Consider the following 224415-nt stretch of genomic DNA (forward strand, 5'->3'; position numbering starts at 1 on the left):
GAGGAACAACGCCTGTCGGCACTGTCCGAACTGTGGGTCAAGACCGCCCTGGGGCTGAGCCCCAAGCCCAAGGACCGCGACAAGCATCCGATGAGCGATGCCGCGCTGGACGCCTGGCTGGAGGCCGCGCGCTATGCCTACGCCTACCTGTTCTTCAGTGGCCGCACCGCGTCCGATCGTGCGTTCGAAGACCGCCAGACCCAGGTCCGCGACTACTACAACTACGCTGCCGAGCAGACCGCGGCGGTGGTGTTCAAGCGTGCGCGCGAGAGTGCGCTGGAAGGCGAGGACTACAACGCGCCGGTGGAAGGCGAGCGCTGGACGCTGACCTCGGACTTCGGCGAACTGCGCATGTCCAGCATCCCCACGCGGATGGTCCCGGCGTCGTCGCTGAGCTTTGCCGGTCTGCGCAGCACCTACCGCCGCGACGGCTTCGGCGCCGAGCTGGTGGTGGTGATGGACCCGCCCAAGCTGGTGGCGGCCGCCGACGGCAGCAAGGCCGAGATCCCGCAGTACAGCGAGATGTCGGCGATCAACGCGACCGCGCTGCTGCGCTTCAAGGGCGACAGCCTGCAGCAGGTCCTCGACACCACCCAGGTGCTGTTCGACGTGTACTCCCCGGAGTCCACCGAGAGCGTGGACCTGCACGGCGAGAAGGTGCCGCTGGCCGGCAATTTCACCGCCGCCTATGGCATGTGGCTGGCCCAGTCCGGCTTTGCCACGCAGTCGCTGCGCACGCTGTTCGGGCTCAGCGAGGGCATCGGCGAGCCGCACATGTACCTGATGCAGCCGTGGGACCCGAACCGCCGCATCATCTTCATGCTGCACGGCCTGGGCAGCAGCCCGGAGGCCTGGGTCAACGTGGCCAACGAGATCATGGGCGATCCGGAACTGCGCCGGCACTTCCAGGTCTGGCAGGTCTATTACCCGACCAACGCGCCGATCGCGCTGAACCGCTTCGAGATCAACGAAGCCTTCACCAACACCCTCAAGCACTTCGACCCCAGCGGCACCTCGCCGGCATCCAGGGACAGGGTATTCATCGGCCACAGCATGGGCGGCGTGCTGGCCCGCCTGCTGGTCACCTCCTCCGGCGACGTGCTCTGGAACGACCTGCTGGCCAACTACGACCTCAAGGGCGAACGCTTGAAGCGGGTGCAGGCCAAGCTGGGCCCGTTGCTGCATTTCAACGCGGACGCCAACGTCGAGCGCGCCATCTTCATTGCCGCCCCGCACAAGGGCACCGACATCGCCGGCAACCGGGTAGGGCGGCTGATCGGGCGCCTGGTGCGCCTGCCGATCACCCTGCTGGGCAAGTTCGAGGACGTGTTCCAGACCTTGCAGCAGGCCGAGGCGCAGTCCGCGCAGCCGACCAAGCTGCAGATCCCCAACAGCATCGACAACCTCAAGGCCAGCGATCCGTTCGTCAAGGCCGCGGGCGCGCTGCCGATCATGCCGGGCCTGAAGTACCACTCGATCATCGCCCAGCGCAAACCCGACGTGCCGCTGCAGCAGTCCGACGATGGCCTGGTGCCGTACTGGAGCGCGCACCTGGACGGGGCCGTGTCGGAGAAGGTGATCATCTCCGGGCACAGCGTGCAGGAAACGCCGCAGGCGGTGCTGGAGATCCGCCGCATCCTGCGCGAGGACCTGAAAGAGGTCGGCGATTCGCGGCGCTGACCTGCCGTGCCGCGGGGCCGGGCTCAGATGCGCCGCGCCACCACCACGCCCGCCACCGCCAGCACTAGCATGATCGCGTAGGTGAGCAGGTAGCCCAGCGCCACGTTGCCCTGCAGGAACAACGCGAACAGCGACCCGGAAACGGCCAGCGTGGTGGCCACGGCCAGCGCTTCGCTCAACTGCAGCGCGGAGGTGTTCGCGCCCTGCTGCGCCGGTGGTGACAGCGACAGTGTCAGCACCGACAGGCCGGGGTAGATCAGGCCCATGCCGAACCCGGTCACGCTCCAGCCGGCCAGCGCCAGCCACAGCGGTGTGCCGGGCTGGATCGCCGATGAGGTGGCGAAGATGCCCACGCACATCAGCAGCGCACCGCCCTGCAACAGCTGCCGGCGCGACCAGCCGCGCTGCTGGTGGCCCTGCAGCCACGAGCCGCTGAACCAGCCCAACGCGCCCAGGCTCAACGCCACCCCGGCCAGCAAGGGGCTCAGGCCACGCTCGCGTTGCAGCAGCAGGGGCAGGAAGGCTTCGCAGCCGAAGAACGCGGAGGCGGCGATCCCGCGCATCGCGATCACGCTGGGCAGGCCCCGGCGCAGGCGCAACGTACCGGCGGGCAGCAGCTTCAAGCTGCACACGGCCAGCAGCCCCAGTGCCGGCAGCAGCAATGCCAGGGCCAGCGCGCCACGTTGCTGGCCGCCCACGTACAGCAGCAGGGCACCGGACGACGCGCCGACCGCCCAGCCGATCACGCTGGCCTTGCCTGCCGGCGGTGCCAGCGCCGGCTGCACATCGCGCAGTGCAGGCCGCAGCAGCAGCCCGGCCGGGATCGCCAGCAGCGGCACGATCAGGAACACCCAGCGCCAGCCCAGGTGCTGCACGATCCAGCCGCTGATGCTGGGCCCGATCAACGACGGCACCACCCAGCCGGCGGAAAACGCGGCGAACACGCGCGGCCGCATCGCTTCGGGAAAGGTGCGGCCCACCATCACGTACAGCGCCACGGACATGCCGCCCGCGCCCAGTCCCTGCAGCAGCCGGCCGAGCAGCAGCACCGGCATGTGCCGGGCGAAACCGGCCACCAGCAGCCCGCCGATGAAGCAGCCCAGCCCCAGCCACAGTGGCCGCGCCGGCCCGCGCTGGTCGCTCCAGTAACCGGCCAGGGTCATCCCGATCACGCTGGTGGCCAGCGTGCCGCCAAAGGCCAGGGCATACAGGCGCAGTCCGTCCAGCTCCTGCGCCACGGTCGGCATGGCCGCGGCCACCGCCAGCGCCTCGAAGCCATACAGCGCCACCAGCGCGACCATGCCGATCGTGGTGGCGCGGTAGGCCGGCGACAGGATCGAGGGCACCGGCACGGCAGCGGACGCCGGCGGGGTGGGGGCTGCAACATCGGAGGACATGCGGGGATTCCAGGAAGGGCAAGGGCAGGGGAGCGCTTGCAGTGCACCCCGGCGTCGCGCAGGATGCCACCTTAACCATGGTTGAGGTCAAGGCTGGTGATCGCGCAGGAACTGAGTGTGGGTGAGGTGGCCAGGCGCAGTGGCGTGGCGGTATCGGCGCTGCATTTCTATGAGCGCAAAGGGCTGATCCGCAGCCTGCGCACGGCCGGCAACCAGCGCCGCTTCGCCCGCGACGTGTTGCGCCGGCTGGCGGTGATCCGCGTGGCGCAGCGGGTGGGGTTGCCACTGGAGGCGGTGGCCACCGCGTTCGCGGCGCTGCCGGAAAACAAGACGCCGACCAAGGCCGAGTGGGCGAAGATGTCCGCGCTGTGGCGCAGCGAGCTGGACCAGCGCATCGCCCAACTGCTGCTGTTGCGCGATCAGCTCACCGACTGCATTGGCTGCGGCTGCCTGTCGCTCAAGCGCTGCCGCCTGACCAACCCGGACGACGCGTTGGGCGACCAGGGCGATGGGGCGCAGCGGTGGGGGTAGGCTGGCCCGGTACTGCCGACCAACGGGCCGGCACTACCGGGGGACCTCACCACACGTTGAATACCTGCCCACTCTGCACGCCTTCCACGCTGCGCTGGTAAGCCAGCGACGCGCATTGCGCGGTGACTGCCTCGAAGCCCGGGAAATACGCGCCGTAGTCGTCCAGCGATTCGACCAGCACGTTCGGGCTGACCACGTTGATGCGCAGTCCGCGCGGCAGCAGTTCGCAGGCCGCCCCGCGCACGAACCCCTCCAGTGCCGCGTTCACGGCGGTGGCATTGGCGCCATCGCGGATCGGCTGCGCGCCGACGATGCCGCTGGTCAGCGTGATCGACCCGCCGTTGTTGAGATGGTGCTGGGCGACCAGGGCAAGCCGCACCTGGCCCAGCAGTTTGTCCTGCAGGCCGAGGTTGAACTGCGTCGGGCTCATGTCGGCCAGCGGGCCGAAATGCAGGCGGCCGGTGGTGGCGATCACCGCATCCACCGGCCCGATCCGGGCGAACAGGCCCTGCACGCTGGCGTCGTCGGTGAGATCGACCTGCGCATCACCGCCATGGCGGCCGGCACGGATCAACTGATGGTGGGTGCCCAGCGTGGCGGCGACGGCTTGGCCGAGGGTGCCGCTGGCGCCGACGAGAAGGATCTTCATGCGGGGTGCTCCAGGGAAGGACGTGTGGGCAGTCTGCGCGCACCACGCCGGTTAGGTAACCGGCGTATGCTTTGCAGATTGCAAACCCGTGGTTATCAATGGACACCTTGCGCTGCATGCAGGCCTTCATGGCCGTGGTCGACCAGGGCAGTTTCGCCGCCGCCGCCGAGCGGCTGGCGGTGTCCTCGGTGATGGTCGGCAAGTACATCCAGCAGCTGGAGGCGCACCTGGGCGTGCGCCTGCTGCAGCGGAACACCCGCCGCCAAAGCCTCACCGACGCCGGCCGTCACTACCTGGCCGGATGCCGCGCGGTGCTCGACCAGGTGCAGCAGACCGAGGCCAGCGTGGCCGGCCTGCAGGCCCAGCCGCAGGGCGTGCTGCGGATCAGCGCGCCGGTCACCTGGGGCAGCTGCGTGCTGGCGCCGTTGGTGGCGCAGTACCTGGCCGCGTACCCGCAGGTGACCGTGGAACTGGACCTGAGCAATCGCCGCGTGGACCTGATCGAGGAGCAGTTCGACGCCGTGGTGCGGATGGGCGCGCTCGGTTCGGCCGAGTGGGTGGCGCGGCCGTTGCCGGCCTATGCCATGCAGATCTGCGCGGCCCCGGCCTACCTGCGGCGCAACGGGGTGCCGCGGCACCCGGCCGAGCTGCGCGACCACGACTGCCTCACCCACCTTGCCTGGCGCGGCGGCCATGGCTGGCGCCTGCGTGGCCATCCCGAACAGGACTGGTCCGAGCATTCGCGGTTGCTGTGCAATGACGGGGATGGCCTGCGCCGCGCCGCGCTGGCCGGGGCCGGGTTGATCCTGCAGCCGGCGGTGCTGCTGGCCGAGGACATCGCCGCCGGGCGCCTGCAGCCGGTATTGGCCGACTACCTGCCCGAGCCGCGCCCCCTGCACCTGGTGTACCTGCCGGACCACCGGCCGCGGCCGAAGCTGTCCAGCTTCGTGGAATTCCTGCTGGCCCGGCTGGCCCCGTAGCGCCACGCCATGCGTGGCTGTATGTCGATCCGGCGCCGCGTGCAGCCACCCATGGGGTGGCTCTACGGGATGCGCGCCGTGGCGCCATGCCATGCGTGGCTGCTCTTCGATCCGGCCTCGCGTGCAGCCACCCATGGGGTGGCTCTACGGGATGCACGGCGTGGCGCCATGCCATGCGTGGCTGCATGTCGATCCGGCGCCGCGTGCAGCCACCCATGGGGTGGCTCTACAAGACGCACATCGTAGAGCCACGCCATGCGTGGCTGCTCTTCGATCCGGCCCCGCGTGCAGCCACCCATGGGGTGGCTCTACGGGATGCACGACGTGGCGCTATGTCATGCGTGGCTGCTCTTCGATCCGGCCCCGCGTGCAGCCACCCATGGGGTGGCTCTACGGGATACACGGCGTGGCGCCACGCCATGCGTGGCTGTATGTCGATCCGGCCTCGCGTGCAGCCACCCATGGGGTGGCTCTACGGGATGCACATCGTAGAGCCACGCCATGCGTGGCTGCTCTTGGATCCGGCGCCGCGCACCAGCCACCCATGGGGTGGCTCTACAAGACGCACATCGTAGAGCCACGCCATGCGTGGCTGCTCTTGGATCCGGCGCCGCGTACAGCCACCCATGGGGTGGCTCTACGGGATGCACATCGTAGAGCCACGCCATGCGTGGCTGCTCTTCGATCCGGCGCCGCGCACAGCCATCCATGGGGTGGCTCTACGGGATACACGGCGTGGTGCCATGCCATGCGTGGCTGCTCTTGGATCCGGCGCCGCGCACCAGCCACCCATGGGGTGGCTCTACAAGACGCACATCGTAGAGCCACGCCATGCGTGGCTGCTCTTGGATCCGGCCTCGCGCGCAGCCACCCATGGGGTGGCTCTACAAGACGCACATCGTAGAGCCACGCCACGCGTGGCTGCTCTTCGATCCGGCGCCGCGCGCAGCCACCCATGGGGTGGCTCTACGGGAATCCGGGGGCGTCCCTGCGTCAGTCGTTCGCCGCCGACAGCGCGTGGCCGCGCCGGGTTGCCGCGTCGATCGCGCGCGCCACGATGGCCTCGAAGCCGTCGGCCTGGAATGATTCGATCGCGGCCTGCGTGGTGCCGTTCGGCGAGGTCACCCGGCGGCGCAGTTCGACCGGGGCTTCGCCGGATTCGTCCAGCATGCGGCTGGCACCGAGCAGGGTCTGCACCACCAGCGTGCGCGCCGCGTCGGCCGGCAGGCCCTGTGCGATCGCCGCCGCTTCCATCGCCTCGGCCAGCAGGAACACATACGCCGGCCCGCTGCCCGATACCGCGGTCACCGCATCCATGCGGGCCTCGTCGTCGATCCATACCGTGCGCCCGGCACTGGCCAGCACCGCGTCGGCCTGGCGGCGCTGGGCCTCACTGACGCCTGCGGTGGCGAACAGCCCGGTCACGCCAGCGCCCAGCAACGCCGGCGTGTTGGGCATCGCCCGCACCACCGCCGGGTTGCCGCCCAGCCAGCGCTCGAGTTGGGTGCTGGTGATGCCGGCGGCGATCGACAGCACCAGCGGCTGCTGGCTGCGGGCCAATGCCGTGAGCGAGGCGCATACATCGCGCAGCACCTGAGGCTTCACCGCCAGCACCCAGACCGCGCCCTGCGCGGCAGCTTCGGTGGCACTGGCATAGGTCTTCACGCCGAAGTCGGCGGTCAGCTGTTCGCGCAGTGCAGTGACCGGTTCGGCCACGTGGATGTGCGCCGGCGCGGTGCCCTGGCGGATCAGCCCGGCGATCAGGCTGCGGGCCATGTTGCCGCCGCCGATGAAGGTAAGCGTGGATGCGCTCATGCGATCTCCTTGGAACGGGGGAAAAGAAAATCAGGCCGGGCGCGGGCGCGCGCCGAACAGGGCCGTGCCGATCCGCACCATCGTCGCGCCGTGGGCGATCGCTTCCGGGTAGTCGCCGCTCATGCCCATCGACAGCGTATCCACCTGCGGGTACTGCGCCGCCAGCGCCTGGAACAGGGTACGCATGGCCTCGAAGGCCCGCGCGCGCCGCTCGGCATCCGGCCACGGCGCCGGGATCGCCATCAGGCCGCGCAGCCGCAGCCGCGGTTCGGCGGCGATGGCCGCAGCCAACGCCGGCACCGCATCCGGGCGGCAGCCATGCTTGCTGCCTTCATCATCGATATTGACCTGCACCAGCACCTCCAGCGGGGGCAGCCCGGCCGGCCGGTGGGCCGCCAGCGCCGCCACCAGCCTGGGCCGGTCCACGCTCTGCACCCAGTGGAAGTGGCGCGCGGCCAGCTCGGCCTTGTTCGACTGCAGGTGGCCGATCAGGTGCCACTCCAGGCCCAGCGCGGCCAGTGCGTCGATCTTGGCCACCGCTTCCTGCACGTAGTTCTCGCCGAACGCGTGCTGGCCCTGGGCGGCCAATGCCGCCACCGCGTCGGCCGGCTGGGTCTTGGACACCGCCAGCAGGCGGGGGGCTGGCCGGCCAGCGGCGGCGGCCGCGTTGTGCAGGTTCAGCAATATCGTCGGCAGGGGCAGCGCGGACACGGGCGTTTTCCGGTAGATCAGGAACGCTATACTGCCGCCCGGGGAAAGAACCTTCCAGTCGCAGCAGTCATGGGGAGTAGCAGCGCATGGATATCGCCGAACTGTTGGCGTTTTCCGTAAAGAACAAAGCGTCGGATCTTCATCTGTCGGCAGGCCTGCCGCCGATGATCCGCGTCGACGGCGATGTCCGTCGCATCAATATTCCGGCCCTGGACCACAAGCAGGTCCATGCGCTGGTCTACGACATCATGTCGGACAAGCAGCGCCGCGATTACGAGGAATTCCTCGAAGTCGACTTCTCGTTCGAGATTCCGTCGCTGGCGCGCTTCCGCGTCAACGCGTTCAACCAGAACCGTGGCGCGGGTGCGGTGTTCCGTACCATTCCCTCGGAAGTGTTGACGCTCGAAGACCTGAACACGCCGCCGATCTTCCGCGAACTGATCGACCAGCCGCAGGGCCTGATCCTGGTCACCGGCCCGACCGGTTCGGGCAAGTCGACCACGCTGGCGGCGATGATCGACTACATCAACAAGAACGAATACGGCCACATCCTCACCGTCGAGGATCCGATCGAATTCGTGCACACCTCGCAGAAGTGCCTGATCAACCAGCGCGAAGTGCACCGTGACACGCATGGCTTCAACGAAGCGCTGCGCTCGGCCCTGCGTGAAGACCCGGACATCATCCTGGTCGGCGAATTGCGCGACCTGGAAACCATCCGCCTAGCGCTGACCGCCGCGGAAACCGGCCACCTGGTGTTCGGCACGCTGCACACCAGTTCGGCGGCCAAGACCATCGACCGCATCATCGACGTGTTCCCCGCCGGCGAAAAACCGATGGTGCGCTCGATGTTGTCCGAGTCGCTGCGTGCGGTGATCTCCCAGGCCCTGTTGAAGAAGGTCGGTGGCGGGCGTACCGCCGCGTGGGAAATCATGGTCGGCACCCCGGCCATCCGCAACCTGATCCGCGAGGACAAGGTGGCGCAGATGTATTCGGCCATCCAGACCGGCCAGCAGATGGGCATGATGACCCTTGACCAGCACCTGCAGGACCTGGTCAAGCGCAGCCTGATCACCCGCAACCAGGCGCGCGAGTACGCCAAGGACAAGCGGATTTTCGAATAAGCAACGAGGCAGGGCAGGGCGCCCGGCATGGCCACCGTGGCCGCCGGGCGCCGGTTTTCTCCACCTACCGCTACGTTTCCGGAGTACACCGCGATGAGTACCACCACCATCGACTTCACCTCGTTCCTCAAGCTGATGGCGCACCAGAAGGCGTCGGACCTGTTCATCACCGCCGGCATGCCGCCGGCGATCAAGGTCAACGGCAAGATCTCGCCGATCACCCAGACCCCGCTGACGCCGCAGCAGAGCCGCGACATGGTGCTCAACGTGATGACGCCGGCGCAGCGCGAAGAGTTCGAAAAGACCCACGAGTGCAACTTCGCGATCGGTCTGTCCGGCGTTGGCCGTTTCCGCGTGAGCTGCTTCTACCAGCGCAACCAGGTCGGCATGGTGCTGCGCCGGATCGAGACGCGCATCCCCACCGTGGAAGAGCTGAACCTGCCGCCGATCATCAAGACGCTGGCGATGACCAAGCGCGGCATCATCCTGTTCGTGGGTGCCACCGGCACCGGTAAATCCACCTCGCTGGCGGCGATGATCGGCTACCGCAACCACAACTCGACCGGGCACATCATCACCATCGAAGACCCGATCGAATTCGTGCACAAGCACGAGGGCTGCATCATCACCCAGCGTGAAGTGGGCATCGACACCGACAGCTGGGAGGCGGCGCTGAAGAACACCCTGCGCCAGGCGCCGGACGTGATCATGATCGGCGAAGTGCGCACCCGCGAAGGCATGGACCACGCCATCGCATTTGCCGAAACCGGCCACCTGGTGCTGTGCACGCTGCACGCCAACAACGCCAACCAGGCGATGGACCGCATCATCAACTTCTTCCCGGAAGACCGTCGCAACCAGTTGTTGATGGATCTGTCGCTCAACCTCAAGGGCGTGGTCGCCCAGCAGCTGGTGCCCTCGCCGGACGGCAAGTCGCGCAAGGTCGCCATGGAGATCATGCTCGGCACGCCGCTGGTGCAGGATTACATCCGCGACGGCGAAATCCACAAGCTCAAGGAAGTGATGAAGGAGTCGGTGCAGCTGGGCATGCGCACCTTCGACCAGAGCCTGTTCGAGCTGTACCAGGCCGGTGAGATCAGCTACGAAGACGCGCTGCGCTACGCCGACTCGCAGAACGAAGTGCGCCTGCGCATCAAGCTGTCCCAAGGCGGCGATGCACGCACCCTGTCGCAGGGCCTGGACGGGGTGGAAATCTCCGAGATCCGCTGAGGCCTCCACCGCGGCACGCGGCCACCGGCAGGCCCACGAACCTGCCCGTGGCCTGCGCATGCCACCCGCTGGCGCACCGGATTCTTCTTTGGCATAGTCGCGCCGCGCCCCGATCGCGGGCGCGGTACCGGCCGCCGCCGGGCCACACCCTTCCAGGCAAGACCGCATATGGACATGCACAACCCCTACAAGCCGCCGGGCCAGGCGCTGCCCTCGTCGGGCCAGCCGATGTCCGCGCCCCTGCCGCCCGACCAGCGTGCCGCGCTGCTGCAGGCGAGCGACAAGCCGATGTACTTCGCGCCCTCCACGTTCAAGCTTGCCGCGATGTCGCTGGTGACGTTCGGCCTTTACACGATGTACTGGTTCTGGCGGAACTGGCAGGCCATCCAGCGCGAAACGGGCGAATCCCTGTGGCCGTGGGCACGTGCACTGTTCTGCCCGCTATGGTCCTTTTCCTGCTTTGCCCAGCTTGCCGACCTGGTACGCGGCCGCCGTCGTGAACTGGCCTTTCCAGTGGCGCTGCTGGGCATCGTGTTCCTCGTCCTCACCCTGGCCGGCCGGCTCGACAACGCCGCCTCCCTGCTTGCCTTCCTGAGCTTCGTTCCCTTGTTGCCGGTCAACGCGCTGCTGCGCCAGTACCATCGCGACGAACGCATCGACAGCACGCGACTGGACCGCCTGACGATCTGGCACGTCCTGATCCTCCTGGCAGGGGGCGGCTTGTTGCTGATGCTCCTGCTGGTGATCATCCTGGGCGAGGTGACGATCAACCTGCCTGAGGGCACGCTGAGCTGAATTGATGATCAGGGTTCATGACCGAGTGCGCCTGGACGCCTCCAATCCCGGTCAGGGCGGTCTGTATGGTGGCAGTCCATCCACCGCGCGCCTGCTGGGCGCAGGAGAGCTCCCATGCAATCACGAGAACTTGGCAACAGCGGCCTGCGCGTTTCCGCGCTCGGCCTGGGGTGCATGGGCCTGAGCTTCGGCTATGGCCCAGCCACCGAGACCCGCGCGGCCACCGCGCTGCTGCACGCGGCAGTGGAGCAGGGCGTCACCTTCTTCGACACCGCCGAGGCCTATGGCCCGTTCCGCAACGAGGAACTGCTTGGCCAGGCGCTGGCGCCGTACCGCGACCAGCTGGTGATCGCCACCAAGTTCGGGTTCAAGGACGGGCATTCGGATGCCGGCCTGGACAGCCGTCCCGAGCGCATCCGCGCGGTGGCCGAGGCCAGCCTGCAGCGGCTGAAGACCGACCGCATCGATCTGTTCTACCAGCACCGGGTGGACCCGAACGTGCCGATGGAAGACGTCGCCGGCACCGTCCGGGACCTGATTGCCGAGGGCAAGGTGAAGCACTTCGGTTTGTCCGAAGCCGGCGTGGACAATATCCGTCGCGCACATGCGGTGCAGCCGGTGGCGGCGCTGCAGAGCGAATATTCGCTGTGGTGGCGCGAGCCGGAGCAGGACGTGCTGCCGGTGCTGGAGGAGCTGGGCATCGGCTTTGTGCCGTTCAGTCCGCTCGGCAAAGGCTTCCTGACCGGCGCGATCAACGTCGATACGCAGTTCGCCGCCGACGACTTCCGCAACAGCGTGCCACGCTTTGCCGCCGAGGCGCGCCAGGCCAACCAGGCCCTGGTCGAGCGCATCAGCGCGATCGCCACCGCCAAGGGCGCCACGCCGGCACAGGTTGCCCTGGCCTGGCTGCTGTCGCGCAAGCCATGGATCGTGCCGATTCCCGGCACCACCAAGCTGCATCGACTGCAGGAGAACCTGGGCGCGGTGTCGCTGCAGCTCGATGCAGACGACCTGCAGCAGATCGGCGATGCGCTGGACAGCATCGCCATCGTCGGCGACCGCTACAACGCCGCGCGACAGAAGCTGGTGGCGCGCTGAGGCACGGCGCGCCCGCACCAACGTATCGACTTCCAGCGGACCGCCGGAAAGTTCAATCGACCCGCATTCAACAATGAGTTCGGCGGCGGAGTTCTCGGCGCTGTGTGAACGTCGTCTTCGGGCAGGATTCGAAGCGCTGCGCGAGCACTGAGCGATCACGGCAGCGGCGCGTCCGCGCCGCTGCCGCGGGGCCGGTCAGCCCCGGATGAAGGCCAGCAAGTCGGCATTGATCACCTCGGCATGCGTGGTGCACATGCCATGCGGGTAGCCCTTGTAGACCTTCAATGTGCCGTGTTTCAGCAGTTTGATCGACAGTTCAGCGGAGTCGGCGATCGGCACGATCTGGTCGTCGTCGCCGTGCAGCACCAGCACCGGCACGTCGATTTTCTTCAGGTCCTCGGTGAAGTCGGTTTCCGAGAACGCCTTGATGCAGTCGTAGTGCGCGTTGATCGCGCCGGCCATGCCCTGCCGCCACCAGTTGTCGACCACGCCCTGCTGGACCGGCGCGCCGGCGCGGTTGAAGCCGTAGAAGGGAATCGGCACCTCGCGGTAGAAGTTGGCGCGGCCGGCCGCCAGTTGCTGGCGGAACCCATCGAAGACCTCCTTCGGCGTACCGCCCGGGTTGGCCGCGCTCTTGATCATGATCGGCGGCACCGCCCCGACCAGCACCGCCTTGGCCACGCGGCCGGGTTTGGCCTGGGCCACGTAATGGGCCACCTCGCCACCGCCGGTGGAGTGGCCGATATGGATCGCATCGCGCAGGTCCAGGTGGTCGGCCAACGCATTGACGTCGGCCACGTAGGTGTCCATGTCATGCCCCCCGCTGGTCTGCGAGGAACGGCCGTGGCCGCGGCGGTCGTGGGCGATCACGCGGTACCCCTGCAGCAGGAAGAACTGCAGCTGGGTGTCCCAGTCGTCGGCGCTGAGCGGCCAGCCATGGTGGAACACGATCGGCTGGCCTTTGCCCCAGTCCTTGTAGAAGATCTCGGTCTTGTCGGGGGTAGTGAGGTAGGGCATGTCGTGGACTCCGGGCGAGGGAAGGGAGGCGCGGGACGGGGTGCCGTTTCATGCTGCGCAGCAGCGCGTTCAGCCGGCATGAAAGGCAGATGTCGATTCCGCGCCTGTCACGGCGTCATAGGTGCAGGACCGGCCATTCCGGCGGGTCGTCCAGCGAGGCAGCCAGCATGAGCGATACCCCGACAGTGAAGGGCCCGGCGTCCTATTTCCCCTCCATCGAGAAGACCTACGGCCAGCCGGTCGGGCACTGGTTGGCGCTGCTGGTGGCGCAGGGCGGCGCCCGGCACATGGAACTGGTGGCCTTCCTCAAGACCGAGCACGGGCTGGGCCACGGCCATGCCAATGCGCTGGTGGCACATCATCTGGCCGCTGCACGCGTGGGCTGAGCCGGGAGACAGGCCGTGCCGGGCGTGAAGCCCTGCGGCAATGGCATGCTGTGCGCCCTTGCCGCCGACAGGAGTCGACCCGCGATGTCGCGCCTCAACGAACTACGGGTGGATTCCAGTCCCGCGGTCAGCCGCCACGGGCGCGAGCCGGCGGGCCTGGCGTTTCGGGCCGACGCGTACCACGTCGCCGCGCTCTTCATGGCGGCCCTGGACCGCGATTACGTCCTCGATGGGGCAAGCCTGCTCACCCTGCAGTGCGGTCCGGCCGGCGACGAGCCGCGCTATGAGCGCTTCCCCGGTGCCAGCGTGGTCCGCGTGGACCCCTTCGATGTCGCCGCGCACGCCCGCGCCGATCCCGCCCAGCGTGAGCGCACCGTGCTGGCGCTGATCGAACAGCACGGCTTGGCCTTGATCGACCGCGTGGGGGCCGATCCGCAGCCGTGGCGGGCGGCGGCGGCCCGCGTCCGCGCCCAGGGCTTTCAGCTGGAGTCCGAGATGACGGGGCTGGGCCGGGCGCTGCCGGGCCGCGCCGGCCGGATCCGCGTTTATCGCTGCCTGGGGGCGGGCTTCGGCGAGCGCTGGGAGGCGCGCGTGCTCGACCGCAGCGGGACCGTGATCGCCTGCCACCCGATGCGCGCGCCCGCCGCGCTGGACCAGCGCGACTGGTTCAAGCGCTCGGCCTGGGAAGCGGGGGCGTTCGTGGTGCGCCAGCGCCTGGGGCAGCGCGTGTTCTCGCTCGCGTTGCCCACTGAGGAGGCGCCCGCGCACTGCTGGTCGGCCCTCTGAATCGATTTCACCTGCAACTGTCACGCTGATCGTGTCTAATACCGCTCCCCACGTACAGCCCCCACCCCCATGTCCCTTGATTCCCATGGCCCCGCGCCGTGCGACGACGCTGACGGCCACCTGGTCACCGCCGGTCCGCTGACCCCGCCGCCGGACAGTGCCGGTACCGTCGCCGACGACAAGGCCCTGCGCCATTCGGTCGCCGAGAACGTGCAGGGCATGATCCTGGCCACCTTGGTGGCCTCGCTGGGGCTGGCCATCTTCGCCAAGGGCGGGCTGATGATCGGCGGCATGGCCGGGCTGGCCTTCCTGGCGCACTACGCGTTCGGCTGGAATTTCGGGCTGGTGTTCGTGCTGGTCAACCTGCCGTTCTACTGGGTGGCGGTGCGCCGGATGGGCTGGGAGTTCACCCTGAAGACCTTCGCGGCGGTCACCGCCTGCGGCGTGCTCACCGACCTGCTGCCGCGCTGGGCCGACTTTGCCCACATCGCGCCGCTGTACTCGGCGCTGGTGGGCGGCGCGCTGGCCGGGCTGGGCATCCTGTTCTACATCCGCCACCGCGCCAGCCTGGGGGGCATCGGCATCCTGGCGGTGTACCTGCAGCGCACCCGCGGCTGGAGTGCCGGCAAGGTGCAGATGTCCTTCGACACCCTGCTGATGTGCGTGGCGTTCTTCGTGTTGTCGCCATCGCAGGTGATGTACTCGGCGATCGGTGCGGTGGTGCTCAGCCTGGTGCTGATGTTCAACCACCGCCCGGGCCGCTACATGGGCGTCTGACCGGCCGGTTACCGGCCCGGGATGGCGCCCAGCGTCTGCAGGCGCGCATACACCGGGCAGTCCGGGCTGTGCGCGCCGGGCAGGTAACCCAGGCTCATCAGGAACTCGCCGGTGATCTCGCCGCCGGTGAAGCGGAACGTCTTCTTGAACAGTTTCACCCAGGCCGCCTTGTCCTGCGGGTGGTGTGCATCCAGCCACGCCGCGAAACTGCCATGGCTGGCCCGCAACTGCTGGATCACCTGCGCGTTGTGGACCGCCGCGTGCACCTTGAGCCGGTTGCGGATGATCCGCGCGTCGCCCAGCAGGCGTTCGATGTCGCGTTCGCCGTAGGCGGCGACCGCATCCACATCGAAGCCCGAGTAGGCCGCGCGGAAGCCCTCGCGCTTCTTCAGGATGGTTTCCCAGCTGAGCCCGGCCTGGTTGATCTCCAGCAGCAGGCGCTCGAACAGTACGCGCTCCTCGCGCTGCGGAAAGCCGTATTCGTGCTCGTGGTAATGGCCGTGGACCGGATGGCCGGGGGCGATGAGGCAGTAACCACTCATGGGCGGGGTTCCTTGGGGACCGATTCGTTGAGGCTCTGCTGCGGGCCACCGTCGAGCGAGAGGCGGCCCCAGCGCGGCGGGCTCACCTCCAGCACGCCGTCCCGCACGCTCTGGTTGGCGCGCGCTGAGGTGTGCTTGCCCTGGACCGGGAACTCCACCTGGCCGGCATCGCTCCACGCCGCTCCCTGGCGTGCATGCACCTTGCAGCGCGGGCCCAGGTAGCTCTGCAGCTCGCACAGCAGCATCTCGTCGACGCCATCGGCGTCGAGGTCGCGGCGCAGTGCCGCGCACGCGGTGTCCAACCGCAGGCACCTGCCCACGTCCACCTGCCGCGCCAGCAGCGCGCGCCACCAGTCCGGATCGGGCGCGGGCGTGCCCTTGGCGAGCGTGATGTGCTGCTGCAACACCACCGGGTCGGTGATGGTGAGCCGCTGTTTGTAATCCTGGTCCCAGAAATGGCGCGACTGCTTTGCCAACGCGGCCGCGATGATGCTGCGGGCACGGGCGTCCTGGCTGAAGGCGGGGTCGTGCTGGAGCGCCTCCAACGCGCGTGCGCCACGTCGGCCGAGGCCGAAGCGCAGGGTTTCCGCATCCATCACGTCGATGGCCGGCGCACCTGCCTGGAGGCGTGCGACCTGGCTGTTCACGCTCAGCCGGATCGGGTCGAGCAGCGGTGAATTGGCCAGCAGGGCAACGCCCAGCACGCACAGGCACATCCAGCGGTTGACCGGCTCGATGCGCTGCAGCCAGTGGTCACGTGGGCGTAGCACGGCCAGCGCATAACCCACTGCGTACCCGGTCACCAGCAGCGCCACCAGCAGGGCCCAGGTGCGGTCCAGCGTCCAGCCGTACTGGCCGATGCGCAGGCCCATCGCGTACAGCGCCAGGCCTGCGTAGACCGGCAGCGCGAGCAGGCTGGCACCGATGAAACGACGCAGCCAGGCCGGGTAGGGCGGGCTCGCGTTGTCGTGCTGGTAGACCGCGTTGACGAACACCACCAGCAGCAGCGACAGCGTCAGCAGCAGGCCGGCGGCCGAGCGGGTCCGCCACAGCGGCTCCAGGCCGGTGAACGGCAGGCTCAGTACGAAGGTCACCGCAATCAACGCCAGCAGCGGCAGCAAGCCGCGCCCGACCGCGAACACTACCGACCGGATCATCTGGATGGCGCGGTGCTGGGTGCGCCCGATCAGCACGCCGAAGCCCATCAGGCTGCCGGTGGCCAACGCGATGAATGCGTCCTCGCGGAACAGGGAGCGGAAGAAGTGGATCTCCACCAGCACGAACAGCTCCGCCCACAGCCACAGCAGCAGCCAGGTCAGGCAGGTGAAGGCCACGGCCAATGCCAGGGTCAGCCCGTTCTGCCACGCCCGTTCGAACAGGGCCGCGTACGGGGCGTGCCAGTGCCCTTCCTGCAGGCGGAACTGCCACCACGGCAGGCTGACGAACGCGGCGATGGCCATGCTGATCGAGAACGGCATCAACAGCCCGTCGTGGTCCAGGCCTGGCGCGTCGCCGCCGACGTTCCAGCCGATCCAGCTGGCCAGGCCCAGCACCAGTACCGAGGCCAGCGCGGCATGCAGCCACAGGCGGCGATCGCGCAGTTCCACCAGGGTCAGCGCGATGGCGGTGGGCACGGTCAGCACCCAGCTGTACCAGCGCACCCGGTTGCCGATATCGTCGAACGGCCAGCTGCCCGTCGCCGTGTCCGCGGCATACAGCATCAGGCCCTGCAGCAGGGCGATCAGCACGATCGCACTGCGCGTGGTGGTGGGGAGTGCCGGACTGGCATGCATGTGGGCGGATCCTTCCGGGAAAGCACGCATGCTAGCCGAGCGCTCACGCCCGTGTCCCGGGCGCAGCGGTTAGAATGGGACCCATGTCCGAGCTTTCCACCTCTCTCGCCCATCACCTACTGGTCGCGTTGCCGTCGCTGACCGATCCGACGTTCGCGCGCAGCGTGGCGCTGATCTGCCAGCACGACGACAACGGTGCGATGGGCGTGCTGGTCAACCAGCCGTCCGAATACACGCTGGGTGACGTCCTCGCGCAGATGGAGATCGTCACCGACGACCCCGCGCTGCGCGGCCAGGTGGTGCTCAACGGCGGTCCGGTGCACCCCGAGCGCGGCTTTGTCATCCATGACGACGCGCGCGACTGGGATTCCAGCCTCGCGGTGGGCGAAGGCGTGTACCTGACCACCTCGCGCGACATCCTCGAGGCGATGGCCCGTGGCGAAGGCCCGCGCAATGCGCTGGTCACCCTGGGCTGTGCCGGTTGGAGCGAGGGCCAGCTGGAAAACGAGCTGGCCGAAAACAGCTGGCTGGCCGTGCCGGCCGATGCCGACCTGCTGTTCAGTACCCCGCTGGACCAGCGCTGGCAGGGGGCCGCGTCGCGGATCGGCGTGGACCTGTTCCGCCTCACCGACTACAGCGGCCATGTCTGAGCCGGCCGCGCCAGCGCCCGCCGCAGGCACGCCCGCGACCATCCGCCGCGATGGCACGGTGCTCGGTTTCGATGTCGGTTCGCGCCGGATCGGCGTGGCGATCGGCAGTTCGTTCGGCACCCACGCACGCGCCATCGCCGTGGTGGACGTGCATGGCAATGGGCCGGACTGGCTCGCGGTCGAGCGCCTCATCAAAGAGTGGCGGCCCGACGGCCTGGTGGTCGGCGATCCGCTCACCCTGGATGGCCAGGACCAGCCCAACCGCAAGCGCGCGCAGGGGTTCGCCCGCCAGCTGCGGGAACGCTTCAAACTGCCGGTGGTGCTGGTCGACGAGCGTTCCAGCTCGGTCGAGGCGGCGCGCCGGTTCGCCGTCGAGCGCGCCGAAGGCCGCAAGCGTCGCCGCGATGCCGCCACCCTCGATGCCGTGGCCGCCGCGGTGATCATCGAGCGCTGGCTGTCCTGTCCCGACGACGCCACCCCCGTTTCCTGACTCCCCAGACCCTGCCCATGACCGCCTCGCAACTCGATTCCGATGGACGCCTGCGCCACCTGCTGACCCTGGAAGGCCTGCCCCGTGACACCCTGTTGCAGTTGCTGGATCGCGCCGGCCAGATCCGCGATGCGGCGGTCGGGCGGGTCGGCAACAAACGCCACGTGCTGGGGGGCTCGGCGGTCTGCACGCTGTTCTTTGAACCGTCCACGCGCACCCGCAGCTCGTTCCAGCTGGCTGCCCAGCGGCTGGGGGCGGACGTGCTCAACTTCGATGCGTCGACCTCGTCCACGCGCAAGGGCGAGACCGCCTGCGACACGCTGAAGAACCTGGAAGCGATGGGCGTACGCGGCTTCGTCGTGCGCCATCCCGATGACGGCGCCGTGGCCCAGCTGGCCGCCGCCGCAGGCGAGGGCACCGCGTTGATCAACGCCGGCGACGGCCGCAGCGCACACCCCACCCAGGGCCTGCTGGACATGCTTACCCTGCGCCAGGCCAAGGGCAGTGATTTCTCGAAGATGAAGGTGCTGATCGTCGGCGACGTGAAGCACTCGCGGGTGGCGCGCACCGACCTGCACGCCCTGCGCACGCTGGGCGTCGGCGAGATCCGCGTCTGCGGCCCGCAGTCGCTGCTGCCCGACGATGACACCCTCAAGGGCTGCATCGTCGGCCAGGACTTCGACGCCCTGCTGGAGGGCGCCGATGCGCTGATGATGCTGCGCCTGCAGCGCGAGCGCATGGAAGAAGGCCTGGTGCCCTCGATCGAGCAGTACCACGCGCAGTACGGCCTGGACGCCGCGCGCCTCAAGCGCGCCGGCACCGATGCCGCCGTGCTGCACCCCGGCCCGATCAACCGCGGCGTGGAAGTCACCGACGAAGTGGCCGACGGCCCGCAGTCGTGGGTCCTGCGCCAGGTCGCCAACGGCGTGGCCGTGCGCATGGCGGTGCTGGAAACGTTGCTGGGCTGACGCCCGCCAGCCGGCGTCGCGACAGCCCGCGGTGTTCTGGGCAACGGCCGGCTCCCCGCGCAGTCGGGTCGCGTGGAGCCGGCCAACCGCCGGCACGACCCGTCCATCGGCCCGCCGCACCCCACGCAGCGGGAGTCTGCGATCTGTGCGCACCTGCCCGACGCGACCGGATGACCCGGAATGCCGTCAGCGCGCCGCCGCAGCGACGCGTGTGTCCTGACCGCGTGGTCGTGGCTACCCGATTGCCATAACGCGCCGTGGCATCCCGCCCACTCATTCCACCCAGGTGTGCTGGACGTCGTGAAGCACCGTGCAACCCAACAGGGTGGCCGCCGCGTCCGGGTCCTCGCACCCGCGCCTCTGAGTGCGGCAGACCAGCGTCAGGACGTCGGCCGGCCCAGGCAGCGCGCAACGGCCGACGCGCAGTCGAGCGGCGCGCATGGCGCATCGTCGAGGTCTGCTCCGTCGGCTGTCACTACCGACGCTGTTCCTGCTGCAACTGCTCGATATACGCCAGCTCCTGCTTGGCCGTGGGGCTGTCCGGGTCGAGCTTCTGCGAGGCGATATAAGACGCGCGCGCGTTCTCCAGCTCGCCCAGCTCGATGTGCGCGAAGCCCACGCCGCGCAGGGCCAGGGCTTCCATGTGGCGATTCTCGGGCTGGCTGCGGGCCAGCATCAGGGCGCGGTCATAACTGGCCTTGGAACCCTGCCAGTCCTTGCGACGGGTGAGTGCCGCGCCTTTTTCGCACAGCGGCTCCACGTCGTAGGGCGCCACGGCGATGGCCTTGTCCAGCCAGCGCAGCGCCGCGTCGATGTCGCCGCGCTCGATCTCGATGTAGCCCAGGTGGGTGTAGGCGTTGGCGCAGGCCATGTCCAGCCATTCGGTGGGCGTGCCGCGGCCAGGGCCGTCCATGTACAGCGCGTACTGGCGGTGGCTCTGGAAGCTCAATGCCTTGCGCCCGGGCACCTGCTGCTGCGCGTCGCAGTAGCGCACCGCCTCGGTCAACACGGGAATGGCCGCCTCATGGTTGCCGGCCAGGCTGGCCTGGATGGCCTGCCTCACCGCGGCACGGTGCTGGGTGCCCAGTGCCGGCTCCCCGGCGGGCGACTGCAACGGCGTCGTGGTCAGGTAGCTCGCGCCGGGCCCCTCCTGCGCGAACCCGACACCCGGAACGGCCAACGCGGCCCACAGCAACAACGATCGAATACGCATCCTCGGCCTCCATGCAAAGCAGATGTGAGGGCCGACGATAGCGTGTTCGCGCGCGTTGCGTCAGTGCCGGCGCTGCGCCCACAGCCACGTCCACATCGTGGCATCGGCATAGGTCGCGTCCCAGGCGTTGTGGTTGCCGTCCGGGTACTCGGTGTAACGCACATCGGGCGCGCCCGCCTGTTGGAACGCTGCCTGCAGCCTGCGGTCGTCCGCCGGTGGCACCACGTCGTCGCGCGCGCCATGGAAGATCCAGATCGGGGTCTGGGTCAGGCGGGCGGCGATGGCGGCGTACGGGTCGCTTTCATGCGCCACCTCCTCCACGAACAGCGTGGGGCGCACCGCGCGTGGCGCCAGCACGGCGCCGCAGACCGGCACGATGGCGGCAAACCGCTGCGGGGACGCCAGCGCGATGTTCCAACTGCCATAGCCGCCCATCGACATGCCGGTCAGGTACTGGCGTTGCGGATCGGCGCCGAACTCGGCCAACGTCGCATCCAGGGCGGCCAGCGCGGCACGGTTGTTGTCGCCCGACCACTCCTCATCGCCTGGCACCTGTGGCAGCACCACCAGTGCCGGGAAGGCATCCGCATGGCGGCGCAGGTAGGGGCCGAGACCAGCCTCGGTCTGGGCCCGGTTGTCGTTGCCGCGCTCGCCGGAGCCGTGCAGGAACAGCACCACCGGCAGGGCGCCGGAGGCCGCACGCGCACCGCGTGGGATGAACACCTGATAATAGCGGGTGTGCCCGTCGAGCTTGACCGCCCGGGCCTCGAAATGGCCGACGTCGCTCCGCGACGGCGCGCAGCCGGCCATGCTCAGCATCGCCAACACCAACACCAACGTCCATGACAGCCACCGCGCGTGTCGTCGTGCCATTGCCCATCCTCGACTGGAATCGTTTTCAGTCTAGGCCGCCTGCCAGCGCCGGGCATCTTGCAGTGCGTCAGTGCGGGCGCGGTGCCGAGGCCAGGATCGCCATCTGCTCGATCGCCTCGGGATGGCCCTCGGCAGCGGCCGCCTGCACCTGCGCCAGGCTGGGGTGGACCACCAGCAGCAGCGGGTTCTCGCACTGCGGGCAGTCGAACTGCGCCTCGTCTTCGTGCAGCTCCATGGGCATCTGCCGCGCCGTGCCCTGCCATTCGCACGCATCGCAGGTGTGGCGACGGTCGCGCCAGCCGGGGAGGAAATAGTTGTCGAGGGTCAGCGCCATGTCGAGGTCGTCCGTCAGTGCAGCAGGATCAGGGTGGCCAGGCCGAGGAAGCTGAAGAACCCCATCACGTCGGTGACGGCGGTGACCACCACGGTGCCGGCCACGGCCGGGTCCACGTTCATGCGCTTGAGCAGCAGCGGCAGCAGCACGCCGGCCAGGGCGGCGGCGCAGAAGTTGATGATCAACGCCAGGGTGATCACCAGCGACAGAAGGAAACTGTGGAACCACAGGTAGGCGATGATGCCGACCACGGTGCCGATCAACGTGCCGTTGATCAGCGCCACCCGCGACTCCTTCCACAGCAGGATGCGGGCGTTGCTCTGGCCGACCTGGCCCAGCGCGATGCCGCGCACCATCAGGGTCAGCACCTGCACCGCGGCGTTGCCGCCGACGCCGGCCACGATCGGCATCAGCACCGCCAGCGCGACCACCTTCTGCAGGGTCATCTCGAACTGGCCGATCACCGTGGCCGCCAGGAACGCGGTGCACAGGTTGATGCCCAGCCAGACCACGCGGCCGCGCACGGCGCGCTTGATCGGCGAGAACAGGTCTTCTTCCTCGTCCAGGCCGGCCGCGCCGAGGGCCTGGTGCTCGGCCTGCGAGCGGATGATGTCGACCACGTCATCGATGGTGATGCGGCCGAGCAGGATGTTGTTGTCGTCCACCACCGGGGCGGAGACCCAGTCATGGTCGGAGAACTGGCGGGCCACTTCGTCGGCGCTCTCGCCGACGTCGATCGCCGGCTGCTCGTCGTCGATCAGCCGGTTGATCGGCGTGTTGTCCTCGTGGGTCACCAGCGCGGCCAGCGACAGCCGGCCCAGGTACTGGTGGCGACGGCTGACCACGAACAGGTGGTCGGTGTGGTCGGGCAGCTCGCCACGCAGGCGCAGGTAGCGCAGCACCACGTCCACGTTGACGTCGGCGCGCACGGTCACCACGTCCGGGTTCATCAGGCGGCCGGCGCTGTCCTCGGGATAGGACAGCACCTGCTCGAGCCGCTCGCGGTTCTCGCGGTCCATCGACTTGAGCACTTCATCGATGACCGTGTCCGGCAGGTCTTCGACCAGGTCGGCAAGGTCATCGATGTCCAGGTCTTCGACCGCGGCGATGATTTCGTCCGGGTCCATGTCGGCCAGCAGGCTTTCGCGCACTTCCTCGCCGACGTGGACCAGCACCTCGCCGTCGTCTTCCGGGTCGACCAGGCCCCACACCACCTCGCGCTTGCCCGGCGGCAGCGATTCCAGCAGGTTGCCGATCTCGGCCGGCGCCAGCGTATTGACCAGGCGGCGCACCGGACCCAGGCGCCCGCTGTCCAGTGCATCGGACAACAGCCGCAGCTGGCGTGCCGTCTTGTCGTGGCGTACGGCTTCGGCCATGGGCAGCTCCTGCGGAAAAGAAAAGGCCGCTATCCGGACAGGATGCGGCATGCGGGGTGGTCAGCGCGTCATTATCGCGTGCTTGTGTGTCAATCGGGTAGGTGCAGGCGGCCTGAAATGCGCCCCCAACAGGGGCTGCAACGGCTGACCTGACGGGGCTCGCGCATCGCGCGGACGCGCCAAGCCTGCCACGTTCGGGAACCATTCTTGACGGCATTCCATCGGGGATGGCGGGGTGAGGCTCGAATGGGCCCCTTGTGCTGACTCGGATTCAGTATCAAAGCAATGAAGCGTCGTGACCACGAGTCTCTGTCCTCCCGGAACATCCAGATCGCTGTGCTCGAAAAATCCGGCCACTCGAACCGGAATGACCCGGCGAGGGGTCGGCACCCACTGGACACCACTGGCTTCTGACAATGCACGAATATCGATTGAACCGGTTCACTCGCCAGGAGGTGCTTCGCGGCTGCGTCGACTCTCGCGTTTTCGTGCTGGATGGGAGGCAGGCAAGGGTAGGGGATCAAAACAAAGTAGATCTACCGCTTGGAAAATGGTTCCGCCAGGAACATGTGAGTCGCGTGAAACCAGTTGGCCGCGAGCGCGAATGTGCAGTGAAGGGGCATTCGTTAACGCAGGCATGCGAAACGCGGAGGCGCGGAACTCTTCTGCGACCCTGGTCCGGCTCAACTCATCCGATAGTTCAAGCCACAGGCCCGAGCCTAGTCCTTCCTTGCAATCCTGAATCGAAATGCCATGACGCGTTGCCTCATAACACCCTGCCACGACAACGCTCTGGCCCAGAGGGGTTCGCTTCAATTGATCAAGCTCTACATCCCTTGATTCAACATGGCAGGCGCTCGCGGATGCCAGTTCGCTGAAAGCTGCAACCAATAGCAAGGCGAATCGCTTCATGGGGTGCATGCCCCGTTCTGACAGGAGGTTTTTACGCTCCCCTTGGCCTGGGATTGGATGGCGTCTTCGTCGCGGCCGGTCCCAATTTTCCAACGGCCCCAAGGGAAACGGAGCTGGAGGGACTCGTGATAAGCGGCCTCGGCGCGATACGCGCGAAGTTCGCCTTGAAGCAACGATCGACGGCTACCCACCATGGGGGGGCGTGCCCTTGCTGATTCTGTCGCGCTTATCCAGACCGTGCGAGCCTTCGTGCAATGCCGTCGCATTGAAGGTGCCTTGGGCGCTCGTTTCGCGATTACTCATGCTCTTCATTGCAGCCATGTTGAAGGGCACTGTTGCAAGGCTTCCATTTGTTGCAGCTGTTCCGTACGTCTGTCCTTGGAGCCGCATCGAGTTGCGAAAATTGGATCCATGTTTCAATTCGTCAGGCCGGCCTTTTCGATCCAGCGTTCGATCCCGCGGCGGTCGCGCGCCTGCAGCAGCTTCGGCGCCATGGCCTGCAACACGGACAGGTCGCTGTCGCGGATCGCACGCCGCACTTCCAGCAACGTGCCCGGGTGCAGGCTGAACTCGGTCAAGCCCAGGGCCAGCAACAGGCGGGTCATCAGCGGGTCGCCCGCGATCTCCCCGCACACCGCCACCGGGATGTCGTAGGCCTGGCCGGTGCGCAGGATATGCGCCAGCAGCCGGACCACCGCCGGATGCAGCGGCGAGTACAGTTCGCCGACCGCCTCGTTGTTGCGGTCCGCGGCCAGCAGGTACTGCACGAGGTCATTGGTGCCGATCGACAGGAAGTCGACCAGGTCGATGAAGCTCTCCAGCGCGATCGCCGCGGCCGGCACTTCGATCATCGCGCCGAACGGAATGTGTTCGGCCACCTCGTAGCCCTCGGCCCGCAGCAGCGCGGCCTGCTTGTGCAGGCGCCGGCGCACCGCGAGGATCTCCTCGCGGGTGCTGACCATCGGGATCAGGATGCGCAGCTTGCCGTACGCCGAGGCGCGCAGGATCGCGCGCAGCTGCGTGTCGGCGACCTTCGGCCGCGCCAGTGACAGGCGCACGCCGCGCAGTCCCAGCGCCGGGTTCTCTTCGTTGCTCAGGGTCAGCCCGGTGCGGTCGGCCTTGTCCGCGCCCAGGTCCAGGGTGCGGATGGTGACCGGCCGCCCGCTCATGCCGAGGGCGGCATCGCGGTAGGTCTCGAACTGCTCCTGCTCGTCGGGCAGTTCGTTGCGCTGCAGGAACAGGAATTCGGTGCGGTACAGGCCCAGACCATGCGCGCCCAGCGCATGCGCCTGGGTGACGTCCTCGCTGGATTCGGCGTTGGCCAGCAGGGCGATGTCGACGTTGTCGCGGGTGCGCGTCGGCTTGGTCCGCAGGCGGCCCAGTTCGCGCTGCTCGCGCGCGTGCTCGCGCAACCGCACGCGGTAGCCGCGCAGGTCCGGTGCCTGCGGGTTGATGGTGACCGTGCCGTCGCTGCCATCGATGATCAGCACGTCGCCATCGGCGACCTTCTGCAGCACGTTGGGCACGTTGACGATCAGCGGCAGGTGCAGGCTGCGCGCCAGGATCGCGCTGTGCGAGAGCGCACTGCCACCGGCGGTGACGATGCCGACGACGCCGTGGGCCTGCAGCTGGGCCAGCTCGGAGGGGGCGATGTTGTCGCAGACCAGGATCTCCCCGGCCATGCCTTTCACGTCCGGCGGGCGCTTCTGCAGGAAGGCATGGATGCGCCCGATCACATGGTCCAGGTCGTCCATGCGGCTCTTCAGGTAGGCATCGTCCATGCCGTCGAAGACCTTGGCCAGGCGGTCGCGCTGCACGCGCAGCGCATAGCCGGCGCTGTACGGGCCGCTGCGGATCAGCTCGTCCAGCCCGAACAGCAGCTCGGGGTCGTCCAGCAGCAGCGCATGCAGGTCGAGGAACTCACCGACTTCCTGGTTCAGGGCGCCGTGCAGGCGCTGGCGCAGGTCGTGCATTTCCGCACGCGCGGCATCCACCGCGACGTGCAGGCGCGCCAGTTCGGCGTCGATTTTGGCCGGCGGGATACGTTGTTCGGCCACTTCCAGCGCGTGCGGCAGGCGCACCCGGGCCCGGCCCAGGGCATTGCCGCGCGAGGCGCCGTGGCCGGCCAGCAGCAGGGCACCGGACGCCGTCCGTGCCGGTGTGCCGGAACCCGGTCGCGACGGCGGCGCCGGCATGCTCAGCTGTCCTCGTCGAAACGCCGCTCGAACAGCGCGACCACCGCCTCCATCGCGGCGGCTTCGTCTTCGCCGTCGATGCGCACGGTGACCGGGGTGCCCTGGCCGGCGGCCAGCAGCATCACGCCCATGATGCTCTTTGCGTTGATCTCGCGGCCCTTGGCGGCCATGGTCACGTTGCAGCGGAATGGGGCCAGCTCCTGCACCAGCTTTGCAGTGGCGCGGGCATGCAGCCCCAGGCGGTTGGATACGGTGAGTTCACGTTCAAGCATCGTCGACAATCGCTCCATTGCGAGTGCCTGCCGCAGCAGTGGCAGGTAGTTGATCCAGTCCCTGTTCCGGATAATTCATCACCCGCAACAACATCGGCAGGCTCAGCGCCGAAACCCGGCGAACCGGGGTGCCCAGACGAGCCAGTTGCCCGGCCAGATTGCTGGGGCTGGCGCCGTACAGGTCGGTCAGGATCAGCACGCCCTGGCCACTGTCCACCCGGCGCAAGGCGGCCGAGGCGAGCGGTAGCAGGACGTCCAGGTCTGCGTCGAACGGTACTTCGAAAGCGTCGGTCTTCAGCGGCAGGTGCCGCAGCAACCGGGTCGCCACCTCCAGCAGGGAGGTGCCAACGCCAGGATGAGTTACGAGGAGAATGCCACAGGTCATCTTCGAACGTTAACAGGTCAACATGAATTGGGGGTAGGGGGAGCCGCAGGGTCTGGCCCGGGAGCCCCCGGCCGTTACCCGGGTGATGGCCGGAGGACGCCGGCGACCGCCGTGCGATCAGTCCTGTTCGCGATGGAAGGTGGCCACCTCGGCCCAGCCCTGGTCCCGCGCGTGCCGGGCCATGCGCTCGGCCATGTACACCGAGCGGTGCTTGCCGCCGGTGCAGCCGAAGGCCACGGTCACGTAGCTGCGGGTGTCATTACCCAGGCGCGGCAGCCAGGTGTCCAGGAAGTCGACCAGCTGGGCGGCATAGCGCTGGACGTCCGGCTGCGCATCCAGGTGCTCGCGCACGCCGGCGTCGCGGCCGGTCATCGAGCGCAGCGCCGGGTCCCAATGCGGGTTGGGCAGCACCCGCACGTCGAACACGAAGTCGGCCTCGGCCGGCACGCCGCGCTTGTAGGCGAAGGATTCGAACAGCAGCGACAGCTTGTTGCCATGGGTGAGGGCGAACTCGGTCACCACCTTGCGGCGCAACTGGTGCACGTTGAGGCTGGTCGTGTCGATCACCGCATCGGCGGCGCGGCGCAGCGGCGCGGTCAGTTCGCGCTCGCGCGCGATGGCTTCCGGCAGCGACAGGCCCAGCTGGCTCAGCGGGTGCCGGCGGCGGGTGTCGGCGTAGCGCTTGAGCAGGGTCTCGTCGGTGGCATCGAAGAACAGCAACTGCGCGTCCAGGCCGGCGGCCTGGGCTTCTTCGCGCCAGTGCGAGAGTTGGCTCAGGTCGCTCTGCCCGCGCACGTCGATGCCCACCGCCAGCCGTCGCGGGGCATCGGCATCGTGGCCGGCCAGCAGGCTGCGGACGAAGTCCGGCAGCAGGTTGATCGGCAGGTTGTCCGAGCAGTAGTAGTCGAGGTCTTCCAGGGTCTTCAGCGCGACCGTCTTGCCCGACCCGGACAGGCCGCTGACGATGATCAGGGTCGCGGCGGCTGGGGCGGAGGCGGGGGCGGGGGTACTCATGGCGTTCGTCGTTCCAACAGGTTGCTGTGGCGGGCGATGAACATCGCCGCGGGGTCGATACCCTTGGTACGCAGAATGTGCAGCCGGGTGGCCGCCTCGGTGAGTACCGACAGGTTGCGGCCGGGCATGACCGGCAGGGTGATCAGCGGCACGTCCAGGTCCAGCACGTGGCGGGTGCCGGAATCGCCGGTCAGGCGCTCGTAGCCGTGCGGGGTGGGTTCGGTCATGGGCTTGGTCAGGTGCACGATCAGGCGAAGGTACTTGTTCTTCTTTACCGCCGTGTCACCGAACATCTCGCGCACGTTGAGCACGCCCAGCCCGCGCACTTCCAGCAGGTCCTGCAGCAGTTCCGGACAGGTGCCATCGAGCACGTCCGGGGCGATCTGGGTGAATTCGGGGGCGTCGTCGGCCACCAGCCGGTGGCCGCGGCTGAGCAGCTCCAGCGCCAGCTCGCTTTTGCCCGACCCCGCCTCGCCGGTGATCAGCACCCCGATCGAGTAGATCTCCATGAACACGCCATGCAGGATCACCCGCGGCGCCAGGGTGCGGGCCAGGTGGTAGGAAAGGTGGTTGAGCAGTTCGTGGCCACGCTTGGGCGAGATCCACAGCGGGGTCTGCGATTCGTCGGCGGCCGCGCGCAGGTCTTCCGGGCAGGGCTGGTTGCGGGTGATCACCAGCGCCAGCGGGTGCGACTGCATGATCCGTTCGATGGTTTCCCAGCGCTGCCGCGAATCCAGCGAATCCAGCCAGGACAGTTCCTCGGTGCCCAGGATCTGCACCTTGTTGGGGTAGATCGCGTTGAGGTAGCCAGCCAGCGACGGGCGCCGCGACACGGTGTTGCCCGCTTCCAGTTCGCGGCGTTCGCCCTGCTGCCCGGCGATCCAGCGCAGGGCCAGGCGGTCGCGTTGCTGTTCGAACAGCTCACGCGCGGTGATGCTGGTATTCATGCGGCGCTCGCCGGCGGGGGAAATTCGATGACCCGACGCAGTGCCTCGCCGTCGCGCGCTTCGCGCAGCGCCTGGCGGATGGCCGGCTCGGAAAACAGCTCGGCCAGCTCGGACAGCAGCATCAGGTGTTGATGGGTGTAGTGGGCGGGAACGGCAATGGCGAACACCAGGTCCACCGGTTCGTCGCCGCCGAACGCGATCGGCGCTTCCAGCCGCAGCAGGGCGCCGCGGGGGCGCTCGAGCAACGGGGCGCGGCCGTGCGGGATGGCGATGCCATGCCCGATCGCGGTACTGCCCAGCAGTTCGCGCTGGCACAGGTTCTGGTAGATCTGCTCGGCGTTGGCTTCGCGGCAGGCCAGCAGCCGGGCGGCGGCGAGCAGGACGCTGTCGCGATCGGCGGCCGGCAACACTTGCGTGCGCACGGCCGCCAGAAGATCAGTCAAGGGCATGTCGGGGGAAGAGCGAGGACGTCAGTCGTCATTGTCGCCCACCGGCAGCGGTGCGTGCTGCTGTTTTTTCTCCTTGTGCTTGATGACAAGGCGGTCGAGCTTGTCGGCCAGGATGTCGATGGCGGCATACATGGTCTGGCCGCCGGCCTCGGCATGCAGGGTCTGGCCGGGGACGTTGGCGCTGGCGTCGACGTGGTGCTCGTTCTTGCGCAGGCCAAGGGTCACGCGCACCTCGCAGTGCTGGTCGAAGTGCTTGCCCAGGCGCTGCAACTTGGTCTCCACATACTCCTGCAGGGCCGGGGTCACTTCTACATCCTTACCAAACGTCTCGATGCGCATCGGGTTTCTCCTTTGTTCGGATTTGCCAATGAACCTTCCCGCCTGGCGCGGTGAAGCGTCAGACGATTCTTACCCTTTCGTGCGAGGCGGAAATGTTCATGGCCTCACGATACTTCGCCACGGTGCGGCGCGCCACCGGTATTCCCGAGGTTTTGAGCAGGTCAGCCAGCTTGGCGTCAGAAAGCGGTTTGCGCGGGTTCTCATCATCGATCAGGCGGCGGATCATGGCCTGGATGGCCGTGCTGGACGCTTCCCCGCCGCTGTCGGTGTCGATGCCCGAGGCGAAGAACGCGCGCAGCGCCAGGGTGCCGCGCGGGGTGCGCACGTACTTGCGGGCGATGGCGCGGGAAATGGTCGATTCGTGCAGGCCCAGTTCGCCGGCGACCTCGCGCAGGGTCAGCGGGCGCAGTGCCTGTTCGCCGAACTCCAGGAACGCGGCCTGCTGCTGCAGCAGGCTGCGCATGACCCGCAGCAGGGTCTCCCCCCGCGCCTCCAGCCCCTTGAGCAGCCAGCGTGCTTCCTGCAGGTGGGCGCGCAGGTAGCCGGCGTCGGCATCGCCGCAGCGGCGGATCATCTGTTCGTAGCCACGGTGGATCACCACCTTGGGGCCGGCGTGGGCGGCCAGCGCGGCGCGCCAGACCCCGTTCTGGCGCCAGACCACGCAGTCGGGCACCACATAGCTGTCGTGGGCCAGTTCGCCGATCTGGGTGCCGGGGCGCGGGTCGAGCGAGCGCAGCAACTGGACGGCGGTGTCCACCTCGGCCAGCGGTTCGCGCAGTTCATGGGCCAGACCGGCGACGCCGCTGCGCGGCAGCCGCTCCAGCGGGCCGTCGGCGATGCGCCTGGCCAGGGCCAGGCCGGGGGTCTCCGGGGCGAGCACGTCCAGCTGCAGCTGCAGGCATTCGCCCAGGCTGCGCGCGCCCACCCCGATCGGGTCGAAACGCTGGATCTGGTGCAGCACCGTGAGGATCTCGGCTTCATCGGCGTGAATGGCCGGCAGCAGGGTTTCGGCGATCGTCGACAGCGGCTCGCGCAGGTAGCCGTCGTCTTCGAACGCGTCGATCAGCGCCGCGCCGATGCTGCGGTCGCGGACGGACAGGTGCGACAGGTGCAGCTGCCACAGCAGGTGGTCGGCCAGGCTTTCGGTCTCGGCCACGCGCTCGGCGGCGCTGCCGTTGTCGTCATCGTCGAACGACCCGCCGCTGTTGCCGCTGCTCCAGTCGCCCTCGCCGGGCGCCCAGTCATCGCTGGCCGTGGCCTGGTGCTCGCCGTCGGTGTGGGTATCGGTGGGGGTGGCCGGGCGATCGTCGTCGCCGGGCGCCACCTCCAGGCCGGGCTCGGCGTTTTCCGCCCAGTCCAGCAGGGGGTTGGTTTCCACCGCCTCGGCGATTTCCAGCTCGAGTTCGGCGCTGGACATCTGCAACAGCTTGATCGCCTGACGCAGCTGCGGCGTCATGACCAGTTGTTGCCCCAGCGATGTCTGCAGCCGTGCTTTCATGCCTGTGCCGAACGAAGGGAAGGCGTTGCGACGGCCGCCGGTCAGAGCTTGAAGGTGTCCCCAAGGTAGACGCGACGGACATCGGCATTGTCCAGGATCGCGTCCGGTGACCCCTGCGCCAGTACGCTGCCTTCGTTGAGGATATACGCGCGGTCGCAGATTCCCAAGGTTTCGCGCACATTGTGGTCGGTGATCAGCACGCCGATGCCACGCTGCTTGAGGTGGGTGACGATGCGCTGGATCTCCCCGACCGAGATCGGATCGACGCCGGCGAAGGGTTCGTCGAGCAGGATCAGGCGCGGGCGCGCGGCCAGCGCGCGGGCGATCTCGCAGCGGCGGCGCTCGCCACCGGACAGGCTGGCGCCCAACTGGTCGGCCACGTGGCCGAGCTGCAGTTCATCCAGCAGCGAATTCAGCTCTTTCTCGCGCCCGGCCTTGTCCAGGTCCTCGCGCAGCTCCAGCACCAGGCGCAGGTTGTCGGCCACGGTGAGCTTGCGGAACACCGACGGCTCCTGCGGGAGGTAGCCCACGCCCTGCTTGGCGCGGGTGTACATCGGGTCGGCGGTGATGTCCTTGCCGTCCAGCACGATGCTGCCGGCGTCGGCCTCGACCAGCCCGACGATCATGTAGAAGCAGGTGGTCTTGCCGGCACCGTTGGGGCCGAGCAGGCCCACCACTTCACCGGCTTCGAGGGTCAGGCCGAAATCCTTGACCACTTCGCGCTGCTTGTAGCGCTTGCGCAGGCCTTTGGCGACGAGCATTACTTCTTGCTCCCGGCGGTGGGGACGGTGGTCTTGGTGGCCGGCGTGGCCGCCGCCGGCGCGGCGGTCTTGTTCTTGGGCGGAATCACGGTGCGCACGCGGGTGCCGTCGCCACCGCTGTTCATTTCGCCGGTGCGGGTGTTGTAGGTCATCTTCTGGCCGGCATTGGTGCCGCGCGCGCTCTTGACGTGGTAATTGCCGGTCATGGTCAGCACTTCGGACTTGATGTCGTAGTCGATGCGGTCGGCGCTGGCATCCATCCAGGTGCCGTCATCGAGCTGCTGCTTGAGCTTGGCCTGCTTGCCGGTGAACACCGCGCGCACCGCCTCGCCGTCCTTCATGTAGATCTCCGCGTCCGAGGAGCGCAGGTCCAGGGTGCCCTGGGTGACGATCACGCCCTGGGAGAGCACGGTCTTGCCATCGCCGACCAAGGTGCCCGACTGGGCGCCGGCGTCGATGGCCATGTCTTCGTTGCGGTCGGTGGACTTCGCGCTGACGGCGAAGGCGGGGACCAGAAGGCTGATCGCACAGGCGGCTGCAAATAGGATCTTCATGGAGTTGGTTTGTCCTGCCAGTGTTGGGGGCGTGGCCGTGGGCGGCCGGGCATCGTCGGGGTCGTGGCCAGGCGGGGGCGCGGCCGGTGAATCGGGTGGTGCTGTGCCGCCGGCGCCGGTCCTGAGGACGTCGCCCGGGCGGCACCGGCTCAGCGTTGGGGCGTGTAGCGGCCCTTGGACTGGCTCAGGAACTGGTAGGTCTTGCTCTTGGAATCCAGCTCGAAGCCGACCCCGGACTGGGTCATGCCCGGACGGGTCATGGTGACCAGGGCATCGGTTTTGGCTCGGTTTTCCTTGGGAAACACGTCCAGGTGGTCGGTGCGGAAGGTGGTGGGCGGCACGCTGGCGACCTTGGGGCTGTCGCCGCTGACGTTGCCGCTGAGCTTGAGCTGGTCGCCCTTGGCGCTCACCCAGCCCTTCTCGCTGCGCAGTTCCCAATGGTTGCCTTCGTTGTCGGGCAGCAGGAACAGCGGGGTGGCGATGGTCATGGTCTCATCGCTGCGCGAGCGCTCCAGCAGCGGCGCCTGCAGGGTGGTGGACTCCTTGCCCTGGTCGTCCAGCGCCACGATCTGGAAGTCGTGCAGCACGTAATCCTTGGTGCCGTCGTCGACCACCTCGGCCGCCGGTTTGTCGCGGTGGCGCAGCAGCGACCAGCCGCTCAGCAGCGCGGCGACCAGCAGCAGCCCGCCCAGGGCGGTGCGCCAGCTCATGCGCCGAACCTCGCCAGGACCGCATCCACCTGGCCCTGGGCGGCCAGCAGCACGTCGCACAGCTCGCGCGCGGCACCGCGGCCGCCGTCGGCACGGGTCTGCCAGTGCACGCGCTCGGCGATCCAGGGGTGGGCATTGGCCGGGGCCACGGCCAGGCCGACCGCGCACAGCGGGGCCAGGTCGGGCAGGTCGTCGCCCATGAACGCCACCTGGTCCAGGCCGATCCCGTGGGTCTCGCACAGCGCGCGCACGCTGGCCAGCTTGTCGCCGACCGCGATCTGGGTGTCGATGCCCAGGTCCGCGCCGCGCTTCTGCGCCGAGAGGCTGTTGCGCGCGGTGATCAGCACCGGGTGGATGCCGTGCTGTTGCAGCAGTTTCAGGCCAAGTCCGTCCTGCACGTAATACGCCTTGCTCTCGTTGCCCTCACGGTCGTAGTAGAGCCGACCGTCGGTGAGCGTGCCGTCCACGTCGAAGCAGGCCAGCCGGATGCGGCCGGCGATGGCATGCAGGTGGGACGGGAAACCGGGCAGCGGGGAGTAGGGCATCGGCAGGGGGATCTGGCTGAATGGCGGAAGGGAACTGTGGTTTAAACCACCCGCGCCCGCAACAGGTCATGAATGTTGAGCGCGCCGACCAGCCGGCCGGCCGCGTCGACCACCATCAGGCCGGTGATCTTGTGGGTTTCCATCAGCCGGGCGGCTTCGGCGGCGAGCTGGTCGGCGCCGATGGTGCGCGGGTTGCGGGTCATCACCTCGGCGATCTTCGCGCTGCGCACGTCCAGTTCGGTATCCAGGGCGCGGCGCAGGTCGCCGTCGGTGAACAGGCCGATCAGGCGCTGGTCGGCGTCGACCACGGCGGTCATGCCCAGCCGCTTGCGGCTCATTTCCACCAGCGCCTCGCTCAGGCTGGCGTCGGCGCCGACCTGCGGCAGCTCCTCGCCGCTGTGCATCACATCGGTGATGTGCAGCAGCAGGCGCCGGCCCAGGCTGCCGGCCGGGTGCGAGCGGGCGAAGTCGTCGGCGGTGAAGCCGCGCGCGTCCAGCAGGGCCACCGCCAGCGCATCGCCCATCGCCAGCGAGGCGGTGGTGCTGGAGGTGGGGGCCAGCGCCAGCGGGCAGGCCTCGGCCGGCACGCTGACGTCCAGATGCACGTCGGCGGCCAGGGCCAGGCTGGACTGCGGGCGGCCGGTCATGGCGATCAGCCGGTTGCCCTGGCGCTTGAGCACCGGCAGCAGCATCAGCAGTTCGTCCGACTCGCCGGAATAGGACAGCGCCAGCACCACGTCGTCCTCGGTGATCATGCCCAGGTCGCCGTGGCCGGCTTCACCGGGATGCACGTAGAAGGCCGGGGTGCCGGTGGAGGCCAGGGTGGCGGCGATCTTGCGCGCCACGTGGCCGGACTTGCCCATCCCGGTGGCGACCACCCGGCCCTTGCCCTGCAGCACCAGCTGGCAGGCCTGGCTGAAGGCATCGCCGAGGCGGTCGGCCACCGCGGCCAGGGCATCGGCCTCGATCTGGAACACGCGGCGGCCGCTGGCGACCAGTGCCGCAGCGTCGGCCGGATGAGGGAGCAGGGGCGATACAGCCATGCGGGCGCCACGCGGAAGAGTAGAATGAGCGCTCATTTTATTAGGAAAGCCCGTTGGACGCCGAGACCATCCGCAATCTGATCGAAACCGGCCTGCCTGGCGCCCGCGCGGACGTGCAGGGCGACGATGGCGTGCACTTCGAGGCCACCGTGGTCTGCGACGCCTTTGCCGGCAAGCTGCCGCTGGCGCGCCACCGCATGGTCTATGCCACCCTCGGCGATCTGATGGGCGGGGCGATCCACGCGCTGGCGCTGAAGACCGTGACCACCGCCGAAGGCGCCGGTTGATTCCGGACGCCCCCTCGCGCGATTTTCAGCCGACCCACGGTCGGTTCTGCTCAGCCGACCAACGGTCGGCTCTACCTGCCGACCCACGGTCGGCTCTACCTGACCCCAAGTAGACTCCATGGCCAAGATCGTAGTGACCGGCGGCAAGCCGCTGCACGGTGAAGTGAACATTTCCGGCGCCAAGAACGCCGTCCTCCCCATCCTGTGCGCCACCCTGCTGGCCGACGCACCGGTGGAAATCACCAACGTGCCGCACCTGCACGACGTGGTCACCACCGTGAAGCTGCTGGGCGAACTGGGGGCCAAGGTCACCATCGACCAGGGCACGCTGTCGCGTGGCAGCGCGATCGTGGTCGATCCACGCCCGGTCAACCAGCACGTGGCTCCGTATGAGCTAGTGCGCACCATGCGCGCCTCGATCCTGGTGCTGGGCCCGCTGCTGGCCCGCTTCGGCGCCGCGGAAGTGTCGCTGCCCGGCGGCTGCGCGATCGGCTCGCGTCCGGTGGACCAGCACATCAAGGGCCTGCAGGCCCTGGGTGCCGAGATCACCGTGGAGAACGGCTTCATCAAGGCGCAGGCCAAGCGCCTGAAGGGCGCCCATTTCACGTTCGACATGGTCAGCGTCACCGGCACCGAGAACGTGTTGATGGCCGCCGTGCTGGCCGAAGGCACCACCGTGCTGGACAACGCGGCGATGGAGCCGGAAGTCACCGACCTGGCGCACTGCCTGATCGCACTCGGCGCCAAGATCGAAGGCCTGGGCACCGCCCGCCTGGTCATCGAAGGCGTGGAGAAGCTGTCCGGCGGCCGTCATGAAGTGCTGCCCGACCGCATCGAAACCGGCACCTTCCTGGTGGCCGCGGCGATGACCGGCGGCAAGGTCACCGTCAACCGCGCCCGCCCCAACACCATGGACGCGGTGCTATCCAAGCTGGTGGAAGCCGGCGCGAAGATCGAGACCACCGACGACAGCATCACCCTGGACATGGAAGGCAAGCGCCCGCGCGCGGTCAACCTGACCACCGCGCCGTACCCGGCCTTCCCGACCGACATGCAGGCCCAGTTCATGGCGCTCAACTGCGTGGCCGACGGCGTGGGCGTGATCAACGAAACGATCTTCGAAAACCGCTTCATGCACGTCAATGAACTGCTGCGCCTGGGCGCTGACATCCAGGTGGAAGGCCATACCGCGATCGTGCGCGGCAGCGAGCACCTGAGCGGTGCGCCGGTGATGGCCACCGACCTGCGCGCGTCGGCCTCGCTGATCCTGGCCGGCCTGATGGCCGAGGGTGACACCACCATCGACCGCATCTACCACCTGGACCGCGGCTACGAGAACATCGAAGAGAAGTTGTCCTCGCTCGGCGCCAGCATCCGGCGCGTGGCCGCATGATCCTGCGCGGGACGTTCACCCGCCGCCGCAAGGCGCTGCTGGTGCTGGTGCTGGTGGTGCTGGCGTGGCTGGGCTATGCCTGGTACGCCGACATCGCCATCACCCAGGGCATCGAGCAGCAGGACATGGACTGGAACGCGGATGGCACGGTCAGCCGCAACGAAGTGCTGCAGGCGTTCTATGCAGTGGGCATCAAGAGCACCCAGGAAGGCAACCGGCACTGCCGCACCTTCTACTGGCGCAGCAGCGGCGAGCAGATCCGCGTGGACTGCAAGACGGTGTTTGGCGAGGACGCCAGCAAGGAATGAAAAACGCCCGCGCAAGCGGGCGTTTTCCATCGGGCGGGCAGCCGACCCAGGGTCGGCGCCATGCCGTCAATTCATCCCTTTGATCGTCAGATCCAGCGCGTCCTTGCCGCTCTCACGCTGCAGCAGGCGGGCCGGCACCGGGAACTCCTTGACGATCCAGGCGATCAGTTCCTTGTTGCCATCGGTGCGCGAGACCTTGGTGGCGTCGTAGGACTTGCCGGCGACGTTGATCTTTTCCTGGCCCACCACCTTGTAGGTCATCGGCTTGATCCGGCCCTCGTCGACCATGCGGTAGGTGAGCGGCTTGCCGGCGGCCAGGTCGCGGGCGATCGCCAGGTTGATCAGCAGTGCGTCCATGTCGCCGGTCTTCAACGCGACCGGGCCGCGGCGGTCCGGCTTCACATCGCCGGTCCAGGTGGCCTGGTTGCTGCTCCAGTTGTAGGTGGCATCCACGTTGCGCTTCTTCACCAGCAGCACCGAGCGATCGTTGCTGCTCAGCGGGCGCAGGCGCCCGTTGCTTTCGTCGAAGACCGTGCTCTGGCTGAGGTCGGCCAGTTGGTTCTTCACCTTCAGGCTGTAACGCCACTTGTTGGCGCCTTCGCTGGTGAGGGTCATCGTGCCGTTGGCCTGCATGCCCATGTAGCTGGCCAGGTAGTCGGCCTTGAACGGCTCCAGGGCCATGGCCGGCAAGCTCACCAGGGCCAGTGCGCCGGCGGCGATCCAGGTCAGCGGGCGATTGATCAGGTTCATGCTCAGACTCCTTGGTATTCGATCAGGCGCAGATCAATCCGATCTTCGCCATCTTCGCGTTGCACGATGCGCACCGGCGTGGGGACACCGTTGGCGATCCAGAGGATGGTTTCGTCATTGCCGCCGTTGGTCCGATGGACCCGCAGCGCGTTGTAGGACAGGTCGCCGACCTGCACGTTCTCGGTATCCGCGGCGGCCTGGTAGTCGTGCTGGCGCACGCGGCCCACGTCCACGTAGCGGTAATGCATCTGCCCACCGGGGCGGGCGTCGCGCATGATCGCCAGGTTGATCAGCAGCGCGCTCTGGTCGCCCGGCTGCAGCGCGATCGGCTGGGTGCGCTCTTTCTTCAGGTCGCCCAGCCACTGCGCCGTGCCGGCCTGCCAGTTGTAGGTGCCGCTGACCTTCTTGCCCAGGAACAGGCCCTTGCGCACGGTGGCCTGGCTGATCGGCACGTAGGTGTCGCCGCGCTTCTCGAACACGGTGCTCTGTTCCAGGTTCAGCCCGAGCACGCTGGCGAAGCCGCGCCGGCCGACCACCTGCATGTCCACCCGCCACTGCGCGCCGCCGGTGTGGGTGACCCGCATGGTGGCATCGCCGGCGTCCTTGCCCTTGTACAGGGCCTGGTAGGTCGCGGTGAACGGTTCCAGCGCGGGCGCTTCCCAGCTGATCGCCGGCACGGCCGGCAGCGGCGGCGTTGCCGCTGGCGCCGGCGGTTCCTGCGCCTGTGCGATCGCCACGGTGCACAGCAGGGATGCGAGCAGCAGCACTGGCTTGGACGAAGTGATCTTCATGCGGACGGGAAAAGGGGGGAGGGGAGAGGATGCCAGCGCAAGGATCAGCGGCGCGTGTGCGCGCGGCTCACCCGTTCAGCTTGCCGGCGCAATCTAGGCGCAACGGGATAAACAGGGGGTGACCGTCCACCTCCAGCTGTCCCTCGCGTTCAGCCACGCGGCCGGCCACCAGCCATTGCAGGCTCGCGATCAACAGCGGGTGTTCGACCGCCAGCACGCGCTGGGCAAGGGTTTCCGGGCTGTCGCCGGGCTCCACCGGTACCCGCGCCTGGGCCAGCACCGTGCCGGCATCCAGTTCGGGCACCACGAAATGCACGCTCGCGCCATGCTCGGCATCGCCGGCCTCCAGCGCCCGTGCGTGGGTGTGCAGGCCCTTGTACAGCGGCAGCAACGAGGGGTGGATGTTGACCAGGCGGCCCGCGAAGCGCGCCACGAACGCCGGGCCAAGGATGCGCATGTAGCCGGCGCAGACCACCCAGTCGGGGCGGAAGCCGGCCAGTGCATCGCCCAGCGCCGCATCGAAGCTGTCACGGTCGGCGAACGCCTTGGGCGAGCGGGCCCAGCGGCGCTCGCTCGCCACGTGGTGCAGCGCCGGGGCGTCGGGTTTGTCGGACAGCACCGCGACCACCTCGGCGTCGAGCCGGCCGGCTTCGATCGCGGCCAGGATCGCCTGCAGGTTGCTGCCGCGCCCGGAGGCCAGCACCGCGATGCGGCTGCGCGTGCTCATCGGCCAGCCTCGCGGCGGGCCAGCGGCCACACCAGCACGCTGCCAACGGTGGCAAGCAGCATGTCCGCGTGCGCATCCCACATGTCGCCCTGCTGGCCGTTGTAGGCCTCAGCGGCTTCCGGCGAGAGCAGCAGTGCGATGCCCCATTCCAGCCATTCGTAAACCAGGCTCGTACACATCACCGCCATGACGGCCAACGCGAAGGCCTGGCCGGTGCGCAGGGCCGGCCACGCATGCCGGGTCAGCTGAGTGAGCGCCGGGGTGAAGCAGACGCCGTACAGCAGGTGGATCAGCCGATCGAAGTGGTTGCGTTCCCAGCCGAAGGTTGCGTTCGGCGACCAGTGCACGGCCGCCTGCAGCCACGCGTCGTACGGCACATTGGAATACAGCCAACGCGCAGCGATGCAGTGGATGGCGATGAATCCGCAGATGGCGGCGAACGCGCCGCTGCCTAGCGGCCAGCGGCGGTCCACCCACCACAGTGCCACCAGGCCGATCACGGTAAGGGTGCTGTGCAGCCCTTGTTCGAGCGGCCACATCGGCTGGACCCAGGTGAGCGCGAACACCCCGAGTACGCCGGCGAACGCGGCCCGCTTGGGCGGTGCCATGCGCCGCGCACGCGCCAAGCCGGACACGGGCAGGGTGCTGCCGCCACTCATGCTGCGACCGTACCGTCGGCGGCACTGAAGCTGGCCTCCACCTCCGGGCGCAGCAGCACGATCAGGGTGAACACGCCCAGCACCGTGCCCAGCGGCATCAACATGCACGCCAGCGCCGCCACCACCAGGCACAGCGTATGCCGGCGCTGGCGGGCCAGGCAGCGGCCGGCATAGGCCATGAAGCCGGCCAGGGTCAGCCCGCACAGGATCAGGATCGAGCCGATCGCGATGAAGATCCAGCCGAACAGCCGGGTCTCATCAGGCGACGCCGCCCCGCCATTGCTTTCAAGGGGCATCGCGCCACTCAGCGCAGCGATGCCGATGCCCAAATGGATCAACGGTAACAGCGAGAACAGCGCGGTCAGGCCGGCCAGGACGTAGTGGAAGATCGACAGCAATCGCAGGTGCGACGCGTCTTCCAGCGACAGTGGAGAGGTCGGCAGCACGGGCGTGGTCATGGCCGGTTACGTCCGAACAGGGCCTTTACGGCCGGGCGAGTCAGCAGGATCAGCGTGGGCACACCGAGGGCGATGGCCGGGAAGGTCACGCATGACACGCCTGCAGCGACCATGCATGCGGCGTAGCCACGGCGGCGGGCCAGGCAGATGCCCGCGATCAAACATACGACCCCCATGCCCGCCGGAATCGCCGCAGACAGATAGGGGAGCGCATCAGCCCACGGTGCCGGTGGCCGCGCTTGCGCCGACATGTCCGCGAACATGTCGTTGACGATCCACCAGCTCGGGATCGTCCACAGCAACAGCAGCACGGCCATGATGACGTGCAGCCTCGGCAGCCAGCGCAGGAGAAGCTCGTCTGTGTGGCTCAGGCCGTGGGCATTCGGCGCAACGGGAATCGATGCATCCATGCGCAACTCCTTCAGTGGAATGTCAGCCGATCCGCACGCGCTCGGCGCCGTCGGCCGGGGTGACCTTACCGATGGTCCACTGGGCGAGGCCTTGGGCCTCGACGGCGGCGGTCACGCTGGCCACCTGGTCCGGGGCCACGATCAGCACGAAGCCGATGCCGCAGTTGAAGGTGCGCCACATTTCGCTGTCGGCCACGGCGCCTTCCTTCTGCAGCCACTGGAAGACCGGCGGCAGGGTCCAGGAGGAGGCGTCGATGTCCAGGCCAAGGCCCTCGGGCACCACGCGGATGATGTTCTCGGTCAGGCCGCCGCCGGTGATGTGGGCCATGCCGTGGATGGCCGCGCCGTGGGCCTTCAACAGCGCCAGGATCGGCTTGACGTACAGGCGGGTCGGCGCCATCAGCGCATCGACCAGCTTGACCCCGCCGTCCAGCTCCAGGTCGGCCGGCTGGCCGGCGCGGTCATAGATGCGGCGCACCAACGAATAGCCGTTGGAGTGCGGGCCGGAGGAGGCGATGCCGATCAGCACGTCGCCGGCAGCCACGCTGGCGCCGTCCTTCAGTTCGCTCTTCTCGACACCGGCCACGGTGAAGCCGGCCAGGTCGTACTCGCCTGGGGCATACATGTCGGGCATTTCAGCGGTTTCGCCGCCGATCAGCGCGCAGCCGGCCTCGGTGCAGCCATTGGCGATGCCGCCCACGACCGCCGCGGCGGTGTCGATGTCCAGCTTGCCGGTGGCGAAGTAGTCCAGGAAGAACAGCGGCTCGGCGCCCTGCACCAGCACGTCGTTCACGCACATGGCGACCAGGTCGATGCCGATCGTGTCGTGCCGGCCCAGCTGTTGTGCCAGCTTCAGCTTGGTGCCCACGCCGTCCGTCCCCGACACCAGCACCGGCTCGCGGTACTTGTTGGACAGGTCGAACAGCGCGCCGAAGCCACCCAGCCCCCCCATGACCTCCGGGCGGAAGCTGCGCTTGACCAGCGGCTTGATGCGCTCGACCAGTTCGTTGCCCGCGTCGATGTCGACGCCGGCGTCGCGGTAGGTCAGGGGGGAGGGGTTGGACGGGGAATTGGTCACGGGCGTCGGCGCTGCGCTGGGGTGAAAGCGCGATTTTAACAGGCCACGTTGGCGCGCAGGCCCTATTCGGGCAACAATTCCCCCCGGATACGCTCAATGGAAGTCCTGATGCGCCGCAGCCTCTTTTTGATGATGCTCCTCACGCTATGCCTGCCGGTGGCCACGATGGCCCAGAGCGGACTGCGAACCGAAGGCGACGTGGCCACGGCCAGCGGTGCTTATGAAGCCGAAGTCCCGGTCAACAGCCAGGCCGACGGCGACCGCAATGGTGCCCTGGCACGTGCGCTCGGCGTGGTGCTGGGCAAGTTGTCCGGCGACCGCAGCGTGATGGGCCGCCCCGGGGTGGGCCAGGCGCTGCGTGGGGCCAAGGATTACGTGGCCAGCTATGACTACCGCCAGGACCAGAGCACCTCGGCCAGCGGTGCACCCAGCTTCCGCACCATGCTGGTGGCGCGCTTCCGCGAGGACGACGTGGATGGCCTGATCGCCGCGCTGGGCCTGCCGTTGTGGCCGCAGCCGCGGCCCAAGCCGGTGGTCTGGCTGGCCATCGACGATGGCTCCGGCCCGCGCCTGGTCAGCGTGCAGCAGGCCAATGCGGCCCGTCCGCTGCTGAACCGTGCGGTCGAGCGTGGCTACAAGCTGGGCCTGCCCGGCGGCAGCGCGGCCGAACAGGCCCTGGTCGGGGCGATCTGGCGCCAGGACACCGCCGCGGTCGCCCGCGCCTCCTCGCGCTACGCCCCGCCGATGCAGCTGGTGGGCAAGCTGTACCGCGCCAACGGCGGCTGGGTGGCCGACTGGGTGTTCGTGGACGGCGGCAAGGAACTGAACAAGTGGACCACCAAGGACAGCGATGCCCGCCGTGCCATGGCCGGCGGCGCCGATGGTGCCGCCGATGCGCTGGTGCGCCGCTATGCCAAGCCCGGCGTGGCCACCGGCGCGGCCGGCAGCTACACCATCGTGGTGGTGGGGCTGGACAGCGCCGAGGACTACCTGCGCCTGGCCGCCGGCCTGCGTGAGAACCCGGTGGTGCGCAACATCACCCCGCTGCGCGCCTCCGGCAACCGCCTGGAGCTGTCGCTGGACATGACCACCGGCCTGGCCGGCCTGAACCGCATGCTCGGCGACAACGGCGTGATCGCGCCGCTGGCCCCGCTGCCGGTGCCGGTCGATGCCAATGACCCGCCCGGCACCCCGCCGCCCCCGGCCAGCAACGAGTACCGCCTGCGATGATCCTGACACCCGAAGCAGAGATCGCGCAGTTCCTGCGCCGCCTCAAATACGTGTTGGCGGCGCTGGCGGTGGGCTGGGTGATCTGGCTGCTCGGCCCGATCCTCACCCCGTTCGTGCTGGCCCTGGCGCTGGCCTGGTTGGGCGACCCGCTGGTCGACCGGATCGAGGCCACCGGCCGTTCGCGCAATACCGGCGTAGTGCTGGTGTTCGTGGCGATGGTGCTGATGCTGACCGCCGCGCTGCTGATCCTGGTGCCGATGATCGAGCGCCAGATCGCCACCCTGATCGCGGCCATCCCGCAGGCCCAGCAGTGGCTGATGCAGACCGGCATCCCCTGGTTCGAGCAGAAGACCGGGCTGGAGATCATGCAGTGGATGGACCCGGACCGGCTGATCGAGTGGGTGCGCAGCCATTGGCAGCAGGCCGGCGGCTTCGCCAAGACCTTCTTCGGCTACGTCTCGCGCTCGGGCTTCACCATGGTGACCTGGGTCGTCAACCTGCTGCTGCTGCCCATCCTGGCGTTCTACTTCCTGCGCGACTGGGACAAGCTGGTGGAGCGGGTGGCCTCGATGATCCCGCGCAACCACATCGGCACCATCACCAAGCTGGCGCGCGAGTCCGACGAAGTGCTCGGCGCGTTCATCCGCGGCCAGTTCCTGGTGATGATCGCGCTGGGCGTGGTGTACGCCGCCGGCCTGTCGCTGGTCGGCCTGAAGCTGGGCCTGTTGATCGGCCTGGTGGCCGGCCTGATCAGCTTCATCCCGTACCTGGGCGCGACCACCGGCATCGTGATGGCGATCGCCGCCGCGCTGGTGCAGGCACAGGGCTTCGACCTGAAGCTGCTGATCCTGGTGGGTGTGGTGTTCACCGTGGGCCAGTTGCTGGAAAGCTACGTGCTGACCCCGCGCATCGTCGGCGACAAGATCGGCCTGCACCCGGTGGCGGTGATCTTCGCGGTGATGGCCGGCGGCCAGCTGTTCGGCTTCCTCGGCATGCTGCTGGCGCTGCCGGTGGCGGCGGTCAGCAACGTGCTGCTGCGCTATGCGCACCAGCGCTATCGCCAGAGCGATCTTTATGCAGGTGAGAAGTCGGCGATCGTGCTCGATGCCTACCTGGACAAGCCGACCATCATCGTGGATACCTCGCCGAAGGCGCCCGACCCGCAGTGAGCGTCGTTCCGCAGCTGCCGCTCGCCCTGCGCTACCCGCAGGACGAGCGGCTCGAGACTTTCATCGGTGCACCCGACGGTGCGCTGGCGCAGCTGCGTGCGATCGCGGTGGGAGCCGCGCATGACTGGGTGTACCTGGAAGGCGCGGCCGGCACCGGCAAGACCCACCAGGCGCTGGCGATGTGTTCGCTGGCCGAGCAGGCCGGGCGGCAGCCGACCTACCTGCCGTTGAAGGCGGTGGTGGGGCGCACCCGCGCCGCACTGGAGTCGCTGGAGGGGCGTGATCTGGTCGCGCTGGACGGGTTGGATGCCGTCGCCGGGCAGCGCGAGGACGAAGTGGCGCTGTTCGATTTCCACAACCGCGCGCGTAGTGCCGGTATCACCCTGCTGTACACCGCGCAGCATGCGCCGGACCAGTTGGGCCTGGTGCTGCCGGACCTGCGCTCGCGTCTGCAGCAGTGCGTGCGCCTGCACCTGCAGCCGCTGGACGACGAAGGCCGCGCAGCCGTGCTGCGCGAGCGCGCGCTGCGCCGCGGGCTGGCGATCGACGAAGCGGCGATCGAATGGTTGCTCACCCGCACCGGCCGTGAACTGGGCAGCCTGGTGAGCCTGCTGGACTGGCTGGACCGCGAATCGATGGCCGCGCAGCGGCGCATCACCGTGCCGTTTCTGCGCCAGGTCCTGGAAGACGGCCCACACCGCCTGTAGAGCCGACCGTTGGTCGGCTGCTCTTCTGGCCTTTTCAAGGCAGCGACCAACGGTCGGCTCTACGAGCGCCGGTTGGTTGGCTGCTGTTCTGCGCCAGGTCCTTGAAGACAGCCCACACCGCCTGTAGAGCCGACCGTTGGTCGGCTGTTCTTCTGGCCTTTTCAGGGCAGCCGACCAACGGTCGGCTCTACGAGCGCCGGTTGGTTGGCTGCTGTTCTTCGCCAGGTCTTGGAAGACGGCCCACACCGCCTGTAGAGCCGACCGTTGGTCGGCTGCTCTTCTGGCCTTTTCAGGGCAGCCGACCAACGGTCGGCTCTACGAGCGCCGGTTGGTTGGCTGCTGTTCTGCGCCAGGTCCTGGAAGACGGCCCACACCGCCTGTAGAGCCGACCGTTGGTCGGCTGCTCTTCTGGCCTTTTCAAGGCAGCCGACCAACGGTCGGCTCTACGAGCGCCGGTTGGTTGGCTGCTGTTCTGCGCCAGGTGCTGGAAGACGGCCCACGCCGCCTGTAGAGCCGACCGTTGGTCGGCTGCTCTTCTGGCCTTTTCAAGGCAGCCGACCAACGGTCGGCTCTACGGGTGATCAGGCGTGGCGCCCGCTCTGGTACCCGTGCCGTCAGCGCAGCTGCGCATCCAGCTGCGCCAACCGCTCCGGGGTGCCGACGTCGGTCCATTGGCCGCGATGGTACTGGCCGCTCACGCGTCCCTGTGCCATCGCGTGCCGCAACAACGGCGCCAGGCCGAACTGCGGCGGCTGCATCGCCGCACCGGCGGTGTCGCCGATCACCGTGCGCCAGCCGTCGAGGATGCCCGCCCGGTACACGCCGATACCGGCATAGGTCAGGCGCGTTGCCTCGCCCACGTCGTCGACCCGGCCATCGGCATGCAGGATGAAATCCCCGCGCGGGTGCTGGGCGGGATTGTCGACCAGCAACAGGTGGGCGTCGCCGGCCGGCGAGGCGGGCAGCGAGCCGAAATCCACGTCGGTCCACACATCGCCATTGACCACCAGGAACGGCGCATCGCCGAGCACCGGCAGTGCATTGAGGATGCCGCCGCCGGTTTCCAGCGGTTCGGCGCCCTCGGCGAGCAGGTGCAGGCGCAGGCCCCAGCGGCTGCCGTCGCCCAGTGCTGGTGCGAACTGATCGCCCAGCCACGCGGTGTTGATCACCACGTCCTCGATGCCGGCGGCGGCCAGGCGCTCCAGGTGCCACACGATCAGCGGCTTGCCACCGGCCACCAGCAGTGGCTTGGGCGTGTGCAGGGTCAGCGGGCGCATGCGCTCGCCCTTGCCTGCCGAGAAGATCAACGCCTTCATGGGCGCGCCGGGATCGGGCCGGCCAACTGCGCCAGCGCCGGCTTGATGCGCTGCTGCAGCAGGTCGTCCAGCGCGGCCAGTTCGGGGTGGCGCGGCAGCACTTCGTCCAGGTAGGCGATGAAGCGCGGCGCATCCTCGAAGTAGTGGCCCTTGCCGTCGCGATCGCGCAGACGCACGAACAGGCCGAGGATCTTCAGGTGGCGCTGCACGCCCATCCAGTCGGCATCGCGCAGGAACTGCGGCCACGGCCGCACCGGCAGGCCGGCGGCCAATGCCAGGGCGTGGTAACGCGCCAGCCAGGCGTCCACTTTCTCCAGCGGCCAGCTCAGGAAGGCATCCTTGAACAGGCTGACCGGGTCGTAGGCGATCGGGCCGCGCACCAGGTCCTGGAAATCCAGCACCGCCGGGCCGCCGTCGACCGGCATCAGGTTGCGCGGCATGAAGTCGCGGTGGGTGAGCACCTGCGGCTGGTTCAGGGCGTTGTCCATCAAGCGGCGATGCGCCAGTTGCAACTGTTCCAGCTCGCCGCAGTCCAGCTGCAGGCCGAGGTGGCGCTGCAGGAACCATTCGTCGAACAGGCCGGCATCGCGTTGCAGCAGTGCCTCGCCGAAACTGCCCATGCCCTCGGGCACGGGAATCTGCTGCAGGCGGATCAGCTGCGCGAAGGCGGCGTCGAACCACGCATCGGCGTTGTCGGCATCGATGTGCCGGGCCAGCGTGGGGCCACCCAGGTCTTCCAGCAGCAGGAAGCCCTGCTCGACATCGCGTTCCAGCACGCGCGGCACGCGCACGCCGTTGGGCTCGAGCAGGTCATGCATGCGCAGCCACGGTCGCACATCTTCCAGCCCGGGCGGGGAGTCCATCACGATGTGGCTGCCGGCCGCGCTGGTGGTACGCCAGTAGCTGCGGAAACCGGCGTCGACCGAGGCGCGGTCCAGCGCCAGGTGCGGGTCGCCGAGCGCGGTGCTGGCCCACTGTCGGCGAAGCTCGGCGCGCAGGGGATCGGAAGCGGGATCGTTCATGGACGGGTACGTCGAAGCGGCACCGTGCAGGCGCCAGGGAAGGGGGAGGAGGCGGAGATGATCAGCGTTTGCCGCTGACCAGTCGCAACAGGGCCAGGATCGCCACGGCACCGAGTACCGCGCCGAGGAAACCGGCCGGTTCGCCGGCGGCATACCAGCCCATGTACTGGCCGAACCAACCGGCCAGCAGGGCGCCGACGATGCCCAGGCCGATGGTCAGCAGGCAGCCCATGCGGTTGTTGCCGGGCATGAAGAAGCGCCCGAGCAGGCCGACCACGAAGCCGACCAGGATGATGTAGAGCCAGCTGGTGCTGCCGAACAATCCGTTCATGCCATCTGCGCCTTCGGAGGGTGGACGCAGCCTAGCAAGGCCAGGCTGCGTCCGTCACGACGTGTGCGATCAGCAGCAGCCGTGGCCGCCGTGGCGGGTGCCGCTGTCGGCGGCGACCGGCGAACCGCTGGTTTCGCCACGCAGGCTGGCCGCGTAGTGCTCGCTGATCACCTTGGACACGCAGGCAGTGACTTTCTTGCCCATCGGGATGTGCAGGAATTCGTTCGGGCCGTGCGCGTTGGAATGCGGGCCGAGCACGCCGGTGATCATGAACTGCGCGCCCGGGAACTTCTCGCCGAGCATGCCCATGAACGGGATCGAGCCGCCTTCGCCCATGTACATCGCCGGCTTGCCGAAGAAGGTCTGGCTGGCGTCGTCGATCGCCTGGGTCAGCCACGGCGCCATCGCCGGCGCGTTCCAGCCGCTGGACGCCTTTTCCAGGTCCAGCTTCACTTCCGCGCCATTGGGCGGATCGCGCAGCAGGGCTTCCTTGAGCAGCTCGCCGCAGGCCTTGCCGTCGGCGGTCGGCGGCAGGCGCAGCGACAGCTTCACTGCGGTATGCGGGCGCAGCACGTTGCCGGCGGAGGCCAGCGGCGGCATGCCGTCCACGCCGGTCACCGACAGCGCCGGGCGCCAGGTGCGGTTGAGCACCAGTTCGGCCAGGTCATCGTTCATCGGGCGCAGGCCGTCGACCATCGGGAATTTCTCGAAGATGGCGGTGTCCACCACCTCGGCAGCACGCTTGGCCTGCGCCTGGCGCTCGGCCGGGATCTCCACGTGCATGCCATCGATCAGGATGCGGCCGGTGTTCTCGTCCTCGATCCGCGACAGCAACTGGCGCAGCAGGCGGAAGCTGGACGGGATCACGCCGGAGGCATCGCCGGAGTGCACGCCTTCGTTGAGCACTTTGACCGAGAAGTTGCCGCCGGTCAGGCCGCGCAGCGAGGTGGTGCACCACAGCTGGTCGTAGTTGGCGCAGCCCGAATCCAGGCACACCACCAGCGACGGCTTGCCGATGCGGTCGGCCAGGTGGTCCACGTAGGCCGGCAGGTCGTAGCTGCCCGATTCTTCGCAGGCTTCGATCAGCACCACGCAGCGTGCATGCGGCAGGCCCTGTTCCTGCAGCGCCAGCACGGCGGCCAGCGAGCCGAACATGGCATAGCCATCATCGGCGCCGCCACGGCCGTACAGCTTGTCGCCGCGCAGCACCGGCAGCCACGGACCGAGATCGGCATCCCAGCCGGTCATTTCCGGCTGCTTGTCCAGGTGGCCGTAGAGCAGGATGGTGTCGTCGCCGGTCTCGGCGCCAGACGCCGGAATTTCCAGCAGCAGCAGCGGCGTGCGGCCTTCCAGGCGCACCACCTCCACGGTCAGGCCCGGCAGGTTCTGGGCCCGGGCCCAGGTTTCCATCAGGGTGACGGCCTGTTCCATGTAACCGTTGGCGACCCAATCTGCGTCGAACATCGGCGATTTGTTGGGAATGCGGATGTAATCGACCAATTGCGGGACGATCTCGCTGTCCCACTTTTCATTGACGAATTGGCCGAGTTTGGCGCTGTCCATCTGAAACTCCGGATGCATTGGCTAGTCCTCACATTCTACGCCGCTGGCAGGGGTAGGGATTTCCCTACACCACGTCAGGTATTTGGCTGGCTGTGTGAAGGGGCTGTGGACGATAGGCTGTGTGTATGTGGCGAGGGATGCTGGGGCCTCCGACGGGATAGCCGGCAGGACCCGGTTCCGAGCCACAAGGAGTTGCAAGGTGGGGTCTTGGTTTTCGTGGAAGGCGCTTGCGCTGGGACTGCTGTTGATCGGGGCTGCTCAGGCGGCCAACCGCATCGACATCAATACAGCTGATACGTCGACGCTGCAGCAGGGATTGACGAACGTGGGGCCGCACAAGGCTGAAGCGATCGTTGCGTACCGGCGACAACACGGACCTTTCCTCCGGGTCGAGGACCTGGCACGGGTGAAGGGGATAGGGACGAGAACGGTCGAACGGAATCGACAACGGATGACGACGGGGGTCATGGAGAGCCCCGCCGCGGAACCGCCCAGGAGGGCGTTGCCGGCAGCCGTACCAAGACGCTGACCAACAGGACAGGTCGGAGACAGGCAGGAGCCCGTCATCGCCGGTCGCGCAGGATGCGCGGCGGCACCGGCACACGCAGGGAGGCGGTACGCAGGGATGCGGCGCGGAAGGATCGGCGCGGAACCACCAGGACGGTGGCGCCCAGGCTCGGGAAGGGCTGTCATGGCGGAGCGATATTCGGCCGAGTGCAGGGAGCATGGCCGGCACCCAAACTGGGCAGGATGCACAGGGGGAAGGCGGGAAGCCGACAAGGATGTGATGATTGCCCGGTACTGCGCAGGGATGCGTGGCCGGGCAATTTCTTTATGGGCGTCTGCCTGCGCGCGCCAACACCTGTTTCATGCAGTGCGTTGGTGTAGCGTCGTCGCATTACTGCATGGAATGAACCACATGGCACCACGCCGCGCATTGCTCACCCTGGCCCTGGCCACCTTGTTCGCCACCGGCGCCTGCGCTGCGACGGCCGCGACCCCGCCCGCCAGCAGTGCCACCGATACGGCCGTTGCCGCGCCGCGCGGTCCCACCGATCTCAAGCCCGGTGAATTCCTGTGGCATCCGGAAATCTCGCCGGCTGGCCCGATCGTGCTGGTGGTCAGCCTGGATGAGCAGCGCGCCTATGTGTATCGCAACGGCATCGCCATCGGCCTGAGCACGATCAGCTCGGGCAAGACCGGCCACGAAACCCCGACCGGCGTGTTCACCATTCTGCAGAAGGACAAGGACCACAAGTCCAACCTCTACAACAGCGCGCCGATGCCCTACATGCAGCGGCTTACCTGGGATGGCATCGCCCTGCACGGGGGCAATCTGCCGGGGCACCCGGCCTCGCACGGGTGCGTGCGGCTGCCGCAGGCGTTCGCGCAGAAGCTGTTCAGTGCGACCCAGCGCGGCGACACGGTGGTGGTGGCCGATGCCAAGAGCGCGCCGATGACGCTGGCCTATCCGGCGGTACTGGCGCCGGTCAACAGCACCGGCAAGCCGCTGCTGGAGACCACCGATGCGCCCGACCACTACTGGAACGACGCGGCTGCGCCGAGCGGGCAGGTCGGCATCCTGGTGAGCCTGCACGACCAGCGCCTGTACGTGCTGCGCGACGGCGTGCTGATCGGTGAATCGCGGCTGCAGGCCAAGGCATTGCCGGCCTTCGAAGGCACCACGCTGTTCGTGATGCAGCAGGGCTATTCGGACGTGCCCAGCCCGCTGGACGCGCACCAGCGCCTGCACAAGTGGACCGCCTATCCGCTGCTGGGGCAGAGCGCGGGCAACGCCAGTCCCGACCTGCTGGCCACCCCCAGCCTGCCGATGGCGCTGCCGCCGGCCTTTGCCGAGCAGCTGTACCAGGCGCTGGTGCCGGGTACCACGTTGCTGGTGACGAGCCTGCCGGCGGTTCGCCCGGTGGCCGATGAACAGAACCTGCAACCGGTGTTGGAATCGGACGCCGGCGGGTCCACCTTGTAGGGATTGGTCCTGCCGGTACGCCGTCGATGCCTGTGTCCCCGATCTCCCGAGTTGCCCTGTGTGCGTTGGCGTTGGCCGCGTCGGCGGGCGCCGCGCAGGCGGCCCCTGCCGCCTCGGCGGCCGCGCCTGCGGCGCTGCCGGCGGCGCAGATGGCCGACATGCTCGCGCGCGCCGCCCCCGGTGCCGACCGCAAGGTGTTGCAGTTGGCGGCCAGGGCGATGACCTGCGCGCTGCGGCGGCCGGAGCTGGGCATCGACCCGACCCGGCTGAGCGTGATCGATTACTCGCGCCCGTCCACCGAACAGCGCATGTGGGTGTTCGACCTGGCCCGGCAGAAGCTGCTGTTCGAGGAGTGGGTGGCGCATGGCCGCAACAGCGGCGGCAACCAGACCGAACACTTCTCCAACCGCGATGGCAGCTTCATGTCCAGCCTGGGCGCGTTCACCGCCAGGGAAACCTACATGGGCGGCAACGGTTATTCGCTGCGCCTGGAAGGCCTGGAACCCGGGTTCAACGACCATGCCCGCGATCGCGCCATCGTGATCCACGGCGCGCCCTACGTGAACCCGACGATGGCCCGGCTGCAGGGCCGGTTGGGGCGCAGCCTGGGCTGCCCTGCGGTGCGCCTGACGGTGGCCAGGCCGCTCATCGACAGCCTGCGTGGCGGTGCGCTGGTATTTGCCTACTACCCCGACAAGGAGTGGCTGGCGCGTTCGCAGCTGCTCGGCGCGGACTGCGCCGCCAGCCCCGGCTGAGCGCGTACTGAGGCACACTGGCGGCATGTCGACTGATGCCATCCTGGGCGCGGCCACGCGCGTCATTCCGAGTGTCGAGTACCGCCGCGAGCGCTGGCGCAACGGGCTGGGCTGGACCCGCGAAATCCTGCGGGTGCCCGACACCGATGCCTGGCAGGTGCGGCTGTCGATCGCCGAGATCGAGCAGGACGCGGCGTTTTCCAGCTTCCCGGGGGTCGAGCGCGAACTGGTGCTGCTGCGTGGCGAAGGACTGCGTCTGCGGTTTGCCGATGGCGCCGTGCACACACTTCTGCCACCGCACGACCGGCTGCGCTTTGCCGGCGAGGCGCAGGTCGGTGGCGAGCTGGTCGACGGCCTGACCCACGATTTCAACCTGATGTGGCGACGCGACCTGGTCGACGCCGAACTGCTGCACCGACCGTTGGTGGGCAGCATGTTCTTTTTCACCGAGCCGACGACGGCGTGGGCGATCCACCTGCTGGCCGGCCAGGCCGAATTCGAGGGTGACGCCGGCTTGCCGCCATTGGAGGCGGGTGACACCGCCTGGTTGGCTGCCGGCGCGCGCACGCGATTCGCGTTGCGCGGCGGTGGCGAACTGCTCGCGATCCGGCTGAGCCCCCGGTAGCGTCGCCTCCCGATCGCCTGCCGGTAGCCTGCACCTTGTTCGGTGGGGGCATGCCCGCTGTCGAAGGTCGCCCCGGTGCAGGGCAATGCGTTCGCCGTTGCCCTCAGTACACGTCGCGACGGTAGCGACCTGCCACGATCAACGCTTCCTTGCCGTCGCGTCCCAGTGCCTGCTCGATCACCGCATCCACCGCCGGGGCCATGCCCTGCAGGCTGCCGCAGACCAGGAGCGTGGCGCCTTGGCGCGACCATTCCCACAGGGTGTCGAGGTGGGCCTGCAGACGATCCTGCACGTAGCGGTGTTCGCCGCCGTCGCGGCTGAACACCGTATCCAGGCGCTCGATCCAGCCGGCCTGGTGCCAGGCGGTCAGCTCGTCGCCGAAGTAGAAATCGTGGGCGGCGGTGCGTTCCCCGAACAGCAGCCAGTTGCGTCGTGCGCCAGCCGCGATGCGTGCACGCAGGTGCGCGCGCAGGCCGGCGATGCCGGTGCCGTTGCCGATCAGGATCAGCGGGGCGTCGTGGGCCGGCGCGTGGAAGTTGGGGTTGCTGCGGAAGCGCAGGTCGATCTGCCCACCCAGGGCGGCGTGGTCGCACAGCCACCCGCTGCCCAGCCCCGGGGTGCCGTCCGGACGCAGCTGGCGGCGCAGCAGCAATTGCACCTGGCCCTCGTCGGGCATGCTGGCGATGGAGTATTCGCGATGCGGCAACGGACGCAATGCAGCCACCAGGCCGACGGTGTCGGCGGCCCGCATTTCTTCGGCGGTGGGCAGGTGCGCGCGTGACAGATGCGCGTGCAAGGTGTCGCCGTCGATCACCTGCGCGCCGTCCAGCGCGGCGTCGGCCAGCCAGGCATCGACGGCGCTCGGCGCATGCCGCGGGCCGATCTCGACCACGTCACCGGCCTGCCATGACGGCACGATGCCGTCGGCGGGGACCAGCGCCACCTGCCAGGTGGGCGCACCCGGGCTGCCGGCATTGACCAGCGCGCGGCTGTGCAGCCGCCACGGCAGGTAGTCGGCCGGGGTCCAGTCGGGCAGGTCGGTGGCGTCGCCGCCGAGCTGGCCCAGCAGTTGCTGCCAGTGGCGCAGTGCGGCCGGGTCGGCGTTGTCCACCTCGACCGTATCGAACAGCGGGTGCGCGCCCCGCTGGCGCAGCCAGGTATCGAGCTGGTGGCCGAACGCGCAGAAATGGCCGTAGCTGCGGTCGCCCAGCGCCAGCACGCCGTACTGCACGTGCGGCAACGCCAGGGGCTGCGCCATCGCGCCGCGCAGGAACGGCAGCGCGTGGTCGGGGGCGTCGCCTTCGCCGGTGGTGCTGGCGATCAACAGCACCTGCGAGGCCTGCTGCAGCGTCGCGGCATCGACCTGGTGCAGGCCGCGGATGCGCACCGCCATGCCGGCCGCGCGCAGGGCCTCGGCGCTGCGGTCGCACAGGTGCCGCGCAAAGCCGGTCTGGCTGGCCCAGACCAGCAGCAATGGGGCCTGGCCATCGCTGCCGCGACGGTCATCGCGTGTTCGCCCGCGCCACCAGATCAGCGCGCATAGCCCGGCATATGCCAACACGCTGCCGAGCGCGATGCGCCAGTGCGAGGCCAGCGGCGCGCCCTGCCACCAGCGCTCCTGCAGGTGCAGGCGCAGCAGCAGCCCGGCCAGTACCGCCAGCAGGGCGATCACCAGCAGGTTGCCGAGGGTGGCGCGCGAGGGGCGGGTCATGCGGGCGACGCCGATGCGGTATCGAGCAGGTGCTCGAAGGCCGGGCTCATGTGTTCGGTGATGCCGTCCGCGCCGCGGCTGACGAAGCGCGCCGCCAGCCCGTGCGTCCGGGCGAAGGCCAGGCCCTGCTCCAGGCCCATCACGGTCAGCGCGGTGGCCCAGCCGTCCGCCTGCATGGCGTGGCGCGCGACCACGCTGACCGCGGCGGCGGCATGGTCCACCGGGGCGCCGGTGCGCGGGTCCACGGTGTGGCTGAAGTGTGCGCCGTCCTGGTCGAAGTGGTGCCAGCGGTCACCGGAGGTGGCCACGGCCAGATCCTCCAGGGCCAGCACGCGCGGGGGATGGTCGGCCAAGGCGCTTTCTTCGGGGCCGGCTTCAACCAGCACCCGCCAGGGCTGGCCATCGGGCTTGCGGCCGTAGCCGTGCAGTTCGCCGCCCACTTCCACCAGCGCGGCATGCACGCCCTGCGCGCGCAGCCACTGGCTGGCCTGGTCGACGCCGAAGCCCTTGGCGATCGCCGAGAGGTCCATCGCGACCGCGCCGGGTTGCTCCAGCTTGCCGTCCTGCCAGTGCAGGCGTTGCCAGCCGCAGCGGGCGCGGGTGGCGGCCAGCGCGGCGGGGGTGGGAATGCGTTGGGCATGCGCATGCGCGCCGAAACCCCACAGTGCGACCAACGGGCCGACGGTGGGATCGAAGGCGCCACCGCTGCGGGCGGCGATGTCCAGCGCGGCGTCCAGCACCTGCGCGAACAGCGGCGGGACCGGCTGCATGCTGCCGGCCTCGGCGCGATTGAAGCGGGAGATATCGCTACCGGCTTCCCAGGTGCTCATCTGCGCCACGATGGCGTCGAGCCGGGCCTGGATGCCCGCGTGCAGCGGATGCAGGTCGCGCGTACGCGCGACCACCAGCTTTACCTGCCAGGTGGTGCCCATGGTGTGGCCACCGAGGCTGGCGATGTCGAGATCTGCGTTGTTCATGGGGTGGGCATAGGGGCCGGGTCGACCCGATTGCCGGCATCTCGGGGGTAAAAAGCCCCCTTCGCGTGGAAGGGGGCCGGTCAACGGCGTAGCGTTGTTGCGGGACTGCGCGGCAACCGCGGTGGGCGGTTACTGCGGCAGCACTTCCAGCGTGGCAACGTAGTTCAGGCGACGCTTCTTGGCCTGCTTGAGCGAGGCCTTCTTGTCTTCGCTGCTGGTTTCCAGCCAGTACATGCCGGCCTCCGGCCAGGTGATGCTGAACTCGCCCTTCTTGTCGCTGGTCACCTTGATCTCGTCCTGCGCGTTGCGGTAGCGGGTGCCGCCCCGGGTGATTTCGAATTCCAGGCCGGCGCGCGGCTTGCCATCGACCAGCACGCGGAAGCGGGCCGGTTCACCGGCGACCAGGTCGTTGGGATGGCCCAGGGCGATCATCTCGATGCCCTGCTTGGTCGGCTTGAGCGCGGTGGCGTTCGGGGTCCCGTTGGTGACGAAGGTTTCGATGCGGTTGACCGACTGCGCGACCTCCAGCTTCTTGGCCTTCTTCGGCACTTCGTTGGCGAAGGTGGCCGGGGTGCCGCGCCAGCGCTTGGGCGCGCCGTTTTCTTCCCAGGTGGCCGACAGGCCGGTGCTGACCGACGCCAGGCGGTAGGTGCCCTGCTGGGTCAGCTCCACGTCGAACACGCTGCGGAACTTGCCGGTGGAGGCGTTCTGCGGCTGCACGATGGTGCCGTCGGGTGCGGTGATGACCAGGCTGTCCAGGCGCAGCGGCACGTGGTTGAAGTAGAACAGGTCGTTGGACACGGCCGCATCCACGGTGATCCACGGCTTTTCACCGGCGATCACGGTCTGCGAGGGCTGCAACCAGGCCTTGTGGGCCAGGGCGGAGAACGGAAGTGCGGCGGCCAGGGCGGCGGCTAGGACGAGCGAGCGCTTCATCAACAACTCCATGTAAGGGACAACGTCAGTGGACAGGGGGCCGAGTGGCCGATGCTACCCGCCGCGGAGGGCGGGCGGTGGATCAGGGTTTGGCGGTCAGGGTAACCAGGCCCAGTTCGGTACTGCCCTGGGCCTTGCCGTTCTGGATGCTGGTGGCCGGCCAGGTGAAGGGAATCTTGACCAGTTCACGCCCACCGACCTCGCGCACCGCTTCCACCACCAGCGTGTAATTGCCGGGCGCCAGTGCCTTCAGCGCGGACTGCTTGTCGTTGAACGACAGCGCCTGCTTGCCGGCCGGGCGGGTGGGACCGGTGACGCCATCCACCGGCACGTCCAGGGTGCGGCCGCTCTTGCGCCACCACTGGCGCAGGTCGGGCAGCCACTTGGTGCCATGGCCTTCGCTGTTGCCGGTCTGCTGGTACCAGACCGAGAGGTTGGCGGCGACCTTCTGGTCGGCCCCTTCCAGCCACACCGCCACGTACGGGCGATGGTATTCGGCAACGGTGAGCTTGGGCACTTCGACGTTGATGTCGAGGGTAGCAGCGTAGGCCGGGGAGGTGGCCAGCAGGCCGCTCAGGGCGATGGTCAGGGTAACGCGCATGGTGCGGCTCCGTGGAGGACGAACGGTGGAAGTACGAATCAGTGGATCAGGATCAGCGCGATCAGCAGCGGCACCATCAGGCCCAGGCCGACCAGCGGCCAGGTCATGCGGCGCTGGCGGGCATGCAGGTGCAGCAGGAACAGGCCGGTGATGCAGAACACCAGGCAGGCGACGGCGAAGATGTCCAGGAACCAGCCCCAGGCCGGGCCGGCATTACGGCCTTTGTGCAGGTCGTTGAAATACGACACCCAGCCGCGCGTGGTGGCCTCGTATTCGACGGCGCCGGTGTCGCGATCGATGCTCAACCAGGCATCGCCACCGGGGCTGGGCATGGACAGGTAGACCTCGCCGTCGGACCACTCGGCGGGGCGGCGGCCGATGGAAATCACCAATTGGTCGTCGAGCCAGCGGCTGGCGGAACGCGGCAGGGGCGCCTGGCCGTCGGTACGCTCGCCGAGCGAGGCCAGCACGGGCGCGGGCAGCGTGAGCTGCCGGTTGACGACCTGGGGCGTGGCTTCGATCCTGCTGGCGTGATTGAGGGTGATGCCGGTCGCGGCAAACAGGAGCATGCCGATCAGGCAGACGGCCGAGCTGATCCAGTGCCACTGGTGCAGGGTGCGCAGCCAGAAGCCGCGACTTTGTTGCTGCTGCACGCTGGAAAGGGGAGTGGCCACGGTCACGACATTGGGATCTGAATGGCGAATTACACCATTGATGAGAATGGTTCGCAATTTCTGGCGAACGACGGTGCCGTGGATCCATGCCCGCCGTCTCCCGACAGCGGGACGGTGCGCGCGGGGAAGCAGGGCGCCGGGGCGTTTTTTTCTTGAGGGCTGCCGAGCATGGCTCGGCACTACCGCTCATCCGCGCAGCGCCCGCGGCGCGGCCCCGCCGCGGGCGGCGGTGCAATCGGTCGCATGCGTCCGATCCATCGCGAACGACGGTGCCGTGGACCCATGCCCGCCGTCTCCCGATCGTCGGACGGTGCGCGCGGGGAAGCAGGGGGCCGTGCCGCTTTTTTCTTGAGGGCTGCCGAGCATGGCTCGGCACTACCGGTGATCCGCGCAGCGCCTGGTAGAGCCGAGCCACGCTCGGCTGCTCTTGCTCTTGCTCTTGCTCTTTTTGTTGCTCTTGTTGTTGCTCTTGCTCTTGCTGGTGTTGGTGCTGTCGCTGCAAGGCCCGCGGCGCGGCCCCGCCGCGGGCGGCGGTGCAATCGGCCGCATGCGTCCGATCCACCGCGAACGACGGTGCCGTGGATCCATGCCCGCCGTCTCCCGATCGTGGGACGGTGCGCGCGGGGAAGCAGGGGGCCGTGCCGCTTTTTTCTTGAGGGCTGCCGAGCATGGCTCGGCACTACCGGTGATCCGCGCAGCGCCCGGTAGAGCCGAGCCACGCTCGGCTGCTCTTGCTCTTGCTGGTGCTGCAAGGCCCGCGGCGCGGCCCCGCCGCGGGCGGCGGTGCAATCGGCCGCATGCGTCCGACCCATTGCGAACGACGGTGCCGTGGACCCATGCCCGCCGTCTCCCGCCAGCGGGACGGTGCGCGCGGGGAAGCCGAGGGCCGTGCCGTTTTTTTCTTGAGGGCTGCCGAGCATGGCTCGGCACTACCGGTGATCCGCGCAGCGGTTGAACGCCTGCTCCGGGGCGCGGCCCAGCCGGTCATGCGCGCAGCGGTTGAACGCCCGCTCCGACGCGCGGCGCAGCCAGTCACCCGCGCAGCGGTTGAACGCTCGCTCTGCGGCGCGGCCCAGCCGGTCATGCGCGCAGCGGTTGAACGCCCGCTCTGCGGCGCGGACCAGCCGGTCATGCGCGCAGCGGGTGAACGTCCGCTCGGCGGCGCGGCCCAGTCGGCCGTGCGCGCAGCCCTGGTAGAGCCGAGCCGCGCTCGGCTGCTCTTACTCTTGCTCTCAATGCGGCGCCCCACCGCCCCGGCCGGCATTCCGCCGGCCGTTGGCGGTGGCCGTCGCCCTCAGAACGTCGCGTTCACCGAGATCCAGTAACTCCGGCGCTGGTCCTTGGTCGCGTAATCGTCCACGCAGTTGTAGTCGCTGTCGCTGATCAATACGCACGACTGTGACACGAAGTCCTTGTCGAACAGGTTGTTGACCCGCGCATTGACGGTCAGCCATGGGGTGATGTCCCAGCTGCCGCCGAGGTGGAAGATCGTGTAGTCCTCGTAATAGCGGGTCTGCGAGCTGCTGACGCCGCCGACGTTGCTGACCAGGGTGTCGCGGTAGCGGTCGTAGCGGCCTTCGCCGATCAGCGACAGGCTGACCGCTTCGCTGACCTGCCAGTTCAGGCTGGCATTGGCCATGTGCCTGGCCGGGTTGCCGGTGATCGGCCGGCCCTTGCCGCTGCCGCTGGTCTGTTCGCTCCTGGTCCAGGTGTAGTTGCCGCGCAGCTGCAGGGTGTCCAGCAGGTCGACCTGGGCGGCCGCTTCCACGCCACGGGTTTCGGCCTTGTCGATGTTCACGCTCTGGCCGAAGGTGCTGTAGCCCAGCTCGGCCCAGCCTGGCCCGATGTCCACGCAGTAGCTGCCATCGTTGGGGGCCACTTCGCAGTTGGCGAAGGTGCCGCCGCTGGCGATCTTGTCATCGAACCTGTTGAGGAAGCCGGTGACGTTGAAGCCCCAGCGATCGCCTTCGTAGTACGCGGCGATTTCGTAGTTGGTGCTGGTTTCCGGCGTGAGGTTGGGCGAGCCGACCAGCGGAGTGACGCCCTGGCCACCGAAGCCGACGATGCCGGGGAACAGCTGGTCCGGACGCGGGGTCTTGTAACCGGTGCTGACGCCGCCCTTGACGGTCCAGGCAGCGTTGGCGTTCCACACCAGATAGGCGCGCGGGCTGACGTGGCTGCCGAAGATGTTGTGGTCGTCGTAGCGCACGCCGACGGTGGCGGTCAGGCTATCGGTCAGTGACCAGTTGTCCTCGGCGAACAGCGCCCACATGCGGTGCTGCTGCTTCACGTTGCTCTTGTAGCCGGCGCCATCCATGCCGAACACGCCGTCGATCATGTCGGTGTCGTTGTACTGGCCGCCGACGGTGAGCTTGTGCGCGCCGAAGGTCAGGTCGAGCATCGTGTCCAGCACGTTGCCCTTGAGTTCCATGGTGCGCAGCGGACGCGGCAGGAAGGCCTGCAGGCGCGCCAGCTCGGCGGCGTTGAGTGCGCCCAGCCCGTTGCGTGCGCCGGCCGCGCAGTTGGCGGCGGCGCCGGTGCGACGACAGACGTCGTTCCACAGGCCCTGCAGCTCGGCGCGTTCGTCCAGCGTCAGCGGCAGCGAGCGGCCGAGGTTGTTGCTGGTGATGTGGGTGAGCGTGGTCTGCCAGGTGCCGAATCCATAACGGCCCTGGTGGGTCAGCGCGACCTGGTCGCGCTCGTAGCGCTGGTAGGCGGTGTAGCCCACGCGCGGCTGCACCACGCGGCGGGTGATGTTGCCCGGGCCGTTGGGATTGCGGACCGTCGCATTGCCCACGCGCCACAGGCTGGCCAGGCTGTCCAACGTGCCGGTCTGGCCTTCGCTGTTGTCGTACTTCTGCCGCGACGCGTCGTAGTCCAGCCACAGCTCGTGGTCGTCGTTGACCATGAAATTCAGGCGCATGCCCGCGTTCCAGTTGGTGTTGGCCACCGCCTTGCCGCCGGCGCCGAAGCCGATCTCGCGCGACCACAGGGTGCCGTCCGGCAACGGCAGGTCATCCCACGCCGGATTGGATGCCTTGGCGTCGTAATAGCTGCCGCGCACCGACACGCCGAGGCGGTCCTTGAGCAGCGGGCCGCTCAGGTAGACATCGGTGCTGCGCGCGTCACCGAACTGGTCGTCCTGCTGCATCGTGAACCCCTGGGTGACCGCGCCGCGCCACTCGGCCTGGTTGCGCCGGGTGATGATGTTGATCACCCCGCCCATGGCGTCCGAGCCGTACAGGGTGGACATCGGGCCGCGCACCACTTCGATCCGTTCGATCGCATCCAGCGGCGGCATGTACGAGAACTGGCCACCGCCGAAGTTGTTGGGGTAGAGGTTGCCGGCGTTGCTCTGGCGGCGCCCGTCGATCAGCACCAGGGTGTAGTCCGAGGGCATGCCACGCATGGAAATGGTGGCACGGCCGTTCTTGTCGGTCGGTTCCATGCCCACGTCGATGCCTTCCACGTCGCGCAGCGCATCCACCAGGCTGGTGTACGGGCGCTTGCTCAGTTCCTCGCGGCTGATCACGCTGATGCTGGCCGGTGCATCGGCGATCTTCTGCTCGAAGCCGGCGGCGGTGACCACCACCTTGTCCAGCGTGGTCGGCGCGGCGGCGCCGTTGGCGAAGGCGGGTGCACTGAGCGCACCGAGCAGGGCGATGCTCAGCGAGCACCGGGAAAGGGACGTGCGACGACGCTGGCGCTGGGCCATGGCAATAACCTCGAAGGAAAGCGAACGGACGCATGCAGGCACGGCCGGCAGGCCGTGACACGCGCAACAGATCAGGACAGCGCCCGCGGGGCGGGCAGGCAGGCGGTGGGCGGCATCGACGAGGCGATGCCGGCGATCAGCCCTGCGGCGGCGCCTGGCCGCGTTGGACGCGCAACCCGGGGGCGGCAGGCAACGGCGTGGCCGGTGCCGAATCGATGGCGGGCGATACCCGCGGTGGCAGCGCCACCTGCATGGCCATCAACGCATCCAGCGACGCGAGGGGGTGCGGCTGCGGTGGCAGCGGGGCAGTGGCGGCGCGGGTACCGGCCATGCGCCGCGGCTTGGCCGGACTTTCTTCCTGCACCGCGGTGTCGCCACCGCCGGCCGGGCGTTCTTCCGCCGGCAGGTGCAGCACCCGCGCGGCGCCGCCGGGCAGGGTCCGCTCCAGCACCGGCAGGCCGGTGAACAGCATCGACAGCAGTGCCAGCCAGGCCAGTACGCTCGCCAACGCCGGACGCTGCCCGCGCATGGCGGGGGCAAAGCTGCGGTGGCGGTGCGGGTGGCGCATGGACGTCCCTGTGAGCGGCCAACCTGCGGGCGGATGGCAATGCGGCGCGATTGTAATGAGATACGCCTACAGACGCAAATGGGAATGATTTGCGATTGTGCCGGCGCGGCCGTGGTGTCACCCGACGGGCTGGCTCAGACCTCGCTCCAGCGCCGCAACAGGTTGTGGTAAACGCCGGTCAGCTGCAGGACCGCGGCGCCGTCCGCGCCGCTGGTGCGCAGGGTTTCGATGGCGCTATCCATGTCCAGCAGCATGCGTCGCGCGCTGTCGTCGCGGACCATGCTCTGCACCCAGAAGAACGAGGCCAGGCGCGCACCGCGGGTGACCGGGGCGACCCGGTGCAGGCTGCTGGAGGGATACAGCACCAGGTCGCCGGCAGGCAGCTTCACTTCGTGCTCGCCGTAGGTGTCGCTGATCACCAGTTCGCCGCCGTCATAGGCCTCCGGCGGCGTGAGGAACAAGGTGCAGGACACATCCGACCGCAGGTGGCTGCGCTGGCCTTCCGGGCCGGTGATCATCACCGCGCCGTCGACGTGGAAGCCGTATTGGCCCCCGCCCTGGTAGCGGTTGAAGCGCGGCGGCAGGATTCGCAACGGCAGGGCGGCGGCGAAGAACAGCGGGTGCCGCTCCAGCGCCGCCAGCACGATCCGGCCCAGCTCACCCTTCAACGGCGATGCGTCGGGAAGCTGTTCGTTGCGCTTCACCCGTGCCCCCTGCGCACCCACGGTCTCGCGGCCATCGGCCCAGTCCGCCGCGTCCAGCATGCGCTGCAGGTAGGCCAGTTCATCGGCGGTCAGTACGTTGGGGACATGCAGCAGCATGGCAAGGTCCTTGTGCGGCGCGAGGGGTGCCCCCGCGCCGCCGTGCATCAGAAGCGGAAGTCCGCGCTGAACAGGAACGAACGCGGAGCGCCCGGGGTATAACGGTAGCCGCTCTTGTTGATCGCTGCCACGTACTGCTTGTCGGCCAGGTTGTAGGCGTTCAAGCGCAGCACCAGGTGCTCGTTGACGGCATACGATGCGACGGCGTCGAATACGGTGTACGCGCGGGTGAACGCCGGCGTGCCTACCGCGCCATCGGTGCCACGGTGCATGGAACCGGCGTAACGCGCGCCACCTCCGATGGTGAGGCCGAACGGGAACGTGTAGCTGGTCCAGCTGGTGAAGGTGTCGCCCGGGGTGTAGGTGAGGTTGCGGGTGCCGTCGGCGGCGACGTTGGCGCCTTCCTCCACCTCGGTATCCAGGTGGCTGTAGCCGGCGCTCAGCGACCAGTTCTCGGTGATGCGGCCCACCGTGGACAACTCGATGCCCTGCACCGACTTCCTGCCGGTCTGGGTGGGGTTGCCGGCCTCATCCAGCACCTGGGCGTTGATCTCGTTGCTGACCTCGGTCTTGAACAGGGCCAGGTTCACGGCCAGCGCATCCTGCATGAAGCTCCACTTCGTGCCCACTTCGAACGTCTTGGCCTTCTGCGGGTCCAGGCGCGGGTTGTCGGCGCTGCTGGTGGAACTGCTCAGCTGGAAGTTGCTGCCGCCCGGGGGCTGCTGGGAAATGGCGTAGTTGGCGTACAGGCTGACGATGTCATCCACCTTGTACACCGCGCCCAGCTTCCAGTTGATGAGGGTGTCCGAATGCGCCAGCGTCGGATTGGTGATCACCGTGCCGACCGGGCTGGTGCCGCAGGCGGGACCGCGGCCACCGCAGACAGCGGCACTCTGGTACTCGGTCTTGTAGTGGTCGGCGCGCAGGCCGGCGGTGACCAGGAAACTCTCGCCGATGTTCAACGTATCGAACAGGTACACCGAGGACGTGGTGGTCTTGCCGCGGCTGTCGGCGCCATTGTGGGCCCAGGTCAGGCCGGTCGCGTTCCAATCCGGCGCGTACAGGTTGGCCGGCGACCAGGTGGTGCCGCCGGTGGCGGCCTGGCCGAAGCTCTCCAGCTCCTCGCGGGTGAACTCCAGTCCGGTGCTCAGGTTGTGTTCGATGGCGCCGGTGGCGAAATCCGCGCGCAGGTTGAGCTGGTCGGTGAGGATGGTGTTCCGCTGGTCCTTGAAGGTCGGCAGGCTGCGCGCGATCGTGTAGCTGCCAAGATCGGCGGCATTGGCGTAGCGGATGTTGCCGGTCGGTGCGCCGTTGGCGCCGCGCGTGCCGGTGCCCATGAACGCGGTCAGCATGTAGTCCTGGTCGGTACGGCCCCAGCGTGCGGTGTTGGTCAGCCGCACGTTGTCGTTGATGTCGTGTTCGATGCGGAAGGTGGCCATCTTCGCGGTGACGTCGTCGTGGTCGGCGCGCGTGCCGTAGAAATTCTCCGGATCCACTGGATGGCCCGCCAACTGTTCGAGGGTCGGCTGCGCGGTCCAGCCCGGCAGGCCCAGGGTGGGGACGCCGCCGTCAGGCACGTTGCTCTGGTCCACGTACAGCAGGTTGAGGTAGTACCGGGTGCGGGTGCCCAGGCCGAAGGCCAGTGACGGCGCGATGCCCCAGCGCGTGTTGTTGACGTGGTCGCGGCCCGGCTGGTCGCTGTCCTGCCACATCGCGTTCAGGCGCAGCGCGCTGGTCGCGCCGAGGGTCTGGTTCCAGTCTGCGGTGCCGCGCTGTTGATCGTCGGTGCCGGCCGAGAGGGTACCCGACACGGCGTTGTGAAGGTTGGCCTGCTTGCTGACCATGTTGATCGAACCGGTCGGTGCCGAGCGCCCATTGTCCGTACCGGCCGGGCCCTTGGACACTTCCACCTGCTCGGTATTGAAGACATCGCGTGAGATGGAGCCCAGGTCGCGCACCCCATCCACGAAGATGCTGCTGGAGGTATCGAAGCCGCGCATGAAGATGCTGTCGCCGGTGTTCGTGTTGCCGTTCTCGCCCACGTAGAACGTGCCCACCCCCGGGCTGTTGCGCAGTGCATCGGTCAGCGTGGTGGCGCCCTGCTGGTTGAACAGGTCGCGCGTGATCACCTGGATGGTCTGCGGCGTGTCCTGCAGGGACTGGGTGAACTTCGGCGAGGCGATCCTGTCGGCCTTGAAGCCACGCACCCCCAGCACATGGATCTGGTCGAGCGTCTGCGCCGTGGCGGTGTCGCTGGATTGGGCGTGGGCGACGACCGGCAGGACCGCCAGGCCGAGGCCGGTGACCAGGCCGGCAGTGGCCAGGGTGGCTGCCGTGCGGGGGGAGGAGGAGTGCTTGCGACTCTTGATCATGTTGGCGATCCGAAAAGGCGGGTAGGTCGAAGGGCGCGGCGCCGCGCGGGGGCGGCGCAAGCACGGCATCGGGTTGCAGGCGGGACAGGGGGGGCCGCACAGGGGGCGGCCGTGCACCGCGCAGGGCACGGTGCCGGAATCAGGCGTGGGGAGGGGCGTGGCCGGGATTGAGCCTGAGCGCCGGTTCCATCCGCTGCCAGGCCAGCGCACCGGCCGGCCACAACGGCACCACGGCTACCCAGGCGCTGCGGCGCAGGCGGGGGCTCACGGCGTCCGGGCTGGACTCGGGGTCTGCGCCTGCTTCGAGCACGGACGGCTCACCGGCGGGTGCTTCCGGCGCCGGGGCCGGCAGGGCAGGTCCCGAGCGACTGTCGGCCGCCTCCGCCAACAGCGCCAGGGCGTGGGATGCTGCGCCGGGCCGGGCGTCTGTCTGGCCGCCGCTCAGCCAGCCGGCCGCCAGCAGCACCACGCAGAACGTGGCCCACAGGGCAGCAACACCGATGGCGGAACGGATGGCGGGCACGAAGGACCAGGCAGGCGCGGCCGGGTGGCCGCGGCGCACATGGTAATGCTAGCGATTCGCATTTTCAAAGCGCCCGGCGTTCAGTCGCGGTCGTCGCGGGTCCAGACCCCATCGAACTCACGCTTCACCGGGAACCGAGCTACCGGCGAGTAGGCCGGGGCGCACAGGGCCCGGCCATCGCGGACGTCGAAACGCGCCCCGTGCAGCACGCATTCGATGCTGGCCTCGGCGGTGTCGAAGGTGCCCGAGGACAGGTCGAACTCATCGTGGGTGCACTGGTCTTCCAGGGCGTACAGCTCGCCGTCCAGGTTGAACACCACGATCGGGGTGCCGGTGACCTCGTCGAAGGTGCTTTTCATCTCCCCGGGCAGCAGCTCGGCGCTGGCGCAGACGAAGGTCCAGGTGTCGCTCACGGGCGGGCCGCCAGCGGCTTTTCCAGGATCTCGAAGCGCAGGTCGTCGCGCTTGGGGATGCCGAAGCGTTCGTCGCCATAGGGGAACGGCTTCTTGATGCCGGTCCGCGCATAGCCGCGGCGCTCGTAGAAGGCGATCAGCTCGTCGCGGACGTCGATGACGGTCATCTGCATCACCGGCACGCCCCATTCGCGCGCGGCGTGCGCCTCGGCGGCGTCCATCAACTGCTTGCCGATGCCGCCGCCCTGCTGGGCGGGGTCGACCGAGAACATGCCGAAGTAGCCCTTGCCGCTGTCATCGGCCACGTGCGCGCAGGCCAGCAGGTGGCCATCGCGCTCGGCCAGCAGGATGGTCGAACGCGGCCTGGCCAGGTCGGCCTGCAGCCCCTGCGCATCGATGCGGGCGCCGTCCAGCAGGTCGGCTTCGGTGGTCCAGCCGGCGCGGCTGGCGTCGCCGCGGTAGGCCGAGGTGACCAGGGTGATCAGGGCGGGGATGTCGGCGGCGGTGGCCGATCGGAAGGTCAGGGTGCTCATGCCTACATTCTAGGCGGGGGCGCCCATGCAGGGGAGGGGCGGTAGTCATTCGGCGGCGGGTGGGCGACAGAACACGCAGGCGAGCGAGCCGAGCGTCGACGGTCACGCGCGCTCGCCTGCTCAGCGCATGAAAAACTCCACCGGAAACGACAGTTCCACCGGCGCCGGGCGCTCATCGGGCACGTCCGGCAACGGTGCCGCGCGGCGGAAGGTGTCCAGCGCGGCCTGGTCGAGCAGCGCGAAGCCGGAGCTCCGTTCCAGCGAGAGGTGCAGCAGGCTGCCGTTGCGGGCCACGCTGACCCGGAGCTGGGCGATGCCCTCCTGGCGGCGTGCGCGCGCGGCAGCGGGATAGCGGCGGAAGCGCTCCAGGCGCGCCATCACCCGGCCTTCCCAACTGTCGCGCCCGGGCGTGGTCTCGCTGGGGCCGGTCGGCAGCGGCGGGCTGGGCGGTGCGGCGGCGACCGATGCCTCCTGTTGCTGCGGCGCCGTGGCGTCCACGCGCGGTTGCGGCGGGGTGGGGGGCGGGATGATCCAGTTGGCAGCGGCCCGCACGGGCGTGGGCGGCAGCGGGCGCGGTGGTTCCGGCGCTTGCCTGGTCGGCGTGGCGGCGGTGCTGGGGGTGGGGGCGACGATGTCTTCCAGTGGCACGTCCGGGGCCTGCGGCGGCAGCAGGATCAGCTGGGTACGTTCGGCTGGCGGTGGTGGCAGCGCGACAGGGGCGTAGGCCTGGGTCCACAGCACCCCGACGAACACGCCGACATGGGCCAGCAGCGTGATGCCGGCCGCCACGGCCCGCGCAGGGCGTTCACCGATCGCGGGCAGGCGGGGCGTCCACGTTGAATCCAGGCGGGGATGGCCCGTGGGAAGAGGGGGAGATAGCATTGCCAACCGCGCAAATGAGAAGTGTTCGCATTATCTCATTGTTGCATGCGGGTGCGGCGACCGTTTGGGCTACGCTGCGCGACGGGACGTTGGGCAACCAGGAGCGGGCATGGACGGCGTGCGTGCGGCGATGGCGGTGATGCTCGTGCTGCAGGGGGCGAGCGCGCAGGCGGGCGTGGCGCCCCCGTTGGCGGGGATCTATTCGAATGTATGCATGCACCCGGAGAGCGGCGACCTGCTCGGCACCGAGCTCACCTTTGCCGGCCCCGCCGACCCGGGCCGCGTGCAGTTGCAGCGCTACGATGGCGCTGCCGTGGCACCGGAGCAGTTGCGGATGACCGCGCGCGGCACGGCGTGGTACCTGCATGGCGGCGACGGCGCGGCAATGATGCTGCTGCAGCGGCAGGGGGCGGCGTTGCGGGTGATCTACCTGGATGGCCAGCAGGCCAGCGACGGCGGAACGAGCGAGACGCTGGTGGTCACCGCGCCGGGTCGCGCCGACCGCCAGCGCCCGATATGCCGGTAGCGGTGGAACGCGCCTGAACGCGGAACGCCGCGATCTCTCGCGGCGTTCCGGGGTAGGCGAGGATCGGTGGCCGTCAGCCCAGCAGCTTGCGCACCTTGTTCAACGCCACGATGAAGCGCTCGATCTCCTCGTGCGTGTTGTAGAAGGCCAGCGACGCGCGGCAGGTGGCGGCCACGCCGTAGTACTGCAGCAGCGGATGCGCGCAGTGCTGGCCCGAGCGCACGGCCACGCCTTCGAGGTCGAGCAGGGTCGCCAGGTCGTGCGAATGCGCGCCATCGACCAGGAAGGAGACCACGGCCGCCTTGTCCGGCGTGGTGCCGAAGATGCGCAGGCCGTCGATCTTGCCGAGCTCTTCGTTGAAGTGCGCCAGCAGCTCGGCTTCGCGTGCTTCCACGTGGTCCAGGCCCAGCGAGTCGAGGTAATCCACCGCCACGCCCAGCCCGATGAAACCGGCGATGTTGGGGGTGCCGGCCTCGAACTTGTGCGGGGCATCGTTGAACACCGTGCCCTCGAAGCTGACTTCCTTGATCATCTCGCCGCCGCCGATGAACGGGGGCATCGCCTCGAGGTGCTCGCGGCGCGCCCACAGCGCGCCGGTGCCGGTCGGGCCACACATCTTGTGGCCGGTGATGGCGTAGAAATCGCAGCCGATCGCGGCCACGTCGACCTTGCGGTGCGGCACCGCCTGGGAGCCGTCGACCACGGTGATGATGCCGCGCTTGCGTGCTTCGCGGCAGATCTCGCGCACCGGGTTGACCGTGCCGAGCACGTTGGACACGTGGGCCACGGCCAGCAGCTTGACCTCGGCGGTCATGGCACGGCGCAGGGCATCCAGGTCGAGCGCACCGTCGGGGGTGATCTCGGCCACGCGGATCGTGGCGCCCGTGCGTTCGGCGACCAGCTGCCACGGCACGATGTTGGCGTGGTGCTCCATGCGCGAGACCAGGATGACATCGCCCGCCTTCAGCCGCGGCAGCGCCCACGAGTAGGCAACCAGGTTGAGCGCGAAGGTCGTGCCGCTGCACAGCACCAGTTCGCTGGGGCGCACGTTGAGGAAGCGTGCCAGCTTGTTGCGCGCGCCCTCATAGGCGTCGGTGGCCTCGGTGCCCAGCGCATGCACGGCGCGGCTGACGTTGGCGTTGTAGCGCCGGTAGAACTCGTCCACCGCGCCGATCACCTGCACCGGCTTCTGGCCGGTGTTGGCGTTGTCGAAATAGACCAGCGGCTTGCCGTGTACTTCCCGCATCAACAGCGGGAAATCCAGGCGCACGCGGTCCCAGTCCGGGGCCACCGCGGTATCGGTGGCCGGGCGCGGGGTGGACAGGTTCATGCCACGCCCGCCCGGGCCAGGGCCAGGTCGAGCTGGCGGCGCAGCTGGTCGGTCAGGCGCGCATCGAGCGCGTTCAGCGGCTCATGGCAGAACGCGGCGCTGAGCAGCTGCTGCGCCTGCTCGGCAGCCAGGCCGCGCGAGCGCAGGTAGAACAGCGCGTTGGCATCGAGCTGGCCGACAGTGGCGCCGTGCGCGGCCTTCACTTCGTCGGCGTCGATCACCAGCGTCGGCTGGGTATCGATTTCGGCGTCGGCCGACAGCAGCAGGTTCTTGTTGGACAGGTTGGCATCGGTGCCGTCGGCGCCGGCGCGGATGTGGATGCCACCATGGAACACCACGCGGCTGCGGTTGGCGGCCACGCCGCGCCAGACCATTTCCGAGGACGTGTCGCGCGCGATGTGCTCGATGCCCAGGCGGGTATCTACATGGCGGCGGCCGTTGCCGAGCAGCACGCCGTTGGCGGTCAGCTGGGCGTTGTCGCCTTCCAGGCGCACGTTGAACTCGTGGCGGCTGAGCGCAGCGCCCAGTTCCAGGTCGATGCGGCGGTACTGCGCGTTGCGGGCCAGCACGGCGTCGGTGCGCAGCAGGCTGGTGGCGCGGGTACCGTCGGCCTGCACGCGGGCGTGCGAGAGCACGGCGCCCTGGGCCAGGTGCACATGCACCAGGGTGTTGCCCAGGTGCGCGGCATCGCCGACATGCAGGTGGTGCTCGACCACGCCGAGGGCCGCGCCACTGCGCAGTTCGATCAGGTGGCGGTGGTGCCAGGCCAGGTCGGCGGCGCCGGCCACGCTGACGAACACCAGCTGCAGCGGCAGGTCGATCTGCGCATCGTCGTCCACCCGGACCAGCACGCCTTCATCGGCGAGGGCAGCGTTGAGGCGGGCGAAGACTTCGTCGCTGCGCTCGAAACGACGGCCGAGGAAGCGCAGGGCGTCATCGCCGGCGGCCAGCGCCGAGGACAGCGTCTGCAGCTGCACGCCGGCCGGCAGCGCGCCCAGGTCGCTCAGCGCGTCGGACGGCCGGCCGTTGACGAACACCAGGCGCGGCGACGGGATGTCGGCCAGCAGCGCGGCATCGACCTCGACGGCCGCCAGCGGCGCGGGGCTGAAGCTGCGGCGTTCGAGCTGACGCAGCGAGGTGTACTTCCAGGCTTCGGTGCGCGGGCCGGGCAGGCCGGCCTGCAGGGCGGCATCCAGTTCGGCGCGACGTGCGTCGCTGCCGCAGAAGCCGCTGGCGAGGGAATCCAGCAGGACGCTCATCAGACCGCTGCCTCGGGGACGACGCGGTCCTTGAGGAAGTGGTAGCCGTGGGCTTCCAGTTCCAGGGCCAGTTCCGGGCCCCCGCTCTGCACGATCTTGCCGTCGGCCAGCACGTGCACCACGTCCGGCTTGATGTAATCGAGCAGGCGCTGGTAGTGGGTGATCACGATGAACGAACGGTCCGGCGAGCGCAGCGCGTTGACGCCGTCGGCCACGCTCTTGAGCGCGTCGATGTCCAGCCCGGAGTCGGTTTCATCCAGGATCGCCAGCTTCGGCTCGAGCACGGCGAGCTGGAAGATCTCGTTGCGCTTCTTCTCGCCACCGGAGAAGCCTTCGTTGACGCCACGGTGCAGCAGTTCGTCCTTCAGGTGCAGCACGGCCAGCTTCTGCCGTACCAGCTTGAGGAACTGCATCGAATCCAGTTCTTCCTCGCCACGTGCCTTGCGCTGGGCGTTGAGCGCGGCGCGCAGGAAGTAGGTGTTGTTCACGCCGGGGATTTCCACCGGGTACTGGAAGGCCAGGAACAGGCCGGCGGCCGCGCGTTCTTCCGGCGCCAGGTCCAGCAGGTCACGGCCGTCGAACTGCACGCTGCCTTCGCTGACGTCATAGCCGTCACGGCCGGCCAGCACGTTGCCCAGGGTGGACTTGCCGGCGCCGTTGGGGCCCATGATGGCGTGCACCTGGCCGGGCTTCACGTCCAGCGACAGGCCCTTGAGGATGTCTTTCCCGCCGATGCGGGCGTGGAGGTTGTCGATCTTCAGCATGATACGAATCCGGGGTAGCGCCACGCCGTGCGTGGCTGAAAAATTCAAACGAAGGCGGCTGTCGGGTTAACCGACAGACCCTTCCAGCGAGACTTCCAGCAGCTTCTTGGCTTCCACCGCGAACTCCATCGGCAGCTCGCGGAAGACCTGCTTGCAGAAGCCGTCGACGATCATCGACACCGCGTTTTCCTGGTCGATGCCACGCGCGCGGCAGTAGAACAGCTGGTCGTCGGAGATCTTGGAGGTGGTCGCCTCGTGCTCCACCGTCGCGCTCGGGTTCTTGACCTCGATGTACGGGAAGGTGTGCGCGCCGGACGTCTTGCCGATCAGCAGCGAATCGCACTGGGTGTAGTTGCGCGCGCCGTCGGCGTTGCGGTCCACCTTGACCAGGCCGCGGTAGGTGTTCTGGCCGCGCCCGGCGCTGATGCCCTTGCTGACGATCTTGCTCTTGGTGCGCTTGCCGATGTGGATCATCTTGGTGCCGGTGTCGGCCTGCTGGCGATGGTGGGTAAGCGCCACCGAGTGGAACTCGCCCACCGAGTCGTCGCCCAGCAGCACGCAGGACGGGTACTTCCAGGTGATCGCCGAACCGGTCTCGACCTGGGTCCAGGTGACCTTGCTGCGCGCGCCACGGCATTCGGCACGCTTGGTGACGAAGTTGTAGATGCCGCCCACGCCGTTCTCGTCGCCCGGGTACCAGTTCTGCACCGTGGAGTACTTGATCTCGGCATCGTCCAGCGCGACCAGCTCGACCACCGCGGCGTGCAGCTGGTTCTCATCGCGCATCGGCGCGGTGCAGCCTTCCAGGTAGGACACGTACGCCTTGTCCTCGCAGATGATCAGGGTGCGCTCGAACTGGCCGGTGTGGCCGGCGTTGATGCGGAAATAGGTGCTCAGTTCCATCGGGCAGCGCACGCCCCGGGGAATGAACACGAAGCTGCCATCGGAGAACACCGCCGAGTTGAGCGCGGCGAAGTAGTTGTCGCCGACCGGCACCACGCTGCCCAGGTACTGCTTGACCAGGTCCGGGTGTTCCTTGATGGCCTCGGACATCGAGCAGAAGATCACGCCCTTCTCGGCCAGTTCCTTGCGGAACGTGGTGCCGACCGAGACCGAGTCGAACACCGCGTCCACGGCGACGCCGGCCAGCCTGGCGCGCTCGTGCAGCGGCACGCCCAGCTTGTCGTAGGTGTCCAGCAGTTCCTTGGGCACGTCGTCCAGCGAGGCGTACTTCGGGCCCTTCGGCGCGGAGTAGTAGCTGAGCGCCTGCAGGTCGATCGCGGCGATCTGCAGCTTGGCCCAGTCCGGCATCGGCATGGTCAGGAAGTGGCGGTAGGCCTCGAGGCGCCACTGCGTCATCCATTCCGGCTCGTCCTTCTTGGCCGACAGGGCACGGATGGTGTCCTCGTCCAGGCCAGGCGGCAGCGAGTCCGATTCGATGTCCGTGATGAAGCCCGCCGCGTATTTGCGGCCGAGCTGCTCATGGATCTCGCGGTTGGGGGTATCGCCGGCGGCGACGGTGTCGAGGATATCGGTGGCCATGGGGGCTGCCTGTGGATCAGGAGACGACATCCGCCGCGATCACGCGGCGGGGGGCGTCAACAAGGGGAAGAGGGGGCAGGATCTGCGCCAGGCTGACCGCACGCAGTGCTTCGGACACCACGTCGTTGATCAGCCGCCAGCTGCTGCGTGCGCCGCACTGCATCTCGCGCCCGCACTGGCTGTGCTCGTGGGCGCACTCGGTGAGGCCCAGCGGACCTTCCATGGCTTCCACGATCTCGAACAGGCTGATCTGGTCGGCCGCGCGGGTCAGGCGATAGCCGCCGCGCACGCCGCGCAGGCCTTCGACCAGGCCGGCCTGGGCCAGCGGCTTGAGCAGCTTGCTGACGGTGGGCGGTTCGAGGCTGGCGAACTCGGCCAGCTCGGTGGCGCTGAGCACCTCACCCGGGCGGGCGGCGAGCACGGTCAGCACGACGGTGGCGTAATCGGTGAGCTTGGTAACGCGGAGCATGGGGAGGGCAGAACCATAAAGCGGACTGAAATTGTACGCTTTTATCCCCGGGCATCCAACCCACCCCGTTCAGGCGCGTCGCGACGGGGTGTCGCGGGGGCGGGCGCGCGCGTCGCTTTGGCAATCACAAAGATTAAGCGAGAATCGGTCCCTACCTCTCGCAACGGCCAGCCAGATGCCCAAGAAGATCCAAGCCCGCAAGTCCTCCATCCATGGCAATGGCGTGTTCGCGCTGGCGCCGATCAAGCAGGGCGAGCGGGTCATCCAGTACAAGGGTCTGCTGCGCAGCCACGCCGACGTGGATGCCGATGATACCGGGGACGTGGAGAGTGGTCACACCTTCCTGTTCACCCTGAACGACGATTACGTCATCGACGCCAACTACAAGGGCAACGACGCGCGCTGGTTGAACCACAGCTGCGAGCCGAACTGCGAGGCGGTGATCGAAGAGGCCGAGGGTGACAACCGCCGCGAGGACAAGGTGTTCATCGAGGCGATCAAGGACATCCAGCCGGGCGACGAGCTGACCTACAACTACGGCATCACCCTGGCCGAGCGCCACACCGCGCGCCTGAAGAAGATCTGGGAATGCCGTTGCGGGTCGAAGAAGTGCACCGGGACGATGCTGCAGCCCAAGCGCTGATAGCGCCGCGCGTACCGGCCCTTGGTCGGTACCCGCCGTGCATGGCGGTGGACACCGACACGCCGTGCACATGCCGGTCACTGTTGCCCAATGCGGCGCTGCGCACACTGGACGCTCCTTTTCAACGGAGCTTTCCATGGCACACGCACTCAACGGCAAGCAGGTGGCGGTCCTGGCCACCGACGGTTTCGAACAGTCCGAGCTGCAGGAGCCCAAGCGCCTGCTGGAATCCTGGGGCGCTACCGTCACGGTGATCGCGCCGGGCGACGCCAAGCAGATCCGCGGCTGGAAGGACAAGGACTGGGGCGAGAGCGTCACGGTCGACCAGTCGCTGGCCGCCGCCAAGGCCGAGGCCTATGACGCGCTGGTGCTGCCGGGCGGGGTGATCAACCCGGACAAACTGCGCATCGACAGCCAGGCGGTGGACTTGATCAAGGCCTTCGGCGCCAGCGGCAAGCCGGTCGCGGCGATCTGCCACGGACCGTGGCTGCTGGTGGAGTCGGGCCTGGCCAAGGGCCGCGAGGTCACCTCGTGGCCGTCGCTGAAAACCGATCTTGGCAATGCCGGCGCGCGCTGGCGCGACGCCGAGGTGGTGGTGGATGGCAACCTGATCACCAGCCGCAAGCCGGATGACATCCCCGCGTTTGCCGATGCGGTCGCCAAGGCGCTGGCCGCTTGATCATCGCGGTACCGACCGGCCCACGGTCGGTACCCGCCGCGGCCCCTGACGTGGGCCGCGGCCTGGTTCGAGGTTATCGGCCCAACACACCCGCCGGCACCAGCTTGCCGAGGTCCTGGTTGAAGGTGACCACCAGCTTGCCGTTCTGCACCTGCGCCGACTGCACCTGCAACGCGCCCAGCACGCTGGCCACGGTCGGGTCGATCTTGTAGATCGGCTCGCGCCGCGCGTAGTCGGTCAGCCAGGCGTTGAGCAGGCTGCGGGTGCGGGAGTCGAGGCGGCCGCCATTGTTGGCCGGGGTGAAATCGTCCACGGTCGGCTGGTCCAGGTGGAAGCCCTGGGTCTGCGCGTCATAGCGCAGGCCGCTGCTCAGCTTGACCTTGCCCAGCGGCGCAGGCGCACTGCCGGCGGTGGCCATCGCCACGTCGAAGCCGAGGTCCAGGCGATTGCCTTGCGGCAGGGTCAGCTGGGGGTGGCTCATGGTCATGGCGATCAGGCCGCCGAGGGCATCCTGCGTGCGCGGGAAGCTGCCGTCGAGGTACTGCTGGACGTCGCTGGCCCCGACCGACAGCTGGCGACCGGAGACGCTGGGGGCAGCCTGCGCGCCGACCGCAGCGGCGATCAAGACGGTGCAGGCGACAAGGCGGGACAACAGCGGGCGTGCGTTCATGGTGTCAGGCCGTGGGAGGTGGGAGGAAGACGCCCACGATAGCGCCTTCGGCTGAATCCAGCTTGGATACGGGGCGCACGCAGCGCCGCGGTTGCCGGCGACTCAGTCGAGCATCGGTTGCAGGGACGCGGCATGGATTTCCCAGCCGCTGCCATCGGGCTTGGGTCGCAGGCGGTACCAGCCTTTGTAGCGCTGCACGCCGTTGGCGGTGGCGGCGCGGATCCGCACGGGTACTTCGCGCAGCCGCGAGGGCTGGTCCTCGTCGCGGGCGATCGGCGCATCGGTCTCCACCCGCAGCGTGCGCAGGCCGGGCAGGTCGCGCAGGGCGGCATCGTCGGCACCGAGGGACCGACCAGTGCTCCAGAACGCATCGGCGGCGGCGCGATCACCGCGCATCACCGCATTGAGGTAATGGCGCACCACGCGGCCTTCGCTGTCCGCACCGGCAGCCACCGCGCTGAGCGCGGGGATAGGGATGTCGCCCAGGGCGTCGCCGCTGGCGGCGTCGTTCGGCTGCGCTGCAGCGGCTGCGTGCGCGCGGCTGGCGTCGCCGGCATCGCGTTGGCAGGAACAGCCGCCCAGCAGGAGCGGTAGCAGGAACATGGCACGGCGCATGGCGGTCTCTCCCCGGAGAAGGGCAGAGTGTAACGGCCGGGCGGCGGGCTCAGGGGGCCTGCTGGATGTCCTGCAAGGCGTCCAGCACCTGCCCCAGCTGCGGCTGCAGGCGGGTCAGCGGGTGGTCCGGCTCCTGCGCATGGCGGCTGGCCAGGTCGTGCAGCAACTGGGTGGCCACGATGGCCGCGGCGCGCTCGTCGCCGCTCAAGCCGGCCTGACGGCGTGCCACCTCCAGCAGCCGCATCCAGTCCTGCTGGGCGCGGTGTTCCAGTTCGATCGTGCAGCGTCCGCTGCACTGCAGCCCGTCCTTCTCGATCGGAGTGACGGTAATGCGGTAACGCTGGGAGGGACTGGTCATGGCGGCCGGCGGTGTGGGGACAGGCCCACCATAGGCGTGCCCATCGCCAGCGGCGACCGGTGCGGTCGCACGCAGTGTTCCACCTTGTGCGTTCCAGTGCTGACCGAACGGACCGGGAAGGCCGTGGCAGCGGCGTTTGCGCGCGTGCCAGGCCTGCACGCCGGCGTGGGCAACGCTGTGTTGCGCGGTCTGCCCGGATGGCAGGGCCATGCCTGCTGGGCCCCGCCCTGGACAGACGATCGATAGCCAGGCGGGCGAGCTGCAACCGCCGCACGCGTACCCCACGCAGTGCGAGCCGGAGGCGCGCAGGACAGCCAAAAAAGAACGGGACGGCCAAGGCCGTCCCGTCCGGGTGCTGCAGGAAACGCGCTGATTACAGCGCAGCGTCCTTGAGCTTCTTGAGCGGACGCACCTTCAGCTTGGTGGAGGCCGGCTTGGCGGCGAACCACTGCTCTTCCTTGGTGAACGGGTTGATGCCCTTGCGCTTCGGCTTGGCCGGAACGCTGACGGTGGTGATCTTCAGCAGGCCCGGCAGGGTGAAGCTGCCCGCGCCCTTCTTGTGCACCGAAGCGGCGACGGCGCCTTCCAGCGAGGCGAGCACGGCGCGCACGTCCTTGGCGACAACGCCGGACGCTTCAACGATGTGTGCAACCAGACCAGACTTGCTCAGTACGTCCTTGATCGGCTTGGGAGCGGCCGGCTTGGCGGCTGCCTTGGTAGCGACTTTCTTTACTGCCTTCTTCGGGGCAGCCTTCTTAGCGGTCTTTGCCATGGTTTCCTGTTCCGTGAACGGTTGGTTGTTTGGTCGCGCCGAACCCCGTCGGCAAGCGAAATGTAGGGCAACAATGCGGCGCCGCCAATAGGCAATCGCATAAATATTCGCGATTTCCCGCGTGTCGGTTACCGCAGTGCATCAGCACATAGCCGAAAAACAGGGGTCGGCGCGACCTGGGCCTGGGCGGGGCGGGGCCCGGCGTCGGGTGCCTGGAGGGCGCAACCCCCTTGAAAACAGCGGTTTTTTTGCGTCGCCCGGGCGCCGTCGCGTGGCTGCGGGAGCGGCACTGCCGGCGCCGACACACCGGCCCGACACGGTGCTAACGCCGCACGGTCCATGCTGGTCCTGCCATTCATCCGCAGGAGAACAACCGATGGGTATTTCGCGTCATGCCACCGCGCACTGGGAAGGTGACCTCAAGACAGGCAAGGGACAATTGAGCACGCCGCAGAGCGGCCTGCTGGACAAGACCCGCTATGCCTTCAGCAGCCGCTTCGGCGATGAGAAGGGCACCAACCCGGAAGAACTGATCGCCGCCGCGCACGCCGGCTGCTTCACCATGGCCCTCTCGGCCAAGCTCACCGAGGCCGGGTTCGTGCCGACCTCGCTGGACACCGAGGCCAAGGTCGACCTGTCGATGGAAGGCGGTCCGCAGCTTTCGCAGATCACCCTGACGGTCAAGGCCGTGGTGCCGAACATCGATGCGACGCAGTTCCGTGCGATCGCCGACGACGCCAAGCAGAACTGCCCGGTGTCCAAGGCGTTGAGCGCGGTGCCGATCAGCCTGGAGGCCGAGCTGGCCGGTTGAGCGTGCCGCAGCGCGCATTGAGTGAACCCGGCAGGGGCGGCATAGTCGCCCCTGTTTCGTTGCGGGGAGCATCGTATGCGCGTTCGTGTTCTGGCTGTCCTGTTGTCCTGTCTGTGTGCCGCCCAGGCGCAGGCCGATGTGCGGCTGCTGACCGCCGCGACCATCCACACCGGTGAAACCGATGCGCCGGCCGCTACCGCGCTGGCCTGGGACGACGCCAGCGGCCGCGTGCTGGCGGTGGGCGAGCGCGACGCGCTGCGGGAGCGTTACCCGCTGGCGACGGTGACCGACCTGGGCGATGCGACCGTGGTGCCGGGCTTGATCGATGCGCATGCCCACCTGATGTTCCTGGGCGCCACGCTGATGCAGGCCGACCTGAGCGGCGCGACCAGCAAGGCCGAGATCATCGCGCGGCTGCAGCGCTTCGCCGCCGACAACCCGGACGGCTGGCTGCTGGGCAACGGCTGGGACCAGAACCAATGGGCGCAGACGGATTTCCCGACCGCGGCCGACGTCGATGCGGCGTTCCCGGCGCGTCCGGTCTGGCTCGGGCGCATCGACGGGCACGCCGGCTGGGCCAACAGCGCCGCCCTGCGCGCGCTGGCGCAGCAGCCCGGGCAGCGTGCCCTGGCCGGGCGCTGGCAGCCGGCGGGCGGGCGCATCGTCCGCGATGCGCGCCACCAGCCCAGCGGAGTCTTCATCGACGGCGCGATGGAGCTGGTGCGTACGGCGATCCCGGCTCCGGGCGAGGCCGCGCGCGAGCAGATGCTGGCCCGCGCACTGCGCAAAGCGGTCAGCCAAGGGCTGACCGGCGTGCATGACATGGGCGTCTCACGCGAGGACCTGGCGCTGATGCGCCGTTTCGCCGATGCCGGCCAGCTGCCGCTGCGCATCGATGCCTACGCCGATGGCGACGCCGAGGCGCTGGCCGATCTGTGCGCACACGGGGCGTATCGCCACCCGGGCGGACGCCTGCAAATGCAGGGCGTGAAGCTGTTCATGGATGGCGCGCTGGGCAGCCGCGGGGCCGCGCTGTTGGCCGACTACAGCGACGACCCGCATAACCGCGGGCTGCTGGTGACCTCGCCCGATGCCTTCGACGTGGCGGTGCGCAAGGCCGATGGCTGCGGGCTGCAGGTGGCCACCCACGCGATCGGGGATCGCGGCAACCGGATCGCGCTGGACACCTATGCGCGGGTGCTGGGCGACGGCAAATCGCGTGACCATCGCTGGCGCATCGAACATGCGCAGGTGGTGGCGCTGGCGGACATCCCGCGCTTCGCCGCGCTGGGCGTGATCGCCTCGATGCAGCCCACCCACGCCACCTCGGACATGGGCTGGGCGCAGGACCGGGTGGGCCCGGAGCGCATCCAGGGCGCGTATGCATGGCGGCGGATGCTGGCCTCCGGCGCGCATCTCGCATTGGGCTCGGATTTCCCGGTGGAGCAGGTGGACCCGCGGCTGGGGCTGTACGCAGCGGTGACGCGGCAGGACCGCGCGGGGCAGCCGCCGGGCGGCTGGCTGCCGGACCAGCGCCTGAGCGCTGCCGAGGCGCTGCGTGGCTTTACCGCCGACGCGGCCTGGGCCGGGCATGACGACACCGAGGTGGGCCGCCTGCAGCCGGGGCTGCGCGCCGACTTCGTGGTGCTCGACCGCGACCCGCTGGCGGTGCCGGCGGCGCAGTTGGCCGAGCTGCAGGTGCGCTCGACCTGGGTGGATGGCCGCCCGGTCTACGAAGCCGCGCGCTGAACCGCTGCGGCGCGCTTACCAGTCCAGGGTGCCGCGGATGACGGTCTGCACCTGGCCACCGGACCAGACATCGCCGGCGGCGTCGATATGCAGGTGCAGCCGCGCGTCGTGGCCGACTTCGCGGCCCTGGCTGACCACGTAGTCGCGCGCGCCGCCCGGGAGGGCATCGCGGCTGTCCAGCCACGCCGCCAGCACGGCGTTGGCCGCGCCGGAGGCCGCATCTTCGAAGCGACGGCCATTGCCGACGAAGGCGCGCACGGCCAGGTCCCATGCCTGGCCCTCGCTGCGCGCGTAGGCGAACACGCCCATGCTGTCGGTGGCCTCGGCCAGCGCGGCAATCGCGTCCCAGTCCGGGCGCAGCGCACGCAGCGTGGCCTCCTCATCCAGTTCCACCACCCACCAGCTGCGCCCGCCGGCCATGCGCGCCGGCGGCAGCGCGCCCAACGCCCAGCCGGCCAGTGCGGCCTGCAGGCGCGGGTCGGCGGCGGTGGTCACCTCGGCGACGCTGGCGCGCGGGGTGCGGATGGCGATGCTGCGCGACGCGCCGTCACCGGCCACGCGCAGCGGCAACGCCCCGGCGATGCCGTCCTGCACCAGCACCCCCTCCAGCGGCGCGGCCAACCCGGCCTCGAGCACGGCGTGGGCAGTGCCAACGCTGGGATGGCCGGCAAAGGGCACTTCCTTCTGTGGGCTGAACATGCGGATGCGGTAGCTGGTGCCGGCCGTTTCCGGGGCAAACACGAAGGTGGTCTCCGGCAGCCGGGTCCAGCGCGCGATGGCCTGCATGCTGGCCTCGTCCAGGCCCTCGGCGTCGAGCACCACCGCCAGCGGGTTGCCGGCGCCGGGGCGGGGGGAAAACACGTCCAACTGCAGGAAACGGCGGGAAGTCATGGCGGTGGGGGTCTGCGAAACGGTCGGGCAGCTTACCAACCCGGGCCGGTTCCGGGGCCGCGCGGGTGCGCTGGCTGGCCCTGCCGGGGCCGGGCTTGGCATAGAATCGGGAGTTCGGCCGGTGTGCCGGGCGAATCCCCCCCTCCCACTACGAAACCCCCTTTACCTCCATGTCAGCTTCCCCCCTTGTCGATCGCTGGATCGTACTGAAGTTCGGCGGCACCTCCGTGTCGCGTCGTCACCGCTGGGACACGATCGGGAAGCTGGCGAAAAAACGTGCGGAAGAGACCGGTGCGCGCGTGCTGGTGGTGGTCTCGGCGTTGTCCGGGGTGACCAACGAACTGACCGCCATCGCCGATGGTGCCGCCGACAGCCGTGCCCGCATGGATGCGCTGGTGGCGCGCCACCGTGCGTTCCTGGTGGACCTGGCGCTCGACGCCGGCGCGCTGGATGAGCGCCTGGCGGGGTTGTCCGGGCTGCTGGATGACCCGCGCGCGGCCAGCCGCCCGCTGGACTGGCAGGCCGACGTGCTGGGCCAGGGCGAGCTGCTGTCCTCCACCGTCGGCGCGGCCTACCTGCGCGCCAGTGGCCTGGACTTCGGCTGGATGGATGCACGCCAGTGGCTGGATGCGCTGCCGCCGCAGCCCAACCAGAGCGACTGGTCGCAGCGCCTGTCGGTGAACTGCCAGTGGCGTGCCGATGCCGAGTGGGCCGCACGCTTCCGCGCGCAGCCCACGCGCATGCTGATCACCCAGGGCTTCATTTCGCGGCACGCCGATGGCGGCACCGCCATCCTCGGCCGCGGCGGCTCGGACACCTCGGCGGCGTACTTCGGCGCGCTGCTCGGCGCCAGCCGCGTGGAAATCTGGACCGACGTGCCGGGCATGTTCAGCGCCAACCCGCGCGACGTGCCCGACGCCCGCCTGCTGACCCGCCTGGATTATTACGAAGCGCAGGAAATCGCCACCACCGGCGCCAAGGTGCTGCATCCGCGCTCGATCAAGCCGTGCCGCGACGCCGGCGTGCCGATGGCGATCCTGGATACCGAGCGCCCGGAACTGCCGGGCACCAGCATCGACGGCAACGCCGCACCGGTGCCGGGGGTGAAGGCGATCAGCCGGCGCAACGGCATCGTGCTGGTGTCGATGGAAGGCATCGGCATGTGGCAGCAGGTCGGCTTCCTGGCCGACGTGTTCGGGCTGTTCAAGAAGCACGGGCTGTCGGTGGACCTGATCGGCTCGGCGGAAACCAACGTGACCGTGTCGCTGGACCCGTCCGAGAACCTGGTCAACACCGACGTGCTGGCCGCCCTGTCGGCCGACCTGTCGCAGATCTGCAAGGTGAAGATCATCGTGCCGTGCGCGGCGATCACCCTGGTCGGGCGAGGCATGCGCTCGCTGCTGCACAAGCTGTCGGACGTGTGGGCCACGTTCGGCCGTGAACGCGTGCACATGATTTCGCAGTCCTCCAACGACCTCAACCTGACCTTCGTCATCGACGAAGCCGACGCCGACGGCCTGCTGCCGATCCTGCATGCCGAGCTGATCGACAGCGGCGCGATGCCGGTCGAAGAGGGCGAGGTGTTCGGCCCGCGCTGGCGCGAGATCGCCGGCACCGTGCGTCCGCGCGAAACCGCCTGGTGGCGTGGCCAGCGCGAGCACCTGTTGACCCTGGCGCAGGCCGGTACGCCGCGCTATGTGTACAACCTGCCCACGGTGCGCGCCCGCGCCCGCGCGCTGACGGCCATCAAAGCCATCGACCAGCGTTACTACGCGATCAAGGCCAACTCGCACCCGGCCATCCTGGAGGTGCTGGAGCAGGAAGGCTTTGGCCTGGAATGCGTGTCGCATGGCGAGCTCAAGCATGTGTTCAACACGCTGCCGACGCTGTCGCCGCGCCGCGTGCTGTTCACCCCCAGCTTCGCTCCGCGTGCCGAGTACGACGCAGCCTTCGCGCTGGGCGTGACCGTCACCGTGGACAACGTTGAAGCGCTGCAGCGCTGGCCAGAGCTGTTCCGCAACCGCGAACTGTGGCTGCGCGTGGACCTGGGCCGTGGTGAAGGCCACCACGCCAAGGTGCGCACCGGCGGCAAGGACTCCAAGTTCGGCCTGCCGATTGCCCGCGTGGACGAGTTCGTGCGCCTGGCCACCGAGCTGGGCACGCGCGTGGTGGGCCTGCATGCGCACCTGGGCAGTGGCGTGGAAACCGCGCAGCACTGGCGCCTGATGTGCGATGAGCTGGCCGGTTTCGCGCGCCGCATCGGCAGCGTGGAAACCATCGACATCGGCGGTGGTCTGCCCATCCCCTACAGTGCCGACGACGAGCCGTTCGACCTGGAGGCCTGGGCCGCCGGCCTGGCCGAGGTCAAGGCGGTGCACCCGGCGTTCCGCCTGGCGATCGAACCCGGTCGCTATCTGGTGGCCGAGGCCGGCGTACTGCTGACCACGGCCACGCAGGTGATCGAGAAGGATGGCGTGCGCCGCGTGGGCCTGGACGCGGGCATGAACACGCTGATGCGTCCGGCCCTGTACGACGCCTGGCACGACATCGAGAACCTCAGCCGGCTGGGCGGGTATGCCGAGGCCGTGTTCGACGTGGTCGGCCCGATCTGCGAGTCCAGCGACGTGTTCGGCAAGCGCCGCAAGCTGCCGGTGTCGACCGCGCCGGACGATGTGATGCTGATCGCCGATGCCGGTGCGTACGGCTACGTCATGGCCAACACCTACAACCAGCGCGAGCTGCCGCGCGAGGACGTCATCGATGACGTGCCGTGACCGCGGCCTGCCGCCCACCCTTGAAGACGCGCCGTGCAAACGCACGGCCGCCCTCTGAACCGGATACACCATGACTGCTTTCGATAAACACCAGGTTGCCGTTTTCCGCTTCGTGCGCTGCGATTTCGCTGCCGACACCGGCGTGGCGCGCCTGGTCTACGCCTTCGACGACGGCCCCGAGCTGGTCGAGACGGTGACCATCCCCGGTGCGCCGTTCGTCCTCGACGGTGCCCGCGCCGAGGCGGTGCAGCACGCGCTGCGCCTGCTGCACCTGATTGCCGGCGTCAGCTACTACAAGGCCGGCGTACCGGACCAGGTGCGCATCGACAGCTATGCCATCGACGCGGCGACCGCCGCGCTGGTGGAAACGATCTACCTCAACGGGCTGGGCGAGTTCGCCTACCGCAACGGGCTGAACCTGCGCGGACGCTTCCGCCTGCCGGTGGATGGCGCGGCGTTTGCCGCCCCCGCGGTGGGCCTGCGCGAGCACGCGCTGGTGGCGATCGGCGGCGGCAAGGATTCGCTGGTCAGCATCGAAGCCCTGCGCGGGCTGGGCATCGCCGAAACGGTGACATGGATCGGCGGCTCGCAGTTGATCCGCGCCTGCGCCGAACGCACCGGGCTGCCCACGCTGAACATCGGCCGCGCGCTGGCCCCGGAACTGTTCGAGTTGAACCGCCAGGGCGCCTGGAACGGCCATATCCCGGTGACGGCGGTGAATTCGGCGATCATGGTGCTGGCCGCGCTGCTGCAGGGCGTGGACCAGGTGGTCTTCTCCAATGAGCGCTCGGCCAGCTACGGTAGCCAGATTCCCGGCACCGGCGAGGTCAACCACCAGTGGTCGAAGGGCTGGGCGTTCGAGCAGGCCTTTGGCGAGCACCTGGAACGGCACGTCGCCGCCGACCTGCATTACTACTCGCTGCTGCGCCCGTTGTCGGAGCTGGCGGTGGCGCGCCAGTTCGCCAGGAGCGATGCGTACGACGCGCATTTTTCCAGCTGCAACCGCAATTTCCACATTCTTGGCGAACGCCCGGTCAACCGCTGGTGCGGGGTGTGCCCGAAGTGCCATTTCGTGTTCCTGGCGCTGGCTCCGTTCATGCCCAAGACGCGCCTGGTGGGCATCTTTGGCCGCAACCTGCTGGATGATCCGGAACAGGCCGGTGGCTTCGATGCGCTGCTCGAGTTCCAGGACCACAAGCCGTTCGAATGCGTGGGCGAAGGCCGCGAATCGCGCGCGGCGATGGCCACCCTGGCCGCGCGCCCGGAGTGGGCCGAAGACGCGTTGGTGAAGCGTTTCGTTGCGCAGATCCAGCCGCAGCTGGATGCCGCCGAGCTGGGCATCGCGCCGCTGCTGGTGCTCGAGGGCGAACACCGTATCCCGGCGCCGATCTGGGAGCGCCTGCGTGCGAATTTCGCAGCTTGAAGGCAAGCGCGTTGCGTTGTGGGGCTGGGGGCGCGAGGGCCGTGCCGCCTGGCGCGTGCTGCAACAGCGGCTGCCCGCGCTGCCGCTGACCCTGTTCTGCCCGGCGGCCGAAGCGGCCGCTGCGCGCGAGGAAACCGCCGGTAGCCTGGACGTGCGCGCCGATGTGGACGGCGCCGCGCTGGCCGCCTTCGAGGTGGTGATCAAATCGCCGGGGATCAGCCCGTATGGCGAGGCGGCGCTGCATGCGGCGGCGCAGGGCACGCAGTTCATCGGCGGCACCTCGCTGTGGTTCGCCGAGCACGCCGATGCACAGGGCACCGTGCGCGATACGGTGTGCGTGACCGGCACCAAGGGCAAGAGCACCACCACCTCGCTGCTGGCGCACCTGCTGCGTGCCTCGGGCGCGCGCACCGCGCTGGTGGGCAATATCGGCCTGCCGCTGCTGGAAGTGCTGGCGCCCGATCCGGCACCGGACTACTGGGCGGTGGAGCTGTCCAGTTACCAGACCGGCGAGGTCGCGCGCAGCGGCGCGCACCCGCAGGTGGCGATCGTGCTCAACCTGTTTCCCGAGCACCTGGACTGGCACGGCAGCGAAGCGCGTTACATCCAGGACAAGTTGCGCCTGGTGACCGACGCGCAGCCGCGCATCGCCGTGCTCAATGCCGCCGACCCGCACCTGGCGGCGCTGTCGCTGCCAGGCAGCGAGGTGGTCTGGTTCAACCAGGCCGAGGGCTGGCACATGCGGGGCGATGTCGTGCATCGGGGGGCGCAGGCGGTGTTCGACACCGCGCATACGCCGCTGCCCGGCCGGCACAACCGCGGCAACCTGTGCGCGGTACTGGCCGCGCTGGAAGCGCTGGGCCTGGACGCGGTGGCGTTGGCCGCGGCGGTGCAGGACTTCCGTCCGTTGCCCAACCGCCTGCAGACCATCGGCACGTGCGATGGCATCACCTTCGTCAACGACTCGATCAGCACCACCCCGCATGCCAGCCTGGCCGCACTCGACTGCTTTGCGGGGCAGCGCATCGCGCTGCTGGTGGGCGGGCACGACCGCGGCCTGGATTGGCACGATTTCGTGCAGCACATGGCCCACGACGTGCCGCCGGTGGAGATCGTCACCCTGGGCGCCAACGGCCCGCGCATCCATGCGTTGTTGCAGCCGTTGGCCGACGCGGGCCGTTTCGGCCTGCATGCCGCCGCCGACCTGGCCGAGGCGATGCAACTGGCACGCACCGCGCTGGGTGGGCAGGGTGGGGTGGTGCTGCTTTCCCCCGGCGCGCCCAGTTATGGCGTGTACCGCGACTACGTCGCGCGTGGGCGGCATTTCGCCGAACTGGCCGGATTCGATCCGGAGGCGATCACCGCGATCCCGGGGATCGGAATCGCGTAGAGCCTACCGTTGCTCGGCTGCCCTTGCGGGTAGAGCCACGCCATGCGTGGCTGCGCGGTCTGCGCCGATAGCAGCCACGCATGGCGTGGCTCTACCGGGCGCGCGGGGTTGGCCATGGCCATCGATGCGATGGTCAGGCGTCTTTGTCGATGAAGGCGGTCGCGCTGATGCGAACCTGGTAGAGCCACGCCATGCGTGGCTGCGGGGTCTGCGCCGAGAGCAGCCACGCATGGCGTGGCTCTACGGGGGCGCGGGGTCGACCATGGCCATCGGTGCGATGGTCAGGCGTCTTTGTCGATGAAGGCGTAACCGCCGTCGATGAGCTGTTGCAGGTACGCATCGAAACTGGGGGCGATCACGGCGTAGCTGTCCGGGTCGTGCAGGTAGCGCACTACCTGGCCAACGCTGCCGCCGGGTGCGGGATCGAAATCCAGGTACAGCACCGAGGTGCCGCCGTTGTTGGCGCAGTGCGCGAAGCACAGTCGCCGGCCCATGGGCAGGTCGGCATCGATGCCTGCGCCGAGGATCGCGGGGTCTTCCTCCAGCCATTCTTCGTAGATCGAACGGATGCTCTCTCCCCAGCCGTCCCACTGGGCGCTGTCCTCGAACATCTGCTCGACCGAGCGCAGGTAGTAGGGGTAGCTGCCGAGGTCCGAGCCGAGCATCAGCAGGTTGACCTCGCCTTGTGGATAGGGACGGTAGTGCGTGCCATCGACCCGGCCGAGCAGGGCGAGCAGGCCGTCGGGAACCTGCGGCCAGCGTTCGCGCAGGCGCTGCAGGTCGGTGCTGCTGGCGCCTTCGATCCAGCCCCACATCGGCGCGTCGTCTGCCGGCAGGCGCGGTGCGAGGCCGGAGAGGAAGCGATCGACAAGGGTCATGCGGGGCGTTCCTTACGCGGGGGCCGCCAGCCTGCCAGATCGGGGGCGCGTCCGTCGAGCCGTTGAGGGCGGCCTCTGCGATCCGTTTCGAGGCGTGGGGCGATTTCCGTGCCGGGTATGGCGAAACGGTCACTGGGCGAACGGCAGCCGATCAACGGTCGGCTCTACACGGTGTCGTCAGGCGGCCGGCATACACTCGGGGTTCTTTCTGTCGGGAGCAGACGCATGAAAAGGCAATGGCGATGGGGTGCGGCGGTGCTGTTGGGGATGACGGCGTTGCCGGCGCTGGCGGCGATGCAGGCCAAGCCGGTGGAGTGGACGCTGGACGGCACCACGTTCAGCGGCGTCCTGGTCTACGACGACAGCGACAGCGACAGGCGGCCCGGGCTGGTGATGGTGCCCAACTGGAAGGGCGTGAACGACTCCGCGATTGCCAAGGCCAAGCAGCTGGCCGGCGATGACTACGTGGTGCTGGTGGCCGATGTGTACGGCAAGGGCGTGCGCCCGAAGACCGATGCCGAGGCCGGCCCGGTGGCGACCAAGCTGCGCAACGACCGGCCCGTCCTGCGTGCGCGGGCGCTGAAGGCGATCGAGGTGCTGAAGGCGCAGGCGGGCAAGGCGCCGCTGGATGCAGGCCGGATCGGCGCGGTCGGGTTCTGCTTCGGCGGTACCACCGTGCTGGAGATGGCGCGTGCCGGGGCGCCGCTGGCGGGCGTGGTGAGCCTGCATGGCGGGCTGGGTTCGCCGCTGCCGGCCAAGGCCGGTGGCAGCCATCCGTCGGTGCTGGTGCTCAATGGCGCCGACGACAAGGGCGTGAGCAAGGACGACATCGCCAGCTTCGAGCAGGAAATGAACGCGGCCAAGGTCGACTGGGAGTTCACCAATTACAGCGGCGCGGTGCACTGCTTCGCCGAATCGGACGCCAACAGTCCGCCGGGGTGCCTGTACAACGAACGCGCGGCCAAGCGCGCGTGGAAGGCGCTGGATGAGTTCTTCGAGGAGCGGTTCGAGACGAAACGCCGGTAGAGCCGACCGTTGGTCGGCTGCACCGCGCATGGCGCGGTGCATTCATCGGCGATCGTGGTGCCGGGACGAAGAGCAGCCGACCAACGGTCGGCTCTACGAGTGAGGGGCCACGTCGCCCCGGCTGTCGGCCCGTACGAATGCGGGACCACGTTGCCCCGGCGGTCGGCCCGTGCGAATGCGGGACCACCTTGCCCGGCGGTCGGCCCGTGCGAACCATCCGGTAGAGCCGACCGTTGGTCGGCTGCACCGCGCACGGCGCGGTGCATTCATCGGCGATCGTGGTGCCGGAACGAAGAGCAGCCGACCAACGGTCGGCTCTACGAATGAGGGACCCCGTTGCCCCGGCGGTCGACCCGTGCGAATGAGGGACCACGCCGCCCGGGCGGTCGGCCCGTACGAATGCGGGACCACGTTGCCCCGGCGGTCGGCCCGTACGAATGAGGGACCATGTTGCCCCGACGGTCGGCCCGTACGAATGCGGGACCATGTTGCCCCGGCGGTCGGCCCGTACGAATGAGGGACCACGTCGCCCCGGCGGTCGGCCCGTGCGAACCATCCGGTAGAGCCGACCGTTGGTCGGCTGCATCGCGCACGGCGCGGTGCATTCATCGGCGATCGTGGTGCCGGAACGAAGAGCAGCCGACCAACGGTCGGCTCTACGAATGAGGGCCACGTTGCCCCGGCAGTCGGCCCGTACGAATGCGGGACCACGTTGCCCCGGCGGTCGGCCCGTACCAATGAGGGACCACATTGCCCGGCGGCCGGCCCGTGAGAACCATCCGGTAGAGCCGACCTTTGGTCGGCTGCACCGCGCAGGGCGCGGTGCATTCATCGGCGATCGTGGTGCCGGAACGAAGAGCAGCCGACCAACGGTCGGCTCTACGAATGAGGGCCACGTTGCCCCGGCAGTCGGCCCGTACGAATGCGGGACCACGTTGCCCGGCGGTCGGCTCTACGAATGAGGGACCACGTCACCCCGGCGGTCGACCCGTGCGAATCAGGGACCACGTGGCCCCAACGGTCGGCCCGTGCGAATGCGGGACCACATCGCCCAGCGGTCGGCCCGTATGAACGATCCGGTAGAGCCGACCGTCGGCCGGCACATCCTCCGTCAGTGCGAGCGCTGCACCGCGTAGCGGGCCAGGCCGCGCAGGGCGGCGACGGCGTCGTTGTCGGCCAGGCCGTCCAGCGCGCGCTCGGCGGCGTCGGCGTACTCCACCGCGCGGGCACGGCTGTATTCCAGGCCGCCGGTGGCGTGGATGGCGGCCAATACTTCCGGCATCGCCTCGGCATCGCCGTTCTGCACGATCTCGCGCAGGCGCTCGCGGGTGGTCGCGTCGGTATGCGCCATGGCGTGGATCAGCGGCAGGGTGGCCTTGCCTTCGGCCAGGTCGTCGCCGAGGTTCTTGCCCAGTTCGTCGGCGTTGGCCGAGTAGTCCAACACGTCGTCGGCGATCTGGAACGCGTAGCCCAGGGCCATGCCGTAGTCGTACAGCGCCTGCTGGGTGGCCTCGTCCACGCCGCTGGCCAGCGCGCCCAGGCGGGTGCCGGCGGCGAACAGCACCGCGGTCTTGCGCTCGATCACGCGCAGGTAGGCGGCTTCGTCGGTGTCGGGGTTGTGCACGTGCAGCAGCTGCAGCACCTCGCCTTCGGCGATGCGGTTGGTGGTGTCGGCGAGGATGCGCATGACCGGCATGCGGTCCAGCTCGACCATCAGCTGGAAGCTGCGCGAGTACAGGAAGTCGCCGACCAGCACGCTCGGGGCGTTGCCCCACAGCGCGTTGGCGGTGCTGCGGCCGCGCCGCAGGCTGGATTCGTCCACCACGTCGTCGTGCAGCAGGGTGGAGGTGTGGATGAACTCGATGATCGCCGCCAGCTGGTGGTGCTCCGGGCCGGCCTGGCCGACCGCGTGGCCGGCCAGCATCACCAGCATCGGGCGCAGGCGCTTGCCGCCGGCCGAAATGATGTGGTCGGCGATCTGGTTGATCAGCACGACATCCGAGGACAGTCGGCGGCGAATCAGGGCATCGACGGCGGCCATGTCGGGCGCGGCGAGCGTCTGGATCTGGGGCAGGCCCAGCGCGGGGCGGGTGTCTTCGGTGATGGTCATGCGGTCTGACTTTCAGGCTTGAGCTGAATTATAGGCGGTGCGGTGGTTTTCCGCCCGCGAAGGCCATCCGGGGCGGTCCGGGCCGGCCGCGGGCGTGAATACGTATGCATGCGGCGCCATCGCCGGAGGCGCGCGGATAAGCTTGTCGCTACGTTCTGGCGCCCCGATGCGGGTGCCGTGGAAGCCCGGAGGGGGCCCTGAAATGTCGCAGACTCCATGGTGGCGTGGCGCCGTCATCTACCAGATCTACCCGCGCAGTTTCCTGGACGCCAACGGCGACGGCGTGGGCGACCTGCCCGGCATCATCGAACGCCTGGATTACGTGGCGGCGCTGGGCGTGGACGCGATCTGGATTTCGCCGTTCTTCACCTCGCCGATGGCCGACTTCGGCTACGACATCGCCGACCACCGCGACGTGGACCCGCTGTTCGGCCGCCTGGAGGACTTCGACCGCCTGCTGGCCAAGGCGCACGCGCTGGGGCTGAAGGTGATGATCGACCAGGTGTTCAGCCACACCTCGATCGAGCACGCCTGGTTCCGCGAGAGCCGCCAGGACCGCACCAATCCCAAGGCCGACTGGTACGTGTGGGCCGACCCCCGCGAGGACGGCACGCCGCCCAACAACTGGATGTCGATCTTTGGCGGGGTGGCCTGGCAGTGGGAGCCGCGGCGCGAGCAGTATTTCCTGCACAACTTCCTGGCCGACCAGCCGGACCTGGATTTCCACAACCCGGCCGTGCAGCAGGCCACGCTGGACTACGTGCGCTTCTGGCTGGACCGCGGTGTGGATGGCTTCCGCCTGGATTCGATCAACTTCTGCTTCCATGACGCGCAGCTGCGCGACAACCCGGCCAAGCCGCTGGAGAAGCGGGTGGGGCGCGGTTTCAGTGCGGACAATCCGTACGCCTACCAGTACCACTACTACAACAATACCCAGCCGGAGAACCTCGGGTTCATCGAACGCCTGCGCGGGCTGCTGGACGAGTACCCGGGCACGGTGAGCCTGGGCGAGATCTCGGCCGAGGATTCGCTGGCCACCACCGCCGAGTACACGGCGCCAGGCCGCCTGCACATGGGCTACAGCTTCGAGCTGCTGGTGAAGGATTTCAGCGCCGGCTACATCCGCGACACGGTGTCGCGGCTGGAGGCGACGATGACCGAAGGCTGGCCGTGCTGGGCGATTTCCAACCACGATGTGGAGCGTGCGGTGACGCGCTGGGGTGGGTATCCGGCGCAGCCTCGGTTGGCGCGGCTGCTGGTGGCCTTGCTGTGCTCGCTGCGCGGGTCGATCTGCCTGTACCAGGGCGAGGAGCTGGGGCTGGGCGAGGCGGACGTGCCGTTCGAGGCGCTGCAGGACCCCTACGGGATCACGTTCTGGCCGAATTTCAAGGGCCGCGACGGGTGCCGGACGCCGATGCCGTGGCTGGACGCGCCGCTGGCGGGCTTCAGCACGGGCGAGCCGTGGCTGCCGATCCCGGCCGAGCATCGGGCGGCGGCGGTGGCGGTGCAGGAGCACGATCCGCACTCGGTGTTGAGCGCCTTCCGCGCGTTCCTGGGCTGGCGGCGGACGATGCCGACGCTGCTGGTGGGCGACATCGTGTTCCTGGCCACGGCCGAGCCGGTGCTGATGTTCGAGCGGCGGCACGCGGGCGAGACGCTGCTGCTGGCCTTCAATCTGTCGGCCGATACGGTGCGCGTGGCGTTGCCGGCGGGGCCGTGGCAGGCGCTGCACGTGCCGGGGCCGGACGTGGGCCACGCCGACGCTGGCGAGCTGGTGCTTCCAGCGCAATCGATGTACTGCGCGCGTCGCGGCTGAACGTTTTTCCGGTGGTATTGAGAGGGCGGGGCTTTTGGCCTCGCCCTTTTTTTGTTCCTGTCCCAGGGAGGGGAGTGTCTCGCTGCGATGGCGTTGGTGGACGGTGGACGGCGATATGCATGTGGTCTCGGGGCGTCTCGGCGCTGCGCGGATCGGGTGGTGTCTCCGCTTGGGTCGGTCGCGAGCGTGAGGGCCCCGTAGCAGCCGGTAGGCCCCTGGCGTAGTGTCCCCCGGCCGCGGGGCGGCCTCGTCCTTTATTTTGCCCAGGGGCCTAGCGGCTGCCACGCGGTTCGGCTTGCGGTGCGCAGGAGGAAGCCAGGCGTTTCTGGCTTTGGTCGGTGGGTCGGGCATGGGGACCCAGCGCCCGATCCGCCGACCTGCGCGCTGCAACCTTCGATTGCCCAACAAAAAACCCGCTGCCGAAGCAGCGGGTTCTCTGTTGATGCAGCAATGGCACTACCGCATCAGAACTTGTAGTTCACGCCCAGCATGTAAGTGCGGCCCCATTCCACGTATTCCAGCGGACGGTCCTTGGTGCCGGCGTAGGTGCGGTACGGCTCGTTGGTCAGGTTGCTTCCCTGCAGCAGCAGGGTCAGCCCGTGCAGGCTGCTGCTGTCGGCGAAGGTGTAGCTGACCTGCGCATCGGTGACGTTCTCGCCGACCACATAGCGCAGCGTGCGGTTACCGTTGAAGTTGCCGATCTCACCGATGAAATCCGAGCGCCGACGCTGGCTGATGCGGGCTTCGAAACCGCTGCGCTCGTAGTAGGCCGTGAAGTTGTACACCCGCTTGGACAGGCCCGGCAGGCTGATCGGATCGCTGCCCACGCTGGACGCGCTTTCCGGGTCCAGGATCTTGATGTCGCTGTCGTTGAACGTCGCGCTGGCCTGCACGCCGAAGCCACGCAGGCTCTCGGTCAGCATCTCCAGCGGGAACGAAGCGGTCAGCTCCAGGCCCTTCAGCGTGCCACCCTCACCGTTCTGCGGTGCCGAGAACGTGCCGGTCTGCTGCACCGGCACGATCATGCCCGGCGGCGGCACGTAGCTGGCCAGCAGGTCGCTGAAGTCGTAATCATCGCGCGACTGCGTGTACACGTAGGACTTGAGGTCCTTGTAGAAGATCGCCGCGGCCACGTAGGCCTTCTCGCCGAAATACTTCTCGTACGACAGATCGATGGCATTGGCGCGCCACGGATCCAGCAGCGGGTTGCCGCCGCTGCCGCCCGGCTTGCCCGTGGACGTGTCCACGCCGAACTCCAGGCCGGCGCGCATCTGGTCCACGCGCGGGCGTGCCACCTGCTTGGCCGCCGCGAACCGCAGCGTCTGCTGGTGCGGGAACATGAAGACCAGGTTCAAGCTGGGCAGCCAGTCGGTGTAGGTCTTGCCGGCATCGATCGGCAGCACTTCCTGGCCTGCCGGGCGCGAACGATCGAAGTAGTTGGACTGCGAGCTCTGGTCGGTGCGCACCATCTGCACGCCGATGTTGCCACGCACGCCCACGTCGCCGATATCGGTGTTGATGTTGGCGCGCACCCAGGCCGTACTGGTCTTTTCCTGCACCGTCCACGCCTTGGGAATCAGGTAGTCCAGGTTGGTGACCGGGTTGAACACCATGTAGCGGTCCACCGCCGCCGGCACGTTCCAGGACGGAATGCGGCCGATGCCGGCGAAGCCCAGGTTGACCGGGGCGTACTGCAGGTCGCTGGCGATGTTGGCATCGCCCTGGTCACCGAGCAGGATGTTGCCCTCGGCCTGGGTCTTCTCCTTGCGGCGGTCGGCGTAGTTCACGCCCACGTCCACGTCGGCGAACCACTTCATCGCCTCGGGCAGGGCGAAGGTGGCCTGCAGGCGCGCGCCCTTCAGCCGGTCTTCCACCATCGGCACCTTGCCGTAGCCGGAGCCGTAGATGGTGTTGGTCAGGAACAGCGCATCGGGATTGGAATAGTCCAGGCCCGGGCTGATCTGCGAGAAACCATCCGGCTTGACCACCACGCCCACCGAATCCAGCTGCGGCATCGGGGTGAGCTGCAGGTTGTTTTCCAGGTTCAGCTCATCGCGCGTGGCCTTGGAGTAGTTCACGTCGGCAACGACCTTCACCCGCTCGAAGTTGAACTCGTTGTTCCAGCCGAACGCGTCGATCTTGTCCTTGCGCGTGTTGTACATGCCACGCACCAGCGGATACACGCCGGTGGCGACGCCGCCGGTGAAGGTGCCATCGGCGTTGACCTGCGGGTTGGTGATCAGCAGGCCCGGGGTGTAGCCGCCGTTGTAGTTGCTGAGGTTGAGCTCGAACTGGTTGGCGGTGTCGATCTGCTCGGCTTCGGTGTGGAACGCATCCAGGGTGCTGGTCCACACGTTCGACGGGCGGAACTGCACCGTGGCCATCAGCCCGTCGCGCTTGTTGTTGCCGGTGCGGCGCAGCGCCTTGATGCCGTCGGAGAACACCGTGCCCGGGGCCAGACCGGGGCGGTTGCCCTGGTCGGTCTGTTCGGTGGTCCACGGTTCGTACAGGCCCACCTGGTTTTCCTGGATCGGCATGTCGCTGTGCGCGTAGCCGATCGCCACGCCCCAGGTGTTGTCCAGGAACTGGTCGATGTAGCTGGCGCTGAAACGGTTGCCGTACGGGTCGACGTTGGCGGCCTTGCCCAGCGAGCTCTTCTGGTAGCGACCGCTGATGGCGATCACGCGCTCGGCGAAGCTGAGCGGGCGCACGGTCTGCATGTCGATCGTGCCCGACAGGCCCTGGCCGACCAGTGCCGCATCGGGGGTTTTGTACACGGTGACGCCGTTGACCAGTTCCGAGGGGTACTGATCGAACTCGACGCTGCGGTTGTCGCCGGTGCTGACCACTTCACGCCCGTTGAGCAGGGTGGTGGCGAAGTCCGGCGACAGGCCGCGCACGCTGATCACCTGGGCGCGGCCGGCCACGCGCTGGGCGGCCAGGCCGGGCAGTCGGCCCAGCGATTCGGCGATGCTCACATCGGGCAGCTTGCCGATGTCTTCGGCCGAGATCGCCTCGACCACCGAAGTGGCGTCCTGCTTGATCGCGATCGCGTTCTCGATGCCCCGGCGGATGCCGGTGACCTGCACGGTGTCCAGGTTGGTGGCCGCGGTCCCTGTCGGCGTAGTGGGTTCGGCGGTCTGCGCCGACGCCACCAACGGCGTCAGGGCGACGGCCAGCGCGATACTCAGCGCGCTGCGCTTGCAGTTCAACATTTTCCCCTCCCAGGCAATGTTGCCAATCGATTTTGTGGTTGCCCGGAAGACCCGGGAGCGTCATGGCGCGGTGGCCGTTGACTGCGTGGCTATGGTAGGCAGCGCGCCATCGGCGTGAATCACCCTGCATACGTATTCAATGGCGTTTACCGCATTGGAACCGGTTACAGGTGCGTCATCGCAGTCGCGCTGCCGCGCCACGGTTTGCGTCGCACACCGCGAAGCCCTGTCGCACATACACCCGAATCCCCGTGCCTTCGGCAGCGCCCCCCCCCTGACTCAGGGGGCCCTCCTCCAGACGCGCCGACGGCCGGCATTCCGCAGGGCGCCGGGACCCTTACAACGGCGTGAAGCGGATCGCCTGGCCGCCGCCGGGTGCCCGCACCAGCGTCAGCGCGTCGGCACTGGTGACCTCGCGGGTGTCGCGGACGAAGGCGAACGGATTGCGGCGGAAATCCGCACCGTCGCCATCGCAGTAGATCTCCGCGCGGTAGCGCACGCCCGGTTCCAGGAAGCCCAGCGACACCGGCAGCACGCGGCCGTGTTCGTCGGTGATGCTGCCGAGGAACCAGTCGCGGCTGTGGCGGTCCTTGCGCACGATCGTCACGTAGTCGCCCACCTCGCCGTTGAGCACGCGCGAGTCGTCCCAGTCCACCGCCACGTCCTCGATGAAGCGGAACGCCTCGCGATGCTGCAGGTAGTGCTCGGGCAGGTCGGCGGCCATCTGGATCGGGCTGTAGATCGCCACGTACAGCGCCAGCTGGCGGGCCAGCGTGCTGGGGATGGCCTGGCCGCCACGGCCCTTGAGGCTGAGGATGCCGGGGGTGTAGTCCATCGGTCCGGCCAGCAGGCGGGTGAAGACCAGGTTGACCTCGTGGTCGGGCGGATTCGGCGGCTGCCCCCAGGCGTTGTACTCCATGCCACGGGCGCCTTCGCGCGAGATCCAGTTGGGGTAGGTGCGGCGCAGCCCGGTGTCCTTGATCGGCTCGTGCGGGTTGACCGCGATGTGGCGCCTGGCCGCTTCCTGCACCACCTTGAGGTGATGGCGGGCCATGAACTGGCCGTCGTGCCACTCGCGCCACAGCGGGCCGCCAGCCGGGTTGCGCCGGTCCACCTGGCCGTCGTCGCACACGTAGCCGCTTTTGAAGGAGTCCACGCCCAGCCGTGCATACAGGTCCAGCGCGGCCCCGAGCTGGTCTTCGTAGTGCTCCACCGCGCAGCCGGTTTCGTGGTGGCCGATCAGGCGCACGCCTTTCTTCGCGCCATACGCCGACAGCGCCTCGATGTCGAAGTCGGCGGTGGGGCGGGTGAAATCGAAGGCGTCGCCGTTGCCCACCCAGTTGCCGTCCCAGCCGGGATTCCAGCCTTCCACCAGCACGCCACGGAAGCCGTGCGCGGCGGCGAAGTCGATCACCTTCTTCGTTTTCGCCGTGGTCGCGGCATGTTTCGGGCCGGTCGCCCAGCTTTCCTGGTCCAGGTGCATCGACCACCACACGCCCAGGTACTTGGACGGCTTGACCCAGCTCACATCACCCAGCGCGTTGGGCTCGTTGAGGTTGAGGATCAGGTCCGATTCGACCAGGCCGCCGGCGCGGTCGCTGATCTGCAGCGTGCGCCACGGGGTGGCGAAGGGCAGGGTGCGCCGCACCTTCCAGCCTTCGGCCGAGGGCGACAGTTGCGCGCGTAGGCGCTGGCTGTCGATGCGGCGCAGCCACATGCCGGCGTAGTCGACCAACGCTGCCTCGTGGATCGCCACGTGCAGGCCATCGCGGCTGCGCAGGGTAATGGGGGTGTGCACCAGCGGCACCTGGTCCAGCGGCGTGCGCTGGTACAGGTATTCGTAGTGGATCGGTTCGCCGGCCGGGATCCACCACGCGGTGGCGTCGGGCGCGATCGCGAACTCGGTCAGCTCGTCATCGATGATCGCCTCGCGCATGCCGGCCTGCTCGGGGAAGCGGTAACGGAAGCCGAGGCCGTCGTCGTAGACGCGGAACACCACCTCGAACCGGCGCCCGGCACCGCCGCGCTCGCCGAGCTGGACGGCCACTTCGTTGTAGTGGTTGCGTACCCGACGGCGCTCGCCCCACGGCTGCTCCCAGGTCTCGTCGAACGAACGCGTGGCCTGGCCCAGTACGGTCAGATCGCGATCGAGCCGCCCATCGCGGAGCTGGAAGCCGAGCCGCGAGTCGGCCACCACGTTGTCGCCCAGGCGTTCGACGCGGTAGCTGGGCGTGCCGCCGTCCAGTTGCAGCGATACCGTCAACACGTTGCCGGGGGACGCGACGCTGGCCACCGTGACCGGTTCGGCGCGGGCGATGAAGGCCAGCAGGGACAACCCGAGCGCCAGCCAGGGCAGGCGGCCAGGCGCGTGCCATCCACGCACGTGATGCGGTTTCGTCGGCATTTCCCCTCCCAAGGCGGCCGGAACATGGCTCGGACTATAGCCACGCAAGCGCGGTGGTCCCGCCGCATCGCCATGAATACGTATGCAAAGGGGCGCGCATCCGGGCGTGCCGTCTACCATGGGGCCAGGCACCCTGGGAGGGGGCCGCGAGCGCAACCGTTGCCCATCGTCGTGGCGGTCTGCGTAACCACAACGCGTGCAAAGAGGGAGGGAGGCACCGGGTGCAAGCCGGGATGCCGCTTCGATGCTGAAGATGATCTGCCTGACCGCTGCCCTCGGGCTGGCGCTGGGTTCGACCGCAACCGCGGCGGACCTCACTTTCGATGGCCGCACCGCGCGCGCCACCCCTGCTGCCGACGGCGGCTTCCAGCTGCATGCGCCCGGGCACGACGTGGCGATCGCCGCGCAGCCGATGCGCAGCCGCACCGACAGCGTGCTGTTCGATGCGCTGTTCGCCCTGGCCCAGCAGGAGCTGGACGCCGACCGCGTCGACGCGATCCGCGATCCGGCCTTCAACCAGGGCAACCCGGTGCCGTGCGACTGCTTCCAGACCGGCGAACGCTGGCCGTACGTCTGGACCCGCGATGTCAGCTTCGCCGCCGACCTGGCGCTGTCGCGGCTGGACCCGGTGCGGACCCGGCAGTCGCTGCAGTTCAAGCTCTCGGCCGCGCGCGACGGGAAGACGCCGGGGCTGTTCGTGGCCCAGGACACCGGCTCGGGCGGCAGTTGGCCGATCAGCAGCGACCGCGTGGTGTGGTTCCTGGCCGCGCGCGGCCTGCTGGCCGACCCCGCGTTTGCCGACCAGGTCTGGCAGGCGTTGCAGGCCACCCTGGCGCAGGACCGCGCCGCGGTGTTCGACCCGCGCGTGGGCCTGTACCGCGGCGAGACCTCGTTCCTGGACTGGCGCGAACAGACCTACCCGGACTGGACCCGCCAGGACGTGCGCTTCATCGGCGAGTCGTTCGCGCTGTCCACCAACGTGCTGCACTACCAGGCGCTGCGCCTGGCCGAGCGGCTCGCACGCGACCGTGGCGACGACCGCGCCAGCCAGTACGCCGGCTGGGCCGATGCGCTGGCCACGCAGATCGACGCGCGCTTCTGGCGCGGGGACGCCGGCCTGTACATGAGCTACATCGGCGAAGCGGCGCACCCGGTGCCGTACGCCAAGTACGACCTGCTGGCGATCTCGCTGGGCGTGCTGGCCGATGTGTTCCCCGCCGACCGCGCGCGTCGCGCGCTGGCCAACTACCCGGCAGTGGAAGGGGGCAGCCCGGTGGTGTGGCCCCAGGAGGCACGGCAGCCGATCTACCACAATCGCGCGGTCTGGCTGTTCGTCAGTGCGTACTCGCTGCGCGCCGCACGCCGTCTCGATGACGCCGCCCGCATCCAGCTGGAGATCGAATCGCTGATGCGCGGCACCGCGTTGGCCGGGTCCAACATGGAAAACTACGAGATGCGCCGCCTGGCGGTGCATGTCGACGAAGGGGCGTTGAGCGGCCCGGTGGTCAACTCGCCGCGCCAGTTGTGGTCGGTGGCCGGCTACCTGTCGATGGTGCTGGAGGGCGTGTTCGGCGTGGACGCCGACGGCAACGTCGCCCCGAAACTGCCGACCGCGCTGGTGCCGCAGTTGTTCGGCAAGCGCAGCAGCATCGAGCTGGACGACGGCACGACCCGCTACGTGCTCAAGCGCCCGCGCAAGCTGGAGGGCGCGTTGCTGGTGGCAAAGAACATCGTGCGCAAGAACAACACCGTCACCGTGCAATTGATGGCGCAGCCACAAACCGCAGCAACCGGCCCCGGTAGAGCCGAGCCACGCTCGGCTGCTCCTGCTCCTGCTCCTGCTCCTGCTTCCGCAGCCGCCTATGCCCCCACCACCCCCACCGCACCCGAACCGGTCAAACGCGGCAAGACCTGGTCGATTCCAGTTCCCGCCAACCACGTGCTGTGGCTGGACGGCCGCGAGGTCACCACCGCCTCGCCGCTCACCGTCCGCGACGACGGCCACCAGCACTGCCTCAGCCTCACCCGCCGCGACGGTGCGCTGGAATCCCTGCACAGCCCGATGAGCTGCGTCGGCCCGCAGCAGCGCCTCAACGGGGCCACGGCCTGGGCCTGGAGCGCCGCCGCTCCCACCCGCGTGCGCGTTCGCCTGCGCTACGACAATTCCAACGGCCCGATCAACACCGGCGTCACCGCGGCGGTGAAGCAGGTGGTCGCGCAGTGCCCGGGCCAGCCGGCGCAGCGCGCCAGCGTGGTGATGCCGCACAGCGTGGGCCCGCAGGCCTCCACCGCGGTCGAATTCGACCTGCCCCGGGGCCGCTGCCGCTTCACGCTGGAAGCGGGTTTCAACATGAGCGCACTGGCGCACTTTGCCAGCTACAACGGCGGCAAGGGCGGCCGCGATGGCGTGCTCAACCAGGCCACGGTCAGCGCGTTGCTGATCGCCCCGATCGCCGCCACGGCGGAGGCAGCCCGATGAACCGCCCGGCCAAGCCCACGCTGTCGTTCTGGCAGATCTGGAACATGTGCTTCGGCTTCCTCGGCATCCAGTTCGGGTTCGCCCTGCAGAACGCCAATGCCAGCCGCATCTTCGAGACCCTCGGCGCACCGATGGATGCGGTGCCGGGGCTGTGGATCGCCGCGCCGCTGACCGGGCTGCTGGTGCAGCCGGTGATCGGTTACTGGTCCGACCGCACCTGGACCCGCTGGGGCCGGCGCCGGCCGTACTTCATGGTCGGCGCGGTGCTGACCACGCTGGCGCTGCTGGTGATGCCCAATTCGCCCACGTTGTGGATCGCCGCCGGCACGCTGTGGGTGCTGGACGCGTCGATCAACGTGTCGATGGAACCGTTCCGCGCGTTCGTCGGCGACCAGCTCGCACCGCGCCAGCGGCCCACCGGCTATGCGATGCAGAGCTTCTTCATCGGCATCGGCGCGATCGTGGCCAGCTTCCTGCCCTTCATCCTGGCCCATGTTGGCGTGGCCAATACCGCCGGGGCAGGGCAGGTGCCGGACACGGTGCGCTACGCGTTCTACGTGGGAGCAGCGGTGCTGCTGGGCGCGATCTGCTGGACGGTGTTCAGCACCCGCGAATATGCGCCGTCCGAGCTGGCGGGCTTCGCCGATGCCGAACCGCCCGCCGCGCAAGAGTCGTCGCGCATGGCCGGCCCGCCGCCGTGGGCCCAGAGTGCGCTGTGGCTGCTGATCGGCGCGGGCTTGGCCGTGGCCATCGCCTCGCAGCGCGGCGACAAGATGCTGTACGTGCTGGCCGGGCTGTGTGCGGCCTACGGCCTGCTGCTGGCCGCCTCGCGGCTGCTGCCCGGCACGCACATGCTGGCGCAGATCGTCGATGACCTGCGCGCGATGCCGCCGACCATGCGGCGCCTGGCATGGGTGCAGTTCTTCTCGTGGTTCGCACTGTTCGCGATGTGGATCTACACCACCGCTGCCGTGGCGGGTACCCACTTCGGTTCCACCGATCCCGCCTCGGCCGCCTACAACGAGGGCGCCAACTGGGTGGGCGTGCTGTTCGGCGCGTACAACGGCTTCGCCGCGCTGGCCGCGCTGCTGATTCCGCCGATGGTGCGCCTGCTTGGCCTGCGCTGGAGCCACCTGGTCAACCTGTGGCTGGGCGGGTTGGGGTTGATCTCGCTGGCGGTGATCGATGATCCCACCTGGCTGCTGCTGTCGATGGTCGGCGTCGGTTTCGCCTGGGCCTCGATCCTGTCGCTGCCGTATGCGCTGCTGTCCGACAGCGTGCCCGCGGCCAAGATGGGCATCTACATGGGCCTGTTCAATTTCTTCATCGTCATCCCGCAGTTGATCGCCGCCAGCGCGCTGGGCTTCATGCTGCGCACCTGGCTGGGCGGCGATCCGATGCACGTGCTCGCCCTGGGCGGCGCCAGCCTGTTCGTGGCCGGTGTGTGCGTGCTGCGCGTGCCTTCCACACAGGAGCTTGCCTGATGCATGGTTTTTCCCGGTTGTCGCTGGGCCTGTCCTTCGCGCTGCTGTCGGCGCAGGCCATCGCCGCGCCGCGCCCCGAATACGTGGGCACCACCGAGCCGTTCGCCAGCGACGCGGTGTACTTCGTGGTCACCGACCGCTTCGTCAACGGCGACCCGTCCAACGACCACCGCGACCAGGGCGGCAAACACCGTACCTTCGACATCCCGGTGCCGTGCCCGGACAAGGTCGATGGCAACATCGGCTACCTCGGCGGTGACTTCAAGGGCGTGTTCGACAATGCCGACTACATCCGCAACCTGGGCTTTGGCGCGGTCTGGATCACCCCGATCGTGGACAACCCCGACGAGGCCTTCACCGGCAGCAAGCCGATCAGTTGCAGCAGCACGCTGACCGATCGCGGCAAGACCGGTTACCACGGCTACTGGGGCATCAACTTCTACAGGCTCGATGAACACCTGCCCAGTGCCGACCTCGATTTTGCCGGGCTTACCCGGGGCCTGCATGCGGCCAAACTGAAAGTGGTGCTGGACATCGTCGGCAACCACGGCTCGCCGGCCTGGACCATGCCCACCCGCCAGCCGCAGTTCGGGCAGATCTTCGACAAGGACGGCACGCTGATCGCCGACCACCAGAACCTGCCGCCGCAGCAGCTCGACCCGGCGCACACCCCGCTGCACGCCTTCTACAACAACATCGGCCCGGTGGATGGCAAGGACGGCTCGATCTTCGATGGCAACCTGGCCGAGTTGTCGGATTTCAACGAGCACAACCCGGCGGTGATGGACTACCTGGTCGGGGCTTACCTGCAGTGGACCGCGCAGGGCGTGGACGCCTTGCGCATCGATACCATCGGCTGGTTGCCGCACCCGTGGTGGCACGAATTCGTCGGCCGCATCCGCGCCGCGCATCCGGGCATGTTCATGTTTGGCGAGGCCTTCGACTACGACGCCGGCAAGATCGCCGAACACACCTGGCCGGCCAATGCCAACGTCAGCGTGCTCGATTTCCCGTTGCGTGGCGCGTTGTCGTCGGTGTTCGGCAAGGAGCAGAAGGGGTTTGAGACCCTGGCCGAGCCCCTGCACCTGGTCGGCGGCCCGTACGCCAACCCGTACGAGCTGATGAGCTTCTACGACAACCACGACATGGCCCGCCTGGACGCCACCGACAGCGGTTTCATCGACGCGCACAACTGGCTGTTCACCGCGCGTGGCATTCCGGTGCTGTACTACGGCTCGGAAACCGGCTTCATGCGCAGCCGCGCCGAACATGCCGGCAACCGCGCCTATTTCGGCCAGGCGCGCGTCGACGCTGCCGCGCAGAGCCCGATCTACGGCCCGCTGCAGCGCATCGCCCAGCTGCGTGCGGCCACGCCGGCCCTGCAACGCGGCCTGCAGGTCAACGAGCGGCTGCAGGGCGATGAAGCCGTGTTCTTCCGGGTGCTCCAGCAGGGCGACACGCACCAGACGGCGCTGGTGCTGCTCAACAAGGGCGATGCCGCCCGCAACATCGAGGTGCGCCGCTATGTGCAGGCAGGCACCTGGCGCGATGCGCTGGGCGGCGGCAGCCAGCAGGTCAAGGACCGCCTGACCGCCGAGGTGCCGGCGCACGGCGTGCGGGTGTTCCTGCTGGACGCGCCGGTGGCCCAGGCCGCCCTGCTGGCCGAGTTGCAGCGCGCCGCCGCCGACCAGCAGGCGCGCAGCGCCCGCCTGGCACGGTAGCGCCGGCCACTGGCCGGCCAGCCGATCGGGGCAGGGTATGCCTCCGGCCGGCCGGCAGCCGGCACTCCCGGTACAATCCGGGGCCGCCACGCCCCGGAATAGTGCCCGTGATCGAACTGCCTCCGCAGAATCCGCTTGAAACCCTGCTGCAGTCGGCGATGGACGGCCAGTTGCCGATCGCACTGTTCATGAAGGCCTTCGTCGCGGCCGAGGTGGTGCTGCTGACCGGTAGCCTGGTCACCCCCGATGGCAGCGGGTTCGACCCGCTGCTGTTCGACAAGCAGGGCGTGCTGCACGTGGCGGTGTTCACCGACATCGCGCGGGTCGGGTTCCACAGCCAGCAGGCGCCGCATACGATCCGCATGCAGATGATCGAGGTGCTCAGGCGCGTGCCGGGGGGCTACGGTGTCGTGGTCAACCCGGGCACCCGGTTGGGCATGGAGCTGTCGCCGGCCGGCATCGGCGAGATCCTCAAGGACTTTGCCTGAGGGCGGCCGGGAGGGCGTTTTACGCCGTTTACACATTGCTTAATCTGCTTCTAGCAAGACAGGCAGGTCACACAATATCTACACAATGCCCGTTGCTAGACTCGCCGCGTCGAAATTGGCGAACCTATGCAGACACAATCCTCCCGCATCACCACCGGCATCCAGGGCCTGGATCAGATTCTCCGCGGCGGTTTCCCGCAGGGGCGCCTGTATCTGCTGGAAGGTCCCCCAGGGTCGGGCAAGACCACCCTGTCGCTGCAGTTCCTGTTGGAAGGCCTGCGCAGGGGTGAGCGCTGCCTCTACATCACCCTGTCCGAGACCGCCGAGGAGCTGCGCGAGGTCGCCACCGCGCATGGCTGGTCGCTGGACGGGCTGCACCTGTTCGAGCTGGGCTCGGCCGAGGACGCGCTGGGCAATGGCCGCCTGCAGTCGGTGCTGCACTCCTGGGAGGTGGAGCTGGATGAAACGGTCAACCTGATCCTGGGCGAAGTGGAGCGCATCCGGCCCAGCCGCGTGGTGTTCGACTCGCTCTCCGAGCTGCGCCTGTTGTCGCAGGATTCGCTGCGCTATCGGCGCCAGATCCTGGCGCTCAAGCAGTTTTTCGCGCCCAAGAGCGCCACCGTTTTCCTGGTCGACGACCTCACCTCCACCAGCGAGGATCGCGACGGCCAGCTGCACAGCCTTTGCCACGGCGTGCTCTCGCTGGAACGGCTGACCCTGGACTTCGGCCCGGCGCGGCGCCGCCTGCAGGTGCAGAAGCTGCGGGGCGTGGACTTCATCGCCGGTTACCACGACATGGTGATCCGTGCCGGCGGCCTGGAGGTGTTCCCGCGCCTGATCGCCAACCAGCACCACGAGCAGTTCGACGGAACGGCGGTCGGCAGCGGCGTGGCCGAGATCGACAACCTGCTTGGCGGCGGCCCTCTGCGCGGCACCTGCACGCTGTTGACCGGCCCGGCCGGCAGCGGCAAGACCAACGTCGCGCTGCAGTACATCTGGGCGGCCTGCGAACGCGGCGAGCAGTGCTGCATCTTCGAGTTCGACGAGCGCGTGGGCACCCTGCTGGCCCGTGCCAAGTCGCTGGACATCGACCTGCACCAGCACCTGGCATCGGGCCGGCTGGAAATCATGCAGATGGACCCGGCCGACATCTCCCCGGGCGAGTTTTCCTGGAACATCCAGAAGGCCGTCGAGGAGCGCGGCTGCAGCGTGTTGATGATCGACAGCCTCAACGGTTACGTCGCCGCCATGCCGCAGGAAAAGCAGCTCATGCTGCAGCTGCACGAGATGCTCTCCTACCTCAACCAGAAGGGCGTGGTCACCTTCCTAGTCAACCCGCAGCATGGCCTGGTGGGCACCATGTCCACCGGCAACCTCAACGTGTCCTACATCGCCGATGCGGTCATTCTGTTCCGCTTCTTCGAGGCGCAGGGGCGGATCCGCAAGGCGATTTCGGTGATCAAGAACCGCGGCGGGGCGCACGAAGACACCATCCGCGAGCTCAAGATCGATGGCAGGGGCCTGGCGCTGAGCGGTCCGCTGAAGGAGTTCCGGGGCATCCTCACCGGCACGCCGGAATTCGTGGGCGACAGTGCCGCGCTGCTGGGCCACTCGCATGCCGGATGACGACGGGGCCGGCATCGTCCATATCGTCGCACCGTTCGGCCGCGACGCCGACAGCATCGCCACCGTCCTGCATACCGCCGGGCTCAGTACGCGCATCTTGCCCACCCTGGCGGCCCTGAGCGACTCGCTCGACGAACGGGCCGGCGTGGCCCTGGTCACCGAGGAAGCCGTCGCCGGCGGAGTCGACGCGCTGGTGGCCGCGTTGGCCGCGCATCCGGCCTGGTCGGACCTGCCGTTCATCCTGCTGCGTTCGCCGCGCGCGCACCGGCGTGCGCCGGCCGACGGGCTGTTGCCGCGTTCGGTCAACGTCATCGAGCTCGATCGTCCGTTGGGTAGCCTCTCCCTGCTCAGCGCCGTGCAGGGCGCGCTGCGCGCGCGCGAGAAGCAGTACCTGGTCCGCGACCAGATGCAGGCGCTGGCCGACAGCCGCTTGGCCCTGGTGCGCAGCGAGTCCGAGCTGCGCCTGATTGCCGATGCGATGCCGGTGCTGATCGCCTTCGTCGACCGCAGCCTGCACTACCGGTTCGCCAACAAGGCCTACGAAGCGTGGTTCGACCTGCCAATCGGGCAGGTCATCGGCAAGCACGTGGGCGAGGTCGTGGGTGTCGATGTGTGGCAGGCCCGGCTGCCGGCCATGCAGCGCGCGCTCGCCGGCGAGGAAGTGCAGTATGAGGTGAGCTGGCCACGCGCCGATGGCGGGCGGCGTGACAGCGAAGTGCGCTACTCGCCACGCGTGGCCGCAGACGGCAGTATCGACGGCTTCCATGTCTTCGTCACCGATATCACCGTGGCCAAGCTCGCACTGGAAAGCAGCCAGCGCCACGCGCATGAGCTGGAGGCCATGGTCGCCGAGCGCACCCGTGAGCTGGAGGCGCAGATGGCCGCGCGCGAGGCCAGCGAGGCGGCGTTGCGGCAGTCGCAGAAGATGGAGGCGATCGGCCAGCTCACCGGTGGCATCGCACACGACTTCAACAACATGCTGACCGGCATCCTGTCGGCGCTGGACATCGTGCGGATGCGCCTGGAGATGGGCCGCGTCGACGACCTCGAACGTTTCCTGGACACGGCCACCGCCTCCAGCCAGCGCGCCGCCGGCCTGACCCAGCGCCTGCTCGCGTTCTCGCGCCGGCAGTCGCTGGACGCCAAGCCGGTGGAGCTCAACCAGCTGGTCGGGTCCATCCAGCACCTGCTGCGCAGCACCCTGGGTGAGAGCATCGTCGTGCGCACCCGGCTGGCCAGCGATCCCCTGCATGCCGTACTGGATACCAACCAGTTCGAAAGCGCGCTGCTGAACCTGGCCATCAACGCCCGCGATGCGATGCCCGCCGGTGGCGAGCTGGAACTGAGTACCACCGCGGTGCAGCTCGGCGAGGACGAGGTCGCCACCATCCCGGCTGGACGCTACACCGTGGTGGCCGTGGCCGACACCGGTACCGGCATGCCCCCCGAGGTCGTCGAGCGCGCGTTCGAACCGTTCTTCACCACCAAGCCGATCGGCAAGGGCACCGGCCTGGGCATGTCGATGGTGTATGGCTTCATGCAGCAGTCCGGCGGCCACATCGCCATCGATTCGACGCCGGGGCAGGGCACCGCCGTTTCGCTGTACATCCCGTTGGTCGAACCCGCTGCCGAGCCGGACAAGGCGCCGGGCGTGGCCACTGTCGCGCTGGGGGCGGGCCAGTCCATCCTGGTGGTCGAAGATGACGAGCAGGTGCGCATGCTGGTCACCGTGGTGCTCGAAGACCTGGGTTACCAGGTGCAGGTGGTGGGCGATGCCAATGGCGCGATCCCGATCCTGCAGTCCGCGCGCGGCATCGACCTGCTCATCACCGACGTCGGCCTGCCGGGGCTCAACGGCCGCCAGCTGGCCGAGATCGCGCGGCAGTCACGCCCGCAGTTGCCGGTGCTGTTCATGACCGGCTATGCGGAAAAAGCCCAGGAGCGCGCGGCGTTCCTCGAGGAGGGCATGGCGATGATCGCCAAGCCCTTCCCCCTGGATGCATTCAGCGCCGCCGTGCGCCAGTCGATGGGCGAGGCGCAGGCGTCCCACGTGGCGTGAGCATGGCCGCCTGCGGCCACGCGTCATGACGGTCCAGGTTCGGTGCGCTACAGGCTCACCTTGCGCCGGTTGTCATCGCTCACCCGGTCGATCAGCTTGTTGTACGGATCGAACCCGGCTTCATCCGGCTTGCCGTCCACCACCACCGTGATCGTCGGTGCCGCCTCGGTGATGTGGTGGCGCTGCAGGTACAGCACCTTCTGGTCGCGCTCCTTGCCCGAGGCTGCATTGGCGAACACGCCTACCTCGATCCAGTCGTCCATCTTCCCGGCCGTTTCCTTGCCGCCGCCGTCGGCGTAGCGCTTCTCGGCATGCAGGGCGAGGGTGACCTCGTACTTGCCATCGGCCCGCCTGCGCGCCTTGGCCTCCAGCAGCCGGTTGTCGTACAGGGTGATCTTCTCGAACAGGTCGGTGACCACCTGCTGGCGGTCGGCCGGGGTCTCGGCGCGGATGTAGGCCAACAGCTCGCGCGAAGTGGTGTACGGCGGTTGCTGGTAACCCTTGTCCTCCAGGAAGCGCTTGAGCGCGCGGTTGAGCGCCGCCTCGCCGATCTCCTCGCGCAGGCGGTAGAACACCAGTGAGCCCTTCTCGTAGTGGATGTACTGCTGGTTCTCCACCCGCTCCAGCGGCAGCTCCTCGATGCGCTCGCCGCCACGTCCGGCCAGGTAACGGTCCAGTTCGGTCTTCAGGAACTGGCGCATGTGGGCGCGGCCGTACGTCTTCTCCATCACCATCAACGCCGAGTACTGCGACAGCGACTCGGACAGCACCGTGGCGCCCTGCACGTTGGCACCGATCACCTGGTGCGCCCACCACTGGTGTGCGATCTCGTGCGCGGTGACGTAGAACACGTAGTCGATCTTGTCCGGGTCGCGCAGGTCGGCGATGAAGCCGATCGACTCGGAGTAGGGAATGGTATTGGCGAAGGACTGGGCGAAGCTCTGGTAGCCGGGGAACTCGATGATGCGGACCTGGCGGTGCTGGTACGGGGTGAAGTTGGCCTCGTAGTACGCCATCGACTTCTGCACCGCCTCGATCATGCGGTCCACGTTGTAGCTGTGGCGCGGATCGAAGTACACCTCGATCGGGATGTCCTTGTACATGCCGCGCTTGACCTGCCAGCGCGCCGACAGGTACGCGTAGAAGTTCAGCATCGGCCGGTCCATGGCATAGCGGAAGCAGCGTCGGCCATCCACCGTCTTTTCCTCCTGCAGGTAGCCGGGGGCGAGGGCGATCTGGTCCGGCGCGGTGCAGATGGTGGTGAGGAAGTCGAGCCAGTCGGCGTCATCGGAAATGTAGGTGTTGGCGCGTGCGGCCTCATCCTCCAGTTTCGGCATGCGGGTCGGCTCGCCCAGGCCGCGCTTGCGGCGCTCGTTGCGGTCTTCCAGCTGCGCGCGCTCGTCGTAGCCGAACGAGGGCAGCATGCGGCTGTTGAAGAAGCTGCCGTTTTCGACCACATCGGTGGGGGCCTGCCCGGCGGTGATGCCATCGGGATGCTGGTCCACGCGGAAGTGCACGCGGCGCTCCTCGCCCGGCTGCAATGGTGTATTCAAGTGGTAGATGCGGTAGCCCAGGTCGACATCATGGAAACGTAGGGTCTGCCCGCCCAGGTCCACGGCCACCAGCTGGCGGTCGTCGTCCATCGCGATATGGATGTCGGTAATGGGCGTGGCATGGCTGTTGCGCACGGTCCAGTCGGCATCGATGGTGACCGACTGGGTTTCCGGATGCAGGTCGACCCGGTTGTCCACCGCGACGATGCGCGGCTGCGGCAGGTCGCGGTACTTGGACAGCTCGCGCTCGTAACGCGCCTGCAGGTCGCGCTGCTGGTCCGGCGACAGGAATTCATTGCGGATGTTGGTGTTCCAGTACAGCCAGCCGCCGACCGCCGCGAAGCCCACCATGGCCAGCGCCGCACCCACACCAGCGGGGCCGCGCAGGCGATGGCGGGCAAGAGTGATGCGCTGGCGCAGGCCCATTCCGACCCCGCGTACCCAGAATGCCGACGCCAGGCACAGCAACGCGGCCAGCAGCAGCGCCCAGTAGCTCTGGAACGCCAGCTGCCCGACCAGGAAGTGGCCGAAGCCGTTCATGTCCGAATACGGCGCGTTGGGCCAGTTGCCGAAGTTGTAGAGGTTCTGGGTGTAGTCCAGCAGGCCGAGCGCGACCTGGCCGATCATCACCACGATCAGCAGCGCATAGCCGGCGAACTTGTTGTTGGTCAGCACCTGCAGCACCAGCGCCATGCCGCCCATCAGCACATAGAACACCGAGCCCAGCGCCAGCGTCTGTAGGTACACCAGCGGCTCCAGCCGGGTGTAGCCCTGGCCCAGCTGCAGCAGCATCGACACCGCCGCGCCCACCGCCTGGAAGCAGGCGATCACCACCACCAGCACGGTGAACTTGGCCAGCAGCGGCACCCAGTTCGGCACCGGCATCGCATCGTTGACTTCATTGAGCCGCGCGGCGCGTTCCTTCCACACCAGCTCGCCGGCGTAGAACAGCACGATGATCACCAGCAGCCAGCTGTACGCGCCCTGCAGCGAGGCCAGCATCTCGGCGGTGACCGGGTAGATCGGCGTGCCGTACAACGATTCCTGCGTCAGCGCGCCGGGAATGAAGTTGGCCAGGCCCAGTACCAGCAGCACCAGGAACGGCACGCTGCGCAGCACGCCGGCGGTATCGAAGCGGACCTGGCGCAGGTACTGCTGCCAGCCCGTGGCCGCGCCGAACGCAGGGCGGATGCGCGGCACCCCCCACTGCGCGGGACGCGATGCGGCAGGTGCCGGCGCGGCGGCCTTCCGGCCCCAACGACGTCGCCCGCTGCCACTGCGCTCGGTGCGGAACAGCGCGAAGGTCGCCGCGAACAAGGCCGCGGCAACGCCCAGCCACAGCGCGCGGTTGGCCAACAGGTAACCGGCCACCTGCGGCAGCTGGGTGTTGCTCTGTTCGGCCGCCCAATAGCGCACGGTGCGCCCGACCGCGCGCATGCCCATCGGCTCGCCCAGCGTGGCGATCCAGGTGTTGTCGATGTCGCGCAGCAACGAGGCGCTCACCCCGTACAGCACGAAGTAGCCGACCAGGCCGATGTATACCCACAGAATCGAGCGGGTGAGCGCGGCCAGCATCGCCAGCAACGCGGTGGTGAACACCAGATTGGGCAGCACGATGAAGGCGAACGTCCACGCGTAGCCACGCAGCGAGATGGGCCCCATCCGCGCCGGGTCCACCCAGGGCATGAACGGGGCCAGGAACAGGCCCACGGCGATGATCACGTAGAACAGCAGCCCGGCGCACAACGCCGCCAGGATGCGCCCGGCCAGGTAATCGCGGCGCTTGATCGGGCTGGCGAAGATCAGCTCGGCAGTCCCCAGTTCGAAATCGCGCAGCAATGCATTGCTGACGAACAGGGTGGATACCAGCATGCCCATTATGGTGAACACGCCCATGAAGCGGGCGATCACAATCGGCGCGTTGCTGTGCACGTTGCCGGCGCCGCCGCCGATCTGCACCGCATCGCTGGAGCCCGCGGCGAAGGCCAGCGCGGCGAACAGCAGCGACAACAGCCAGAACAGGGGGGAACGGAGCTGCTCGCGCAGCTCGAAGCGGAAGAAGGCGGTGATCATGGGCGCGCTCCGGTCAGGCGGCCCGCGACTGCAGGCGCAGTCGCTGGAAATACACATCCTCGAGGTCGGGGGCGACCGCCTGGAACCCATCGCCCGGATCGCTGGCGCTGTGCACGTGGATGACCGGGCGCCCGCCCACCAGGCGGGTGGACAGCACCACGTGGTTGGCTTCATAGCTGGCCAGTTCGGCGGCCTCCACCTGCTTGCGCCAGACCTGCTGCTGCAGGGCCTCGATCGCATCGCTGGGTTTGCCGGTCAGCAGCACCTGGCCCTTGTTCATGATGGCCATGCTCGGGCACAGGTCGGTGACATCCTCGACGATGTGGGTGGACAGGATCACCGCCACGTTCTCGCCGATGGCGGCCAGCAGGTTGAGGAAGCGGTTGCGTTCCTCCGGGTCCAGGCCGGCGGTGGGCTCGTCCACGATCACCAGGCGCGGATCGCCGAGCAATGCCTGGGCGATGCCGAAGCGTTGGCGCATGCCGCCCGAATAGGTGCCCAGCTTGCGCTTGCGCGCGTCCCACAGGTTCACCTGCTGCAGCAGCCCGTCCACCACCTCGCGGCGCTGGGCCTTGTGGGTGATGCCCTTGAGCACGGCGAAATGGTCCAGCAGGTCCAGTGCGCTCACCTTGGGATACACCCCGAAGTCCTGCGGCAGGTAGCCCAGCCGGCGCCGCACCGCATCCTTGTCGCGCAGCACGTCGATGACCGGCTCGCCGGGAATCTCCAGGGTCACGCTGCCGCTGTCGGCTTCCTGCAGGGTGGACAGGGTACGCATCAGCGAGGACTTGCCCGCGCCGTTGGGGCCGAGCAGGCCGAACATGCCGCGCGGGATATCGAGCGTCACTCCGTTGAGCGCGTGCACGCCGTTGGCGTAGGTCTTGGACAGCGAGCGGATCTGCAGCATGGGGCGGACACCTTTCCCTGTGTTGAAGAGCGAGTTATGGGCGCAAAGCGGGGACGCTGCATCCGCCGTAAGTCATGGATCGGTAGGCGAGTGGGGGGCGGTATGGCGCAGAGCGACAATCCCGGGCTACGATCGGCGCGGACTGCCCAGCCAACGCCCATCCCATGATCGACCCCGCATCCGCGTCGCTCGGCAAGCGCCACCTCGATATCGCGGCGGTCATGTGGTTGCTGGGCGTATTGGGAGGTGCCGCCGTAGGCGTGGCGCTTTCCCATATGGGCTACGACGGCGAAGGGCTCGCCCTTGCGGTGACATGGCTGGTGAACCTGGGCGTGGCCTGGCACCTTGCGAACGCCGCACACGCTCAAGGCAGACGACGCTGGCTATGGGGCATGCTTGCTGCGATCTGGCCGGCTGCTTCGATGGGGGTATGCAGCTTTCTGAACTTCAGCCGCTGGTTTGGCTGGAGCAAACCACCTGCTTGAACGGTCTCACCCGCGCCGTGACGATTCCCGCAGCACCTGTTTCACGGCGATCGTCTGGCCGTCCACCGCCTCGCCGTTGATCAGCGCCAGCAGCTTCTCCACCAGCAGCTGCCCGGCCTGCTTGGTGTCCTGCTGCACGGTGGTGAGCGTGGGCGAGACCGAGGCGGCCAGCGGGATGTCGTCGAAGCCAGCCAGCGCCACGTCCTGCGGGATGCGCAGCCCGTGCTCGCGCAGTGCGCGCATCGCCCCGATCGCGATCAGGTCGCTGGCCGCGAATACCCCGTCGAGGGTTTCGCCGCGTGCCAGCAGCGCCTGACAGGCATCGAACCCATCCTGCTCGGTGGTGATCGCATCGTGCTGCAGGGCGGGCTCGGCGCTGATGCCACGCGCCGCCATCGCCGCGACGTGGCCGCGGTAGCGTTCCTCGAATTCCGGGTAGTGGCTGGAGGCATGGCCGATGAAAGCGATGCGCCGGCAGCCCTGGTCCAGCAGGTGCGCGGTGATGTCGAACCCGCCCTGGAAGTTGTCGCTGCCGATCGAGACCCCGGGCTGGTCGGGCAGCGCCGCGCCCCAGCGCACGAAATGGGTGCCTTGCTCGACCAGTCGCTGCAGGCGCTCGCGCGACTCGTGGTAATCCCCGTAGCCGAGCAGGATGATGCCGTCGGCCTTGTTGCTGTCCTCGTAGTCGGCCTGCCAGTCGGTGGACAGCTGCTGGAAGGACACCAGCAGGTCGTAGCCACGCAGCGCGCAGGCGCGGGTGATCGAGCCGAGCATGGCGTGGAAGAACGGGTTGATCAGCGAGTCGTCGTTGGTCGGGTCTTCGAAGAACAGCAGGGCCAGCGTGCCGGCATTGCGCAGGCGCAGGCTGGAGGCGTTCTTGTCCACCTTGTAGTTCAGCTCCCGGGCGATGCGCAGGATGCGCTCGCGGGTTTCCGGGTTGACCATCGGGCTGCCGCGCAGGGCGCGCGAGACGGTCGGCTGCGACACCCCGGCCAGGTGGGCGATGTCCAGGGAAGTGGCTTTGCCTCGGATGGTCATTGCGGGGGTACGGCGGGGACGACGACCTGCATGATGCCATGGGCGGCAAGGCCTTGCCCCGCGCGAAAGACGCCAGGCCGGCGGACCTTGGCATGGCCGGCCCAGCGCCTGTGCGAACCCGACCGCGCCCGCGCCGCGCTTGGCGTGCGGAGGAATCTGGTGGGTTCCGGGCGGAATCCCGACAGGGCCGGGGGCGGCGGCAATGGTAAGATGGTGCCTTCTGGACCCCCCAATTTCACCTGGGGCAGCCCCGCGTATCTGCACCCCGCCCGGGGCTGTGATATGACTGCGGCCTGCCCTCGGACAACGGAAGAGCAACCCTATGGCGCGCGGCATCAATAAAGTCATCCTGGTCGGCAACCTCGGCAACGACCCGGACGTGAAGTACACCCAGGGCGGCATGGCGATCACCCGCATCAGCCTGGCCACCACCAGCGTCCGCAAGGACAAGGATGGCAACCAGCAGGAGCGCACCGAATGGCACCGGGTGGTGTTCTTCGGCAAGCTTGGCGAAATCGCCGGCGAATACCTGCGCAAGGGCAGCTCGGTCTACGTCGAAGGCAGCCTGCGCTACGACAAGTACACCGGCCAGGACGGCGTGGAGAAGTACTCCACCGACATCATTGCCGATGAAATGCAGATGCTGGGCGGCCGCGGTGAAGGCGGCGGCGGTGGTGGTGGTGGTGGCAACTATGGCGGCGGCGAGCGTCCGCAGCGCCAGCAGGCTCCGCGCCAGGAGTACGGTGGCGGTGGCGGTGGCGGCGGTCAGCGCCAGGGTGGCCAGGGTGGCGGTTATGGCCAGCAGCGTCCGCAGCAGCAGCCGCAGCAGTCGGCGCCGCCGATGGATGACTTCGCGGACGACGATATTCCGTTCTAAGCCACCGTCGCTACCTGCACACGCAAAAGGCCCGCTTCGCAGCGGGCCTTTTGCTTTTTCCTGCCTCCATCGCGGAGTGACACGCCACGCGTGTCGCGTTCGGCAGTGTTGTGCCCTGCAGCATCCATTTTCGTGCACTGCGTCTTGCATTGGCTGGATTTACTCCTCTATGGTGCAATCGATTGCATTGCGGTGAATGGTTGCGTTTGATGCCGGTTGGGAGGCCGGGAGGTGGATGTCCATCCCTTTGATCGAACCGGTCCCGGCACAGGGGCTCACGCGGAGAGAGGCGCTGCGCATGGCGCTCGCCGGGGGCCTTGGCCTGGGCGCTTTGGGCGTCCTGCCTGCGCCCGCCGCCGCTGCGCCGCTCAAGGGCAACCTCAAGCACTCCGTCGCCCGCTGGACCTTTCCGCAGTTATCGGTGGCCCAGCTCTGCCAGACGGTGCAGGGCATCGGTTTCGCCGCCATCGATCTGGTCGGCCCGGAGGACTGGCCCACGCTGAAAGCCAGCGGCGTGTACAGCGCCATGTGCAACGGCGCGGAGCTGGGCCTGGACAAGGGCTTTGCCGGTCGCCAGTTCCACGATCAGCTGGTCGCGCGCTACCTGCGGCACATCGACCTGGTGGCCGATGCCGGCTACCGCAACCTCATCTGCTTTTCCGGCAACCGCAACGGCATGGACCCCCAGGAAGGTATGGCCCATGCCGAGGCCGGGCTCAAACGCATCCTTGGGCATGCCGAAAAGCGGGGCGTCGTGCTGGTCATGGAGCTGCTGAACTCCAGGGTCGATCATCCCGACTACCTGTGCGACCACTCCGCATGGGGTGTGGAGCTGTGCCAACGGCTCGGCTCGGATCATTTTGGCCTGCTGTACGACATCTACCACATGCAGATCATGGAGGGCGACATCATCGCCACCATTGGCAGGCATCACGCGTGCTTCAAGCACTACCACACCGCAGGCGTGCCTGGCCGGCACGAGATCGGAGATCAACAGGAGCTCCACTATCCCGCCATCTGTCGCGCGATCCGCGACACCGGTTTCGATGGCTATCTGGCGCAGGAGTTCATGCCTGCGGCGCCGGATCCCGTCGGCTCGCTGCGCGAGGCTATCCGCCTCTGCGATGTCTGAAACGCACTCTACCCAGGTGAAGCAGAACCCATGGCAGACAATCATTACGACGCCATCGTCGTTGGCTCCGGCATCAGTGGCGGCTGGGCGGCGAAGGAACTGACCGAGAAAGGCCTCAAGGTCCTGATGCTGGAACGCGGACGCAACATCGAGCACGTCAAGGACTACGTCAACGCGATGAAGGAGCCGTGGGATTTCCCACACCGCAACCGGCCCACCCAGGCGATGAAGGCCGAGTACCCGGTGTTGATGCGCGACTACGGTCTTGCCGAGAACCTGGAGGGAATGTGGGCCAACGAAAAGGAATCGCCGTACATCGAAACCAAGCGGTTCGACTGGTTCCGCGGTTATCACGTGGGCGGTCGCTCGCTGATGTGGGGGCGGCAGAGTTATCGCCTGTCGGACCTGGATTTCGAGGCGAATCTGAGGGAGGGCATCGCCACCGATTGGCCGATCCGTTACGCCGACATCGCCCCCTGGTATGACCACGTGGAGAAGTTCGCCGGCATCGCCGGCACGCGCGAGGGGCTGGACGTGTTGCCGGACGGCGAGTTCCTGCCGCCGATCCCGCTGAACATCGTCGAGAAGGACGTGGCCGCGCGGATCAAGAAGGCCTTTGGCGGCACCCGGCACCTGATCCATTCGCGCACCGCGAACATCACCCAGCCCAAGCCCGAGCAGGGTCGCGTCAACTGCCAGTACCGCAACAAGTGCATCCTGGGCTGTCCCTTCGGCGCCTACTTCTCCACCCAGGCGGCGACGCTGCCGGCGGCCATGAAGACCGGAAACCTGACCCTGCGGCCGTTCTCGATCGTCAAGGAAGTGCTCTACGACAAGGACCGCAAGCGCGCGCGTGGCGTGGAAATCATCGATGCAGAAAGCGGGAAGACCTACCAGTACACGGCCAAGGTCATCTTCCTCAACGCGTCCTCCTTCAATTCAAGCTGGCTGCTGATGAACTCGGCCACCGATGTATGGGAAGGCGGGTTGGGCTCTTCGTCCGGCGAGCTTGGGCACAACGTGATGGACCATCATTTCGGCGCCGGTGCCTCCGGCCGGGTCGAGGGCTACGACGACAAGTACTACTTCGGCCGTCGACCGTGCGGCTTCTACATTCCGCGTTTCCGCAACGTCGCCGCCGATAAGCGCGGCTACACGCGCGGGTTTGGCTATCAGGGCGGTGCCAGCCGCAACGGGTGGTCGCGCGAGATCGCCGAGTTGAACATCGGCGCCGACCTGAAGGAGGCGCTGACCGTGCCGGGCGACTGGCGCATCGGCATGACCGGCTTCGGCGAAATGCTGCCGCACCACGACAACACGATCCGCCTGGACAGGGACCGCAAGGACAAGTGGGGACTGCCGGTGCTGGCGATGGATGTCTCCATGCGCGCCAACGAACTGGCCATGCGCAAGGACATGGCCGCCGATGCCGCCGAGATGCTCGAGGCCGCCGGGGTCAAGGACGTGGAAATGCACGACCACGACTATGCGCCGGGCAAGGGCATCCACGAAATGGGGACCGCGCGCATGGGCCGTGACCGCCGCAACTCGGTGCTCAACCAGCACAATCAGGTCTGGGATGCACCCAACGTGTACGTGACAGACGGGGCCTGCATGACCTCCAGCGCGTGCGTGAATCCCTCGCTGACCTACATGGCGCTGACGGCGCGGGCAGCCGATCATGCCGTGCGCGAACTGAAAGCGGGGAACCTGTGATGGAACGTCGCGACCTGTTGAAGATGATCGTCGCCGCCACCGGCGCGGCCATGATCGGTTTGCCCGCGCTCGTCCAGGGACAGGCGCCCGCCGCAGGGGCGAAGACGCCTTTCTCCGACGCCGATGTTGGCACGTTGGATGAAATCGCCGAGACCATCCTGCCGCGCACTGCAACGCCGGGGGCGAAGGACGCCGGTGCCGGTCTGTTCATGGCGCGGTTCGTTGCCGACTGCTACACGCCCCGGCAGCAGGCGACGTTCCGCGCAGGCCTGGTCGACATCGACAAGCGCGCTGGCGGCCGATTCGCGTCGCTCGCGCCGCAGTCCCGCACCGATCTCCTGCGCGCGCTGGATGCAGAGGCCAGGAAACACGCGGTCGACGTGACCGAGACCGGCACCGCCGCGGAGGGAGAAGCGATGCCGCATTACTTCACCATGATCAAGCAGCTCGCCATCTTCGGCTTCTTCACCTCGAAGGTCGGCGCGACCGACGTGCTGCGCTACGTCGCAGTACCGGGCCGCTACGACGGCGACCTGGCCTATGTTCCTGGCACGCCCGCCTGGGGGACCAGCTGATGAACCGCAACACGTTGATCAGGCCTCTCCAGGTTGCAGCTGGCCTGCTGGCCACGGCATCTGTGTTTGCACAGGCCGATACCGATCCCGCGCGCGATCCAACGAAGACCGAGGTGTGGACCCCCGTGCCTGCGGTCGTGTCCACGCCTCAAGGGAGGGCGCCCTCCGACGCGATCGTGCTGTTCGATGGCAAGGATGTGGCCGCCTGGGAGTCGGAGTTGGGCGGACGCGTACCTTGGCGCGTGGCCGATGGCGCACTCACAGTGGTTCCGGGCAGCAAGGGCATCCGCACCCGGCAACGCTTCTGCGACATCCAACTGCATGTCGAGTGGCGCACGCCTACCGACACGAAAGGATTCGACGGTCAGAACCGGGGTAACAGCGGCATCTTCCTGCAGGAGTTGTACGAGTTGCAGGTGCTGGACAGCTACAACAACCCGACCTACGCCAACGGCCAGGCCGGCTCGATCTACAAGCAGGCGATGCCACGGGTGAATGCCTCGCGTGCGCCGGGGCAGTGGCAGGCTTACGACATCGTCTGGAGGGCGCCGCGATTCTCGGCAGGCGGCGGGCTCACCTCACCGGCCCGCATCACCGTGCTGCACAACGGCGTGCTGGTGCAGGACGACACCGTCATCTCGGGCAGGACCGAGTACATCGGCGCACCGTCGTACGCGCCGCATGGGTGCGCGCCGCTCTACCTGCAGGAACACGATTCCAGGGTGAGTTACCGCAACATCTGGGTGCGGGAACTGTAACGCCGGCCCGCAGGGGCCGGCACCGGACCGTCAGTGCGACAGATAGCTGGCGAGGTCGTCGATCTCCTGCTCGGAGAGCTGGGAAAAGGGCGGCATCAACCCGCCGCCTTTCTTGATCTTCTCCTTGATCTGCGCCGGCTGCAGCCGCTTGGCGACATCGGTGAGCGCCGGGAACGTGGGCGGAACGCCGGCGCGATCTGCACCGTGGCAGGCCGTGCAGTGGGTGGCGTAAAGCGCTGCCCCGGCCGCAGGCGCATCCTTGGACCAAGCCGTCGTCGCAAGCGTCGCACCCGATAGCAGTACGGCCAGGGTCGTGATCAGGGTCAAACGAGTGTTCAAGGGCAACTCCTTGGCTGGCTAGCGCGGTGCGCGGGCGGGCAGGTTGGCGGGCAGGTGGGCGCGCAGGTAGTCGGCCGACGCCTGGATGACCTTGGCCGGATCACGCGGATGGTCGTGCTCGACGATGTACCACTGCACGCCGGCATCGGCGGCGGCAGGCAGGATGGCGTTCCAGTCCAGGACGCCCTGGCCCACGGCAGCGAAACCCCCTTCGTCGTCGGCCTGGCCTTTGGGCGCATTGTCCTTGGCGTGCACCGCGAACAGGCGACCACGGAATTTTCCCAGCATCACCGCCGGGTCATGGCCCGCACGCGCGACCCAGGCCAGGTCCAGCTCGGTCAGGAGGTCGGGGCCGGCCGCGGCGAACAGCAGTTCCAGGCCGGTCCTGCCATCGAACTGGACCAGCTCGAAGTCGTGGTTGTGGTAGGCCAGGCGCATGCCACCGGCCCGCGCCCGCGTGGCGATGCGGCCCAGTTCCTGGCCCAACGCGGTCCAGCCTGCCGCATCGGTCGGCCGCGCCTTCTCGTCCAGGTACGGCACCACCAGCACCGTGTTGCCGATCGACCGGTTGAAGGCCACGACCCCGTCCAGGTCCCTGCGCAGTTCGGCCAGTTGGACGTGGGAGGAAATCGCCTTGATCGAATACCTGTCCAGCAGCTGCTTGAGTTCCACCGCGCTGACGTTCTGCGTGCCGACGGTTTCGACCGCGCCCACGCCGGCGTCGTGGACGATCTTCAACTGCTGGTCGAGCGAGCCGGCATCGCGCAGCGTGTACATCTGCACCGCGATGGGCGGTTGCGGTGCGGCGGCGTCGCGTGCGAAGGCGGGCAGGGCAACGAGGAACAGCAGTGCAAGCGTCGCGGTCGTGCGTACTGGGGTGTTCATCAGGCAGTCTCCCGGGATTCAGTCGATGGCGGTCCAGGCGCGTGTCCTGGCCGAAGCGATGACGCGATCAACGATCAGCGCCGAGCGCAATCCGTCGTCGAAGGTGGGCAGGCCCTGGGGCTGCTCGCCGTCGATGGCGCGATAGGTGTCGGCGACAAACGCCTCGAAGCATGTGGCGTAGCCCTGCGCGTGTCCGGCCGGCAACACCGACAGCCGGCGTTGCTCGGCACTGCCTGCGCCGGGCCCGCGCACGAAGATTTCCTCGCGCTGGTCGGGCAGGCCGATCCACAGCCGTTCGGCGTCCTCCTGGTCGAACGCCACGCTGGCCTTGGCGCCATCGATCTCGAACCAGAGGCGATTGCGGCGTCCCGCCGACACCTGGCTGACCGTCAATGACGCCAGCGTCCCCGCGCCGGTCCTGAACATCGCCGCCGCCACATCCTCGCTCGCTACGGCCTGCATCGCCCCGCCCGCCGCGGGCGCGGTGAAGCTCTGCCCGGCAAGCGAGCCGCGCTCGGCAATCACGGTGGCGAACGCTGCGCTGACGTCGACGAAACGCTCGCCGCCCACCCATTCCACCAGGTCGCACCAGTGCGAGCCGATGTCGGCGAACACGCGTGATGCGCCGCCCAGGGCCGGGTCCACGCGCCAGTTGTTGCTGGCCGGGTCCAGCAGCCAGTCCTGCAGGTAGCTGCCGTGGATCAGGCGCAGCGGGCCCAGTTCGCCCTGCGCGATGCGGGCGCGCGCTTCGCGGATCACCGGGTGGTAGCGGTAGACGAAGGGCACCGTGGCGACCAGCCCGGTCGAGGCGGCCAAGGACGCCAATGTCTGGGCGTCTTCCAGTGTCGTGGCCAGCGGCTTCTCGCAGACCACGTGCTTGCCGGCTTGCAGCGCCGCCTGCGCCATGGCGCGGTGCAGGTGATTGGGCGTACAGACGTGCACGACCTGGACCTGCGGATCGGCGAGCACGTCGTCGATGTCGCGATAGGCGCGCGGCAGATTCCACGACTGCGCCACGTCGTGCGCGCGTTGCGGGGACGAGGCGGCGACACCGCGGACCTCGGCACCGGCCAGCAGGGCGGCGCGACGATGCACGGCCCCGATCATGCCGGTGCCGACGATGGCGATTCCAAGTTTGCGCATCGGGGGGAGGTCCTCAGGGCGTGGTGGGGGCAACCGCGACCACCGGCCGGTCGCGGAACAGCAGGAGGAAGGCGATCAGCACGAGCAGCGCGACGCCGGCCGGGAACAGCCAGATCTGCTGCCAGTCCGGACCGGTCGCGGTGGTGTAGTGCTCCACCACCGCGCCGGACAGGAACGTGCCGATCAACATGCCCACGCCGTAGGTGGCCAGGGTGATGAAGCCCTGCGCGCTGCTGCGCGCGGCGGGGCCGGCATGCGCGTCGGTGTAGATCTGGCCGGTGACGAAGAAGAAGTCGTAGCAGATGCCGTGCAGCACGATGCCGATCACGATCAGCGAGAAGCCGCCGCCCGCATCGCCGAAGGCGAACAGGGCGTAGCGCACCACCCAGGCGGCCATGCCCACCGCCAGCATGGTCTTGACCCCCAGCCGCACGAACAGGAACGGCATGGCCAGCATCAGCAGCACTTCGGACACCTGGCCCAGCGATTGCAGCCCGGCGGCGCCGCGCACGCCCAGGTCGTTGAGATACGGGTTGGTGAAGTTGTAGTAGAACGCCAGCGGGATGCAGATGGCGATGGACGCCAGGAAAAACACCAGGTAGGAGCGCGACTTCAGGAGCCGAAGCGAGTCCAGTCCCAGGATCTGCCCCATCCCGGCGTCGCGCTGTTGCGCCAGCGGCGGCGTGTGCGGCAGGGTGAAGGCATACAGGCCCAGGGCCAGCGACGCCATCGCGGCCATCCGGAAGGTCAGCTCGAGCCGATGTGCCTGTTCCCAGCCGAGCCAGCCGATCAGCACGCCGGCCACGATCCAGCCGATGCTGCCGGCCACGCGCACCAGCGGAAACTGCTTCTCCGGCGACTGCATGTGCCGCATCGCCACGCTGTTGGCCAGTGCCAACGTCGGCATGAACAGCAGCATGTACCCCATCACGCAGGCCGAGAACGTACCGAAGTCCGTCGCCGTGGACGCCAGCCACATCAGTACCGCGCCGGCCAGGTGCAGTATCGCGAGGATGCGCTGCGCCGCGAAGTAGCGATCGGCGACCAGGCCAACCAGGAAGGGCGCCACGATGGCGCCGATGGACTGGCTGAGGAAGGCCGTCGCCACCTGGCTCGCGCTGGCCTGGAGCGGGCCCTGCACCAGGTACGTCCCGAGGGTGACGAACCATGCCCCCCAGATGAAGAACTGCAGAAACATCATCGCGCCCAAGCGCGACATGGTATGCGTCATGGCTTGCCCTCCCAGGCGGTCGTGGCTCAGATCCCCAGCATGCGGCGCAGTGTTTCCGGATCGGCGCCGCTGTCGGCGAAGTCGTCGAAGGCGCGCCCGGTGACGCGGATGATGTGGTCGCGGATGAAGGCTGCGCCCTCACGCGCGCCGTCTTCCGGGTGCTTCAGGCAGCACTCCCACTCCAGCACCGCCCAGCCGGGAAAATCGTATTGCGCGAATCTGGAGAAGATCGCCTTGAAGTCGATCTGGCCGTCTCCCAGCGAACGGAACCGTCCCGGACGATCGATCCAGTCCTGGTACCCGCCGTAGACCCCACTGCGCGCACTGGCGCGATACTCCGCGTCCTTGACGTGGAAGATGCCGATGCGCTCGTGGTACCGGTCGATGAAGCCCAGGTAGTCGATCTGCTGCAGCAGCAGGTGGCTGGGGTCGTACAGCATCCTGGCGCGAGGGTGGTGGTCCACCGCGTCGAGGAAGCGCTCGAAGGTCGCGCCGTCGTGCAGGTCCTCGCCCGGGTGGATCTCGAAGCACAGGTCCACGCCGCAGGCGTCGAAGGCGTCCAGGATGGGGCGCCAGCGTCGGCCGAGTTCGGCGAAGGCTTCATCCACCAGCCCCGGCGGGCGTTGCGGCCAGGGATAGAAGTAAGGCCAGGCCAGCGCGCCGGAGAAGGTGGCATGCGCGGCCAGCCCAAGACGCTCGCTGGCCTTGGCCGCGAGCATCAGCTGTTGCACCGCCCAGGCTTGGCGGGCGGCCGGATCGCCGCGCTTGTCCGGCGGCGCGAATCCGTCGAACAGGCTGTCGTAGGCGGGATGGACCGCGACCAGCTGCCCTTGCAGGTGGGTGGACAGCTCCGTGATCTGCAGGCCATGACCGGCGAGCATGCCGGTGATGTCGTCGCAATACGCCTGGCTGCGCGCGGCCTCGGCCAGGTCGAACACGTGGGGCGCGCTGGTAGGCACTTGTACGCCAGAATATCCCAGGCCCGCGGCCCACCTGGCCAGCGTGTCCAGCCGATCAAAAGGAGGTGTGTCGCCGATGAACTGCGCCAGGAACAGCGCCGGACCCTTGAGCGTCTTCAACGTGATTCGCCCCAATGCAATCGATTGCATTTATCCTAGCATGGGCCTCCCGCAAGACCTGTTGTGCACTGCACAGTGCGGATAAGAACTGAAACCATGGCAACCATTTACGACATTGCAAAGCACGTTGGCGTCTCCGCAGGCACGGTGTCGCGGGCGCTGTCCCGGCCGGAAAAAGTCCTGCCGGCCACGCGCACGCGCATCGAGCAGGCCGCCGCCGCGCTGGGCTATGTCCCCAACACGGTGGCCAGGACGCTCAAGACCCAGCGCAGCGGCAAGCTGCTGGTCACCGTGCCGGACATTGCCAATCCATTCTTCGCCCAGATCCTGCAGGGTGCCGAGGACGCGGCGCAGGCCGTCGGTTATGCCGTCCTGCTGGGCGATACCCAACATCGGCCCGACCGCGAGGAGCGCTACGCGCAGATGCTCCGGCGCAACGAGGCCGACGGCCTGATCGTGCTCGGGCATCGCCTTCCACCGACGGCGCGCGAGATCGTCCAGCAGCTGGGCGCCGCCGCGCCGGTGGTCAACGGGTGCGAGTTCGATCCCGCGTTGGGCCTGCCCAGCGTCCACATCGACAACGCGGCCGCCGCGCGCGCCGTGATGGAACACCTGTACGGGCTGGGACACGAGCGCATCGCCGTGGTGGGCGGGCCGCCCGACAATCCCCTGCACCTGCAACGGTTGGAAGGGGTGCGGGCCGTCGGCAAGGCGCGCGGCCGCCTGCGCAGCCTGGTCATCGCGCCAGGGGACTTCTCCGTGGAATCCGGGCATGCGGCGGGGGTGGCGCTGCTGAGCAGCGCGACGGCGCCGACCGCCGTGTTCTGCTTCAGCGACCAGATGGCGCTGGGCGTGCTGGCGGCCTGCCGGGACAGGGGCATCCGCGTCCCCGAGGACCTGTCCATCGTCGGCTTCGACGACCTGGCGTCCTCCCGGTACCTCACGCCGCCGTTGACGACCATCCGGCAACCCATGCGGGAGATCGGCGAGCGTTCGGTCAACCTGCTGCTCGCCATCATCGAACGGGTCGATGTGCCGCGCCAGCAAACGCTGGATTTCAGCTTGATGGTGCGGGGGTCGACCGCCGCGCCCCGGGGCTAGGGGACGGCAGGCCAAAACGCGTCATGCATGCATCGAGGTACGCGCCGCCTACCGCGGGGACCTGCATCGGCATGCGGGTTGCCGCTGGCGGGCTGGCGGGCGCTGCCCATCCACCGCAATCTCGGCTACCGTATCCCACGCTTACACAGGGATGCCGTATGCGCCACCGTTCTTCTTTCCGCTCGCGCCAGCCCAATCCGCTGCGCCGCACCCTCACGACCCGCTGCCTGGCGCTGGTACTGCTCGCGGCGTCGGCGAGCGCCGGTGCCGTGGTCATTCGCGATGATGTCGATGACGCCCGCTACCGGGTGGATGCGTCCACGATCCCCGCGCTGGTTGACATGCCGGGCGAAAGGCATGGCGTGCTCATCGCGCCGCGATGGGTGGTGACCGCCGCACACGCGGCCCCCATGCAGGGCATGGACGCGGACGTCACCATCAACGGGATCGCGCGCCGGGTTGAACGCGTGATCGTGCATCCCGGCTACAAGCGGATGCCGGCGGCCTTGGGCGAGGCGGCGCTGGCAAGCGGAAACCCCTCCCGGATACACGCCTTCCTGGCCGGCTCGGACGACATCGCGCTGGTCCAGCTTGCGCAACCCGTGCACAACGTGCGTATCTCCCGCTACGTCGACTGGATCGATGGAGTGACGTGCGAAGCGAGCGACGGGAACTGCCCGCTGCGACCGTAGCTGCCCACGACCCAGGCGATGGTCTACACGCGTCACTTTCCTTTTGCCGGGAGGCCGAATGCGATACCTGTGCGACGTTGATGTGCTGTCGAACCTGCGCAATGGCAGAACCGTGGAACAACTGCTGCCGGGCAGGGTCGAGGATGCGTCGTCGATCGTCCGCTACATCAGCCTGGAGCGCGCTGGCGTGGATCGTTGGGCCGTGCGGCTTTGCGAAGTGCTGGATATCGGGAACACGGACTTCATCGATGTGTATGTCTTCCCCGCGCTGGACCCGGATGAACCGTTCGGTGCGGTGGCACTGTTTCCCACGCCAGAGGCGGCGCTGACGCACGCGCGGGTGGCGTTGTCGGCCGATCCGCGAAAGTTCGTCAACGTCGGCATGGTCCAGAGCGAGTATCAGGATGCCTGCCGCGCCGGCCCGGACGGTGGGCCGCTTGATCGCGGCCCCAATCGCTGATACTGGAGCGATCTACCAGGCCCGTTCGATGCGCATGGAGGGCGGGATGCTGTCGCGCCCGCCATCGGCGTTGGACCGGGGAAGCGGCGGCAGGGGGGTGTACTCCCCGAACGCCCCGGTGGGCGAGGAGCGGGCTGGCTTCTTTGCGCCGGGTGAACGCGCTCAACATGGCCGCGGCGCGGGCAGTGCCGCATCCTCTACCATGGGCCACCTGCCAGGAAGCGCCGCCATGTCCCTCGTGATTCCCACCTTGCCCAAGCCCCCCGTCGCCCGCATCGCGGCCTGGCTGCTGATGCTGCTGGGCATGTGGCTGGCGTTGAAGCTGGGCCTGGTGGTGACGCTGCTGTCGGGGCTGCTGGTGTTCCACCTGACCCATCTGCTGGCCTCCACCGTTGAAGGCAAGCTGCCGCCGGGGCGCGCACGTGCCTACTCGGTGATCGTGCTGTCGGCGCTGATCATCGGCGTGCTCACCCTGGCCGCGATCGGCATCGCCTCGTTCTTCCGCACGGAAACCGGCGGGCCTGATGCACTGCTGATGCGCCTCATGGATATCCTCAATTCGTCCCGCCACCAGGTGCCGGCTCTGCTGCAGCCCTACATCCCCGAGGACCTGCAGGCGCTGCGCACGGCGGTGAACGACTGGGCCGCCACCCACCGCCAGCAGCTCGGCATCGCCGGCACGTCGGTGGTGCAGATCAGCGTGCGGGTGCTGATCGGCATGGTGCTGGGCGCGATGATCGCGCTGTACGACGAACTGCCGCTGCCGAAGATGGGGCCGCTGGCGCAGGAGCTGATCGGACGCACCTCGCGGCTGGCCACCGCGTTCCGCCAGGTGGTATTTGCGCAGGTGAAGATCTCGCTGCTCAACACGTTGTTCACCGCGATCTTCCTGCTGGTGGTGCTGCCGCTGTTCGGGGTGCATGTGCCGCTGTCCAAGACGCTGGTGCTGATTACGTTCCTGGCCGGCCTGCTGCCGGTGGTGGGCAACATCATCTCCAACACCGTGATCACCATCGTCGCGCTGTCGGTGTCGTTCTACGTGGCGATGGCCGCGCTGCTGTACCTGGTGGTCATCCACAAGCTGGAGTATTTCCTCAACGCGCGCATCGTGGGCGGTGAGATCCAGGCGCGCGCGTGGGAGCTGCTGTTGGCGATGCTGGTGATGGAGGCCGCGTTCGGTCTGCCGGGGTTGGTGGCCGCGCCGGTGTTCTATGCGTACATCAAGCGCGAGCTGCTGGACCAGCGCTGGATCTGAGATGGCGCAGCCACGCGTGGCGTGGCTCTACGGTGCGCGTCAGCGCGGTGCGGTCCACGCCGGCTTGGCGAGCTTGCTGCGGCGCTGCTCGGTGCGGTTGGCGTGGTAACGCGCGATGCTCTGTCCCAGCTCGTCCAGCGCGCCGGCCGGCATCCACAGCTGCTGCGTGCCACGGGTCATCGCGGTGTACGCCGCGCGCACCGGGTTGTGCGCGTAGCCACGACCGAAACCGGTGCGGAAGCAGCACATCGACATCGCGACCTGGGCGAACTCGGTGTTCTTGGCGTGCTCGACCAGCATCAACTGCAGCGGTGCCTCGTGGAAGGCGGTCAGGCGCTGGGTCAGTTCGATGAACCGATCGCGGTTGTAGCCGCGCATGAACATGCGCGGGATCTGCGGCATGTCCTGTTCGTTGCACTCGGCCAGCAGGGCCTCCCAGCGCTGGCTGCTGCCACCGTGCGAGGTCATCTCGCGGTAGGCCTCTTCGCCGCGGTTCACCTCGCGGCCCACGCTGGACAGCGTGTCCGGATGCACGCCGAAGCTTGCCCCAGCCGCCGACAGCCGCTGCGCTTCTTCCAGCAGCCGCCACGGGTTGCCGTACACGCGTGCGCCGCGGCCGGGCACCTCGTCCCACGCGGCATAGGTGCGGGCCAGTGTCGGCTGGTCGGGGGAACCGGCGAACGGTCCGTCGAAGTAGCCGGTGGCATCCAGCGCCACTGTCTCGTTGACCAGTTGCTCGACCATCGGGCCCTGGCGCACCGACTGCACGATCTCCAGTTTCATGCCGGTGGCAAAGCGCGGTGAGCGCCCGACCAGGCGCTGGTTGGGATCGCCCAGGCTGATCACCGAGCCCTCGTAGCCGGACAGCAGTGCCTTCCACGCCGGGCTCATGTCGTGGCCCTCGTCGATGAGCAGGGTGCCCCAGCTGGCCGGGATCCTGGCACCGTGCAGCGCCAGCCATTTGCCGATGTGGTCGACGTTGAGGCTGAGCAGCGTGGCTTTCTGCAGCACCGGGTCAAACATGCAGCGCCACACATGCTCGGCGGCGGCGATGTAGGGGGCCGCATCGATCATCGCCCACGGCACCGCGCGCACGAAGTGGCGGGGCGCCAGGCGTTCGTCCCGCGAGCGGCACCAGGTGGCGATGCCTTCGAAGGCCACGCGCAGCACGCTGGCCGGCGGCTGGTTGCCGATCGGTTGCAGGCCGATGCGCTGGGCGATGTCGCGGAAAGACGCCTTGCTGATCTGGAAGGTCGGGCGGTAGGCGGTGCCGAGGATGCCGAGGCGGAACGCGCTGCCGGCCACCTGGTTGGCGAAGCTGATCTGCGACAGGATTTCCACCGGCAACGCCCCGCTCAGCCGGCGCCGGAACGCCTGTACCTGGCTGGGGCGCGGGGCGATGTAGGTGTAGCGCCGGGTCGCGCTGTCCAGCAGTTGCAGGATGAGGTGGGTCTTGCCGGCGCCCGCATAGGCGTCCAGGTCGATGTGCTCGTCGTCGTTGGCCACGATCGCGCGCAGTGCGCGGGCCTGTTCGGTGGTGTAATCGTGGGTGCGCTCGACGTAGGCGGGTGCCTGCAGGGCTTCGCCGCCGGTTGCATCCTGCGCGTCCGGGTCCACCGCCGCATCGGTGTAGAAGCGGATCGTGTGCGGCTCCAGCGTGGTGCGGCAGGCGGCCTGGAACGGGTCCACCGGGTAGTCCTCCGGCGACAACTGGCAGAACTGCTGCACCACCGCCTCCGGGCCCAGCACCACGCCCTGCAGGGCCAGCGCTTCCAGCCAGTCGTTCAGGCGCGTCGGCAGTCGGGGCGCCAGCGCATGGAACTGCGCGGCGGCAGCATCCGGGTGCGCGGCAAACAGCCCGCAGGCCTGCTCGATCAGCCGGGTCAGCGCAGCGCTGTGATGGGGCTTGCCCTGGCAGAGCGCGGCGGCGAACAGCCCGGCTCGCTCCAGCGCGGCGGCCGGGATCTGCGCACCTTCAAGGAACGCGGCCAGCGCTGACGGGCTCAGCGGCAGGAAATACACAGGTTGGGTCGGCAGGGGCATTGCAGGGGGGATCGGACGGCTGCCGGCAAGGTAGCAGATGCACCCCTGCTGCGCTCAGAACGGGTGCGCCTTGGCGCAGGCCAGTGCGTGGTTGTAGTCGCTGGACATGCAGCGGTAGAACGCGCGCTTGTTGCCGGCGGCGGCCTCGCAGTCGGCCAGGCTGAGCTGGGGCAGCAACGCCCGCAGGGGCGCGGCGGCGCGCTCGAAATCGGCAGCGGGCAGGTAGCCGCCCTGCACGTTCTTTTGGCCCACCTCCAGCATGGTCTCCACGCTGTAGCGGGCGTTCTCCACCGCCTTGGGACAGGCCAGCGGCGCATCGCCGTCGCGTACCTCCAGCAGCGCGGCGGCGAGCTGGTCGGCATCGGCGAGGGCCTGCTCACGCGGGCCCGCTGCGCCGGCAACGGGCGAGGCCGGCGCGGCAGGCGGCGCGGCGGCGGCCAGGCCGATGATCAACAGTGTCGCCAACATGCCCATCGGGCGCTCCTTGCCAAGATGTCCCGCACCGGCGGCGCCGCGTGCATCCCTCGCCGATCATAGCGTGGCGGCAGGCAGCCGGGTCATCGACCCGATGACCGTGCAGCAGGCGCGCCTGCGCACGGCGTATCGGGTGCATCGCAGGCGCCGCATCGCAACGGTCGGCCTGCGCCGCTTACATTGCGCTGCCCACCGGCGTGATCCGGCGCGCGTCCTGCGCCGCCTTCACCTTGCGCCACCACGGCGACCCCGGCTGCGGTGCATCCAGGTCCAGGCGCTCGCCCATGCCCGGGGTGGCCAGGGCGATGGCGCGCTGCGCAGCCAGCGCACTCACCCGTTCAAAGGGTTCGTCCCACCGGTGCAGGGCCAGGTCGAAGGTGCCGTTGTGGATCGGCACCAGCCAGCGGCCGCGCAGGTCCTGGTGGGCCTGCACCGTCTGCTCGGGCTGCATGTGCACGAACGGCCACTTCGCGTCGTAGGCGCCGGTTTCGATGAAGGTGACATCGAACGGCCCATAGCGCTCGCCGATCTGGCGGAAACCATCGAAGTAGCCGGTGTCGCCGCTGAAGAACAGGCGCAGGCCGTCATCGAGGATCACCCACGATGCCCACAGCGTGCGATCGCGGTCACGCAGGCCGCGCCCGGAAAAGTGCTGCGCCGGCGTGGCGGCAAAGCGCACCCCGTCCACCTCGGTTTCCTGCCACCAGTCCAGCTGGCGCACCCGCTCGCGCGGCACGCCCCAGGCGATCAGGCGGTCGCCCACGCCCAGCGGGGTGAGGAACACGTCGGCACGGCTGGCCAGGTACTTGATGGTGGCGCGGTCGAGGTGGTCGTAGTGGTCGTGCGAGAGCAGCACGCCGCGGATGGGCGGCAGGTCGTGCAGGGCGATCGGCGGGGCGTGGAAGCGCTTGGGGCCCATCCATTGCACCGGCGAGGCGCGCTTGGAAAACACCGGGTCGGTCAGCCACCAGCCGCCGCGCAATTTCACCAACAGCGTGGAATGACCCAGCCGGTACAGGCTGTGGTCCGGCGCGCTGGCGAGCTCGGCGGCGCTGACCGCGCGAACCGGTGGGGCCTGCGGCGGGGTGGTGCCGGCCGGGCGGTCGAACAGGAATTCCCATAGCAGCTTCAGCGTGCCGGTGACGGTCTCCTTGGGCTTGGGGGCAACGTTGGTGAAGTGGCCGCCCTGCATCTGCGGCGATTGGTCGTGGTTGGCGATAGGCACGGTCAGGGTCATCCCGAGTAGTACGGTGAGGGAGAAGGCGGCAACAAGCAGGGGGAGGGCTCTCATGGCGCACCTTCGGTGAAGTGAGTATGTACGCACTCATTTAATAGGTGAAAAAAGGGGCTCATCGCTGGATGCCTTTCCAGAACAGGTCGAAGCCGGCCTGCTGTAGCGTCTGCCGGCGCTCCGGCTCGGCCGCCATCGCCTCCAGGGTGGTTTCCAGCAGGTTGACCAGCACCCGGCCCAGGTAGAACGGCAGGCGCTCGCCATCGATGTGGTCGGCCAGGCTGGATTCCAGCCTCTGCAGCATGCTGCCGAACAGGCCGGCGCATTCGCTGCGGGTCTGCTCGCTGATGCGCTCGGATACCTTGAGCTGGCGCAGCGCCATGCGATCGACCGGGTAGGTCGACCCCCAGTCAATCAACGCATTCCAGGCGTGCAGTAGCATCCCGTGCGCATCGGCCTCGGCGGGGAAATGGGTGCCGAGCGCCATCGACAGCCGGGTTTCCAGGCGCACGAACAGCGCGTTGAGCAGCGCATCCTTGGTCGGGAAGTAGGTGAACACCGTGCCTTCGGCGACCTTGGCCGCGCGCGCGATCTGCGCCGTCGACGCGCCGATCCCCTGTGCCGCCACCAGTCGGGCAGCCGCATCGAGGATGGCATCGTGTTTCTGTTCGCTGAGCGGGCGGGCCATGACAATGAGTAAGTGAGTGCTTGCTCATTTATAGCCCTGCGCGAGGGGCAGTGCAAGGGCCGCCCACGAGGCCGCAGGGGATCGTTCAGCCAGCGGGGCATCGGCCGCCGGACACCGCCGCCGTGCCCCGGTCCCCGGGGCAGATTGTCACCGCACGGGGCGAGGGCTATAACGCGGTTCTGGACTGCCCGCTGGAGCGCCGCACATGCCGTCTCGAACGCCCGGCACTTCCCCGCCCGACCCGCCTGCGGTGCGCCTGCTGGCCGGCGGCAACCCGCAGATCGCCAACGGCCAGGGCGACACCCCGGTGCAGGCGTATATCGCGGCGATGCCCGGCTGGAAGCGTGCGATGGGCACGCGTCTGGATGCACTCATCCGCGATGCCGTGCCCGGTGTGCGCACGGCGGTGAAGTGGAATTCGCCCCTGTACGGCGCGGGCGGGCAGGGCTGGTTCCTGAGCCTGCATTGCTTCCGCGGCTACATCAAGGTGGCGTTCCTCCGCGGCGCGGCGCTGACCCCGCCACCGCCGGAGCCGTCGCGGAGCGGCGATACCCGCTACCTGCACATCCGCGAAGACGCGGCGCTGGATGAAGCGCGCTTCGTGGCCTGGGTCGTGCAGGCGAGCGGGTTGCCAGGCGAGCGCATGTAGTCCACTGCCACGAGGAAACTGCGATGACCAAGCCAACCCCCGGCACCGCGCGCGCGGCCGCATCGGCCGCCGACACCGGCGCGTCCGCGGCGCAGCAGATCGACGCGACGATCGCCCGCCTGGACGACTGGCGCGGCGCGACCCTGGCGCATCTGCGCCGCATCATCCGGGCGGCGGATCCGGAGGTGGTCGAGACGGTGAAATGGCGCGGCGTGCCGGTCTGGGAACATGACGGCATCCTGTGCACCGGCGAGACCTACAAGGCCGCGGTGAAAATGACCTTCGCCCGGGGCGCCGCGCTCGAGGATCCCACCGGCCTGTTCAATGCCAGCCTGGACGGCAACGTGCGGCGCGCGATCGACGTGCATGAAGGCGAGACGATCGACGAAGCGGCGTTGAAGGCGCTGATTCGCGCCGCGGTGGCCGCGAACGTTGCCGCCAGGGCGGCAGCGCCCGGCAAACGCAGGGCGACGTCGCCGCGGCGTGGTACGCACGACGCGCCCTGATCCGGTAGCCTGTGGCCAGCATTGGACGCCACTACCACGACAAGGAGCAGCATGCGTCATCTTTCCTGGGCCCTCGCGGGCCTGCTGCTGTCGCCGCTGGCGGCGGCACAACCGGCACAACCGGCATCGCCCGCAACGCAGGCGGACACGTTCAACCAGTTGTTCGGCAGCACCTGCATGACCCACCTGAACTCGGTGGACGGCCTGACCGCCTGGATGGCCGCGCGCAACCTGGCGCCGCTGGATGACACGGTCGCGCAAAGCTTCCTGCATGGCACGCCGGGACGGGCGTGGGCCATCACGCTCGATGGCGACCAGTACGCGGTGTCACGCACCGATGCGGGCCTGTGCGCCGTGTACGCCCGGCGCATGGACGGCGAGCAGCTGCAGTCGCGCTTCGCCGCGCTGGTGAGCAAGGCGCCGGCACCGATGACCGCACGGCAGACCCCGAGCCCGGCGTCGAGCACGGCGACGCGGCGTTCGGTGTCCTATCTCTGGTCGTGGCCGGACGAGACAATCTCGGGGCTGCTGTTCACCTTGACCACCTCCAGCGATCCGGATGCGCCGCTGCAGGCGATGATGTCACTGGCGCGTACCCGACTCGACGACGACGCGGCGGCGAAGGCTGCGCCGCCCTCCGCGCGCTAGCCCTCGCGGGGCGGCTGCGCGACGCAGTGTGTCGCGCATGTGGCAGGTGCGCGGTGGCACGGACGGGCGGATTCGGCAAAGATGGTGCACTGCATGATCGCCCCTGGCGACCGTGCAGGTCTCCCCCATTGAAACTGGAATGCCTGTGCTGAGTGTTGTTGGTGTGCTGCTTGCGCTGTACGTGGTGTGGCGTGTGGTCTGGCCGTTGCAGGTGTCGTTGTCCCTGCGCGGGCCGCTTGGATTGCTGGTGGTTGCGTTGGCGCTGCACCACCGTATCGTGGCCCGTTTCGCCGGCACGATGGCCTCGCCGGAGATTCCCAAGGCCGCCATCGCGGTGCTGGCCACCGGCTTCACCACGCTGCTGCTGGGCGCGGTGATGCTGCTGCTGCTGGACCTGCTGCTGCTCGGTGCACGCCTGCTGCGCTGCCCACGCGCCACCGCGGCGCTGCGCGGGGCTGCCTTGCGTCCCGCGGCCTTCGGCGTTGCCCTGCTGCTGTCCGTCTACGGCATCTGGCAGGGCATGGCGGTACCGCAGACACGCCAGGTCGAGGGGGTCATCGACGACCTGCCCGCTGCGTTCGATGGCTACCGCGTGCTGCAGTTGACCGATATCCACGCCAGTCGCCTGCTCACCGGCAGCTGGGTGGCCAAGGTGGTGGCCAACAGCAACGCATTGAAGCCGGACCTGGTGGTGATCACCGGCGACCTGATCGATGGCAGCGTGGCCGCGCGTGCGGCCGACGTTGCGCCGCTGGGCGCGCTGCGTGCGCCGGACGGGGTGATCGCGATCACCGGCAACCACGAGTACTACGCGCAGTACGCCGCCTGGATGCAGGCCTTCCGCTCGCAGGGCATGCAGGTGCTGGAGAACAGCCATGTGCAGGTCCAGCGCGGCGGCGCGGCGCTGACCATCGCCGGAGTCACCGACCCGGTGGCCAGCAACTACGGGCTGCCGCCGCCGGACCTGGGCGCCGCGCTGGCCGGTGCCGATCCCAAGGCGCCGGTGATCCTGCTCGACCACCGGCCGATCGCGGCACCCGCCAATGCGGCACGCGGGGTGGCGTTGCAGCTGTCCGGGCATACCCACGGGGGCCACATCCTGGGCATGGACCAACTGGTGAAACGGGCCAACGGTGGTTACGTGTCCGGTCGCTACGACGTGGATGGCATGACCTTGTACGTCAGCAACGGCGCTGGCCTGTGGCCGGGCTTTGCCGCGCGCATCGGCGTGCCGTCGGAGATCACCCTGATCACGTTGCGGCGGGCGGCCTCGGCACGCTGAGCCGGCCGCAGGGAACGCGCGCATCGCCAGTGGTGGTGACGCGTCGCGCGTGGCGTGCAGACATCGGCGCGCGCCGCAATACGGGCGTGTGGCGGGCACGCGCGATGTCATAAGACGGTCATCGCGCGGGCGCACCATTTTCACGTGAGGTCGGCAGCGCCCGTGCGCATGCGACCCCGTGGTCTGCGCCCGTCATTTCCCCTTGTCTGCATGACTGCCTGGCCCTGGCCGGGCGGAGCGTGCCTGCCCGAGTACGTGAACACCATGAAAAAGAACCTCTTGGCCGTTGCCGTGATGCTGGCCACGACGCCTGCCGCCTGGGCGCAGGACGCTAGTACGCCCGGCACCGACAGCGCCACCGACCTCGACGCGGTCTCGGTGATCGGCAGCGGCGAGGCACGCCAGGTACAGCGCATCACCGCGCAGAACCTCGACATCCTGCCGCCGGGCACCAGCCTGCAGAAGGCGATCAACATCCTGCCCGGCGTCAATGCGCAGTCGGCCGACGCGCTGGGCACCAACGAGCAGTCGATGACCCTGAGCCTGCGCGGCTTCAATGCCACCCGGCTGGGTTACACGCTGGACGGCGTGCCGCTCGGCGACGGTGCCTACAACAACTACAACGGCCTCACCATCAACCGCGCGCTGATCAGCGAGAACATGGCCGGTGCCGAACTGGCGATGGGCATCGGCAGCCTGGGCACGCCGTCCACCAGCAACCTCGGCGGCACGCTCAGTTACACCTCCAACAACCCGCTGGCTGCGATGGGCGGCCGCCTGGTGCAGACCTTCGGCAGCGACAGCAACCGCCGTACCTTCGTCCGCGCCGATACCGGTGAACACAACGGGTTCTCGGCGTATGTGTCGGGCATGAACGCGGCCTCGGACCTGTGGAACGACCAGAGCGCCTACAACCAGTCGATCACCAAGCAGTTCAATGCCAAGGGCGTCTGGAATGTTGGCAACGGCCGCATCGCCGCCTTCGTCGACACCTCGCGCACCTCGCAGGCCGACTATTTCTATCTGTCCAAGAACGAAATGGCACGCGGGCTGGGTTGGGACTGGGGCGGCTATGCGCCGGACTGGAACAAGGCCGTGGCCAAGGCATACTGCAACACCGCCACCTACGTGAAGGCCAAGTGCGATGCATCCGGCCCCGACCGCGATGCGGACGGTGCGTTCACCGCCGGGCAGATCCTGCGCGACGACAACCTGTACTCCCTGTCCGGTGACGTCTTCCTGGCCGATGGCGTCAGCCTGCATGCGCTGGCTTACCACCATGATGACCACGGCGAGGGCCACAACTGGAACAGCGGTGCATGGTCGAACAAGGGCACCGCGCAGGAAGTGCCGATCATCTTCCGCAACACCATCTACCAGATCGACCGCAACGGGGCCACGCTGTCCGTCGACTGGGACCTGGGCGCGCACCACATCGAAGGCGGCCTCTGGTACGAGCGCAACGAAAGCAGCGCCGAGCGCTACCAGACCGCGGTCACCGGCCCGCGCGACCTCAGTGGCATGAACAGCACCCAGGCCGATGTTGGCGTGTTCGCCCAGCGCACCCGCTGGGAAACCAGGCAGGCCTACCTCAAGGACACCTGGCGCCTGCTCGACGACCGGCTCACCATCGAATTCGGGGTCAAGAGCCCGCATGTCACTTCCGACGCGGAGGCGCTGCCGGGGACGGCCAGGACGCCGATCGCGGCCAGCTCCAACAACCAGTTCGCCAGCGGTCGGTTGAAGATGCGCAAGTCCGCGCTGCCCAGCGTGGGTGCCAATGTCCGCCTGACCGACAGCCAGGAACTGTTCGCCAGCTATGCCGAAAACATGGCGATGTTCCAAGGCGGCTTCAAGCTGGGCCCGCAGGCGGTGAGCCAGGCCACGTGGAACGCGCAGGGCGACCTGGAGCCGGAGCAGTCGAGCTCCTTCGAGGCCGGCTACCGTTACGTCGGCGCGTCCCTGCAGGCTTCGCTGGCCGCCTACACGGTGCGCTTCGACAACCGCCTGCTGCAGTACAACCCCTGCGACTCGCGCCAGCCGGTGGGACCGTCCTGCGGCAACCGCTTCTACAATGCCGGCGGCGTGGATAGCCGAGGCGCGGAACTGACCGTGGTGTGGACGCCCAGCGAGCACCTCACCTGGTACAACTCGGCCTCGCTGAACCGCTCCACCTACCGGTCGGATTATGTCCAGGCCGGCGTGGTGCAGCCGATCGAGGGCAAGATCCAGACCGATACGCCCAAGCAGATGTTCGCCAGCGAGATCACCTGGCGCGACCACGGCTGGTTCGCCACGCTGCGCGGCAAGTACACCGGCGAGCGCTTCTACACCTACACCAACGACCAGGGCTTTGGCGGGTTCACCGTGTTCGACGCGTCCGGCGGCTACGACTTCGGCCGGGTCGGCGTCGCCCAGGGCGTGCGACTGTCGGTCAACGTGACCAACCTGACCGACAAGCGCTACGCCAGCAACCTGGATTCCAGCGTATTCGCCCCGAGCGACCCGACCGGCACGATCTACGTGTTCCACGCCTCCGCACCGCGCCAGGTGTTCGGAACGGTCGATGTCCGTTTCTGACCGCCGGCCCGGGCCGCGCGAGGTGGTGTTCGCCGCGCTGCTTGCGCTGATGGCGGCGCCGGTAGTCGCCGCGGCCCCGGCCCGTCCCGCCGCGGCGTCGGACACGCCGGTACTCGTCGCCGCCGGCGCGCTGCCGGCCGGCACCGTGGATTTTCTCGGCGACACGCTGGGCTCGTTCTCGTCGCTGGCCGTGGATGTCGGGCATTGGACGCGCACCGCCGACGGCTACCGCGGCGTGCTGTGGACGCTGCCCGATCGCGGCCGCAACGATCCCGATGCCGGCCTGTTCTACGATTACGCCGGGCGGCTGGAACGCCTGCAGCTGCGGATCGAGATCGGCGCCGGCCAGCGCGCCGGCCAGGTTACGCTGACGCCCGACGGCGGGCTGCTGCTGCGCGACTTCAACGGCGAGCCCTTCACCGGTGCCGATCCGGGCGAGCATACCGTCGTGCAGAACGGCATCCTGCTGCCGTCGCCCGCGCAGGGCGTGGGCGCGGGCAAGATATCGCTGGATGCCGAAGCGCTGCAGTTCACCAACGATGGGCACTTCTACATCGGCGACGAGTACGCCGCGCACGTGTACTACTTCGCCCCCGATGGTCGCCTGCAGGGGGTCATCGTGCCGCCACCCGCGGTGCAGCCCCGGCGCGACGGACGGGTGATGTTCGATTCGCGCCGTGCCCCGGACAGTGGCCGGCGCAACAACCAGGGCGTGGAGGGCATGGGTCTGTCGCCCAACGGCCGCCGCCTGTTCGTCGCGCTGCAGAGCGCGCTGGTGCAGGACACCGCCACGGGCGACGCCAGCGGCCGCATCAACACCCGGGTGATGGTCTATGACGTCAGTCGCGATCCGCTGCCCACCCGGCCGATCGGCCACTACGTGGTGCAGCTGCCCACCTATGCGCAGGATGGCAAGGGCACGCCGGACCACACCGCCGCACAGAGCGAGCTGCGCGCCTTGGACGACCACCGCTTCCTGCTGCTGGCCCGCGACGGCAACGGGCTGGGCAGCGACACGCGCGATCCCATCGTCTACAAGTCGGTCCTGCTGGTCGATACCCGCGGCGCCAGCAACCTGGCGGGCAGTGACTACGAGCAGGGCATCGCCTCAGTCCTCGCGCAGCGCGACGGCACCGCGTTGAAGCCCGGCATCGTGCCGGCGCGCAGCCACGTGCTGCTGGACCTGCTCGACCCGGTACACCTGGCCCGCGCCGGGCTGGACACCGCGACCGCCAAGGGGGCGCACGCCGGGCTGCTGTCGGAGAAGTGGGAGGCGATGGATCTGCTGCCAACACGCGACGCGACGCGCCCGGACGAGCGGCTGCTGCTGGTGGGCAACGACAACGACTTCATCGCGCGCCACTGTGTCATGCAGGGCATGCACTGCGACAGCGCCTACGAAAACGACAACCGGGTGCTGGTGTATCGACTGACGGTGCCGGCGCAGGCGGCGGATACGCACTGAACCGGCAGGCCGGCTTGGCAAGCGGGCCCGGAATTGCGAGGCTGGTCCTTTCAGGTGAGCGGCGGGTGCGGATGAAAGCGATGTACACAGGCCTGGGGGCGATCATGGTGCTGGCCACGGCCAGCGGTTGCGCGACGCAGGGCGATGCGGTGCGGCGTGCGCCTGCGGCGACCCAGCCGGCGAGCGGTGTAGTGCTGCCCGATACCGAAAGCTGGCGCGTGCACGATCCGGCCGGGCGCGATTACCCGATCTGGGTGGCGTTGCCCGCCAGCTATGCGGCCCACCCCGAGCGGCGCTACCCGGTGCTGTACGTGACCGACGCGCTGTACAGCTTTCCGCTGGTGCGCAGCATCCGCAACCTGGTCGGGCAGGGCGGCGCCAACCTGGAGGACTTCATCCTGGTCGGGCTGCCGCCGCAGGAGGGCCTGACCTCGAAACAGAGTCGCTCGCGCGATTACACCCCGACCCGGCCGGTACGCCACAGCGGGGACGACTACAGCGATGACGTGGTCTACGGCGGCGCGGCGCACTACCGTGACTTCCTCGCCGCGCACGTGCTGCCGGCGGTGGACGCGCGCTACCGCACCGACCCGGCACGACGCAGTTTTGCCGGTCATTCGTATGGCGGCCTGTTCGGCAGCTTCGTGCTGGTCACGCGCCCGGAGATGTTCCAGACCTACATCCTGTCCAGTCCGTCGTTGTGGTTCGACAACCACGTGGTCGACCCGCTGGAGCAGGCCTACGCGCAGCAGCACCGCGCGCTGCCGGCGCGGGTACTGCTGGCGATCGGCAGCTTGGAAACGATCAAGCCAGAGTCGCGCTACCTGACCCGCAACGACATGCTCAAGGACAACCAGGCCTTCGCCGACCGCCTGCGCCAGCGCGGGTATGAAGGGCTGCAGGTGGAGACGTCGATCATCGACGGCGAAGACCATCTCACCGTCTATCCCACCACGTTGACACGCGCCCTGCTGCAGGTGTTCCCCGGCAGTGAGCCGTACGACGGCGGCTGAGCGTCGGCGCGCCGGGTCAGGCCGCGCCGGTGGCCGGCTGCAGCGCGGTCGCCTGCACCAGCTCCGGTGCCAGTGCGTGGGCGACGGCCATGCGCAGCATCGCGGGGCTGACATGGCGGCGGTGAACCCGGTTGATGGCCGCCATGTAGAGCCGCCCGAAGTGATTGTGGGTACGCACCCGGGTGCCCAGCGCGACCACGGCGGCACCGTCGTCGAGCAACTGCACGCGCACGCAGGAGCGGAAGCGCAGGTGGCGGTCATCGGCACCCAGCAGCACCTCGGCACTGCGGTCGTCGGGGGACCGCGACTGCGCATGCACCGGGAAGCGCTGCGCGAACCGTTCGCCAGGCGCGTCGGACAGCAATGACGACACCGGGCACCCCAGCGGCGACGTGCGCAACTGCAGCGGCGCGACCAGCACGTTGCGCAGCGCCATCAAGCGCCCGACGCTTGGCGGCGGATTGTGCACGAAGCCGTCCAGCACCGATTCCAGCACCGCCGCGGCGGAACGGCTGCCGATACTGCGTGGCGGCAGGGTCAGCGTGGTGTAGTCCTCGTGGTCGACGTCGCCTGCCAGTGCCTGCTGCAACAGGGAATCGGCGGGCGCGGCCGATGCACTGTGGATGGGATGGGCGGCGGCGCTGCGGCCGACGTAGCCGTGCGCCGGCCGCAGCCGGGCCAGGCCGCTGCGTACACGCCCGACCAGATCACGGCTGCGCGCGCACAGGCCCGCCAACGCCGATCGTGCCGGCGCGTGCAGCGACAGGCTCACCACCGGCAACCGCGTCAGATCGGTCTGCGCCAGCACCTGTTGCACCACCGGTGGCAGTGTCTCGGTGAGGGTGGGGATGTCGGCCGCGCCGGCATCGACGCGTGCCCGTTGCGCCCCGGTCAGCGCACCACTGCGCTCGTTTGCGTGGCAGGACAGCGCGAACAGCGCCGGATGGCGCGGGTGCCGGGAGACGAACTGGTGCCAGGTGCCGCTGCCGAAGCGCACGGTGAACAGGCAGTCCGGCGGGATGTCCACGCAGCGCAGGGCGTGCAGGAAGGCGGCGGGGTCCTGCTGCAGCTGCGCGTCCGATGCGGTGGAGAAGCGCAGCTGCGCGCCGCCACTGCCGGCAATCGCGGTGAACATGCGTGGCCCGGCGTGGCGATGGAAGGGATGCCCGTGCTGGCCCACCGAGAAGGAATACAACGAGGAGGCATCGTCGTGCGCCAGGTGCATGCCGCCCAAGCGCGCGGAGGGCTCGTCCAGCGCATCGACGAAACGCGGGTGCGCTGCCTGGCGGATGCCGGCATCGCGAACCAGCTGGTCACCGGCACCGATCCCGAGCTGGGCGATCAAGGCCACTTCCACCGGGCTGCCTTCGCCGCAGGAGGGCAGGCTGACGCTGGGGAAGGAACGACTGACACGGGTGGTATCCAGCATGACGAGCTCCTTGTCGTGGGACGGTGCGGTTCAGGTCGCCGGCTTGCGCCGCGCCCGGGCGCGGCTTTCGCGCTGCAGCGGGCCACCGACCGGACAGACCTCGGCCGCCCACGCGAACAGCGTGTTGGCCAGTGTGTCCGGCACCTGGCGGAAGTACACGAACTGGCCGCGCTTCTCGCGCTCGATAAGCCCGGCATCCTCGAGGATGCGCAGGTGGCTGGACAGCGCCGGCTTGCTGAAATCGAAGCGCTCGCCCAGCTCGCCCGCGCTGAGTTCGCCGCCGTTGAGGTAGGCCAGGATCTGCCGGCGGGCGGTGGAGGCGAGGGCGTCGAAGATGCGGTCCATGGGTGGCAGTTAACTAATTCGTTAACTGATAGTTACCCCGTGGCGTCGCGGTGTCAAGTCGGATACGACGTCTCGACGTCTCGACGAGCTGCACGGTACGCGAGTGGGACCGGTTCGGCGCATACTCGGCACGGACCAACCACGGAACGGCTCATGCGCACGCTGCCCTTGTCATGCGCCGCGGTCCTCGGCACGGCGCTGTGCGCCGGGTGCACGGGGGACGTCATGCATGCCGCCTACCCTGACAGGGCCGCCGCGATCCGCGACGATGCGGTAGGACGTGGCTGGGTTCCAGCGTGGGTCCCTGCCAGCGCCACCGATCTGCGCGAAGTGCATGATCTGGACAACAACCAAAGTGCATTGAGCTTTGCGACGGGCAGCGAGCACTGGGTTCCGCCTGGAGACTGTCGCTCGGTGGCGGCGGATCTCGTGATCCCGAGTGCCCTCCAACTGCACCCGTGGCCGTCGCTGGAGGTCGTGCTTGCCCACTATGACGTGCGCCGCTGCGACGAGCCGGAGTCAGCGACCGAGAGCTTCCTGGCCATACCGCGTGACGGTGGGAGCGCACTGTTCTGGCGGGTGCATCGCCGTTGAGGATGGCGCCGTGGCCGGCGTCCCACGGGGGTGATGAGCAGGCCCGGCGACCTCGCGACCCGCAGGCGTGAAGGGCACGACAGCATCCCTGCACGGCGCGGTCACCGTCGCGCGCCGACGCTGGCGGCCTGTTCCCTGCCTGGATGCACCATGACCACCCTGACCCTGCACGACCTGGCCAAGAAGATGGCCCACATCGACTTCACCATGCTGCAGACCCACGCCGCCAGCGGCGACATCGCGGCGCGCCCGATGAGCAACAACGGCGACGTGGACTACGACGGCGACAGCTGGTTCTTCACTACCGAAGACACCGACATGGTCCGCGAGATCCAGCAGGATCCGAAGGTCGCGCTGAGCTTCACCGGCAGCAAGTCCTTGCTCGGCAAGCCGCCGCTGTTCGTGGCGGTGCAGGGCAGGGCCACGCTGATCCGCGACAAGGCGATCATGCAGCAGCACTGGGTGAAGGACCTGGAGCGCTGGTTCGAACAGGGCGTGGACAGCCCCGGGCTGGTGCTGATCCACGTGGCCGCCGTGCGCATCCACTATTGGGATGGCGAGGACCAGGGCGAGATCCTGCGCTGAGGAAGCCGGGCATGGCCGCTCCCGTCACGCCGAAGGTCGGCTGTGCCGGCTGGTCGATTCCCAGCCGCTACGCCGCGCTGTTCGGTCCCGGCGACAGCGCGCTGGCGCGCTACGCCACGCGCCTGGATGTGGTGGAGATCAACTCGTCCTTCTATCGGCCGCACCAGCGCAGCACCTACGCGCGCTGGGCGGCCGCGGTCCCGCCCGGCTTCCGTTTCTCGGTGAAGCTGCCGCGCACGCTGTCGCATGATTCCGGGCTGGTCGGTGTGGGTCCACTGCTGGACCGCTTCCTGGACGAGGCGGATGGACTGGGCGCGAAACTGGGCGGCCTGCTGCTGCAGTTGCCGCCCTCGCTGGCCCTGGATACGCGCCGGGCCGGCGGATTCTTCCGCGCGCTGCGCCGGCGCAGCGCGGTGGCGCTGGTCTGTGAGCCGCGCCATCCCAGCTGGTTCGAGGCACGGGCCGATGCCCTGCTTGAAGAGCATGGGGTGTCCCGTGCTGCGGTCGACCCGCCGCGCGTGGCCGCTGCCGCTGTCCCGGGCGGCGCGTCGTCTTGGCGCTACTGGCGCTGGCACGGCGCCCCGCGCATGTACTACAGCGACTACCCGGACCCCGCGCTGGCCGACCTTGCCCGGCAGGTCCATACCCACCGCGTAGGCCGGGATGCGCCGTGGGTGATCTTCGACAACACCGCGCACGGCTTCGCCATTGCCAATGCCCTGCGCCTGAAGGAGATCGCCGCGCATGCCTGAAGGTCCTTCCATCGTCATCCTGCGCGAGGCGGCGGCCAAGTTCCGCGGCAAGACCGTGCGTCGCGCGCTCGGCAACAGCAGCCTGGACCTCACCCGCATGGAGGGGCGTCGGGTGCTGGCGCTGCGCAGCTGGGGCAAGCACTTCCTGGTCCAGTTCAGCGGCTTCAGCCTGCGCGTGCACATGCTGATGTTCGGCAGCTACCGCATCGATGAACGCAAACCGTCGCCGCCGCGGGTGTCGCTGCAGTTCGACAACGGCGAGCTGAACATCTACGCCTCCTCGCTGAAATACATCGACGGGCCGCTCGAGGACACCTACGACTGGCGCGGCGACGTGATGGACGACGCCTGGGACCCGCGCCTGGCCCGGCGCCGGCTGAAGCTGCAGCCGGACACGCTGGTCTGCGATGCGCTGCTGGACCAGGACCTGTTCGCCGGGGTGGGTAACATCATCAAGAACGAGGTGCTGTTCCGGACCCGCGTGCACCCGGAGTCGACGATCGGCAACCTGCCGCCGCGCGTGCTGGGCAAGGTCATCGCCGATGCACGCGCCTACAGTTTCAACTTCCTGGCGTGGAAGAAGGCCGGGGTATTGCGCAAGCACTGGCAGGTACACACCCAGCGCACCTGCCCGCAGTGTGGCGGCCCACTGTCCAAGACCTACCCGGGCAAGAGCCGCCGGCGCACGTTCTTCTGCCCCAACTGCCAGGTCCGGTACTGACCGCTCCTGCTTGGCGGTGAGCGTGCGCCGCCGGCGCTGCGGTAGGATGGGGCCGTCCCACGCCGTTACGCGCGTCCTGCGCGGTCTGTTGCCGACCGCCCGCTTCGCTCCACTTTCCGAGTCGCGCTTCCCGTCGGGAGGGCGCACTCCCCGTGTCCCACGGAGCGCACATGCCGGGCTATAGCACCCGCATCCTCACCATCCCGGTTGCCGGCCGCGACTATCGCATTCGCGCGTTGAGCGACCTGCAGCAGTTTGCCGACCCGACCGGCCGCGCCCAGCGCGCCGGCATCCATTCGTCGTTGTGGAGCCTGTTCGGCCAGGTCTGGCCTGCGGGCCGCGTACTGGCCGAGACCATGAGCAGCATCGACGTGGCCGGCAAGCGCATCCTGGAGCTGGGCTGCGGCCTGGGTCTGGCCAGCCTGGTATTGGCCAAGCGCGGCGCCGACGTGGTGGCCAGCGACCACCACCCGCTGGCCGAATCGTTCCTGGCCTACAACGCCGGCCTCAACGACCTGCCGGCGATCCACTACCGCGATCTGCCGTGGGAGTTGCCGGATACGACACTGGGCCGGTTCGACCTGATCATCGGCAGCGACGTGCTCTACGAGCGCGGCCACGCCCTGCAGATCGCCAGCATGATGGAGCGCCATGCACGGCCCCGCGCCGAGCTGCTGCTGACCGATCCGGGGCGCGGCAATGTTGGCGCGTTCTCACGTGCCATGGCGGCGCAGGGGTATGCGGTGGATGAGGCCTACGGTCTGTTCGATGACGAGGGCGATGCCCCCGGGCGCGGCCGGCTGCTGCGCTACACCCGCGAGGCGCTGCCGGCCCTGGCTGGGTGACCCCGCGCAGCGGCGATGTGGTGGTGGCGTGAGTCCGACGGCGCGGCGGGTGAAGTAGGCTCGGCGCATCCTGTCGCCGATGTCCTTGCCGATGCGTGTTCTTCGTCCCACCTGTCTCCCGCGCGTTGCTGCCGCCCTGCCGGTGGGCGGCGCATGAGCGTGTCCACGCCGCTCGATGCGTCACGCCGCACGCGTTCGATGATCGTCGCCGGCCTCTCCACCGTGGTGGAGTGGTACGACTTCACGCTGTATCTGTACCTGGCCACGGTGCTGTCGCGGGTGTTCTTCGGCGGCGGCGAAAACGCCTTGTTGGCGACGCTGGCCGGCTTTGCCGTCTCCTACCTGATGCGCCCGCTCGGCGCGTTGTGCTTCGGCCATCTCGGCGACCGCTTCGGGCGGCGCTACATGCTGCTGGCCTCGATGTTGCTGATGACCGTGGCGATGCTGGCCACCGCGCTGCTGCCCACCTTCGACCGCATCGGCGCCAGTGCGGGCGTGCTGTTGCTGTTGCTGCGCTGCCTGATGGCGTTTTCGGTGGGCGGTGAGTACACCGGGGTGGTGGCCTACCTGCTGGAGACCGCGCCCCCGCGCCGGCGCGGCCTGATCACGTCGCTGGCCTCGGCGGCCAGTGAAGTGGGCGCGCTGCTGGCGGTCGCGTTGTCGGCGCTGACGGTGGCGGTGCTGAGCACCGCGCAACTGGATGGCTGGGGCTGGCGGATTCCGTTCTTCGTCGGCGCGGCACTGGCCGCTGCGATCCTGCTGGCACGCTCCACCATGCACGAGTCGCCCGAGTTCGAGCGCCAGCAGGCCGCGGGCACCGTGCCGGTCGCGCCGATCCGCGACACCTGGCGCTTCCATCGCGGTGCGGTGGCGCGCACGTTCGCGATTTCCGCGTTGGGGTCGATCACCTATTACGTCGGCATCACCTACGTGCCCGCGTTCCTGGGCTCGGTGGGCGAGGTGGGCGAATCCGAGGCGCTGTGGCTGTCCACGCTGGCGGCGGTGGCCGTGATCGTGGTGACGCCGCTGGCCGGGGCCTTGTCCGACCGGCTCGGGCGACGCCCGCTGCTGATCGTGTTGGCCATGCTCTGCGCCTTGCTGCCGCTGGGCATGTTCACCCTGATGGCCGGCGGCAATACGCTGCTGATCGGGGTCGGCGCGGTAGTGCTGGCCTGCCTGGCCGGCGGCGTGAGCGCGGTGGCGGCACCGGCGACGGCCGAGCAGTTCCCCGGCGAAGGCCGGCTCAGTGGCCTCGCGCTTGGCGTGACCATGGCCACCGCCTTTTTCGGCGGCGCCACGCCGTTGCTGGCCGAACTGCTGGTGCGGCATACCGGCTGGGCCTCGGCACCGGGCGCGATGATCGCTGCCGTTGCCGTGGTGGTCCTGCCGGTCATGTGGACCCTGCGCGAGACCCGCCCGCGGTAGTGCCGGCGGTTGGCCGGCGTCAGGCGCGCGCCGTCAGCGCCGCGCGCTCAGCTGCCGCCCTCGGTCGGCAGCGGCGCGGGCACGTTCAACAGACCGCCCGCGGTCACGTACGCGGCCAGGGCCTGGCCCTGGCTGAGCAGATGCCGTTCCATGGTGCGCTCGGCCGCGACCGGATCGCGCCGTCGGAAACACTCCATCAGCTCGCGGTGCTCGGCCAGTGACTGCGCGGTGCGGCCCGGCGCCAGCAGCTGGCGGCCACGATGCATCTTCAGGATGCGGTGCAGGTCGTGGGTGATGCGGATCAACCACGGGTTGCCGGCGTAATGCTGCACGGTTTCGTGGATGAGGTAGTTGTTGCGGTAGTACTCGGCGATGTTGCCCGCCGCGGCCGCAGCCTCCATCGCCGCGTGCAGGTCCTCGAGCAGCTGCACCCCGGCGTCGTCGATATGCCGCACCGCCTCGTGCGCGCAACGGCCCTCCAGCATCGCCATCACCGGGAACAGCTGGTTCAGGTCTTCCAGGGTGAGCCGGGTCACCCGGCAGCCACGCCCGGCGTCGATCTGCACCAGGCCTTCGGCGGCCAGCAGCTTCAACGCTTCGCGCAACGGCGTGCGGCTGATGGCCAGTGCTTCGCACAGCGCGGGTTCGTCGATCCACTCGCCCGGCGGCAGGCGGTAATCGTAGATCCACTCGCGCACGTGCTCGGCCACCTCTTCATACAGAGGGGCGCGCTTCTTGGTGGATCGCGGGGCAGGAGCAAGGGCCATGCCCAATTGTAATCCCTCCATCCAGCGGGGGCGGGGCCGAGCATTGCCCGGCCCCGCCGATACCAGGCGTTACATCCAGCCCGGCACCACGAAGACCAGCCACGCCAGCAGCGGTCCAAAGGCCACCACCAGCCCGCTGTAGACCAGGAACTGGCGGAACAGCGACTCGCGCTCTTCCTTGGCTGCCGAGGCCACCACCAGCGCGCCGTTGGTCGAGAACGGGCTGACGTCCACGATCGTGGAAGACACTGCCAGTGCGCAGATCACCCCGGCCGCGCCCAGGTGGCCCTGCATCAGGAACGGCACCGCCAGCGGGATCGTGGCGCCGAGCACCGCCGCCGACGATGCGAAGGCGGACACGATGCCGCCGACGTAACAGACCAGCAGCGCGCCCAGCAGCGGGATGCCGATCTCCGATACGCCATTGCCGATGAAGTCCACCGCACCGGCTTTCTCCAGCACGCCCACGTAGGTGACCACGCCGCAGATCAGCAGCACCGTGGACCAGCTGATCCCGTCCACTGCGCCCTTCTGGCTTTTCGGCGACAACAGCGCCAATGCCACCGCCACCGTGATCGAGACCAGGCCGACGTTGAGGTTGTAGATCAAGGCGGCGATGCCCAGCCCGAGCAGGCCGACCAGGGTGAACAGCCGCTCGCGGGTGATGCCCACCGCCTCCAGTGCGTCGGGATCGTTGGACAGCGTGCCACCGCCGGCGGCGACCAGTGCGCCGTGGCCCTCGATCGCGAACTGCCGCGACGAGGCCTGCGGCCCACCGGCCACTGCCAGCTCGGCGTTGCCCACGCCACCGGCCACCGCCACCGCGCCACGGCGCAGCAGCGCCACGCCGCCGAAGGCGAAGAAGCAGATCGTGGCCATCATCAGGTTGAAGCCCAGGCTGGTCAGGAATACCGCCATCTCGGTCACCTCCAGCCCGGCCTTCTGCACCACCCCGTTGGTGATGCTGCCGTACACGCTGATCGGCGAGAAGCCGCCGGCCTGGGCGCCATGGATGACCAGCAGGCCCATCAGCAACGGGTTGATCCGGTACTGCTTGGCAAACCGCAGCGCCACCGGCCCGATGATCGCCACCGCTGCCGGGCCGAGCGCACCGAAGGCGGTGAGCACCGCGGTCACCACGAACATCACCCACGGAATGGCCACGATGCGGCCACGCACCGCACGGACCGCCCAGTGCACCAGCAGGTCGATGGTGCCGTTCTTCTGCGCGATGGCGAACAGGTAGGTGATGCCCACCAGGGTCAGGAACAGGTCGCCGGGGAAACCGGCCAACACCTCCTTGCCCTCCATGCTGACGAACACGCCACCGATGATGAACGCCAGCGCGAAGGCCACCGCGCCCATGTTGATCGGCAGTGCGGTGGCGACGATGAACATGATCACCAGACCGATGATCGTTGCGACTTGTGGACTCATGCGCCCTCCCAGACACTTGACTCGCGTACAGCACGGATGGAAGCCCGCCATCCCGGGGTACGACGTGCTACGGCACCACGACAGCACTCACGCCAGCCGGCCCAGGGCGGCATCGACCCACGCGGCCGCACCGTCCAGGCCCTGGAATTCTTCGACCGCACGCACCTCGCAGCACGGGTAGTCGCTGGCCACCATGCGCGCCAGCGCGGTACCCGGGCCGAGCTGCAGGAACACCCGCGCGCCGCGCTCGAACGCCTGGCGCATGACCTGCGACCACTCGATGGTCTGCGCCAGCTGCGCGGCCAGGGTGTGCTCCACGCCCGCGCGGTCGCGCACGGCGCGTGCATCGATGCCGGCCAGCACGGTCGAGCGCGGGGCCTGCAGCGCGGCCTGCGCCAGCGCGCCGGCGAAGCCCTCGGCGGCGCGCGCCAGCAAGGGGGTATGCGCAGGCACGTGGACCGGCAGCGGGCGGATCTCGGCGCCGCGCGAGTGGGCGGCCTGCGCCAGCGCCTGCAGGGCCGCGCGCGCGCCGCCCACGATGAAGTGGTCGGCGCCGTTGGCGATGGCGATATGCACGCCGTGCGCGCTGCACAGCGCCTGCAGCGGTGCACGCGCCAGCCCCAGCACGGCCTGCATGCCCGCGGCGGGCGGGCTGGCCGCATCCATCAGGCGGGCGCGCTGCCCGGCCAGGGCCAGGCAGGTGGCCGCATCCAGGCTGCCGGCGATGGACTGCGCGGCCAGTTCGCCGATGCTGTAGCCGGCCACCACGGTGGGCGGCGGCAACCGCTCGCGCAGCCCCTGCCAGTGCGCCAGGCTGGCTGCGCACAGCAGCGGCTGCGCCTGCACGTTGTCGAACCGATCATCCGCTGCTGCCGCGTCGCAAGCCGTACGCCCGAGGACGCGCGCTGCCGCGTCCAGTACGCCCTGGGCGGGCGCCAGCCCGCGCACCCGGTCGAACATCGCCGGATGCTGCGCGCCCTGGCCGGGGCAGAGCAGGGCCAGGCTCATGCGGCCTCCTGCTGCAGCAGGAACCAGCTGCAGGCGAGCAGGTCGGCGCTGCCACCGGGGCTCAGCCGGCGGGCGACGAAGCCATCGCCGATGGCCGCCAGGTGCACGCGCCACTGCGGTGCGAAGGCACCACCGGCGGCGATGAAGTCGCGCGCCTGCAGGCGTGCCCAGGCCAGGCCTGCAGCGCCGCCCCGGTGCAGCAGGTTGAGATCGTCCACGTGTGCCACCAACCGCATCAGGGTGTGGCACAGCGCCGCCTCGCGCGGCAGTCCGGCGGCCAGCGCGTGGCGCAGGGTGGGCACGCCCAGCTCGCGCAGGATCGGATAGCCGGCGATGGCCTGCTCGCGGACGCCGGCGACGCCATGGGCGGCGCGCATGCGCTGGCCGGGGCTGTTGGCATCCAGCGGCGCGCTGGCCACTGCCGGGGCCCAGCGCTGCACGGCCAGGCACACCTGTTCGGCAGCGGGTGTGCGGCCCGTATCGCGGCGCAAGGCCGCGGCAGCCGCCACCAGCAAGCCCAGGCTGAAGATCGCGCCGCGATGGGTATTGATGCCACCGGTCGCGCGCAGCATCGCCGCCTCGGCGGCGATGCCGTGGCGCCGCAACTGCGCGAAGGGAGCGGCGGACGCGCCGGCACGGGCGGCGTCGCGGAAATAGTGGCGCAGCGCGAACAGACTGCGCAGGAAGGTGCCCGCATCCATGTCGGCGTGGCTGCCGCTGTCGAACGGGGTGACCAGGCCGGGCTTGGGCGCGCAGGCCAGCTCTGCGTGCAGGCTGGCGATGGCCAGCCGCCCCAGCCGTGCGCTGTCCACGTGGGCACGGGGGTGCGGGTGGGCGAGGGCGGGCATGCTCATGCCGGAACGCCCGCCGCGTCAAACAGGGCGTCGCGCGGCGCCAGCGATGCGCCATCGCTGCATTTGAGCAGCACCTGGCGCGTGGTGCCGGCGTACTCGCGCCAGTTCACGGCCGCGCCACTGGCCAGCAGCAGCTCGCCATCCACACGTCGGCCGAAACGCACTTCCCACGCGTGCAGGCGGGTGACCAGCCGGTTGGCCACATCCGGCGAATGCACGCGCCACAGCAGGTCGATGTCCGAGCCGGCGTGCACGTAGGCCAGGCCGGTCAGGGCCTGCCACGCGAATGCACCGAACACGCGCGCCGGCGCGATGGCATCCAGCGCCTGCAGCGCAGGCGCCCATGCAGGTGGGTGGACGAGGCCGGGCGCGGCGATCAGCTCGGCCAGCGTCGGCGGCGCCTGCTGGCGCGTGATGTCCAGCAGCGGCACGCGCAGCGCCAGCCGTTGCTTGCCCTCGCCGGGCGGCAACGGCACGCCCAGGCGCAGGCGCGGGTCGGGATCATCGGCGGCGCGCCGCGCCACCACGGCGGGCCAGCCGCGCGCGAACCATGCGGCCAGGCGCGCCTCCTGCGCGGGCAGGTCGGCTTGCCAGTCGGCCTGCGCCGCCAGCCAGACCAGCGTGTGGCGGGCGGGCTGCTCAGGCATCGCCGGCGGCCACCCGGGCGGCAACCGATGCGGCCAGGCCGCGGCCGCCGCGTTCGGCACCGCGCGCGGCGCGCCGGTCGCCGTCGACCGGCGCGGCCAGTGCCTGCAGCAGCGCCGCCGCGAGGTCGCCGTCCCACACCGATTGCACCGCGCCCATCGCGACGTAGTTCTCCACGCCGGGAGCGAACACCGGCGAGCTCTGGCTGAGTGCCTGCAGCTTCTCCAGCGGCTGCTTGGTCACCCGGGCCATCGCGCGCAGGTCCATGACCCGCACCTGGGCACTGGGCAGGGCGTGGATGTGGTCGGCCATCAGCCCGAAGGAGAGGAAGCCGCCGCTGACCGATTCGCCGTACACCAGCGTCACCAGTCGTGCGCCGCGGCGGCGGGCCAGGTCCAGGCTCTGGGCCAGGTGCGCGAAATAGCCGTTGATGCCCAGCAGTTCGTCGCGGCGCGCCAGCCGCTGGCCGGCGGTGTCCACCAGCATCACGATCGGGCGTTGCGGATCGGCCGCCGTGCTGGCCAATACCGTCTCGGCCAGGCGCAGGGCGTGGTCCACGCCCACCTCGATCTTGTCGGTGGTGCCGATGACGGTGACCTCGCCGGCGGCGGTGCTGGCGGTGCCGGTCAACACCGCATCGTGCACGGCGATGGCATGGCCGGCGGGAAACAGGGCGTCCAACAGCGGCGCCAGCGCGGGTGACGAGGCAGGCTGCGCGGTCATGGCAGGCTCCGGTTGGCCGTGGCGGCAAGGAAGTCGTCGGTGTCCAGCAAGGGCAGGCGTTCCGGTGCAGCGATGCCCTGCAGCGCCCAGATCTCCAGGCCGTCGCGGCAGCCACCCCACGCCTGCGCACGCGCGCTCAGCGCGGCATGCCGCGCCTGCAGGGCGGCCAGGGCGGCATCAGTGTCGCTGCTGTCGGTGTCCGGCTGCAGCGCGTCGAACGCCGCCTGCGCGAACGCGTCGATCGCATCGGGTACCAGCACCTGGGCCTGGTCGATCAGGTAGCGGTGCTTGCCACCGGTCACCCGCCACACCAGTGCGCGATCGCGCGAATCGAACTCCTCCACGCCGCGTACCGTTTCGATCACTTCCGGGCCGGACAGCGACAGGCGACCTTCCTCGGACATGATCACGCGCGTGCAGCAGCGGGCGACGATGCCCATGCCGCCGAAGGCGCCGTTGCCGCTGCCGATCAACGCCAGCACCGGCACCCCGGCGGCGCGCGCATCGAGCGTGGCGCGCATGATTTCGGAAATGGCGATCAGCCCGGCGTTGGCCTCATGCAGGCGCACGCCGCCGGTATCGAGCATCAACAGCACGCCGGCCGGTCGGGTCCGGGCGGCGCGCTGCAGCAGCCCGGTGAGCTTGGCGCCATGCACCTCGCCCACGCCGCCGCCCATGAACTGCCCCTGCTGCGCGGCGACCAGCACACGCGTGCCGCGCAATCGGCCTTCGCCCACCACGATGCCGTCGTCGAACGCGGCCGGCTGGTCGAGCTGGGCCAGATGCGGGCTGGTCACGCGTTGCGCCGGGCCCAGCAGTTCCTGGAAGGAACCCGGGTCCAGCAGCCCGGCGATGCGCTCGCGCGCGTCGGCCTCGTAATAGCTGTGGCGGTGCACGATGCTCATGCGCCGCCTCCGCTGCCCAGCGACTGCACCGCCTGGTCCAGGCGCAGGCTGACCACCGCCGGGGTGGCGCCGGCGTCGTTGATCGACACGCGCACGTCGCGCAGCGGGTGGCGCTGCGCGAAATCGCCGATCACCGCTTGCCAGATGCTGCCGAACCCTTGCGCGGCGGTGATGATGCGCACCGCCATCGCGCCCTCCAGCGCGGCCGGCTCCAGCAGGATTTCCAGGTTGCCCGAGGCCAGCACGCCCACCAGCACGGCCCCGCTGGGGAAGTGCACATCGGTGCTGCCGTTGAAGCGATAGTCGAGGGTTTCCATGTGCCGTCCCTTACCAGTTGCGGAAGCGCTTGGGCGGGTCGTACAGCCCCCCCGACCAGCGCACCAGGTCTTTGACCGAACGCGCCGCCAGCAGGTCGCGGCTGGCATCGCGTACGTTGATGCCGAGGTCGGCGGGGCGTTTGATCACGCCGCGGTCGCGCAGGTTCTCGACCATCGCGCGGTCGCGGCCCAGGCCCACCGCGGTGTAACCGGCCACGCCGCGGATCGCCTGTTCGCGCTCCTCCGGCGTGCGGCACAGCAGCAGGTTGGCGATGCCTTCCTCGGTGAGCACATGGCTGACGTCGTCGCCGTAGATCATGACCGGTGGCAGTGGCATGGCCGCGCGTTCGGCCAGTTCCCAGGCATCCAGGCGCTCGACGAATGCCGGCGCCATGTGTTCGCGGAAGGTCTCCACCATCTGCACCACCAGCTTGCGCCCGCGCGGCATCTCGCCCGCGCGCGCGGCCTGCTGGCCGGCCTTGAGCCAGGCATCGCTGGCGTGGCGGCGGCCGCGCGCATCCGACCCCATGTTGGGCGCGCCGCCGAAGCCGGCGATGCGGTCGCGGGTGGCCGTGGAGCTGTTGCCCTGCAGGTCGATCTGCAGGGTGGAGCCGATGAACATGTCGCAGGCGTACAGCCCGGCGGTCTGCGAAAACGCGCGGTTGGAGCGCATCGAACCATCGGCGCCGGTGAAGAACACATCGCCGCGGGCAGCGATGTACTTCTCCATGCCCAGCTCCGAGCCGAACGAATGCACCGATTTGACGAAGCCCGACTCGATGGCCGGGATCAGCGCCGGGTGCGGATTGAGCGCCCAGTGCTGGCAGATCCTGCCCTTCAGCCCCAGCGATTCGGCATAGGTGGGCAGCAGCAGTTCGATCGCCGCGGTGTCGAAGCCGATGCCATGGTTGAGCCGGTTGACCCCGTATTCGGCGTAGATGCCCTTGATCGCCATCATCGCCATCAGCACCTGGATCTCGGAGATCTGCGCCGGGTCGCGGGTGAACAGCGGTTCGATATGGTTCGGGCGCGGCGCCTGCACCACGAAGTTGACCCAGTCGGCGGGGATGTCGACGCGGGGCAGGCTATCGACGATCTCGTTGACCTGCGCGATGACGATGCCGCCTCCGAAGGCGGTGGCTTCGACGATCACCGGGGTGTCTTCGGTATTCGGGCCGGTGTAGAGATTGCCGTGCCGGTCCGCCGCCTGCGCGGCCACCAGCGCCACCCGCGGGGTGAGGTCGATGAAGTAGCGGCCGAACAGTTCCAGGTAGGTATGGATGGCCCCGATCCGGATGCGGCCTTCGGCGACCAGGTTGGCCAGCCGTACCGACTGCGGCCCGGAGAAGGAGAAGTCCAGTGTCGAGGCGATGCCGCGCTCGAACACATCCAGGTGGGCGGGCAGCGACAGCACCGACTGCACCATGTGCAGGTCGTGCACGCGCGCCGGATCGAGGTCGGCCAGGGCCTGGGCGAGGAAGTCGGCCTGCTTCTGGTTGTTGCCCTCCAGGCAGACCTTGTCGCCCGGTTCGAGCAGGGCGTGCAGCAACCCGGCGATATCGCCGGCCGCCACCTCCCGGCCGCGGGCCCAGGGCGCTGCGCGGTCCAGCCGCGCCTGGCGGCCTCGCTCCAGTGTGTCCCAGCTCGGGTTCATCGACGGACTTCCGCATGACGTTGAGATAATTACGCCATAATTACGAAGGGGTGTGCAAGTCGCAGCGCAGCGAATCGGTCGGGTTCGCCCATTCAGCCAGATCGGCGTCTCCGCGCAGGCGGGAGGCGCGCCTCCATTTCCCGTGACGCTTCCCACCTGTACTGTCAGCAGACTGCGGGGCGGCCTCCCGCGTTGGGGGAGAACGTGCCATGGCGGTGGGGAAGCTGTTGGAAAACCTGGGGCGCTTCAGTCGAGGCCTGCGCGCGCTGGGGTTCGGGGTGTTGTTGCTGGTGGCGCTGGGAGCGCTGGGGCACGAGGTCATCCAGCGGGGCAGGCCATCCCCGGGCACCGCGGCACTGGCCGCAGTGCTGGCCCTGATAGTGTGGTGGGACGTCCGCAGCCTCCTTGCCCGCCGCGATGCACAGCGGCTGACGCACCGTATCGCCCACGCCCGGCAGACGCTCGCCTCGCTGGATGCGGACAGCCGCATCGCCCACCTGCGTCGCTTGAAGCGCAGGGCGATCATCGCCGGCGTTTCGCTGTTGGCCAGCGTCGGCACCCTGCTGGTCTGCGGGGACAACCAACGCGTGGTGGCGTGGGTCCTGCTGTGGGTGGCGCTGAGCGCCTGGTTTACGTTCGTCTGTTCCGCCGGGCTGCTGCTGGCACGACGCTGGTGCAACCAGGTCCAGCCGCCGCGTTGACGGTGCGCCGCCTGGGGGCGATGCGTACGTCCCCGACCGGTCGCTGCGCCGCGAACATCGCATGAGCCCGCGCTGGCGCCATCGCCTGGGGTACGTCCGGCACTGGCCCGTGCGTTCGCCGGACGGTGGCCGGCGAACGCACAGGGGGGCTTAGAACTTCCAGCGCAGGCTGGCCGCCACGAAGCGCGGCTCGCCGTAGTTGTTGTAGTCCAGGTTGGCCCAGTAGGTCTTGTCCAGCGCGTTGCGCACGCTCAACGTGGCGGTCCAGTTGTCGCTGATGCGGTAGTTGGCGTTGAACTGCACCAGCGCGTACGCCGGCTGGTTCACCGTGACCGTGCCGCCCAGCGGGTAGGGGATGTTGTAGCCCTGCACCTTGCTTTGCCACTGCACGCCGCCGCCCACGCTCAGGCGCGCCAGCGCGCCGCGCAGCTGCACCTGGGTGTTGAGCTGCAGCAGGTCCTCGGCCGGGTTGGCGTACAGCAGGTCGGTGGCGGCGCGGGTCATCTTGACGTGGGTAAAGCCGGCGTTGACCGTCCAGCCGGGCAGGATCTCGCCGTTGATGTCCATTTCCCAGCCGCGCACCTTGGTGCCATTGACACCGATGTAGGCCGAGCTGCCGTCGCTGAGCGAGCCATCCGGCACGCGCATGTCGCGCACCGCGTAGTTGTCCTGCTTGGCCTCGAACACGGCGGCATTGGCGGTCAGGCGGCCGTCGAACCACTGGGTCTTGATCCCGGCTTCCAGGTTCGAGCCCTGCACCGGTGCCAGCAGGTTCTCGTTCCTGTCCTTGTAGTTCTGCGGATTGAAGATCTCGGTGTAGCTGGCGTAAGCCGACACGTTGGGGGTGATGTCGTACACCAGGCCCACGTAGGGCGTGACTTCATCGCTGACCTTGTAGGCACCGCTGGTGGCGGTGTAGCTGCCGGCGGCGTTGTAGGCACGGGTCAGGGTCTGCCAGCGGCTCAGGCGTGCACCGGCGATCAGCGACAGCGGATCGGCCAGGCGCAGGCGGGTGGCCAGGTAGACGCCACTCTGGGTGGTCTTGGCCACGCGACGCGCACCGGTGCGGGTGTAGGTGACCTCGGAGATGTCGCCATCCCAGCTGTAGATGTTGGGAATGTAATAGCAGCGCTCGGTGCCGCAGCGCGCCCAGTCGGTGGGATAGTTCAGCGCCAGCGTGTTGGTGGTGCTTTCCAGGTCGGCCCACTGCGCGCCCACGGTCACGTCGTGCTCGCGGCCGAAAAGGTTGAAGGTGCCGGTGAGGTAGGCATCGACGTTGCGGCGGGTGTCTTCCGAATCGCCTGCGGCGGTGCGCAGGTAGATGCCCGAGCCGGTGGCCGGGTCCGGGTAGCCGGTGCCGTACAGGCGGATGTTCTGCACGTTGCCGCGGGTGTAGGCGGTGTTGATCTTCAGCAGCCAGTCGTCGCCGAAGCGCTGCTCGAGGTTGGCGAAGACGGTGCTGGTTTCGCGCTGCCAGTAGCTCCACTTGGGGGCCAGGTTGGTCGAGCGCGGCAGGTGCACGAAGTTGCCCTGGCTGTCGAAGAACGGCACGGTGCCCCAGGTCGAGCCGACCGGGTTGTTGTCCTGGGTCTGGTAGCCGACGGTGACGGTGGTGCTGTCGGTGACGTCACCTTCGAGCACGGCCATGCCGGCCATCTTGTTTTCCTTGTAGCGGTCGTAATAGAAGTCGCGGTCGGTGTAGGCAGCGACCACGCGGCTGCGGTAGCGGCCGTCGGCGGTGAGCGGTGCGGTCACGTCCGCTTCCATGCGCTGGTAGTCCCAGCTGCCGGCACTCACCGAGAAGGACGCATCGAATTCCTTGCCCGGGCGCTTGCGCAGCAGGTTGACCGTGGCCGACGGCACGCCGGCGCCGCTGAGCAGGCCGTTGGCGCCGCGGATGACTTCGATGCGGTCGTAGAAGGCGGTGTCGTATTCCTGGTTGGTCGAGCCGCTGTAGGTGGGGATGCCGTCGACCTGGAAGTCGGTGATCGCAAAGCCGCGCGCGTAGTACAGCGGGCGCTGGGTATCGTAGAAGGACACGCTGACGCCGGTGACGGTGCGCATCACGTCGTTGATGCTGAACAGCGATTCGTCCTGCAGGCGCTGCAGGCTGATCGAGGTGGCCGACTGCGGTGTTTCCTGGAGGGTCATGGGCAGGCGGGTGGTGCTGGCCGGCGCGGCGCGATCGCCGACGACGCTGACCTTGTCCAGGGTCTTGGCATCGGCATTGCCGCCGGCATCGGCAAGCGCGTCGGCCAAGGCCAGTGGGGAGGCCAGCGACAGCACGGAGAGCAGGGCCAGGCTCAGCGGGGCGCGGCGGAAGGTGCGGGGCGGAAGATCGCGGAAGGTCATGCGCAGGTCTCGAATCGGTCTCGGAGGGGGAAGCAGCAGGCAGCGGGCACGGCAGGCCGGGCACCGGAAGCGCCTGGCGTTTAGGTCCTTCTGAGGGAGGGGTGGAACCCGACGCGGGGTCGGCACCGTAGCGGCCGTGGGTGGTGAGCAGGGCCCGGCGGCCGTCCATGGGTTCCGGCCAGGCCCGCGCCGGCAGCGCAGGGGTGCGTAAATGTAAAGCGTTCTCATTCGCTTTACAATTCCTTAATGCGGTATGGGGGCCTGACGCGGGGGCGGAACCGCGGTGGTGCGATAGCCGGAGCCGGTGGGTCTCCGTTCGGCATTGCCGCGAGCGTGGGGGCCCGTAGCGGCCGGTAAGCCCTTGGCGTAGTGTCCCTCGGCCTGCGGCCTCCTCCTTGATTTTGCCCAGGAGCCTACCGGCCGCTACGGGGCTCGGCTTGCGGAGACAAGCGGGAACGCTGGCTTTTGACTCTGGTCGGTGGGTCGGGCGCTGGGCCCCATGCCCTTTCCGGCGACGCCCCCGGCCGCTGCGCGGCCTCCTCCTTTATTTCGCCTCCAAGGGCATGGGGCCCAGCGCCCGACCCACCGACCGCCGCGCAAAAAAAAATCCGGCCCACGCCGGGGCCGGATCTCGTTTTCCACCGCGCGGCCAACGCCGCAGCAGGCAGGCTTACAGCGCCTGCAGTTCTTCGTTGGCGTTGCGCTTCTTCTGCGCCGGGGCGGTGGCCGGCGGCGGGGTCAGCATCACCGCCGGGGTGGTCGCGTTCTCCACCGGCACGTCCAGGTAGGGCAGCTTCAGCGTCTCGCTGGTCTGGCGGCGGATCTCGTTGGTCAGCACCGGGCTCTCGTTGAGCTTGCGGCCGTAGGACGGCACGATCTGCTTCAACTGCGCTTCCCAGCCGGCCGCCATCTGTTGCGGGAAGGCCTTCTTCAGCAGGTCCAGCATGATCGGCGGCGAAGTCGACGCGCCCGGCGAGGCGCCCAGCAGCGCGGCCAGGGTGTGGTCCTTGTCGGTCACGATCTCGGTGCCGAACTGCAGCACCGGGCCCTTTTCGGGGTCGCGCTTGATGATCTGCACGCGCTGCCCGGCGGTAACCAGTGTCCAGTCCTCGCGCTTGGCGTTGGGGAAATACTTGACCAGTTCGGCCTGGCGGTCAGCGTCGTTCAGACGCGCCTGGCCCATCAGGTACTTCACCAGGTCCAGGTTCTCCATGCCCACGTCGAGCATGCCTGCCACGTTGTTGTGGTTGACCGAGGAGTACAGGTCGAACCACGAACCGTGCTTGAGGAACTTGGTGCTGTACAACGCGAACGGCCCGAACAGCACCACCGGCTTGCCGTCCAGCTTGCGTGCGTCCAGGTGCGGGACGGACATCGGCGGCGAGCCGGTTTCAGCCATGCCGTAGGCCTTGACCGAATGACGGCCGGCGATCGCCGGAGACTGGAAGGCCAGGAACTGGCCGCCCACCGGGAAGCCGGCGTAGTCCTTCGACTCGGGGATGCCCGACAGCTGCAGCAGCTTGAGCGCGGCGCCACCGGCACCGATGAACACGAAGCGCGACTTGATCGTGGACTCGTTGCCGGACTTCAGGTCCTTCACGGTCACGTTCCAGGTCTTGTCCTCGTTCTGGCGCAGCGCGCCCACTTCGTGCTGCAGGTGCAGCTGGAAGTTGGGGCTGCGCTGCAGGCCGGCCGTCAGCTGGCGGGTGATCACGCCGAAGTTGACGTCGGTGCCCAGCGGCATCCAGGTGGCGGCCACCTTCTGCTGCGGGTCGCGGCCCTCCATCAGCAGCGGTGCCCACTGCCTGATCTGCGCGGCATCCTCGGAATACTGCATGCCGTAGAACAGCGGGTTCTTGACCAGCGCCTGCTGGCGCTTGTGCAGGTAGGCGATGTTGTCATCGCCCCACACAAAGCTCATGTGCGGGGTGGGGTTGATGAAGTCCGAGGGCTGGCTGAGCCGACCTTCGCGCACCTGGTGCGACCAGAACTGGCGCGAGATCTCGAACTGCTCGGCGATCCCGACCGCACGCTTGGTCTCGATGCTGCCGTCCGGCAGTTCGGGGGTGTAGTTGAGTTCGGCGAAGGCCGAGTGCCCGGTGCCGGCATTGTTCCAGCCGTCCGAACTCTCCAGCGCCACGCCGTCCAGGCGCTCGTACACCTGGATGTTCCAGTCCGGCTGCAGCTCCTGCAGGAACGTGGCCAGGGTGATGCTCATGATGCCGCCGCCGACCAGGACCACGTCGACCGGCTTGTCGTTGCCGGCGGCCGGGACCGAGCGCTGATGCAGGGGCCAGTACAGGAATATCGCGGCTGTCAGCAGCAACAGCACGAGCAGGCCGAGGACGACCTTGGCAAATTTTTTCATGGGGATCTCGGGAGGGGGAGATGTGAACAGGATGCCCACGCCATGGGGAAGAGGCGTGAAGAAACAAGCGCTTGGGCGATCCTCATGGCGATTTTATCGCCTTTCGACGGGTTTCTGGTGCAACGCAGCATCCGACCCGGGGTGATCGCCTCAATCGCTGGCCAGGGTGAAGTACTCGCCGAGGAAGTAGCCGGCTTGGTAAACCAGCGCGGCCACGGCCAGTCCCAGTTGCGCCCGCCGGTCCCGGCAGGCGGCGCCCAGCGCCGCGATGGCCAGCATCAGCACCGTATGCAGCGGATAGGCCGGGCCCAGCATCTGCCAGCGGCTGTGGCCCTTGATCGCGGTGTCGCCCAGGTCCAGCAGGGTGAGCAGCGCCAGCATCCCGAAGAACCAGCCCCGGCGCTGCAGCAGGTAGTTTTCATAGCTGCCGAAGCTGCGCAGGTCGTCGGGGAACAGCAGCACGCACAGCATGAACCACGCCGCGCAGTAGGCGATCACGAACAGGTACAGCCCGAACGTCCACTGCCGCACCTCGCCCAGGCGGAACTCCCACCACCAGAACGTCACCACCGAGATCAGCGCCCACAGCACCCAGCACAGGTGGATCCACGACCAGCCGCGGCGCTCGGGGTGCTCGATGATCGAGGCCAGCCCGCGCAGCAGGGTGGTGATGCTCAGGCCGAGGATGATGCTCAGCACCACCCGGATGTGCAGGTAGACCGGATCGCTGTCCATCGATGCCCCCACCCTTGGAATGCGCCGATGCTGCGCCGGGCGGGGTTGACGGCCCGTGTAGGGCGACGGCGGGGCAGCCGGGCAGCGGTACCCGTTACGCCGCGGTGGTCAGCGCTTCTTCCGCACCAGCGTGGCCGACGCGTCCAGCACCGCCCGGGTCAGCAGCGCCATGGTCTGCACATCGCCCTTCCAGTGCTGCCAGTACAGCGGCACGTCTTCCCACGCGCGCTGCTTCATCAATACCAGGCGCCCGGCCTCCAGGTGGCGGCGCACCAGCGGCAGGGGGTTCATCGTCCAGCCCAGCCCGCCGAGGTTGGCCTGCACGAAGGCGCGGGTGGAGGGAATCCACCAGGTCGGCGCGGTCAACGGCAGGTCCTCGCCGGCCAGCCGCCGCGCGAACCGCGCCTGCATGTCGTCCTTGCGGTTGAACACCAGCACCGGCGCCTGCGCCAGCGACTGCGCGTTGACCCCCTTGGCGAAGTGCTGCGCATGGAAGGCCGGGGTGCAGGTGGCCGCGTAACGGATGCTGCCCAGTGCGTGGATCTGGCAGCCCTGCACGGGCTCGTCCAGGGTGGTCACCGCGCCCAGCACCGCGCCCTGGCGCAGCAGCGCCACCGTGTGGTCCTGGTCTTCCAGGCGCAGGTCCAGGGTGGTGCCGGTCTGCTGCGAGAAGCTGCGCGCCGCATCGGGAAACCAGGTCTCCAGGCTGTCGTGGTTCACCGCCACCGGGATGCTGGCGTGGGGCAGGTCTTCGTCGGCGATGCCCATCCGGTGCAGTGCATCGTGCTCCAGCAACGCGGTCTGCTCGGCCAGCTGCACCAGCACCTGGCCTTCCGGGGTCGCCACCGCCGGCGAGGAACGCTTGATCAGCAGGCGTCCCACGCGGTCCTCCAAGGCCTTGATCCGCTGCGATACCGCCGAGGCCGTGACGTTGAGCGATTGCGCGGCGCGCTCGAAACTGCCTTCGCGGACCACCGCGGCGAGCGCGCGAAGCTGGGCATGATCGATCCGCATGTTCTTAAGCCTGGCTAATGTGGGTTAAGCAAGTTTAGCTCTACTTTTTCATGTTGCGGCGCGACAATGCGCGCCATCCGGTGCTGTACGCCTTGGCGAGGCACCGCCCCAGTAGCAAGACAAGGCGGTAACCCATGTTCTCCATCATCTCCGGCGGCCCCGGTCTGGCCGCGTGGTTCAGTGGTGCTGCGACCGGCATCGGCCTGTTCGCGGTGGTCGGTGCACAGAGCGCCTTCATCCTGCGCCAGGGCATCCTGCGCAAGCACATCGTGCCGGTCGTGGCGACCTGTGCGGCCATCGATGGCATCTTCATCTTCGCCAGCGTGGCCGGCCTGCGCACGCTCACCCAGGCGCTGCCGTGGCTCACCACCGTGGTGCTGTGGGGCGGCGTGGCCTTCCTGGCCTGGTATGCGTGGCAGTCGGCGCGGCGCGCGCTGGCCGGCGGCGGTGGCATGCACGTGGACGACGGCGACAGTACCTCGCGCCGCGCGGTGCTGATGTCGGCGGTCGGCTTCTCGCTGATCAATCCGCACTTCTGGCTGGACATGATGGTCATCGGCGGCATCGCCGAGAACTTCGGCAATGCACGCATGGCCTTCGCCGCCGGGGTGTTCACCGCCAGCTGCCTGTGGCTGACCGCGCAGGGCCTGGGCGCGCGCCTGCTGGCCCCGCTGTTCACCAAGCCGAAAACCTGGCGCATCCTCGATGGCACCATCGCGGTGATCCTGTCGATCCTGGCGCTGACCCTCGCGTTCCGCGGCATGCATTGAACTCTCTCCTCGATGCGTTCCTTCAATGGCACCGCTTGCGGTGCCATTTTTTATGGGCGACACCTCGGAAACCGCCTACCCCACGGCGCGCCTTCCCCCACTGGTCTGGGTGTTCAGGTTACGTCTAGAATCTGGCACCCGGACAGGGTGTCCGGAAGACAGGGGGATAAGGATGCGCAAGTCAGGTTGGGTGGCCTTGGCCATGTGGGGAGCGCTGGTGGGGCAGGCCGGCGCGGTGGATCTGGACCGCTACCTCAAGCGCGATGATTTCGCCGATATCAAGCTTTCCCCGGATGGCGCCTATTTCGCCGCGACGGTGCCGATGGAGGACCGCACCGCGTTGGCGATCCTGCGGACCAGCGACAACAAGGTGGTCGGCTCGTTCGTGCCGCCGCCGAAGAACCACGCCGAAGACTTCAACTGGGTCAACAACAACCGCGTCCTGATCAGCCTGGCGGAGAAGTGGGGCGCCCTCGACGAGCCTAGCCTGACCGGTGAGTTGTACGCCATCAACGCCGACGGCGGGCGCGGCGAGCTGCTGGTCGGCTACCGGGTCGAGAGCAATGGGCCCGGCACCCGCATCCAGCCCAAGAAAGTGGAGGACGTGGCGGCCTTCCTCATCGACCCGCTGCCCCAGGACGACCGCAACGTGCTGGTGTCGATCATGCCGTTCACCAGTGATCCGTTCAGCCGCGTGGACAGGCTGGATGTGCAGAGCGGCCGCCGCCAGACCGTGGCCCGCTCGCCGGTGCGCAATACGCGGTTCGTCAGCGACCATGACGGCCAGGTCCGGTTCGCGCATGGGGCCGGCACCGACAACGTCAACAAGCTCTACTACCGCGAAGGGTCCGGCGACACCTGGAAGCTGGTCAACGACGAGGCCGCCACGCACCGCATCGAGCGCGCGCTGGGTTTCTCGGCGGACGGCTCGCTGGCCTACCTGCGCAGCGAGCAGGCACAGGGCCCCGATGCCATCGTCTCCTGGGACCCGAAGACCGGCAAGCGCGCCACCGTGCTGCGCGACCCGCAGGTGGATCCGAGCGCGGTGATCGTCCGTCCCGGCACCGCGATCCCGGTCGGGGCGCTGTTCCTGGGCGATACCCCGCGGACCCGCTTCTTCGATGAAACCTCGGCCGATGCGCGGCTGTATCGCAGCCTCGAAGCCGCGTTCGGCGGGGATGCGGTGTACATCACCTCCAGTTCCCGTGACGGCAAGCTGCTGCTGATCCAGGCCTGGTCCGGGCAGAACCCCGGCGATTTCTACCTCTTCAACAACGAGACCAAGAAGGCCGACCACCTCATCAGCCGCAGCAGCTGGGTGGAGCCGGCCAAGGCGGCCAAGGTCACGCCGATCGTGGTGAAGGCGCGCGATGGACTGGAGCTGCATGGCTTCCTGACCGTTCCGGCCGGCAAGAGCGGCAGCCGCCTGCCGATGGTGGTGCTGCCGCATGGCGGCCCCTACCACGTGTTTGATTCGGGCAGCTACGACAGTGAAAGCCAGCTGCTCGCCGCGGCCGGGTATGCCGTGCTGCAGGTCAATTTCCGCGGCTCCAGCAACTATGGCCGCAGCTTCGAGCAGGCCGGCGCCGGGCAGTGGGGGCGCAGCATGCAGGACGACGTCACCGACGCCACCCGCTGGGCCATTGCCCAGGGCCACGCCGATCCCGCGAAGATCTGCATCTATGGCGCCAGTTATGGTGCCTATGCGGCCCTGATGGGCGCGGCGAAAGAGGGCGCGCTCTACACGTGCGCGGCGGGCTACGTCGGCGTGTACGACCTGCCGATGATGTTCACCCGGGGCGATACGCAACAGAGCAAATCCGGCGAAACCTTCCTGAAGGACTGGCTGGGCGACCCGCAGAAGCTGGCCGCGGTATCGCCGGTCAATCTCGCCGCGCAGATCAAGGTGCCGGTCTTCCTGGCCGCCGGCGGGGAAGACCAGCGTGCCCCGATCCAGCACACCAAGCGCATGGAAGCGGCGCTGAAGAAGGCTGGCGTACCGGTGGAGTCGCTGTACTACGCCACCGAGGGCCATGGCTTCTACACCGACCCGCATCGCCGCGAGTACTACAGCAAGCTGCTGGCCTTCCTGTCACGCAGCCTCGGCGGAGAAACCGCCAACGCCGCGACGGCGGCGCAGCCGTGACCGGTTGAGCGCGGCCCCGGCAATGGCGCGCTCACGCGCCGCTGCCGGGGACCGCGGTTGTGTACTCGGCGCGGGCAGGGGCCCGCACCACCAAGGGGAAAAACAATGCACAACCGTGTACTGGCCGCGCTGCTGTGCGTGGCGGGCGGCTGGCTGCCGAACGCCGCCAGCGCCGTGGACCTGGACGCCTTCCTGCGCGAAGAAGCCTTCGCCGACATCACCCTCTCGCCGGACGGCGCCTATGTAGCGGCGACCATTCCGCTGGAGGACTCCACGGCGGTGGCCATCCTCGGCAGCAAGGACATGAAGATGGTCGGCTCCTTCCGGCCACCGCGCAACACTGGAAGCGGCGCTGAAGAAGGCCGGCGTACCGGTGGAGTCGCTGCATTGCGCCACCGAAGGTCACGGCTTCTACACCGACCCGCATCGCTGCGAGTACTACACCCGGCTGCTGGCGTTCCTGGCCAAAAGCCTGGAGGGAACGACCGCCACGGCCGGCACCGGCAGTGCCGGGGAGAAGGCGGCGTAAATGCCTGGCCGCGCCCGTGCCGATGGCGCAGTCCACGGCACAGGCGCTTCTGCGCGCCTGTCATCTGAACGACTGCGCCCGCGTCCATGCCACCACGTCGGTGGCATGGACGGTCTGCCGGGGTGTCCAGGCACGTGTGCTATCGGGTCAGAACGCGTAGCTGGCGTGCAGCTGCGCCTGGCGATCCGCGCTGCCCAGCAGGCGCTGCGCCATCAGCGATGCGCCCAGGCTGAAACGCTTGTGCTGGTAGTCCGCCCCCAGCATCAGGCGATGATCCAGTCCGGTTGGCCGGGTGCCCGGCAACACGAAGGCGTGGCCCCCCGCGCCGTGCAGCGTGGCAACACGATCACTGGCGCGGTAGGCCAGCGACCCGATCAGGGCTGCGTCGCCCCGCACCGTCCAACGTTGACTCAGCCGCCCCGTCATCCCGGTGCCGGCTTCCCATTGCACGCCCCGGCGGGTACCGGCGCCGACGGACAGGCCGAATGCATCGGCACCGTATTCGTGGAAACCCGCTTCGCGGCTGTGGTACGCATGTGCGCCAAGGCGGGGTTGCCAGTGCAGGCCGCCGGCAACCAGCTCGCGGCTGAGCATGCTGCCGATGCGGCTCCGCGACAGCGTGCGTTGACTGTGTGCGCTGTGCTGGACGCTGCCCCAGCTCAACTGGCGCAGGCCGTCCAGCTGATGCCACTCATTGCCCAGGGTGTGCTGCAGATTGAACGCGCCCAGTGTCTGCCCGATGCCCACGCCGGCAAAGCGCGACTGGTTGCGGGTCTGTCCCCCTTCGGTGGCGATGTCCGATGCGAGCAGGCCAGTGCTCAGCTGGAGTTGTCCGCCTCCCCGCAGCGGGACCGCCACCTGCACCGCGCTACCGGTGCCCTGTACGCCATGGCGGGTGCCAGCGTCTGCGCCAAAGGCCACGAGACGGTGACCCTCGACCGCCCGCGCGCGGGCCAGGCTTGACCAGAAGGTATCGCCGTTGGCGCCTGCACGCATGCTGGCGGCCACGACATCCGAGCCGGACAGCTGCGACAGGGCGCGATTGAACTCTGCGGCGTCAGCCACTTCCAGGCCGTGGTACAGCGCGTTGCTGTCGTAGCCTGCCTCCAGCGCTTCGGCAACGTGCTGCAGGGGGGCGTCGGCCAGCGCGCGATAGTCGTTGCGGGTCATCACCACATCGACGGTGCCGGCCTCGTCGCGTTCCGCTCGTGCCTGCCACACCACCGAGGCGCTGCGGATGTTGTCTTCGCCACTGTCGGCGCCCACGAACACGCCTTCCAGGCGTACCTGCGAGGCGGCCGTGCCCCGCGTGAACGTGGTATCCACCGCCACGTCGGACAGGTGTCCGCCCTGATGCAACACCAGACGCCCGGCGCTGCCGTCGGCATTGGTGCCCACGGTATAGCCGCTGACCCCGCGGGGTGCCTGCCAGCCCAGGTCCTGGCCCGGCTGGTTCGCGGCGTCGGTGGCAGCGTCGGCGTTGTGGCCGCTGCCGTTGCCATACACATTGACCTGACCGTTGTTGATGAGGCGGCCGCTGCCTCCCGGTGCCATCTGGAACGCGTAGGAGGCGTCGGCATGGATGTTGATCACACCGCCGCGGCGGTTGTTGAGCGTGGCCGAGCCATCCGAGCGCATGGCGATCATCCCCTGGCCATTGTTGCCTCCGGCGGTGCCAAGGTTGATCGTGCCGTCGTTGATGAGCGTGGCACCGCGTGCGCCGGACATCGCCACGGCGTTGTCCCCGGTGACCGTAAGCGTGCCCTGGTTGAGCAGCGTGGCCGACGCGCCCTCTGCATGCAGCGCGGACTGATGGCGCGCGTTGCTGGTGATGCTGCCATCGAAGCGGTTGATGCCGGTGCTGGCATGTGAATCGGCGACCAGGGTGAGTACCCGTGCATCCCCGGACAGCAGGATGCTGCCGCGATTGTCGAATGCTTCGATGACGTCCCGCTCAGTGCCCACGCGCGAGGTGACCGCGTGGACCAGTGCGTTTTCATTGAGCACCCCGCGTGCGACCACGCTGCCGTGGTTGTCGAACCCGGCCATACCCTGCAGCACGAAGCCGCCGCCGTCCATCTCGAGCCGCGCAGTGCGGTGGCGTTCGCCGTTGTCGAACTCGCTCTCGCCCTGCAGGGTCACCAACGTATCGCCCAGCTGCATTGTCCCGAGGTTTTCGATGTCGGCATCGCCGGCCAGGGTGATGCGGGCACCCTGGGCCTGGACGCTGCCGTAGTTGTCGAAGCCGGCATCGGCCTGCAGTTCCATCCGGCCGCGCAGGTCGAGATGGCCGCGGTTGTCGACATCGCCATCGCGTTCGATCAGCAGCGCGGACCGTTCGGAGATGCGCAGCACGCCGAGGTTGTCCAGCTGGCCGGCGCTGGCCACCGACAGGGTGCCGGCATTGAGGTGCAGCGTGCCGTCGTTGCGGACGCGGCCGACGATGCGCGTGGTCAGTCCCTGGTCCCAGCTTGCCTCGGCGCCGGTGGCCACGAGGGTCTGCTGATTGCCGAACTGGCCGCCCTCCCGGCCGGGCGCCGTGCCACCACCACCACCACCACCACCACCAGCGCCACCGCCACCGCCACTACCACCGCCGTCACCGCCACCGCCGCCGCCGCCGCCACCGCCGCCGCCACCGCCACCGGCGGCGGCACCGGCCACCACCGCGGCAATGCCACCGATCCACCAGGGCGAGACGCGGCGCGCGCTGTTATCGGCGCTGTCTTCGCATTCGGATTCGGCCAGCGGGTCGCACGCGCTGTCGGTTGTCTGCGCGTGGGTCAGCGGTGCGGCGCACAGCGAAAGGGCGATCATCGCCGCCAACGGATGGCGGAGAGGAAGGTGGGGACGCATGGGGAGTTCTCCTGGCGAGCAAGTGCAAAAAAAAATCGTGGGGGGAATGCAACAGGAGACAGCTACCCGTTGCGTCGCCGTGCCGATGGCAGCGGTTGGACGCGGCGGATGGTGGCAGTGAGCCGGAGCGATGTATCTGCAACAAATACGAAAGAGCCAGACTGTGAAGCAGTAGTCTGTTGTTATGCGTCGTTTAAGTGCATATGGCAGGCAGTTGCCAAATGGGATGAACACGACAAACAAGAACGGCACCCGAAGGTGCCGTTGTGTCGAGGGCGCCGCAGCACGGGGCTTACTTCACCCCGTGCATCATCTTCCGCAGCAGCGGCGAGCACGCCAGGGCAACGGCCGCGCAGCCCAGGCCGATCCACATCAGCAGCCAGAACAGGTGTTCATAGCTGGCCGCGGCCGTGGCGATGTTCATCGTTTCACCTTCCGGCACCTCGATCGCGGCGAGCTTGCCGAAGAGCGCGGCCAGGGTTTCCGAGAACGCCGTGGCCAGGAACCAGGTACCCATCATCAGGCTCACCACGCGCGGCGCGGCCAACTGGGTGACCGCCGACAGGCCCACCGGCGACAGGCACATTTCGCCGATTTCCAGGATCAAGTAGGCCAGCACCAGCCACCACACGCTGGCCATCTGACCGGTCGCGCCCACCTGCTGCGCGGCCAGCGCCAGCGGCACGAACGACAGCGCGGCGAAGATCAGCCCGAACGACGACTTGACCGGCTTGGACGGGTCCAGCCGGCGCCGGTCCAGCCACGCCCACAGGATCGCGAACAACGGCGCCAGCACCACCAGGAACAGGCCGCCCAGGTAGGTCAGCGAGCCGGCGGTCTGCGGGATCACCAGGCAGTCGCGCACCAGCATCACCAGCATCAGCGCGACGATGGCGATGAACAGGTTGCGTGGCGCGGTCGAGCCGGGGCGGCGCTCGGACAGGCGCGCGGCCACCACGAAGCCCAGTGGCGCCAGCAGCAGCGAGGCGATCGACCACGGCAACGGGGTGCCGCCCTGGATCACCAGCGACGGCACCAGGTCCTTGGTCAGCAGGCGATCGGTGAAGGTCACCCAGGAGCCGTAGGTCTGCTCGTACAGGGTGAAGAACACCAGCGCCATGAAGATCAACGCCATCAGCGCGATCATCTGCTGGCGCTGCACCGGGGTGCAGCGTGTGCCGGTGAACCAGGCGAACCACAGCAGCACGCCACCGAGCACCACGATCATCAGCATCAGCGCCAGGCTGATTTCGCCGCCGAGCGCGAACGCGCCATTGGCGGCGGCCCACATCAGCGCCGCCACCGGCACCACGCCGATCACCGCCACCGCGTAGATCAGCCATTCGCGGCGGAGGCCGAGCACGCGCTGGCGCAGGGCCACGTGGTCGGTCGGCTCGGCATGCCCCTGCAGGTACTTCTGCCCCCACAGGAACATGCCCAGCCCGATCACCATGCCGATCCCGGCCGCACCGAAGCCATACTTCCAGCCGTAGGCCTCGCCGAGGAAGCCGCAGACCAGCGAGGCGAACAGCGCGCCCAGGTTGATGCCGGCGTAGAACAGGGAGAACCCCGAGTCGCGGCGCGGATCGTTTTCCGGGTACAGCTTGCCGACGATGGTGGAAATGTTGGGCTTGAGGAAGCCCACGCCCATGATGATCAGGGCCAGCGACAGGTAGGTCATGCCGAGCGCGGCATCATCGCGCACCACCTGGCCATCGATGCGGGTGGCCGCGTGGCCTTCGAAGGCCATGCCCAGGTGGCCCAGCACCAGCAGCACGCCGCCGAACACCACCGCCTTGCGCATGCCCAGCCAGCGGTCGGCCAGCAGCCCGCCGAACACCGGGATGCAGTACACCAGTCCACCGTAGGCGCCCAGCAGGTCCAGCCCGGCCTTGTCGCCGAACAGGTGGTACTTGGTGAGGTACAGCAGCAGCAGCGCCTTCATCCCGTAGAAGGAGAAGCGCTCCCACATCTCGGTGAAGAAGCAGACGTAGACCCCCTTGGGGTGGCCCAGGAAATCGTCGGAGGCGGTCGAGGCAGAAGCGGGCAGGGCGGCTGCGGTCATCGAAGTGGCAACGGCAAAGAGGCGGTGATTATAGGGTCATGCCCGGTAGTGCCGGCCCATGCCCGGGGCACGCGCCAGCGCTCGCGCGCTGCGTGCGCCTCACAGGTAGCGCAGCCATGCGATGTCGCGCCGGCGTGCCTTCAACCGGGCAAACGCCCGGGTCGGCCAGTACAGGGCGAGCGCCAGCACCGCGGTGATCGCCCACAGCGCGGCCACGTGGTCCACCCCGACATAGGCGCCGTGGGTCGGCCCCCAGCGGGCCTCGGCCAGCACATACAGCAGCTTGAGCACGTACAGGTGCACAAGGTAGAAGAACATCGGTGCCGCGCCGATGTCGGCCAGCGGTCGCAGCGCCCGCGCCACCGCGGGGTGCTCGTACAGGCGCAGCAGCAACAGCCCGAGGCCCAGGGTCAGCAGCAGGAACAGCAGCGACGGCGGGTACTTGGTGACATTCAGTGCGCTCATGAGGGTCTGCCCCGCCGTGCCCAGTACCTGCCAGGGCGCATCGCCGTAGACGTTGCTCGCGCGCAACGCGGCGAAGCCCAGCAGCGCGCCGGCACCGGCCCACAGCAGGCGGCGTTGGCGCAGCGCCGGGTCGCCACCGCGGGCGAACCATGGCCCGATCACCCAGCCCAGCGCGATCACCCCGATCCACGGCAGCACCGGATAGGACGTGCGCAGGCGCAACTGCCCGCCGAGCTCGATCCAGTCGCGCTGGTGCAGCACTTTCCACAGCACCGCCCACGCGCCATCGCCCTGCACCTGCACGCCATCGAGCAGGTTGTGCCCGCCGATCAGCACCAGCGCCAACACCGCCAGCACGCCACGCGGCAGCCACAGCAGGCCGGCCAGCGCCAGCATGCTCAGCCCGATCGCCCAGATCACCTGCAGGTAGACCACGCCCGGTGGGAACGCCAGGGTCCAGGCGAAATTGACCACCAGCAGTTCCAGCACCACCAGGAACAGCCCGCGCTTGAGCAGGAACGCGGCGGCCGCATGCCTGCCGCGCGGCTGGCCACTGGCGTACAGCCACGCCGACAGGCCGGTCAGCAGCACGAACACCGGGGCGCACAGGTGCGCGAGCAGGCGGCTGGCGAACAGCGCCGGGTCGATCTGCTCCACCGCCATCGGATCGGTCACCTGGGCATGCAGGTAGAACGTCTCGCGCACGTGGTCCAGCAGCATCAGCACGATCACCGTGCCGCGCAGCTGGTCGATGGACGTCAGGCGGGGGGAGGCGGGGGCCACGGGCACTCCGGTGCTGGCGTGACAGGATATAACATAACAACACGGGGCGGTCGGTGCTCCGTGGGGTTTGCCGAGTGCGGCGGTTGGTGGTCCGGGCCGGCGCCGTGCCGCGCCGCCAGCCCGCCAGGGTCACAAGCGCTGGACTTGCCCGGACATGAACGCTAGCGTGGACCAGATTTTTTGCCAGCAGGGGCTTCCATGAACAACGACGCTGCGCCACGCCAGCTCACTCTCCGCGCGGTGGTGCTTGCCATCGTGCTGGCGGTGGTGCTGTCGGCCGCCAACGCCTACCTGGGTCTGTTCGCAGGCCTGACCATCGCCACCGCGATTCCCGCCGCCGTCATCTCCATGGGCGTGCTGCGCCTGCTGGGCGGTGGCACCATCCTTGAAAACAACATCGTCCAGACCGGCGCCTCGGCCGGCTCGTCGATCGCCGCCGGCGTCATCTTCACCATCCCCGCGCTGGTGATCATGGGCTACTGGCCGGACTTCAAGTACTGGTGGGTGCTGGGCATCGCCGGCCTAGGTGGCCTGCTGGGCGTGCTGTTCTCGGTGCCGCTGCGGCGCTCGATGATCGTCGAAGACCCGCTGCCGTTCCCGGAAGGCAAGGCGGCCGCCGAAGTGCTCAAGGCCGGTGAAAACCCGGGCCCGGGCCTGAAGATCCTCGCCGTGTCGGCGGTGATCGGTGCATTCGTGAAGCTGGCCGCCGAGAGCGGCCTGCGCCTGATCCCCGATGCCTGGGCCACCTCGGCCTACGTGGGCAGCTCGAAGATCACCGCCTTCATCGGCACCAACCTGTCGCCGGCGCTGCTCGGCGTGGGCTACATCGTCGGCCTGAATGTCGGCATCGTGGTGGTGTCCGGCTCGATCCTGACCTGGCACATCGCCATTCCGCTGTACCAGGCGTTCTTCCTGAACAGCGATCCGGCGCTGGCCGCCTCGATCGCCACGGTCACCTCCACCGAGGCGGCGTTCGCCATCTGGGGCGCGAAGATGCGTTACCTCGGCGTCGGCGCAATGCTGATCGGCGGCGTCTGGACCCTGATCTCGCTGCGCAAGTCGCTGCTCAACGGCGTCAAGAGCGGCTTCGCCGCGGCCCGCAAGAGCGGTGGCCCGGCGCTGGCGCACACCGAGCGCGACCTGCCGATGAAGTGGATGCTGGTGGCCCTGGTGGTGTTCACCCTGCCGCTGCTGGCGCTGTACCAGGCCATCGTGGGCCAGTGGCACGTCTCGATCCCGATGACCCTCATCATGATCGTCGCCGGCTTCCTGTTCGTCTCGGTCTCGGCCTACCTGGCCGGCCTGATCGGTTCGTCCAACAATCCGGTCTCGGGCATCACCATTTCCACCATCCTGTTCGCCTCGGCGGTGCTGGTGCTGCTGCTGGGCAAGGACGGCCTGACCCCGGTCGGCGTCGGCGGTGCACCGCTGGGTGCGGTGGCCGCGATCATGATCGGTGCGGTGGTGTGCTGCGCCGCCGCGGTCGGTGGCGACAACCTGCAGGACCTCAAGGCCGGCTACATCGTCGGTGCGACCCCGTGGAAGCAGCAGCTGATGCTGGGCATCGGCGCGTTCTCGTGCGCGCTGATCATGGCCCCGGTGCTGAACCTGCTGGCCACCGCCTACGGCATCGGCGTCAAGTCCGAGCTGCATCCCAACGCGCTGGCCGCGCCGCAGGCCAACCTCATGGCCTCGGTGGCCAAGGGCCTGTTCGGTGGCGAGCTGCCGTGGACCTTCATCGGCATCGGCGCGGTAGTCGGTGCGGCGATCATCGCCTTTGACAGCTGGCTGAAGTCGCGCAACGCCCGTTTCCGCGTGCCGGTGCTGGCCGCGGCGATCGGTATCTACCTGCCGCTGGAGCTGATGGTGCCGATCTTCCTCGGTGGCCTGATCGCCTACCTGGTGGAGCGTTTCCACAAGATCCGTGGCGACGATGAAGAAGGCCGCGACCGCGTGCACAAGCCGGGTGTGCTGTTCGCTGCCGGCCTGATCACCGGTGAGGCCCTGATGGGTATCGCCATCGCGGTGCCGATCGTGCTGAGCAGCCGTGCCGACGTGCTGGCGCTGCCGTTCCACCTGCCGGGTGCGCAGTGGATCGGTCTGGCCGTGCTGTTCCTGGTGGGCTGGCTGATCTACCGCACCGGCAGGCGCGCGGTGGGTTCGGTCTAAACACCCCCGACCGGTTTCAAGGCAAACCCCGCTCCGGCGGGGTTTGTTGTTTCTGACGGTGGCAAGGGCATCGGCATGACCGATGGCCTTTGCATGGGCGGGCCCTCCGGCCCTACCATCGGCGTTTTGCCGTTCCGCGGAGACCCCGATGAAACTTCGTTACGCCCTGCTGCCGTTGTGCCTGCTGACTGCGATGCCGTCGCTGGCCGCCACGCGTGGCCTGGATGTGCGCGACATGATCGCGCTGGATCGTGTCTCGGCCCCGCTGCTGACCGCCGATGGCGGCAACGTGGTGTTCGCCAAGCGCGTGGTCGGCAGTGACAGCAAGGCCAGCACCGGCCTGTTCATCCGCAACCTGCGCACGCGTGACCTGGCGCCGCCCAAGCCGCTGACCCCGGCCGGCTGGAACGTCAACTCGGCGGCACTGTCGGCCGACGGCGGCACTGTGTACTTCCTCAGCGCCAAGGGCGGCAGCCAGCAGTTGTATTCGCAGCCGATCGCCGGCGGCGCCCCGCGCCAGCTGACCGACTTCCCGGTGGACGTGGACAGCTTCCACGTGTCCCCGCAGGGCGACCGTGTGGTCTTCAGCAGCGGCGTGTTCCAGGCCTGCGGCTCGGACCTGGCCTGCACCAGCAAGAAGCTGGACGCGCACAAGGCGCGCAAGAACACCGGTGAAGTCTTCGACACGCTGTTCGTGCGCCATTGGGACACCTGGGCCGATGGCCGCCGCAACACCCTGTTCGTGGCGCCGTTGCCGGCGGCCAAGGCGGCAGCGGTGAAGGGCGCCTCGGCGATCAGCGCCACCCTCGACGGCGACGCGCCGTCCAAGCCGTTCGGCGGCAACGACGACTTCGCCTGGGCGCCGGACGGCAAGAGCGTGGTCGCCTCCATCCGCGTGGCCGGCAAGCAGGAACCGTGGTCGACCAACTTCGACCTGTACCGCCTCGACGTGGACGGCAAGCAGGCCCCGGTCAACCTGACCGCGTCCAACCCGGCCTGGGATGCCGGCCCGGTGTTCAGCGCCGACGGCAAGACCCTGTACTACCGCGCGATGAAGCGCCCGGGCTTCGAGGCGGACCGCTTCGGGGTGATGGCGCTGGACCTGGCCTCGGGCAAGACCCGCGAGATCGCGCCCACGTGGGACCGCTCGGCCGGTGAAATCGTCCTGGCCGCCGACGGCAACAGCTTCTACACCGGTGCCGACGACCTGGGCGAACACCGCCTGTTCAACATCGACATCGCCACCGGCAAGGCCACCGTCGTCGCCGAAGGCGGCAGCATCGGTTCGCCGGTGATCGCCGGTCCCACGCTGGCGTACACGAAGAACAGCCTCAAGAGTGGCGACCAGATCGTGGTGGCCGCCGCCGATGGCAGCAGCCCGCGCGAGATCACCCCGAGCGCCTCGCAGATGCTGCCCGACGTGGCCTTCGGCGATTACGAGCAGTTCCAGTTCAAGGGCTGGAACAACGACACCGTGCACGGGTATGTGGTCAAGCCGTACAACTACCAGGAAGGCAAGACCTACCCGGTCGCGTTCCTGATCCACGGCGGCCCGCAGGGCAGCTTCGGCAATGGCTGGAGCTACCGCTGGAACCCGCAGACCTACGCCGGCCAGGGCTACGCGGTGGTGATGATCGACTTCCACGGGTCCACCGGCTACGGCCAGGAATTCACCGATGCGATCAGCCAGCACTGGGGCGATCGCCCGCTGGAAGACCTGCAGAAGGGCTGGGCCGCGGCGCAGAAGCAGTACCCGTTCCTCAACGGCGACAAGGCCTGCGCGCTGGGTGCCAGCTATGGCGGCTTCATGGTCAACTGGATCGCCGGCAACTGGAACGAGCCGTGGAAGTGCCTGGTCAACCATGACGGCGTGTTCGACCAGCGCATGATGGGCTACGCCACCGAAGAGCTGTGGTTCACCGAGTGGGAGCAGGGCGGCACGCCGTACCAGAAGGCCGCCAGCTACGAGAAGTTCAACCCGGTCAACCACGTGTCGGACTGGAAGAAGCCGATCCTGATCGTGCATGGCCAGCTCGACTACCGCATTCCGGTGGAGCAGGGCCTGGCCGCGTTCACCGCGGCGCAGCGCCAGGGCATCGAGTCCAAGTTCCTGTACTTCCCGGACGAGAACCACTGGGTGCTCAAGCCGCAGAACAGCGTGCAGTGGCACGACACCGTCAACGGCTGGTTGAAGCAGCACATCGGCGAATAAGCCCGTCCGTAGAGCCGACCGTTGGTCGGCTGCCACAGGCCGCAGCGGCCCATCCGTAGAGCCGACCGTTGGTCGGCTGCCACAGGTAGCAGCGGCCCATCCGTAGAGCCGACCGTTGGTCGGCTGCAACAGGTAGCAGCGGCCCATCCGTAGAGCCGACCGTTGGTCGGCTGCAACAGGCCGCAGCGGCCCGTCCGTAGAGCCGACCGTTGGTCGGCTGCAACAGGCAGCAGCGGCCCATCCGTAGAGCCGACCGTTGGTCGGCTGCAACAGGCCGCAGCGGCACATCCGTAAAGCCGCCCGTTGATCGGCTGCAACAGGTCGCAGTACGGTCTAGGTCGGCTGCACCGGATTGCGGGTCCCCATCGGGACCAGTGCAACGGTCCCGCCCCAGGCCGCCGCAGCCGACTTACGCTCAGCGCTACGTCTCCTCCGTGCAACTGTTTACCCACCAGGCACCCCGCACCCGTGAACGCACCCGCCCTGATCCAGAACGACATCGTCGTCTTCGGCCTGATCGCCGCCACCCTCGGCGCGGTGTTCTGGACCGCCTCGCGCGAGCAGGGCCTGTGGAAGCGCTTCTACACGGTCGTGCCGGCGCTGCTGCTGTGCTACCTGCTGCCCGGCATCTACAACACGGTCGGGCTGATCGATGGGCAGAACACGCACCTGTACAACCCGGTGGCCCGCGACATCCTGCTGCCGGCCGCACTGGTGCTGCTCACCCTGGCGGTGGACATCAAGGGCATCCTGCGGCTGGGGCCGAAGCTGATCGTGATGTACCTGGGCGCGTCCTTCAGCATCATGCTGGGCGCGGTGGTGGCCTTCCAGCTGATGAAGTGGCTGCACCCGGCCACCGTGGCCGGCGATACCTGGGCGGGCATGGCCGCCCTGGCCGGCAGCTGGATTGGGGGCGGTGCCAACATGCTGGCCATGCGCGAGGTGTTTGACGTCAATGCGACCACCTTCGGCCAGTTCGCCGTGGTCGACGTGGGCGTGGGCTATGTGTGGATGGCGGCGTTGATCTTCCTGGCCGGGCGCGCGGCGAAGATCGATGCACGCAGTGGCGCCGATACCTCCGGTATCGACGAACTGAAGCTGCGCATCGAGAAGTTCCGCAGCGAACACGAGCGCGTGGCCAGCCTTACCGACCTGATGCTGATCGTCGCGGTCGCCTTCGGCACGGTCGGTCTCTCGCACGCGATCGCCGGACCGGTCTCGGCGTGGTTCAAGGGCCACGTCAGCTGGGCCTCGCAGTTCAGCCTGGACGCACCGTTCGTGTGGGTGGTGGTGATTTCCACCACCTGCGGCCTGGCGCTGAGCTTCACCCGCGCGCGCAACCTGGAAGGGGCAGGGGCCTCCAAGCTGGGGTCGCTGCTGCTGTATTTCCTGATCGCCTGCATCGGCATGCAGATGGACCTGCTGGCATTGCTGGACCGCCCGTGGCTGTTCCTGCTGGGCATCATCTGGATCGCGGTGCACATCGTGCTGCTGTGGGCGTTGGCGCGGGTGTTGAAGGTGCCGTTCTTCTATTTCGCGATCGGCTCGCAGTCCAACATCGGCGGCCCGGCCTCGGCACCGGTGGTCGCCGCCGCCTTCCACCCGTCACTGGCCCCGGTCGGCGTGCTGCTGGGCACGATGGGGTATGCCACCGGCACCTACCTGGCCTACATCGTCGGCATCACGCTGCGCGCCATGGCCGGGCAATAGAACCATACGCGCGCAGCGCAGCACCATCAGGGGTTCATGCGCTCGGAACGGAGAGCATCCACGCATGGCGTGGATCTACGCGAGCCGGTGCGCCGGTTTGAACGCGGGCCCCACCCGCGCACCGATTGAAACGCGGCCCACGCGCACACCGATTGAAATGCCCGACCATGCGATAGCAACGCCCGTAGATCCACGCCATGCGTGGATACCGCGCGCAGCGCGGCACCATCAGGCGTTCATGAGCATCGGAACGGAGAGCATCCACGCATGGCGTGGATCTACGGAAACCGGTGCGCCGGTTTGAACGCGGGCCACCCGCGCACCGATTGAAACGCAGCCCACGCGCACGCCGATTGAAATGCCCAACCAGGCGAATACCGATTGAAATGCCCGACCATGCGATAGCAACGCCCGTAGATCCACGCCATGCGTGGATACCGCGCGCAGCGCGGCACCGTCAGGGGTTCATGAGCATCGGAACGGAGAGCATCCACGCATGGCGTGGATCTACGGGAGCCGGTGCGTCGGTTTGAACACGGGCCCCACCCGCGCACCGATTGAAACGCGGCCGACGCGAACGCCGATTGAAACGCAGCCCACGCGCACACCGATTGAAATGCCCGACCATGCGATAGCAACGCCCGTAGATCCACGCCATGCGTGGATACCGCGCGCAGCGCGGAACCGTCAGGGGTTCATGAGCATCGGAACGGAGCGCATCCACGCATGGCGTGGATCTACGGAAGCCGGTGCGCCGGTTTGAACGCGGGTCCACGCGAACGCCGATTGAAACGCAGCCCGCGCGCACACCGATTGAAATGCCCGACCACCCGATAACAAACCCCGTAGACCCACGCCATACGTGGATACCGCGCGCAGCGCGGCACCATCAGGGGGTTCATGAGCATCGGAACGAAGCGCATCCACGCATGGCGTGGATCTACGCCGCGAGCAGGCCGCGCTCGATCAGCCACGCCCTGGCGTCTTCCGCATCCTGCTCGAACCAGGCCCGCGTCGACCCCAGGCGATACGTGTACCCCCACGTATCCATGTCGCGCATCAACCGGTCGCTGCCCACGCCGGGCAGCTGCGCGGCCAGCACGATCTGCAGGTAACAGGTGGCGTCCTCCTCGGGCACCGAGTCGGTGGCATCGGTATGCACCAGCGCGCGTCGCTCCGGCGGCAGCACGATCAGGTGGCAGGCCTCGTGCAGCATCGAATGCACCGGCGTGTCGTCACGTACGTAGACATCGCTGCCGATGATCCCGGCCTCCGGCTCGCCCCAGTAACTGCCCGGAATCGGCGCAGCGTCGTCCACCCTGTGCAGGCGCAGCTGGTGCGCGGCAAGCAGGGCGACGGCATCGTCGAAACGAATATCGCCGACGCAGGTGACCTGGGCGTCGGCGGCGATAGCTTCAGTCGTCATGGCGTCTGCGTTGATCGCCCCTCCCGGTGGGAAGGGGCGACCAGGCTCAGGGCTGCTGCGGGCCTTCGGGCAAGGCGACGGAGATGTCGAGCACGTCGTGCTCGCCGTCCTTGACCAGGTCCACCTTGACCGCGTCAGCATCGATGTTGACGTACTTCTTGATCACTTCCAGCAGCTCGCGCTGCAGAAGGGGCAGGTAATCCGGGCCGCCACGGTGGCTGCGCTCCTGCGCGATGATGATCTGCAGGCGGTTCTTGGCCGTTTCGGCGGTGGTCTTCTTCCGGTTCAGGAAATCGAACAGTCCCATGCTTACCCTCCGAACAGCTTGCTGAAGAAGCCTTTCTTCTCCACGGTGGTGAAGCGCATCGGACGCTCTTCGCCAAGGATGCGGCCCACCGCATCTTCGTATGCCTGGCCCGCCGCCGATTCGGGGTCCAGGATGACCGGCTCGCCCTTGTTGGACGCATTGAGCACGTCACCCGACTCGGGCACCACGCCAATCGCCTTCAGGCCCAGCACTTCTTCCACGTCGGTGATGCTCAGCATCTCGCCACTTTCCACCCGCGCCGGGCTGTAGCGCGTGAGCAGCAGGAACGCAGGCACGTCCTGGCCCGACTCGGCCTTGTGCGTCTTCGAATCGAGCAGGCCGATGATGCGGTCCGAGTCGCGGACCGACGACACTTCCGGGTTCACCACCACGACGGCGCGGTCGGCGTAATACATCGCCAGGAACGCGCCCTTTTCGATGCCGGCCGGCGAATCGCAGATGATGTAGTCGAAGCCATCGGCAGCCAGGTCCTTGAGCACCTTGCCCACGCCTTCCTGGGTCAGCGCATCCTTGTCGCGCGTCTGCGACGCCGCCAGCACGTACAGGTTGTCGAAGCGCTTGTCCTTGATCAGCGACTGCTTGAGGGTCGCTTCACCGTGCACGACATTGACGAAGTCGTACACCACGCGGCGCTCGCAGCCCATGATCAGGTCCAGGTTGCGCAGGCCGACGTCGAAGTCGATCACGGCCACCTTCTTGCCACGGCGTGCCAGTCCGCATGCCAGGCTGGCGCTGCTGGTGGTCTTGCCGACGCCGCCCTTGCCGGAAGTGACTACGATGATTTCAGCCAAAGGACTTCTCCTGATTCATTTGTTTGGGCGCCGGATCAGTCCAGCGCCGCGATCTTGATCTGGTCCTGTTCCAGCCACACCTGCACGGCCTTGCCGCGCAGGGTATCCGGGACATCGTCCAGTACCTTGTAATGGCCGGCGATTGCGACCAGTTCAGCATGGAATTCACGGCAGAAGATGCGCGCCGTGGTGTTGCCTTGGGCACCTGCCAGGGCACGGCCCCGCAGCGTACCGTAGATATGGATGCTGCCGTCGGCGATCACTTCGGCGCCGGCGCCGACCGTGGCCATGACCGTCAGGTCGCAGTTCTCGGCGTACAGCTGCTGGCCCGAACGCACGTTGCTGGTCTGCATCCGGCCGGGCTGCGGTGCCTTGGCCGGATCGGCCGGGGCGGCCGGCGGTGCAGCCGCGCGGGTGCGGCGCGCCGGTTCCGGCGCGGGCGCGGGCGGCGGCGGGGCCGACGGCACCGCTTCCAGGTCGGCGCGTTCGTACTGCGCACGGAACTTGGCCAGCAGTGGCAGCCCCAGCTGCTGGGAAAGCCGTTCGGTCTCGGGGGTGCCGTAGGCCAGCGCCACCGGCAGCACGCCGGCGCTGCGCAGGCCGTCAAGCAGCGCCTGTGCGGTGGCCACCTCGGGCACCTGGCTGAGGCCACCGAAGTCCAGGATCACCGCCGCGCGCCCGAACAGCTTCGGCGCCCGCGCCACGCGGTCGTGCATTTCGCGGGTGAGGCGTTCCACATCCAGGGTGCGGATGCGCAGGTTGGCGATGCCGACCTGGCCGATCTTCAGTTCACCGGCCTGTTCAAAATCCATGTTCGCCGCCACCTCAGGTCCCCGTCGGTCGATGCGCGCGCAGCGGCTCGCGACGATGGCCCACCCAGGGCACGTCGGGCAGCTGGTCGCCGTAGGTGTCGTGCACCCACTGGTAACTGCACAGGTCCTTGAGCAGCATGCTGGCGCGTACGTCGACGTGCTCCATGGTGTTCTGCCCGACCTCGCGGAAGCCGAAACTGCCATGGAACAGCAGCGCCGCGTCGGCGCCGTGGTCCAGGAACACCTCGCAGGTCATCTGCGGGTAGCGCAGCTCGGCATAGCTCTGCGCATCGGCATAGAACGCACGACCGACGCCGCCGCCGCGACGGCGGCTGGCGACCACGATGCGGTCGATATAGAAGAATTTGCTGTCCAGCTGCTGCTGGAACCAGGCGAAGTTGCTGCTGTCGTGCTGGCTGTCGCTGCCGAAGCCGATCAGGAAGCCGGCCAGGTTGCCGTCGCGCTCGGCGACGCGGAAATATTCAGCGGTTTCATAGAACAGACGCAGGCGGGCGGCATCCAGCGGCAGGATGGCCAGGCCGGCATTGTTGTTCAGGGCCAGGACGGAATCGAGCTCGTGCTCGCGCACGTCGCGGATGACAATCGACATTGTGACTCCGTGGGGTAACGCGGTTGGCCCATCAAGGGGCCCTCGTCGGATTATTGCACGGGTCGCCGGCCCTCGCGAATCGGGGGGCATGACTTATGTGGGGGTGCAGGGGCGCAGGTTCAGCCTAAGATGCGTCCATGCTGGGATACCTGAGCCAAACCCGAGTACTGCGACTGGCCGGCCTGTTCACCTGGGTCATGGTCGGCCTGCCGGTGGTCTATTCCCAGTACGAATCGCTGCTGCGCCACCGCGGTGACGGCCTGGACAACTGGGCGGTGTGGCTGTTCACCGCCTACCTGGCGTTCGGCGCGTGCTACTTCTGGTTGACCCGCGGCCTGCGCGACGGCGGCGGGCATTCGGCCTGGTATGACCGGGTGGTGCTGCTGCTGCTCACCACCTCGGCGCTGGGGGTGAGCTACCTGAGCGGATCGGGCCTGGGCAGCATCCTGATGATGGTCGCCGCCGGGGTGATTCCCTGGATGCTGCAGGTGCGCGGCGGGGTGCTGTGGCTGCTGCTGAGCCAGCTGGCGGTGCTGCCGGTGTACTACCTGATCCTGCGCATGCCGCTGTTCGAAGCGCTGATGCAGTCCCTGCTGTACGGCGGCTTTTCCATGTTCATCTTCGTGACCAGCCTGGTCGCGCGGCAGCAGACCGACGCCCGCGAAGAGCAGCGCCGACTCAATACGGAACTGCGCGCCACCCGCGTACTGCTGGCCGAAAGCGCCCGGGTCAACGAGCGCACGCGCATCTCGCGCGAGCTGCACGACCTGCTCGGCCACCACCTCACCGCGCTCAGCCTGAACCTGGAAGTGGCCGGCCACCTCACCGACGGGCAGGCCCAGGAACACGTGCACCAGGCCCACACCCTGGCCAAGCTGCTGCTCACCGACGTGCGCGAGGCGGTCAGCCAGATCCGCGACAGCGGCGCCATCGACCTGGCCGCCGCGTTGCGCCCGCTCACCGAGCAGGTGCCCTCGCTGGACATCCACCTGGACATTGCCGAACCGCTCAGCGTCGAAGACCCCGAGCGCGCGCACGTGCTGCTGCGCTGTACCCAGGAAATCATCACCAACGCGGTCCGCCATGCGCGGGCGCGCAACCTGTGGATCCAGGTCCGGCGCGACAGTGAAGGCCAGGTGGTCATCCAGGCGCATGATGACGGGGTGGGGGCCGACGGCATCGTGGTCGGCAACGGCCTGCGCGGCATGCGCGAGCGCCTGTACCAATGCGGTGGCGAGTTGCAGATTGAAACCCGCCGGGGTCAGGGCTTCCGCCTGCGCGCCTCGGTTCCCGGCGCGCCAGTGCTGCTGCTGGCCCCCGTTCCTTGAGGAGTGCTCGATGATTCGCGTCTGCCTGGTCGACGACCAAACCCTGGTGCGGCAGGGAATCCGCTCGCTGCTGGCGCTGGATGCCGGTATCGAGGTGGTGGCCGAGGCCGCCGATGGCCGCCAGGCGGTCGAGCTGGTGCCGCAGGTGCGCCCGGACGTGGTGCTGATGGACATGCGCATGCCGGTGATGTCCGGCCTGGAGGCGCTGCAGATGCTGTCGCGGCTGGGCCAGCTGCCGCCCACCATCATCCTGACCACCTTCGACGACGACCAGCTGGTGCTGGCCGGGCTCAAGGCCGGGGCCAAGGGCTACCTGCTCAAGGATGTGACCCTGGACCAGCTGGTCGGTGCGATCCGCACCGTGGCCGACGGCGGCTCGCTGGTGCAGCCGGCGGTGACCCAGCGCCTGCTCTCCGGGCTGGAGCACATGCGCAACGAGTTCGTCAGCCTGGACCGGCCGGACCCGCTGACCGACCGCGAAACCGAGATCCTGCGCCTGATGGCCAGCGGTTTCTCCAACAAGGAGATCGCCAACTCGCTGGGCGTGGCCGAAGGCACGATCAAGAACCACGTGTCCAACATCCTGTCCAAACTGGGCGTGCGCGACCGGACCCGGGCGGTGCTGAAGGCCTTCGAGCTGCAACTGGTCTGAGCGGCCGCCGGACACGATCCTGAACATCCGCCGCAGCCCTTGTGTAGCAAGGGCTGCGGGGTGGTTTCGGGGCCCGTCGGCCGAATCCGGCAAAGAAATATTCCGCATCCGCTACGTGCTGACACGCGCGATGCGTTATCTTTCCGCTCCTTGTCTATGCAAAACCGCTGCCGGCATGGAAACCGGTGCGCCAATCCTGATCTACAACACCCGCGAAGCCTGCTAGGATTGGCGCTTCGCTTCAATCAACCCGGCCGTGGGATCGGCCCCGGAGACTCCTGAATGACCCGTATTATCGAGTTCCTGATCGCCTTGGGGATCGTGGCTGGCCTGTTCGTCATCATTGGCGTATGTCTGCCGGGCGAGCGCCATATTTCCGAAAGCATCGAGACCAACCGCAAGATGACGATCGTGTACGACACGGTCAACAGCCTGCGCCGCTTCAAGGACTGGAACCCGCTCTTGCTGCGCGATCCCGCCGTTGAACTGAAGCTGTCCGGCCCCGCGGCCGGCGTTGGTGCACGCCTGGACTACGTCTCCAAGGATAGTTCCCTGGGCGAAGGTAGCTGGGAGATCACCGGTTCTGAGAAGAACAAGCTGGTGTCGATCAACATCGAGGATGCCACCAAGGGCCACGACAAGAAGACCAGCTTCACCCTCGAGCCGACCGGCAAGGGTGGCCGCAACGTCAAGATCACCCAGGACTACAGCGTCAAGTACGGCTTCAACCTGTTTGGTCGTTACGCCGGCCTGTACGTCAGCCGCCACATCGGTGACGACCTGAAGCTGGGCCTGTCGCGCATGGCCAACATGCTGGCCACCGTGCCGAACATCGACTACCGCACCGCAGAAGCCCCGCTGACCGACCTGGCCATCGTGGACGTCCCGGCCGAAGACCTGCTGGTGGTCACCGCCGGCAACGTCGACCGCGGCCAGGAGACCATCACCAAGTCGATCCATGACAACCAGGAATGGATCAAGCGCGTGATGGAGGCCAACAACCTCGAAGCCGCCGGCCCGTTCCGGATCATCACCACCGACTTCGGCCAGGAGAAGTACGCCTTCGACGTGGCCCAGCCGGTCAAGAAGAAGGGTGCTGAAGGCGCGACTGCCGAAGCCCTGACCGTGAAGATCGACGGTGGTGCCCCGGTCAAGTACGTGCACGTTGCCCCGCACCGTTCGGCGCATGCGGCCTACACCGGCCACATGGCTGGCCTGGACATCGCCCGTAACGCCCTGCGTGCGTGGTCGGTGACCAACGGCAACGAAGTGATCGACCGTCCGTACGAGTCCTGGAAGGACGGCGTGGACAAGTCGTTCACCGCCGACGGCACGTACGACATCTACTGGGCCGTCAAGTAAACCGACGGTTGACGTGATGTAACGCACGACGAAAAACGCGCCGCTCCCTGCGGCGCGTTTTTTTTTGGCTCCGATCGCGGAGCGCCCTGGAAGGAAGTCCGCATGCTCAACCTGGAACGACGTGCACGCAAACCCTCACTGCTGGCGTGCCTGGGCGGGCTGCTGGCGGCCACCGCCGTGGGCCTGTCCGCCTATGCCTCGCACGGCATCGCCGAGCCATTGGCCCAGTCACACGTGAACACCGCCGCGCTGTATGCATTCGGCCACGGCATCGCACTGGCCGTGCTGGGCCCGACCCAGCAGAACAGCGTCGGCAAGCTGGCCTTGTACGTGCTGCTGCTGGGCACGCTGCTGTTCTCCGGCAGCCTGGTGGCCGGCGCGCTCTGGCAGCTGAGCACCGGGCTGGCGCCGGTGGGGGGCAGTGCGCTGATGCTGGGCTGGGTCGTGTACGGCCTGAACGCACTGCGCCGCTGACATGCCCCGCTTCCGGCGTGGCTTCGATGTAGAACAGGCGCACGACTGGCTCAGTCGTCGCGACCGCCGGCTGGGTACGTGGATGAAGCGGCTGGGCCCGATCGCGGCGCAGCCCGGCTGGTCGACGTCGTTTGATCCGGTCGATGCACTGGCGCGCGCGATCCTGTTCCAGCAGCTCAGCGGCAAGGCCGCCTCGACCATCGTTGGCCGGGTGGAGGTCGCGATCGGCAGCGCGCGCCTGCACGCCGACACGCTGGGCCGCGTCGATGACGCCGCGTTGCGCGTCTGCGGGGTATCGGGCAACAAGACGCTGGCACTGCGCGATCTGGCCCGGCGCGAGGCCGCCGGGGAGATCCCCGACCTGCGCCGGATGTCGGTGATGGAGCACGACGCCATCATCGACGCACTGGTGCCGATCCGCGGCATCGGCCGCTGGACGGTGGAGATGATGTTGATGTTCCGGCTGGGGCGGCCGGACATCCTGCCGGTGGATGACCTCGGTATCCGCAAGGGCGCCCAGCGCGTGGACAAGGCCGAGACCCTGCCCACGCCCAAGGCGCTGCTGGCGCGTGGCGAGCGCTGGGGGCCGTACCGCACTTACGCCAGCCTGTATCTGTGGCGGATCGCCGATTTCAGCGTGGCCGCGAAAGAAGCCACCCGGCGCTCACAGGAGTGAGCGGGCGCGGGTGTGGCGATGATGGGCGAAGATTGCCCAGGTGCCGTGCAGGCAGACCAGCGTGCCAACCGCGATGACGGCCAGCAGGGTCCGGTCGGGACGGCCGGGCATGCTCAGCTGGACCATCAGATACCCCGCGCAGAACACCAGGGCCAGGCAGGCGGCGATGCGGCTGCGACGATGGATGCCATAGCCCAGCCCCAGGTAAAGCGCGGCGATCACCAGCGTGATGCCGGCAAACAGGCCGGCCTTGGCCACGCCGTCCGCCGGGGAAGTCACCCCGCCCATGCCCACGCCCGCGGCCATGAAGGCATGGAACACCGCTAGGCACGCGGCAAGCGCCCACATCCGCGTGATCGGACTGGCCAGCGCGCGCAGCGTCAGCCGGCGCCGGCGCTGGAGGCCCGGCAGCGGTGCCGGTAGGCCGGCCTGGTAGGGGTTGTCGTCCATGACGCGGTTCACTCGGTCGGCGCCGGCCTGGCGGCGAACGCCGGGTCATCACTCAGGCGCGGACGCGGCGGCAAGTGCCTGGCCCGGGCGATGTAGCGATGCGCGGTGAATGTCTCCATGGTCCCGCGGATCATCACGAACGTGACGATGATGGTCATGAACAGGCCGGTGGTCGGCGCGCGCTGCCCGGTGACGAAAGTCAGCACCTGTCCAAAGAGGTAGTAGGCCAGAAGCACGCATGCGGCAGCGCGGCTGCGCTTGCGCAGGCCCCAGGCCGTGCCCAGATACAGGCCCAGATCGAACAGCAGTCCACCGCCCATCAAAGCGGCCGATAACGGTGGGGGGGCGATGCCCGCGGGCTTCAGGAGTTGCATCACCGCATACACAAGCCCGGCCAGCGAAATCGCCGCCAGGATCAGGGCGACGACCCACATGGCCGTGATCGGGCGGCTGATCTCCGCCGGCAGCCTGACCGGCGGGGCAGCGCTCGATGCCGGTGCGGGCGGTGCGCTGCCGGGGGCCTGGTAGGGACTGGAATCTTCCATGATTGCGGATCCTGTTGGAGGTGGGGCGTCAGCCGGCGCCTGCGCGCCAGCACCAGTGCCACGGCTCGTAGACGATGCCGTGCGGGTTGTCGCGCGGGTAGCTCAGCTGCAGGCCAAACCTGCCCGCGTGCTGCAGCAGCCAGGCGAAGGCGGCCGTGTGTTCGAAGCGCTCTTCGGCCGGTGGCTCGCCGGGCGTGCCGATGTCCAGCGCGAAGCCGCTGTGGTGCTCGCTGTAGCCCGGTGCTGCGTTGACCTTGAGGATGTCGGCCACCTGCAGGCCACGCGCGCGCTTGCGCTCGAAAATGCCCAGCTGGTAGGCGTGGCTGCGGTAGCCGGAGATCGCATCCAGTGCGATGCCGTCCATTGCCGCGGCACGTTGCATGCGTTGCCAGCTGCGCGCGGCGTCACGCCGCAGCCACAGCGGTCGCCGGTAGCGGTCGAAACCGGCCAGGCTGAGCTGGGTCGGCTCGGCTTCCAGCGCCAGGCCGGTGGCGTCTTCATAGGCTGCGGCGTCGATGCCCAGCTGGCCCAGGCGCTGCTGCAGCCCGCTCAGCGGAAGCAGGCTTTCACGGGTCTCGCTGCGGCCGTGTCGTGCCCAGTGTTGATCCAGCGCGTCCAAGGCGGCTTCGATGCCTTCCTCGCGCATCAGGCGCGGCACCAGCGGCAGCACGCCGTGCGCGGTGGCCACCGCGAGATAGCGGCCATCACGCTTGCGCCGCAACACCCACTGCGCCTGGGCGAGGGCGCGCGCATCGGCGTTGCTGCGCGCGCGCAGCACGCCGCCGGGCCACAGCTCGATGTCGGCGGTGTTGATCAGCAGGGCAGGGGCGCGGCGCATGGGCCCCAGCTTAGTGCCTGCCGGCGGGCGCGGCCAGCGCCCGCAGTGCATCCAGCAGGACGCGCGGCTGCTCCGGGCTGATCAGCAGCGCGCTGCCATCGCGCAGCGGCAGATACAGCACGCGGCTGCGGTCGGTGAGCAGGCAGAACGCCTTGCTGCGGTCGCGCAGGCGGTAGTGCCCGGACTTGAAGCCGGGCATGGCATAGCCGTTGGTCTTGATGCCGGGGTCGAGGCTGCCGTGTTCGGCCAGGTCCACTACCCGTGCGCGCTCCAGGTGCATGTCCTGCACCGCTACCCGCTTGCGGTAGAAGGTGGACACCACCTCCAGCGTATCGCCCTGCAGGTGGATGCGGCGGCGGAAGAACCCCCAGGTCAGCACCGCGGTGACCAGCGCCAGGAACGGCAGGGTGAGGCCGAGTTCGTGCGGCGTGCGCTGGTTCGATTGCAGCGTGGTGGCGGCGATCAGCGCCGCCGCACCGAGCATCGGCACCCACAGCCAGAGCAGGCGCCAGACCGGGGCGGGCGCGACGGCAACGTCCCTGGCGGTCTCTTTCGCGCTGCTCATGGCTGCGCTCCGATCCACGCGGCAACGTCATCGATCAGTGCCGGCAGCACGTGCCCGGGCTGGCTGTATTCCTGCAATGAGCCGGGGCCGTCGCCGGCAATGCCCAGGTGGTTCAGCGCCGGATAGTGCTGGAAGCTGGCGTTGCGGCGACCCGACAGCCCGCGCTGCCATAGCTGCCAGTCGGTCTCGGTCACCTGGAAATCGCGGCCGCCCTGCAGCAGCAGCATCGGCAGCGGGGATGCACGGGCATCGGCCACCGGATCGACCGCGTCGAAGGCGCGCCAGTAGCTGGCCGGCTGGCGCAGGGGCAGGTCGGCCGGCGCCACCGGGGCATCGCTGCGCGCGGCGGCGATCTGGCGGTCCAGTGTGTCCAGGAAGGCCTGTTCGTCGGGGGTGATGCGGCCATCCAGGCCCAGCAGGTAGCGGTTCTGCTCGGGCAGCAGGGTTAGGAGCGATCGTGCCGGTGCCGCCCACAGCACCAGGCCGGCCACCTTGCCGGACTGCCGGGCGATACGCGGCGCCAGCATGCCCCCCTGGCTGTGCCCCATGACATAGACGTGGCGAGGGTCGATGCCCGCCTGTGCCGCGAGCGTGGCCACGGCGGCGACGGCATCGTGGGTGGTTTCGTCGTCCATGGTGTAGGCGTCGCCGCTGAACGCCTGGGGCCGCACGCGGGTGCGCTTGTCATAGCGCAGTACCGCGATGCCATGCGCGGCGAGGCCGCGCGCCACGTCCAGGAACGGGCGGTTGGCGCCGATGGTCTCATCGCGGTCCTGCGGCCCCGAGCCCTGCACCAGGACCACCGCGCGCAGCGGGGCGGTGCCGCCGTGCGGCCGCGCCAGCAGGCCGGGCAGCGGGCCACCGGCGGTCACGATGTCCAGCGGCACTTCGCGATAGCGCGCGTCGGCGGGTACCGGCGGCGCCGCGGGCTCGGTCGGCTTGAAGAACAGCCCGGCGATCCGGCCCTGCGCGTCCACCACCACGGTGGCCGCGACGGTGCCCGCGGCGAACTGCAGCGGCTGCGTCACCACGTCGGGGCGTTCGCTGGTGGAGATGACCTCGGCCGCACCGCGGCCACGTGGTTCGCCGAACGACCGCCACAAGGCCAGCAGGCCCGGGGCGGGCGCGGCGCTGGCCATTTCCGGGGTGAACATCGCCACCGCGGCGGCACCGTCACCGGCCTGCAGGTGGTCCAGCAGCTGCGTGGCCACCTGTGCGGGTGGCGTGGCGGCCGAGGCGGCCAGCGCCAGCGTGGACAGCAGCAGCGCTGCGCTGCGCCGGAGCAGGTTGGCCATCCTAGATCTCCTTCTTGAAGATCAGCACCGCCACGCCCATCGGCTGGGTCTGCAGCACGTTCACCAGTTCCCAGCCGAGCTGGCCGTGGCGATTGAGTTCGGTCTGCACGTCGTCGGACTTCAGCCCCGTCCAGGACGGTTTCACCTCGACGGTGAGGTAGCTCCAGCGTTTGCTCATTGCTTGCTCTCCTTGCTCGAATCGGGTTTGGGAAGGCGGCCGGCCTTGCGCAGGGCATCGCGCAGCACGTACTCGATCTGCGCATTGGCGCTGCGCAGTTCGTCATCGGCCCAGCGCTGCAACGCCGCGAGGATGTCGGCGTTGATCCGCAGCGGGTAGGCTTTCTTGTCGCTCATGGCTCAGTACAGCGACCCGGCATTGACCACCGGCTGGGTGCCGCGGTCCGAACACAGCACCACCAGCAGGTTGCTGACCATGTTCGCCTTGCGTTCTTCATCCAACTGCACCACGCCGCTCTTCTGCAGCTCGGCCAGCGCCATTTCGACCATGCCCACCGCGCCGGCGACGATCCGCGTGCGGGCGGCGATCACCGCGTTGGCCTGCTGGCGCTGCAGCATCGCCTGGGCGATTTCAGGGGCATAGGCGAGGTGGCTGATGCGTGCATCGATCACCTGCACGCCGGCATCGGCCAGGCGTTCGGCCAGTTCGTCCTTGAGGTGCTGGGAGATCTCGGCTGCGTGGCTGCGCAGTGACAGCTGGCCGTCCTCGTGCTGGTCGTAGGGGTAGCTGGTGGCCATCGCGCGCAGCGCGGACTCGGACTGGATGTGCACGAAGCTTTCGTAGTCGTCCACGTTGTAGACGGCCTCGGAGGCATCCACCACCTGCCACACGATCACCGCGGCGATCTCGATCGGGCTGCCGTCCAGCTCGTTGACCTTGAGCTTGCCGCTTTCGAAGTTGCGCACGCGCTGGCTGACCTTCTTCTTGTTGAAGAACGGGTTGTTCCAGCGCAGGCCGTTGTCCTTGACCGTGCCCACGTACTTGCCGAACAGGCTGAGCACGGCGGCCTGGTTGGGCTGCACGGTGTACAGGCCGGTCAGGCTGAGCAGGGCCACCGCCGCCAGCAGCAGGCCGCCCAGGATCAGCGCCAGGTTGGGGTCGCCGCGCTGCACCCCGGCCACGAACAGCCAGATCGCCAGCGCGGTCAGGGCCAGCACCAGCAGCAGGAACGGCAGGCCGGACAACGAGCGGATGGGCTTCTCTTTCATGGCGGGGCGTCCTTGGGGTTATGTCATCGAAAGATATCAAATTGATATCAGGTTGCAAGGGGGTGGCCGGGCGGGGGCCGGCAGGCCGTAAAATGCCTTCCCGCCCCTGACGCCCCGGAATCCCCATGACCACGCTCGGCACGCCGCTGTCTCCCTCCGCCACCCGCGTCCTGCTGCTGGGCTCGGGCGAACTGGGCAAGGAGGTCGCCATCGAGCTGCAGCGCCTGGGCGTGGAGGTCATCGCCGCCGACCGCTATGCCGACGCGCCGGCCATGCAGGTGGCGCATCGCGCGCACGTGGTCGACATGCTCGATGCGATGGCGCTGCGTGCGCTGATCGCCCAGGAGCAGCCGCATCTGGTGGTGCCGGAGATCGAGGCCATCCACACCGAGACCCTGGTCCAGCTGGAGCAGGAAACCGGCCTGCGCGTGGTCCCCACCGCGCGCGCGGCGCGGCTGACCATGGACCGCGAAGGCATCCGCCGCCTGGCCGCCGAAACTTTGGGCCTGCCCACCTCGCCGTACCGCTTCGTGGACACCGAGGCGGAGTACCGCGCCGCCGTGGCCGCCATCGGCCTGCCGTGCGTGGTCAAGCCGGTGATGTCCTCCTCGGGCAAGGGCCAGAGCACGCTGCGCAGCGAGGACGACATCGCCCCGGCCTGGGCATACGCGCAGACCGGCGGGCGCGCCGGGGCCGGCCGCTGCATCGTCGAAGGCTTCATCGACTTCGAGTACGAAATCACCCTGCTGACCGTGCGCCACGCCGCCGGCACGTCCTTCTGCGCGCCGATCGGGCATTGGCAGAAGGACGGGGACTACCGCGAGAGCTGGCAGCCGCAGCCGATGTCGCCGCGTGCGCTGGCGCGGGCCGAGGAGATCTCGCAGGCGATCACCGACGACCTCGGCGGCTGGGGCCTGTTCGGCGTGGAGCTGTTCGTGAAGGGCGACGAGGTGTGGTTCAGCGAAGTCTCGCCGCGTCCGCACGATACCGGCCTGGTCACGCTGGCCTCGCAGGAGCTGAGCGAATTCGCCCTGCATGCGCGGGCCATCCTCGGCCTGCCGATCCCGTTGATCCGCCAGAACGGCCCGTCGGCCTCGTGCGCGATGCTCGCGCATGGCGAAGGCGTCCCGTTCTTCAGCAACATCGCCGACGCGCTGGTGCACCCGGACTCGGCGTTGCGCCTGTTCGGCAAGCCGAGCGTGCATGGGCATCGCCGCGTCGGCGTCACCCTTGCGCGCGGCGACGACATCGCGCAGGCGCGGACCATCGCACGTGAGGCGGCCGAGGCGATCGGGATCGAATTGCGCGCCTGATCCGGGCGCCTCGCCGGGTCGGCGACACCGCGCAGACATGGACACGGCGGGCAGTGCCCGCCGTTTCCTTGACCACGGTCGCGTGGCTTACTTCACGTCCACCCACACCAGGTGATGGTCGCTGCCGTCGGCGATCTTCGCCTCCGGGCTGGTGTTGTCGGGCCAGAACACACCGCTGCCGACATAGCTGAAACCGACCGACGGCAACACGTAGTCCAGCCGCATCGTGCCGGCTTTGGGGCCGAAGTCGCCGGTGGCATGGAAGGGGGCGCCCTTGCGCACGATGCCTTTTTCCGCGTACGCCAGGCTGGTCTGCTCGGCGCCCACGCTGCGCGGGGTGGGGTAGCGCAGCACGCGCGGGTTTTCGAGCAATTCCACGATCGCTTCATGGCGGCCGTCGCCATCGGCCGGATCGTTGTTGAGGTCACCCAGGATCACGAAGCGCGCGTCCTGCGGCAGGCCGCCGCACTGGCCACGGTCATCGCACAGCCATGGCGCGCTGCTGGTCGACAGGTAGTCCTGCCACACCCGCAGTTCGTCGTGGTTGCGCGCCGCGTTGCGCTTCTCCGGGCCGTCGAAGACCGGCGGGGTGGGGTGGGAGACCAGCGCATGCACCACGCCGTTGGGCGTCGTCACCGGCACGTCCCAATGCGACTTGGACGACAGGCGCAGCTGCGACCAGACGTGGTCGGTGTAGAACGATTTGCCGGTGCGCGGGTCGATCGGACGCAGCGCGCCGGGCATCGCGCTCCACTTGAGCAGCTGGAAGCTGCGCACCTTGGCCGCATCGATCGGGTAGCGCGACAGCACCAGCATGCCGTACTGGCCCGGGTGCAGGCCGTAGCCCCAGGCATCGTTGCCGCGCGCGCGACCGTCGCCGCCGACCTGGCCGTTGTTGTCCAGGTCCAGCCCGCTCTGCACGCCGGTATTGACCGGGGCCAGGTAGCGGTAGGCGTAATGCAGCGGCTCGCCGCCGCCGGGCTGGGCGGTTTCCAGGTAGCGCTGCTGGAACAGGTCGGCGGCGCGATGCGAGTCGTCGTAGTCGAACTCGTTGAGCAGCACCAGGTCCGGGCGGACCTGCTGCAGCACCGCGGCGATCTTGCGGGCGTGCGCGCTGTCGCCTTCCAGCTCGGCGATCAGCCCGCCGGTCTCGTCGCTGTAGAGCGAGGTGTTGTAGGTGGCGATCCGCAGCGGTGCGGGGGCGGCGTCCGGCATGGCGGCGGTCTTGGCGGGGGTCTGGGCGCAGGCGCTGCAGAGCAGGGCCAGGGCAAGGATCAGGGAGTGGGCTTTCATCCGCCTATTTTGCACCCGGACGCATTGCAATGCTGGGTCAGCGACCGTCCAGGGCATCGTCGAATGCGTGCCAGCGGCGCCCGTCGTAGGCCTCCAGCGGGCGGAAGCGGCGCTTGTAGTCCATCTTGCGGTGGTCGCGGATCCAGTAGCCCAGGTACAGGTGCGGCAGTTGTTCGCGCCGGGCCCAGGCGATCTGCTGCAGGATCGCGAAGGTGCCCAGGCTGCGGTGGGCGTGGTCGGGGTCGAAGAAGGTGTAGACCGCCGACAGCCCCTGCGGGGTGACGTCGGTGACCGCCACCCCGAGCAGGTCGCCACGCCGGCCGGGCTGGCCGGGGGCGCGCAGCTCCATGAAGCGGCCCTGCGCCCATTGCCCGATCAGGAACTGGTCGAACTCGTGCGGGCCGTGTTCGTCCATGCCGCCCTGGGCATGTCGGTGGGTGAGGTAGCGGTGGTACAGCGCGAACTGTTCCTCGGTCTGCTCGGCCGCCACGATCCGCACCTCCAGGTCCGCGTTGCGGGCCAGGCAGCGGCGCTGGCTGCGATCCGGGGCGAAGCGCGCCACCGGGATGCGCACCGACACGCAGGCGTGGCAGTTGGCACAGTGCGGCCGGTAGACCAGGTCGCCGGAGCGGCGGAACCCCCAGCTGAGCGCCATCGGGTAGAGGGTGCCCAGGCGCGCGTCCTGGGGATCGAGCACCAGGTCGCGCGCGGCCCGTTCCGGCCAGTAACCACAGGGGTGGTCGCCGGTCTGGAACAGTCGCAGCTCGTCGTCGCGGTCGCCGTGTATCGCCATGCGCCCAGCATAGCGCCGCGACGTCGCAGGGGGCGCGACTGTCCGCCAGATGAATATGTCCGGCCCGGTTGTCAACGCCATCGCTGCCCACGCGTTGTTACCGGTGTGGGTGCCACGCACCGCACGCCGAAACCCTACGAACCGGAGTGATCCATGCGCAATCGCAAACCCCTTCTGCTGCTGGCCCTGCTGCTGTCCACCGGCGCTGCCGGCCTGGCCGTCGCCGCCGATGCGCCAACCCCCGCCGACACGCCGGCCCGCACCAAGCTCGACACCAATGGTGATGGTTTCATCGACCGCGCCGAAGCGGCCAAGGCGCCGCGCCTGGCCGGACAGTTCGACACGCTGGACGCGAACAAGGACGGCAAGCTCTCGCGCGATGAACTGCCGCGCTGGCACGGCAAGCGGCATGGCCGTGGCCCGGATGGCCGTGGCGGCATGATGGCCAGGCTGGACACCAACAAGGATGGCCGCATCAGCCGCGAGGAAGCCAAGGCCGACCCGCGCCTGGCCGCGCGCTTCGACCGGATGGACGTCAACAAGGATGGATACCTGGACAAGGCCGACCGCGAGCTGGGCATGAAGCAGCATCGTGATGCCTGGTTTGCCGCGGCCGACACCAACAAGGATGGCCAGCTGAGCAAGGCCGAGTTCGACGCCGCCAAGGGGCCGTTCGCCGGGCCGCGCGGCGAACATCGCGATGGCAAGCACCGCGACGGCAAGCCGCCGATGCCGCCGAAGGCACCGGCCGCCAAGTAAGCGCTGCCGGGCAACACCCGCACACGGCGCCGGTCATGGACCGGCGCCGTGGCGTTTTCATATCCGCCCGCTGCGCACCAGCGACCACGCGATCACGCCCACCAGCAACACGTTCACGCCCCACAGCGCTTCCCGCCCATACAGCGACCGGTACTTCCAGTTCGGCCCGCTGCGACCGTGGCGGGCCGCATCGCGGGCGATCATCGGCGCCATGATCCGCTGCAGCGGCACCAGGCACTGGTAGTTCACCACGCCCAGGCCGAGTGCCAGGGCTGTCAGCGGCCAGTACCAGGCCGCCTGCAGCACGCTCAGCCCCAGCACGGTCATGCAGACCACCATCGCGGTGAAAGTGCTGTAGTGCACGAAGCGGCGGATCGCCGCCTGTTCGCCCGGGGTCTCGGCGTAGGACAGCAGATAACGGCCGCCCAGGTAGCTGCCGAGCACCCCGCCGACCAGCCCGCCGAGGACTGCGCCCCAGGCGAAATCGGCGCTGATCAGGTGGCTCTGGCTGGCCGCTGCGCTCAGCGAGCCCATTGCCGCGCCCCCGGAGACGCTGGCCCCGCCCAGGCCGAGCTTGCCGGTGCCCAGCCCGGTGCCGAGCAGGATGGCCGCGCTGGCGGTGCCGGGCGCGGCCAGGATCACCATCGAGGCGACCGTGGTGGCGAAGGCCGCACCGGGCGCACTGCTGCGCGCGAACTCGCCGAAGCGGCGCAGCATTTCCTCACGCACGCTGGCGCGGGCGCGCGACAGCCGCTTGCGCACCGCCGCATCGCTGAGCCCCAGCAGGTCGGCCACCTGCTGCGAGCGCTGGCCTTCGCGGTAGTACAGCAGCAGCGTCTCGCGGGCGTCCTCGGGCAGGGCCGAGATGATCTCTTCGGCCGCCAGTTCCTCTTCCACCCGCTGCAGGTGGTCCGGCGCGCTCGGGCCGGGGTCGGCGGCCATGCTGATGGCGATCTCGGCCGCTTCGCCGGACAGCGGCCGGCCACGGTTGGCGCGCAGCCAGTCGCGGGCCAGGTTGCGGGTGATCTGGCGCAGCCAAGGCAGGAAGCTGGACGGGTTGTGCAACTGGTTGAGCTGCTGCCACGCCTTGATGAAGGCTTCCTGGGCGATGTCCTCGCTGGCCTGCACGTCGCCGGTGATCGCCAGCGCGATCGCGGTGACGGTGTTCTGGCAGGCCAGCACGATGCGCCCATAGGACTGCGTGCAGCCGCCGGCGGCGGCCGGCAGTTCGCGTTCCAGCGTGGTGGTCAGCAGCAGCGTCATGGTGTCGTCCCCGGCGATGGTCCGAGTATGACGAGGTGCCGCGGCGAATGTGACCGGAGGGCACCCGACCGAGTGCCGGTCGTCAGCCGGCGCTGCCCGATTCCAATCGGGATCGGGCGGCGCGGGGAGCCGGCCAACAGCCGGCCCGACCGGTTACCTGGCCGGTTGGATCCTGACCCGGACTTCGTCGTCTTCCGGCGGGGCCGGCTGGGCCGGCTGCGCCGGGGCGGCGGAAGGGGCGGGCTGCGCCGTCGGGGCCGGGGCCACGGTGGGCGCGGCGCGGTGGCGCAGGACCACCACCATCGCCACCGCGGCGATCACCAGCAGCAGGCCGATGCGGATCCGCCAGGCCCAGTTGCGGCGCGGGGCCACCTCGCCCACCTGGTCGCGGAAGGCGAACTCGGCGGTGGGGTGGTCGCGGCGGGTGGTTTCCAGCAGGCGCGCGTCGCGCAGGATCTCGCGCGCGCGTGGCTGGTCATCGGCGTGCACTACCCACAGGGTGGGGTGGGTAGTGGCCTTGCTGGTGTCCAGGTAGCTGAACTGGCTGCCGCGCTTGCTGTGGTACGAGCGACCATTGGTGATGCGCACGTCGATGCCGGCATCGCGCAGCAGCGTGGCCACGCCTTCCACGGTTTCCACGCGCTGGCTGCTGAAAATCTGTCTCATGTCAGTCCTTGGCCGGTACGGCGGCGGCCGCGTCGCTGTCGGGCACCACGCGGATCAGGCCTTCCTGCGCGGTGCTGGCCACCAGCAGGCCGTCGCGGGTGAAGAACTGGCCGCGCGCCAGGCCGCGCGAATCCTGTGCGCTGGGGCTGTCCAGCGAGTAGAGCAGCCAGTCGTCGGCGCGGAACGGGCGGTGGAACCAGATCGCATGGTCGAGCGAAGCCATCTGCACGTGCGGCTGGTAGTAGCTGATGCCGTGCGGGAAGGTGGCAGTGCCGAGCAGGTGGAAGTCCGAGGCGTAGGCGAGCAGCGCCTGGTGCAGCTCGGGCGCATCGCCCACGGTCTCGTTCAGGCGCAGCCAGACCTGGTGGTAGGGCGGGCGCTTGGGCGGGTTGAGCTCATCGCGCGGGTACACGTGGCGGAACTCGAACGGGCCGCCCCGCGACAGCCAGCGCTGCACCTTGATCGGCAGCCGCTCGAGCACCTCCGGCGGCAGCGGGCGGTTGGGTTCGATGTCTTCCGGCTGCGGCACCTCGGGCATCTTGTGCTGGTGTTCGGCACCGCTCTCGGCCTGCTGGAAGGAGGCCGCGCAGAAGAAGATCACCTTGCCGTGCTGGATCGCGGTGACCCGGCGCACCGAGAAACTGCCGCCATCGCGGGTGCGGTCCACGTCGTAGACGATCGGGTGGTCGATGTTGCCGGCGCGCAGGAAGTAGGCATGCAGCGAATGCACGTGGCGACCGTTGTCCACGGTGGCCTGCGCCGCCGACAGCGCCTGGCCCAGCACCTGGCCGCCAAACACGTACTTGGTCCCGATGTCGCGGCTCTGGCCACGGAACAGGTTGTCTTCCAGGCGTTCGAGCGTGAGCAGGTCGATCAGCTCGGAGACGACGGGTTCGTGCGTGTCGGACAAGGGAAGCAACCTGGGGTGGGCGGATGCAAATTATAGGGTAGTGCCGGCCCAGGGCCGCATGACGGCAGTGCATTGGCGCTGCCGCCCCCACGGGCCACTACGCCACCGCGGGGCCCTCCATTGCCATGCAAGCCCCGCTGCTTCGCGGTCGCCCCCTGACCCCGCGGGCGTGAGCCACGCTGCCGCGCGTGATTGGCGGCGGCGTGGTCGCCGGCCACGGGCCGGCACGACCGGGTTCAGGCCTTGCCGAGCCTGGCCGCCAGCGTGTGCAGCGCCTGCTGGGCGTCCGGGGCGTACCAGGCGTCGACGAAGCGGTCGAGCTGGATCAGGTCGGCGTGCAGGGCGTCGTGCAGGTCGGCGCGGGCGATCGCGCGGGTCAGCAGCATCGGCTGGCGGGGCAGCTTGAGCAGGCGCTGCAGCCACGCCACCGCGCGCGGCACCACCTGGGCGGCGTCGGCCAGTTCGTCCACCAGCCCGATCTCCAGCGCACGCTCGGCCGGCACCATCTCCCCGCCTACCAGCAACTGGGTGGCACGGTGGTGGCCGACCACGCGGCGCATCAGGCGCTGGATGCCTTCGGGAGCCACCAGGCCCACCTGGACCTCGTTCAGGCCGATCACGGTCGGCTGGGCGGGGTCCGGGCTGCGCGCCAGGATGCGGTAATCGCAGCACAGCGCCAGCACGCAGCCCCCGGCCGGGGCATGCCCGGTCAGCGCAGCCACCACCGGCACGCGGCATTCGGCCAGGGTACGCACGGCGCCGAAGAAGGCCTGCCAGCTGTCGAGCAGCTTGTGTTTGTCCTCGCCATGGCCGAGCAGGTGCGGCACGTCCATGCCGGCGCTGAAGATGCGCTCGCTGCCCGACAGCACGATGCCGTGCGCGTCATCGGCCATGGCCTGGTTGATCGCGTGGATCAGGTGGCGGCACAGCTCGGTGTCCAGTGCGTTGACCGGCGGGCGCGCCAGCCGCAGTTCGCGGATGGGGCCATGGTTGATCACCTCGATAAGCGTCGTCATGCTGCGATCTCGTTGCGGACAGGGAACTGAGGCGATGATAACCAAACCATTCGCGAGCGTATTGTTGGGCCTGTGTGCGTTCGCAACATCGGCCATGGCGGCCGAACCAGCCTGCGTGTCGGTGCACGAGGGCTGGATACGGCTGCCGCCGGGGGCGATGCCGATGGCGGCCGGCTACGGGAAGATCCGCAACGACTGCCGCACGGCGGTGGTGGTGATTGGCGCCGGCAGCAAGGCGTTCGGAGACGTGTCGCTGCATGAAACGACGCTGGTGGAGGGCATCAGCCGCATGCGCGAAGTGGAGCGGCTGCCGATTGCGGCCGGCGCCACGGTCGAGCTGAAACCCGGTGGCCTGCACCTGATGCTGATGCAACCGGAGGTGCCGCTCGCGAAGGGCGGGCAGGTGCCGCTGCGCTTGAGCCTGGAAGACGGCCGCAAGGTGGATGGGCAGTTGATGGTGCGTAGCGATGAGCCGCGCTGAGCGGGCGTCGGCGGGAGGTGCCGAGCATGGCTCGGCACTACCGGTGGGTATCACGTGTCGAGTGGCCTTCGCGCTTCACCATCGGTAGCGCCGAGGGCAATCGCGAGGCGCGACCGTCATGCGTTGCCGGTCATCCGCCTCACGCGCTGCATCGGGTAGCGCCGAGCCATGCTCGGCTGCCTTGCATGCCCCGGACGCGTGCGGTTACGTCCAGTCGTAGGAGAACAGCACCGTGCGGCTCTCAGGTTCGTACAGCATCACGATGGCATCGGCGCCCGCCGCGCACCAGTTGTAACCGGCTACTTCGGCGACCGCGAAGAACGGCTTGCCGTCGCGGGTGATGCGCACGTTCTCGGCATCGTCAGGCCGGTGGCGGTCGTACATCGCCGGGTCCAGTGCGATCTCGAAGGCCGTCGGGATCGCCGCGGTCTCGGTCCAGTTGCCGCCGGAAATCTGCCCGCCAAGCCTGTCGAGGTACGCCTGCTCGCCCGGCTCGCCATCGCCATAGCGCGAATAGCTGGCCAGGCGGCCGTGGGCCTGGAAATAGGCGTGTGCCTTCGCGTAACTGTCGCGCATCTCGGCGATGTGCTCCACCGCGTCGCTGTCCTGGACCTGGTCGCCGATGAAGTAGCCCGCGTCGCCGAGGAAGCGCATGCGGTTGTCGGTGGTCAGTTCGAATGCGATCCAGTTGGTGCCGGTGAACGCGTTGTGGTGTTCTTCGGTCTCTTCGCCGATGCAGCCTTCATACGGCTCGATCGGGCACAGCATCGTGGCCACGGTGCCGGCCAGTTCCGGCCGCAGGATGCCCAGATCGATGCCGATCAGCGGCAGCAGGTGCTGGGCCAGCCACGGTTGCTCCTGGGGAAAAACGTCGGCGGGGAACGGCGTCATTCCCGGAAGACGTGTGCGGATGTCAGTCTGGTGGAACATGGCAGTCCTTTGAACTATCTGGCGGCTGTAGTGCCGGCCGTTGGCCGGCAACCACGCACATCCATCCGATGCGATGGAGCTGCCGGCCGTTGGCCGGCAACCACGCACATCCATCCGATGCGATGAAGGTGCAGGCCGTTGGCCGGCACGACCCCCTAGCTTGACGCGGTGCGGATCGCCTCCGGCAACGGTGCGCTCTTGCCGGTCTGCGTATCCATCCACACCACCACGACGTTGCCGTCCGAGTACAGCGTGGCGTCGTCGTTCTGGTCCACGATGCGGTGGCCGATGGTCACGCTGCTGTTGCCCAGCCGTTCGACGAACAGCTCCACCACGATGTCGTTGGGCCACACGATCGGCAGGCGGTAGTTGACGTTGGTTGCCGCCACCACCGGCGCGATGCGGTCGGTCATCGACACGCCGTCCACGCCCAGCATCCAGCGCACGCGCGCTTCTTCCAGGTAGGAAATGTACTTGGCGTTGTTGACGTGGCCCATGCTGTCCATGTCGCGCCAGCGCACGCTGATCGGCACGCGGGCGAGGATCTTGTGTTCGCTACTCATCAGGCGTCCTTCTTCTTCTTGCTGGCCGGGCTGGTCTTGCTGGCCTTGCCGGTGGTCTTGGCGGCGGCCGCCTTCTTGGCCGGCTTCTCCGGCTTGGCCTTGCGCGGCGGTCGTGCGTCCGGCTTGTTGGCGGTCGCGGCCGGGCGCTCCGGGCGCGCCCGGGTGGAGGGCAGCATCTTGGCCAGGAACTGGCCGGTGTACGAGGTCGGGCAGGCCGCCACGTCTTCCGGCGTGCCGGTGACGAGGATGGTGCCACCGCGGTGGCCGCCTTCCGGACCCAGATCGACGATCCAGTCGGCGGTCTTGATCACGTCCAGGTTGTGCTCGATCACCACCACCGTGTTGCCCTCGTCGCGCAGCTTGTGCAGCACGCCAAGCAGCGCCTCGATGTCATGGAAATGCAGGCCGGTGGTCGGCTCGTCCAGGATGTACAGGGTGCGGCCGGTATCGCGACGCGACAGCTCCTTGGACAGCTTCACGCGCTGCGCTTCACCGCCGGACAGCGTGGTCGCGCTCTGGCCAAGCTTGATGTAGCTCAGGCCCACGTCGACCAGCGTTTCCAGCTTGCGCGCGATGCTGGGCACCGGCTCGAACAGCTTCAGCGCATCTTCGACGGTCATCTGCAGCACGTCGTTGATGTTGTAGCCCTTGTACAGGATCTCCAGCGTTTCGCGGTTGTAGCGCTTGCCGTGGCAGACATCGCAGGGCACGTACACGTCCGGCAGGAAGTGCATCTCCACCTTGATCAGGCCATCGCCCTGGCACGCTTCGCAACGGCCGCCGCGCACGTTGAAGCTGAAGCGCCCCGGCGAATAACCCCGCGCACGCGCTTCGGGCACCTGTGCGTACAGCTCGCGCAACGGCGTGAACAGGCCGGTATAGGTGGCCGGGTTGGAGCGTGGCGTGCGACCGATCGGCGACTGGTCGATGTCCACCACCTTGTCGAACAGGTCCAGGCCCTCGACCTCCTTGTACGGCGCGATCGGGTGCGAGGAGCCGTTGATCTCGTTGGCGGCCAGCGAGAACAGGGTGTCGTTGATCAGGGTCGACTTGCCCGAGCCGGACACGCCGGTGATGCAGGTCAGCAGCCCCGACGGAATGTCCAGGTCCACGCCCTTGAGGTTGTTGCCGCTGGCACCGCGCAGGTGCAGGGTCATCTTCGGGTTGGGCGTGTGCCGGCGCGCCGGGATCTCGATGGCACGCTTGCCCGACAGGTACTGGCCGGTCAGCGAACGTGGCGAATCCAGGATGTCCTGCAGGGTGCCCTGGCCGACGATTTCGCCGCCATGCACGCCCGCGCCCGGACCGATGTCCAGCACGTAGTCGGCCAGGCGGATCGCATCTTCGTCATGCTCGACCACGATCACCGTGTTGCCCAGGTCACGCAGGCGGGTGAGGGTGCCGAGCAGGCGTTCGTTGTCGCGCTGGTGCAGGCCGATGGACGGCTCGTCGAGCACGTACATCACCCCGACCAGGCCGGCGCCGATCTGCGACGCCAGCCGGATGCGCTGGGCTTCGCCACCGGAGAGGGTGTCGGCCTTGCGCTCCAGGGTGAGGTAATCCAGGCCCACGTCGACCAGGAAGCCCAGCCGCTCGCCGATTTCCTTGACGATCTTGCCGGCGATCTCGCCGCGCCAGCCGGGCAGGGTCATCTCGCTGAAGAACTTCAGCGCGTCGTCGATCGGCAGCACCACCAGTTCCGGCAGCGCACGGTCGGCGACGAAGACGTTGCGCGCGGCCCTGTTCAGGCGCTGGCCGTTGCACTCGGGGCAGTTGCGCTCGCTGATGTACTTGGCCAGCTCCTCGCGCACCGCCGAGGATTCGGTCTCCTTGTAGCGGCGCTCCAGGTTCGGAATGATGCCCTCGAAGCGATGCTTGCGCTGGGTGCGGCCGCCGGCCTCGGTGAAGTAGGTGAAGGTGATCGTCTCCTCGCCGCTGCCGTACAGCACCGCCTGGCGTACATCGTCGGGCAGGCTCTGCCACGCCGCGTCCACGTCGAACTTGTAGTGCTTGGCCAGCGAAGCGATCAGCTGGAAGTAATAGGCGTTGCGGCGGTCCCAGCCGCGCACGGCACCGGCCGACAGCGACAGTTCCGGGTGCACCACCACGCGCGAAGGATCGAAGAACTCGGCCATGCCGAGGCCATCGCAGCCCGGGCAGGCGCCGACCGGCGAGTTGAACGAGAACAGGCGCGGCTCCAGCTCGGGCAGCGAGTAATCGCACACCGGGCAGCTGTACTTGGACGAGAACAGGTGCGCGGGCGCATCCTCCACGTCCAGCGACTGCACCGAGACCATGCCGTCGCCGAGCTTCAGCGCGGTCTCGAAACTCTCGGCCAGGCGCTGCTTGATGTCTTCGCGCGGCCGGAAGCGGTCGATCACCGCCTCGATGGTGTGCTTCTGGCGCAGCGCCAGCGGCGGTACCGCGTCGATTTCATGCAGGGTGCCGTCCACGCGCACGCGCACGAAGCCCTGCGCGCGCAGCTGGTCGAACACCTGGGCATGTTCGCCCTTGCGTTCGCGGATGACCGGGGCCAACAGCATGTAGCGCTGTTCCGGGTCCAGGGTGAGCACGTGGTCGACCATCTGGCTGACCGTCTGCGCCTCCAGCGGGTAGCCGTGGTCGGGGCAGCGCGGGCTGCCGACGCGGGCGTACAGCAGGCGCAGGTAGTCGTAGATCTCGGTGATCGTGCCCACGGTGGAACGCGGGTTGTGCGAGGTCGACTTCTGCTCGATCGAGATGGCCGGGGACAGGCCCTCGATGTGGTCCAGGTCCGGCTTTTCCATCACGCTGAGGAACTGCCGGGCATAGGCCGACAGCGACTCCACGTACCGGCGCTGGCCTTCGGCGTAGATGGTGTCGAAGGCCAGCGAGGACTTGCCCGAGCCGGACAGGCCGGTGATGACAATGAGCTTGTCGCGGGGCAGGTCGAGATCGATGTTCTTGAGGTTGTGCGTCCGCGCGCCGCGGATGCGGATGAAATCCATCGCCATGGGGGATCCGTTGTGGGGCTTCGGCTCTGGGAGCCGGCAAGCGGGTGGGGCAATCGGAAACGGCAATCGGTCAGCCTACCGAGCTTGGGATTTGGGGGCAATCGGCGACTTTGCCAGCCCTGTGTCTCACCTTTTGAGACCCGGAGGGGCCGTACCTGAACGGGATTCAGCCCCGGACTGGCCAGAGTGGGGGGTGACTTGACCCGACCCGGCCCCAGTCATTAAAATCCCGCTTCTGTCCGCCCTCGATGGCGGCAGTCCATAGACCACAATAACTACAGAGGAAGTCTGGTCATGTACGCAGTACTGGTAACCGGCGGTAAGCAATACCGCGTGGCGCAGGGCGAAACGCTCCGCGTCGAAAAGCTCGAAGCCGACGTTGGCAACGAGATCACGTTCGACACCATCCTGATGCTGGGCGACAGCGACGGTATCAAGATCGGCGACGCGCTGAGCGGCGCTTCGGTCACCGCCAAGGTCGTGTCCCAGGGTCGTGCTGACAAGGTCCGGATCATCAAGTTCCGTCGCCGCAAGCACCACATGAAGCGCCAGGGTCACCGTCAGTACTACACCGAAATCGAGATCACCGGCATCGCCGGTGGCAGCAAGTAATCAAGGAGACCAGTCATGGCACATAAAAAGGGCGTAGGCTCATCGCGCAACGGTCGCGACTCCAACCCGAAGTACCTCGGCGTCAAGATCTTCGGTGGCCAGGCCATCGATGCCGGCAACATCATCGTGCGTCAGCGCGGCACCCAGTTCCACCCGGGTACCGGCGTTGGCCTCGGCCGTGACCACACCCTGTTCGCGCTCGTCGACGGCAAGGTGGAGTTCTCGGTCAAGGGCCCGAAGAAGCGTCGTACCGTCAGCGTCGTCGCCGAAGCCTGATCTTCGCGATACGCAGGCGCCCACGCCTAGCGCGTGGGGCCGCTGACGAAAGCCCCGCTTCGGCGGGGTTTTTGTTTTTTGTTTTTGTTCGACCATGCGCGGGGATCCTTCCCGCCGCCGTCCACGGATCGTACCGGGGACGTTAGACTCTGCGGTCGGGCGCATCCGCTGCCTGCCGCCTCCAGTTGGCATCCAGAATCATGAAACTTGTAGACGAAGCAGAAATCCAGGTCACCGCCGGCAATGGCGGCAACGGCTGCGTCGGTTTCCGTCGCGAGAAGTTCATTCCGCTGGGCGGCCCGGACGGTGGCGATGGCGGCAATGGCGGCAACGTGTGGATCCGCGCAGATGCCAACCTGAACACCCTGGTCGACTTCCGCCACGAGCGCATCTTCAAGGCGCAGCGCGGCGAGAACGGCATGGGCCGGCAGGCGTACGGCAAGGGCGGCGAAGACCTGGTCATCACCGTGCCGGTCGGCACCGTGGTGATGAACGTGGCCACCGATGAAGTCATCGGCGACCTGACCCAGCACGACGATCGCCTGCTGGTGGCCAAGGGCGGCCGCGGCGGCCTGGGCAACATGCACTTCAAGAGCTCCACCAACCGCTCGCCGCGCCAGGCGCTGCCGGGCGAAGAGGGCGAAGAGCGCCTGCTCAAGCTGGAGTTGAAGCTGCTGGCCGACGTGGGCCTGCTGGGCTTCCCCAATGCCGGCAAGAGCACCCTGATCCGTGCCGTGTCCGCCGCCACCCCGAAAGTGGCCGATTACCCCTTCACCACCCTGTACCCGAACCTGGGCGTGGTGCGTGTCGAGAATTACCGCAGCTTCGTGATCGCCGACATTCCCGGCCTGATCGAAGGTGCCGCCGACGGTGCCGGCCTGGGCGCGCAGTTCCTGCGCCACCTGCAGCGCACCCGCCTGCTGCTGCACCTCGTGGATATCTCCCCGATGGAGGGTGGCGTGGACGGCGTGTCGCCGATCGAGCAGGTGCGTGCGATCGAGCGCGAGCTGGAGAAGCATGACCCGGAGCTGCTGGAGAAGCCGCGCTGGCTGGTGCTGAACAAGGCCGACCTGATGTTCGAGGACGAGGCCAAGGTGGCCGCCGAGAAGATCGTCGCCGAGCTGGGCTGGACCCAGCCGTGGTACCTGGTCTCGGCGCTGGGCCGCGAAGGCACCTGGCCGATCATGACCAACATCATGGCCTTCTTCGACCGCCAGAAGGAAGATGAGGCGCAAGCGCGCGATGCGTACTGAGCGCACCCGCGCGCCCCTGAAAAACCCGGCTGCGGCCGGGTTTTTCTGTGGTGCCGCCGGGGCGGGGTCGCGCCAGGCGCGGCGGCTGCCAGCTGTGCGCGTCGGCCTGGAATGGCGGGCAACAAAAAACCCGGCCGGAGCCGGGTCTTTTCCTGCGGCTGGGTCGAAGCCACGCTTGGCGTGGCTCTACGACACCCGCAGCGCCGGATCAGGCGGCCTTGATGGCCTTGATGCGCGCGGTCAGACGGCTCTTGTGGCGAGCAGCCTTGTTCTTGTGGATCAGACCACGCGAGCTGAAACGGTCGAGGATCGGCTGGGCAACAGCGAAGGCTGCCTCGGCGCCGGCGGCGTCATTGGCATCCAGAGCCTTGATCACCTTCTTGACAGCGGTGCGCAGCATCGAACGCTGAGCCGTATTGCGCGCGTTGCGCACGACGGTCTGCTTGGCGCGCTTCTTGGCGGACTTGATATTGGCCACAGTGGTGGTTTCCTGAAAAATCGGTGTAATGGGAACAGCAAGCTGGAAAGTATGATGGCTCGAAAAATGTACGTCAAGTCAATTGTCAAGAGGGAACACCGGTGAGTTCACCAAGGATGTTGCGGGGCCTGCTGTCTTTCAGCAGCATGACCATGATTTCGCGGGTGCTGGGCCTGGTCCGCGACCTGGTCATCACCACCACGTTCGGCACCAATGCGGTGACCGACGCCTTCTGGGTCGCCTTCCGGGTGCCCAATTTCCTGCGCCGGCTGTTCGCGGAGGGCTCGTTCGCCACCGCCTTCGTGCCGGTATTCACGGAGGTGAAGGAAACCCGCTCGCACGCCGAACTGCGCGAACTGGTGTCGCGCGTCGCCGGCACGCTGGGCGGGGTGCTGCTGCTGGTCACCGCGCTGGCGCTGATCTTCGCCCCGCAGCTGGCCACGCTGTTCGCCAGCGGGGTGGACACCGACCCGGCCAAGCACGGGCTGCTGGTGGACCTGTTCCGGCTGACCTTCCCGTTCCTGCTGTTCGTCTCGCTGACCGCGCTGGCGGGCGGCGCGCTGAACAGCTTCCAGCGGTTCGCGATGCCGGCGCTGACCCCGGTCATCCTCAACCTGTGCATGATCGCCGGCGCACTGTGGCTGGCGCCGCGGCTGGGCGGCACCCCGGAGAAGCAGATCCTGGCGCTGGGCTGGGCGGTGCTGGCCGCCGGCCTGCTGCAGCTGTTGTTCCAGTTGCCCTCGCTGAAGGGCATCAACCTGCTCACCCTGCCGCGCTGGGGCTGGCGGCACCCGGGCGTGCGCAAGGTGCTCACCCTGATGGTGCCGACGCTGTTCGGTTCCTCGGTGGCGCAGATCAACCTGCTGCTGGACACGGTGATCGCCGCCAAGCTGATCGACGGCTCGCAGTCCTGGCTGTCGCTGGCCGACCGCTTCCTGGAACTGCCGCTGGGCGTGTTCGGGGTGGCGCTGGGGACGGTGATCCTGCCGGCGCTGGCCCGGCACCACGTCAGTACCGACAAGGCCGGCTTCTCCAGCGCCCTGGACTGGGGCTTGCGCACGACCCTGCTGATCGCGGTGCCGGCGATGCTCGGGCTGATGCTGCTGGCCGAGCCGCTGATCGCCACGGTGTTCCAGCATGGCGAGTTCACCGCCTTCGACACCCGCATGACGGCCCTGTCCGTGTACGGGTTGAGCTTCGCCCTGCCGGCCTTCGCGTTGCTGAAGGTGGTGCTGCCGGCCTTCTACGCGCGCCAGGACACCCGCACCCCGGTCCGTGCCGGCCTGATTGCGCTGGTGGCCAACATGGTCTTCAACTTCGCGCTGCTGGCCGTGCTCTACCACGTGATGGTGCCCGAGGCGTTGAAGGCGCAGGGCGTGTGGGCGGCGCTGGGCAAGCAGCCCGGCCTGCACCTGGCGCTGGGCATTGCCAGCGCGCTGTCCAGTTACCTGAACCTCGGCCTGCTCTGGTACTGGCTGGGCAAGACCGGGGTGTACCAGCCCAAGCCGGGCTGGGCCGGCTATGCGACCCGCCTGGGCGTGGCCTGCGCGGCGATGGTGGTGGTGCTGCTGGCCCTCCTGTACGGGATGTCCGGCTTCACCGAGATGGACAAATGGCACCGGATCGGCAACCTGGCGCTGCTGGTCGGGGGGGGCGGCCTGACTTACCTGGTCGCCCTGGTCGCGATGGGTTTCCGCCCGCGCCACCTGCGCGAGCATTGATTGGTGGACACCCCGGCTATACTTCATGGCTATTCCTTGCAACGCATCGGTCCTGGTGGGCCGGACTCCCAGTTGATGACCAGGTTGTTCAGAAGCATCGAAGGCGGGGCCTTGTTCCCGCACGGAAGCGTGGTCTGCATCGGCGCATTCGACGGCCTGCACCTTGGCCATCGTGCGCTGGTGCGGCATGCGGTGGCGCGCGCGCGCGCCCTGGGCGTGCCCGCCGTGGCGGTCGCGTTCGAGCCGCTGCCGCGCGAGTACTTCGCCCAGGGCGAGCCGCCGCCGCGCTTGACCCTGGCCCGCGACAAGGTCGCCATGCTCGGCGAGCTGGGCGTGGATGCGGTGGGCCTGCTGCGCTTCGATGCGCGCATGGCCGCGATGCAGGCCGAGGACTTCGTGCAGCAGTTGCTGGTGCAGCGCCTGGGCGCGCGCGAGGTGTGGATCGGCCCGGCGTTCTGCTTCGGCAACCGTCGTCGCGGCGACCTGGCCCTGCTGCAGTCGATGGGCGCGCAGCTGGGCTTCGCCGCCGGCGAGATCGAACCGATCGACCTGCACGGCGAGCGCATTTCCAGCACCCGCATCCGCCAGCTGCTGCGCGAGGGCAACTTCGCCCACGCCAACGACCTGCTCGGCCGCCCGTATTCCATCGGGGGCAGGGTGGTGCGCGGGCGCCAGCTCGGTCGCACGCTCGGCTTCCCCACCGCCAACCTGCGCTTCCCCAAGACACCGGCGCTGTCGGGCATCTATGCCACCTGGGTGCACGGCGTGTTCGACCAGCCGTGGCCGTCGGTGTCCAGCTTTGGCACCCGTCCGACCGTGGACGGCGTGGAGCCGTTGCTGGAAGCGCACCTGTTCGATTTCCAGGGCGACCTGTACGGTCGCCACATCGAAGTGGAATTCGTCGCCAAGCTGCGCGACGAAGAGAAGTTCCAAGATCTGGCCGCGTTGACCGACCAGATGCACCGTGACGCCGAACAGGCGCGTCACATCCTTTCCGAACACAGATTGCGAGCCACTGCGTGAGCCAGGACTACAAAGCCACCCTTCATCTGCCGGCAACCGAATTCCCGATGCGCGGCGACCTGCCCAAGCGCGAGCCGGGCATTCTGTCGCGCTGGGAAGACGAGGGCCTGTACGCCCGCCTGCGCGAGAACGCGCAGGGCCGCCCGCTGTTCGTGCTGCACGACGGCCCGCCCTATGCCAATGGCCAGATCCACCTCGGCCATGCGGTCAACAAGATCCTCAAGGACATCATCGTCAAGTCGCGCTACCTGGCCGGCTTCGACGCGCCCTACGTGCCGGGCTGGGACTGCCATGGCCTGCCGATCGAGATCGCGGTCGAGAAGAAGTGGGGCAAGGTCGGCACCAAGCTCGACGCCGAGCAGTTCCGCCAGAAGTGCCGTGAATTCGCCGAAGAGCAGATCGACCTGCAGCGCCGCGACTTCAAGCGCCTGGGCGTGATCGGCGATTGGGACAACCCGTACAAAACGCTGAGCTTCGATTTCGAGGCCAACGAGATCCGCGCGCTGTCCAAGGTGTTCGCCAACGGCCACATCGTGCGCGGCGCCAAGCCGGTGCACTGGTGCTTCGACTGCGGCTCGGCCCTGGCCGAGGCGGAGATCGAGTACCAGGACAAGACCTCGCCGGCGATCGACGTGGCCTACGTGGCGCGGGATTCGGCGCAGCTGGCCGCGGGCTTCGGCGCGACCCTGCCGGCCGATGTCGAGGTGGCCGTGCCGATCTGGACCACCACCCCGTGGACGCTGCCGGCCTCGCTGGCGGTGTCCCTCGGTGCGGACATCGACTACGTGCTGGCCGAAGGCCCGGCCCACAACGGCAAGCGCCGTTGGCTGGTGCTGGCCGCCGCGCTGGCCGAGCGTTCGCTGCAGCGCTACGGCGTGGACGGCCTGGTCGAGCACGGCCACGCCACCGGCGCGGCACTGGAAAACCTGCTGCTGGCCCACCCGTTCTATCCCACCCGCGACATTCCGCTGCTCAACGGCGCGCACGTCTCGGCCGAAGACGGTACCGGTGCGGTGCACACCGCCCCGGGCCACGGCCAGGAAGACTTCGTGGTCAGCCAGCAGTACGGGCTGATGGAGCAGTACAACGCGGGCCAGATCAACCCGGTCGACGGCCGTGGCGTGTACCTGCCCTCGACCCCGCCGGCCGGCGATGTCGCGCTGGCCGGCGTGCACCTGTGGAAGGCGCAGCCGCTGATCGTGGACGTGCTGCGCGCGTCCGGTGCGCTGCTGGCCTTCGTCGAGATCGTGCACAGCTACCCGCACTGCTGGCGCCACAAGACGCCGGTGGTGTTCCGCGCCACCCCGCAGTGGTTCATCTCGATGGACAAGGCCAACCTGCGCCGCGATGCGATGGCCGCGATCGACAACGTCGGCTGGTTCCCGAGCTGGGGCAAGGCACGCATCGGCGGCATGGTCGAAGGGCGCCCGGACTGGTGCATCAGCCGCCAGCGCACCTGGGGCGTGCCGATCGCGATGTTCACCCATCGCGAGACCGGCGAGCCGCACCCGCGCACCGTCGAACTGATGCAGCAGGTGGCCGACCGCGTGGAGCAGGGCGGCATCGACGTCTGGTATTCGCTGGACAGCGCCGAACTGCTGGGCGATGAAGCGCCGCAGTACGAGAAGGTCACCGACATCCTCGATGTCTGGTTCGACTCCGGCGTCACCCACGAAGGCGTGCTGCTGGCGCGTGGCTTCGGCAAGCCGGCCGACCTGTACCTGGAAGGGTCGGACCAGCACCGCGGCTGGTTCCAGTCCTCGCTGCTGACCGGCGTGGCCATCGACACGCACGCCCCGTACAAGCAGTGCCTCACCCATGGGTTCACCGTGGATGAGAAGGGCCGCAAGATGTCCAAGTCGCTGGGCAACGGCATCGAGCCGCAGGACATCATGAAGACGCTGGGCGCGGACATCCTGCGCCTGTGGATCGCCTCGGCCGACTACAGCAATGAAATGTCGCTGTCGCAGGAGATCCTCAAGCGCAATGCCGACGCCTACCGGCGCCTGCGCAATACCGCGCGCTTCCTGCTCGGCAACCTGGACGGGTTCGATCCGGCCCGGCACCTGGTGGCCCCGGCCGACATGGTCGCGCTGGACCGCTGGATCGTGCATCGCGCCTTCGAGGTGCAGGAGAAGATCAAGGCCGCCTACACCAGCTACACCATGGCCGAGATCGTGCAGCTGCTGCTGAACTTCTGCAGCGTCGACCTGGGCTCGCTGTACCTGGACGTCACCAAGGACCGGCTGTACACCATGCCGGTGGACTCGCGTGGCCGGCGCTCGGCGCAGACCGCGATGTACCACATCGCCGAAGCGTTCACCCGCTGGATCGCGCCGATCCTGAGCTTCACCGCCGACGAGCTGTGGAGCTACCTGCCGGGCGCGCGCAAGGACAACGTCCTGTTCGCCACCTGGTACGACGGTCTGGCACCGCTGCCGGCCGACGCGCCGCTCACCGCCGCCGATTTCGAGCAGCTGCTGGCCCTGCGCGAGCAGGTGTCCAAGGTGCTCGAGCCGATGCGCGCCAACGGCGCCATCGGTGCGGCGCTGGAAGCGGAGATCACGGTGGCCGCCGACGCGGACACCGCCGCCCGCTGGCAGCCCCTGGCTGACGAACTGCGCTTCCTGCTGATCAGTGGCGATGTGCAGGTGCGCCCGGCGACCACCGATGAGGTGTTTGTCAGTGCGCAGCCGACCGGGAAGACCAAGTGCGTGCGCTGTTGGCACTACCGTGCCGACGTGGGCACGGTGGCGGCCCATCCGGAACTGTGCGGTCGCTGCGTGACCAACATCGACGGTGCCGGCGAAGATCGGCGGTGGTTCTGATGAGCGCCGCCCGTCCGCGTCCCAACGCACTGGTGTGGCTGCTGCTGTCGGCGGTGGTCATCGGCCTGGACCAGTGGAGCAAGGCCTGGGTGCTGTCCAGCCTGCCCGAGTTCGAACCGGTGGTGGTCATCGATGGCTTCTGGAACTGGTACCGCACCTACAACACCGGCGCGGCATTCAGCTTCCTGAGCGATGCCGGTGGCTGGCAGCTGTGGTTCTTCACCGCGCTGGCACTGGGCATCAGCGGCCTGATGGCGTTCTGGCTGTCGCGTACCGCGCGCGGCCACTGGCGCAGCGCCGCGCCCTACGCGCTGGTCATCGGCGGGGCGATCGGCAACGTGATCGACCGGCAGATGCACGGCCACGTGGTGGACTTCATCCAGTGGTACATCGGTGACCATGCCTGGCCGTCGTTCAACATCGCTGATTCGGCGATCGTGGTTGGCGCCGTGGGGATCGCTGTGTTTGGCCTGTTCGACGGCAAGGCCGAGAAAAAAGCGGGATAATCCCCCCTGTTCCCTGCAATCAACCGGCCCCGCGCCGGCCGGAGTATCTGACCGATGGACGTGTTGCTCGCCAATCCGCGTGGTTTCTGTGCCGGTGTCGATCGTGCGATCGAGATCGTCAAGCGCGCGATCGAGACCCTGGGCGCGCCGATCTACGTGCGCCACGAGGTCGTGCACAACCGCTTCGTGGTCGATGACCTCAAGGCACGCGGTGCCATCTTCGTCGAAGAACTCGACGAGGTGCCGGACGACAACACGGTCATCTTCAGCGCCCACGGCGTCTCCCAGGCGGTCCGCCAGGAAGCCGAGCGTCGCGGCCTGAAGGTGTTCGACGCGACCTGTCCGCTGGTCACCAAGGTGCACCTGGAAGTGGCCCGCCACTGCCGTGCCGGCCGCGACGTGGTGCTGATCGGCCACGCCGGGCACCCGGAAGTGGAAGGCACCATGGGCCAGTGGAACCGCGAGCGCGGCACCGGCCGGATCTACCTGGTGGAGGATGTCGACGACGTCGCCACGCTGGAGATCGAGCAGCCGGACAACTTCGCCTACACCACCCAGACCACGCTGTCGGTGGACGACACCCGCGGCATCATCGAGGCGATGCGCACGCGCTTCCCGTCGATGCAGGGGCCGAAGAACGACGACATCTGCTACGCCACCCAGAACCGCCAGGACGCCGTGCGCGACCTGGCCCAGCGTTGCGACCTGGTGCTGGTGGTCGGCTCGCCGAACAGCTCCAATTCCAACCGCCTGAGTGAACTGGCGCGCCGCGAAGGCGTGGAGTCCTACCTGATCGACGGCGCCCACGAAATCGACCCGGCGTGGGTGGTGGGCAAGCAGCACATCGGCCTGACCGCCGGCGCCTCGGCACCGCAGGTGTTGGTGGATGGCGTGATCGAACGCCTGAAGGAGCTCGGCGCCAGCGGCGTCGGCGAACTCGACGGCGAGCCGGAATCGATGGTGTTCGCGCTGCCGAAGGAACTGCGCCTGCGCCTGATCAGCTGAGGCGCTGACGCGGCGCGCACGGCGGGGTTGCCCACTGCGGTAACCGGCCCTGCCGTCAACCCGGGAACACCGCGCGCAAGCGCTGCAGCGGCCTGTCCAGCGCCGGCGTGGCCGCACCGATCGTGTCGGCCGCCATCGCATCGAGCATCGCCAGCGCCCGCGCGAAGCTCTGCACCTGCTGCCACGCAAACCCCGCATCGAGGCGCTCGAGCCCGCCATCGGGCAGTTGCTGGCAGAGGTAATCCGGCCCGGGTACCAGGCCGATTCCCGGAATCCCGCACAGGTACGGGCTGGCACCTTCGCCCAGGAACAGCGCGCTGAACCGCGGTGCCACCACCACGCTGCGCAGCTTGCTGCGCCCGGCAACGGCGGCGCGATACACCTGTTCCATCACCGGGTTGGTGGCGTAGACGATCTCGCGTTCCAGGCGCCCGGTCGGCTGCGGTGCGCCACGGCCTGGCCGATCCTTCCATTCCATGCAGCCCAGGTGCTCCAGGGTCAGGCAGGCCACCGCGCGCGCGTGGCGTCCCTTGCCATCCCACCACTGCGGATGCGCACGCAGCCATGCCATCGTCGCCTGGCCGCGGTCGGTGAACTGGGGGATCTGGAAATGCCCGCTGGCGAACACGAAGACCATGTCGCGACGTCGCGGCCGCTTGGCGAAGGCCGCGGCCAGGGCCAGCAGACCGGCGCCGCCGTTTTCCTCGCAGGCGTTGGGGCCGTCGGTATGCGTGTTGACCAGGATGCTCTCGCCACGCACCTGGCCGGGCAGCACCGCATGCAGCGAGTCGGTCATCGCCTCGGTGCGCTCGGCCTGCAGCACCAGCGTTGCACTGCGCCCAGCCTGCGCGGCAGCGCGCAGCGCGTTGCCGGCCGCCTGGTCCACCCACAGCGCCGGGCAGTCCATCCACGGGGTGGTGAAGGGCAGCACCTGGTCGCGCGCCAGCGCGTCGGACAGACCCGCGAACACACAGACCACCGCGCGCACGCCGGCCTTGCGCGCACGCACCAGCAAGTGCGGATCGACCAGCGGCGCCAGTATCGGCATCACCTCGTCACGGGTGAAATCCGCGCCGGCATCGGGCAGCACGGCGCGGCGCTGGAACACCATCGCCGCCTTCGCTCGGCTCAACGCCACCGGATCGACCTGCACCACCGCGATGGCATCGCGCGCGGCATCCATCTGCCTGGCCGACGCCAGCCAGACCAGGCGACCGTGCACGCCCTGCGCATCGGTCTGGCCCGAGTAGGGGTAGGGCGCGGCCACCGCGATCGGCGTGCCGTCGTCCAACTGCACGGCGCAGTGCTGCGGCGTCCAGCGCTGGATACGGTGAGGCAAGCGCTGGACCTGCAGGCCCAGTGATTCAAGCTCGGCGGCCAGATAGTCCACCGCCTGTGCATGGGCGGGCGAGGCGGTCATACGTGGGCCGAACGCGTTCAGTGCCTGTATCCAGCGCCAGAGATCGTCGGCGTCAGGCAAGGGCAGCGGTTCCACCTCCGTGATCGCGACCCGTGGGCGGGTGCGACGCGGCCCGCGCACCATCAATGCCGCCATCCCGATCACCGCCAGCGCCGCCCCCGTCATCAAACTGCTGCTGCGCATGGCCAATTCCTTTTGTTGAAAAGCGGAGGGGTAAATCCCGTGCCGGCAACGGCGCGTCGCGTCATACAGCGCCACATTATCGCGGCGAGAAAGCCACGGCGTGCGGGGGAATGTCGCGGCATGCTGCAGTGCAAGCTGCGATAGCGATCACACATTCACATCGGAGCGCATCGGGTCGGCCGTGATGTGAAGGCGAAAAATGATTTCTTGACGCTATTGACAACTTCATTAACAGCAAATAAATATTGCAGCGAGTTTGCAGCGTGCACACTGGGAACTCATGGAGCGGCCCAGCCGCATCGGAATCAACACACTATCGGAAGGTGAAGCATGAGCAAGGAATTCAAGTCGGCCACGACGTCGGCGAAGATGAAGGTTCTCGCGCTGCAGGAGCTGGAAGGTGTCAGCGGTGGCCTGGCAGCGTGGAGCACGACCAGCGAAGGTTGTAACGGTGTGACCAAGGACGAGTGGAGTACTTTCAGCAAGGATTGCGTGAAAGACGGCAACGTCATCTCCTGATGTCTCGCTCCGGCATCCACTGATGCCGTGATCGAGGATATCGGGGCCGCACGACTGACTGGTCGTGCGGCTTTCGTCCCGGGTACGCGTGCCGTGCCGGTTACGCGGACATCACGTTCGATTATCCCTGCCAGTACCGCGATCGATTGCATCGCGCGTGCCTGCATGTCCGTGCGAGGTCGTCTTGAACCAGGTAAATGCTCCTGATCTGAATGTGCACCCCGAATTTTTCGTGCCGTTCGATAAATACACGCCCAAGGACACTTACTGCGACCAGGTGCGTCCCTGCCTTCCGCCGTTATGGCGCCTGGTCAAGGATCATTTCTGGACCTATGTCGCCGCCCCGGTGCAGAAGCAGATAACCCAGGGCTGGAAGATCCACGTGAGCTGCACGCTGAAGGACGCCGACACCGTCCTGCAGACCGTCATGCGGGTGTGTGCCGCACGCACGACCGAATTCAAGTTCGCCAGCGACGAGTTCATCCACCGCAAGCTGCTGTCCAAGACCGCTGCACGCCAATCCGGCGGCAAGTTCATCACGGTCTATCCGCAGTCGGTGCAGGTGTTCGAACTGCTGCTGGAGGACCTTTACCAGGCCCTGCGCGACGTGCGCGGGCCGTACATCCTGTCGGATCGGCAATACAAGGATTCCGGCGCGGTGTTCTATCGCTACGGCGGATTCCGCTCCTTCACCGTCCAGGATGCGATGGGCCGCGAGCGCAGCATGATCCTTGACACCTCCTTTGCCTACGTCGAAGACCAGCGCCTGCCGCACTTCAACGTGCCCGCCTTCGTCGAGGACAAGCACTGGGGACAGGAGGCCGTCGACGCAGACGCGGCGGAGCCGGACACCCTGTTCGGGCAGCAGTACGAAGTGGAATCGGTCCTGAAGTTCTCCAACGCCGGTGGCGTGTATGCCGGCAGGCGGATCAGCGACGGCCTGGCCGTGGTGATCAAGGAAGCCCGGCCCCTGGTCGATGCGGAGGTGGATGGCATCGACTCCCTCAGCCGACTGCAGAAGGAGCAGCGCATCCTGACCTCGCTGCAGGACACCGATATCGCGCCCAAGGCCCTGGGCTGGTTCGTCGAATGGGAGCACACGTTCCTGGTCCAGGAGAAGATCGAGGGCGAGACGCTGCGCAGCTACAGCCTGCACGCCACCCGCGCGCTCTACCCGGGCTCCAGCCGGGAGGAGGTGGTGCAGTGGATCTCCCGGGCGGCGCTGATCGGCATCGACCTGATCGGCAAGGTGCAGGCGCTGCACCGCCGCGGCATCGTGTTCGGCGACCTCTCGACCAACAACATCATCGTGGACGAGGCGACCCTGAGCGTTCGCCTGATCGATTTCGAAGGGGCCTACGAGCCCGGCGTCGACCCTCCCATCAACATCTACACCCCCGGCTTCCGGTCGAAGGCGCGCCGCCACCGCGACTGCGCCAAGCCGGAGGACGACGTGTATGCGCTCGGGTGCGTGCTGCTGTCGCTGCTTTCCCCCAGTTCGCTGGCACTGGACGTGATGGACCATTACGCCGAGCGCGCGCTGCTGGCGCTGCGCGATGACATCGGCCTGCCCGACGCATTCGCCGACTGCCTGCAGCGCCTGCTGCGTGAGCCCGAGCCCGACCTGGACGCGTGCATCGCGCTGCTGCGCGGCATGGACGTGGCTTCGGTCCGTGCGTTCGATGCCCAACCCGCCACGGTCGAGCCCCGGTCGCTCGAGCCGGTCGTGCAGCGGGTCATGGATTACCTGCGGCAGGCCATGGACCTGAGCCATTCGTGGCGGCCGTTCCCCATGGACGCGTACACCACCGACCTGATCGCCCTGGACCACGGCGTCGGCGGCATCGCGCTTGCCTGGCGGCAGGTGGAAGGCGAGGTGCCGGCTGCGTTGCTGGACTGGCTGGAGCGCCTGGGGCGGACCGGGACGCACCTGCCCGGGCTGCTCAACGGACTGTGCGGGCTGGCCTGGGTGCAGTGCGACGCAGGGCGGATGGAGGAGGCCGCGGCCACGCTGGGGCGCGCCAGCGGGCAGCCGCTGCTGTACCAGGACATGACGCTGGGATACGGCTATGCCGGCTTCGGCCTGACCTGCCTGAAGATGTGGCACGCCACGCAGGAGGCGCGCTACCTGCGCGAGGCCGAGCGTGTCGGTGCGGCGCTGCTGGCGACGGCGATCACCCGCGAGGCGGGCGTGTGCTGGGGCGAAGACGCCGAGGGCGTGGTGGGCACCGGGCTGCATCGCGGCGGTGCCGGGATTGCCCTGTTCCTGCTCTACCTGCACCAGGCCGTGGCGCATGACGCCTACCTGGATACCGCGCTGCGCGCGCTGGACTTCGACATCTCCTGTGGCCGCACCCTGCAGGGAATGCTGGGCTTCGCCCAGGACACCGCCGCAGCCAGCACCATCCTCTACCCCTACCTGGGCATGGGCACCGCGGGCGTGGCGACGGTGGCGCTGCGCGCGTTCAAGATCACCGGACAGCAGCGCTACGCGGACTTCCTGGACGGCGTGAAGTGCACCGTTGCGCAGAAGTACACCGCCAGCTGCGATCTGTTCCTCGGCCTGGCCGGGCTCGGCCACTACTTGCTCGATGCGGCCCAGCTGCTGGGGGATGACAGCTACCGCAGGCTCGCCTGGCGTGCCGCCAAGGGCCTGGAGATGTTCGAGATGGACAAGGACGAGGGCCTGTGTTTCCCGGCAGGGACATCCACCAAGATCAGCTGCACCTGGGGCAATGGCGGCGCAGGGGTGATGACCTTCCTCGACCGGCTGGCGCATGACAAGCCCAACGGGTTGCTGACCCTCGACGTGCTGCTGCAGCCTGAAGCTGCGTCGCCGCGATGAGGGCCGTGCGCGCCGCAGGGAGGTGGCCGTGAATCCGGACCAGGACGACGCCGGGAAGCGACCGGGCAACGGCGTGTTCCGTCATGAAGCCATGGCCGCCGCGCAGGATACGCGGCCCTACGGCACGGTGCTGCTGATCGGTGATCGACTGATGACCCGGCTGGCGTGGGCGGGGATGGCCGTGGTCGTGTTGATCCTGGTGTTCCTGTTGACCTTCAGCACCTCGCGCAAGGTGAAGTGGCAGGGCGTGGTGGTGCCGGAGGGCGGCACGGTGTCGATCCTGGCGCCGTCCGCGGGCAGCGTGTCGCAGGTGCTGGTGGCCGAGGGCGAGGACGTCAAGGCCGGGCAGGCGCTGTTCGTGGTGTCCGACGCACGCGCCAATACCCGGATCGAGGGCAGCGTGGGCTCGGTCAGCGACCTGCTGGCCACGCGCCGGGACAGTCTCGAGCAGGAAATGACCGAGCGGCACCAGCAGCTGGACGGGCAGCGCGGGCCGCTCCGCGCGCGCATCGTGGAGTACGACCGCGAGCTGCAGGCGATGGTGGAGCAGGAGCGCCTGCAACGCGACATCGTGGCGCTTGCCGAGCAGACCGCGCAGACCTACGCCGAGCTGGTGAGTTCACGCTACGTCTCCGGTGTGGCCGCGCGCGAGCGCCAGGCCGACCTGCTGGACAAGCGGCAGCGGCTGGCGGAGGTGCGGCGGCAGATCGCCAGCCTGCGACGGGAGAAGATCTCCGCGCGCCTGGAGCTGGACAACCTGGATGTGCAGTCCCAGCGCGATACGCGCGACATGCAGCGCAACGTGGCCGAACTGGGCCAGCAGATCGTCGAGAACAGCGGGTTGCGCACCGTCATCGTGCGTGCGCAGAGCGACGGCACCATCGGCACGGTCAACATCGTGGCCGGACAGAGCGTGGCCGCGCTGACCGCGCTGGCGGTCATCATCCCGGCGCACCTGCCCCTTGAGGTGGAGATGTATGCGCCGTCCAAAGCGGTGGGGCTGATGCGGGTGGGCATGGACGTGACCATGCGATATCCCGCTTTCCCGTACCAGAAATTCGGCCTTCACCATGGCAGCGTCAAGGCGATTTCGCGGTCCACGATGCGCGCCGATGAAGTGCGGCTGCCGCAAGGCGTGCTCGATTCGGGGGCCGAACCGCTCTACCGGGTGCGCGTCAGCCTGGACTCGGCCAAGGTGCGGGCATATGGCGAAGACATCGCGCTGCGACCGGGGATGTTGGCCGAGGGCGACGTAAGCCTGGAGCGCAGGCGTTTGTACGAGTGGATCCTCGATCCGCTGTTCACGGTGACCGGACGCATCTAAGGCAAGGGAACACGGACGATGACAACCCTGAACATCGATCTCTGGAAGCGCAGCAGCGTACCGGTGATCCTGCAGGCCGAGGCGAGTGAGTGCGGGCTGGCGTGCCTGGCGATGGTGGCCGGATACTGGGGATACACTGTCGATCTGCATTCATTGCGGCAGCGCTTCCCGGTCTCGATCAAGGGCACCACCATGCTCGGGCTGGTCGGCATCGCGACGGCCTGCTCGCTGCAGTCGCGCGCCCTGAGCCTGGACGTGGACAGCCTGCCCGACCTCGCCACGCCCTGCATCCTGCACTGGAACTTCAACCACTTCGTCGTGCTCATCTCGGTCGGTCGGGATTCGATCGTCATCCACGACCCGTCGACCGGGCGGCGTCGGGTGGGCATGAGCGAGGTGCGCAGATCCTTCACCGGGGTCGCGCTGGAACTGACGCCGTCCAGCGACTTCGTGCCGCGCAAGGAACTGCAGCGCTACCGGATCCGCGACCTGATGGGCCGCGTGGTCGGGCTTCGGCGCGGGCTGCTGCGGGTGGTCGCGCTGGGCGTGGCGCTGCAGGCATGCGCGCTGCTGTTGCCGTTCTTCCTGCAATGGACCGTGGACGAGGCGCTCGTCAACGGCGACCTCGACCTGATCGCGGTCCTGGGCATCGGCTTCATCCTGCTGGTGCTGGTGCAGACCGTGCTCAGCGCGGCGCGCACCTGGGCCACCACGACGCTGTCGACCAGCTTCAATTTCCAGTGGCTGGGCAACGCGTTCGCGCACCTGATGCGGCTACCGCTGCCGTTCTTCGAGAAGCGCACCACCGGCGACATCATCTCCCGGTTCAACTCCATCATCGCCATGCAGCGCATCGTCACCACCCAGTTCGTGGAGGCGATCCTGGACGGGCTGATGATGGTGGGCACCCTTGCCATGATGTTGGCCTACAGCCCCCGCCTGGCGCTGGTGACGCTGGCGGCGGTGCTGGTCTACGTCGTACTGCGCCTGGTGATGTTCGGTCGCCTGCGCAACGCGACGTCCGAGCAGATCATCCATGCGGCGCGGCAGGAACAGAGCTTCATGGAATCGGTGCGCGGCATCCAGAGCATCCGCCTGTTCGGCCGGGGGGCGATCCGCCACAACAGCTGGTCCAATACACTGGCCGAGCAGTACAACGCCGAGCTCGGCGTGGCCCGCCTGTCGATGTTGAACCAGACCGCCAACACGCTCCTGTTCAACGTGGAGCGGATCATCGTCATCTGGCTGGCGGCCGTGGCCGTCACCGAAAAGCAGTTCTCGGTGGGCATGCTGTTCGCCTACCTCAGTTACAAGGACCAGTTCAGCCAGCGCGTGGCCGGCATGGTGGACAAGTTGTTCGAGGCGCGCATGTTGTCGCTGCATGCCTCGCGTGTCGCCGATATCGTGATGACGCCCGGCGAAGCGCCATCGCATGGCGAGGACGGCCTGGCCAACGAGCCGGTGGAGATCGAGTTCCGCAACGTGAGCTTCCGCTACTCGGCGCTCGAGCCGTACGTACTGCACGGCATGAACATCCGGTTCAACGCGGGCCAGTCGATCGCCATCACCGGGGTGTCCGGCTCCGGCAAGACCACGCTGGTCAAGCTGCTGCTCGGCCTGCTGGAGCCGACCACGGGCGAGATCCTGGTGAACGGGACGCCCATCGATCGGTACGGCCTGTCGAGATACCGTCGCCTGCTGGGCACGGTCATGCAGAACGACGTCCTGTTTGCAGGCTCGATCGCCGACAACATCTGCTTCTTCGATCCCCAGCCCGACCAGGAGCGGATCCGCCAGTGCGCGGGCCTGGCCTCGATCGATGCCGAGATCGAGGGCATGCCCATGGGCTACCACACCATCGTCGGCGACATCGGCTCCGGGCTGTCCGGCGGGCAGGCACAGCGCATCCTGCTGGCACGCGCGCTGTACGGCTCGCCGCGGGTGCTGGTGCTGGACGAGGCGACCAGCCACCTGGACATCGCCAACGAACGCACGGTCAACGCGGCGATCGGCCAGCTCACCTTGACCCGCATCCTCGTGGCGCATCGGCCGGAAACCATCGCCAGCACGGACCGGGTAGTCAGCCTGGTACAGGGCACGGTGGTGAACGACCGGCTGCAGCACCCGGTGGGGGCGATTGCCTGACGGCATGACCTTTGGCCATGGGGCAGGGCAGCGGCGAGGTCTAGCATCGGGTGTTTCGCTGTTGGAGCCGTGCCTGATGAAAATGCGTGCCACCGTCCTGTCCGTGCTGCTTGCCCTGTCCGCCAGCGGCGTGCAGGCGCAGACGCCGCCTCCGCAGGATGTCGCCTGGCCGGGCGTGCTGCGCATCGACGTGGACGCGCGCGACATCGGCCGGCGCATCTTCAAGGTCAAGGCCACCATCCCGGCCAAGCCCGGCCCGCTCACGCTGCTGTATCCGCAGTGGCTCCCCGGCGCGCATTCGCCCAGCGGGCCGATCGACAAGCTGGCCGGCCTGGTGGTCACCGCCAATGGCACGCCGCTGCACTGGACGCGCGACCCCTACGACGTCTACGCCTTCAAGGTGGATGTGCCGGCCGGCGCGACCGAGGTGGTGGCCGAGTTCAAGTTCCTGTCCTCGCAGGGCGGCAGCCAGGGCCGGGTGGTGATGACCCCGGAAATGCTCAACCTGCAGTGGAACGCCAACTCGCTGTACCCGGCCGGGGTGATCACCCGCAACCTGCAGGCGCAGGCCAGCGTGACCCTGCCCAAGGGCTGGAACTACGCAACGGCGCTGGAGACCGAGCGCCGCGACGGCGACACCGTGGTGTTCAAGCCGATCAGCTACGACCACCTGGTCGACTCGCCGCTGTTCGCCGGCCGCTATTACCAGCAGTACGATCTCGACCCCGGCGCCACGGTGCCGGTGCGCCTGAACGTGTTCGCCGACGACGCCAAATCGCTGGTCGCCAAGCCCGAGCAGTTGAAGGCCCACCGTGCGCTGGTGCAGCAGATCTACAAACTCTACGGCGCACGCCACTTCGACCGCTATGACTTCCTGCTGGCGCTGACCAGCAAGCTCGGCGGCATCGGCCTGGAGCACCAGCGTTCCAGCGAGAACAGCGCCGAGCCCGGTTACTTCACCGAGTGGGACAAGAACTGGCTGGGCCGCGACCTGCTGCCGCACGAGTTCAACCACTCCTGGAATGGCAAGTACCGCCGCGGCGCCGACCTCACCACGCCCAACTTCAACGTGCCCATGGGCGACAGCCTGCTGTGGCTGTATGAAGGCCAGACCCAGTTCTGGGGCCAGGTGCTGGCCGCGCGGTCGGGCTTGTGGAGCGAGCAGCAGACCCGCGAGACACTGGCCAATGTGGCCGCCACCTATGATCGCGGCCGCCCCGGCCTGGCCTGGCGCGCGCTGCAGGACACCACCAACGACCCCACCATCGCCCAGCGTCGCGCGCTGGCGTTCCGCAACTACCAGCTGAGCGAGGACTACTACTCCGGCGGCCAGATGGTGTGGCTGGACGTGGAGGGCAAGCTGCGTGCGCTGACCGGCAACAAGCGCAGCCTGGATGATTTTGCCAAGGCGTTCTTCGGCATCAACGACGGCGACTGGAACGTCAACCCGTACACCTTCGACGACGTGGTGCGCACCTTGAACAGCATCGCGCCGTTCGACTGGGCCGGCTTCCTGCGCGAGCGCCTGGACGGCCACGGCTCGCTCACCGGCGGGCTGGACGCGGCCGGCTGGAAGCTGGTCTACACCGAGACCCCGAGCGAGGCGGTCAAGGCGCAGGAGACCCGTGCCAGCGGCATCAACCTGACCTATTCGCTGGGACTGAGCGTGGCCAACAGCGGTGTGCTCACCGACGTACTGTGGGACAGCCCCGCATTCAACGCCGGTCTCACCCCGGGCATGACCGTGCTGGCGGTCAACGGCCGCGTGTACAAGGGCGAGACACTGAAGGAGGCGGTGACCACGGCCAAGACCGACAAGGCCCCGATTACGCTGCTGGTGCGCAGCTTCGATCGCATCGACACGGTGACCCTGGATTACCACGGCGGCCTGCTGTACCCGTCGCTGGAGCGCATTGCCGGCAAGCCGGATCGCCTGGCGGAACTGTGGAAGGCACGATGAGATCGCCCGGCCGCGAGCTGCTGATCGTGGCGCTCGCGGCCGTGGCCATCGTCGGTGCCGGGCTGGAGGGTGACGGCCGCTGGCTGCACTGGCTGGCCAAGCCGTTGACCACCGTGCTGATCGCCGCGATCGCGTGGCGCGCACTGCCGGCGCACGACGCCGGCTACCGCCGCGCAGTACTGGCCGGCATGGCGCTGTCGTGCATCGGCGACATCGCCCTGATGCTGCCGATGGACGCCTTCGTGCCCGGACTGATCGCCTTCCTGCTGGCGCACGTGTGCTACATCGTCGCGTTCCGCGCCGGCGTTCGTGGCGGGCGCGGCCTTGCCGGTGCGGCGCTGCTGCTGGGGGCGTTTGCCTGCGGCAACCTCGTCGCCCTGTGGCCGCACCTGCCTGGCGACATGCGCGTACCGGTACTGGCCTACGTGATGGTGCTGGCGGTCATGGCCATCCTCGCGCTGGCCCGGCATTGGGCCAGGCCGGCACTACATGGCGCGGCCCGTAGCAGTACCGCGTGGGCGGCCGGGGGCGCGGTGCTGTTCGTCGCCAGCGATTGCCTGCTGGCCTGGGACCGTTTCGGCGGTGGACTGCCGATGGCCAGCCTGCTGGTGCTGAGCACGTATTACGCGGCGCAGTATGGGATTGCACGGTCGGTCGATGCGTTGGCTCGGCCCGCTTCGCGCTGACGACAGCAGGGCGGCGCATCAGGCCGCATGTCAGTCTTCGTTGCCTACATCCTGCGCGGTGTTGCAGCGCTGCCGTGGCGGGCACAGTCGGTCCAGCAATGCCGCGGTCACCCCGTTGCTCCAGCCGAAGCCATCCTGCAGCGGATATTCGCCGCCACCGCCGCCGCCGGCCGAACCGTCCACCACGTACTTTTCCACCAGCTTGCCTTCGTTGTCGTACACCGCCTGCACCGTACGCAGGAAACGCGTGCCGATGCGGCGCGCCAGGGCGTCCTGGTCGTAGCGCTGCAATCCGTCCACCGCCACCCACTGCAGCGGTGCCCAGCCATTCGGGGCATCCCACTGCTGCCCGGTGTTGACGGTGGTGGTGAGCAGGCCGCCCTCGCGCAGCAACTGCGCTTCCACCGCAGC

General features: G+C 68.4%; 207 protein-coding genes and 1 pseudogene (2 of these 208 running past the window's edge). 91 read left to right on the forward strand and 117 right to left on the reverse strand.

Going from position 1 to position 224415, the window contains the following annotated elements:
• A protein-coding gene (locus AC06FD_RS06955) for an esterase/lipase family protein (RefSeq protein WP_478077413.1) crosses the window boundary here: on the forward strand, positions 1–1680 show its 3' portion. The gene continues 273 nt to the left of window position 1, outside the view; only the last 1680 of its 1953 coding nucleotides appear in the window; the start codon falls outside the window, past its left edge; it ends in the stop codon at positions 1678–1680.
• 23 nt (positions 1681–1703) lie between these two features.
• Here AC06FD_RS06955 and AC06FD_RS06960 read toward each other — a convergent pair whose 3' ends face one another.
• On the reverse strand, positions 1704–3077 hold the full coding sequence (locus tag AC06FD_RS06960) for an MFS transporter (protein ID WP_478077414.1): 1374 nt from the start codon (positions 3075–3077) through the stop codon (positions 1704–1706).
• A gap of 96 nt (positions 3078–3173) precedes the next feature.
• Between AC06FD_RS06960 and soxR the strand changes: the two genes are divergently transcribed.
• Positions 3174–3608, forward strand: a complete 435-nt coding sequence (gene soxR / locus AC06FD_RS06965; protein WP_259203606.1) for a redox-sensitive transcriptional activator SoxR — start codon at positions 3174–3176, stop codon at positions 3606–3608.
• A gap of 46 nt (positions 3609–3654) precedes the next feature.
• On the opposite strand, the gene AC06FD_RS06970 is transcribed toward soxR, so the two are convergent.
• Complete coding sequence (locus AC06FD_RS06970; protein WP_478077415.1) at positions 3655–4257, reverse strand: short chain dehydrogenase; 603 nt, start codon at positions 4255–4257, stop codon at positions 3655–3657.
• Between the two features lie 98 nt (positions 4258–4355).
• Between AC06FD_RS06970 and AC06FD_RS06975 the strand changes: the two genes are divergently transcribed.
• The gene (locus AC06FD_RS06975) at positions 4356–5237 is read left to right on the forward strand and encodes a LysR family transcriptional regulator (protein ID WP_478077416.1); all 882 of its coding nucleotides are present in this window, start codon (positions 4356–4358) and stop codon (positions 5235–5237) included.
• Positions 5238–6230: 993 nt separating this feature from the next.
• Here the strand turns inward: AC06FD_RS06975 and proC are convergent.
• Positions 6231–7052 (reverse strand): pyrroline-5-carboxylate reductase, encoded by an 822-nt coding sequence (gene proC, locus AC06FD_RS06980; protein ID WP_259203610.1) that lies wholly within the window; start codon positions 7050–7052, stop codon positions 6231–6233.
• 30 nt (positions 7053–7082) lie between these two features.
• Positions 7083–7763, reverse strand: a complete 681-nt coding sequence (locus tag AC06FD_RS06985) for a YggS family pyridoxal phosphate-dependent enzyme (protein ID WP_478077417.1) — start codon at positions 7761–7763, stop codon at positions 7083–7085.
• Positions 7764–7849: 86 nt separating this feature from the next.
• Here AC06FD_RS06985 and AC06FD_RS06990 point away from each other — a divergent pair, with 86 nt between their 5' ends.
• From AC06FD_RS06990 to AC06FD_RS07005, 4 genes are all read left to right on the forward strand, one after another.
• Positions 7850–8887, forward strand: coding sequence for a type IV pilus twitching motility protein PilT (locus AC06FD_RS06990; RefSeq protein ID WP_256775698.1), 1038 nt, complete (start codon positions 7850–7852; stop codon positions 8885–8887).
• Between the two features lie 93 nt (positions 8888–8980).
• Positions 8981–10117, forward strand: coding sequence for a PilT/PilU family type 4a pilus ATPase (locus AC06FD_RS06995; protein ID WP_228886758.1), 1137 nt, complete (start codon positions 8981–8983; stop codon positions 10115–10117).
• Between the two features lie 174 nt (positions 10118–10291).
• Positions 10292–10912 (forward strand): hypothetical protein, encoded by a 621-nt coding sequence (locus AC06FD_RS07000; protein WP_478077418.1) that lies wholly within the window; start codon positions 10292–10294, stop codon positions 10910–10912.
• A gap of 114 nt (positions 10913–11026) precedes the next feature.
• Positions 11027–12010, forward strand: a complete 984-nt coding sequence (locus AC06FD_RS07005; RefSeq protein WP_478077419.1) for an aldo/keto reductase — start codon at positions 11027–11029, stop codon at positions 12008–12010.
• 195 nt (positions 12011–12205) lie between these two features.
• On the opposite strand, the gene AC06FD_RS07010 is transcribed toward AC06FD_RS07005, so the two are convergent.
• Positions 12206–13027 (reverse strand): alpha/beta fold hydrolase, encoded by an 822-nt coding sequence (locus AC06FD_RS07010; RefSeq protein ID WP_478077420.1) that lies wholly within the window; start codon positions 13025–13027, stop codon positions 12206–12208.
• Between the two features lie 167 nt (positions 13028–13194).
• Here AC06FD_RS07010 and AC06FD_RS07015 point away from each other — a divergent pair, with 167 nt between their 5' ends.
• The 3 genes from AC06FD_RS07015 to AC06FD_RS07025 all read left to right on the forward strand — a co-directional run bounded on the left by AC06FD_RS07015 (position 13195) and on the right by AC06FD_RS07025 (position 14976).
• The gene (locus tag AC06FD_RS07015) at positions 13195–13413 is read left to right on the forward strand and encodes a DUF4287 domain-containing protein (protein ID WP_394163908.1); all 219 of its coding nucleotides are present in this window, start codon (positions 13195–13197) and stop codon (positions 13411–13413) included.
• 84 nt (positions 13414–13497) lie between these two features.
• A complete protein-coding gene (locus AC06FD_RS07020) occupies positions 13498–14199 on the forward strand; it encodes a hypothetical protein (RefSeq protein WP_478077421.1) in 702 nt (233 codons plus the stop codon).
• 69 nt (positions 14200–14268) lie between these two features.
• Positions 14269–14976 carry a YitT family protein gene (locus tag AC06FD_RS07025; protein WP_478077422.1) on the forward strand — a complete coding sequence of 236 codons (708 nt, stop codon included), beginning with the start codon at positions 14269–14271 and terminating at the stop codon, positions 14974–14976.
• An 8-nt stretch (positions 14977–14984) separates the two neighbouring features.
• On the opposite strand, the gene AC06FD_RS07030 is transcribed toward AC06FD_RS07025, so the two are convergent.
• Together AC06FD_RS07030 and AC06FD_RS07035 are read right to left on the reverse strand one after the other, a co-directional pair.
• On the reverse strand, positions 14985–15518 hold the full coding sequence (locus AC06FD_RS07030) for a DNA-3-methyladenine glycosylase I (RefSeq protein WP_394163905.1): 534 nt from the start codon (positions 15516–15518) through the stop codon (positions 14985–14987).
• Positions 15515–17311: a DUF4153 domain-containing protein gene (locus tag AC06FD_RS07035; RefSeq protein ID WP_478077423.1), complete on the reverse strand. Its 1797-nt coding sequence runs from the start codon at positions 17309–17311 to the stop codon at positions 15515–15517. Before AC06FD_RS07035 ends, AC06FD_RS07030 begins: the two co-directional genes overlap by 4 nt.
• 83 nt (positions 17312–17394) lie before the next feature.
• Between AC06FD_RS07035 and AC06FD_RS07040 the strand changes: the two genes are divergently transcribed.
• From AC06FD_RS07040 to AC06FD_RS07050, 3 genes are read left to right on the forward strand one after another with little or no spacing between them, the layout of a single operon-like run.
• Complete coding sequence (locus AC06FD_RS07040; protein WP_259203640.1) at positions 17395–17961, forward strand: YqgE/AlgH family protein; 567 nt, start codon at positions 17395–17397, stop codon at positions 17959–17961.
• Entirely contained in the window at positions 17954–18451 is a 498-nt protein-coding gene (ruvX, locus tag AC06FD_RS07045; protein WP_259203642.1) for a Holliday junction resolvase RuvX, read from the forward strand. The genes AC06FD_RS07040 and ruvX overlap by 8 nt, the downstream gene beginning before the upstream one ends.
• 17 nt (positions 18452–18468) lie before the next feature.
• Positions 18469–19419: an aspartate carbamoyltransferase catalytic subunit gene (locus tag AC06FD_RS07050; protein ID WP_394163902.1), complete on the forward strand. Its 951-nt coding sequence runs from the start codon at positions 18469–18471 to the stop codon at positions 19417–19419.
• A 475-nt stretch (positions 19420–19894) separates the two neighbouring features.
• Here the strand turns inward: AC06FD_RS07050 and AC06FD_RS07055 are convergent, their stop codons facing one another.
• The 17 genes from AC06FD_RS07055 to AC06FD_RS07135 all read right to left on the reverse strand — a co-directional run bounded on the left by AC06FD_RS07055 (position 19895) and on the right by AC06FD_RS07135 (position 34839).
• Complete coding sequence (locus AC06FD_RS07055) at positions 19895–20632, reverse strand: hypothetical protein (RefSeq protein WP_449336035.1); 738 nt, start codon at positions 20630–20632, stop codon at positions 19895–19897.
• Positions 20633–20692: 60 nt separating this feature from the next.
• Positions 20693–21505: a carboxylesterase family protein gene (locus AC06FD_RS07060; RefSeq protein ID WP_478077424.1), complete on the reverse strand. Its 813-nt coding sequence runs from the start codon at positions 21503–21505 to the stop codon at positions 20693–20695.
• Between the two features lie 67 nt (positions 21506–21572).
• The gene (locus AC06FD_RS07065; protein ID WP_259203650.1) at positions 21573–21839 is read right to left on the reverse strand and encodes a hypothetical protein; all 267 of its coding nucleotides are present in this window, start codon (positions 21837–21839) and stop codon (positions 21573–21575) included.
• Between the two features lie 14 nt (positions 21840–21853).
• Positions 21854–23215 carry a magnesium transporter gene (gene mgtE, locus AC06FD_RS07070; RefSeq protein WP_259203652.1) on the reverse strand — a complete coding sequence of 454 codons (1362 nt, stop codon included), beginning with the start codon at positions 23213–23215 and terminating at the stop codon, positions 21854–21856.
• A gap of 1328 nt (positions 23216–24543) precedes the next feature.
• Entirely contained in the window at positions 24544–26322 is a 1779-nt protein-coding gene (gene ptsP, locus AC06FD_RS07075) for a phosphoenolpyruvate--protein phosphotransferase (RefSeq protein WP_478077426.1), read from the reverse strand.
• Between the two features lie 2 nt (positions 26323–26324).
• Positions 26325–26594: an HPr family phosphocarrier protein gene (locus AC06FD_RS07080; protein WP_259203658.1), complete on the reverse strand. Its 270-nt coding sequence runs from the start codon at positions 26592–26594 to the stop codon at positions 26325–26327.
• Complete coding sequence (locus tag AC06FD_RS07085; RefSeq protein ID WP_256775714.1) at positions 26587–26979, reverse strand: PTS sugar transporter subunit IIA; 393 nt, start codon at positions 26977–26979, stop codon at positions 26587–26589. The genes AC06FD_RS07080 and AC06FD_RS07085 overlap by 8 nt, the downstream gene beginning before the upstream one ends.
• Before the next feature lie 117 nt (positions 26980–27096).
• Positions 27097–27993 carry an RNase adapter RapZ gene (rapZ, locus tag AC06FD_RS07090; RefSeq protein ID WP_394163898.1) on the reverse strand — a complete coding sequence of 299 codons (897 nt, stop codon included), beginning with the start codon at positions 27991–27993 and terminating at the stop codon, positions 27097–27099.
• Entirely contained in the window at positions 27990–28940 is a 951-nt protein-coding gene (gene hprK, locus AC06FD_RS07095; RefSeq protein WP_259203663.1) for an HPr(Ser) kinase/phosphatase, read from the reverse strand. Before hprK ends, rapZ begins: the two co-directional genes overlap by 4 nt.
• Positions 28937–29389 (reverse strand): PTS sugar transporter subunit IIA, encoded by a 453-nt coding sequence (locus AC06FD_RS07100; RefSeq protein WP_259203665.1) that lies wholly within the window; start codon positions 29387–29389, stop codon positions 28937–28939. Before AC06FD_RS07100 ends, hprK begins: the two co-directional genes overlap by 4 nt.
• Before the next feature lie 21 nt (positions 29390–29410).
• Positions 29411–29728, reverse strand: a complete 318-nt coding sequence (hpf, locus tag AC06FD_RS07105) for a ribosome hibernation-promoting factor, HPF/YfiA family (RefSeq protein WP_259203666.1) — start codon at positions 29726–29728, stop codon at positions 29411–29413.
• Between the two features lie 58 nt (positions 29729–29786).
• The gene (locus AC06FD_RS07110; RefSeq protein ID WP_478047530.1) at positions 29787–31226 is read right to left on the reverse strand and encodes an RNA polymerase factor sigma-54; all 1440 of its coding nucleotides are present in this window, start codon (positions 31224–31226) and stop codon (positions 29787–29789) included.
• Positions 31227–31267: 41 nt separating this feature from the next.
• Positions 31268–31987, reverse strand: a complete 720-nt coding sequence (lptB, locus tag AC06FD_RS07115) for an LPS export ABC transporter ATP-binding protein (RefSeq protein WP_259203671.1) — start codon at positions 31985–31987, stop codon at positions 31268–31270.
• Positions 31987–32541 carry a lipopolysaccharide transport periplasmic protein LptA gene (gene lptA, locus AC06FD_RS07120; RefSeq protein WP_259203674.1) on the reverse strand — a complete coding sequence of 185 codons (555 nt, stop codon included), beginning with the start codon at positions 32539–32541 and terminating at the stop codon, positions 31987–31989. Before lptA ends, lptB begins: the two co-directional genes overlap by 1 nt.
• Positions 32542–32690: 149 nt before the next feature.
• Positions 32691–33251 (reverse strand): LPS export ABC transporter periplasmic protein LptC, encoded by a 561-nt coding sequence (lptC, locus tag AC06FD_RS07125; RefSeq protein WP_478077427.1) that lies wholly within the window; start codon positions 33249–33251, stop codon positions 32691–32693.
• A complete protein-coding gene (locus tag AC06FD_RS07130) occupies positions 33248–33796 on the reverse strand; it encodes a KdsC family phosphatase (RefSeq protein ID WP_259203680.1) in 549 nt (182 codons plus the stop codon). Before AC06FD_RS07130 ends, lptC begins: the two co-directional genes overlap by 4 nt.
• A gap of 41 nt (positions 33797–33837) precedes the next feature.
• On the reverse strand, positions 33838–34839 hold the full coding sequence (locus tag AC06FD_RS07135) for a KpsF/GutQ family sugar-phosphate isomerase (protein WP_259203682.1): 1002 nt from the start codon (positions 34837–34839) through the stop codon (positions 33838–33840).
• Positions 34840–34892: 53 nt separating this feature from the next.
• Here AC06FD_RS07135 and AC06FD_RS07140 point away from each other — a divergent pair, with 53 nt between their 5' ends.
• The 3 genes from AC06FD_RS07140 (at position 34893) to AC06FD_RS07150 (ending at position 36827) form a co-directional block, all read left to right on the forward strand.
• The gene (locus AC06FD_RS07140; protein ID WP_259203684.1) at positions 34893–35126 is read left to right on the forward strand and encodes a BolA family protein; all 234 of its coding nucleotides are present in this window, start codon (positions 34893–34895) and stop codon (positions 35124–35126) included.
• 118 nt (positions 35127–35244) lie between these two features.
• A complete protein-coding gene (gene murA, locus AC06FD_RS07145; RefSeq protein WP_259203687.1) occupies positions 35245–36519 on the forward strand; it encodes a UDP-N-acetylglucosamine 1-carboxyvinyltransferase in 1275 nt (424 codons plus the stop codon).
• Positions 36516–36827, forward strand: coding sequence for an EF-hand domain-containing protein (locus AC06FD_RS07150; protein ID WP_259203688.1), 312 nt, complete (start codon positions 36516–36518; stop codon positions 36825–36827). The genes murA and AC06FD_RS07150 overlap by 4 nt, the downstream gene beginning before the upstream one ends.
• Positions 36828–36893: 66 nt before the next feature.
• Here AC06FD_RS07150 and AC06FD_RS07155 read toward each other — a convergent pair whose 3' ends face one another.
• The 7 genes from AC06FD_RS07155 to purM all read right to left on the reverse strand — a co-directional run bounded on the left by AC06FD_RS07155 (position 36894) and on the right by purM (position 41670).
• On the reverse strand, positions 36894–37577 hold the full coding sequence (locus AC06FD_RS07155) for a DUF3108 domain-containing protein (protein ID WP_259203690.1): 684 nt from the start codon (positions 37575–37577) through the stop codon (positions 36894–36896).
• Between the two features lie 2 nt (positions 37578–37579).
• A complete protein-coding gene (locus tag AC06FD_RS07160) occupies positions 37580–38368 on the reverse strand; it encodes a DUF3108 domain-containing protein (RefSeq protein ID WP_478077428.1) in 789 nt (262 codons plus the stop codon).
• A 67-nt stretch (positions 38369–38435) separates the two neighbouring features.
• Complete coding sequence (gene purN, locus AC06FD_RS07165) at positions 38436–39095, reverse strand: phosphoribosylglycinamide formyltransferase (RefSeq protein WP_394163895.1); 660 nt, start codon at positions 39093–39095, stop codon at positions 38436–38438.
• Positions 39092–39703 (reverse strand): DUF2238 domain-containing protein, encoded by a 612-nt coding sequence (locus tag AC06FD_RS07170; RefSeq protein ID WP_394163985.1) that lies wholly within the window; start codon positions 39701–39703, stop codon positions 39092–39094. The genes purN and AC06FD_RS07170 overlap by 4 nt, the downstream gene beginning before the upstream one ends.
• A 47-nt stretch (positions 39704–39750) precedes the next feature.
• The gene (locus AC06FD_RS07175) at positions 39751–40212 is read right to left on the reverse strand and encodes a hypothetical protein (protein WP_478077429.1); all 462 of its coding nucleotides are present in this window, start codon (positions 40210–40212) and stop codon (positions 39751–39753) included.
• Positions 40209–40622 carry a hypothetical protein gene (locus tag AC06FD_RS07180; protein WP_478077430.1) on the reverse strand — a complete coding sequence of 138 codons (414 nt, stop codon included), beginning with the start codon at positions 40620–40622 and terminating at the stop codon, positions 40209–40211. The genes AC06FD_RS07175 and AC06FD_RS07180 overlap by 4 nt, the downstream gene beginning before the upstream one ends.
• A gap of 22 nt (positions 40623–40644) precedes the next feature.
• Positions 40645–41670 carry a phosphoribosylformylglycinamidine cyclo-ligase gene (gene purM, locus AC06FD_RS07185; protein ID WP_478077759.1) on the reverse strand — a complete coding sequence of 342 codons (1026 nt, stop codon included), beginning with the start codon at positions 41668–41670 and terminating at the stop codon, positions 40645–40647.
• Between the two features lie 138 nt (positions 41671–41808).
• On the opposite strand from purM, the gene AC06FD_RS07190 reads away from it, so the two are divergent.
• From AC06FD_RS07190 to hda, 3 genes are read left to right on the forward strand one after another with little or no spacing between them, the layout of a single operon-like run.
• Positions 41809–42930, forward strand: a complete 1122-nt coding sequence (locus tag AC06FD_RS07190; protein ID WP_259203702.1) for a DUF2066 domain-containing protein — start codon at positions 41809–41811, stop codon at positions 42928–42930.
• Positions 42927–44099, forward strand: a complete 1173-nt coding sequence (locus tag AC06FD_RS07195; protein ID WP_259203705.1) for an AI-2E family transporter — start codon at positions 42927–42929, stop codon at positions 44097–44099. Before AC06FD_RS07190 ends, AC06FD_RS07195 begins: the two co-directional genes overlap by 4 nt.
• The gene (gene hda / locus AC06FD_RS07200; RefSeq protein WP_259203707.1) at positions 44096–44806 is read left to right on the forward strand and encodes a DnaA regulatory inactivator Hda; all 711 of its coding nucleotides are present in this window, start codon (positions 44096–44098) and stop codon (positions 44804–44806) included. The genes AC06FD_RS07195 and hda overlap by 4 nt, the downstream gene beginning before the upstream one ends.
• Positions 44807–45420: 614 nt before the next feature.
• Here hda and murU read toward each other — a convergent pair.
• From murU to AC06FD_RS07220, 4 genes are all read right to left on the reverse strand, one after another.
• Positions 45421–46122 (reverse strand): N-acetylmuramate alpha-1-phosphate uridylyltransferase MurU, encoded by a 702-nt coding sequence (gene murU / locus AC06FD_RS07205; protein ID WP_478077431.1) that lies wholly within the window; start codon positions 46120–46122, stop codon positions 45421–45423.
• Positions 46119–47144: an aminoglycoside phosphotransferase family protein gene (locus AC06FD_RS07210; protein ID WP_478077432.1), complete on the reverse strand. Its 1026-nt coding sequence runs from the start codon at positions 47142–47144 to the stop codon at positions 46119–46121. Before AC06FD_RS07210 ends, murU begins: the two co-directional genes overlap by 4 nt.
• A 61-nt stretch (positions 47145–47205) precedes the next feature.
• Positions 47206–47475 carry a GlsB/YeaQ/YmgE family stress response membrane protein gene (locus AC06FD_RS07215; protein ID WP_259203711.1) on the reverse strand — a complete coding sequence of 90 codons (270 nt, stop codon included), beginning with the start codon at positions 47473–47475 and terminating at the stop codon, positions 47206–47208.
• 69 nt (positions 47476–47544) lie between these two features.
• Positions 47545–49038 carry a M20 family metallopeptidase gene (locus AC06FD_RS07220; protein ID WP_478077433.1) on the reverse strand — a complete coding sequence of 498 codons (1494 nt, stop codon included), beginning with the start codon at positions 49036–49038 and terminating at the stop codon, positions 47545–47547.
• Positions 49039–49237: 199 nt separating this feature from the next.
• Here AC06FD_RS07220 and AC06FD_RS07225 point away from each other — a divergent pair, with 199 nt between their 5' ends.
• The 4 genes from AC06FD_RS07225 to AC06FD_RS07240 all read left to right on the forward strand — a co-directional run bounded on the left by AC06FD_RS07225 (position 49238) and on the right by AC06FD_RS07240 (position 52405).
• Positions 49238–49567, forward strand: a complete 330-nt coding sequence (locus tag AC06FD_RS07225; RefSeq protein ID WP_478077760.1) for a ComEA family DNA-binding protein — start codon at positions 49238–49240, stop codon at positions 49565–49567.
• Between the two features lie 390 nt (positions 49568–49957).
• On the forward strand, positions 49958–51025 hold the full coding sequence (locus AC06FD_RS07230; RefSeq protein ID WP_259203715.1) for a L,D-transpeptidase: 1068 nt from the start codon (positions 49958–49960) through the stop codon (positions 51023–51025).
• Between the two features lie 26 nt (positions 51026–51051).
• Positions 51052–51780 carry a murein L,D-transpeptidase catalytic domain family protein gene (locus AC06FD_RS07235; RefSeq protein WP_478077434.1) on the forward strand — a complete coding sequence of 243 codons (729 nt, stop codon included), beginning with the start codon at positions 51052–51054 and terminating at the stop codon, positions 51778–51780.
• 25 nt (positions 51781–51805) lie between these two features.
• Complete coding sequence (locus AC06FD_RS07240; RefSeq protein WP_259203716.1) at positions 51806–52405, forward strand: HutD/Ves family protein; 600 nt, start codon at positions 51806–51808, stop codon at positions 52403–52405.
• Between the two features lie 103 nt (positions 52406–52508).
• Here the strand turns inward: AC06FD_RS07240 and AC06FD_RS07245 are convergent, their stop codons facing one another.
• From AC06FD_RS07245 to AC06FD_RS07305, 13 genes are all read right to left on the reverse strand, one after another.
• Positions 52509–54116: a sulfite reductase subunit alpha gene (locus AC06FD_RS07245; protein WP_478077435.1), complete on the reverse strand. Its 1608-nt coding sequence runs from the start codon at positions 54114–54116 to the stop codon at positions 52509–52511.
• Positions 54113–55093, reverse strand: a complete 981-nt coding sequence (locus AC06FD_RS07250) for an FAD:protein FMN transferase (RefSeq protein ID WP_478077436.1) — start codon at positions 55091–55093, stop codon at positions 54113–54115. Before AC06FD_RS07250 ends, AC06FD_RS07245 begins: the two co-directional genes overlap by 4 nt.
• Before the next feature lie 129 nt (positions 55094–55222).
• The gene (locus AC06FD_RS07255) at positions 55223–56029 is read right to left on the reverse strand and encodes a DUF4198 domain-containing protein (RefSeq protein ID WP_259203719.1); all 807 of its coding nucleotides are present in this window, start codon (positions 56027–56029) and stop codon (positions 55223–55225) included.
• Positions 56030–56111: 82 nt separating this feature from the next.
• Positions 56112–56630: a DUF2271 domain-containing protein gene (locus AC06FD_RS07260; protein WP_478077437.1), complete on the reverse strand. Its 519-nt coding sequence runs from the start codon at positions 56628–56630 to the stop codon at positions 56112–56114.
• A gap of 38 nt (positions 56631–56668) precedes the next feature.
• Complete coding sequence (locus AC06FD_RS07265; RefSeq protein WP_478077761.1) at positions 56669–57304, reverse strand: PepSY-associated TM helix domain-containing protein; 636 nt, start codon at positions 57302–57304, stop codon at positions 56669–56671.
• Between the two features lie 1294 nt (positions 57305–58598).
• The gene (locus AC06FD_RS07270; protein ID WP_478077438.1) at positions 58599–61019 is read right to left on the reverse strand and encodes a TonB-dependent receptor domain-containing protein; all 2421 of its coding nucleotides are present in this window, start codon (positions 61017–61019) and stop codon (positions 58599–58601) included.
• Positions 61020–61155: 136 nt separating this feature from the next.
• The gene (locus AC06FD_RS07275; protein ID WP_394161800.1) at positions 61156–61587 is read right to left on the reverse strand and encodes a hypothetical protein; all 432 of its coding nucleotides are present in this window, start codon (positions 61585–61587) and stop codon (positions 61156–61158) included.
• Between the two features lie 134 nt (positions 61588–61721).
• A complete protein-coding gene (locus tag AC06FD_RS07280) occupies positions 61722–62408 on the reverse strand; it encodes a Fe2+-dependent dioxygenase (RefSeq protein ID WP_478077439.1) in 687 nt (228 codons plus the stop codon).
• Positions 62409–62455: 47 nt separating this feature from the next.
• Positions 62456–64780, reverse strand: a complete 2325-nt coding sequence (locus AC06FD_RS07285; RefSeq protein ID WP_259203730.1) for a catecholate siderophore receptor Fiu — start codon at positions 64778–64780, stop codon at positions 62456–62458.
• 139 nt (positions 64781–64919) lie between these two features.
• The gene (locus tag AC06FD_RS07290) at positions 64920–65342 is read right to left on the reverse strand and encodes a hypothetical protein (RefSeq protein WP_478077440.1); all 423 of its coding nucleotides are present in this window, start codon (positions 65340–65342) and stop codon (positions 64920–64922) included.
• A 41-nt stretch (positions 65343–65383) separates the two neighbouring features.
• Positions 65384–65716: a non-heme iron oxygenase ferredoxin subunit gene (locus tag AC06FD_RS07295; RefSeq protein ID WP_259203732.1), complete on the reverse strand. Its 333-nt coding sequence runs from the start codon at positions 65714–65716 to the stop codon at positions 65384–65386.
• Positions 65713–66249: a GNAT family N-acetyltransferase gene (locus tag AC06FD_RS07300; RefSeq protein WP_259203733.1), complete on the reverse strand. Its 537-nt coding sequence runs from the start codon at positions 66247–66249 to the stop codon at positions 65713–65715. The genes AC06FD_RS07295 and AC06FD_RS07300 overlap by 4 nt, the downstream gene beginning before the upstream one ends.
• Before the next feature lie 120 nt (positions 66250–66369).
• Positions 66370–67038 (reverse strand): energy transducer TonB, encoded by a 669-nt coding sequence (locus tag AC06FD_RS07305; RefSeq protein ID WP_478077441.1) that lies wholly within the window; start codon positions 67036–67038, stop codon positions 66370–66372.
• Between the two features lie 202 nt (positions 67039–67240).
• On the opposite strand from AC06FD_RS07305, the gene AC06FD_RS07310 reads away from it, so the two are divergent.
• Positions 67241–67657, forward strand: a complete 417-nt coding sequence (locus AC06FD_RS07310) for a hypothetical protein (protein ID WP_478077442.1) — start codon at positions 67241–67243, stop codon at positions 67655–67657.
• Between the two features lie 73 nt (positions 67658–67730).
• On the opposite strand, the gene AC06FD_RS07315 is transcribed toward AC06FD_RS07310, so the two are convergent.
• From AC06FD_RS07315 to AC06FD_RS07335, 5 genes are all read right to left on the reverse strand, one after another.
• Entirely contained in the window at positions 67731–68987 is a 1257-nt protein-coding gene (locus tag AC06FD_RS07315; protein WP_259203736.1) for a cysteine desulfurase, read from the reverse strand.
• Complete coding sequence (gene sufD, locus AC06FD_RS07320; protein ID WP_478077443.1) at positions 68984–70246, reverse strand: Fe-S cluster assembly protein SufD; 1263 nt, start codon at positions 70244–70246, stop codon at positions 68984–68986. Before sufD ends, AC06FD_RS07315 begins: the two co-directional genes overlap by 4 nt.
• Positions 70246–71010, reverse strand: coding sequence for a Fe-S cluster assembly ATPase SufC (gene sufC, locus AC06FD_RS07325; RefSeq protein WP_259203738.1), 765 nt, complete (start codon positions 71008–71010; stop codon positions 70246–70248). The genes sufD and sufC overlap by 1 nt, the downstream gene beginning before the upstream one ends.
• 66 nt (positions 71011–71076) lie before the next feature.
• Positions 71077–72552, reverse strand: coding sequence for a Fe-S cluster assembly protein SufB (sufB, locus tag AC06FD_RS07330; RefSeq protein ID WP_449334889.1), 1476 nt, complete (start codon positions 72550–72552; stop codon positions 71077–71079).
• 16 nt (positions 72553–72568) lie between these two features.
• On the reverse strand, positions 72569–73021 hold the full coding sequence (locus tag AC06FD_RS07335) for an SUF system Fe-S cluster assembly regulator (RefSeq protein ID WP_259203742.1): 453 nt from the start codon (positions 73019–73021) through the stop codon (positions 72569–72571).
• Between the two features lie 175 nt (positions 73022–73196).
• On the opposite strand from AC06FD_RS07335, the gene AC06FD_RS07340 reads away from it, so the two are divergent.
• Both AC06FD_RS07340 and AC06FD_RS07345 read left to right on the forward strand, forming a co-directional pair.
• The gene (locus AC06FD_RS07340; protein ID WP_259203744.1) at positions 73197–73664 is read left to right on the forward strand and encodes an SET domain-containing protein; all 468 of its coding nucleotides are present in this window, start codon (positions 73197–73199) and stop codon (positions 73662–73664) included.
• 136 nt (positions 73665–73800) lie between these two features.
• Positions 73801–74343, forward strand: coding sequence for a type 1 glutamine amidotransferase domain-containing protein (locus AC06FD_RS07345; protein WP_478077444.1), 543 nt, complete (start codon positions 73801–73803; stop codon positions 74341–74343).
• Positions 74344–74416: 73 nt separating this feature from the next.
• On the opposite strand, the gene AC06FD_RS07350 is transcribed toward AC06FD_RS07345, so the two are convergent.
• The 4 genes from AC06FD_RS07350 to AC06FD_RS07365 form a co-directional block, all read right to left on the reverse strand.
• Positions 74417–75013: a DUF1439 domain-containing protein gene (locus AC06FD_RS07350; protein WP_478077445.1), complete on the reverse strand. Its 597-nt coding sequence runs from the start codon at positions 75011–75013 to the stop codon at positions 74417–74419.
• 102 nt (positions 75014–75115) lie between these two features.
• Positions 75116–75628, reverse strand: a complete 513-nt coding sequence (locus AC06FD_RS07355) for a hypothetical protein (protein ID WP_478077446.1) — start codon at positions 75626–75628, stop codon at positions 75116–75118.
• Positions 75629–75677: 49 nt separating this feature from the next.
• Positions 75678–75986 carry a DUF3861 family protein gene (locus AC06FD_RS07360; protein WP_478077447.1) on the reverse strand — a complete coding sequence of 103 codons (309 nt, stop codon included), beginning with the start codon at positions 75984–75986 and terminating at the stop codon, positions 75678–75680.
• A 373-nt stretch (positions 75987–76359) separates the two neighbouring features.
• Entirely contained in the window at positions 76360–76758 is a 399-nt protein-coding gene (locus tag AC06FD_RS07365) for an HU family DNA-binding protein (RefSeq protein WP_228886225.1), read from the reverse strand.
• A 376-nt stretch (positions 76759–77134) separates the two neighbouring features.
• Between AC06FD_RS07365 and AC06FD_RS07370 the strand changes: the two genes are divergently transcribed.
• Both AC06FD_RS07370 and AC06FD_RS07375 read left to right on the forward strand, forming a co-directional pair.
• The gene (locus tag AC06FD_RS07370) at positions 77135–77569 is read left to right on the forward strand and encodes an OsmC family protein (protein ID WP_259203749.1); all 435 of its coding nucleotides are present in this window, start codon (positions 77135–77137) and stop codon (positions 77567–77569) included.
• A 75-nt stretch (positions 77570–77644) separates the two neighbouring features.
• Positions 77645–79318: an amidohydrolase gene (locus AC06FD_RS07375; protein ID WP_478077448.1), complete on the forward strand. Its 1674-nt coding sequence runs from the start codon at positions 77645–77647 to the stop codon at positions 79316–79318.
• Between the two features lie 15 nt (positions 79319–79333).
• On the opposite strand, the gene AC06FD_RS07380 is transcribed toward AC06FD_RS07375, so the two are convergent.
• On the reverse strand, positions 79334–80209 hold the full coding sequence (locus tag AC06FD_RS07380) for a PhzF family phenazine biosynthesis protein (protein WP_478077449.1): 876 nt from the start codon (positions 80207–80209) through the stop codon (positions 79334–79336).
• A gap of 170 nt (positions 80210–80379) precedes the next feature.
• Here AC06FD_RS07380 and AC06FD_RS07385 point away from each other — a divergent pair, with 170 nt between their 5' ends.
• From AC06FD_RS07385 to murD, 3 genes are all read left to right on the forward strand, one after another.
• Positions 80380–82983: a bifunctional aspartate kinase/diaminopimelate decarboxylase gene (locus AC06FD_RS07385; protein WP_259203756.1), complete on the forward strand. Its 2604-nt coding sequence runs from the start codon at positions 80380–80382 to the stop codon at positions 82981–82983.
• A gap of 70 nt (positions 82984–83053) precedes the next feature.
• Positions 83054–84406 carry a UDP-N-acetyl-alpha-D-muramoyl-L-alanyl-L-glutamate epimerase gene (gene murL, locus AC06FD_RS07390; protein ID WP_478077450.1) on the forward strand — a complete coding sequence of 451 codons (1353 nt, stop codon included), beginning with the start codon at positions 83054–83056 and terminating at the stop codon, positions 84404–84406.
• Positions 84387–85796 carry a UDP-N-acetylmuramoyl-L-alanine--D-glutamate ligase gene (murD, locus tag AC06FD_RS07395; protein WP_478047547.1) on the forward strand — a complete coding sequence of 470 codons (1410 nt, stop codon included), beginning with the start codon at positions 84387–84389 and terminating at the stop codon, positions 85794–85796. The genes murL and murD overlap by 20 nt, the downstream gene beginning before the upstream one ends.
• Before the next feature lie 281 nt (positions 85797–86077).
• On the opposite strand, the gene AC06FD_RS07400 is transcribed toward murD, so the two are convergent.
• The gene (locus AC06FD_RS07400; RefSeq protein ID WP_478077451.1) at positions 86078–86674 is read right to left on the reverse strand and encodes an SMI1/KNR4 family protein; all 597 of its coding nucleotides are present in this window, start codon (positions 86672–86674) and stop codon (positions 86078–86080) included.
• 225 nt (positions 86675–86899) lie between these two features.
• On the opposite strand from AC06FD_RS07400, the gene AC06FD_RS07405 reads away from it, so the two are divergent.
• Positions 86900–87700 (forward strand): dienelactone hydrolase family protein, encoded by an 801-nt coding sequence (locus AC06FD_RS07405; RefSeq protein WP_478077452.1) that lies wholly within the window; start codon positions 86900–86902, stop codon positions 87698–87700.
• Positions 87701–88811: 1111 nt separating this feature from the next.
• Here AC06FD_RS07405 and AC06FD_RS07410 read toward each other — a convergent pair.
• Complete coding sequence (locus tag AC06FD_RS07410) at positions 88812–89810, reverse strand: polyprenyl synthetase family protein (RefSeq protein ID WP_259203762.1); 999 nt, start codon at positions 89808–89810, stop codon at positions 88812–88814.
• A gap of 202 nt (positions 89811–90012) precedes the next feature.
• Between AC06FD_RS07410 and AC06FD_RS07415 the strand changes: the two genes are divergently transcribed.
• Positions 90013–91626, forward strand: a complete 1614-nt coding sequence (locus tag AC06FD_RS07415) for an alpha-glucosidase (RefSeq protein WP_449334879.1) — start codon at positions 90013–90015, stop codon at positions 91624–91626.
• 464 nt (positions 91627–92090) lie between these two features.
• Here AC06FD_RS07415 and AC06FD_RS07420 read toward each other — a convergent pair whose 3' ends face one another.
• Together AC06FD_RS07420 and AC06FD_RS07425 are read right to left on the reverse strand one after the other, a co-directional pair.
• Positions 92091–94841, reverse strand: coding sequence for a TonB-dependent receptor (locus tag AC06FD_RS07420; protein WP_259203764.1), 2751 nt, complete (start codon positions 94839–94841; stop codon positions 92091–92093).
• A gap of 337 nt (positions 94842–95178) precedes the next feature.
• Positions 95179–97245 carry a glycoside hydrolase family 97 protein gene (locus tag AC06FD_RS07425; RefSeq protein ID WP_478077453.1) on the reverse strand — a complete coding sequence of 689 codons (2067 nt, stop codon included), beginning with the start codon at positions 97243–97245 and terminating at the stop codon, positions 95179–95181.
• A gap of 244 nt (positions 97246–97489) precedes the next feature.
• Between AC06FD_RS07425 and AC06FD_RS07430 the strand changes: the two genes are divergently transcribed.
• The 6 genes from AC06FD_RS07430 (at position 97490) to AC06FD_RS07455 (ending at position 107102) form a co-directional block, all read left to right on the forward strand.
• On the forward strand, positions 97490–99724 hold the full coding sequence (locus AC06FD_RS07430) for a glucosidase family protein (RefSeq protein WP_478077454.1): 2235 nt from the start codon (positions 97490–97492) through the stop codon (positions 99722–99724).
• Positions 99721–101208, forward strand: coding sequence for an MFS transporter (locus AC06FD_RS07435; RefSeq protein WP_394161761.1), 1488 nt, complete (start codon positions 99721–99723; stop codon positions 101206–101208). Before AC06FD_RS07430 ends, AC06FD_RS07435 begins: the two co-directional genes overlap by 4 nt.
• Complete coding sequence (locus tag AC06FD_RS07440; RefSeq protein WP_478077455.1) at positions 101208–102929, forward strand: alpha-amylase family glycosyl hydrolase; 1722 nt, start codon at positions 101208–101210, stop codon at positions 102927–102929. Before AC06FD_RS07435 ends, AC06FD_RS07440 begins: the two co-directional genes overlap by 1 nt.
• A gap of 107 nt (positions 102930–103036) precedes the next feature.
• On the forward strand, positions 103037–103417 hold the full coding sequence (locus AC06FD_RS07445; RefSeq protein ID WP_478077456.1) for an SseB family protein: 381 nt from the start codon (positions 103037–103039) through the stop codon (positions 103415–103417).
• A gap of 126 nt (positions 103418–103543) precedes the next feature.
• Positions 103544–105043, forward strand: a complete 1500-nt coding sequence (locus AC06FD_RS07450; RefSeq protein WP_478077457.1) for a DUF7125 family protein — start codon at positions 103544–103546, stop codon at positions 105041–105043.
• Positions 105033–107102, forward strand: a complete 2070-nt coding sequence (locus tag AC06FD_RS07455) for a hybrid sensor histidine kinase/response regulator (protein WP_478077458.1) — start codon at positions 105033–105035, stop codon at positions 107100–107102. The genes AC06FD_RS07450 and AC06FD_RS07455 overlap by 11 nt, the downstream gene beginning before the upstream one ends.
• Before the next feature lie 47 nt (positions 107103–107149).
• On the opposite strand, the gene AC06FD_RS07460 is transcribed toward AC06FD_RS07455, so the two are convergent.
• Both AC06FD_RS07460 and AC06FD_RS07465 read right to left on the reverse strand, forming a co-directional pair.
• Entirely contained in the window at positions 107150–110728 is a 3579-nt protein-coding gene (locus tag AC06FD_RS07460) for an ABC transporter permease/M1 family aminopeptidase (protein ID WP_478077459.1), read from the reverse strand.
• A gap of 13 nt (positions 110729–110741) precedes the next feature.
• Positions 110742–111635, reverse strand: coding sequence for an ABC transporter ATP-binding protein (locus tag AC06FD_RS07465; protein ID WP_394161749.1), 894 nt, complete (start codon positions 111633–111635; stop codon positions 110742–110744).
• Positions 111636–111799: 164 nt separating this feature from the next.
• Here AC06FD_RS07465 and AC06FD_RS07470 point away from each other — a divergent pair, with 164 nt between their 5' ends.
• Positions 111800–112120 carry a hypothetical protein gene (locus tag AC06FD_RS07470; protein WP_478077460.1) on the forward strand — a complete coding sequence of 107 codons (321 nt, stop codon included), beginning with the start codon at positions 111800–111802 and terminating at the stop codon, positions 112118–112120.
• Positions 112121–112126: 6 nt separating this feature from the next.
• Here the strand turns inward: AC06FD_RS07470 and AC06FD_RS07475 are convergent, their stop codons facing one another.
• Complete coding sequence (locus AC06FD_RS07475; RefSeq protein WP_259203781.1) at positions 112127–113158, reverse strand: LacI family DNA-binding transcriptional regulator; 1032 nt, start codon at positions 113156–113158, stop codon at positions 112127–112129.
• 322 nt (positions 113159–113480) lie between these two features.
• Here AC06FD_RS07475 and AC06FD_RS07480 point away from each other — a divergent pair, with 322 nt between their 5' ends.
• The 5 genes from AC06FD_RS07480 (at position 113481) to AC06FD_RS07500 (ending at position 118216) form a co-directional block, all read left to right on the forward strand.
• The gene (locus AC06FD_RS07480) at positions 113481–114035 is read left to right on the forward strand and encodes a single-stranded DNA-binding protein (RefSeq protein WP_259203783.1); all 555 of its coding nucleotides are present in this window, start codon (positions 113481–113483) and stop codon (positions 114033–114035) included.
• A 235-nt stretch (positions 114036–114270) separates the two neighbouring features.
• Positions 114271–115167 (forward strand): hydroxypyruvate isomerase family protein, encoded by an 897-nt coding sequence (locus AC06FD_RS07485; RefSeq protein WP_478077461.1) that lies wholly within the window; start codon positions 114271–114273, stop codon positions 115165–115167.
• A gap of 30 nt (positions 115168–115197) precedes the next feature.
• Positions 115198–116883, forward strand: coding sequence for a GMC oxidoreductase (locus AC06FD_RS07490; protein WP_478077462.1), 1686 nt, complete (start codon positions 115198–115200; stop codon positions 116881–116883).
• Positions 116883–117458: a gluconate 2-dehydrogenase subunit 3 family protein gene (locus AC06FD_RS07495; protein WP_449334868.1), complete on the forward strand. Its 576-nt coding sequence runs from the start codon at positions 116883–116885 to the stop codon at positions 117456–117458. The genes AC06FD_RS07490 and AC06FD_RS07495 overlap by 1 nt, the downstream gene beginning before the upstream one ends.
• On the forward strand, positions 117458–118216 hold the full coding sequence (locus AC06FD_RS07500; protein ID WP_478077463.1) for a 3-keto-disaccharide hydrolase: 759 nt from the start codon (positions 117458–117460) through the stop codon (positions 118214–118216). The genes AC06FD_RS07495 and AC06FD_RS07500 overlap by 1 nt, the downstream gene beginning before the upstream one ends.
• A gap of 30 nt (positions 118217–118246) precedes the next feature.
• On the opposite strand, the gene AC06FD_RS07505 is transcribed toward AC06FD_RS07500, so the two are convergent.
• The 5 genes from AC06FD_RS07505 to AC06FD_RS07525 are packed head-to-tail and all read right to left on the reverse strand — an operon-like array spanning position 118247 to position 122893.
• Positions 118247–118555, reverse strand: coding sequence for a c-type cytochrome (locus AC06FD_RS07505; RefSeq protein ID WP_449334867.1), 309 nt, complete (start codon positions 118553–118555; stop codon positions 118247–118249).
• 18 nt (positions 118556–118573) lie between these two features.
• Entirely contained in the window at positions 118574–119440 is an 867-nt protein-coding gene (locus AC06FD_RS07510) for a sugar phosphate isomerase/epimerase family protein (RefSeq protein ID WP_478077464.1), read from the reverse strand.
• An 18-nt stretch (positions 119441–119458) separates the two neighbouring features.
• Entirely contained in the window at positions 119459–120583 is a 1125-nt protein-coding gene (locus AC06FD_RS07515; RefSeq protein WP_478077465.1) for a Gfo/Idh/MocA family protein, read from the reverse strand.
• A gap of 13 nt (positions 120584–120596) precedes the next feature.
• On the reverse strand, positions 120597–121814 hold the full coding sequence (locus AC06FD_RS07520) for a nucleoside permease (RefSeq protein ID WP_259203790.1): 1218 nt from the start codon (positions 121812–121814) through the stop codon (positions 120597–120599).
• Positions 121815–121840: 26 nt separating this feature from the next.
• Entirely contained in the window at positions 121841–122893 is a 1053-nt protein-coding gene (locus AC06FD_RS07525; protein WP_478077466.1) for a sugar phosphate isomerase/epimerase family protein, read from the reverse strand.
• A 96-nt stretch (positions 122894–122989) separates the two neighbouring features.
• Between AC06FD_RS07525 and AC06FD_RS07530 the strand changes: the two genes are divergently transcribed.
• The 4 genes and pseudogenes from AC06FD_RS07530 (at position 122990) to AC06FD_RS07545 (ending at position 126401) form a co-directional block, all read left to right on the forward strand.
• Entirely contained in the window at positions 122990–123994 is a 1005-nt protein-coding gene (locus AC06FD_RS07530) for a LacI family DNA-binding transcriptional regulator (protein WP_259203792.1), read from the forward strand.
• A 200-nt stretch (positions 123995–124194) separates the two neighbouring features.
• A pseudogene (locus AC06FD_RS07535) lies at positions 124195–124611 on the forward strand (trypsin-like serine protease); the annotation flags it as partial.
• Positions 124612–124744: 133 nt separating this feature from the next.
• Positions 124745–125146, forward strand: a complete 402-nt coding sequence (locus AC06FD_RS07540; protein ID WP_478077467.1) for a hypothetical protein — start codon at positions 124745–124747, stop codon at positions 125144–125146.
• A gap of 229 nt (positions 125147–125375) precedes the next feature.
• A complete protein-coding gene (locus AC06FD_RS07545) occupies positions 125376–126401 on the forward strand; it encodes an AI-2E family transporter (RefSeq protein WP_259203795.1) in 1026 nt (341 codons plus the stop codon).
• Positions 126402–126440: 39 nt separating this feature from the next.
• Here AC06FD_RS07545 and AC06FD_RS07550 read toward each other — a convergent pair whose 3' ends face one another.
• The 4 genes from AC06FD_RS07550 to AC06FD_RS07565 all read right to left on the reverse strand — a co-directional run bounded on the left by AC06FD_RS07550 (position 126441) and on the right by AC06FD_RS07565 (position 130837).
• Positions 126441–128444: a hypothetical protein gene (locus AC06FD_RS07550; RefSeq protein WP_478077468.1), complete on the reverse strand. Its 2004-nt coding sequence runs from the start codon at positions 128442–128444 to the stop codon at positions 126441–126443.
• A 54-nt stretch (positions 128445–128498) separates the two neighbouring features.
• Positions 128499–128912, reverse strand: a complete 414-nt coding sequence (locus AC06FD_RS07555; protein WP_394161720.1) for a hypothetical protein — start codon at positions 128910–128912, stop codon at positions 128499–128501.
• A gap of 181 nt (positions 128913–129093) precedes the next feature.
• A complete protein-coding gene (locus AC06FD_RS07560; RefSeq protein WP_259204884.1) occupies positions 129094–130155 on the reverse strand; it encodes an MBL fold metallo-hydrolase in 1062 nt (353 codons plus the stop codon).
• A 112-nt stretch (positions 130156–130267) separates the two neighbouring features.
• Positions 130268–130837: a TetR/AcrR family transcriptional regulator gene (locus tag AC06FD_RS07565; RefSeq protein ID WP_478077469.1), complete on the reverse strand. Its 570-nt coding sequence runs from the start codon at positions 130835–130837 to the stop codon at positions 130268–130270.
• 205 nt (positions 130838–131042) lie between these two features.
• Here AC06FD_RS07565 and AC06FD_RS07570 point away from each other — a divergent pair, with 205 nt between their 5' ends.
• The 7 genes from AC06FD_RS07570 (at position 131043) to AC06FD_RS07600 (ending at position 138980) form a co-directional block, all read left to right on the forward strand.
• Positions 131043–131486: a DUF1801 domain-containing protein gene (locus tag AC06FD_RS07570; protein ID WP_478077470.1), complete on the forward strand. Its 444-nt coding sequence runs from the start codon at positions 131043–131045 to the stop codon at positions 131484–131486.
• Between the two features lie 23 nt (positions 131487–131509).
• Positions 131510–131992, forward strand: a complete 483-nt coding sequence (locus AC06FD_RS07575) for a DUF1801 domain-containing protein (RefSeq protein WP_478047571.1) — start codon at positions 131510–131512, stop codon at positions 131990–131992.
• Positions 131993–132043: 51 nt separating this feature from the next.
• Positions 132044–132640: an NMCC_0638 family (lipo)protein gene (locus AC06FD_RS07580; protein WP_478077471.1), complete on the forward strand. Its 597-nt coding sequence runs from the start codon at positions 132044–132046 to the stop codon at positions 132638–132640.
• A gap of 139 nt (positions 132641–132779) precedes the next feature.
• Positions 132780–133922: a metallophosphoesterase gene (locus AC06FD_RS07585; RefSeq protein WP_478077472.1), complete on the forward strand. Its 1143-nt coding sequence runs from the start codon at positions 132780–132782 to the stop codon at positions 133920–133922.
• A 264-nt stretch (positions 133923–134186) separates the two neighbouring features.
• Entirely contained in the window at positions 134187–136502 is a 2316-nt protein-coding gene (locus AC06FD_RS07590) for a TonB-dependent receptor (protein WP_478077473.1), read from the forward strand.
• Positions 136489–137967, forward strand: a complete 1479-nt coding sequence (locus AC06FD_RS07595) for an esterase-like activity of phytase family protein (RefSeq protein WP_478077474.1) — start codon at positions 136489–136491, stop codon at positions 137965–137967. Before AC06FD_RS07590 ends, AC06FD_RS07595 begins: the two co-directional genes overlap by 14 nt.
• Before the next feature lie 80 nt (positions 137968–138047).
• Positions 138048–138980: an alpha/beta hydrolase gene (locus AC06FD_RS07600; RefSeq protein WP_478077475.1), complete on the forward strand. Its 933-nt coding sequence runs from the start codon at positions 138048–138050 to the stop codon at positions 138978–138980.
• Positions 138981–138996: 16 nt separating this feature from the next.
• Here the strand turns inward: AC06FD_RS07600 and AC06FD_RS07605 are convergent, their stop codons facing one another.
• Positions 138997–140409: a DUF2867 domain-containing protein gene (locus AC06FD_RS07605; protein ID WP_394161704.1), complete on the reverse strand. Its 1413-nt coding sequence runs from the start codon at positions 140407–140409 to the stop codon at positions 138997–138999.
• 30 nt (positions 140410–140439) lie between these two features.
• A complete protein-coding gene (locus AC06FD_RS07610) occupies positions 140440–140754 on the reverse strand; it encodes a metalloregulator ArsR/SmtB family transcription factor (protein ID WP_259203811.1) in 315 nt (104 codons plus the stop codon).
• A 153-nt stretch (positions 140755–140907) separates the two neighbouring features.
• Between AC06FD_RS07610 and AC06FD_RS07615 the strand changes: the two genes are divergently transcribed.
• The 6 genes from AC06FD_RS07615 (at position 140908) to AC06FD_RS07640 (ending at position 145676) form a co-directional block, all read left to right on the forward strand.
• Positions 140908–141348 (forward strand): YbbD-related protein, encoded by a 441-nt coding sequence (locus AC06FD_RS07615; RefSeq protein ID WP_449334852.1) that lies wholly within the window; start codon positions 140908–140910, stop codon positions 141346–141348.
• A gap of 150 nt (positions 141349–141498) precedes the next feature.
• Positions 141499–141933 carry a pyridoxamine 5'-phosphate oxidase family protein gene (locus tag AC06FD_RS07620; protein WP_259203815.1) on the forward strand — a complete coding sequence of 145 codons (435 nt, stop codon included), beginning with the start codon at positions 141499–141501 and terminating at the stop codon, positions 141931–141933.
• Between the two features lie 11 nt (positions 141934–141944).
• Positions 141945–142685, forward strand: coding sequence for a DUF72 domain-containing protein (locus AC06FD_RS07625; RefSeq protein ID WP_478077476.1), 741 nt, complete (start codon positions 141945–141947; stop codon positions 142683–142685).
• Positions 142678–143406, forward strand: a complete 729-nt coding sequence (locus AC06FD_RS07630; protein WP_478077477.1) for a DNA-formamidopyrimidine glycosylase family protein — start codon at positions 142678–142680, stop codon at positions 143404–143406. The genes AC06FD_RS07625 and AC06FD_RS07630 overlap by 8 nt, the downstream gene beginning before the upstream one ends.
• Before the next feature lie 170 nt (positions 143407–143576).
• The gene (locus tag AC06FD_RS07635; protein WP_478077478.1) at positions 143577–144251 is read left to right on the forward strand and encodes a class I SAM-dependent methyltransferase; all 675 of its coding nucleotides are present in this window, start codon (positions 143577–143579) and stop codon (positions 144249–144251) included.
• Positions 144252–144404: 153 nt separating this feature from the next.
• A complete protein-coding gene (locus AC06FD_RS07640) occupies positions 144405–145676 on the forward strand; it encodes an MFS transporter (RefSeq protein ID WP_259203819.1) in 1272 nt (423 codons plus the stop codon).
• A 47-nt stretch (positions 145677–145723) separates the two neighbouring features.
• Here AC06FD_RS07640 and AC06FD_RS07645 read toward each other — a convergent pair whose 3' ends face one another.
• The 9 genes from AC06FD_RS07645 to mdcA form a co-directional block, all read right to left on the reverse strand.
• Positions 145724–146443: a GntR family transcriptional regulator gene (locus AC06FD_RS07645; RefSeq protein WP_478077479.1), complete on the reverse strand. Its 720-nt coding sequence runs from the start codon at positions 146441–146443 to the stop codon at positions 145724–145726.
• Positions 146444–146512: 69 nt separating this feature from the next.
• Positions 146513–147880 carry an SLC13 family permease gene (locus AC06FD_RS07650; protein ID WP_259203821.1) on the reverse strand — a complete coding sequence of 456 codons (1368 nt, stop codon included), beginning with the start codon at positions 147878–147880 and terminating at the stop codon, positions 146513–146515.
• Between the two features lie 87 nt (positions 147881–147967).
• Positions 147968–148888 carry a malonate decarboxylase subunit epsilon gene (gene mdcH / locus AC06FD_RS07655; RefSeq protein WP_259203822.1) on the reverse strand — a complete coding sequence of 307 codons (921 nt, stop codon included), beginning with the start codon at positions 148886–148888 and terminating at the stop codon, positions 147968–147970.
• On the reverse strand, positions 148885–149736 hold the full coding sequence (mdcB, locus tag AC06FD_RS07660; RefSeq protein WP_478077762.1) for a triphosphoribosyl-dephospho-CoA synthase MdcB: 852 nt from the start codon (positions 149734–149736) through the stop codon (positions 148885–148887). The genes mdcH and mdcB overlap by 4 nt, the downstream gene beginning before the upstream one ends.
• Positions 149737–149738: 2 nt before the next feature.
• Entirely contained in the window at positions 149739–150389 is a 651-nt protein-coding gene (gene mdcG, locus AC06FD_RS07665; protein ID WP_478077480.1) for a malonate decarboxylase holo-[acyl-carrier-protein] synthase, read from the reverse strand.
• On the reverse strand, positions 150382–151110 hold the full coding sequence (mdcE, locus tag AC06FD_RS07670; RefSeq protein ID WP_478077481.1) for a biotin-independent malonate decarboxylase subunit gamma: 729 nt from the start codon (positions 151108–151110) through the stop codon (positions 150382–150384). The genes mdcG and mdcE overlap by 8 nt, the downstream gene beginning before the upstream one ends.
• Positions 151107–152015 carry a biotin-independent malonate decarboxylase subunit beta gene (locus tag AC06FD_RS07675; RefSeq protein ID WP_478077482.1) on the reverse strand — a complete coding sequence of 303 codons (909 nt, stop codon included), beginning with the start codon at positions 152013–152015 and terminating at the stop codon, positions 151107–151109. Before AC06FD_RS07675 ends, mdcE begins: the two co-directional genes overlap by 4 nt.
• On the reverse strand, positions 152012–152332 hold the full coding sequence (mdcC, locus tag AC06FD_RS07680; protein WP_259203828.1) for a malonate decarboxylase acyl carrier protein: 321 nt from the start codon (positions 152330–152332) through the stop codon (positions 152012–152014). The genes AC06FD_RS07675 and mdcC overlap by 4 nt, the downstream gene beginning before the upstream one ends.
• 10 nt (positions 152333–152342) lie before the next feature.
• On the reverse strand, positions 152343–153986 hold the full coding sequence (gene mdcA, locus AC06FD_RS07685; RefSeq protein WP_259203829.1) for a malonate decarboxylase subunit alpha: 1644 nt from the start codon (positions 153984–153986) through the stop codon (positions 152343–152345).
• Positions 153987–154195: 209 nt separating this feature from the next.
• On the opposite strand from mdcA, the gene AC06FD_RS07690 reads away from it, so the two are divergent.
• On the forward strand, positions 154196–154687 hold the full coding sequence (locus tag AC06FD_RS07690) for a hypothetical protein (RefSeq protein WP_478077483.1): 492 nt from the start codon (positions 154196–154198) through the stop codon (positions 154685–154687).
• Between the two features lie 150 nt (positions 154688–154837).
• On the opposite strand, the gene AC06FD_RS07695 is transcribed toward AC06FD_RS07690, so the two are convergent.
• The 4 genes from AC06FD_RS07695 to AC06FD_RS07710 all read right to left on the reverse strand — a co-directional run bounded on the left by AC06FD_RS07695 (position 154838) and on the right by AC06FD_RS07710 (position 161156).
• On the reverse strand, positions 154838–157039 hold the full coding sequence (locus AC06FD_RS07695) for a TonB-dependent siderophore receptor (protein ID WP_478077484.1): 2202 nt from the start codon (positions 157037–157039) through the stop codon (positions 154838–154840).
• 670 nt (positions 157040–157709) lie between these two features.
• Positions 157710–159407, reverse strand: a complete 1698-nt coding sequence (gene mqo, locus AC06FD_RS07700) for a malate dehydrogenase (quinone) (protein WP_259203834.1) — start codon at positions 159405–159407, stop codon at positions 157710–157712.
• Positions 159408–159557: 150 nt separating this feature from the next.
• A complete protein-coding gene (locus AC06FD_RS07705) occupies positions 159558–160142 on the reverse strand; it encodes a hypothetical protein (protein WP_478077485.1) in 585 nt (194 codons plus the stop codon).
• A gap of 108 nt (positions 160143–160250) precedes the next feature.
• Complete coding sequence (locus tag AC06FD_RS07710) at positions 160251–161156, reverse strand: LysR family transcriptional regulator ArgP (protein WP_259203837.1); 906 nt, start codon at positions 161154–161156, stop codon at positions 160251–160253.
• Positions 161157–161290: 134 nt separating this feature from the next.
• On the opposite strand from AC06FD_RS07710, the gene AC06FD_RS07715 reads away from it, so the two are divergent.
• The 3 genes from AC06FD_RS07715 to AC06FD_RS07725 all read left to right on the forward strand — a co-directional run bounded on the left by AC06FD_RS07715 (position 161291) and on the right by AC06FD_RS07725 (position 164601).
• Positions 161291–161926 carry a LysE/ArgO family amino acid transporter gene (locus AC06FD_RS07715; RefSeq protein ID WP_259203838.1) on the forward strand — a complete coding sequence of 212 codons (636 nt, stop codon included), beginning with the start codon at positions 161291–161293 and terminating at the stop codon, positions 161924–161926.
• Between the two features lie 172 nt (positions 161927–162098).
• A complete protein-coding gene (locus AC06FD_RS07720) occupies positions 162099–164072 on the forward strand; it encodes an alpha/beta hydrolase family protein (RefSeq protein ID WP_478077486.1) in 1974 nt (657 codons plus the stop codon).
• A 340-nt stretch (positions 164073–164412) separates the two neighbouring features.
• On the forward strand, positions 164413–164601 hold the full coding sequence (locus tag AC06FD_RS07725) for a hypothetical protein (protein WP_478077763.1): 189 nt from the start codon (positions 164413–164415) through the stop codon (positions 164599–164601).
• Between the two features lie 147 nt (positions 164602–164748).
• Here AC06FD_RS07725 and AC06FD_RS07730 read toward each other — a convergent pair whose 3' ends face one another.
• The 3 genes from AC06FD_RS07730 to AC06FD_RS07740 all read right to left on the reverse strand — a co-directional run bounded on the left by AC06FD_RS07730 (position 164749) and on the right by AC06FD_RS07740 (position 170770).
• Positions 164749–167457: a hypothetical protein gene (locus tag AC06FD_RS07730; protein ID WP_478077487.1), complete on the reverse strand. Its 2709-nt coding sequence runs from the start codon at positions 167455–167457 to the stop codon at positions 164749–164751.
• Between the two features lie 292 nt (positions 167458–167749).
• A complete protein-coding gene (locus AC06FD_RS07735) occupies positions 167750–169522 on the reverse strand; it encodes a peptide MFS transporter (RefSeq protein ID WP_478077488.1) in 1773 nt (590 codons plus the stop codon).
• Between the two features lie 99 nt (positions 169523–169621).
• Entirely contained in the window at positions 169622–170770 is a 1149-nt protein-coding gene (locus AC06FD_RS07740; protein ID WP_478077489.1) for an acetyltransferase domain-containing protein, read from the reverse strand.
• A gap of 198 nt (positions 170771–170968) precedes the next feature.
• Between AC06FD_RS07740 and AC06FD_RS07745 the strand changes: the two genes are divergently transcribed.
• From AC06FD_RS07745 to AC06FD_RS07755, 3 genes are all read left to right on the forward strand, one after another.
• Positions 170969–172939 (forward strand): OPT family oligopeptide transporter, encoded by a 1971-nt coding sequence (locus AC06FD_RS07745; RefSeq protein WP_478077490.1) that lies wholly within the window; start codon positions 170969–170971, stop codon positions 172937–172939.
• A gap of 148 nt (positions 172940–173087) precedes the next feature.
• Positions 173088–175151: a dipeptidyl-peptidase 5 gene (locus tag AC06FD_RS07750; protein WP_449335211.1), complete on the forward strand. Its 2064-nt coding sequence runs from the start codon at positions 173088–173090 to the stop codon at positions 175149–175151.
• A 468-nt stretch (positions 175152–175619) separates the two neighbouring features.
• Positions 175620–176861, forward strand: a complete 1242-nt coding sequence (locus tag AC06FD_RS07755) for a DUF819 family protein (protein WP_478077491.1) — start codon at positions 175620–175622, stop codon at positions 176859–176861.
• A 940-nt stretch (positions 176862–177801) separates the two neighbouring features.
• Here the strand turns inward: AC06FD_RS07755 and AC06FD_RS07760 are convergent.
• From AC06FD_RS07760 to AC06FD_RS07780, 5 genes are read right to left on the reverse strand one after another with little or no spacing between them, the layout of a single operon-like run.
• A complete protein-coding gene (locus tag AC06FD_RS07760; protein WP_478047594.1) occupies positions 177802–178287 on the reverse strand; it encodes a hypothetical protein in 486 nt (161 codons plus the stop codon).
• Between the two features lie 46 nt (positions 178288–178333).
• Positions 178334–178594: a cell division topological specificity factor MinE gene (minE, locus tag AC06FD_RS07765; protein ID WP_017355894.1), complete on the reverse strand. Its 261-nt coding sequence runs from the start codon at positions 178592–178594 to the stop codon at positions 178334–178336.
• Positions 178595–178596: 2 nt separating this feature from the next.
• Complete coding sequence (gene minD / locus AC06FD_RS07770) at positions 178597–179406, reverse strand: septum site-determining protein MinD (protein ID WP_256776357.1); 810 nt, start codon at positions 179404–179406, stop codon at positions 178597–178599.
• 35 nt (positions 179407–179441) lie between these two features.
• Positions 179442–180218 (reverse strand): septum site-determining protein MinC, encoded by a 777-nt coding sequence (gene minC, locus AC06FD_RS07775; RefSeq protein ID WP_259203848.1) that lies wholly within the window; start codon positions 180216–180218, stop codon positions 179442–179444.
• A gap of 13 nt (positions 180219–180231) precedes the next feature.
• The gene (locus AC06FD_RS07780) at positions 180232–180828 is read right to left on the reverse strand and encodes a GNAT family N-acetyltransferase (protein WP_259203849.1); all 597 of its coding nucleotides are present in this window, start codon (positions 180826–180828) and stop codon (positions 180232–180234) included.
• Between the two features lie 137 nt (positions 180829–180965).
• On the opposite strand from AC06FD_RS07780, the gene AC06FD_RS07785 reads away from it, so the two are divergent.
• The 5 genes from AC06FD_RS07785 to AC06FD_RS07805 all read left to right on the forward strand — a co-directional run bounded on the left by AC06FD_RS07785 (position 180966) and on the right by AC06FD_RS07805 (position 185320).
• On the forward strand, positions 180966–182156 hold the full coding sequence (locus tag AC06FD_RS07785) for a sensor histidine kinase (protein ID WP_259203850.1): 1191 nt from the start codon (positions 180966–180968) through the stop codon (positions 182154–182156).
• A gap of 10 nt (positions 182157–182166) precedes the next feature.
• Entirely contained in the window at positions 182167–182808 is a 642-nt protein-coding gene (locus tag AC06FD_RS07790) for a response regulator (protein WP_259203851.1), read from the forward strand.
• A 282-nt stretch (positions 182809–183090) separates the two neighbouring features.
• Entirely contained in the window at positions 183091–184170 is a 1080-nt protein-coding gene (locus AC06FD_RS07795; protein WP_259203852.1) for a polyketide cyclase, read from the forward strand.
• Positions 184171–184272: 102 nt separating this feature from the next.
• A complete protein-coding gene (locus AC06FD_RS07800) occupies positions 184273–184644 on the forward strand; it encodes a DUF423 domain-containing protein (protein WP_259203853.1) in 372 nt (123 codons plus the stop codon).
• Position 184645: 1 nt separating this feature from the next.
• The gene (locus AC06FD_RS07805; protein WP_394161657.1) at positions 184646–185320 is read left to right on the forward strand and encodes a DNA-3-methyladenine glycosylase family protein; all 675 of its coding nucleotides are present in this window, start codon (positions 184646–184648) and stop codon (positions 185318–185320) included.
• Here AC06FD_RS07805 and AC06FD_RS07810 read toward each other — a convergent pair.
• Genes AC06FD_RS07810 through AC06FD_RS07845 form a run of 8 tightly spaced genes read right to left on the reverse strand, consistent with a single transcriptional unit; the run spans position 185309 to position 190240 of the window.
• Entirely contained in the window at positions 185309–185770 is a 462-nt protein-coding gene (locus AC06FD_RS07810; protein ID WP_259203855.1) for a hypothetical protein, read from the reverse strand. The genes AC06FD_RS07805 and AC06FD_RS07810 overlap by 12 nt on opposite strands.
• An 8-nt stretch (positions 185771–185778) precedes the next feature.
• Positions 185779–186315, reverse strand: a complete 537-nt coding sequence (locus tag AC06FD_RS07815; RefSeq protein ID WP_259203856.1) for a hypothetical protein — start codon at positions 186313–186315, stop codon at positions 185779–185781.
• A 28-nt stretch (positions 186316–186343) separates the two neighbouring features.
• A complete protein-coding gene (locus tag AC06FD_RS07820; protein WP_478047596.1) occupies positions 186344–187153 on the reverse strand; it encodes a M15 family metallopeptidase in 810 nt (269 codons plus the stop codon).
• Positions 187154–187163: 10 nt separating this feature from the next.
• Positions 187164–187718: a PH domain-containing protein gene (locus tag AC06FD_RS07825; protein ID WP_478077492.1), complete on the reverse strand. Its 555-nt coding sequence runs from the start codon at positions 187716–187718 to the stop codon at positions 187164–187166.
• Positions 187715–189013 carry an alpha/beta hydrolase gene (locus AC06FD_RS07830; RefSeq protein WP_478077493.1) on the reverse strand — a complete coding sequence of 433 codons (1299 nt, stop codon included), beginning with the start codon at positions 189011–189013 and terminating at the stop codon, positions 187715–187717. Before AC06FD_RS07830 ends, AC06FD_RS07825 begins: the two co-directional genes overlap by 4 nt.
• A 1-nt stretch (position 189014) precedes the next feature.
• Positions 189015–189191, reverse strand: coding sequence for a DUF4177 domain-containing protein (locus tag AC06FD_RS07835; RefSeq protein ID WP_394161646.1), 177 nt, complete (start codon positions 189189–189191; stop codon positions 189015–189017).
• The gene (locus tag AC06FD_RS07840) at positions 189188–189367 is read right to left on the reverse strand and encodes a type II toxin-antitoxin system antitoxin (protein ID WP_478077494.1); all 180 of its coding nucleotides are present in this window, start codon (positions 189365–189367) and stop codon (positions 189188–189190) included. Before AC06FD_RS07840 ends, AC06FD_RS07835 begins: the two co-directional genes overlap by 4 nt.
• A gap of 3 nt (positions 189368–189370) precedes the next feature.
• Positions 189371–190240: an SPFH domain-containing protein gene (locus AC06FD_RS07845; protein ID WP_259203865.1), complete on the reverse strand. Its 870-nt coding sequence runs from the start codon at positions 190238–190240 to the stop codon at positions 189371–189373.
• Between the two features lie 125 nt (positions 190241–190365).
• Here AC06FD_RS07845 and purT point away from each other — a divergent pair, with 125 nt between their 5' ends.
• A complete protein-coding gene (gene purT, locus AC06FD_RS07850; RefSeq protein WP_449335207.1) occupies positions 190366–191553 on the forward strand; it encodes a formate-dependent phosphoribosylglycinamide formyltransferase in 1188 nt (395 codons plus the stop codon).
• A gap of 87 nt (positions 191554–191640) precedes the next feature.
• Here the strand turns inward: purT and AC06FD_RS07855 are convergent, their stop codons facing one another.
• Positions 191641–192903, reverse strand: coding sequence for an endonuclease/exonuclease/phosphatase family protein (locus tag AC06FD_RS07855; RefSeq protein WP_478077495.1), 1263 nt, complete (start codon positions 192901–192903; stop codon positions 191641–191643).
• Positions 192884–193639, reverse strand: coding sequence for an arginyltransferase (locus AC06FD_RS07860; protein WP_310439391.1), 756 nt, complete (start codon positions 193637–193639; stop codon positions 192884–192886). Before AC06FD_RS07860 ends, AC06FD_RS07855 begins: the two co-directional genes overlap by 20 nt.
• Before the next feature lie 153 nt (positions 193640–193792).
• On the opposite strand from AC06FD_RS07860, the gene AC06FD_RS07865 reads away from it, so the two are divergent.
• Complete coding sequence (locus tag AC06FD_RS07865; RefSeq protein WP_478077496.1) at positions 193793–194398, forward strand: EF-hand domain-containing protein; 606 nt, start codon at positions 193793–193795, stop codon at positions 194396–194398.
• A 57-nt stretch (positions 194399–194455) separates the two neighbouring features.
• Here AC06FD_RS07865 and AC06FD_RS07870 read toward each other — a convergent pair whose 3' ends face one another.
• The 4 genes from AC06FD_RS07870 to AC06FD_RS07885 form a co-directional block, all read right to left on the reverse strand.
• Positions 194456–195661, reverse strand: coding sequence for an RNA polymerase sigma factor (locus tag AC06FD_RS07870; RefSeq protein WP_478077497.1), 1206 nt, complete (start codon positions 195659–195661; stop codon positions 194456–194458).
• A 153-nt stretch (positions 195662–195814) separates the two neighbouring features.
• Complete coding sequence (locus tag AC06FD_RS07875; protein ID WP_478077498.1) at positions 195815–196327, reverse strand: putative signal transducing protein; 513 nt, start codon at positions 196325–196327, stop codon at positions 195815–195817.
• A 1-nt stretch (position 196328) separates the two neighbouring features.
• Entirely contained in the window at positions 196329–197237 is a 909-nt protein-coding gene (gene tesB / locus AC06FD_RS07880) for an acyl-CoA thioesterase II (protein ID WP_259203872.1), read from the reverse strand.
• 236 nt (positions 197238–197473) lie between these two features.
• A complete protein-coding gene (locus tag AC06FD_RS07885; protein ID WP_478077499.1) occupies positions 197474–198253 on the reverse strand; it encodes an enoyl-CoA hydratase/isomerase family protein in 780 nt (259 codons plus the stop codon).
• Positions 198254–198287: 34 nt separating this feature from the next.
• Here AC06FD_RS07885 and AC06FD_RS07890 point away from each other — a divergent pair, with 34 nt between their 5' ends.
• A complete protein-coding gene (locus AC06FD_RS07890; protein ID WP_478077764.1) occupies positions 198288–198734 on the forward strand; it encodes a copper chaperone PCu(A)C in 447 nt (148 codons plus the stop codon).
• Between the two features lie 204 nt (positions 198735–198938).
• Here AC06FD_RS07890 and AC06FD_RS07895 read toward each other — a convergent pair whose 3' ends face one another.
• The 3 genes from AC06FD_RS07895 to uvrA all read right to left on the reverse strand — a co-directional run bounded on the left by AC06FD_RS07895 (position 198939) and on the right by uvrA (position 203220).
• Entirely contained in the window at positions 198939–199664 is a 726-nt protein-coding gene (locus tag AC06FD_RS07895; protein WP_478077500.1) for an enolase, read from the reverse strand.
• 155 nt (positions 199665–199819) lie between these two features.
• Positions 199820–200227, reverse strand: a complete 408-nt coding sequence (locus tag AC06FD_RS07900) for an acyl-CoA thioesterase (RefSeq protein ID WP_449335202.1) — start codon at positions 200225–200227, stop codon at positions 199820–199822.
• Positions 200227–203220 (reverse strand): excinuclease ABC subunit UvrA, encoded by a 2994-nt coding sequence (gene uvrA / locus AC06FD_RS07905; protein WP_259203876.1) that lies wholly within the window; start codon positions 203218–203220, stop codon positions 200227–200229. Before uvrA ends, AC06FD_RS07900 begins: the two co-directional genes overlap by 1 nt.
• Positions 203221–203514: 294 nt before the next feature.
• On the opposite strand from uvrA, the gene rplU reads away from it, so the two are divergent.
• The 3 genes from rplU (at position 203515) to obgE (ending at position 205361) form a co-directional block, all read left to right on the forward strand.
• The gene (gene rplU / locus AC06FD_RS07910; protein ID WP_259203878.1) at positions 203515–203832 is read left to right on the forward strand and encodes a 50S ribosomal protein L21; all 318 of its coding nucleotides are present in this window, start codon (positions 203515–203517) and stop codon (positions 203830–203832) included.
• 15 nt (positions 203833–203847) lie between these two features.
• Positions 203848–204108 (forward strand): 50S ribosomal protein L27, encoded by a 261-nt coding sequence (gene rpmA, locus AC06FD_RS07915; RefSeq protein WP_019184517.1) that lies wholly within the window; start codon positions 203848–203850, stop codon positions 204106–204108.
• Positions 204109–204308: 200 nt separating this feature from the next.
• Complete coding sequence (gene obgE / locus AC06FD_RS07920; RefSeq protein WP_478077501.1) at positions 204309–205361, forward strand: GTPase ObgE; 1053 nt, start codon at positions 204309–204311, stop codon at positions 205359–205361.
• A gap of 208 nt (positions 205362–205569) precedes the next feature.
• Here the strand turns inward: obgE and rpsT are convergent, their stop codons facing one another.
• On the reverse strand, positions 205570–205839 hold the full coding sequence (gene rpsT / locus AC06FD_RS07925; RefSeq protein WP_019184515.1) for a 30S ribosomal protein S20: 270 nt from the start codon (positions 205837–205839) through the stop codon (positions 205570–205572).
• A gap of 116 nt (positions 205840–205955) precedes the next feature.
• Here rpsT and murJ point away from each other — a divergent pair, with 116 nt between their 5' ends.
• From murJ to ispH, 5 genes are all read left to right on the forward strand, one after another.
• Positions 205956–207560 (forward strand): murein biosynthesis integral membrane protein MurJ, encoded by a 1605-nt coding sequence (gene murJ / locus AC06FD_RS07930; RefSeq protein ID WP_478077765.1) that lies wholly within the window; start codon positions 205956–205958, stop codon positions 207558–207560.
• Positions 207561–207635: 75 nt separating this feature from the next.
• The gene (locus AC06FD_RS07935; protein WP_478077502.1) at positions 207636–208583 is read left to right on the forward strand and encodes a bifunctional riboflavin kinase/FAD synthetase; all 948 of its coding nucleotides are present in this window, start codon (positions 207636–207638) and stop codon (positions 208581–208583) included.
• A complete protein-coding gene (gene ileS / locus AC06FD_RS07940; protein ID WP_478077503.1) occupies positions 208580–211411 on the forward strand; it encodes an isoleucine--tRNA ligase in 2832 nt (943 codons plus the stop codon). Before AC06FD_RS07935 ends, ileS begins: the two co-directional genes overlap by 4 nt.
• Positions 211411–211917: a signal peptidase II gene (gene lspA / locus AC06FD_RS07945; RefSeq protein WP_259203884.1), complete on the forward strand. Its 507-nt coding sequence runs from the start codon at positions 211411–211413 to the stop codon at positions 211915–211917. Before ileS ends, lspA begins: the two co-directional genes overlap by 1 nt.
• Positions 211918–211971: 54 nt before the next feature.
• Complete coding sequence (ispH, locus tag AC06FD_RS07950; protein ID WP_259203885.1) at positions 211972–212922, forward strand: 4-hydroxy-3-methylbut-2-enyl diphosphate reductase; 951 nt, start codon at positions 211972–211974, stop codon at positions 212920–212922.
• Positions 212923–212977: 55 nt separating this feature from the next.
• On the opposite strand, the gene AC06FD_RS07955 is transcribed toward ispH, so the two are convergent.
• On the reverse strand, positions 212978–214525 hold the full coding sequence (locus tag AC06FD_RS07955; protein WP_478077504.1) for a hypothetical protein: 1548 nt from the start codon (positions 214523–214525) through the stop codon (positions 212978–212980).
• A 330-nt stretch (positions 214526–214855) separates the two neighbouring features.
• Between AC06FD_RS07955 and AC06FD_RS07960 the strand changes: the two genes are divergently transcribed.
• The 6 genes from AC06FD_RS07960 (at position 214856) to AC06FD_RS07985 (ending at position 224004) form a co-directional block, all read left to right on the forward strand.
• Complete coding sequence (locus tag AC06FD_RS07960; protein WP_259203888.1) at positions 214856–215044, forward strand: hypothetical protein; 189 nt, start codon at positions 214856–214858, stop codon at positions 215042–215044.
• Between the two features lie 214 nt (positions 215045–215258).
• Entirely contained in the window at positions 215259–217889 is a 2631-nt protein-coding gene (lanKC, locus tag AC06FD_RS07965) for a class III lanthionine synthetase LanKC (RefSeq protein WP_478077505.1), read from the forward strand.
• A gap of 28 nt (positions 217890–217917) precedes the next feature.
• The gene (locus tag AC06FD_RS07970; protein ID WP_259203891.1) at positions 217918–219213 is read left to right on the forward strand and encodes a beta-barrel domain-containing protein; all 1296 of its coding nucleotides are present in this window, start codon (positions 217918–217920) and stop codon (positions 219211–219213) included.
• An 18-nt stretch (positions 219214–219231) separates the two neighbouring features.
• Positions 219232–221358 carry a peptidase domain-containing ABC transporter gene (locus AC06FD_RS07975; RefSeq protein ID WP_259203892.1) on the forward strand — a complete coding sequence of 709 codons (2127 nt, stop codon included), beginning with the start codon at positions 219232–219234 and terminating at the stop codon, positions 221356–221358.
• Between the two features lie 76 nt (positions 221359–221434).
• A complete protein-coding gene (locus AC06FD_RS07980; protein WP_478077506.1) occupies positions 221435–223318 on the forward strand; it encodes a M61 family metallopeptidase in 1884 nt (627 codons plus the stop codon).
• Positions 223315–224004, forward strand: a complete 690-nt coding sequence (locus AC06FD_RS07985) for a lysoplasmalogenase (RefSeq protein ID WP_478077507.1) — start codon at positions 223315–223317, stop codon at positions 224002–224004. Before AC06FD_RS07980 ends, AC06FD_RS07985 begins: the two co-directional genes overlap by 4 nt.
• A 30-nt stretch (positions 224005–224034) precedes the next feature.
• On the opposite strand, the gene treA is transcribed toward AC06FD_RS07985, so the two are convergent.
• A protein-coding gene (gene treA, locus AC06FD_RS07990) for an alpha,alpha-trehalase TreA (protein ID WP_478077508.1) crosses the window boundary here: on the reverse strand, positions 224035–224415 show its 3' portion. Its footprint extends 1248 nt past the window's final position; only the last 381 of its 1629 coding nucleotides appear in the window; the start codon falls outside the window, past its right edge — the gene reads right to left on this strand; the stop codon is at positions 224035–224037.

The organism is Stenotrophomonas sp. Steno-Z1 (genome assembly GCF_056393175.1).

What these genes read in the sequence shown, in the direction of transcription:
- AC06FD_RS07180 (WP_478077430.1), bottom strand. Translation starts at nt 40,622, where the DNA reads ATGGATGCATCGATTCCCGTTGCGCCGAATGCCCACGGCCTGAGCCAC.
- mgtE (WP_259203652.1), bottom strand. Translation starts at nt 23,215, where the DNA reads ATGGCCGAAGCCGTACGCCACGACAAGACGGCACGCCAGCTGCGGCTG.
- AC06FD_RS07865 (WP_478077496.1), top strand. Translation starts at nt 193,793, where the DNA reads ATGCGCAATCGCAAACCCCTTCTGCTGCTGGCCCTGCTGCTGTCCACC.
- AC06FD_RS07315 (WP_259203736.1), bottom strand. Translation starts at nt 68,987, where the DNA reads ATGAACCTGTCCACCCCGCGCCCGGCCACCGATACCGCGGTGGCCCCG.
- AC06FD_RS07255 (WP_259203719.1), bottom strand. Translation starts at nt 56,029, where the DNA reads ATGAAGCGCTCGCTCGTCCTAGCCGCCGCCCTGGCCGCCGCACTTCCG.
- AC06FD_RS07975 (WP_259203892.1), top strand. Translation starts at nt 219,232, where the DNA reads ATGACAACCCTGAACATCGATCTCTGGAAGCGCAGCAGCGTACCGGTG.
- AC06FD_RS07425 (WP_478077453.1), bottom strand. Translation starts at nt 97,245, where the DNA reads ATGCCGACGAAACCGCATCACGTGCGTGGATGGCACGCGCCTGGCCGC.
- AC06FD_RS07620 (WP_259203815.1), top strand. Translation starts at nt 141,499, where the DNA reads ATGACCACCCTGACCCTGCACGACCTGGCCAAGAAGATGGCCCACATC.
- AC06FD_RS07520 (WP_259203790.1), bottom strand. Translation starts at nt 121,814, where the DNA reads ATGACGCATACCATGTCGCGCTTGGGCGCGATGATGTTTCTGCAGTTC.
- AC06FD_RS07470 (WP_478077460.1), top strand. Translation starts at nt 111,800, where the DNA reads ATGATCGACCCCGCATCCGCGTCGCTCGGCAAGCGCCACCTCGATATC.
- mdcC (WP_259203828.1), bottom strand. Translation starts at nt 152,332, where the DNA reads ATGGAAACCCTCGACTATCGCTTCAACGGCAGCACCGATGTGCACTTC.
- lptC (WP_478077427.1), bottom strand. Translation starts at nt 33,251, where the DNA reads ATGAGCTGGCGCACCGCCCTGGGCGGGCTGCTGCTGGTCGCCGCGCTG.
- AC06FD_RS07350 (WP_478077445.1), bottom strand. Translation starts at nt 75,013, where the DNA reads ATGAACGCACGCCCGCTGTTGTCCCGCCTTGTCGCCTGCACCGTCTTG.
- ispH (WP_259203885.1), top strand. Translation starts at nt 211,972, where the DNA reads ATGGACGTGTTGCTCGCCAATCCGCGTGGTTTCTGTGCCGGTGTCGAT.
- AC06FD_RS07935 (WP_478077502.1), top strand. Translation starts at nt 207,636, where the DNA reads ATGACCAGGTTGTTCAGAAGCATCGAAGGCGGGGCCTTGTTCCCGCAC.
- AC06FD_RS07055 (WP_449336035.1), bottom strand. Translation starts at nt 20,632, where the DNA reads ATGCGTATTCGATCGTTGTTGCTGTGGGCCGCGTTGGCCGTTCCGGGT.
- obgE (WP_478077501.1), top strand. Translation starts at nt 204,309, where the DNA reads ATGAAACTTGTAGACGAAGCAGAAATCCAGGTCACCGCCGGCAATGGC.
- AC06FD_RS07675 (WP_478077482.1), bottom strand. Translation starts at nt 152,015, where the DNA reads ATGAGCATCGTGCACCGCCACAGCTATTACGAGGCCGACGCGCGCGAG.
- ruvX (WP_259203642.1), top strand. Translation starts at nt 17,954, where the DNA reads ATGTCTGAGCCGGCCGCGCCAGCGCCCGCCGCAGGCACGCCCGCGACC.
- AC06FD_RS07495 (WP_449334868.1), top strand. Translation starts at nt 116,883, where the DNA reads ATGGAACGTCGCGACCTGTTGAAGATGATCGTCGCCGCCACCGGCGCG.
- AC06FD_RS07240 (WP_259203716.1), top strand. Translation starts at nt 51,806, where the DNA reads ATGTCGACTGATGCCATCCTGGGCGCGGCCACGCGCGTCATTCCGAGT.
- AC06FD_RS07065 (WP_259203650.1), bottom strand. Translation starts at nt 21,839, where the DNA reads ATGGCGCTGACCCTCGACAACTATTTCCTCCCCGGCTGGCGCGACCGT.
- AC06FD_RS07790 (WP_259203851.1), top strand. Translation starts at nt 182,167, where the DNA reads ATGATTCGCGTCTGCCTGGTCGACGACCAAACCCTGGTGCGGCAGGGA.
- AC06FD_RS07005 (WP_478077419.1), top strand. Translation starts at nt 11,027, where the DNA reads ATGCAATCACGAGAACTTGGCAACAGCGGCCTGCGCGTTTCCGCGCTC.
- AC06FD_RS07250 (WP_478077436.1), bottom strand. Translation starts at nt 55,093, where the DNA reads ATGAACAACGCAGATCTCGACATCGCCAGCCTCGGTGGCCACACCATG.
- AC06FD_RS07430 (WP_478077454.1), top strand. Translation starts at nt 97,490, where the DNA reads ATGCTGAAGATGATCTGCCTGACCGCTGCCCTCGGGCTGGCGCTGGGT.
- AC06FD_RS07020 (WP_478077421.1), top strand. Translation starts at nt 13,498, where the DNA reads ATGTCGCGCCTCAACGAACTACGGGTGGATTCCAGTCCCGCGGTCAGC.
- AC06FD_RS07460 (WP_478077459.1), bottom strand. Translation starts at nt 110,728, where the DNA reads ATGATCACCGCCTTCTTCCGCTTCGAGCTGCGCGAGCAGCTCCGTTCC.
- AC06FD_RS07440 (WP_478077455.1), top strand. Translation starts at nt 101,208, where the DNA reads ATGCATGGTTTTTCCCGGTTGTCGCTGGGCCTGTCCTTCGCGCTGCTG.
- AC06FD_RS07595 (WP_478077474.1), top strand. Translation starts at nt 136,489, where the DNA reads ATGTCCGTTTCTGACCGCCGGCCCGGGCCGCGCGAGGTGGTGTTCGCC.
- AC06FD_RS07335 (WP_259203742.1), bottom strand. Translation starts at nt 73,021, where the DNA reads ATGCTCCGCGTTACCAAGCTCACCGATTACGCCACCGTCGTGCTGACC.
- AC06FD_RS07260 (WP_478077437.1), bottom strand. Translation starts at nt 56,630, where the DNA reads ATGCGCGTTACCCTGACCATCGCCCTGAGCGGCCTGCTGGCCACCTCC.
- AC06FD_RS07245 (WP_478077435.1), bottom strand. Translation starts at nt 54,116, where the DNA reads ATGACCCGCCCCTCGCGCGCCACCCTCGGCAACCTGCTGGTGATCGCC.
- AC06FD_RS07845 (WP_259203865.1), bottom strand. Translation starts at nt 190,240, where the DNA reads ATGAAAGAGAAGCCCATCCGCTCGTTGTCCGGCCTGCCGTTCCTGCTG.
- lptB (WP_259203671.1), bottom strand. Translation starts at nt 31,987, where the DNA reads ATGCTCGTCGCCAAAGGCCTGCGCAAGCGCTACAAGCAGCGCGAAGTG.
- AC06FD_RS07745 (WP_478077490.1), top strand. Translation starts at nt 170,969, where the DNA reads ATGAACAACGACGCTGCGCCACGCCAGCTCACTCTCCGCGCGGTGGTG.
- AC06FD_RS07085 (WP_256775714.1), bottom strand. Translation starts at nt 26,979, where the DNA reads ATGACCTGTGGCATTCTCCTCGTAACTCATCCTGGCGTTGGCACCTCC.
- AC06FD_RS07280 (WP_478077439.1), bottom strand. Translation starts at nt 62,408, where the DNA reads ATGCTGCTGCATGTCCCCAACGTACTGACCGCCGATGAACTGGCCTAC.
- AC06FD_RS06995 (WP_228886758.1), top strand. Translation starts at nt 8,981, where the DNA reads ATGAGTACCACCACCATCGACTTCACCTCGTTCCTCAAGCTGATGGCG.
- mdcE (WP_478077481.1), bottom strand. Translation starts at nt 151,110, where the DNA reads ATGACCGCGCAGCCTGCCTCGTCACCCGCGCTGGCGCCGCTGTTGGAC.
- AC06FD_RS07900 (WP_449335202.1), bottom strand. Translation starts at nt 200,227, where the DNA reads ATGAGTAGCGAACACAAGATCCTCGCCCGCGTGCCGATCAGCGTGCGC.
- AC06FD_RS07195 (WP_259203705.1), top strand. Translation starts at nt 42,927, where the DNA reads ATGATCCTGACACCCGAAGCAGAGATCGCGCAGTTCCTGCGCCGCCTC.
- AC06FD_RS07365 (WP_228886225.1), bottom strand. Translation starts at nt 76,758, where the DNA reads ATGGCAAAGACCGCTAAGAAGGCTGCCCCGAAGAAGGCAGTAAAGAAA.
- AC06FD_RS07785 (WP_259203850.1), top strand. Translation starts at nt 180,966, where the DNA reads ATGCTGGGATACCTGAGCCAAACCCGAGTACTGCGACTGGCCGGCCTG.
- AC06FD_RS07580 (WP_478077471.1), top strand. Translation starts at nt 132,044, where the DNA reads ATGCGTCATCTTTCCTGGGCCCTCGCGGGCCTGCTGCTGTCGCCGCTG.
- AC06FD_RS07570 (WP_478077470.1), top strand. Translation starts at nt 131,043, where the DNA reads ATGCCGTCTCGAACGCCCGGCACTTCCCCGCCCGACCCGCCTGCGGTG.
- AC06FD_RS07345 (WP_478077444.1), top strand. Translation starts at nt 73,801, where the DNA reads ATGGCACACGCACTCAACGGCAAGCAGGTGGCGGTCCTGGCCACCGAC.
- AC06FD_RS07590 (WP_478077473.1), top strand. Translation starts at nt 134,187, where the DNA reads ATGAAAAAGAACCTCTTGGCCGTTGCCGTGATGCTGGCCACGACGCCT.
- AC06FD_RS07450 (WP_478077457.1), top strand. Translation starts at nt 103,544, where the DNA reads ATGCAGACACAATCCTCCCGCATCACCACCGGCATCCAGGGCCTGGAT.
- AC06FD_RS07705 (WP_478077485.1), bottom strand. Translation starts at nt 160,142, where the DNA reads ATGGACAGCGATCCGGTCTACCTGCACATCCGGGTGGTGCTGAGCATC.
- AC06FD_RS07610 (WP_259203811.1), bottom strand. Translation starts at nt 140,754, where the DNA reads ATGGACCGCATCTTCGACGCCCTCGCCTCCACCGCCCGCCGGCAGATC.
- AC06FD_RS07820 (WP_478047596.1), bottom strand. Translation starts at nt 187,153, where the DNA reads ATGCGCCGCGCCCCTGCCCTGCTGATCAACACCGCCGACATCGAGCTG.
- minE (WP_017355894.1), bottom strand. Translation starts at nt 178,594, where the DNA reads ATGGGACTGTTCGATTTCCTGAACCGGAAGAAGACCACCGCCGAAACG.
- AC06FD_RS07355 (WP_478077446.1), bottom strand. Translation starts at nt 75,628, where the DNA reads ATGCGCCGTGCCATGTTCCTGCTACCGCTCCTGCTGGGCGGCTGTTCC.
- AC06FD_RS06990 (WP_256775698.1), top strand. Translation starts at nt 7,850, where the DNA reads ATGGATATCGCCGAACTGTTGGCGTTTTCCGTAAAGAACAAAGCGTCG.
- AC06FD_RS07690 (WP_478077483.1), top strand. Translation starts at nt 154,196, where the DNA reads ATGGCGGTGGGGAAGCTGTTGGAAAACCTGGGGCGCTTCAGTCGAGGC.
- AC06FD_RS07825 (WP_478077492.1), bottom strand. Translation starts at nt 187,718, where the DNA reads ATGAGCAGCGCGAAAGAGACCGCCAGGGACGTTGCCGTCGCGCCCGCC.
- uvrA (WP_259203876.1), bottom strand. Translation starts at nt 203,220, where the DNA reads ATGGCGATGGATTTCATCCGCATCCGCGGCGCGCGGACGCACAACCTC.
- AC06FD_RS06975 (WP_478077416.1), top strand. Translation starts at nt 4,356, where the DNA reads ATGGACACCTTGCGCTGCATGCAGGCCTTCATGGCCGTGGTCGACCAG.
- AC06FD_RS07025 (WP_478077422.1), top strand. Translation starts at nt 14,269, where the DNA reads ATGTCCCTTGATTCCCATGGCCCCGCGCCGTGCGACGACGCTGACGGC.
- AC06FD_RS07405 (WP_478077452.1), top strand. Translation starts at nt 86,900, where the DNA reads ATGAAAAGGCAATGGCGATGGGGTGCGGCGGTGCTGTTGGGGATGACG.
- AC06FD_RS07515 (WP_478077465.1), bottom strand. Translation starts at nt 120,583, where the DNA reads ATGCGCAAACTTGGAATCGCCATCGTCGGCACCGGCATGATCGGGGCC.
- mdcH (WP_259203822.1), bottom strand. Translation starts at nt 148,888, where the DNA reads ATGAGCCTGGCCCTGCTCTGCCCCGGCCAGGGCGCGCAGCATCCGGCG.
- AC06FD_RS07190 (WP_259203702.1), top strand. Translation starts at nt 41,809, where the DNA reads ATGCGCCGCAGCCTCTTTTTGATGATGCTCCTCACGCTATGCCTGCCG.
- AC06FD_RS07800 (WP_259203853.1), top strand. Translation starts at nt 184,273, where the DNA reads ATGCTCAACCTGGAACGACGTGCACGCAAACCCTCACTGCTGGCGTGC.
- AC06FD_RS07955 (WP_478077504.1), bottom strand. Translation starts at nt 214,525, where the DNA reads ATGCGCAGCAGCAGTTTGATGACGGGGGCGGCGCTGGCGGTGATCGGG.
- AC06FD_RS07270 (WP_478077438.1), bottom strand. Translation starts at nt 61,019, where the DNA reads ATGGCCCAGCGCCAGCGTCGTCGCACGTCCCTTTCCCGGTGCTCGCTG.
- AC06FD_RS07615 (WP_449334852.1), top strand. Translation starts at nt 140,908, where the DNA reads ATGCGCACGCTGCCCTTGTCATGCGCCGCGGTCCTCGGCACGGCGCTG.
- hpf (WP_259203666.1), bottom strand. Translation starts at nt 29,728, where the DNA reads ATGCGCATCGAGACGTTTGGTAAGGATGTAGAAGTGACCCCGGCCCTG.
- murA (WP_259203687.1), top strand. Translation starts at nt 35,245, where the DNA reads ATGGCCAAGATCGTAGTGACCGGCGGCAAGCCGCTGCACGGTGAAGTG.
- purN (WP_394163895.1), bottom strand. Translation starts at nt 39,095, where the DNA reads ATGAGCACGCGCAGCCGCATCGCGGTGCTGGCCTCCGGGCGCGGCAGC.
- AC06FD_RS07050 (WP_394163902.1), top strand. Translation starts at nt 18,469, where the DNA reads ATGACCGCCTCGCAACTCGATTCCGATGGACGCCTGCGCCACCTGCTG.
- proC (WP_259203610.1), bottom strand. Translation starts at nt 7,052, where the DNA reads ATGAGCGCATCCACGCTTACCTTCATCGGCGGCGGCAACATGGCCCGC.
- AC06FD_RS07875 (WP_478077498.1), bottom strand. Translation starts at nt 196,327, where the DNA reads ATGAGACAGATTTTCAGCAGCCAGCGCGTGGAAACCGTGGAAGGCGTG.
- AC06FD_RS07475 (WP_259203781.1), bottom strand. Translation starts at nt 113,158, where the DNA reads ATGACCATCCGAGGCAAAGCCACTTCCCTGGACATCGCCCACCTGGCC.
- AC06FD_RS07035 (WP_478077423.1), bottom strand. Translation starts at nt 17,311, where the DNA reads ATGCATGCCAGTCCGGCACTCCCCACCACCACGCGCAGTGCGATCGTG.
- AC06FD_RS07565 (WP_478077469.1), bottom strand. Translation starts at nt 130,837, where the DNA reads ATGGCCCGCCCGCTCAGCGAACAGAAACACGATGCCATCCTCGATGCG.
- AC06FD_RS07860 (WP_310439391.1), bottom strand. Translation starts at nt 193,639, where the DNA reads ATGGCGATACACGGCGACCGCGACGACGAGCTGCGACTGTTCCAGACC.
- AC06FD_RS07810 (WP_259203855.1), bottom strand. Translation starts at nt 185,770, where the DNA reads ATGGACGACAACCCCTACCAGGCCGGCCTACCGGCACCGCTGCCGGGC.
- AC06FD_RS07555 (WP_394161720.1), bottom strand. Translation starts at nt 128,912, where the DNA reads ATGTTGGCGACACTGTTGATCATCGGCCTGGCCGCCGCCGCGCCGCCT.
- AC06FD_RS07215 (WP_259203711.1), bottom strand. Translation starts at nt 47,475, where the DNA reads ATGAACGGATTGTTCGGCAGCACCAGCTGGCTCTACATCATCCTGGTC.
- AC06FD_RS07805 (WP_394161657.1), top strand. Translation starts at nt 184,646, where the DNA reads ATGCCCCGCTTCCGGCGTGGCTTCGATGTAGAACAGGCGCACGACTGG.
- AC06FD_RS07485 (WP_478077461.1), top strand. Translation starts at nt 114,271, where the DNA reads ATGTCCATCCCTTTGATCGAACCGGTCCCGGCACAGGGGCTCACGCGG.
- AC06FD_RS07640 (WP_259203819.1), top strand. Translation starts at nt 144,405, where the DNA reads ATGAGCGTGTCCACGCCGCTCGATGCGTCACGCCGCACGCGTTCGATG.
- AC06FD_RS07840 (WP_478077494.1), bottom strand. Translation starts at nt 189,367, where the DNA reads ATGAGCGACAAGAAAGCCTACCCGCTGCGGATCAACGCCGACATCCTC.
- rapZ (WP_394163898.1), bottom strand. Translation starts at nt 27,993, where the DNA reads ATGAGTACCCCCGCCCCCGCCTCCGCCCCAGCCGCCGCGACCCTGATC.
- minC (WP_259203848.1), bottom strand. Translation starts at nt 180,218, where the DNA reads ATGGATTTTGAACAGGCCGGTGAACTGAAGATCGGCCAGGTCGGCATC.
- AC06FD_RS07480 (WP_259203783.1), top strand. Translation starts at nt 113,481, where the DNA reads ATGGCGCGCGGCATCAATAAAGTCATCCTGGTCGGCAACCTCGGCAAC.
- AC06FD_RS07635 (WP_478077478.1), top strand. Translation starts at nt 143,577, where the DNA reads ATGCCGGGCTATAGCACCCGCATCCTCACCATCCCGGTTGCCGGCCGC.
- AC06FD_RS07220 (WP_478077433.1), bottom strand. Translation starts at nt 49,038, where the DNA reads ATGGACAGCGCCAAACTCGGCCAATTCGTCAATGAAAAGTGGGACAGC.
- AC06FD_RS07545 (WP_259203795.1), top strand. Translation starts at nt 125,376, where the DNA reads ATGTCCCTCGTGATTCCCACCTTGCCCAAGCCCCCCGTCGCCCGCATC.
- AC06FD_RS07730 (WP_478077487.1), bottom strand. Translation starts at nt 167,457, where the DNA reads ATGCGTCCCCACCTTCCTCTCCGCCATCCGTTGGCGGCGATGATCGCC.
- AC06FD_RS07575 (WP_478047571.1), top strand. Translation starts at nt 131,510, where the DNA reads ATGACCAAGCCAACCCCCGGCACCGCGCGCGCGGCCGCATCGGCCGCC.
- AC06FD_RS07735 (WP_478077488.1), bottom strand. Translation starts at nt 169,522, where the DNA reads ATGACCGCAGCCGCCCTGCCCGCTTCTGCCTCGACCGCCTCCGACGAT.
- AC06FD_RS07720 (WP_478077486.1), top strand. Translation starts at nt 162,099, where the DNA reads ATGCGCAAGTCAGGTTGGGTGGCCTTGGCCATGTGGGGAGCGCTGGTG.
- AC06FD_RS07695 (WP_478077484.1), bottom strand. Translation starts at nt 157,039, where the DNA reads ATGACCTTCCGCGATCTTCCGCCCCGCACCTTCCGCCGCGCCCCGCTG.
- AC06FD_RS06960 (WP_478077414.1), bottom strand. Translation starts at nt 3,077, where the DNA reads ATGTCCTCCGATGTTGCAGCCCCCACCCCGCCGGCGTCCGCTGCCGTG.
- AC06FD_RS07830 (WP_478077493.1), bottom strand. Translation starts at nt 189,013, where the DNA reads ATGGCCAACCTGCTCCGGCGCAGCGCAGCGCTGCTGCTGTCCACGCTG.
- AC06FD_RS07360 (WP_478077447.1), bottom strand. Translation starts at nt 75,986, where the DNA reads ATGACCAGTCCCTCCCAGCGTTACCGCATTACCGTCACTCCGATCGAG.
- AC06FD_RS07435 (WP_394161761.1), top strand. Translation starts at nt 99,721, where the DNA reads ATGAACCGCCCGGCCAAGCCCACGCTGTCGTTCTGGCAGATCTGGAAC.
- AC06FD_RS07855 (WP_478077495.1), bottom strand. Translation starts at nt 192,903, where the DNA reads ATGCCCTGGACGGTCGCTGACCCAGCATTGCAATGCGTCCGGGTGCAA.
- AC06FD_RS07310 (WP_478077442.1), top strand. Translation starts at nt 67,241, where the DNA reads ATGGACGGCGTGCGTGCGGCGATGGCGGTGATGCTCGTGCTGCAGGGG.
- purT (WP_449335207.1), top strand. Translation starts at nt 190,366, where the DNA reads ATGACCACGCTCGGCACGCCGCTGTCTCCCTCCGCCACCCGCGTCCTG.
- AC06FD_RS07630 (WP_478077477.1), top strand. Translation starts at nt 142,678, where the DNA reads ATGCCTGAAGGTCCTTCCATCGTCATCCTGCGCGAGGCGGCGGCCAAG.
- AC06FD_RS07015 (WP_394163908.1), top strand. Translation starts at nt 13,195, where the DNA reads ATGAGCGATACCCCGACAGTGAAGGGCCCGGCGTCCTATTTCCCCTCC.
- AC06FD_RS07465 (WP_394161749.1), bottom strand. Translation starts at nt 111,635, where the DNA reads ATGCTGCAGATCCGCTCGCTGTCCAAGACCTACGCCAACGGCGTGCAC.
- AC06FD_RS07275 (WP_394161800.1), bottom strand. Translation starts at nt 61,587, where the DNA reads ATGCGCCACCCGCACCGCCACCGCAGCTTTGCCCCCGCCATGCGCGGG.
- AC06FD_RS07985 (WP_478077507.1), top strand. Translation starts at nt 223,315, where the DNA reads ATGAGATCGCCCGGCCGCGAGCTGCTGATCGTGGCGCTCGCGGCCGTG.
- AC06FD_RS07230 (WP_259203715.1), top strand. Translation starts at nt 49,958, where the DNA reads ATGGCACCACGCCGCGCATTGCTCACCCTGGCCCTGGCCACCTTGTTC.
- AC06FD_RS07010 (WP_478077420.1), bottom strand. Translation starts at nt 13,027, where the DNA reads ATGCCCTACCTCACTACCCCCGACAAGACCGAGATCTTCTACAAGGAC.
- AC06FD_RS07870 (WP_478077497.1), bottom strand. Translation starts at nt 195,661, where the DNA reads ATGACGCTGCTGCTGACCACCACGCTGGAACGCGAACTGCCGGCCGCC.
- murU (WP_478077431.1), bottom strand. Translation starts at nt 46,122, where the DNA reads ATGAAGGCGTTGATCTTCTCGGCAGGCAAGGGCGAGCGCATGCGCCCG.
- AC06FD_RS07235 (WP_478077434.1), top strand. Translation starts at nt 51,052, where the DNA reads ATGCCTGTGTCCCCGATCTCCCGAGTTGCCCTGTGTGCGTTGGCGTTG.
- AC06FD_RS07135 (WP_259203682.1), bottom strand. Translation starts at nt 34,839, where the DNA reads ATGGCTGTATCGCCCCTGCTCCCTCATCCGGCCGACGCTGCGGCACTG.
- AC06FD_RS07080 (WP_259203658.1), bottom strand. Translation starts at nt 26,594, where the DNA reads ATGCTTGAACGTGAACTCACCGTATCCAACCGCCTGGGGCTGCATGCC.
- AC06FD_RS07000 (WP_478077418.1), top strand. Translation starts at nt 10,292, where the DNA reads ATGCACAACCCCTACAAGCCGCCGGGCCAGGCGCTGCCCTCGTCGGGC.
- AC06FD_RS07375 (WP_478077448.1), top strand. Translation starts at nt 77,645, where the DNA reads ATGCGCGTTCGTGTTCTGGCTGTCCTGTTGTCCTGTCTGTGTGCCGCC.
- AC06FD_RS07160 (WP_478077428.1), bottom strand. Translation starts at nt 38,368, where the DNA reads ATGAAGATCACTTCGTCCAAGCCAGTGCTGCTGCTCGCATCCCTGCTG.
- AC06FD_RS07030 (WP_394163905.1), bottom strand. Translation starts at nt 15,518, where the DNA reads ATGAGTGGTTACTGCCTCATCGCCCCCGGCCATCCGGTCCACGGCCAT.
- AC06FD_RS07510 (WP_478077464.1), bottom strand. Translation starts at nt 119,440, where the DNA reads ATGAACACCCCAGTACGCACGACCGCGACGCTTGCACTGCTGTTCCTC.
- murL (WP_478077450.1), top strand. Translation starts at nt 83,054, where the DNA reads ATGACTGCTTTCGATAAACACCAGGTTGCCGTTTTCCGCTTCGTGCGC.
- AC06FD_RS07795 (WP_259203852.1), top strand. Translation starts at nt 183,091, where the DNA reads ATGACCCGTATTATCGAGTTCCTGATCGCCTTGGGGATCGTGGCTGGC.
- mdcG (WP_478077480.1), bottom strand. Translation starts at nt 150,389, where the DNA reads ATGCCTGAGCAGCCCGCCCGCCACACGCTGGTCTGGCTGGCGGCGCAG.
- hprK (WP_259203663.1), bottom strand. Translation starts at nt 28,940, where the DNA reads ATGAATACCAGCATCACCGCGCGTGAGCTGTTCGAACAGCAACGCGAC.
- rpmA (WP_019184517.1), top strand. Translation starts at nt 203,848, where the DNA reads ATGGCACATAAAAAGGGCGTAGGCTCATCGCGCAACGGTCGCGACTCC.
- AC06FD_RS07170 (WP_394163985.1), bottom strand. Translation starts at nt 39,703, where the DNA reads ATGGCACCGCCCAAGCGGGCCGCGTTCGCCGGCGTACTCGGGGTGTTC.
- AC06FD_RS07285 (WP_259203730.1), bottom strand. Translation starts at nt 64,780, where the DNA reads ATGATCAAGAGTCGCAAGCACTCCTCCTCCCCCCGCACGGCAGCCACC.
- AC06FD_RS07370 (WP_259203749.1), top strand. Translation starts at nt 77,135, where the DNA reads ATGGGTATTTCGCGTCATGCCACCGCGCACTGGGAAGGTGACCTCAAG.
- AC06FD_RS07110 (WP_478047530.1), bottom strand. Translation starts at nt 31,226, where the DNA reads ATGAAAGCACGGCTGCAGACATCGCTGGGGCAACAACTGGTCATGACG.
- AC06FD_RS07710 (WP_259203837.1), bottom strand. Translation starts at nt 161,156, where the DNA reads ATGCGGATCGATCATGCCCAGCTTCGCGCGCTCGCCGCGGTGGTCCGC.
- AC06FD_RS07385 (WP_259203756.1), top strand. Translation starts at nt 80,380, where the DNA reads ATGTCAGCTTCCCCCCTTGTCGATCGCTGGATCGTACTGAAGTTCGGC.
- AC06FD_RS07600 (WP_478077475.1), top strand. Translation starts at nt 138,048, where the DNA reads ATGTACACAGGCCTGGGGGCGATCATGGTGCTGGCCACGGCCAGCGGT.
- AC06FD_RS07060 (WP_478077424.1), bottom strand. Translation starts at nt 21,505, where the DNA reads ATGGCACGACGACACGCGCGGTGGCTGTCATGGACGTTGGTGTTGGTG.
- AC06FD_RS07605 (WP_394161704.1), bottom strand. Translation starts at nt 140,409, where the DNA reads ATGCTGGATACCACCCGTGTCAGTCGTTCCTTCCCCAGCGTCAGCCTG.
- AC06FD_RS07300 (WP_259203733.1), bottom strand. Translation starts at nt 66,249, where the DNA reads ATGAGCACCCTGACCTTCCGATCGGCCACCGCCGCCGACATCCCCGCC.
- AC06FD_RS07645 (WP_478077479.1), bottom strand. Translation starts at nt 146,443, where the DNA reads ATGGCCCTTGCTCCTGCCCCGCGATCCACCAAGAAGCGCGCCCCTCTG.
- AC06FD_RS07410 (WP_259203762.1), bottom strand. Translation starts at nt 89,810, where the DNA reads ATGACCATCACCGAAGACACCCGCCCCGCGCTGGGCCTGCCCCAGATC.
- AC06FD_RS07150 (WP_259203688.1), top strand. Translation starts at nt 36,516, where the DNA reads ATGATCCTGCGCGGGACGTTCACCCGCCGCCGCAAGGCGCTGCTGGTG.
- AC06FD_RS07210 (WP_478077432.1), bottom strand. Translation starts at nt 47,144, where the DNA reads ATGAACGATCCCGCTTCCGATCCCCTGCGCGCCGAGCTTCGCCGACAG.
- mdcB (WP_478077762.1), bottom strand. Translation starts at nt 149,736, where the DNA reads ATGCCCGCCCTCGCCCACCCGCACCCCCGTGCCCACGTGGACAGCGCA.
- AC06FD_RS07835 (WP_394161646.1), bottom strand. Translation starts at nt 189,191, where the DNA reads ATGAGCAAACGCTGGAGCTACCTCACCGTCGAGGTGAAACCGTCCTGG.
- ptsP (WP_478077426.1), bottom strand. Translation starts at nt 26,322, where the DNA reads ATGCCGGCGCCGCCGTCGCGACCGGGTTCCGGCACACCGGCACGGACG.
- sufC (WP_259203738.1), bottom strand. Translation starts at nt 71,010, where the DNA reads ATGCTGAAGATCGACAACCTCCACGCCCGCATCGGCGGGAAAGACATC.
- AC06FD_RS07540 (WP_478077467.1), top strand. Translation starts at nt 124,745, where the DNA reads ATGCGATACCTGTGCGACGTTGATGTGCTGTCGAACCTGCGCAATGGC.
- AC06FD_RS07415 (WP_449334879.1), top strand. Translation starts at nt 90,013, where the DNA reads ATGTCGCAGACTCCATGGTGGCGTGGCGCCGTCATCTACCAGATCTAC.
- AC06FD_RS07340 (WP_259203744.1), top strand. Translation starts at nt 73,197, where the DNA reads ATGCCCAAGAAGATCCAAGCCCGCAAGTCCTCCATCCATGGCAATGGC.
- AC06FD_RS07175 (WP_478077429.1), bottom strand. Translation starts at nt 40,212, where the DNA reads ATGACCACGCCCGTGCTGCCGACCTCTCCACTGTCGCTGGAAGACGCG.
- AC06FD_RS07715 (WP_259203838.1), top strand. Translation starts at nt 161,291, where the DNA reads ATGTTCTCCATCATCTCCGGCGGCCCCGGTCTGGCCGCGTGGTTCAGT.
- AC06FD_RS07750 (WP_449335211.1), top strand. Translation starts at nt 173,088, where the DNA reads ATGAAACTTCGTTACGCCCTGCTGCCGTTGTGCCTGCTGACTGCGATG.
- AC06FD_RS07400 (WP_478077451.1), bottom strand. Translation starts at nt 86,674, where the DNA reads ATGACCCTTGTCGATCGCTTCCTCTCCGGCCTCGCACCGCGCCTGCCG.
- AC06FD_RS07530 (WP_259203792.1), top strand. Translation starts at nt 122,990, where the DNA reads ATGGCAACCATTTACGACATTGCAAAGCACGTTGGCGTCTCCGCAGGC.
- mdcA (WP_259203829.1), bottom strand. Translation starts at nt 153,986, where the DNA reads ATGAACCCGAGCTGGGACACACTGGAGCGAGGCCGCCAGGCGCGGCTG.
- mqo (WP_259203834.1), bottom strand. Translation starts at nt 159,407, where the DNA reads ATGAAAAAATTTGCCAAGGTCGTCCTCGGCCTGCTCGTGCTGTTGCTG.
- AC06FD_RS07815 (WP_259203856.1), bottom strand. Translation starts at nt 186,315, where the DNA reads ATGGAAGATTCCAGTCCCTACCAGGCCCCCGGCAGCGCACCGCCCGCA.
- AC06FD_RS07625 (WP_478077476.1), top strand. Translation starts at nt 141,945, where the DNA reads ATGGCCGCTCCCGTCACGCCGAAGGTCGGCTGTGCCGGCTGGTCGATT.
- AC06FD_RS07040 (WP_259203640.1), top strand. Translation starts at nt 17,395, where the DNA reads ATGTCCGAGCTTTCCACCTCTCTCGCCCATCACCTACTGGTCGCGTTG.
- AC06FD_RS07490 (WP_478077462.1), top strand. Translation starts at nt 115,198, where the DNA reads ATGGCAGACAATCATTACGACGCCATCGTCGTTGGCTCCGGCATCAGT.
- sufB (WP_449334889.1), bottom strand. Translation starts at nt 72,552, where the DNA reads ATGGCCACCGATATCCTCGACACCGTCGCCGCCGGCGATACCCCCAAC.
- AC06FD_RS06970 (WP_478077415.1), bottom strand. Translation starts at nt 4,257, where the DNA reads ATGAAGATCCTTCTCGTCGGCGCCAGCGGCACCCTCGGCCAAGCCGTC.
- AC06FD_RS07780 (WP_259203849.1), bottom strand. Translation starts at nt 180,828, where the DNA reads ATGTCGATTGTCATCCGCGACGTGCGCGAGCACGAGCTCGATTCCGTC.
- AC06FD_RS07500 (WP_478077463.1), top strand. Translation starts at nt 117,458, where the DNA reads ATGAACCGCAACACGTTGATCAGGCCTCTCCAGGTTGCAGCTGGCCTG.
- AC06FD_RS07585 (WP_478077472.1), top strand. Translation starts at nt 132,780, where the DNA reads ATGCCTGTGCTGAGTGTTGTTGGTGTGCTGCTTGCGCTGTACGTGGTG.
- lptA (WP_259203674.1), bottom strand. Translation starts at nt 32,541, where the DNA reads ATGAAGATCCTATTTGCAGCCGCCTGTGCGATCAGCCTTCTGGTCCCC.
- AC06FD_RS07550 (WP_478077468.1), bottom strand. Translation starts at nt 128,444, where the DNA reads ATGCCCCTGCCGACCCAACCTGTGTATTTCCTGCCGCTGAGCCCGTCA.
- AC06FD_RS07380 (WP_478077449.1), bottom strand. Translation starts at nt 80,209, where the DNA reads ATGACTTCCCGCCGTTTCCTGCAGTTGGACGTGTTTTCCCCCCGCCCC.
- rplU (WP_259203878.1), top strand. Translation starts at nt 203,515, where the DNA reads ATGTACGCAGTACTGGTAACCGGCGGTAAGCAATACCGCGTGGCGCAG.
- AC06FD_RS07885 (WP_478077499.1), bottom strand. Translation starts at nt 198,253, where the DNA reads ATGACGACGCTTATCGAGGTGATCAACCATGGCCCCATCCGCGAACTG.
- AC06FD_RS07650 (WP_259203821.1), bottom strand. Translation starts at nt 147,880, where the DNA reads ATGAGTCCACAAGTCGCAACGATCATCGGTCTGGTGATCATGTTCATC.
- sufD (WP_478077443.1), bottom strand. Translation starts at nt 70,246, where the DNA reads ATGAGCGTCCTGCTGGATTCCCTCGCCAGCGGCTTCTGCGGCAGCGAC.
- AC06FD_RS07890 (WP_478077764.1), top strand. Translation starts at nt 198,288, where the DNA reads ATGATAACCAAACCATTCGCGAGCGTATTGTTGGGCCTGTGTGCGTTC.
- AC06FD_RS07760 (WP_478047594.1), bottom strand. Translation starts at nt 178,287, where the DNA reads ATGACGACTGAAGCTATCGCCGCCGACGCCCAGGTCACCTGCGTCGGC.
- AC06FD_RS07960 (WP_259203888.1), top strand. Translation starts at nt 214,856, where the DNA reads ATGAGCAAGGAATTCAAGTCGGCCACGACGTCGGCGAAGATGAAGGTT.
- AC06FD_RS07100 (WP_259203665.1), bottom strand. Translation starts at nt 29,389, where the DNA reads ATGCCCTTGACTGATCTTCTGGCGGCCGTGCGCACGCAAGTGTTGCCG.
- AC06FD_RS07980 (WP_478077506.1), top strand. Translation starts at nt 221,435, where the DNA reads ATGAAAATGCGTGCCACCGTCCTGTCCGTGCTGCTTGCCCTGTCCGCC.
- AC06FD_RS07455 (WP_478077458.1), top strand. Translation starts at nt 105,033, where the DNA reads ATGCCGGATGACGACGGGGCCGGCATCGTCCATATCGTCGCACCGTTC.
- AC06FD_RS07420 (WP_259203764.1), bottom strand. Translation starts at nt 94,841, where the DNA reads ATGTTGAACTGCAAGCGCAGCGCGCTGAGTATCGCGCTGGCCGTCGCC.
- AC06FD_RS07130 (WP_259203680.1), bottom strand. Translation starts at nt 33,796, where the DNA reads ATGCCCTACTCCCCGCTGCCCGGTTTCCCGTCCCACCTGCATGCCATC.
- lspA (WP_259203884.1), top strand. Translation starts at nt 211,411, where the DNA reads ATGAGCGCCGCCCGTCCGCGTCCCAACGCACTGGTGTGGCTGCTGCTG.
- AC06FD_RS07155 (WP_259203690.1), bottom strand. Translation starts at nt 37,577, where the DNA reads ATGAACCTGATCAATCGCCCGCTGACCTGGATCGCCGCCGGCGCACTG.
- AC06FD_RS07895 (WP_478077500.1), bottom strand. Translation starts at nt 199,664, where the DNA reads ATGTTCCACCAGACTGACATCCGCACACGTCTTCCGGGAATGACGCCG.
- murJ (WP_478077765.1), top strand. Translation starts at nt 205,956, where the DNA reads ATGTTGCGGGGCCTGCTGTCTTTCAGCAGCATGACCATGATTTCGCGG.
- AC06FD_RS07560 (WP_259204884.1), bottom strand. Translation starts at nt 130,155, where the DNA reads ATGACCCTGACCGTGCCTATCGCCAACCACGACCAATCGCCGCAGATG.